Origin of the sequence: Klebsiella sp. K5-45 (assembly GCF_030128605.1) — a bacterium.
In the GTDB taxonomy this organism is placed as follows: Bacteria; Pseudomonadota; Gammaproteobacteria; order Enterobacterales; family Enterobacteriaceae; genus Klebsiella; species Klebsiella quasipneumoniae.
In genome coordinates this window covers 1-226,194 of record NZ_JAKUZW010000005.1, presented here as the reverse complement: position 1 = coordinate 226,194, position 226,194 = coordinate 1, and the positions used below count along the sequence as shown (strand labels likewise).

Sequence of the window (226,194 nt, the reverse complement as noted above, 5' to 3'; positions counted from 1 at the left end):
TGGCCGTATGCCGAGCAGCTTGCCCGCTCGCTGCTGGAGCATCATGGCGCGGATCTGCAGACTGTCGCCTGGTATACGCTGGCCCGCGCCCGGCTGGGCGGGCTGGCAGGGATCAACGAGGGGCTGACGCTGATGGAAACGCTGCTGGTTCATCAGGGGAAAAACTTGTGGCCGCAGGCGCTCCCGGTCCGCACAGAGATCTTCCGCACCCTGAGCAAGCGGCTGCGGCAGGTGATCCGTACCCTGAATCTCACCCCGGAGGATGTTGAGTCGCTTGAGCAGGCTGAACGTTCGCTGCAAAGCTTCGACGCGGTGCTCCAGCGCCTTGAGATCGCTCCTGAAAACCAGCTGAGCGACCTGCGGGCGCTGCTGCACAGCACGGCAACTCGCTTCGAGAGCCTCGACCCTGCGCCAGCGCTTCCCGCTGCGCCGCCGGTGGTGGTGTCTGCAGTACAACTTTCCGGCCCTCTGGTCAGCGAAGAGGATATGGCGAAGGTTGAACCAGTGCCAGAACTAAAACGTAGACCAAAGGCTGAGCCGCTGGCGCCGCCTTCGCCGGCAAATCGGCCCGTGCCGGTGAAGGCATCGACTCCGGTACCTGCGCCGCGCTGGAAGCCATTTATCGCCGGGATGGTCACCATGCTGGCGGTGTCGGGCATCGCCATCGGCGGATGGCTAGCGCTGCGTCAGACCGATTTGCCGTCGACTGCGATGACGCAACAGGCCGGGCCGCTAGCGGACCTCCCGGGGGCAACCCCCCTGGCGCCGGTCGATCTGCGCCAGGCGCAGCGCCAGCTTGACGTTCTCGCCCGCCTGGACCCGGACTGGGCGATAAGCTACGGCGACCGGCTGGTCCGGCTGGCACTGAACCGCTGGCCGGAACAGGCAAAACCGCTGGCGCAGCAGTGGCAACGGCAGCTAAGCGCTGCGGCACTGCCCGCGGAACACCTCACCGGCTGGGCGGAGGGCATGCGGCAGCTGCAACGGCTCGCCGGTCAGCTCAATGCCCTCGACGAGCAGAAGGGGAAGCACCTGACGGTGAGCGAACTGAAAACGGCGGTGTTTGCCATCATGCAGTCGCTTAACCGCGCCGTTCCGCTGGAAGAGCAATTGCGCGAGCTGACCGCGCTCCCCGTGGGTCAACCCTGGTCTGCCGCCCGCGGCAGCCTCGCCGAACTGCATCTGCAACAGCTGATCGTGGAGTATGCCCTGCTGAAGCGAAATCAGCCGGCCTCGCCGCCCGCTGCGCTCCCCGAAACCGGTGAGGCCTTGATGAGTGAGGCGGTAAAATAAAATGTGCGCATGGCAACATTTTCTTTACATCATGATTGCAAGAACCGAACGCCCTTCGTAGTCTGAAAATGATTTAAATATACCGTTTGTGTTTATATTGAAAATTTTATTTCAAACTCTGAGGGCATGCTATGAAGCACTGTAAAATCATCCTGTTAGTAGGCCTTCTGGCCAGTTCCGCTTCGGCATTAGCGGAGAAGATCGGCGTCTCGATGGCTTACTTCGATCAAAACTTTCTCACCATTATCCGTCAGTCCATTGAGAAAGAAGCTCAAGCCCGTCACGTCGATGTGCAGTTCGAAGACGCCCGCGGCGACACCGGACGCCAGGCCGATCAGGTGCAGAGCTTCATCGCCTCCGGCGTGGACGCCATCATCGTGGACCCCGTGGACTCCGCCAGCACCCCGCAGCTGACGAAGATGGCGCAGCAGGCCAGAATGCCGCTGGTGTATGTGAACCGGACGCCGGGGGATAAAACGTTACCGCCTGGCGTGGTGTTTGTCGGATCGGACGAGCGGGAGTCCGGTACATTACAGATGGAAGCGCTGGCGAAGCTGGCAAACTACAAAGGCAACGTCGCCATCATGATCGGCAATCTCACCGATGCCGGCGCGCTGCAGCGCACCAAAGACGTAGAGCAGGTGGTGGCCAAATACCCGGCGATGAAAGTGGTGCAGAAACAGCCGGCCAACTATTCCCGCAGCGAGGGAATGGATCTGATGCAGAACTGGGCAGGTAACGGGGAAGAGATTGATATTGTGGCGGCGAACAACGATGAGATGGCGATTGGCGCGGCGATGGCGCTGGAGAAGAGCCAGAAGAAGTTGCTGATCGGCGGGATCGACGCCACGCCGGATGGGCTAAAAGCGTTGGCCAGCGATAAGATCCAGGTAACAGTCTTCCAGGATGCCGTTGGTCAGGGCAAAACGGCCTTAGCGGTGGCGCTGAAGCTGATTAAAGGAGAAAAAGTCGAGTCCCATGTCTGGATCCCGTTTGAGTTAGTGACCAAAGAAAATATGCAGACCTATGTGGAAAAGAGTCATTAACGGCAAGGCGGAAGTGTTCGAACTTTGCTGATAAAACCGGGCTGAGAATGTGTCGCCCGGGCAATGAAACCGGAGGATAAGACATGGCAATGGCAAAAAGCGGTTATACGCTGCAGGTGATAAAGGCAGGGCAGCAGGGGCATGTTGAAATGAGGTGGGGGCATCTCGCGGAAGTCGATACGCGCGCGGCGGCGGCGACCATCGCGCAGCATATCGGGCGACCCTCGTCTGCGGCGGATCCGCAGGAGATTAGCCTGTCGCTGACCAATGCTGCCAGCGGCATCTCGGTGGAGCTTCATCACCCGGCCTCAGGGGAAAGCGCCACCCCGGCTTTTATTGAGGACGAGTTAAAAAAGATTGTGCAGATCGTTGATGGCTACGAAGCGGCAGAAGAGACCCATATCGTGGAGTAGCGCGCCGCCTGGCGCACGAAAAAAAATCCACGCCGGAGCGTGGATTTTTTATTACTCGATGGCGGCAGAAATGCCAGCCAGCGGGATCAGACGTTGAACAGGAAGTTCATCACATCGCCATCTTTGACGATGTAGTCTTTACCTTCAGCGCGCATTTTACCGGCTTCTTTCGCGCCCTGTTCGCCTTTGTAGGCGATAAAGTCTTCATAAGCGATGGTCTGCGCGCGGATAAAGCCTTTCTCGAAGTCGGTGTGGATCTTACCGGCTGCCTGCGGCGCAGTCGCCCCTACCGGGATGGTCCATGCGCGCACTTCTTTCACCCCAGCGGTGAAGTAGGTCTGCAGGTTCAGCAGGGCGTAACCAGCGCGGATCACGCGGTTCAGACCCGGCTCTTCGAGGCCCAGCTCAGCCATAAACTCGTCACGTTCTTCATCGTCCAGCTCGGCGATGTCCGCTTCAACCGCGGCGCACACCGGCACCACCACAGACCCTTCCTGCTCGGCGATGGCGCGAACCTGATCGAGGTACGGGTTGTTCTCGAAACCGTCTTCATTGACGTTCGCGATGTACATGGTCGGCTTCAGGGTCAGGAAGCTCAGATAGCGGATGGCGTCTTTCTCTTCTTTGGTCAGATCCAGCGCGCGCAGCATACCGGCGTTTTCCAGCTGCGGCAGGCATTTCTCCAGCGCGGCCAGCTCAACTTTCGCGTCTTTATCGCCGCCTTTGGCTTTTTTGGAGACGCGGTGAATCGCACGTTCGCAGGTATCAAGGTCAGACAGCGCCAGTTCGGTGTTGATAACGTCGATATCTTCCGCCGGGTTCACTTTCCCCGCGACGTGAATGATATTGTCGTTTTCGAAGCAGCGAACCACGTGACCAATAGCTTCGGTTTCGCGGATGTTGGTCAGAAACTGGTTGCCGAGACCTTCGCCTTTGGACGCGCCTTTAACCAGGCCCGCGATATCAACGAACTCCATGGTGGTCGGCAGGATACGCTGCGGTTTGACGATTTCAGCCAGCTTGTCCAGACGCGGATCGGGCATCGGTACGACACCGGTGTTCGGCTCAATGGTACAGAAGGGGAAGTTGGCCGCTTCAATACCCGCTTTGGTGAGCGCATTGAACAGGGTGGATTTGCCGACGTTGGGCAAACCGACGATACCGCATTTGAATCCCATGATTTAAATCACCTTAATCTTTGGATAATCAATCTGTTACAAGGAACAGATTGCAGAAAATTGAATAGCTTTGCCTATTATACACGGTGCGCGGCAAAAATGCCGCACGACAACGGCTTATTGCGCCTTAAAGGCGTGTAAACGGTTGGTCGCTTTGGTGAGACCATCCTTTAACCAGATTTCCGTACAGCGCGCCGCTTCGTCGACGGCATCATCAATCAGTTTCTGCTCGCTGGCCGGCGGTTTGCCGAGCACAAAGCCGACAACCTTGTTTTTATCGCCCGGATGGCCGATCCCGACGCGTAAGCGGTGAAAGTTCGGGTTATTGCCGAGCTTGCTGATGATGTCCTTCAGGCCGTTGTGGCCGCCATGGCCGCCGCCAAGCTTAAATTTCGCCACGCCCGGCGGCAAATCCAGCTCATCATGGGCAACCAGAATTTCGTCCGGGTTGATGCGATAAAAGGTTGCCATCGCGGCCACGGCTTTACCGCTAAGGTTCATAAAGGTGGTGGGCACCAGCAGGCGAACATCCTCGCCCGCCAGGTTGATGCGCGAGGTGTAGCCGAAGAATTTGCTCTCTTCGCGCAGCGGCGCGCGATGGCGATCCGCCAGTAAATCCACATACCAGGCGCCAGCGTTGTGCCGGGTGGCGGCATATTCCGCACCGGGGTTGGCCAGGCCGACAATCAGTTTAATGGTCACGTTTTCTATCCTGCATGGGGCATTCTCTGCCGCGTAGTGTACTGTCTGCGGGCGCGCTTGACAAAATTCTGGCTATAAGACAATACCGGCATTGATGATTTACTCACTAAATCATTAGAATTTGATATGGTTCATAGACTTATTTGTAAATTTTTGTCTATTCGCTGTTCACTAATGTGATCGTGGGCGCACTCCACAGAAGAGACCTTGTCTATACTACACCTATAAGATTTGGGGACATTCCCTGGCAACCCAAAGTCCGGAGGTGACACATGAAACGCAAAAACGCTTCGTTACTCGGTAACGTACTCATGGGGTTAGGGTTGGTGGTGATGGTTGTGGGGGTGGGTTACTCCATTCTGAACCAGCTTCCGCAGCTTAACCTGCCACAATTCTTTGCGCATGGCGCTATCTTAAGCATCTTCGTCGGTGCTGTGCTCTGGCTGGCCGGAGCCCGTATTGGCGGCCACGAGCAGGTCAGCGACCGCTACTGGTGGGTGCGCCACTACGATAAACGCTGCCGTCGTAACCAGCATCGTCACAGCTAACCGCAACCGCATTTTCCGCATCGGCCTTCCGCGGCCGATGCGTTTTTCTCTGACTCTCGTTATCGCTTCTTCTTTTTCCCGCCATATAACGACCCCCTGTTATGAAGGAAATCATTTGATATTACCGGGAAGAGAAGGAAATAAACGGGAATCCGCGGGATTACTGGCTTCGCCCTGTTTAGGCATTTGATACCAGTCAAAGAGAAAGTGAGCCGAACGGCAAAACTTTTGATACTTCTACAAACGCGCCTTTAAAAGGCAAAGCATTACGTTCAAAATCAATTCTAACATACTTCGAAAATCAAGGCCGGTAAACGTCGGTGTAGGTTTGGGAAACACCATTCATTGATTAACCGGCCTTCTTACCTGAGTTTGCAAGGCCTGTTTCTGCTACAACTTCACTAGCCTCAAATGCCTCTTTTTTCATACCACTATCAAGCCACACTAGAAGCCGCTTTTTCTCCACATCATTGCATTGCAGTAGCTTAATATTGCGATCATCACGCAGCCGTAACACCGTATCAACACCTTTTCGGACAACAATTTCAAACAGTGATTGTTTTTCCTCGTCTGACAAAATCGAGAACAGTGTCGCGAGTCTGGCGTCTGGATCACTTAGCCCTGAATGTGTGTGTTCTTTATCGTGTTCTTTCTTTGTGTTCACCGGTGGTTCCCCGATTCCCTTAACCAACCAATCAAGCGATACACCTTCATGATTTGCAATAACTTCCAGCAGTTGCTTCCTGGGGGTGGGAGCAATATCACGCCTCTTATAATAGTTCTGTAAGGTATTGATGTTTATACCCCAAGCCTTTGCGGCCTCGTTTCTAGATGGATAACGCTCTACCAGAGAAAAGATTCGCTCAATGATCGGTTCTTTTACATTATCGCCAAAAGAACATTTACGTTCTTTATCCATAGCAAGTTCCTTTGTGTGTAATTTACTGAAAAATAACAAAATATAAAGCAGTAAAAAGATAAACAAAAAGAACGTTGACTTGTGTTCATTGCGTTCTTATGATTTATCCATACGGATACCCGCGCAGTTATCCGCGCGGATAACTTTTTAGGATAGAGGAATCATGAGCCGAAATGAAGATCTGAATGCTGACTGGCATCCCGAGACCATAAAAGCCGAAATCCACAAACGTGGTTTGTCCCTCCGGACGCTCTCCCTTCAGGCTGGTTACAGCAAGGATTCCCTGAAGAGTGTGTTGCGTACTCCCTGTAAGCCTTATCAGCAGATCGTCGCTGATGCTCTGGGTGTTTCCCCCGAAATAATCTGGCCAAGTCGTTACAGAACCAGTAGCTACGTCAATAAGGCGGTCTGAGTATGTTCTATGTTGCTAAGGAATTAGTTGGCATACCAGGCCTGCCAAAAACAGCAAAAGGTATCAGAGAGGCGCTTTGCCGGTTCTCCGCTGGCTCAGAAGAGCTTGTTCGTAAACGCACTGGAAGCAAAGCCTTTGAATATCACATTGACTGCCTTCCCGAGGCAGCTCAGAAAGCGCTACGTGCTCGCCAGATCAAAGAACTGATGAACGGTTCACCTAAAGAACTGCCTGTCGCTCCTGATACCGCACCGGCTACACCACGTACCAAAGGTGCCGATGAAAGCAAAATAGCGGTGTACCGCAAGTGTCCGGCCCTGATGGAACAGAAGCTGAACGGTCTGACAGCGGCACAGCGCAAGACTGCCGATGCGCGTATGGCTCTGGTCGTTGAAGTGCTGCGCCTCGGAGAACTGCCGGGATACAGCCGGGCAAAAGCTATCCGCGAGATTGTGCGTCAGGCTCAGAGTGGCGAACTGCCTGAGCGACTGGCCGCTGCCGTCTCTCTGGCTAACGCCAAAAAAGGCGCGTCACGGTCGCTGAGTGAAATATCACTCAAGCGCTGGGTGGCTGATTTCAATAAAACCCGCTCTGCCGCTGAACGTCTTCTTTTGCTTGCTCCGGGTAAACGTCAGGTCGTTAAGCCTGAAGAAATCAGATGGTTGCCCGAGTTCCTGAGTTTTTATCGTCGCCCTGATGGTCGCGGTATTCAGGAAGCCTACGATGATTTTGCAGCTGAATGGGCTGAGCGTTACCAGGATGATTCGATGATGGCCGCAGCCATCCCTTCTTACGATCAGGTGTGCTATGCCATGAATAAATTACCCGTTGTTGTTAAGCAGAAAGGCCGCATCACTGGTAGCGAGTTCCGTCAGTATGAGGGCTTTGTCCGCCGTGACTGGGAGTCATTACCGGTTAATTACGTCTGGATTGGTGACGGCCACGGCATGAAGATGAAGGTCGCCCATCCTGACCACGGAAACCCTTTCTCCCCTGAGGTGACATTTATCCTGGATGGTAGCTGCCGCTATATTGTCGGCTGGAGTCTGGCGCTGTCTGAAAGTGTGATAGCTGTTGCCGACGCTCTGCGCCACGGCATTAAAAACCACGGAAAACCGTTCCTGTACTATTCCGATAACGGTGGCGGCGAGACCAATAATACCTTCGATGCTGAGCTGACAGGTATTCTTCCCCGCCTCGGTATTGATCACCGTCTGGGTATCCCGGAAAACCCGCAGGGTCGCGGTATCATCGAACGCCTTAACCGTTCGCTGGCCATGCGTATTTCACGCCAGTTCGCCACCTATTACGGCACCGGCGCAGACCGCAGCACCGTTCGTCGCATGACAAAAGCGCTGCAGTCCGCAACGAATGCAGCGAACAAAGGGAAAGAGCTGACTGCAAAACAACAGCAGACCCTGCGCGATCTGCCCTCATGGGAATCTCTCATTGAACACATCGAGGCCGGTGTCGAGTGGTACAACAACCGCCCGCACGAGTCTCTTCCACTTCGCGGTGATGGTGAGCACTTCACCCCGGCACAGTTCCGCCGCTACAAGCTGGAAAAAGAAGCGACAGAAATTGAGTGGCTGTCGGAGCTGGAACTGCGCGAAATGTTCATGCCGCAGATAGAGCGTACCGTCAACCGCTGTGAGGTCCGTTTATTCAATAACCTGTATTACTCCGCTGAGCTGAATAACGAGCACGGTAATAAAGTGCTGGTTAATTACGATATTCACGACGCAACAAAGGTCGTTATTCGGCGTCTGGATGGTTCCTTTATTTGTGAGGCTGTCTGGGATGGTAATAAACAGCAGGCATTCCCGGTCACTGCTGAATATCACCAACGTCAGCAACGCATCAAAGGGATGCGCCAGCGAGGCGAGGAGAAAGTCCGGCTGGCCGAGGCCGAGAACGTCCATACCCTGCCAGCTCCGGCAGAGCAGGAATGGCTGCACGGCAACGTCTATCGCCCCGTTCGTGGTGCTGCACCTGCAGCGCTGGCGGAAATGGAGGAAGAAGAATACAGCGAGGATGAGTATCTGAATAACTCGCTGGATATGCTGGAATCAAATAAGCGTAAAACCGCGATTTAAAACCATTTAAATACCCTTCAAATAATGGAGTGAATTATGTCTGAGGTGAATATTTCCGATATTCGCGAGGTTCTGCGCAACCTTGTCGATGGTACCCGTTTTACTTTTGCTCAGGTTGCCCGTGAAACCGGACTGTCTTCAAGTGTCGTCAGTGGCTTCATGAACAACAAATACGCCGGTGATAACGACCGCGTCGAGAAAGCCCTGCAGCGCTGGGTTGATAAACAGTATTCTGCCGCCGAACTGCCGGAGCCGCCGCGCTTTATTGAGACCCCAACCGTTAAACAAATCTGGACAGCCTTCCGCTATGCGCACCTGACGGAGTGCATCGGGGTGGTCTGCGGTAACCCCGGCGTCGGCAAGTCAGAAGCCGCCCGCGAATATCGTCGCAGTAACGACAACGTCTGGATGATAACGATCACCCCCTCATGTGCCAGCGTGCTGGAATGCCTGACCGAGCTGGCCTATGAGCTGGGGATGAATGATGCGCCGCGCCGCAAAGGTCCGCTGGCCCGCGCACTGCGTCGCCGTCTTGATGGCACTCAGGGCCTTGTCATCATTGACGAAGCAGACCATCTGGGCGCTGAAACGCTCGAAGAGCTGCGCCTACTGCAGGAAGCCACCCGCGTCGGGCTGGTGCTGATGGGGAACCACCGCGTTTACAGCAACATGACCGGCGGCAATCGTACCGTTGAGTTCGCCCGTCTGTTCTCCCGTATCGCCAAGCGTGTCGCTATTAACAAAACTAAAAAGGCCGATGTGGCCGCGATTGCCGACGCCTGGCATATCACCGGTGAAAAAGAGCGCGATTTGCTCCAGCAGATCGCACAGAAGCCCGGCGCACTGCGTATCCTCAGCCACTCCCTGCGGCTGGCGGCGATGACGGCTCACGGCGCGGGTGAAGCTGTCAGCGAAAGCTACATTCGCAAAGCACTGCGTGATCTGGATCTGGATGTTGATGTTTCAACGTTACTGAGGGGTTAACACCATGATTACTGAACGTATTGCTGAACATGTTGGTATGGCCACCGCTGCGCAGGCATGGCTGCAGGCGCGCGGTAGTCGTGTTACGGAGATGCGGGTGTGGATGCGCCGTCCGTGTCTGGAGATCACCTGTCCGCCGACTGAACTGGTGAACAGGGCTAATCATCTGATTGAACGCTGCCCCACCGGGACCCGTTCCGTGTGGATGGCCACCCTTGAAGGCTGTCATGTTATCTGGAGGTAAGTATGGAAAAGCGCCGTATGTGGACTAAGCAGGAAATTCAGTTCGTTCGTGAAAATGCTGGAAAGCTGACGTCACAGCAGATTGCCGACAGGCTTAACCGCACCCGTCAGGCTATCCAGTCTCAGGCTAACCGCTGGGGCCTGTCGGTTATTGTGCAACCAGCAGACGAGCATGATGCTTATCTTTGTCGCGAGCTTTATAAAGAGGGTCTGACCATTCCGGTTATTGCCGAAAAGATGGAATTAAGTCGTCGGGTTGTTTCGAATATTGTTTTTTCAGAATGCTATTAATTCAGTGAGGCTTTGATGAATAATTCAAATACCATCCCGGAAGGTTACCGGATTAACGCGCAGGGGCATTTAGTTCCTGAATCACAGATTAAACCACTGGATAAACTGCGTGATGAAATGGTGCTCGGCATCGTTGAAGCCGCTCGCCTGCAGCGTCAGTCGCTGGTCGAGTTCAAGCTCGGCTCTATGGCGAAAATCGGTGACTTTATCGACCTTTCAGCCGCGGAGTACGGTGTTGAATATGGCGGTGCTAAAGGTAACGTCACGCTGGTCAGCTTTGATGGCCGTTATAAGCTGGTTCGTGCCGTTGGCGAGCATCGCATCTTTGATGAGCGTATTCAGGCAGCAAAAAAACTGATTGACGACTGTATCCATGAATGGTCTGCCGGGGCTAACGAGAAGATTATGGCAATGGTCGATCATGCCTTCCGTGTCAACAAACAGGGACGGATTGATATCAATCAGGTTCTCGGGCTCCGCTCACTGAATATTGACGATGCCAAATGGAATGAAGCGATGGACGCTGTAGCCGATGCTATTCAGGTCACGGGAACCAGTCAGTATCTGCGTTTATATGAGCGTCAGGACGATGGCACTTATAAACAGATATCGCTGGATTTAGCCAAACTCTGAATATTCGTTAATTAACTTTGTTTAATTTCCGGCGTCAGCGCCGTGGGGTTGCTCACGCCGAAATCCAGTAAGGGCATATTATGAATCCGAAAACAAAAGGTATTTTTGAGGCTGCGTTTGCTAAGTGGGGCTTCGATTCTCAGGTGCTGGTACTGGCGGAGGAAGCCAGCGAATTATCCGCTTCCTGCGTCCGTTTTATTAATCACAAGACTGGCAGCGACAAAGTGGCAGAAGAAGCGGCGGACGTCGAGATCATGATTGAGCAACTGCGTCATAACGGGATGGGCCCCATGATAGACAATGAAAAAAATCGCAAAATGAACCGGCTGGCGCAGATTGTTGGCGGGGAATCTCAGCCAGTCAGCCCCTTTGGTCCCTCCGTTCTGGGTCTGCTGGAGGAGGCCAGCGAGCTGATGGGGCTGGCTGAGACCCTCTACCGCGACACCAAAACCAGTAACCGCTATGCCGCCGCCCGCGCCCGTATGGCCGTCAGTCTGCTGATGCAGGCGGCTCAGAAGATGATCCGCGAACAACAGTATGCCGAACGTATGCAGGCGGAGGTGAAAAATGTCTGAAGCAAATAAGTATCCAGTTATCTCTCTGGAAGATGCATATATTGATAACGGGCTCCTGGTCCGTATAAGAGAAATTGTCGAGATGGCGATAGAAAACAAAATCTCGGTAAAGGAAATGCTGAATATTATTCAGCGTGAAGTGGATTTAATTGACGACCAGGTATCACTACATAACAGAAAAGCCCGCGATAAGATCGTACGTCGCGAGCTTGGTCTTAATGACTCCGTCATCCTTACAGGCAGGGAGTATGCTGCTGTTTTCAGTTTATGGAAGAAAAGCCCGGAGGATTAGTCCTTCAGCGTGGCTTTAAGGTTATCCAGATGCCAGTCGATATCGATTGTGTGATGTTCGCGGATCTCGTCGGCTCTGGGTGCCTGGTTGCGGGCCAGTTGCAGGATATCGATGACTTCGTCCCGGCTGAGAATACCTTTTTTGTTCAGAGCAATAAGTATATTCCCCGCCATAGTGAAGGCTGCGATATCAAATGGAACTTCTTTGTTATTGGCTGGCATTTTCATTTCCTTACTAATTTAAACAACGGTGGCGGTGTTGCAGCACCGCCATTCTTCGGAGGTACGAGCATGAGCCGCACATCCATGATTAAGGTAATCCATATCGCGAGGCGTGATCTACACCTTGACGATGACACTTACCGCGCCCTGCTGGGGACGGCAGTTCCTGGCAAAACCAGTTGCAGCGATATGACGGTCAACGAGCTGCAGAATGTTATTCAGGCGCTGGAGGCTAAGGGGTTCAAAAGCAAACCTCAGCGCCGTTCTAAGCGCCGCATGTCTGCCCCGTCTGACGTGAGCCTGAAAATCCGCGCAATATGGAAAACGATGTTTAACGAGGGTTTTATCCGGGATGGTAGTGATATTGCGCTCGACCGTTTTGTCCAGCGCCAGACTCGCATCCGTAATGGCGGTGCTGGCGTATCCAGCCTTGAGTGGTTACGAGCCGACGCCGAGGACAACCTGCTAGAGAGCCTGAAGCAATGGCATATCCGGGGGATGAAAGAGGCTATGTTGGCGCACCGTGTCCGGCTCCCTGAAAACCCGGTCACCGGCGAAGAAAGCCGGGACTATGACACAATCTGCAGCGCTTATGCTGACGCAGCCAGAAGGTGGATAAAATGAGTGACGATCTCTTTGGTGATGTGCAGGACGACAGTATTCTGGACCATATCGATGATGAGATGGAGAGTTCCCGCTTTCCATCGTTGTTGGCTGAACTGAACGCGTTATTGCGTAAGGAGCTTGAGCGGTTTGGATATGATCCGCGTCATTCTATTGAGCTGGTCGCAGCCATCAGCAGTAAAATCGGCGGAATGCAGGTTTATTTCCCTCGCGGGCAGGTGCTGGAGCAACTTGTCCGGGATATGCGTATCTGGCGTGATTTTCAGGGTAATAATATCCCTGAACTGGTTGAGCGCTACCAGGTGACCTACAAAACGGTGTATAAAGCTATCAAGCGAATGCGACGGCTTGAGCAGCGAAAGTATCAACTGGACTTATTTGGCAAGGACTGACATATGAAATTCTCAAACATCTTAATTCTTGCAGTTATTTTGGGTGGTGGATACACATACTTTTTTTCGAAAGATAAAAACCCCACTGTAAATGAAAAACTCATTAGCCAATTTGATAAACATGATGTTATCAACAGTAGCGAGTGGGGGAAAGGCAACGTTATTGATGGAGTTCAGATCTATACTGTCCGCAAAGATTACGCAGTATTCCAGAGTATCTGGAGCTTAGGGAGGGGTGAGGCTGGCGTAATGGTTTTAACTGAAGGAAAGGAGCCAAAAATTGAGGCGGCCTTCGCTTTAAGTCAGTGCAATCAACTGGCCAGCGCGGTAATAGACACTAAAGCTGCAGCTACTTCTGATGCCGTATTTTCTGTTTTTCAAAAAGCGCTAAGCGCTGAAAAAGATGATAAAGGAGTATTACGTGCTACTGGCGAAGTTGGTGGGAAATCATATGATGTATCTGCTCGCGTTATCGACTCGGTGTTAACATTTAGCTGTGGAATAAAAACAACATAATTAAATTCATTAAATGAAGCCGGTAAATCCGGCTTTTTTTATGTCTGCAGCAAACTGGGATTTGTCAGATTGACTCAATCCCATAGGTGCAGGCATGACAACAACATTCTCCCCCGTGTTTTTACACGCACTCTCTTTCATTCGCGCCCGCGAAGGTGGTTATGTTAATGACCCCACCGACAAAGGCGGCGAAACCAAATACGGCATTTCTGATAAACGCGATGGTCTTGCTGATGGCAAAGCCGATGTAGATGGCGACGGCAAACCCGATACCCGAATTAAGGACCTGACCGAAGAACAGGCCGGGCAGATTTATTTCCGCGATTACTGGTATCCGGCTTATTGCTCTGACTGGCCGGACGGCATCTCGCTCTTTGTCTTTGATTCCTCCGTTCAGCATGGCGCTAAAAAAGCGATCCAGCTTCTGCAGGATGCGGTCGGCGTCACCGCTGATGGCATCGTCGGTCCAAAAACCCGCACCGCAGTAGCGTCTGCAGATGCCGAATGGCTCCTGACCCGCTGCTTCCTGCGTCGCTCCCGCTATTACGCCGACATCATCAAATCCAATGCCTCTCAGGGCAAGTACCTCAATGGCTGGTTTAACCGTCTGGATTTACTGGCGAATGTCTGTCAGGAGGTTATTGGCGGTCAGGTCTCGGTTCCCCGGAGCTGAGCATGGGTAAAGGCTGGGACTCATCGTTACTTGCGGGGCGGCGCGACCGCCTCCGTCAGGAGGTGCTTCACCGGGTTGCGGGCGGTCCTCCCCCCATACCTCAGGACTACACAGGCTGCGACGGGACTCATGCCAGTTATTACCGCAAAGGCTGGGACTCCGTCGATACAAGAGACATCGTCTGGCAGTGCCAGCGATATAAGGAAAAACATAATGTTTAAATCGTTGAATACCGACTGGCTGAAGCTGACATTGCTCCGTGTATTTCAGTCCGGCTGGACGGTGGTCGTTCTGGTGGGATTGTCTCTGCTGTTCTGCAGCTTCACTGGCCGTCAGGCGTTTATTGTGTGGAGGCTGACCTTCGCCGGTGTGCTGCTAATCGGTGCAAGCGTCTGGCTTGGTAATCTCCCGTATCGTCTGCTGCAGCCGGGTAATTCTGCCCGCCGGTGGTCAGGCGTACTGTCCTGGATCGTCTGGGGTGCAGGTTTCCTGTTACTGGCCGTAGCACCCGCGCATGCAAAAGACCCGTGGACCCTGCTGTTTAACCCGCTGGCGGGACTGACCGCTTTACTTCTCTGGTTGTGGGTTTCACATAAGGAGCCGCTCAAATGGACCCGATAACCCTTTCCACAGTGGCCTCCGTTCTGCTCAAGGCCGGGCCTTCTCTGGTTCGCACCGTAGGTGGCTGGTTCGGTAGCGATACCGCGAAAGCTGCCGACTCTGTGGCCAGCATTGTCGAGACCGTCAACGGTGCGATTAATCCCGCCGACCAGCAGCGTGTTCTGGAGCAGAAGCTGGCGCAGCTACCACCCGAGCAGCTTGTCCAGCTGGAGGGCCTCAAGGTACAGCTGCAGCAGTTCCAGCTGGAGCGGGACAAGGCGCAGATGGCCGATCAGCAGGCTGCGCACCACGAACAGCAGGAAACCATCCGTAACGGCGATAACGCCACGGATGAATATGTCCGCCAGACCCGCCCGATGATGGCCCGCTTATCCCTCTACAGCAGTATTGCTTACGTGATGATCATGTCGCTGGGCCAGCAGGCTGGCGCAGTAGCCGGTGCCTTTGGTCACGCGTTTTCCATGCCCGAACCGGACTGGGATATCGCGCTGATGCTGGCGACCCCGGCGCTGGGTTATCTGGGTTTCAGGACGCTGGACGGTTTCGCCCGCTACAGCAAATCCAGCAAACACAAGGTCATGGTGGGTAAATGACCAAAGCATTTGATCGCGCCAGCGACCTTGAAATGGAAGAACGGGAACGGCTCTTAAACCAGCATTTAAAGCGCGTTAAAGAGCTGCCGGATGAGTAGGGGTTCTGTAACGACTGCGGCGCAGCGATTCCGGCGAAGCGACTCCGGGCGCTGCCGTACGCAGTGACCTGCTTCACCTGTCAGACCATCAGAGAACATAAGGAGAAGCATGGGCTGGGAAATCATTAAGGGTAACTGGGCGATCATCTGGGCGCTGTTTATGTCCGCCGTGAACGTTATCCAGCTCCTGCTGGCCAAAACCTACGTCAAACGCGAGGAACTGGAGCTGATGCGTACCCGACTGCAGGGCATTGAAAACACTATCGCGGGGCTACCCAGCCAGAAAGACCTTCACCAGTTGCAGCTGGAAATGAGCAACCTGCGGGGCGATTTGCGCGAACTGGGCCCGGCGATTCGCCAGGTGAAACACGTCAGCGATCTGCTTCTGGAAAATGAGCTGAAGGAAAAATAAGAGGTGACTATGCGTGACATTCTCGACCAGGACCAGCGCCTGGTTATTCTGCGATCTCTTGTCGAATGCGGCGACAGTGCCAACGAGTCGATTCTGCAGACCTGCCTGCAGACTTATGGCCATCGCGTTTCCCGCGATACCGTGCGCACGCATCTGGCGTGGCTGCGTGAGCAGGGGCTGGTCAGCCTGACGGATGTTTCCGGCTGTTATGTGGCGGAAATCACCGGCCGGGGTGATGACGTCGCCAGCGGTCTGGCCACGGTTCCGGGGGTGAAAAAGCCCCGAGCAAGGGGATAAATGATGGCTAAAACTAAACCTTATACCGAAGCACAGCGGCGTATTTTTTATCAACTGGCCGCAGTGATGGTTTGCTCAGAGATTGAGTCTCAGGTTATCGCGCCGTGCAGCGAGAAAGAGACCGGAAAACCTTATGACCGCAGCTCCCCTGATAGCTTTACCAACACGTTTCTGAACAAGAATCCTGAGTTTAAACGGGCATTCGAAACGCTGGGCCGGGCCATTGCCAGAGAGCGGAAAAACCAGCTGCAGCTGGCAAAGGCATCAAGGAGCAAACATGGCAGTTGAAAAACCGACCCGTGGTCGCCCCTCTAAAATCGACCTGCTGCCGGATGGCGTTCGCGACCAGTTGCACCAGATGCTGCGCGAGAAACGGCACACCCAGGAAGAGATTCGCGAGGCCATCAACGAACTCATCGACGGCCACAACCTGCCGGAGGATATGAAGCTCAGCCGCACGGGCCTGAACCGCTACGCCAGCCGTATGGAAGAGTTCGGAGCCAAAATTCGCGCCTCCCGCGAAATGGCCGAAATCTGGGCCGCAAAGCTGGGTTCTGCGCCGACGTCTGACGTCGGCAAATTGTTGATGGAGTTTGTGAAAACGCTGGCGTTTGAAACGTCCATGACAATGGCCGAAAGCGGAGAAACAGTCGAGCCCAAGGCCCTCGGCCAGCTCGCGCTGGTTGCTCAGCGTCTGGAAGCCGCCGCGATGGCCAGCCACAAACGCGAGAAAGAGATCCGCCAGGCCTTCGCCGAAGAAGCCGCCGCGCAGGCGGAGACAATCACCAAAAGTGCCGGGCTGTCTGCGGAAACCGCCGCTGATATCCGTCGCCAGATTCTGGGGATCGTATGATGGCCGGACCATTGTCATCGCAGGAACAGTTACGCAATCAGTCCGCCAGCGCCATTCTGGCGGGCGAGTTCGACGCGGATCAGGTGCTGCTGCCGTATCAGCGCCGGTGGATTGCGGACACGTCCCAGCTCAAGATTGCCGAGAAATCCCGTCGTACCGGCCTGACGTGGGCGGAAGCCGCCGAGGCGGCTCTCAGCGGGTCAATGTCACCGGAAGCCGGGGGAACCGACACCTTCTATGTCGGCACCACCAAAGACATGGCGCGTGAGTTTATCGACGCCTGCGCCATGTGGGCGAAGGCGTACAATCTCGCGGCCTCAGCGATTGGCGAGGAAGCGCTGGAGGATGACGACAAGGACATACTGGTTTACGTCATCAACTTTGCCAGCGGCTTCAAAATCAAGGCGCTGTCGTCCAACCCCTCAAACCTGCGCGGTATGCAGGGTAACGTCATCATCGATGAAGCAGCATTCCAGAAAGACCTCGCTGCCGTACTGAAAGCGGCGCTGGCGCTGACCATGTGGGGCTCTAAGGTCCGCTTGATCTCCACCCATAACGGCATTGAAAACCTGTTCAATACCATCATCACCGACAGCCGTGCGGGCAAAAAACGGTACTCCGTTCACCGTATTGATATTGCGCTGGCCATCAGCGAGGGGTTGTATCGTCGTATCTGCCAGGTGACGAAAAAGCCGTGGTCACCCGATGCCGAAGCGGAGTGGCTGGCGAATCTGCTGAGCGATACCGCCACTGAAGAAGACGCCCGCGAGGAATACTACTGCGAGCCGAAGAACGGCGGCGGCACCTATCTGGCCCGCTCCATCCGCGAGCGTGCCGCGCGGGGCTCCGGTCCCGTTCTGCGTTTCACCGGCACGGCAGAATTCAATGCCATGCCGGAAATCATCCGCGCACTGGATATGCAGGAGTGGCTGGATAAGGTGGTGCTGCCTGTGCTGAACACGCTGCCGCAGAACCTCCGCCACTGTCTCGGCGAGGACTTCGCGCGGTCGGGTCACCTGACGGTCTTTGCGCCGATGACCGTCAACGACGACACCACGCGTACCGTACCGTTCCTTGTCGAGTTGGCCAACGTTCCCTACAAGCAGCAGGAGCAGGCGCTGTTCTTTATCTGCGACAGGCTACCGCGCCGCGACGGTATCAAACTCGATGGCCGTGGGAACGGTAACTACCTGGCCGAACAGGCGGCGGAGAAGTACGGCGCAGAGGTGGAGGTGGTCATGCCTTCCGTCGCCCACTACCGCGAGAACATGCCGCGCTTCAAGGCTGCGTTCGAAGACGATGAGCTGGTCCTGCCGAAGCATGAAGATGTCATCAGCGACCTCGGGCAGATTGTCGTTCAGCGCGGGGTGCCTGGAATTGATGACCGGGAGAATACCGGCAGCGATGGCCACAAGCGTCACGGCGACAGCGCGTATGCGATCTTCCTTGCCTTTCTCGCCAGCAAAGAAGACTGCCAGCGCTACGAACTGCACCGGCTTAACAAACCCCAACAGCAGCGCAACAGCGACAGTCGCCGCCAGTTGCGCATCACACGTGGCCTTAAAAATCAGCGAGGACTGCTTTGATGCTGAAGAAACTCTCCGGTGCGATCCGACGCCTGCTTAACCCGGCAACCGATGAAACCGTCTCCGTTAATGAAACCGATATGACCCAGCCCGAAGCGCGGGCCAGACGCGCCAGCGTCAGGTCGCCCTCTGCGGGCATCAGCGTGGCGAGCACCTTATCCCCGGCGAGATTAGCCGGGGTCCTGCGCAATGTGACCGAGGGAAACGCACGGGACTACTTCATCCTTGCGGAAGAGATGGAAGAGCGTGACCTACACTACGCAAGCGTACTGCGTACCCGCAAGCTGACCGTGGCCGGTATCCCTCCTGCAGTAGAGGCGGCCAGCGACGATGAGCATGACGTATTGCTGGCTGATGCTGTTCGCGATCTTGTTGAGCAGCCGCAAATCCCGGAGCTGTTATTTGATCTGCTCGATGGCCTCGGTAAAGGTGTTGGGGTCTGCGAAATTCTGTGGAGTACCCGTGATGGTTGGATGCCGCGTGATTATGAGTGGGTTGACCCGCGGTTCCTGAAACCCGACAGCGACACACTGCGCGAGTTCCGTTTGTTGACTGACGAACAGCCGGTGGACGGTATTCCCCTGACGCCGGGAAAATATGTGCTGCATTATCCCCGGCTGAAGTCTGGTTTGCCCCTGCGAAATGGTCTGGCCCGTCTGGTGGCGGTGATGTATATGCTCAAGTCCTTCACCGTGCGTGACTGGTGGGCGTTTGCCGAGAAGTTTGGTATTCCCATCGTCGTTGGTAAGTACGGTAATAATGCCTCCGATGAGCAGATTAGGACCCTCATCGATGCGATCGCCTCCATTGCATCTGATGCAGGCTGCGCCATCCCCCAAAGTATGCAACTGGAAATGCAGGAAACTGCCAGCCGTAACGGAGGCGGCGCACTCTTCAAAGAGATGGCCGAGTGGTGCGACGCCCAGACCAGCAAGGCGGTGCTTGGTCAGACTATGACTACCGATGACGGTAGCTCGCGGTCTCAGGCCGACGTGCATGACCGGGTGCGCATGGATATCGCCCGCTGGGATGCCCGCCAGTTGGAAAACACCCTCAATGAGTTTCTGGTACGCCCGTTTATCCAGTTCAACTATGGGCCGCAGGAAAAGTACCCGCGTGTGAAGCTGGCCATCAGCGAGCCGGAGGACCTCAAAGCCTTTGTCGATGCGCTTATCCCCCTGGTCGATCGTGGTCTGCGGGTGCAGGAATCGGAGGTGCGGGACAGGTTCGGTCTGGCCGAACCGGAGAACGGCGCGGCGGTGCTCTCACCCTCTAACAGCTTCTCTGCCTTCAGTGCCGCACCGGCGTTAAACCGTGAGCAACTGGCGCTTAACCGTTCGCAGGACGATGAGATTGACGTGATGGCCAGCGAGGCGCTGAAGGACTGGGAGCAGACCGGCGATGCGTTCACCAGTCCGGTGCTGCAGCTGGCGAAAGACGCAGGCAGTTTCGAAGAATTTCTGGCACGTCTGCCGGACCTACAGAAGACGCTGGAGCCAGCCGCGTTCGTCGAGCAACTGGCGATGCTGAGCTTTAAGGCGCGGACGCTGGGAGATGCGAACGATGGCTAAGGCCCCCGATATTATCCCCAAAGAGGCGCTGGCCTGGCTGAAGTCGAAAAAGCTGGCGCCGGGCTTCGATTACCGTGATGTGTGGCGGCAGGAGCACAGCATCGGTTTCACCGTGGCGAAGATGACGCAGCTCGACCTGCTCTCTGACGTCAAAGCATTGGTCGAAGACGCAATGGCCAGCGGCCAGTCGTTCTCCGAGTTCCGTGAGGTGCTGAAGCCCCTGCTGGTGAAGCGTGGATGGTGGGGTCAGCAGCTGATGGATGACCCGCTGACAGGTGAGACGAAGCCGGTACAGCTCGGCAGCGATCGTCGTCTGCGCACTATCTACGATACCAACATGCGCACTGCCCGCAGCGCCGGTCAGTGGGACCGCATCCAGCGCACTAAGCGCGCGATGCCCTATCTGCTCTATACGCTGGGCCCGTCACGCGAGCACCGCGCCGAGCACCTGAAATGGGCGAACCTTTGCCTGCCGGTGGATGACCCGTTCTGGCTGACCCATTTCTGCCCCAACGGCTGGGGCTGTAAATGCGGGGTTCGCCAGGTCAGCAAATACGAGTACGATCAGCTACAGAAAAATGGCGTCCCGCGCAACGTGCAGCAGCTCGACGACAGCGGCCAGCCTACCGGTCACGTTGTCCGACAGACTGTACCGGTCCGCACCGAAGCGCCGCCCGTCAAACGGGTGAAGTGGGTTAACAAGCGTACCGGTGAAGAAGATATGGTGCCGGAGGGGATTGATCCGGGCTGGGACTACAATCCGGGTACGCGCCGTCAGGCCGAACTGGAGCGCCAGTTGGCTGCTAAGCAAAGCGCCTTCGACAGTGATAACTAACCTAGGCAGTAATCCGCCTCAAACGCGCTCAGAGACTTTACCGGCATTTGTGGTACGATGATTCTCTGAAAAATACTTAAACGCGCCACGGCGTTTTTGAACGGGGTTTGAACGGAGGCTAATACGATGTCAGCACTGCAAGGATTAAAACTTGAGTCAACACTGGTATTTTCTGAATCTGGTGGCGAGGCATGCAGATATGAAATTCTCCAGGATCTTGATACCAATGGGCGCTTTGGCGCTCATATTTATCTTCTCAAATATGTTGAAGGTCATGAGAAAGAAATGCCGTTTAACACAAAGTTAGCGGGAGCGCCTACGACCAGGAAAGTACAGACTTGGGTATTTGCAAAAGGTATTAACTGCGAAAATTGCTCTCTTCTTTCTGAGGCTGAAACCTTCGTTCGTGAGTACCATAACCAAAACTGGCTCAGTATTAGAAGTTCATTACTCCCTCTTTAATATCTTCAAAATACATGGAAAGCGGTTAATCTACTTTCTTCTTTCCCATCATCGACACTGTCCGTCAGTTACCTTTAACGACGGACAGCACCATGCCAAAGCCTGCAACACAACTCGAATTTCTGGCCCTGTGCTTTGAGCTTCCAGACCTGTCGGATGCCAGCACGCCGCTGCCGGAATGGTTGCCGATGATCCCTGCGGGCACATTCACTGGCCGGGATGGCCGTACGTGGGTAAACGACAATCCGCAGGCCATCATTGCCACGTCCTTTCGTTACCCGACGCTGCCGTTTGATGCTGAACATTCCACCGAGCTGCTTGGCCCTAAAGGTGAAGAAGCTCCGGCTTATGCCTGGATTGATGCCATGCGCGTCAACGCCGACGGCAGCATTGACGGTCATATTGAGTGGACGCCTGACGGCGAAGCGCTCGTTCGCGGTAAGAAGTACCGCTATTACAGCCCGGCTTTCCGTCATTTCCCTACCGGTCAGGTCTCGCATCTGTCCAGCGTCGGCCTGACCAACAAACCCAACCTGTATTTACCCGCCCTTAACTCGGAGAACACCATGACTGTACCTGTGCAGATTGCCACGGCGCTGGGTCTGGCTGCTACTGCGTCGATTGACGATGCCGTGTCAGCTATCCAGACAATCAAAAACAGCGAGCAGACAGCGCTGAACCGTGCTCAAAACCCGGACCTGTCGAAGTTCATCCCGCAGGAGACCTACCAGCTGGCGCTGAACCGCGCTCAGACAGCGGAAGAACGCCTGAAGACGCTGGATGAGAAAACGGCTACCGCGCTGGTTGACGATGCCGTGACAGCCGGGAAAGTCGCGCCCGCTAACCGCGATATGTATCTGGCCCTTTGCCGCACTGAAGATGGTCGCCAGAAGTTTGAGGCGTTCGTGAAAACTGCGCAGCCACTGGTTAATCAGGACCCGTCAAAAGGTAAAGAGAACAAGGGGCAGCAGACCACGCTGACCGAAACCGAACTGGCGATGTGTCGCAGCATGGGTCTTACCCAGGAAGAGTTTCTCGCCGCTAAACCGAAACAGGAGCAATAAGAATGCCGCAACCGTCAGCAGAAATCCTGCACGCGCTCACCACCTCCCTGAGCGCAGCTTTTACACGAGGTCTCGCAGGTGTGAATCCGCAGTACCTGCGCATTGCTACCGAAGTGCCGAGCGGCTCCGCGTCAAATACGTATGGCTGGCTTTCGGACTTACCGACCATCAAAGAGTGGGTCAGTGAGCGCCAGTTCGCTCAGTTGTCTCAGTACGGCTACACCATCGCCAACAAGACCTGGGAAAACTCGATCCGCGTCAAGCGTGAAAATATCGAAGATGACCAGATTGGCCAGTACAGTGTCATTGCGCAGGCGTTCGGTCAGCAGGTCGCTGAATTCCCTGACACGCTGAGCTTCCCGCTGCTTGTCGCTGGTTTTTCCACCCTGTGTTTTGACGGCCAGAACTTCTTTGATACCGACCATCCAATGGCGGGCGGCACCTACAGCAACATTGTGGGTGATATCGCAACCGACAAAGGTGAGCCGTGGTTCCTGATTGATGAAAGTCAGGTGCTGAAACCCATCCTTTACCAGAAGCGCCGTGCCTTCAATTTCCAGGCACTGGATGACCTCAGCAGTGACCACACCTTCAAGAACAATGAGTTCCTGTATGGCGTGGATGGTCGCTGCAACGTCGGCTTTGGCTTCTGGCAGACCGCCTGCGGGTCCCGCGCACCGCTGACTGTCGCCAACTATGAAGCGGCGGTGAAGGTGCTGCAGGGCATGAAGCGTGATTCCGGTTCGCCACTGGGTATCCGTCCGACCACGCTGGTTGTGGGTCCGAACAACCGCGCAGCCGCGAAGAAGATCATCGACGCGATGCTGGTCGATGGCGGTAATTCCAACATCTATTACAAGGATGTGGAAATCGTCGACAGCCCGTTTATCACCACCCCGGCGTAATCGCCAGTCTGCGTTTTAAAACCGTTACAGCGGGCGTTAAACCCGCTGTAACCCACCTTTAAAGAGGATGGAACAGTGAGTGGAACGAAAGAAAAAGCAACGGGTAAGCAAAGCGCTAAAGGTCGCGCTGGCAAGGTTTCAGCGCCGGAAGTGGCACAGACTGATGCATCTGACCTGTCGGGAGCTGAACGGTCAGTCACACTGCCAGGGTATTACATTGCGGTGGGTGCGTCCCCCGTCAGCCTGAAGCCTGGCGATGCTGGTGCACCTCCGTCATCTGATGACGTCATTACCCTGACCGGGGACAACGTCAGCATTTCTGCGCCTGTGGTTCACATTTCAGCTGACCACCTTAATACCGTTCAGCGTGAATTAATGAACGTCGTTCTGGCGGCAGATGGTCAGGACAGTGCTGTCACGCCAACCGGACCTGCAACCGACGATGTTGTGGTGCTGGAGGTTCGCGCCAGACATGAGCGCGGGTTCTGGCGCTGTGGTCGTCTCTGGCCGCGCGAGCCGGTGCATGTGTTTGTCAGCGACGATCCCGATGGCGATAACGAGGCAAACGCGCTGGAGGGTGATGTGGTCGTGGAAAGCTTCATCAGCCACGAAACCGCAGAGCGTCTGAAAGCCGAGCCTCATCTGATGGTGACGGTCCTGCAGACGGCAGCGGGGAAAGGCTGATGGGTATTTACATTACCCGTGATGACCTGCTGGCTGCGGACGGGTCGCTGGTCTGGAATATGGCCATCGACAAAGCGACTGACCAGCTCGACGAGACGAAGATAGCCACGGCCATCGAGGATGCCGACGCGGAGATCAACTCGTTTCTGTCAAAGCGCTATCAGTTGCCGCTGAGCATCACCACCGTTCCGCGCCCGCTGCACCGGGTAGCTGTATCCATCGCCATTTACTGGCTGTCCGAGCGCGACAATCAGATCACCGACCTGATTCAGAAGCGCTACGACAGCGCCATCCAGACCCTCAAGGAGATGGCAAACGGCACGCGCGACCTCGGCCTGCCGACTGACACTCCGGCCCCTGAGACAGATAACGGCAGGATGATTGTTGTCTCTGATAACAAACGTCTCTTCACCCGTAACAACCTCAAAGGGGTGCTGTGATGGGGATATCGGTTGAGGTTATCGGTGCTGAGAAGCTGCAGCAGATGCGACTGGCCATCGAGAAACTCGCCGACAGTTCGCTGCAGCAGGAGCTGCTGGAGAGCATCGGGGCCGTCGTGGAATCGCAAACCCGCCGCCGCATCAGCGACGAGAAGACCTCACCGGCAGGCGAACGCTGGGAGGAATGGTCCGGGGGTTACCGTAAGACCCGTAGCGGAAATCAGAGTCTGCTGCAGGGCAACGGCGATCTGCTCGACAGCATCCAGTACATCGTCGAGCGTGGCCGCGTTCGTGTAGGTTCGCCACTCAGCTACAGTGGCGTTCACCAGGACGGTTTTGCTGGTAGCGTCCCGGTCAGCGCCCACAAGCGTCTCATTCATCAGGCGTTTGGCCGGGCGCTGAAGCATCCGGTCTGGCAGACCGTGGGCTCCCATACCCGCCAGATGAATATTCCGCAGCGCGAGTACCTCGGGCTGTCCACCGCAAACAGTGATGAGCTGATGCATGTCATCGGCGACTTCTGGAAAGAGGTATTACCGTGAGCAATGAACGTCCGTCCCTGCTGACCACCGGCTCCACGGTCTCCGCCGCTGAGAACATAGTGGCGTGGCTGAAGCCGGAGTTGCTGAACGAACCTCAGCAAAACAAGCCTGACCGCGTCAGCGTGATTGAACGCCATATCGGCCAGTTCAGCACCCCGGCTGAGGTCAAAACCTGGCTGTCAGATCGTGATGGCTGTATCCGTCTGGCCGCACTCCGGGTGCGCAACATCCGCGCTCAGGCTGGCGGCACTGTCGGCGATATCACCTGGGCGGCGTATGTCATGGCCACCGATGCATGGGGCTATACACGTGATACCCGCTGCGAGGTGCTGGTCGGTAAGCTGGTTCGCCGTATTGTCCAGCGCGGGGCCCCTGACGGCATGAAGGCCGAACGTCTGGCCACCTCCGTCAGCGCCGACAATATCTATTCCGGCGGGCTTAACGATCTGGGGCTGACCATGTGGGCCGTGACGTGGGAACAGGAGTTCCGCCTGGATGATGAGATCGACCTGGCTACCCTCCCTGACTTCCTGCGGCTGGGTGCAACACTGCAGGTCAGCGACGATACCGACCCCATTAAAGGCGTTATTAACGTAAGAGAGCCATAACGATGAAGAAACATATTAAGCCCGCCCGCGCGGGGTTGCAGGTGCGAAAAGCTGATGGACAGCGCCTCAGTCCCGAGGGGGAAACACTCCCCGTGAGCGCGTACTGGTACCGTCGCGAAGCCGAAGGTGATGTTGTTATCACCGGTATCCAGGCTGAATCCGTAACCGAACCGGCGGAAGTCCGCCAGACCCGAACCGCAAAGGAGAAGTGATATGTCGTCACTGGGTAATATTCCTGCTGATATCCGCGTCCCGCTGGTGTACATCGATATTGATAATTCTCAGGCGCTCGACAGCGCCCCGGCGCAGTCGCGCAAAATTATCGTCATTGGCCAGCAGAGTGCGACCGGCACTGCTGCCGTCCTGACGCAAAACCGCATCACCAGCGACGGCACCGCTGACCAGCTTTACGGCAAAGGCTCCATGCTGGCCGGGATGCTTAAAACCCTGCGTAAGGCCAATAGCTATACCGAAGTGTGGGCGATGGGCCTGGCTGATATCGCTGCCGGTGCTGCCGCAAAAGCAGAGCTGGCCATTACTGGCCCGGCCACCGCTGCCGGTACGCTGGCCCTGCTGGTTAACGGTAAATCGGTGCAGGTCGGCGTCAGTGCTGACGATACCGCCGACACTATCGCTCTGGCCGTTATCGCCGCCGTGAATAAACTCCCGGATACACAGGTCATCGCCGCGCTGAAAGCCGCATCAACAACGTCAGTCACCCTGACCACCAACTGGCAAGGCGCGACCGGCAATGCGATGGACGTCCGTCTCAACTACTACACCGGCGAGCAGACACCGGCAGGTGTTGCCGTGGCTGTGACCGCTTTCACCGGCGGCACCGGCACCCCGGATATTGCGGCAGTTGTCGCGGCGCTGGGTGATGACTGGTACACCGATATTGTGTTCCCGTTCAACGATACGCAGAGCCTGAACACCATCCGGGATGAACTGGTCGAACGCTGGGGGCCGCTCAAGATGATTGAGGCGCAGCTCTGGACGGCCTTCCGGGGCACCCATGCCGAAAGCGGCACCTTTGGTGAAACACGCAACGACTGGCTGATTTCCTGCATCGGGACCAACATCTCACCGCAACCGCACTGGCTGTGGGCGGCATCCTACGGCGGCATCGCGTCCTACTATCTGGCCAACGACCCGGCCCGTCCGCTGCAGACGCTGGTGCTGCCGGGCATCCTGCCGCCGGTCAAAACGGTGCGCTGGGATATGCCGGAACGCAACCTGCTGCTGCATGACGGTATCGCCACCCATTACGTGGATGCCAGCGACAACGTCTGCATCGAGCGTGAAATCACGATGTACCGCGTCAACCAGTACGGCGACGCCGATACGTCGTACCTCGACGTGCAGTCACCGGCGACGCTGGGGCGTATCCGCTACGTCATCAAAAACCGGTTCACTACCCGTTACCCGCGTCACAAGCTGGCCGGGGATGATGTGTTCGACCAGCTTGATCCGGGTCAGCCGGTGATGACGCCGAAGATTGCCCGCGCCGAGCTGCTGGATATCGCGCTGACCGAGCTGATCCCTGCGGGTCTGGTTGAGGACTTCGACGACTACAAAGACACGCTGGATGTGTACCTCGACGGCGACGATAAAAACCGCCTGAACTTCATCTGCCACCCGAACCTGGTCAACCAGCTGCGTGTGCTGGCCGGTCTTATCCAGTTCAAACTTTAAGGAGCCTTTATGAGCATTCTGGGTCAGGCGGCCATCCGTATTAATGGCCGCGAAATCAAAACCACAGGTAAGTCCACCCTCAATCCGGGCGGCAAAACACGTACCCAGCATATGGGCGGCGGCAAGGTCTGGGGGCTGGCAGGCAAGATGGCGGGTCCCTCGATCCAGATGACCATCGCTGCTGCAGAGGATGTCGATGTGGTTGAAATCAGTGGCTGGGAGGGGGTTACCGTCATGTTTGAAGGTGATAACGGTCTGACCTACATGATGACCGGCGCGGCGACCGCTGAACCGGCCACGCTGGATGAAGACGCGGGCACCATCAGCGCCAACTTCCTTGGCGAAAAACTGGTGAAGGTGTAAGTCATGGCTGAGATGAACATCACCTTAAAACACGGTTACGTCGCCGGTAAAGGCACTGACGATGAGATCCGCTACAAAGAAGTGACCTTTCGCGAGCTGACATCAAAAGACGTTATCGATGCTCAGCTGGAGGCTGAGCGCGTGGTCATCGGGGAGAACGGCAAGGGCGTGGCGTACTGCTCTGAGGTGCTGATGGGGCTGGCGCTGCTGCGTAAGCAAATCCTTTGGGTGGGTGAAATCCCCGGCCCGTTGTCGCTTAAGCAGCTTTACAACTTCCACCCTGAAGACCTTGAGCTGCTGTCCAGCACCGCGAGCAAAATGGATGACCTCGTGACGGAGACCGCTGGCCGGGGGCGAACTGATGCCGCTGGCGACGGCGCTCAGTAATCTCATCGTCAATTTGTCTCAACGTTTTGATGTGTCCTACCTGCAGCAGTTGCCGCTACGGCAGCTGCTGCGCATGACAGAACAGCTGAGGAAGCAACATGTCAAACCGCCTCACCACTGAAATACTCATTAATCTGTCAGGTAACCTGACCGCAAAAGCCCGCCAGTACGGTGCCAACATGTCCGAGTTCGCCCGCCGCAATGAACGGGCAATGAATGTGGTCAGGGCTACGACTGCAGCTGCTGGCCGTGGGCTGGATGCGCTGGGTAATCGCTACACGGGCATGATTGCGGGGTTTGCTGGCAGCGCCATGTTAAAAGACTTCGCTGCGACTGACCGCCGCATTACCCGTATGGGGCTGGCAGCGGAAAAGACCAAAAAAGAAATGTCCGACATGTTCAGTGGTATACAAGACGCAGCAATAAAATTTCGCGTAGATGATAGCGAGCTGACAGGAGCGATCGAAAAGGTTGGCACTGTGACTGGTGATATAGATTTTGGTAACAGGAATCGTGAAATCATTGCGCCATCACTTGCTGCATCAGGTTCCGACGGCGAAAGCATTGGCGCTCTCTTTGCTCAGTTTCAGAAGTTCAATGTCACTGATGAAAAAGACACCTTAAAGGCAATGGATACGCTGAATCAGCTTGGTAAAGAAGGTGCATTTGAGCTGAAAGATATTGCTGAACGTGGCGTTAAAGCCTTTTCGATGTATGCCGCTGCAGGTGCCACTGGTGTCAAAGCCATTAAAGATGTGGGGGTGGCGCTGGAGAGCGCGGTCGATGCTACCGGTGATACCACCACAGCCTCTACTGCAGTCGAGAACCTGATCCGCGATCTGCAGCTTCCAAAGGTCGTAAAGGAGTTGCGCCGGAACGGCATAAATGTTTTCGGTAAAGACGGAAAAATGCGAGCACTGCCAACACTGATGGAAGAGATTGCAAAAAAATCAGGGAATAAAGGTGCCGAGACCCAAAGTGCCCGCTTGCTGGGGGCCGGGTTTAACCAGGACAGCATCCTCTTGCTGAGCAGCGTGACGTCAGGCAAAGGTGCGGAGAATCTCAAGCGCTACATTGGCGTAGTAGCCGATGGTCAGGGCATTCTGAAAGATGCCGCTTACGCCGCGAAAGATTTCACCTCGGCCATGTCGGCACTTAACACGACCTTGCACAAGTTTGCGAACGGTAATCTAGCGGAGCCGGTGCAGGAGCTGGCGGACGCGATCAACTCGGTCGACCAGAAGACAGTCCAGAACTGGCTGGAAACCGGAAAAAATATCGCCATCGCTGGTGCTGGCATCATCGCCGCCCGCAAGGCATTTCAGATAGGGAAAGGTGCATGGGATCTCTTTGGTGTCGGCAAGGGTAAAGGCATCCCCAAAGGTGTTTCCGACGTCTTTGGCTCCGGTGTGATGCCGGTCTATGTGGTTAACATGGGCGCTGGTGGCATGGGTGGAGCCGGTAACCTGCCGGGCGGAACTGGCGGCGCAGGTGACGGAGCCGGTGCTGGCACAGGTCGTATGGGAAAAGTCTTACGCGGCGTGGGTAAAGTTGCCGCGCCGGTAGTCGGTGCGGCGGCGCTGTATGACGAGCTGGAGACCCAGTATAAACTTCCTGGCCGCATTGACGATCTGACCCGCCAGACCGCAGCAGACAATAACGCCTCACAGGAGGACCGTGATTTTGCTAGCCAGAGCCAGCGCAACCGTCAGTACATGGCCCGGAAGTGGGAGTCTCTGACGAACTGGTTTAATTCCATCGGCAATGATCCACAAATCTCTGACCCGCGGCCGTGGGCTTCAATGCAACCCCAGAATCAACCCGGCTATCCATTCCTGCAGCAGCCTGAGCTGAAAGGCAGTATAGAGGTCTCTGTTAAAGATGATCGGGTTCAGGTGACCAGCGTCAAGGTCAATGCCCCCGGCGTCACCATGAGTGCGTCCAGCGGTGTTCGTAATATGGAGCAGCAGTAATGGCCACTCAATGGGAAGACCTCCGCGATGCCTCATTCCGGGGCGTACCTTTCTTTTTCCGCGACGTCGAGGGGACTGGCGGTCGCCGCGCTATCCCTCACGCTTACCCTAAAAAAGAAGTGGGCTGGACGGAAGACCACGGCGCGGTGCTGACCCAGCAGCAGATTAACGCAATCCTGCTCGGCAGCGACTACACCGACCAGCTTAACCGCCTGCTGGCGGCGCTTAATACTGCCGGGCCCGGAGAACTCGTGCATCCGTGGTTCGGCGTGCAGAAGGTTCAGGTGGGCCGCGTCACGCATCGCCTTTCCACTGAGGAAGGCGGCATTGCCTACGTTTCCTTTGAGGTGTACGAGGCTGGCGAGCAGCTGTTCCCGTCCGGCACCGAAGACACCAGCGCCACCACGCTCAGTGCGGCGGACAAGGTCAAGGAAGCGCTGGCCAGCGGTGATTATTTCGCGGCGCTTGATGGCGTCGGCAGTATGGTTGACACCCTTCTGGAGGACATGGAGGGCTTTGTCACAAGCCTGCCGACCCTGCCGGATGCGCTCAGCGAGTGGATGGACCGCCTCAACCGGTTTAAGGACCTCGCCGGTATTGTGGCCGCCGCTCCGGGTGAAATGATCCGCGATATCACCGGCCTCATCAGCGATATGAAAGACCTCGTATCTGAGCCGCCGTTCGCCCTGCGGGTCTATGACCAGCTGCGTGATAAGTGGGAAGGCGACCGGGCAGCGCAGTCTGCAACCAAATCCCTTGTCGATAACATCAGCGTGAATACTGATACCGGCTTTGCCAGCAGCGTCACACCGGCATCGACACCGGAGACCACGGCAGCGATGGAGACCAACATCGTAGACTTCCGCCGTCTGGTCATTATCTCCACGCTGGTCGCTCAGGCTGAAGCGGTGGCCACCGCGACCTTCGAGACCGGTCAGGATGCGCAGAATACCGGCGACCAGCTGGCGGAGCGTCTCGGCGAGACCGCTGCGGAAGCCGTCGAAAGTGGCCTCCGTGAATTGTGGCGCTCCCTTCGCGAGCTGCGGTTCGCGGTGGTGAATGATGTGCGTATCCGCAGCATCCAGTTGCCGGAACTACGCCGCGTAACGCCTGCCCGGACAGTACCGGTGATGCTGCTGGCCTACCGCGAGACCGGCGACGCGGAGAACCGGGATGAACTGGTGACCCGCAACCGACTGCGTTATCCCTCTTTTATTACACCTTCACAGACGATTGAGATCATCAGCAATGACTGAAGAGTTAACCCTGAACGTTGACGGCAAGGTCTGGGGCGGCTGGACGGACATGACCATTAACCGCTCACTGGAGTCTGTGGCGGGCGAGTTCGACCTGACAGTTACTGCCCGATGGTCATCTGCCACGCCGCGCTCTATCAAGCCAGGTCAGTCCTGCACGGTCTCCATCGGCAGTGACCGCGTCATGACCGGCTACATTGACGGCTTCATTCCCAGCTATGACGCGGAGAACGTCTCCCTGCGCGTGATGGGCCGCGACAAAACCGGCGATCTGGTGGACAGCTCGGTGGTCGATAAGTCCGGCCAGTGGAAAGGTCAGAAACTGGAACAGCTGGCGGCCACCATCTGCAAGCCCTACGGCATTGAGGTGGTTAACGAGACCGACACCGGCGATGCCTTTGGCAGCATCACCCTCGAACAGGGTGAAACCGGCTTTGAACTGCTCGACCGTCTGGCCAAACAGCGCGGCGTTCTGGTGACTTCAGACGCTTACGGTCGGCTGGTTATCACCCGCGCATCCACGCTACGGGCCGGAGTGACACTCACTCTCGGCGACAATATTCTGGCTGCACGTGGACGCTTCAGCTGGCGCGAACGTGCCAGCCAGTACATCGTCAAGGGCTCCGCCAGCGCGGGCGGTTCAACATGGGACGACCAGCCGGTGAAGATGATCGGCGGCCGCCAGACGGTAGTCAGCGACCCGGAGATCACCCGCTATCGTCCGAAGATTCTGGTCAATGAAGACAGCCTGACGGTCGGCGGTGCCAGCGCCCGTGGTGAGTGGCATAAGGCGTATGTGCTGGGCGAATCCAACACTACTGAAATCACCGTGGCAGGCTGGCGGGAGAATGGCATCAGCGGGCCGCTGTGGCAGACCAACCGACTGGTGAAGGTAACCGACGCCATTCAGCAGCTCGATGTTACCTGGCTGATTAAAACTGTCTCCTTTATGGAAGGTGACGGCGGTCGTCTGACGGTACTGACCCTGGCCCCGCCTGAGTCGCTGGACATGCCGTCCCAGAAGGCTAAAGCGAAAGGGAAAAAAGCGAAGTCGAAAACGACCGTGGGGGCAACATGGGACTGAAAGACGCTAATATCGGGCGCTCATTTGCAGAGCTTGGCCGACGTCTGCGCCTGATGGTGGACCGGGCGCTGGTGCGCATTGTGACGGACAGCCTCGGTCGGCAGAACCTGCAGGTACAGTCGCTGGCCGATGAGACCAATGACGACGTCGAGCGCTTCCAGAACTATGGCTTTTCCAGCGTCCCGCCTGCAGGCTCCGAGGCGATTGTCGTTGCTGTCGGTGGCCGTCGCGGCGGTATGGTGGCCATCGCCGTCGAGGATAAAGGGAGTCGCCCTCGTGGTGGCGAAGTCGGCGACGTTATTCTTTATCATCAGGAAGGCCATATTATTCGCCTGAAAAAGAATGGCGTGATTGAAATAACAGGGAAGACGGTAAATGTGGTTGCCGAAGAGAGCTGTGACATTATCGGTAAACAGATAAATATCACCGGCCCCACTTCTTTCAGTGAAGATATTCAGGTTAAGGGAAAATCTTTCCTTGGCCATATTCATAAGGATGGCGACGGTGAAAACACGACTGAACCCTTATGACCATCAGAATAAACTGGCACCTGCCCGCTGGCGGCGACATCGAGATTGAACACAATGGCCTTTCGTTTGACGAGGGCCTTGTTTCTTTGGTGTATATCTGCCTGTTTACTGATGCGCGGGCAGATACCAGCGACGAGATACCCGACGGCACTGATGACCGTCGCGGCTGGTGCGGTAATTCCTTCAGTGATTTCGAATGGGGCTCAAAGCTTTGGCTGATTGACCGTGAAAAGCTGACGGAAGAGGTCAGGCTCCGCGCGGAGAATTATGCCCGTCTGGCCATGCAGCCATTATTACGTTACGGCTATGCGCGAAATGCGCAGGTGATTGCCACTATCCCCCGGATTAACTGGCTGGCATTAACCATTATTCTCACCCGCCCGGATAAAACCGAGTTAACCGTCGAAATAAAGAAACGCTGGGAGGCGGTAGAAAATGGCTACATTTAATGTCCCGACGCTCCGCCAGCTTATTCGTGCCGGTATTCAGGATTTAGAGATTGAACTCGACCAGGAATTACCGATTGTCGGCGTTGAACGCGCATTAAATACCGCTTTCAGCGGCGCTTTACGCGACGTCTACGATTATCAGACGTGGATTAAAAACCAGATTATCCCGTCAGAGCAGTCCGCCGACGAAACCATTATTGATACCGCCCGCTATGAGGGCGTGATACGTAAAGCCGCATCCTATGCCAGCGGCCCTGTCACCTTTACCGGCACAAAGCCGCTGCCGCTCGATACGGAGATGCAGACGCAGGACGGCGTACGCTACCACGTCACCGCCACCAGTGACCCGTCAGCGGGCAAAATCACCGTCACCGTGCAGGCTGACGAGACGGGCCTCAGCGGCAACCTGTCGGCGGGCGACGTCCTGACTCTGATTTCCCCAGTGGCCGGGGTTAACAGCGATGGCGTGGTGGCGGATGCCGGTATCTCCGGAGGCGCGGACGTCGAGTCTGTGGCCGAGCTGCTGACCCGTCTGCTGTACCGCAAGCGCAACCCGCCCACCGGCGGCGCACTGCATGATTACGTTATCTGGGCCACCGAACTGCCGGGCATCAGCCGGGCATGGGCCTTTGACTGCTGGCACGGGCTGGGTACGGTGGGCCTTGCGTGGGTCTACGACCAGCGCACTGACATTATCCCGACCGGTACCGACCGCGAGGCGATGCAGGCGTACCTTTTCCGTCATCAGGACCCGGCAACCGGAACTTATGTCGGCAAACCCGGCGGCATTGAGGTCTGGCCCATTCCCCTGACGCTCAAGCCGGTGCCGCTGACCATCCGCATCATTCCCGATACTGCGGCCATCCGTTCTGCAGTCACCCTGAGCCTGCAGGCGCTGTTCCGCTCGGTCTCGCCGGGCGACACGCTGCTGCTCTCCGCCATCCGAACGGCCATCGGCTCATCGACGGGGGTCACGGATTACGAGCTGGACCTCACCACCAATCAGGCCAGTGAGAACTACGAGCTGCTGACGCTGGGGGCTGTCACATGGCGCATCGTGTAGAGGACTGGCAGGACGTTCTGCAGCAGCTGATGCCGCGCGGTAAAGCGTGGCCACGCGACCAGACGGCGGCGCTGACGTCACTGCTCCGGGGCTTCAGTTCCCGCCTGCAGCTGGCGGAGGCGAACGCGGATTTGCTGGTCACCGAAATGCGCCCGGAGACCACTGAGCTGCTGCTGTCCGACTGGGAAGACTATCTCGGACTGCCGGACTGTAACGCTATCCCGGATGGCTTCGACCGCCGTCGTGACGCCGTGGTGGAGAAGTATCACCGCAAGGGCGGACTAGCCACCTGGCAGATTGAGCAGGCCGTAAAGGATGCGCTGGGCTTCACCATTCAGGTAACCGAAATCCTGCCGCATCACGTCATGCGCGACATCATGTATCCGATTTATTCCCACAAATACCGCTACCTGCTGCAGGTGACGGTCACGGATATGCCGATGATCCGCTTTCGCAGTATCAGCAACGTCCTGACGCCGTTAATCAGCCTGCAGGCGCAGATACTGGAATGTTTTTTACGTCGTTACCGGCTCGCTGGCCACGATTATGATTTTCTTTATGAGGTTTAATTATGTTTCACCTGGATAATGCCTCTTCCGTTCCTGATATGCCCGCCATTAAGCCGGTGTTATTTACCGAGCGCCGCTGGTTTACTGAAGGCGGTGACGGTATTCAGCCGAGTTATCCGGGCGCGGACTGGTTTAACGCCATTCAGGCGGAAATGCTGAATGTGCTGGCGCTGGCCAATATCACGCCGGATAAAAATAAGCTGGACCAGTTTGCGCAAGCCATCCGTATTTTCTCCTCGGACTATATGCTGCCGCCGGGAATTCCACTTCCGTGGCCGGGGGCAACAGCGCCGACCGGCTTTATGCTGATGCTGGGTCAGAGCTTCGATAAAACAACGTATCCGCGCCTCGCTGTCGCTTATCCCTCCGGCGTTCTGCCGGACATGCGTGGCCAGACTATTAAGTTTTTACCCACCTCCGGGCGGGCGCTGCTGTCTTATGAGGCTGACGGTGTGAAGGCTCACGCACACACCGGGAGCGTGGCCTCCGCCGATCTCGGAACTGTGGCGACCAGCAACTTTGATCACGGCACAAAGGCCACCAGTTCGGATAACGAGCATGACCATGATGGCGGCATGTTAGCGCCGGGGGAAGCCTGGGACCCGGACTACGTCGTCGGGTCGGATAACGACTCACACCGCACCCGTAACAAAACCAGCAAAGCACCAGCCCACGGACATACCGTTAATATCGGTATTCACGGCCACACCGTTTATATCGGCCCGCATGCTCATGCCGTGACTATCAACAGTACCGGCAATACGGAAAACACCGTCAAAAATATCGCCTTTAACGCCATCGTGAGGTTAGCGTAATGTCATTCGAATTTTCTCAAAGCCCGCAGGCCATCTGGCTTTATCAGTACGACGTCGATGGCGTTTATATCGGCTCTGTTTTTATGACTATTCCGGCGGGCACAGGCTTGCCTGCTAATACAACGCATATTCCCTGTAAGCCGGAAAAAGGTCAGACCGGTATATTTAAAAATGGTGACTGGGAATATGTGACCGATATTCGCGGGACACGTTTCTGGAATAATCACGGCACCGGTTTTGTTATTTCGTTCCTGAGTGAATCTCTGCCTGACTGGGCCATTACCATTGAGCCGCCGGTCGCTGATCTCGGTTATGTTCTGTTGTTCGCTGATGGCCAGTGGATGCAAATCGAAGACAGGACCGGCCAGATTTACTACGAGAGTGACGGCACGAAACATACCGTCTCTGACGCATGGTTCACGCTACCTGATGACTGCACGTTTGTGGCCCCACCAGAGGATAAAACGACGTTCGTCACCCGCTGGAACGGGGCTGAGTGGGTTTATCTCAAAGACCTGCGTGGTCAGGTTATCTGGAACACCGCGACCCGTGAGCCCCTGACCATTACCGATATTGGCCCCGTTCCCGAAGGCTACACCCTCAAAATGCCGGGGCAGTTCGATGAATGGGATGGGTCAGCCTGGGTGAAAAACGTAGAGGCCGAACGGGTTTATCTCATCGCTCAGGCTGACCGCCAGAAGGCGAAGCTGCTCTCTGAGGCTTCGGAGCAGATTTCGCTGCTGAGCTATGCCGTCAGCAGCGGTCAGGCCACTGATGATGAAACCGCGCAGCTGGCACGCTGGGAGGCTTATCGCCTCGCGGTGAGCCGCGTGGATACCACTGCCACTGATATTGTCTGGCCAGAGAAGCCGTAAGGAGTCGTTATGTACCATCTCGACAACACCAGCGGCGTCCCGGAGATGCCGGAACCGAAAGACCAGCAATCCGTTACTCCTCGCTGGTTTGGTGAAAGTCAGGAACAAGGCGGGATAAGCTGGCCTGGCGCAGACTGGTTTAACACTGTACAGGCTGAACTCCTGAACCTGCTGGCAGCAGCAGGCATAGAGCCGGATAAAAAGTCTTATGATCAGTTGAGTAAGGCTATTCCGGTACTTGGTGACGCCAAAATCAGACGCGATCTCGGCCTTGAAGACGGGTTTAAATACAACGGTAGTTGTCCGAGTATTGCTGCCCTCAGAGAAATTGAACCAACGCGACCGGGGCAGCCTATTCTGCTGGAAAAAGCGGGTGAAGGTTGTCCCGTCATTAACGAAATTTTGTATCACGACCCTTATGACACCACATCACCTGACGATGGCGTGTCAGTTTTCGTCACGCCGGGGGGCGCTCGATGGAAAGCGAATATTGGTTACGGTTATAACCTGTTTCTGGCCGGACTCAAAAAAGATGGTTCCAATTTTTCATCTGTGGCTAACGCGGTAGTCAGTGCCATTATTGACAAGATAATCGCTAACGGACGGGTTAATAACGTTATGCGCATGATAGTGATGCCAGCCGTTAACGGTATTAACGTTCTGAAAATCACTGAGGCAGTCAAATGGCCCAGCATTATTTCGTTTGTTTTTTTCGGTAGTGTCACCTTTGACGCATCCGATTTCACAACAGACGATCCCCTTTACTATCAAAACAGCGCCTTTATCGGGCGCCTTACGGCAGAGATGTTCCGGGAGGGGACTAACCCACCTGATGTACCGGGTGCCAAAAACCAGGCAACTGGTCGCGGTGGCATGACTTGTATTGGTGGTGAAATCAACCTAATCGGTCCTGGTGTCAGACTGGATGCCAACGGAAATCCGACGGTAAAAACCTACGGTATTGTGTTTGGCAATGATACCCCCTGCGATATGGACGTGCGTGATACGTGGATTGAGAAGGTCAATGTCATCGGTTTTTACTGTTCGCACCGATGGGGAACCTACTATACGTTCATGTGTCAGTTTCGTGACTGTAACTTCAGCCGGAATTATCACGGTATGTATGTGCCGAAGGATTTTTATAATTTCGGCGAAGATATGCGTTACCAGCACTGCACATTTGGTAACACAACCAAGCATGCCTTTCTAATTGAAGGCGGCGGTGAATTTAACCTGGAAGGAGGTACCCGAATAGATTTCGTCGGGGGCAATATGATTAATTTCGGCGCGTATTCCCCTGGGGAAGTAAAATTCCTTTCCGGTCACATTGAGGGTATTCAGGGCAGAATCGTGGCGAAAGAATCCCCTCAGAGCTACTCACAGTCGACCGTCTACATTGCAAAAGGTGTCCACAAGAATGTCCGCAGAACGCTGGCGGGTTTAGGTTACGAATATTACGGGATTTACCAGGAGTATGAGTGCCCGAGTTCCATGTATGGTCAGGCACTGAAGGTAACCGATGAATCTTATACTATGGGTCGCCACGGGAATAAGCCATGCACCCCATACCCGACTCTGGCAGGGCCGCCCAGTAATTCGGGCGTCGATTTAACAATCCCTGAAACTATTGATAAAAGAACCCCGTTTCCGAACAGTTATAGCCCTGCGTGTTCGAACCGAATCAACAACGTTCTCGGCTTTACTGAGTTAAGTACAGGTGAAGTTGCTGACAATCTTCTCTCGACCGACTATGCATGGGCTGCTCTGAAGACCGGCAATGCATCATGCAGGTACGGTACGATGTCAGATCCAATGCTGGACGGCTATATGTCGTTTGTTATTACTCTGACTGACCCCTCAGAGGTCGTGCAATTGTTCTGTACCAACGAAGGTAGAGCGGAGTCAGGACTGCAAAAAATGTGGGGAACAGCTTCTGTTCGTATTGCTGATGCCGTTGGCGACGTTATGGTTTCGGTCGTCATGGCCAGCTATCTTCGTAACAGTATCAACGCCGTGCAGGATCAAACCACTAAGCTTATTACAGCAACAAGCACGCCTATTCGGAGAACAATTACTGAAAGCGCTGCAATTAACATGACTTCTCAGAGGCAAGGGACAAACATCACGTCGGCTGATTTTCAGGCCATGCTGCCACAAAGTGCTACAAGCTATTGGCAGGGTAACGATTTTATTCATGCAGGTCTGAAGGTGACGGGTTATGTCGGGAAGATTTACCTTGCATTACCAATGTTCTACTTCGTTAAAAGGTGATAAATGCGCTACTACATCTACCCATCAACAGTGAAAATTGATGATCGTGTCGTCAGGCTGGAGATAACTACTGTACAGCGGGATGTTCGTCTCTTTGCTGAGTTTGAATGCGATGACATCCTTGAGGTTGCCCTTAAGGGGCAGGCTGCATTATTTAACGAGAAGTTCGATACTTCTGAGACCATTCTGACAATTGTCGATTAATCCTTTTAGCGCTAAAGCGTTTCGTACCTAACCAGCAAAGCGGTTTTCAGTATCAAAAGAATTTTTTATTCGATGCTTTGCTGGTATCAATTTTATCTCAAAACGGTATCAAAAAATTTCGCGCGCTATACCCCATTCCGACCTGAGCTTCGTGATGCTATGGTTGCCGCCAAAAGTGAATATTAAGCGCGTTTTATGCTTGACCCTGACGTTACGTCAGGCAGCAGAGTAGCGGACCTGGCCACAGAGAGGAGCAGTCATGTTAATTCAGGTGGGAGAGCTGGCGAAGCGCGCCGGACTGACGGTGCGTACGCTGCATCATTATGAACAGACGGGGCTGTTAACGCCTTCGGCCAGAAGCGAGGCGGGCTATCGGCTCTATAACCTGTCAGCGGTTCAGCGCCTGCATATGATAAAGGCGCTGGCGCAGACCGGGCTGACGCTCGCCACCATCAAGGACTATCTCGATCGGCAAACGCTGTCGCTGCCTGAGCTGCTGACGCAGCAGATAGAGACGCTGAATGACCAACTGCGTGATGTCGCCAGGCTGCGCGACCGGCTGTTGGCGCTGCGCGAGGCGCTGGCGAGCGGCAATGAACCCGATCTGGAGTCCTGGCTACAGACGCTGGAGTTAATGAAAATGTACGATCGTTGGTTTAGTCAACAGGAGTTAGCCGCGCTGCCGTTTGCGGCACAGGATGAACAGCGCGCCCAGGCGTGGCGCGAGCTAACGGAGGAGGTGCAGACGCTGATGGCGAGCGGCTGCCCGACGGACAGTCCGCAGGCGATGAGTCTGGCGACGCGCTGGATGGAGCGCCTGGAGCAGGATACGGCCGGGCGCCCGGAGTTTCTGACCCGCCTGAACGCGATGCATGCCGCCGAGCCGCAAATGGTTGAACAGACCGGCGTCACGCCGGCCATCATCGCCTTTATCACCGAAGCCTTTGCCGAAAGCAAACTGGCCATCTGGGCGCGGTATCTCGACGATGAAGAGATGGCGTTCACCCGCCAGCACTATTTCGACCGGCTACAGGAGTGGCCAGCGCTGGTGGCGAAGCTGCATCAGGCATGTCGGGAGGGTATAGCGCCGGATTCAGCGTCGGGTCAGGCGCTGGCCCGGGCGTGGCTTGAGCTGTTTCAGTCCTACGCCGGTACCCGGCCGCAGACGTTGCAGAAGTTTCGTCGGGCAATGGAGCAGGAGCCGCATTTGATGAAGGGCACCTGGATGACGCCGGCGGTGCTGAGCTGGCTACAACAGGCGACGGGGGCGTTGATGCGGCAGGCGCAGGGGCCTGCCGCCGGGTGATCACAGGTCAGCCAGCGCGGCCTGACGATCGGGGTAGAAGCTCAGGCGGCCTGGCAGCGGCTTGACGCCGGCGCGCGCTAACGTGCGTAGCGGCTGAAACTCGAGGTTAGATACGCGCAATTCACAGCCTTCCGGCAGCTTGTTCACAAAGCGCTGGAAGGCATCCAGACCGCCGGCGTCGAGAACCGGCACGGCGTCCCACTTCAGCACCACGATGCGCTTGCCGGCGATCCGGGTCTCCAGATCGTTGAATAAACCTTCGGCGGCGGCAAAGAATAGCGGACCGATCACCCTCAGCACCAGCACATCGTCTGGCACTTCGACGTTGACCGGCGCCAGATGCGTCATGCGCGCGATACGGCGCATAAACAACAGCGAAGCCAGCACGATCCCGACGCTGATGGCGATCACCATATCAAACAGCACCGTCAGCGACATGCACATCAGCATCACCACGATGTCGTCCTTCGGCGCGTGGCGCAGCAGATTGATGACTTTATGCGCCTCACTCATGTTCCATGCCACCATCAGCAGCAGGGCGGCCATCGCCGACAGCGGCAGCCAGGAGAGCAGCGGGGCGAGGATCAGCAGCGCCATGATCACCAGCAGGGCGTGGATCACGGCGGCAACCGGCGATGTGGCGCCGGCGCGCACGTTCGCCGCCGAGCGGGCAATCGCCGCGGTGGCGGTGATTCCGCCGAAGAACGGCGCAACGATGTTGCCTAGCCCCTGGCCAATCAGCTCGCTGTTGGCTTTATGCTTGGTACCGGTCATACCGTCGAGCACCACCGCGCACAGCAGAGATTCAATCGCGCCGAGCATCGCCATGGAGAAGGCGGCAGGCAGCAGCGCCTGCAGCGAAGCCCAGCTCAGGGTAAAGCTGGAGCCCGGCATATCCCAGGGCAGCACCAGCTGCGGCAGCAGCTGCGGAATGCCGTTGCCCTGAGTGCCGTCCGCCAGCTGATAGTGAAACTGCGAGCCGATCGTCGCCACATCGCCGCCGAGCAAGTTGACTACCAGCATCACCGCGCAGCCGGCCAGCAGCGCGGGGAGGTGGCCCGGCAGACGGATACCCAGCCGCGGCCAGAAGATCAGGGTGCCGAGGGTGACGACGCCGATGGCGGCGTCCCCGACGTTAATGGTCGGCAGGGCCATCGCCAGCGCGGCCACTTTCTGCAGATAATGCTCCGGCACATGGGGCATCTGCAGGCCGAGAAAATCCTTAATCTGCATGGTACCGATAGTGATACCGATCCCGGAGGTGAAGCCGAGGGTGACCGACAGCGGGATATATTCGATCAGGCGGCCAAAGCGCGCCAGGCCGAAAAGAATTAAAAAGATCCCCGACATCAGCGTCGCCACCAGCAGCCCCGCCAGGCCGAACTGCTGGGAAACCGGATAGAGGATCACCACAAAGGCGGCGGTCGGGCCGGAAACGCTAAAGCGCGACCCGCCGGTTAAGGCGATCACAATCCCTGCCACCGCTGAGGTATAGAGGCCGTACTGCGGCGGCACACCGCTGCCAATCGCCAGCGCCATCGCCAGCGGAATCGCAATGATCCCGACGGTGATCCCGGCGATCAGGTCACGCGTGAAGCGGGCCGTGGTGTACTGTTCTTTCCAACAAGCGTCGATGAGGGCGCGGAAAGGCATCACATGTGAGGAAAATAATCTGTTCACAATAATGTTTCATCCATGAGCGCATCATCTGTCAACTAAATGGCAGGTGAAGGAGGCATTGATCATTTCCACGTCATCTTTCGGGATGCCTCTGTGTTGGCTGCGTTCATTTACCCCAGTCACGTACTGCCTGTACGCTCCCGGGGATTCATTCACTTGCCGCCTTGACGCATGCCGAATGATGTTGTGGAAGAATTAAAAATGCAGAGACAAAAAAACCCGCCGCAGCGGGTTTTTGTGCTCGGCTCGATTAATGTTCGAACATAGCAGAGATTGATTCTTCATTGCTGATACGGCGAATAGCTTCAGCCAGCATACCGGAGAGCGTCAGAGTACGCACTTTATCCAGCGCTTTAATTTCTGGTGCCAGCGGAATGGTATCGCAGACGACAAATTCATCGATCACAGAGTTTTTGATGTTCTGGATTGCGTTGCCGGAGAAGATTGGGTGCGTCGCGTAAGCGAATACGCGTTTCGCGCCGCGCTCTTTCAGCGCTTCTGCCGCTTTACACAGGGTGCCGCCGGTGTCGATCATATCGTCGACCATCACGCAGTCACGACCAGCGACGTCGCCGATGATATGCATCACCTGGGAGACGTTGGCGCGCGGACGACGCTTGTCGATGATGGCCATATCGGTATCGTTCAGCAGTTTAGCGATAGCGCGAGCACGAACTACGCCGCCGATGTCTGGAGAAACCACGATCGGGTTGTCCAGGTTCAGCTGCAGCATATCTTCCAGCAGGATTGGGCTGCCGAACACGTTATCAACTGGCACATCGAAGAAGCCCTGGATCTGTTCTGCGTGCAGGTCAACGGTCAGCACGCGGTCAACGCCGACGCTGGACAGGAAATCCGCCACCACTTTCGCGGTGATTGGCACACGAGCAGAACGAACACGACGGTCCTGACGAGCATAACCGAAGTAAGGGATAACGGCGGTGATACGACCTGCCGAAGCACGACGCAGAGCATCAACCATAACAACCAGTTCCATCAGGTTGTCATTGGTGGGAGCACAAGTGGACTGGATGATGAAAATATCACCACCGCGTACGTTTTCATTGATTTGTACGCTGACTTCGCCGTCGCTAAAACGACCTACAGCGGCGTCGCCAAGAGAAGTGTACAGGCGGTTGGCAATACGTTGTGCTAGTTCCGGGGTGGCGTTACCAGCAAAAAGCTTCATATCAGGCACGAGAAGAACCTCAGGCATGCGTCCAGTGGTGGATGAATGGGCCAATAATGTGCGGGCTGGCGCCATTCGATCCAGTCGGTGTATTTAAAGAGCACGATGCAACGTCTGGAACAGGGTGACGTTGTCACCGTAACTCAATTTCCCCGGCTGACTCATGATCGTTGCGCCATCACAGCGCAGGAATCAGAGCAGGGCCTGCTTGAGCGGCGAAAGATTGACTCCGCGCGCCACAAAGCCATTTAGCCATGCCGGGGCAGTGTCCAGCACCTGACGGGCAGCGGATTCGGTGTTAAATTCAGCAAACACACAGGCCCCTGTGCCGGTCAGGCGTGACGGCGCATATTCTAACAGCCAGGAAAGCGCGGCATCAACCTCGCGAAAACGTTTTCTTGCGATAAGCTCGCAATCGTTGCTGAATTCACAATTTAATAACGTATTAATTGACCGGCGCGGGGTATTTCGTGGTAGCTCCGGGTCGCGAAAAATGATCGGCGTCGGAATACTGACGCCTGGATGAGCCACCAGGTACCATTTTTCCTCGGGCTCCACCGGCGTGAGAATTTCACCCACTCCCTCGGCAAAGGCGGCATGGCCGCGCACGAAGACCGGCACATCGGCCCCCAGCTGCAGACCAAGGGTCGCCAGCTCATCTTCCGAAAGCCCGCAGCCCCAGAGATGGTTAAGCGCCACCAGCACGGTGGCGGCATTGGACGAGCCGCCCCCCAGGCCGCCGCCCATCGGCAGGCGCTTATCGATACTGATATCGGCGCCGCTGCCCGCCGGCAGGCGGCCGCTTTCGCCGGCTGCGCGCATCAACAGACGCGCGGCGCGAATAATCAGATTTTCTTCATCCGGTACACCGGCCACCGGCGTCAGCAGACGCAGTTCGCCGTCAGCGCGCGGTTCGATGGTCAGCGTATCGCCATAGTCGAGGAACTGAAACAGCGTCTGCAGGGTGTGGTAACCATCGGCCCGCTGGCCGGTGATATATAAGAACAGATTCAATTTTGCAGGTGAGGGCCAGCGGCTCATCATTTCACGATCCAGTTATCCATCTTCAGCTTGATGCGCTGGGCGCCATTGTTTAGCTCGACATTAGACGGCAGGGCTGGCTGGGTATCGGTGGTGTAGCCGCCGTAGGTGACGTGCCAGGTTTTGCCGTTTTGCGTGTAGTTCAGTTCGCGCAGACGGTACCGATCGTCCAGCGAATAGTCGGTGGCGTCACCCGGCAGGCCGATGATCCACTGGCGCAGGCTGTTCAGCGGGATCGGCATCCCGGTCAGGCGGCCAATCATCTCTTCGGCATCGGTGGCGGTATAGGTCTGGCCTTTGTTGTCGATCAGCTGCACGCTGCCCGGCTGGGCGGTCAGCGACAGCTCGGTGCTGCCCAGCGGGTTAGTTAGCAGCAGGCGATAGCGGTCCTGACCGGTTTGCTGCCAGAAGAAGCGGGCATAGACTTTTTGCTCGTCGGAGAGATAGGCAAACGCCCCGCGGGTCTGGAACTGGTTGAGGCTGCGAACAGCCTGCTGGTGCTGGCGCCACTGCGGCGAATCTGGGCTTTTGCCAGGCCCCTGGGGGGTATGAACAGAACAAGCGGTCAGGACGAGGCTGGCCAGCGGCAGCAGGCGGAACAGTCGATTCATAATGATGACAAATCCTTGATGTCTACAGTGAAATCCGGCGGCAGGGGAACAGCGGGCCGATTTGTGTAGCAGGTTACATTTATAACCCTTAATGCTAGCGTCGCCGGGCGATAGCGTCTACGTTCAAGTTGTCTGAAATCAAAAAATTAACCTTAATGGCGGTCTTGCTTTGGCTATTACTCCAAAAGGGGAGCCTCTCTTTTATTGATTACGCGCATCCTGTATGATGCACTCAGACTAACCTTAGCAACGCTGGTACTACTCCCTCACAATGACCCTTTTAGCTCTTGGCATCAATCACAAAACAGCTCCGGTCGCCCTGCGAGAACGCGTCACGTTTTCGCCGGAAACGCTCGATAAGGCGCTGGAGAGCTTGCTGGCTCAGCCGATGGTGCAGGGTGGAGTGGTGCTGTCGACCTGCAACCGCACAGAACTCTATCTCAGCGTCGAAGAGCAGGATAACCTGCAGGAAGCGCTGATCCGCTGGCTGTGTAATTACCACGGCCTCAATGAAGAAGACCTGCGTAAAAGCCTCTACTGGCACCAGGATAACGACGCCGTCAGCCATCTGATGCGCGTCGCCAGCGGCCTTGATTCGCTGGTGCTGGGCGAACCGCAGATCCTCGGTCAGGTGAAAAAAGCCTTCGCCGATTCCAGCCGCGGCCACCTCAACGTGAGCGAACTGGAGCGGATGTTCCAGAAATCGTTCTCGGTGGCTAAGCGCGTGCGTACCGAAACCGATATCGGCGCCAGCGCCGTTTCCGTCGCCTTCGCCGCCTGTACCCTGGCGCGGCAAATCTTTGAATCCTTGTCGAGCGTGACGGTGCTGCTGGTCGGCGCCGGTGAAACCATCGAACTGGTGGCGCGTCATCTTCGCGAACATCACGTGCGCAAAATGGTGATCGCCAACCGCACTCGTGAACGCGCCCAGGCGCTAGCGGAAGAAGTGGGCGCCGAGGTGATTGCCCTTAGCGATATCGACGAACGGCTGAAAGAGGCCGACATCATTATCAGCTCCACCGCTAGTCCGCTGCCGATCATCGGCAAAGGCATGGTGGAGCGCGCGCTCAAGGCGCGGCGTAACCAGCCGATGCTGCTGGTGGATATCGCCGTCCCGCGCGACGTCGAACCGGAGGTCGGTAAACTGGCTAACGCCTACCTCTATAGCGTCGACGATCTGCAAAACATCATTCAGCATAACCTGGCGCAGCGTAAGGCCGCGGCGGTGCAGGCGGAATCGATCATCGAGCAGGAGACCAGCGAATTTATGGCCTGGCTGCGCGCGCAGAGCGCCAGCGAGACCATTCGTGAGTACCGTTCGCAGTCTGAGCAGGTCCGTGAGGAGCTGACGGCGAAGGCGCTGGCCGCGCTGGAGCAGGGCGGCGATGCCCAGGAAATTATGCAGGATCTGGCGCGTAAGCTCACCAACCGCCTGATCCACGCGCCAACCAAATCTCTTCAGCAGGCCGCCCGTGACGGGGACGACGAACGCCTGCATATTCTGCGCAACAGCCTCGGGCTGGAATAGCGCACCTTTCTCTTATTTTCAGGACAGGGTGAATTCACGCCTATGAAGTCTTCTATTGTTGCCAAACTGGAAGCGTTGTACGAGCGCCACGAAGAAGTGCAGGCGCTGCTCGGCGATGCCGCGACGATTGCCGATCAGGATAAATTCCGCGCGCTGTCGCGGGAGTATGCTCAACTGAGCGATGTGGCGCGCTGCTATACCGACTGGCGTCAGGTGCAGGAGGATATTGAAACCGCACAGATGATGCTCGACGATCCGGAAATGCGCGAAATGGCGCAGGAAGAGCTGCGGGACGCCAAAGATAAAGGCGAACAGCTGGAGCAACAGCTGCAGGTCCTGCTCCTGCCGAAAGATCCCGATGACGAGCGTAACGCCTTCGTGGAAGTACGCGCCGGGACCGGCGGCGACGAAGCGGCGCTGTTTGCCGGCGATCTGTTCCGCATGTACACCCGTTACGCGGAATCGCGCCGCTGGCAGGTGGAGATCCTCAGCGCCAACGAAGGTGAACACGGCGGCTTTAAAGAGGTGATCGCCAAGATCAGCGGCGACGGCGTCTACGGCCGGCTCAAATTTGAATCCGGCGGCCATCGCGTGCAGCGCGTGCCGGCCACCGAGTCGCAGGGGCGTATCCACACCTCCGCCTGTACGGTGGCGGTGATGCCGGAGCTGCCGGAGGCGGAAATGCCGGATATCAACCCGGCGGATCTGCGCATCGATACCTTCCGCTCCTCCGGCGCGGGCGGGCAGCACGTTAACACCACCGACTCGGCGATCCGTATTACCCACCTGCCCACCGGCATCGTGGTGGAGTGTCAGGACGAACGTTCTCAGCATAAAAACAAAGCCAAGGCGCTGTCGGTGCTGGGTGCGCGGATCCGCGCCGCCGAAGTGGCCAAGCGTCAGCAGGCGGAAGCCTCCACGCGCCGCAACCTGCTGGGCAGCGGCGACCGCAGCGATCGCAATCGTACCTACAACTTCCCGCAGGGCCGCGTGACCGACCACCGCATCAACCTGACCCTTTACCGTCTGGATGAGGCGATGGAGGGCAAACTCGACATGCTGATTGAGCCGATTGTCCAGGAACACCAGGCCGATCAGCTGGCGGCGCTGTCCGAGCAGGAATGATGACCTTTCAGGCCTGGCTGCAGCAGGCAATCGCCCGCCTGGCGGAGAGCGACAGTCCGCGACGCGACGCCGAGATCCTGCTGGGACACGTCACCGGCCGGGCGCGCACCTGGATCCTGGCCTTCGGCGAAACGACACTCTCCGCTGACGAGGCGACGACGCTGGAGGCGCTCCTGCAGCGACGCCAGCGCGGGGAGCCCATCGCCCATCTGGTCGGGCAGCGGGAGTTCTGGTCGCTGCCGCTGTTTGTCTCCCCGGCGACGCTGATCCCCCGCCCGGATACCGAATGTCTGGTAGAGCAGGCGCTGGCGCGTCTGCCCGTCGCGCCGTGCCGTATTCTCGACCTCGGCACCGGGACCGGCGCCATTGCCCTGGCGTTGGCCAGCGAGCGTCCGGACTGTGAGATCACCGCGGTGGACGTCATGCCGGACGCCGTGGCGCTGGCGTTGCGTAATGCCGCCCATCTGGGCATCGCTAACGTGACGATACGGCAAAGCGACTGGTTTGCCGCGCTGGCCGGGCAGCGTTTCGCCATGATCGTCAGCAATCCCCCCTATATCGACGCGGCAGACCCGCATCTCGCCGAGGGCGATGTGCGCTTTGAGCCGCTAACGGCGCTGGTGGCGGGCGATGAGGGGCTGGCCGATCTGGCGCAGATTATCCGCGAGGGGCGGCAGTATCTGCAGCCCGGCGGCTGGATGCTGCTGGAGCATGGCTGGACCCAGGGCGAAGCGGTGCGCGCGCTGTTCCGCGAAGCGGGCTATCTGGACGTCGCGACCTGTCGCGACTATGGCGACAATGAGCGTCTGACCCTCGGACGTTTACCCGACATGGAGAACGTTGGCTGATGAACTTATTCACGGCTGTCCTCTATCTGCACATCGCCAGCGTGGTGGTGTCGGTAGGATTGTTCGTTTTACGTTACTGGTGGATATATCACCAGATCCCGCTGCTGAACCAGCGGTGGGTGCGAATTGCGCCGCACTGCAGCGATACGCTGCTGTTTCTCAGCGGTGCGGGATTAATGGCGATAACGCACTACCTGCCGTTCACAGAAGACGGCGCATGGCTGACTGAAAAGCTGTTTGGCGTTATCATTTATATCGCATTAGGTTTTATCGCGCTGGGCCGTCGTCGTCCGCGCAGCCAGCAGAGCCGCTTTATCGCGTTCCTGCTGGCGCTGATGGTGTTGTTTATCATCATTCAACTCGCCATCACAAGAATACCGATACTGGGGTAGGTCATGGGGTCATTAGCGGATTTCGAATTTAACAAAGCGCCATTGTGTGATGGCATGGTCCTCATTTCTGAACAGGTTCGCGACGATTTTCCGACGCGTTTTGTCGAGGAAGAGCTGCAGCGGCTGCTGCGCCTCGCGCAGGAGGAGATTGCGCCTTCGTGGGACCAGGAACGCCAGATAGAACGCCTGCTGGCGCTGTTTTACGAGGAGTGGGGCTTTGGCGCCTCGCAGGGCGTTTATCGTCTTTCCGACGCGCTTTGGCTGGATAAAGTGCTGGTCAACCGTCAGGGGAGCGCGGTGTCGTTAGGCGCGATCCTGCTGTGGATCGCCCAGCGTCTGGGGCTGCCGGTGGTGCCGGTGATCTTCCCGACCCAGATGCTGCTGCGCGCGGACCCGGAAACCAGCGAAGAGATGTGGCTGATTAATCCGTTCAATGGCGAAACCCTCGACGAACATACTCTGGAGGTATGGCTGAAGGGCAACATCGGGCCGGTGGCGGAACTGTTTAATGAAGATCTCGACGAAGCGGATAACGCCGAGGTGATCCGCAAGCTGCTGGACACCCTGAAGTCGGCGCTGATGGAAGAGCGGCAGATGGAGCTGGCCCTGCGCGCCAGCGAAGCGCTGCTGCAGTTTAACCCGGAAGACCCGTATGAGATCCGCGACCGCGGGCTGATATATGCCCAGCTGGATTGCGATCACGTGGCGCTGCTGGACCTGAGCTATTTTGTCGAGCAATGTCCGGAGGATCCGATTAGCGAGATGATCCGCGCACAAATCAACACGATTTCGCACAAACAAATTACATTGCATTAGTCTGGAACCATTCCGGTTACACCCTGATAAGGCGAACTTATGAAACAAAAAGTGGTTAGCATTGGTGATATCAACGTAGCGAACGACCTGCCGTTCGTGCTGTTCGGCGGGATGAACGTGCTGGAGTCACGCGACCTGGCGATGCGTATCTGCGAACATTACGTCACCGTTACGCAGAAGCTCGGCATCCCCTACGTCTTCAAAGCCTCCTTTGATAAAGCCAACCGTTCCTCCATCCACTCCTATCGTGGGCCGGGTCTGGAAGAAGGGATGAAGATTTTCCAGGAGCTGAAGCAGACCTTTGGCGTGAAAATCATCACCGACGTTCATGAAGCCAGCCAGGCGCAGCCGGTGGCTGACGTCGTGGACGTGATCCAGCTTCCCGCCTTCCTCGCGCGCCAGACGGACCTGGTGGAAGCGATGGCCAAAACCGGGGCGGTGATCAACGTCAAGAAACCGCAGTTCGTCAGCCCGGGCCAGATGGGCAACATCGTCGATAAGTTCATCGAGGGTGGTAACGACAAAGTGATCCTCTGCGACCGCGGCGCTAACTTCGGTTACGACAACCTGGTCGTGGATATGCTTGGCTTCGGCGTGATGAAGAAAGCCTCCAACAATTCACCGGTTATCTTCGACGTCACCCACGCGCTGCAGTGCCGCGACCCGTTTGGCGCTGCCTCCGGCGGTCGCCGTGCGCAGGTGAGCGAGCTGGCCCGCGCCGGTATGGCGGTAGGTATCGCCGGTCTGTTTATCGAAGCGCATCCGGATCCGGACCACGCGAAATGCGACGGCCCGTCCGCGCTGCCGCTGGATAAACTGGAGCCGTTCCTCAAGCAGATGAAAGCGATTGACGATCTGGTGAAAAGCTTCGACGAGCTGGATACCAGCAAGTAAGCCTGACCTCATCAGTTAAAAAGCCTGCCGGCGTCAAAACCGGCAGGCTTTTTTTTCGCCCGGACTCCGCCGGGCGGGGAAGCGAGGTCAGGCGAAAATGGTCATCAGGTAGGCGGCGAAAAGCGCCAGATGGGCCGCGCCGTTCAGCACATTGGTGCGTCCGGTGGAGAAGGAGATATGGCACAGCACCAGCGAGGCGACCATCACCACCATTTCCGGCGCGCCAAGGCCAAAGCGCAGCTCATTGCCGGTCAGGAAGGCGATGAGGGTGACTACCGGGACCGTCAGTGAGATGGTGGCCAGCACGGAGCCGAAGAACAGGTTCATCGCCCGCTGTACCTGATTGTTGAGCACCGCTTTGAGCGCGCCAAGGCCTTCCGGCGACAGGATCAGCAGGGCTACCAGGAAGCCGGTAAAGGCCACCGGGGCGTTCATGCTGGTCAACAGCGTTTCCAGCGGGTTGGCGTTCATTTTCGTGACGGCGATAACCGCCACCAGGTGCACCAGCAGCCAGGCGGTATGCCACCCGCTGCTGTGGGCGGAGGGTTTACCGTGGTGCGGGTCGTCATCGTCGCCGTCGTCTTCATGCTCATAAACAAACAGACTCTGATGGGTTTTGGTCTGAATAAGCAGGAAAACACCGTACATGGCCGCCGAAATCACCGCCACCAGCAGCGATTGCCCGGTGCTAAAGTTCGCGCCCGGCAGCGCCATGGGAAACACCAGCACGATAATCGCCAGCGGAAACAGGGCGATAAGATACTGCTTAATGCCGAACAGATTCATATATTGGGTGGCGAATTTACGCCCGCCCAGCAGCAGGGAAAAACCGACCAGACCGCCGGTGACGATCATAATGATGGAGTAGAGCGTGTCACGCATCAGGGTCGGCGCGGCGTCGCCGGTGGCCATTAACGCCGAGATCAGACTGACCTCAAGGATAACCACCGACAGGCTGAGGATCAGGGAGCCATAGGGTTCGCCCAGGCGGTGGGCAAGAACGTCGGCGTGGCGGACCACGCTGAAGGCGCTGCTTAAAATACCGACCAGAGCGAGGATGTTAATCGCGATAACCACTGGCAGTGACTGGCTGCTGCCCCAGAAAAACAGCACCGCCAGCGCTAGCAACGGAAAGACGAGGGAGGACTCCTTATGGCGGGTTTTTACCGCCTCATGTGCATGGGTCATGAACCATCTCCATTTATGCAGGTGTTATAATTATAAAAACGCAGGGCGATAAAGTAACAGATTTTGCTAAATTGCCGCTGGATTTTTACTTAAATTTACGGGTGTCTAGAGATATCTTGATTAGTTTATTATAATTTGCGATTACTCTATTTTTATTATTATTATTCAGATAATTACTAAAATTCATTTTTAACTCATCATCGGCTTGATAGCCTGCCGCCTGCGTTCCAGACTTAAACTTTATGCTCAAACAGGAGGCCATAATGCCCTATCACAGTAAACAAGAGCTACCCGACAGCGTTAAGCATGTTCTGCCTGCCCATGCGCAGGAAATTTATAAAGAAGCGTTTAACAGCGCCTGGGATCAATATAAGGATAAAGACGACCGGCGCGATGACGCCAGCCGCGAAGAGACGGCACACAAAGTCGCCTGGGCGGCGGTGAAGAACAGCTACGAGAAAGGCGATGACGATAAGTGGCATAAGAAAAAATAATTGCTGACGCCGCTTTTACGCTTGCCAGCGCCCCGCTGATTGCTTATTGAAAGATAAAGCTGGATAATATTTCAGCAATATTGACGGATGCATGAGACGAACGCCGGGAAGCGGGCAGTGGCGGAGGTAGTAAACAGTGTTAACTCGTGATTTCTTGATGAATGCGGATTGTAAGACAGCGTTTGGCGCTATTGAGGAATCGCTACTCTGGTCGGCAGAACAACGCGCAGCCTCGCTGGCGGCGACGCTGGCCTGCCGCCCGGATGATGGCTCAGTATGGATCTTTGGCTACGGTTCGCTTATCTGGAACCCGGCGCTCAATTATCGCGAGTCCTGCACCGGCACGCTGCCGGGCTGGCACCGCGCGTTTTGCCTGCGGTTGACCGCCGGGCGCGGAAGCGCCTGCCAGCCGGGACGCATGCTGGCTCTGAAAGAGGGCGGCCGGACTACCGGCGTCGCTTATCGTCTGCCGGACGACACGCTGGAAGAAGAGCTGACTCTGCTGTGGAAACGAGAGATGATCACCGGCTGCTATCTGCCCACCTGGTGCAAGCTGGAGCTGGACGACGGGCGAACGGTAAATGCTTTGGTGTTTATTATGGATCCGCGTCATCCGCTGTTTGAGCCGGATACCAGCGCCCAGGTCATCGCTCCGCTGATCGCCCGGGCCAGCGGGCCGCTCGGGACCAACGCCCAGTACCTGTTTTCGCTGGAACAGGCGTTAAGTAAGCTCGGGATGCACGACGCCAGTCTTGATGATCTGGTGGCCAGCGTCCGCGCGCTGTTGGGCGAGAGCCCGACGCCAGGCCTGGCCTGAGCGCGCGGAAAAGAAAAACGCCCGGCATGGCCGGGCGGGTGTTCTGTCAGTGACGGTCAGGCTGGCACGTAGCTGATGGAGTGCTCCAGTGACTGGCTGTGACTGTCGATAAGCACGTTCCAGGTGCCGCTGTAGGGCACCGTCAGATAGGCGCTGTCCCGATCCTGCACGCTCAGGATATCCGCATGGCTGTCGCCAGGGACCTTCGCGCTCATCAGATGAATATGGCAGCGCTCTGAGCACCGCACCACCAGCGTGTCACCGCCAAACAACGTCAAACTTGCTTTTACCATCGCCATTTTTGTACCCCGTTTCTGTCCTGCTACAGCATCCTGCCCACCCAGTCCTCGCGTGATATTGTTCACACTTTGCTCTGTGCATCACACCAAACGGCGCGGGTCGGGATGCTGATTTTGATCAAAAAAAGGGATAAAGATTAAACAAAAATGACGTTGTTCCTGAAAGCATTCAGCTAACATTTTTTTCGCCTCTTCAGGTGGCGAAACCTGATATTTCCTGCCGTTCGGCACCCCAGATTCAGAAGGTCAGCACTTTATCTGCCGCCAGGGTCCACTGGGCCAGCTCAACGAGAGTGCCAACCTCCACCCCGTCAACTAACGGCAGTGCGCTGACCCCGCGGCCGTCCGCGCAGGTTTTGCACAGCTTCACGGGAACCTGCTGGGCGGTGAGGATCTCCAGCATCTGCTGCACATTATAGCCTTCCGCCGGCTTCTGCCCGCGCAGCCCGGCGGTGACCGCGTCGGACATCAGAAACAGCTTGAGATCGAGGTCGGACTGCTGTTCGCGCAGGGCAATGGCCAGGCGCAGGCTGTTGAACAGGGATTCACTGCCGTAGGCGGCGCCGTTGGCGATAATCACAATACGTTGCATACAAACTCCTTCTTAAAGGCACGGTTATTGCTTTACCGCAGTATAAAGCGTTAACCCGGAGGAGGGGTATGAATAATACGACTGGTCACGCGGACGAGGCGACGGCCTGGCTGCAGCTGGCGCGCCGCCTGCAAAAACAACAGCTTCAGCAACTAGCCCGGCTGGGCGAGCTGGCAAGTCAGCTCAGCGCGCTGGTGCATATGCTGCAGTGCGAGCGCGGGGCGTCGAATATTTTTCTTTGCTCGGGCGGCCAGCTGTACGCGGCGGAGTGTCGGGCGGGTGGGGCGCTGGTTGATGAGCGGCTGGCCTTGTTCTATGCCGCCCTCGAACGGGCGCGCGCGGTCACCGGCAGCGCGCTGTGCTGGCGCATCGCCCGGGCGGTAGGCGATCTGGCGCAGCTCCCGACGCTGCGTGAGCAGGTCAGCCGCCGGCAGGTAGCCGCTGAAGCCGCGACGGAGCAATTCAGCCGTATTATCCGCCATCTGCTGAATATCGTCCCGCAGCTCAATGACAGTATTGACGACCCGCCGGTAGCCGGGCGTATGGTCGCCCTGTACAGCTTTATGCAGGGAAAAGAGCTGGTGGGTCAGGAGCGCGCGCTGGGAGCGTTGGGCTTTACCCGCGGCGAGTTCAGCGACAGCCTGCGCCAGCAGCTGGTGGACCGTATTGACGGTCAGCAGCCCTGCTTCGACAGCTTCCTGGCGCTGGGCAGCCCGGCGACCGTCCAGCTGTTTACTACCCAGTGTCAGGCCGGTCTGGACATAGAGCAGCTGCGGCGGATCGCCTGCACCCGCCAGCCGGCGGCGGACGGTGGGGAAACGGCGCTGCGCTGGTTCGGCCTGCAGACCCAGCGGCTTGAGCAGCTGCGCGAAGTGGAAGAGCAACTGATCGACGATCTGCTGGACGCCACCGACGCGCTGTTAGAAGACGACGCGCCTGGCTGGCTGGCCGGGGAGGAGAGCGACAGCGTGACGCCGCGGCTGGATAAACAGCTGCTGCCGCTGGTGCGCCAGCAGGCCTATGAGCTGCAGCAGCTCTCCAGCCAGCTGGCTTCGCTGAAAGACGCACTCGAGGAACGCAAGCTGATCGAAAAAGCGAAAAGCCTGCTGATGACACACCAGGGGATGCCGGAGGAGCAGGCCTGGCAGACGCTGCGCAAGATGGCCATGGACAAGAATCAGCGGATGGTTGAGATAGCCCGCGCGCTGCTGATGGTGAAGGCGATCTGGCCAGTAACCCCAAAGGAGTAGATGCACAACCGATGGGCATTTGCTGCCTGTCGGCGGTGCACTTTTGCCTGACAAACCGACCCGGGCGAAAGGAAAAGCCCGCCCGTGCGCCATTGCTAAAGCTGGCATCCCCTTTGCATTAGTTATAGTGAGTGAATAAAAGTCCGGGCGACGAACCAATGGCGGTTCGGGTGTCCGTGGATAAAGGCGTCCTGCAGTGCATATGCACTGTCGGGCGCTTTTTTTTTGCGCGTGTGGAGCGGATATGAGCGATAAATTTTCAATTTCACGGCGGCGCTTGCTGCAGGCAGGGGCCGCGCTGGGCGGCGCGATGCTGCTGCCGGGCGTGATGCAGGCCGCGTGGGCCGGCGGCTCGGACAGACCGGAGCAGACCACCGTGCGGGTCGGGTTTATTCCGCTGACCGACTGCGCGCCGCTGGCCATCGCCGCGGCGAAGGGGTTTGACAAAAAATATGGTATTACCCTGGCGCCGAGTAAGGAGGCCAGCTGGGCGGCGGTGCGCGACAAGCTGGTGGCCGGTGAACTGGACGCGGCGCATATTCTCTATGGCCTGCTGTACGGACTTGAACTGGGGATCGCCAGCAAGCCGCAGGCGATGGCCAATCTGATGACCCTCAACCGCAATGGTCAGGCCATCACCCTCTCCAGCGAACTGCAGGAGAAAGGGGTGACCGACCTCGGCGGTCTGAAGCGGCTGATCGACCGCAGCGCGCCGGGCAGCTACACCTTCGCCCATACCTTTCCCACCGGCACGCATGCTATGTGGCTCTACTACTGGCTGGCGAGCGCCGGCATCGATCCCTTTAACGATGTGCGCACTGTCGTGGTGCCGCCGCCGCAGATGGTGATGAACATGCGCATCGGCAATATGAGCGGCTTTTGCGTCGGCGAGCCGTGGAACGCCCGCGCCATAAACGACCGTATCGGCTTCACCGCGGCCACTTCCCAGGATATCTGGCCCGAGCATCCGGAAAAGGTGCTGGGCGCCCGTCGCGACTGGGTGGAACGCCAGCCGAACACCGCCCGCGCGCTGGTGGCGGCCCTGATGGAGGCGCAGCGCTGGATCGCCGCCTCGCCGGAGAACACCCGGGAGACGGCCCGCCTGCTCGCCAGACGCGGCTGGCTCAATACCAAAGAGCAGTACCTCACCGGCCGGATGCTTGGGGAGTATGACAACGGCCTCGGCCGCCGCTGGCAGGATCCCCATCCGATGCGCTTTTACGCCGAGGGCGAGGTGAGCTTCCCCTGGCTGTCGGACGGGATGTGGTTCCTCACCCAGTTTCGTCGCTGGGGGCTGCTGAAACAGGCTCCGGATTATCTCGCGGTGGCGTCGCGCATTAATCGCATCGACGTCTGGCAGGCTGCCGCCCAGGCGGTAGGGGGGATCAGCGCGCCGGCAGCCACGATGCGCAGCAGCACACTGATGGACGGTACGGTCTGGAACGGGTCCGACCCGGAAGGCTACGCCCGCCATTTCGCTATTCAACGTAAGGGGGCATGAGATGAAGCAGGCACAACGTAAGCAACCGGTCGTCAGCGTGGAGAACGCGCCTGGCGAAGTGATTCTCCTGCCGCCGGTGCAGGTCCGGCGCACCACGCCAACCGTCACGCGCTGGCTGCGTGAGCTCATCCAGCGCCTGCTGCCCCCGCTGCTGGGGCTGGGGGTGCTACTGCTGGCCTGGCAGCTGGCGGCGATGCACAGCAAAGGCTTTCCCACGCCGCTGAGCACGCTGGACTCGGCGCTGACCCTGTTTGCCGATCCGTTCTATCAGGACGGGCCGAATGACATGGGCATCGGCTGGAACGTGCTGGCTTCTCTGCAGCGCGTGGCGGTGGGCTTCGGCCTGGCGGCGCTGGCGGGCATTCCGCTGGGTTTTTTGATCGGCCGTTCGCTGTTCTTCGCCCGCATGTTTAATCCGCTGATTGCTCTGCTGCGCCCGGTCAGCCCGCTGGCCTGGCTGCCGATTGGCCTGCTGCTGTTCCAGAAGGCGGAGCCGGCTTCCAGCTGGACCATTTTTATCTGCTCCATCTGGCCGATGGTGATCAACACCGCGGAAGGCGTGCGGCGGATCCCGCAGGACTATCTCAACGTCGCCCGCGTCCTCCAGCTCTCGGAGTGGACGGTGATGCGCAAAATTCTCTTTCCGGCGGTGCTGCCGGCGGTGCTCACCGGCGTGCGCCTCTCCATCGGCATCGCCTGGCTGGTGATCGTGGCGGCGGAAATGCTCACCGGCGGGCTGGGGATCGGCTTCTGGATCTGGAACGAGTGGAACAACCTCAATGTGGAAAACATCATCATCGCCATCGTCATTATCGGCGTCGTCGGCCTGCTGCTGGAGCAGGGTCTGATGCTGCTCGCCCGCCGCTTTAGCTGGCAGGAAAAATAAGGAGCCAACATGAAACCATTAATTCAGGTGCAGGCCGTCAGCCAACGCTTCAACACCGCCAGCGGCGAGTTCCTGGCGCTGCAGAATGTCTCCTTCGATATCGTCGAAGGGGAGACCATTAGCCTGATCGGCCACTCGGGTTGCGGAAAATCGACTCTGCTAAACCTGATCGCCGGGATCACCACCCCTACCGAGGGCGGACTACTGTGTGATAACCGGGAAATCGCCGGTCCCGGGCCGGAGCGGGCGGTGGTTTTCCAGAACCACTCGCTGCTGCCGTGGCTGAGCTGTTTCGACAATGTGGCGCTGGCGGTGGATCAGGTGTTCCGTCGCACCATGAGCAAGCATGAGCGTCGGGAGTGGATCGAACACAACCTCGCGCGCGTGCAGATGGGTCATGCGCTGCATAAACGGCCCGGGGAGATCTCCGGCGGCATGAAGCAGCGGGTGGGTATCGCCCGGGCGCTGGCGATGAAGCCGAAAGTGCTGCTGCTTGATGAGCCCTTCGGCGCTCTGGACGCGCTGACCCGCGCCCACCTCCAGGACACGGTGATGCAGATTCAGCAGGAGCTCAATACCACCATCGTCATGATCACCCACGACGTTGATGAAGCGGTACTGCTCTCCGACCGGGTGCTGATGATGACCAACGGCCCGGCAGCGACGGTCGGCGAGATCCTCGCGGTCGATCTGCCGCGTCCGCGCCACCGCGTTCAGCTGGCGGACGACAGCCGGTATCACCATCTGCGCCAGCAGATCCTCCATTTCCTGTATGAAAAACAGCCGAAAGCGGCGTAAGGAGGCGGTCATGACGCGGCGACTGGTGGTGATCGGTAACGGCATGGCGGCCACCCGTATGGTGCAGCGGCTGGTTGAGCGCGACCCTGCGCGGTTTGCCATTACCGTCGTCGGCGACGAGCCGCACCCGGCCTATAACCGCATCCAGCTCTCGCCGCTGCTGGCTGGCGAAAAAACAGCGGCGCAGCTCCCGTTGCTGCCGGCGGAGTGGTACACCCGGCACGGGGTGTGCCTGCGGTCTGGCGAAGCGGTGAATGAAGTCGATGTTGTGCAACGGCGGCTACGCATCGCGGAGACCTGGCTGCCGTGGGATGAGCTGGTGTTCGCCACCGGTTCGCGGCCCTTTTTCCCGCCGCTGCCGGGCATTGATCGTCCGCAGGTTATGCCCTTCCGCACCCTGGCGGACGTGGAACGTATTCTGGCGATACCCGGCCCGGCGGTGGTGATTGGCGGTGGGGTGCTGGGGGTGGAAGCGGCGGCGGCGCTGCGTCGCCACGGCGGGGAGGTCACTCTCCTGCATCGCGGCGGCGGATTAATGGCGCCGCTGACCGACGCTTTTGCCGCCGATGAGCTCAGGCAGCAGCTTGAAGCGCGCGGCATTCGCTGTGTGCTGGAGTGCCGGATCGCCGCCATCGACGCCGACGGCGTGCGGCTGGCGGATGGGCGGGTATTCCGCGCCAACAGAGTGGTGCTGGCGACCGGCGTGCAGCCCAACAGCCGTCTGGCGGCGCAGTCCGGTGTGCTGTGCCAGCGGGGGATCGTGGTTGACCGCCAGATGGCCGCCTCGCTGCCGGGGATCAGCGCCATTGGCGAATGTTGCGAAATTGACGGCCAGACCTGGGGGCTGGTGGCTCCCTGCCTGCGCCAGGCCGAAGTGCTGGCGGATCGCCTGTGCGGCGTCCCCGGCGCGGGCTTTGTCTGGCAGGACGCCGGCACCCGGCTGAAGGTCACCGGCATTGAACTCTTTAGCGCTGGCGAGCAGCAGGCCGGCGAACAGGATGACATTTTTACCAGCTGGGACCCCATCGACCGCCACTATCGTCGCCTGCTGCTGCGCGACGGCCGCCTGCGCGGCGTGCTGCTGATGGGCGATTGCACTGCCGCCGCCGCGCTCACCGCGCGCCTGGAAAGCGACGAGCCCGCCACCGCGGACTGGCTTTTTGATCCTTCTTCAACGCAGCCGCAGGCTGCAGGAATAATGACGATGACGAAACCTGTATTAGTGCTGGTGGGACATGGCATGGTCGGCCACCATTTTCTCGAACAATGCGTGAGCCGCAACCTGCATGAGCAATATCGTATCGTGGTGTTTGGCGAAGAGCGTTACGCCGCCTACGACCGGGTGCATCTCTCCGAATATTTCGCCGGACGCAGCGCCGAATCGCTGTCGCTGGTGGCCGATGATTTCTTTCACCGGCACGGCATCGAACTCCGCCTCGGCAAGGCGGTGGCGACGATCGACCGCGACGCGCGGCTGGTGCGGGACGCCGAGGGACATGAAACCCACTGGGATAAACTGGTGCTGGCGACCGGCTCCTATCCCTTTGTTCCGCCTGTCCCTGGCAACGATCTCGACGGGTGCTTTGTCTATCGCACCCTTGACGATCTGGACCGCATCGCCGCCCATGCCGCCGCGGCGAAGCGCGGGGTGGTGATCGGTGGCGGCCTGCTCGGGCTGGAGGCCGCCAACGCCCTGAAACAGCTGGGGCTGGAGACGCACGTGGTGGAGTTTGCCCCGAACCTGATGGCCGTCCAGCTGGATAACGGCGGGGCGGCGATGCTGCGGGAGAAGATCGTCGCCCTCGGCGTGGGGGTGCATACCAGCAAAGCCACCACCGCCATCGTGAGCGAGGCCGACGGCCTGCGGCTGAACTTTGCCGACGGTGGCACGCTGTTGACCGACATGGTGGTCTTCTCGGCGGGGATCCGCCCGCAGGACGCGCTGGCCCGCGGCTGCGCGCTGCAGGTCGGCGAGCGCGGGGGGATTGGCATTGATGGCCAGTGCCGCACCTCTGACCCGGACGTGCTGGCGATAGGCGAATGCGCCCTGTGGGATAATAAAATTTACGGCCTGGTGGCGCCGGGCTATCAGATGGCGCGGATCGCCGCAGCCACCCTCGCAGGAGAGGACGCCTGCTTTAGCGGTGCCGACATGAGCACCAAACTGAAGCTGCTGGGGGTTGACGTGGCCTCGTTTGGCGATGCGCAGGGGCGCACGCCGGGCTGCCAGAGCTATCAATGGACCGACGGTCCGCAGCAGGTTTACAAAAAAATCGTCGTCAGTCAGGACGGCAAAGCCCTGCTTGGCGGCGTGCTGGTGGGGGACGCCAGCGACTATGCCACGCTGCTGCAGATGATGCTGAACGGCATGGCGCTGCCGCCGCGTCCGGAGAGCCTGATCCTGCCGGCGCTGGAGGGGGCCGCGCCGAAGGCGCTGGGGGTGGCGGCGCTGCCCGACAGCGCGCCGATCTGCTCCTGCCATAGCGTCAGCAAAGGCGATATCTGCCAGGCGGTGAACAATGGCGCGGGGGATATGGCGGCGATAAAAAGCTGCACCAGAGCGGCCACCGGCTGCGGCGGCTGCAGCGCGCTGGTGAAACAGGTGATGGAGCACCAGCTGGCGGCGCAGGGCGTCGAAGTGAAAAAAGACGTCTGCGAGCATTTCCCGTGGTCGCGCCAGGAGATCTACCACCTGGTGCGGGTCAACCATATCCATACCTTCGAGCAGCTGATTAGCCGCTACGGCCAGGGGCACGGCTGCGAGGTTTGTAAACCGCTGGTGGCTTCGGTGCTGGCCTCCTGCTGGAACGAATACCTGCTGAAGCCGGCGCACCTGCCGCTGCAGGATACCAACGATCGCTATTTCGCCAACATTCAGAAGGACGGAACCTATTCGGTGGTGCCGCGGATGGCGGCGGGGGAAGTGACGCCGGACGGGCTGATCGCCATCGGGCAGATCGCCAAACGTTATCAGCTCTACAGCAAAGTGACCGGCGGCCAGCGCATCGACCTGTTTGGCGCGCGGCTGGAACAGCTGCCGGCTATCTGGCGCGAGCTGGCCGACGCCGGGTTTGAAACCGGCCACGCCTATGGCAAGTCGCTGCGCACGGTGAAGTCCTGCGTCGGCGCAACCTGGTGTCGCTACGGCGTGCAGGACTCCACCGGGCTCGCGGTGCGGCTTGAGCATCGCTATAAAGGGCTACGCGCCCCGCACAAGATCAAGATGGCGGTCTCTGGCTGCACCCGCGAGTGCGCCGAAGCCCAGGGCAAAGATATCGGAGTGATTGCCACCGACAAAGGCTGGAATCTGTACGTCTGCGGCAACGGCGGAATGAAACCGCGTCACGCCGACCTGTTTGCCAGCGATCTCGACGAAGCGACGCTGATCCGCAGCATCGATCGTCTGCTGATGTTCTATATCCGTACCGCCGACCGCCTGCAGCGCACCAGCACCTGGATGGACAACCTGGAGGGCGGCGTCGCCTACCTGCGGCAGGTGGTGCTGGAGGATAGCCTCGGCATTGGCGAGGAGCTGGAGCAGGAGATGGCCCGCATCGTCGACAGCTACCAGTGCGAGTGGCAGACCACCCTCAACGATCCTCAGCGTCTGGCGCTGTTCCGCTCCTTCGTTAACAGCGACCAGCCCGACGAGGCGGTGCAGCGCCACGATCTGCGCGGTCAGCCGCAGCCGTTGCCTGCTGAAGCGTTGCCCGAAGGCGAACTCCCATCCCGGCCGTGGCAGGCGATTTGCGACCTTGACGCCATTCCGGCGCAGGCGGGGATCGGCGCCCGGTTAGGCGAGCGGCAGATCGCCCTGTTCCGCTTCGGCGATCGGGTGTATGCCCTGGACAACCGCGAGCCGGGCAGCGCGGCCAACGTGCTGTCGCGGGGGCTGCTAGGGGACGTCGGCGGGGAACCGGTGGTGATCTCCCCGCTGTACAAACAGCGGATTCGCCTGCGCGACGGCTGGCCGTGCGACGGCGGTGAACAGGCGGTGCGCGCCTGGCCGGTGAAAGTGGAAAACGGCAAAGTGTGGGTGGGCAGCCAGCAGCTGCTGGCGCGAGCGGAGGCCTCCTGATGAAGACCATCCGAACGACCTGTCCCTACTGCGGCGTAGGCTGTGGGGTGCTGGCGAGCGTAGATGACGCGGGGCGGGTGAGCGTGCGCGGCGACGACCAGCACCCGGCCAACCTCGGCCGTCTGTGCGTCAAAGGGGCTGCCCTCGGGGAGACCACGGGCCTGGCGGGGCGGCTATTGGCGCCGGAGGTGGACGGCCAGAAGGTGACCTGGCCTCAGGCGCTGGCGGAGACCGCTTCTCGCCTGCAACAGGTTATCGACCAGCACGGCCCGCAGGCGGTGGCCTTCTACGCCTCCGGCCAGCTGTTAACCGAGGATTACTATGCCGCCAACAAGCTGATGAAGGGGTTTATCGGCGCGGCGAACATCGACACCAATTCGCGGCTATGCATGTCGTCGGCGGTGACCGGCTACAAGCGGGCCTTTGGCGCCGACGTGGTGCCCTGTAGCTATGAGGATGTGGAAAACAGCGATCTGGTGGTGCTGGTCGGCTCAAACGCTGCCTGGGCGCATCCGGTGCTGTACCAGCGTCTGGCGCAGGCGAAGCGGGACAATCCCCGGTTGCAGATCGTGGCGATCGATCCCCGACGCACCGCCACCTGCGAGATCGCCGATCGCCATCTGGCGCTGGCGCCGGGAAGCGACGGCGGGCTTTTCGTGGGGTTGCTTAACGCCCTGGTGCAGGCTGGAGCCTGCGTCGACGGTTTTCGCGATGGCGCGCAGGCGCTGGCCGAAGCGAGTGGCTGGGACGTGGCGAAAGTAGCTGATTTTTGCGGCCTGGCTGCCGATGAGGTGGCGGGTTTCTATCGCGATTTTATCGCCGCCCCGCGGGCCATCACCCTCTACACCATGGGAATTAACCAGTCAGCCAGCGGCAGCGACAAATGTAATGCCATCATCAACGTCCATCTGGCTAGCGGAAAGTATGGCCGCCGCGGCTGCGGCCCCTTTTCGCTGACCGGTCAACCCAACGCCATGGGTGGGCGCGAAGTCGGCGGGCTGGCGACGATGCTGGCGGCGCACATGGATTTTGTGCCGGCCGATCTGCAGCGGCTGGCCCGCTTTTGGGGAACCGAGCGGCTGGCGCAGACCCCGGGGTTGACCGCCGTGGAGCTGTTTGCCACCATCGGCCGCGGCGAGGTGAAAGCGGTCTGGATCATGGGCACCAATCCGGTGGTGTCCCTCCCCGACAGCCACGCGGTGAGCCAGGCGCTGGCCGGCTGTCCGCTGGTGATCGTCTCGGATGTCGCCGCTGAGACGGATACCGGACATTTCGCCCACATCCGTTTTCCGGCGCTGGCCTGGGGCGAGAAAAATGGCACGGTCACCAACTCGGAGCGGCGCATCTCCCGTCAGCGCAGCTTTCTGCCGCCGCCGGGGGAGGCGAAAGCGGACTGGTGGATCATCGCCCGAGTGGGGCAGGCGCTGGGATATCGCGAGGCGTTTGCCTGGCAGCATCCGCATGACGTTTTCCGCGAGCATGCGGCGCTGTCCGGTTTCGAAAACGACGGCCAGCGGGCGTTTGATATCGGCGCGCTGGCGGATCTCAGCCGCGAGGCGTGGGACGCCATGGCGCCGGTCCGCTGGCCAGTCAGCCGCCGCCGCGCCGACCTGGATGTCACGCGCGGCTGGCATCGCGATGGCCGGTTGCGAATGGTGCCGGTGACGCCTCAGCCGACCCGGGCGGCAACCGATGTCTTTTATCCGCTGATCCTCAACAGCGGGCGGATCCGCGATCAGTGGCACACCATGACCCGCACCGGTGCCGTGCCGCGGCTGATGCAGCATATCGCGGAGCCGGTGGTGGAGGTGGCGCCGCAGGACGCCGTTCGCTACCAGCTTGTCGCCGAGGGGCTGGCGCGTATCTGGTCGCGCCATGGGGTGATGGTGGCGAAAGTGGCGATCAGCGAAGGCCAGCGCCCCGGCTCGCTGTTTGTCCCCATGCACTGGAACAATCAGTTCGCCCGCCAGGGGCGGGTGAATAACCTGCTGGCCGCCGTCACGGACCCGCATTCCGCCCAGCCGGAGAGTAAACAGGCGGCGGTGGCCATCGCCGCCTGGCAGCCTGCCTGGCACAGCGAACTGTTTTGTCGCGAACCGCTGCCATTTCCTGCGGCCTGGCACTGGCGGCGGCGGGCGGCGACAGGAGTGCTGCACTACTCGCTGGCCGGGGAGGCGTCAGCCCGCCAGTGGCTCAGGGTCTGGTGCGAGCAGCGCGGCTGGCAGCTGCAGATAGCAGACGGCGGCGCAGTGTGGAACCTGCTGGCGTGGCATCAGGGGAGGCTGATGCTGGGCTGGTGGAGCGATGCGCGCGAGCCGGCGGTGGATAGCGCAGGAGTAAGCGCCGCCTTCGCCACGCCGCCGTCCGATGCCGCCCGGCGCCATGCGCTGCTCAGCGGCCGACCGGACGCCGCCGCCGCGCCGCCGGGGCGGATTGTCTGCAGCTGCTTTGGGGTCGGCGAGCGGGCGATCGGCGAGGCCATCGCCAGCGGCTGCGCCAGCGTCGGGGCTTTGGGCGCCAGGCTGAAGTGCGGGACCAACTGCGGCTCCTGCGTGCCGGAGCTCAACGCGCTGCTGGCGACGCAACCGGCCCGCGCCGGGGCCTAACGGCGCGGCGATATCTTCTGTGGTTGGGCGACAGATTGCCCAACCGGTTTCAGCATATTCCTGGAATTGTCCGCAAGGCTGCGGGAGAGGGGAAAAAACGATAAACTAAAACCATCTTCCAATTTTTTCTGCGAGCCCGCGCAAAACCAGTTGATGCCTGTGTCGTACCGTTTGCTGCCATCCCTGATCATTCTCCTGCTGCTGCCGGGCGTTCCCGTCTGGGCGCTGACCGCCAGCCACACCACTTTTACTCCCCAGGAAGAACCTTCCTTGCCCGATTTGGGGATCGCCCCGCAGGTCGATGACGACGCCAGACACTTTGCCGAAGTGGCTAAGAAGTTCGGCGAGGCCAGCATGAGCGATAACGGACTGACGGCGGGCGAACAGGCGCAGATGTTCGCCATCAACAAACTCGGCAATGAAGTGAGCCACCAGCTGGAGAGCTGGCTCTCGCCATGGGGCAACGCCAATGTCGACCTGCTGGTCGATAAAGAGGGGAAGTTCACCGGCAGTAAAGGGAGCTGGTTCGTGCCGTTGCAGGATAACGATCGCTACCTGACGTGGAACCAGTATTCGGTGACCCGGCGCGAGAACGATCTGGTGGGCAACATTGGGCTTGGCCAGCGCTGGCGGGTCGGCGGCTGGCTGCTGGGCTATAACTCGTTTTATGACAAGGTGCTGAGCGAAAGCCTGGCTCGCGGCAGCGTCGGCGCCGAGGCGTGGGGAGAATATCTCCGCCTGTCGGCGAACTACTACCATCCGCTGGGCGACTGGCAGCTGCGGGAGAATCAAACCCAGGAGCAGCGGATGGCCGCAGGGTATGACGTTACCGCCCAGGCGCGACTGCCGTTTTATGAGCACATCAACACCAGCGTCAGCGTCGAACAGTACTTCGGCGACAGCGTCGATCTGTTTCATACCGGCACTGGCTACCATAACCCGGTGGCCGTCTCCGTCGGGCTCAATTACACCCCGGTCCCGCTGGTCACCGTGACCGCCAAACATAAGCAAGGGGAAAATGGCGTCAGCCAGAATAACGTTGGCCTGAAGCTCAACTACCGCTTTGGTGTGCCGCTCAAGCAGCAGCTGGCGGCGGACGAGGTGGCGTTCAGCAACTCGCTGCGCGGCAGCCGCTTCGACAGCCCGGAGCGGGATAATCTGCCGGTAGTGGAGTATCGGCAGCGCAAAAATCTGACGGTCTATCTGGCCACGCCGCCCTGGGATCTACAGTCCGGGGAGACGGTGCAGCTGAAGCTGCAGATCCATAGTCTGCACGGTATCAAGTCGCTGCACTGGCAGGGCGACACCCAGGCGCTCAGCCTGACGCCGCCGGTGGATGCCCGCAGTCCCGATGGCTGGAGCGTGATTATGCCGGTGTGGAACAGTGAACCGGGCGCCGCGAACCGCTGGCGCCTGTCGGTGGTGGTAGAGGATAAACAGGGGCAGCGCGTCTCATCCAATGAGATCGCCCTGGCGCTGACCGAGCCGCTGGTCAAGTTCACCGCGCCAGGCGTCTCCTGGACGGACTCGCCTTAAAAAATTCGCTCCTGGTGGACCCATACCGCGGCTTCCACCCGGGATTTGAGCTTCATTTTCTTCAGCATGTGCTTGACGTGCACTTTGACGGTGCTTTCGGTGATATCCAGCCGACGGGCGATCATTTTGTTCGGCAGCCCCCGGGCGATCAGCTTGAGGATGTCGCGCTCGCGCGGGGTCAACTGGCTGATGTCGCGATCGGAGGTGGCGCGGTTGGCGCGCAGGCTGGCGGCCAGCACCGGGGTTAACGCTTCGCTTAATACCATTTCTCCGGCGGCCGCCTGCTGCAGCGCTTTCAGCAGATCTTCCGGCTCCATGTCTTTCAGCAGATAGCCATCGGCGCCGCGCTTGAGGGCGGTAACAACGTCCTCTTCATGGTTAGAGACGCTGAAGACCACCACCCGCCCAGACAGCGATTTCTCACGCAGTTTGTCCAGCGTTTCCAGGCCGTTCATGCCCGGCATATTGAGGTCCAGCAGGATCAGATCCGGATCCAGCGACTCCGCCAGCTCGATACCTTGCGCGCCATTGCTGGCTTCGCCAATCACCTGGATGTCCGGCGCCATGCTAATCAATTGTTTCACGCCGGTGCGCAGCATCGGATGGTCGTCAATGAGAAGGATGGTTGCCCGTTCCTGTTGACTCATGGGGGTCTCCTTATTGGATGGAAAACGTTTTTTCCGGGATAAACGTGACGATCACTTCGGTCCCGCCGGTTTCCCGGCGCCGAACCTGACAGTCGCCGCGCAGGCTTTGCGCGCGATCCCGCATAATAATTAAACCGTAATGGTTACTCCGCTCGGCGTGGTCCGGCACGCCGCGGCCGTTATCCGCCACCACCAGACGGACCTGGTTATCGCGTTGTGACACCGTCACGGTCACTTCCGTCGCGCTGGCATGCTTCAGGGCGTTGCTTAACGCTTCGCGGGCGATCTGCAGCAGGTGTATGGCCTGATGCGACGGCACAAAGCGCGGCGGAAGCTGATAATCAAGCTGCACCGTAAAGCCGAAGTGGGCGCTGTACTCCTGACAGCTGGCCTCCAGCGCCGGGCGCAGGCCCGGCTCGGTCAACTGCAGGCGGAAGGTGGTTAACAGCTCCCGCAGTTGGGCCCACGAGGTATTCAGCTCGTTACGAATTTGCCCCAGCAGCTGGCGGCTCTCCGCCGGCAACGCGTCGCCCTGCATCTGCAGGCAGCTGACCTGCATCTTCATACAGGATAGCGACTGGGCGATGGAGTCATGCAGCTCGCGAGCGATAGTGGCCCGCTCTTCCATGACGATCAGCTGCTGCTGTTTCTCCTGATGGCGGTCCAGCGCCAGGGTGCTGGTCAGTTGTTCAACCAACGTATCCACCAGTTGCTGCTGATCGTGGCTGAGATGACGGCCAACCGGCAGCGTCGCCAGCAGGATGCCGTACTGATTATGCGCATCCGACAGCCGCCACTTCAGCGTCGTGCCGCCATCCGGTAGCGGCGGCAGGTTGCGTGGGCAGAGGTAGCAGCCCATGTCATCACATTCATTATCCGAGTGGCAGGTAAACTCCTGATGGTTGTCTTCATCTTCCAGGTCGTAGACCCGCACCTCGATATCGCGCAGCAGCGTCAGACCCTGCAGACCGTTCAGCACCGGCGAAATGCGTTCGCAGAGCGGGGCGTTGGCGTGCAGCCGGCGGTTGGCCTGCCATAAGAAGGCGAGGATCTCGTTCTTCTGTTCCAGCCCGGCGGTCTTCTCCTGCACCCGGCGCTCCAGCACGGCGTAGCTTTCCGCCAGCTCTTCCGACATGTTATTTAGCGCCATGCCGAGAGTCGCCATTTCGTTGCGCCCGCTGATGTGCGCCCGCTGGGTGAAATCACGCTGGCTCACCGCTCGCGCCATGCTCAGCAGCTGTTTCCATGGCCGCAGCAGTCGGGCGCGTAGCCAGATGATGGTGAAGATCAGCAGTAGCGCCATGCCGATGGCGAGGAGGCGATGGATCCAGACCACCCGTTCGATACGCTGCTCGGTGGTATGGTCGAATGCGGTCACCAGCTGGTCGATACGATCGACAAAGTCGGCGACATCCTGGGCGACCTCCGCCTGGTTGACCGCGCGCTGCATGCCGGGAGCCAGCGCCAACTGCCAGTACTGCTGCAAGGCCTGCAGCTGGCGCTCCTGTCCGTCGCGGCGGGCGGAGTTTTGCAGCTCCGGACTAAAGACGGTGGCGGTCATATCATCGACCAGCTTTTGATCGTGTTCATTCAGCGGGATCGCCGCCAGCAGCCGGTAGCTCTGCATGCGTAATGACCCAGCTTTGTTAATGGCGTGCGCGCTGCCCTGCACGCCGTTGACCAGGCGCGCGGAGATCGCCATGCCGGCGACGCCTGTAAGGGTGGCAAGCAGGACGATCAACGCCAGTTGATTGACCAGCGTCAGCGGGGTAAAAAGACGTTTTAACATGGAATGCGTGGCTCCTGACCGGTCGTGTCTCCGGGAGTGGCGCTTATTCTCGGCTATCCCCTGGAGTATACCCATACCCCCAAAGAGTCACTCCTTAATTGTCGGTGGTAGGCACCGTTGGGAGAGGGGTTATACGCATCCCGGCAGCCGTGTGAAAAACCACACTTTTTTTCCCACCATTCTCTACTCACTTCGGAGCATGGTCTATTTTTGCACAAATTAGTCCGCGCTTTTCCTTTGATTTATATCAACTTACCGCCCCGGGCAACCCCTAAGGTAGCGGCAGGAAATATGAATAATCAGAGGTATCTATGAGTCAATCTTCCCTCCCGGAGAAGGCTAATCGCTCGGTCATTACCGACTGGCGGCCTGAAGATCCTGAATTCTGGCAACAGCGCGGCCACCATGTGGCGAGCCGCAATTTATGGATCTCCGTTCCCTGTCTGTTATTGGCGTTCTGCGTATGGATGTTGTTCAGCGCCGTTGCCGTTAACCTCAACAAAGTGGGCTTTCAGTTTACGACCGATCAGCTGTTTATGCTGACCGCGCTGCCGGCGCTCTCCGGCGCGTTGTTGCGCGTGCCGTACGCCTTTATGGTGCCGCTGTTCGGCGGCCGTCGCTGGACGGTGTTCAGCACCGGGATCATGATTGTGCCGTGCGTGTGGCTGGGCTTTGCGGTCCAGGATACTTCCACGCCGTTTAGCGTCTTCGTCATCATCTCTCTGCTGTGCGGCTTCGCCGGGGCCAACTTCGCCTCCAGTATGGCCAACATCAGTTTTTTCTTCCCGAAAGCGAAGCAGGGCGGGGCGCTGGGCGTCAACGGCGGCCTCGGCAATATGGGCGTCAGCGTGATGCAGCTGGTCGCACCGCTGGTGGTGTCGGTCTCGGTGTTTGCCATTTTTGGCGGGACCGGCAGCCAGCAGCCGGATGGCTCGATACTGTATCTGGAAAACGCCGCGTGGATCTGGGTACCTTTCCTGATTATCTTCACCCTGGCGGCGTGGTTCTTTATGAACGACCTGTCCGCTTCCAAAGCCTCGCTGAGCGAACAGCTGCCGGTGCTTAAACGCCTGCATCTGTGGATCATGGCGCTGCTCTATCTGGCGACCTTCGGCTCCTTTATCGGTTTCTCCGCCGGTTTTGCCATGCTGTCGAAAACCCAGTTCCCGGACGTGCAGATCCTGCACTACGCTTTCTTCGGTCCGTTTATTGGCGCGCTGGCGCGTTCGATGGGCGGGGCGATCTCCGACCGTCTCGGCGGTACCCGCGTGACGCTGGTGAACTTCGTGGTGATGGCTGTCTTCTGCGCGCTGCTGTTCCTGACGTTGCCGACCAATGGCCAGGGCGGCAACTTCATCGCCTTCTTTGCAGTGTTTATGGTGCTGTTCCTTACCGCCGGGCTGGGCAGCGCCTCCACCTTCCAGATGATCTCCGTGATCTTCCGTAAGCTGACCATGGACCGGGTGAAGGCCCAGGGCGGCAGCGAAGCCCAGGCGATGCGCGAGGCGGCGACCGATACCGCGGCGGCGCTGGGCTTTATTTCCGCCATTGGCGCCATCGGCGGCTTCTTTATTCCGAAGGCGTTTGGTATCTCGCTGGATCTGACCGGCTCGCCGGCCGGCGCGATGAAAGTCTTCCTGATCTTCTATATTGCCTGCGTAATCATCACCTGGGCGGTATACGGCCGTAAGCGTCAGTAATTCGCCATAGTCGATGTCGCTTCATAAAGGCGCACTCCTGAGGGAGGCGCCTTTTTTACTGGCTTAATTAGTTACAACATACTATTGAGCGTTTTTATTCATTTTGGCCACTGAGCCGGGGAGGGACGGCTTGCCAGCGTCACCGCTCTACCCCTTAATACCTCCCTGGTGAACCATCCCGCGTCTGGCGAGCTATTTTTCGCTAAAAAACCTTAAAAAACATCAAATTAAAAAGCTGAGTTTTGTACCACCTTGGTGGTAATTGCCAATTTGCGCCACGTTAACAAGCCAGTCCGTATTGATCGCTATCAATTCCCGCCCGCTTTCATGGCGTTACCTTCGCTGCAAATCCAGCAATGTCGATTTATCAGAGAGCCGTCAGGCTCCATATCAGGAGAAACCCGATGAGTAAATTCCTGGACCGGTTTCGCTACTTCAAACAGAAGGGTGAAACCTTTGCCGATGGGCACGGCCAGCTTCTAAACACCAACCGGGACTGGGAGGATGGATACCGTCAACGTTGGCAGCATGACAAAATTGTGCGTTCCACTCACGGTGTTAACTGCACCGGTTCATGCAGCTGGAAGATTTATGTCAAAAACGGGCTGGTGACCTGGGAAACCCAGCAAACGGACTATCCGCGCACCCGTCCGGACCTGCCAAACCACGAACCACGCGGCTGCCCGCGCGGCGCCAGCTACTCCTGGTATCTGTACAGCGCGAACCGCCTGAAATACCCGCTGATGCGCAAACGCCTGATGAAAATGTGGCGGGAGGCGAAGGTTCAGCATAGCGATCCGGTCGCGGCATGGGCCTCGATTATCGAAGACGCCGATAAAGCCAAAAGCTTCAAACAGGCTCGCGGTCGCGGCGGGTTTGTCCGCTCCTCATGGCAGGAAGTGAACGAGCTGATTGCCGCCTCCAACGTCTATACCGTGAAAACTTACGGTCCGGACCGCGTGGCCGGCTTCACGCCGATCCCGGCGATGTCGATGGTCTCCTACGCCTCCGGTGCCCGTTACCTGTCGCTGATCGGCGGCACTTGCCTGAGCTTCTACGACTGGTACTGTGACCTGCCGCCGGCCTCGCCGATGACCTGGGGCGAGCAGACCGATGTGCCGGAATCCGCCGACTGGTACAACTCCAGCTATATCATCGCCTGGGGCTCCAACGTGCCGCAGACCCGTACCCCGGATGCGCACTTCTTTACCGAAGTTCGCTATAAAGGGACCAAAACCGTGGCCATCACCCCGGACTACGCCGAAATCGCCAAGCTCTGCGATCTGTGGCTGGCGCCGAAGCAGGGTACCGATGCCGCGATGGCGCTGGCGATGGGCCACGTGATGCTGCGTGAGTTCCATCTTGATAAGCCGAGCCAGTATTTCACCGATTACGTGCGTCGCTACACCGACATGCCGATGCTGGTGATGCTTGAGGAGCGCGACGGCTATTACGCCGCCGGCCGCACGCTGCGCGCGTCCGACCTCGTGGATTCCCTTGGTCAGGAAAAGAATCCGGAATGGAAGACCGTCGCCTTTGACGAGAAAGGCGATCTCACCGTGCCGAACGGTTCCCTCGGATTCCGCTGGGGCGATAAAGGCAAATGGAACCTCGAACAGCGCGATGGCAAAACCGGCGAAGAGATTGAGCTGCGTCTGAGTCTGCTCGGCAGCCATGACGAGGTGGCGGACGTTGGCTTCCCGTACTTCGGCGGCGAAGGTTCTGAGCACTTCAACAAAGTCGCTCTTGAAAACATTCTACTGCACAAACTGCCGGTCAAACGCCTGCAGCTGGCCGACGGCTCCAGCGCGCTGGTGACCACCGTGTACGATCTGACCATGGCCAACTATGGCCTGGAGCGCGGTCTGAACGATGACAACTGCGCCGCCAGCTATGATGAAGTGAAAGCCTACACCCCGGCCTGGGCGGAGAAAATTACCGGTGTCTCCCGCGCGCATATCATCCGTACCGCCCGCGAGTTTGCCGATAACGCCGATAAAACCCATGGTCGCTCGATGATTATCGTCGGGGCGGGTCTCAACCACTGGTTCCACCTCGACATGAACTACCGCGGTCTGATCAACATGCTGATCTTCTGCGGCTGCGTCGGCCAGAGCGGTGGCGGTTGGGCGCACTATGTGGGCCAGGAAAAACTGCGTCCACAGACCGGCTGGCAGCCGCTGGCGTTCGCCCTTGACTGGCAGCGTCCGGCACGCCATATGAACAGCACCTCGTACTTCTACAACCACTCCAGCCAGTGGCGCTATGAAACCGTGACCGCGCAGGAGCTGCTGTCGCCGATGGCGGATAAATCCCGCTACAGCGGCCATCTGATCGACTTCAACGTCCGCGCCGAGCGGATGGGCTGGCTGCCGTCGGCGCCGCAGCTGGGCGTTAACCCGCTGCGCATCGCCGATGAGGCGAAAAAAGCCGGCATGACGCCGGTGGATTACACCGTCAAATCCCTGAAAGAGGGCTCGATTCGCTTTGCGGCGGAGCAGCCGGAAAACGGTAAAAACCATCCGCGTAACCTGTTTATCTGGCGTTCCAACCTGCTGGGCTCCTCCGGTAAAGGCCATGAGTACATGCTCAAATACCTGCTGGGTACGGAGAACGGTATTCAGGGCAAAGACCTTGGCAAGCAGGGTGGCGTGAAGCCGGAAGAAGTCGAATGGCGAGATAACGGCCTCGACGGCAAGCTGGACCTGGTGGTGACCCTCGACTTCCGTTTGTCGAGCACCTGTCTCTACTCCGACATCGTGCTGCCGACCGCCACCTGGTATGAAAAAGACGACATGAATACCTCGGATATGCATCCGTTTATTCATCCGCTGTCGGCGGCCGTTGACCCGGCCTGGGAATCGAAGAGCGACTGGGATATCTATAAAGGTATCGCGAAGAAATTCTCAGAACTGTGCGTGGGCCACCTCGGTAAAGAAACCGACGTCGTTACGCTGCCGATCCAGCATGATTCCGCCGCGGAAATGGCGCAGCCGCTGGACGTCAAAGACTGGAAGAAGGGCGAATGTGACCTGATTCCGGGGAAAACCGCGCCGCATATTATTCCGGTCGAGCGTGATTATCCGGCGACTTACGAGCGCTTCACCTCTATTGGTCCGCTGCTGGAAACCATCGGCAACGGCGGGAAAGGCATCGCCTGGAATACCCAGAGCGAAATGGACCTGCTGCGTAAGCTCAACTACACCAAGGCGGAAGGCCCGGCGAAAGGTCAGCCGAAGCTGGAGACGGCCATTGACGCCGCGGAGATGATCCTCACCCTGGCACCGGAAACGAACGGTCAGGTGGCGGTGAAGGCGTGGAAAGCGCTGAGCGAGATCACCGGCCGTGAGCACGCGCACCTGGCGCTGAACAAAGAAGACGAGAAGATCCGTTTCCGCGACATTCAGGCGCAGCCGCGGAAAATTATCTCCAGCCCGACCTGGTCAGGTCTGGAAGACGAACACGTCTCCTATAACGCCGGATACACCAACGTTCACGAGCTGATCCCATGGCGTACCCTGTCCGGTCGTCAGTCGCTGTATCAGGATCACCAGTGGATGCGCGACTTTGGCGAAAGCCTGCTGGTTTATCGTCCGCCGATTGACACCCGCTCGGTGAAAGCGGTGATGGGCGAGAAGTCCAACGGCAACCCGGAGAAGGCGCTGAACTTCCTGACCCCGCACCAGAAATGGGGTATCCACTCGACCTACAGCGATAACCTGCTGATGCTGACCCTGTCACGCGGCGGACCGATCGTCTGGATGAGCGAGGCGGATGCGAAAGATCTGGGGATCGAAGATAACGACTGGATCGAAGTGTTCAACGCCAACGGCGCCCTGACGGCGCGCGCGGTGGTGAGCCAGCGCGTGCCGGCCGGGATGACCATGATGTACCACGCGCAGGAACGCATCGTAAACCTGCCAGGCTCTGAAGTTACCGGCCAGCGCGGCGGGATCCACAACTCGGTTACCCGTATTACGCCGAAACCGACCCATATGATCGGCGGCTATGGCCATCTGGCCTATGGCTTTAACTACTACGGCACCGTCGGCTCCAACCGCGATGAGTTTGTGGTGGTACGTAAGATGAAGAACATTAACTGGTTAGACGGCGAAGGCAATGACCAGGTACAGGAGAGCGTAAAATGAAAATTCGTTCACAAGTCGGCATGGTGCTGAATCTCGATAAGTGCATCGGCTGCCACACCTGCTCGGTCACCTGTAAAAACGTCTGGACCAGCCGGGAAGGGATGGAGTACGCCTGGTTCAATAACGTGGAGAGTAAGCCTGGCGTCGGTTTTCCGAACGACTGGGAAAACCAGGAGAAATGGAAGGGCGGCTGGATCCGCAAAATCAACGGCAAGCTGCAGCCGCGCATGGGCAACCGCGCGATGCTGTTAGGTAAAATCTTCGCGAACCCGCATCTGCCGGGCATCGATGATTACTACGAGCCGTTCGATTACGACTACCAGAACCTGCATAACGCCCCGGAGAGTAAACACCAGCCGATCGCCCGTCCGCGCTCGCTGATCACCGGCCAACGGATGGACAAGATCACCAGCGGTCCGAACTGGGAAGAGATCCTCGGCGGCGAGTTTGAAAAGCGCGCCAAAGACCAGAACTTCGACAACATGCAGAAGGCGATGTACGGCCAGTTCGAGAACACCTTCATGATGTATCTGCCGCGCCTGTGCGAGCACTGCCTGAACCCGGCGTGCGTCGCGACCTGCCCGAGCGGCGCCATCTATAAGCGTGAAGAAGACGGCATCGTGCTCATCGACCAGGACAAGTGCCGCGGCTGGCGGATGTGCATCACCGGCTGCCCGTACAAGAAAATCTACTTCAACTGGAAGAGCGGAAAGTCCGAAAAGTGCATCTTCTGCTACCCGCGTATTGAATCCGGAATGCCGACGGTATGCTCCGAAACCTGCGTGGGCCGAATCCGCTATCTCGGCGTCCTGTTGTATGACGCGGATGCGATCGAAAATGCCGCCAGCACCGAGAACGAGAAAGATCTCTATCAGCGTCAACTGGACGTGTTCCTCGATCCGAACGACCCGAAAGTGATTGAGCAGGCGCTGAAAGATGGCGTACCGCAGGGGGTGATTGAAGCCGCGCAGCAGTCGCCTGTCTGGAAAATGGCGATGGACTGGAAGCTGGCCCTGCCGCTGCACCCGGAATATCGCACCCTGCCGATGGTCTGGTACGTGCCGCCGCTGTCGCCGATTCAGTCCGCCGCCGATGCCGGCGAACTCGGCAGCAATGGGATCCTGCCGGACGTGGAAAGCCTGCGTATTCCGGTGCAGTATCTGGCGAACCTGCTGACCGCCGGCGATACCCAACCGGTCCTGTTGGCCCTGAAGCGGATGCTGGCGATGCGTCACTATAAGCGGGCGGAAACCGTTGACGGCGTTGTCGATACCCGCGCGCTGGATGAGGTGGGCTTAAGCGAAGCGCAGGCTCAGGAGATGTACCGCTACCTGGCGATCGCTAACTACGAAGATCGTTTCGTGGTGCCAAGCAGCCATCGTGAACAGGCGCGGGAAGCGTTTCCGGAGAAAAACGGCTGCGGCTTTAGCTTTGGTGACGGCTGCCACGGCTCTGACAGCCAGTTCAACCTGTTCAACAGCCGTCGCATCGACGCCATCGACGTGACCAGCAAAACGGAGCCGCACGCATGATTGAACTTGTGATTGTGTCGCGCCTGCTCGAATACCCTGACGCTGCCTTATGGCAGCATCAGCAGGAGATGTTCGAGGCGCTTGCGTCATCAGAGAAACTCAGCAAAGAGGATGCTCACGCGCTGGGCGTTTTTCTGCGCGATCTGCTGACTCAGGATCCGCTGGATGCCCAGGCGGCCTATAGCGAACTGTTTGACCGCGGCCGGGCCACCTCGCTGCTGCTGTTTGAACACGTGCACGGCGAATCCCGCGATCGCGGGCAGGCGATGGTTGATCTGATGGCGCAGTATGAGCGCCACGGTCTGCTGCTCGATAGCCATGAGTTGCCGGATCATCTGCCGTTGTATCTGGAGTATCTGGCGCAGCTGCCGGAAGAGGAAGCGCTTGGCGGCCTGCGGGACGTTGCGCCGATCCTCGGCCTGCTCAGCGCGCGGCTGCAGCAGCGCGAGAGCCGCTATGCGGTGCTGTTCGAACTGCTGCTGAAGCTGGCAAACACTCAGGTCGACAGCCAGAAGGTGGCGGAGAAGATTGCCGACGAAGCCCGCGACGATACGCCGCAGGCGCTGGACGCGGTCTGGGAAGAAGAACAGGTGAAATTCTTTGCCGACCAGGGCTGCGGCGAGTCGGAGATTTCCGCTCACCAGCGTCGTTTTGCCGGAGCCGTGGCCCCGCAATATCTGAATATCTCTAACGGAGGACAGCAATAATGCACTTCCTGAATATGTTCTTCTTTGACATTTATCCGTACATTGCGGGTTCAGTGTTCCTGATCGGCAGTTGGCTGCGCTACGACTACGGTCAGTACACCTGGCGCGCCGCCTCCAGCCAGATGCTGGACCGTAAGGGAATGAACCTGGCGTCGAACCTGTTCCATATCGGCATCCTCGGCATTTTCGCCGGCCACTTCCTCGGCATGCTGACCCCGCACTGGATGTATGAATCCTTCCTGCCGATCGACGTCAAGCAGAAGATGGCGATGATCGCCGGCGGTGCCTGCGGCGTGATGACCCTGGTGGGCGGTTTACTGCTGCTTAAGCGTCGTCTGCTCAGCCCACGCGTGCGCGCCACCACCACCGGCGCGGATATTCTGATCCTCTCCCTGCTGATGGTGCAGTGTGCGCTGGGTCTACTGACGATCCCATTCTCTGCCCAGCATATGGACGGCAGCGAAATGATGAAGCTGGTCGGCTGGGCGCAGTCGGTGGTCACCTTCCACGGCGGTGCGTCGCAGCACCTGGATGGCGTGGCGTTTATCTTCCGCGTCCACCTGGTGCTGGGTATGACCCTGTTCCTGCTGTTCCCATTCTCTCGTCTGGTTCATATCTGGAGCGCGCCGGTAGAGTACCTGACGCGCAAATACCAGATTGTCCGCGCCCGTCGCTAACTGGCCCGCGACCGCTGACTGACCCCGCCCTGGCGGGGTTTTTTTTCGCCCCAGCCGAGGTTATTCCCGGCGGCGGCAAATAGAATAAGCATCCCGCCGAGCAACTGCATAGGGGTTAACGCATGATGGAAGACCAGATAGTCGACCCCCATCGCCATCAACGGATAAATAAAGGAGAGCGAACCGGTAATGGGCGTCGGCAGCTTCTGTATCGCGCTATATAAAAGCTGATACATGATCCCGGTATGGACGACACCGAGGATCAGCAGATAGCGCCAGGGGAAGCTGGCAGAAAAGTCGGGCATTTGCACCAGCGGCAGCAGCATCACGACGCCGACGAGCACCTGAATAAAGGCAATATGCTGAGCAGGGAGCGGATGCAGTTTGCGGGCGATGATGGCGGTCAGGGCATAGAAAAATGCCGCGCCTAATGCCAGCAAAACGCCGGCCGTGAGACTTTCGCCGTGCGTCGGGGCAAGCTCGCTTGACAGCAGGATCACCACGCCGCCGAAGGCCAACAGTAACCATCCCCATTTTACGGCGCTGACCCGTTCCCCCAACACCATGCCCATCAGCACCAGCATAAACGGCTGGGTGTTGTAGATCACCGTGGCCATGCCAATTGAAATACGCGAGTAGGCGGCAAACAGCAGCAGCCAGTTGATGACCAGCGCGATGCCGCCAAGTACCGCGAGGGCGAGGGTGAAGCGCGTGAGACGACTGAAGGGCTGGCGGCTGAGAACGATAAACAGCAGCAGGGTGAGCGCGCCAATCAGGCAGCGCCAGAACACCACATCAATTACCGGCAAACCAGTGAGCAGCACGAACGCGCCGATCGAGCCAGAAATTATCATCGCCAGGCTCATTTGCCAGACGCCGCGGGTAATTTGCATATTTCACCTCCAGAAGTTTTCCAGTATTGTGCGAAAAATCCTGACAGCCTGACATGGCTGAATTAAGGCAAACAGGGGGAAATCCCTTTCATAATTAGGTAAAAAACATGAATGACGTACTTGATGAAATTGACCGGGCGATCCTTACTTGCCTGACTCAGGATGCCAGAGTCTCGTTGAAGGTATTGAGCGCGCGGGTGGGGCTGACCTCGCCGAGCATCGCCGAGCGGGTGAAGCGCCTGGAGGAGCGGGGCGTGATTCAGGGCTATGGGGCGCGGGTGAATCTCGCCGCGCTGGGCTACAGCCTGCAGGCGCTGGTGCGGGTTCGGCCGCTGCCTGGTCTACTGCAGAAGGTGGATAAATATATCCAGGCGATGCCGGAGTGCATCGAAAGTGACAAAGTGACCGGAGAGGATTGTTTCGTGATGCGACTGGTGGTGCGTGATATTGCCCAGCTGGATACGCTACTGGACGGCCTGGCCGAATTTGCGCAGTGCAATACCTCGGTGGTGAAAAGTTCGCCGGTGAAGAGGCGACTGCCCCCGCTGTGAGTTTTCCCGGAGGCGGTGCGGCGCACCTGACCGGACTACCAGACGGCACACCTGTAGCCTCGCTAAGCGAAGCGCGAGCGAGGAGATAGCAGAACAGGTGGCTGACGAGAGTGCAACAGCGGTGGGGGAAGGATTACTCGGCGCTAAAGCGCCTCGCCCTTCGGGCCGTTGCCTGCGGCAACGTTCTCTCGCTACGCTCGAGTCGAACCTTAGTCGAAGCTTCTCATCCTTCCCCGTAGGGCAGAATATAAAGTATCGCAAGTGGAGTAAGCTGGGTAATACATGAAGGGATGGTGGTGGGGGAAGGATAACTCGGCGCTAAAGCGCCTCGCCCTTCGGGCCGTTGCCTTCGGCAACGTTCTCTCGCTACGCTCGAGTCGAACCTTAGTCAAAGCTTCTCATCCTTCCCCGTAGGGCAGAATATAGAGTATCGCAAGTGGAGTAAGCTGGGTAATACATGAAGGGATGGTGGTGGGGGAAGGATTCGAACCTTCGAAGTCGATGACGGCAGATTTACAGTCTGCTCCCTTTGGCCGCTCGGGAACCCCACCAGGGGTAAAATCACATTGTAGGCTATTCAGCACATTGAATGGTGGTGGGGGAAGGATTCGAACCTTCGAAGTCGATGACGGCAGATTTACAGTCTGCTCCCTTTGGCCGCTCGGGAACCCCACCACGGGGTAATGCTTAGTACTGGCCTGCTTCCTTCTCGGGAAGCGGGGCGCATCATACCAAATGATGCGCCCCTGTAAAGCATTCCTTTGACAAAAATAAACTGGTTGCCTGATTTTTACCCGTAACGCCGTAAAGCTAACCAATTCATTTCTCAGTCGATTAAAGAATAATCGTCCGGTTGCCGTAGACGAAGACGCGCTGCGCCAGTACCTGATACAGCGCCCGGCTCAATACGTTTTTTTCGACATCGCGCCCGGCACGCATCATATCTTCTGCGGTATAAGTATGATCGACGTGAATGACGTCCTGCATAATGATGGGGCCTTCGTCCAGATTATCATTCACGTAGTGGGCGGTGGCGCCGATGATCTTCACGCCACGCTCATAGGCCTGATGATACGGACGCGCGCCGATAAACGCCGGCAGGAACGAGTGGTGAATGTTAATGATCTTGTTCGGGAAACGGGCGACAAATTCCGGCGTAAGCACGCGCATATACTTGGCCAGCACCACGTAATCCGGCTCGTGGGCGGCAATCGCGTCGCCCATCTGTTTGTCGTGCTCTTCGCGGCTCAGCCCTTCATGGCTGACCAGTTCAAACGGGATGCCAAAACGTTCCACCAGCGGGCGCAGGGTGTCATGGTTACCAATAACCGCGGCAATATCGACATCCAGCCCGCCGTAATTGGCTTTCATCAGCAGATCGCCGAGGCAGTGGGCCTCTTTCGTCACCAGAATCACCACCCGGCGGCGGCCTGCCGGATTGAGTTCACGAATCGAGCCTTCCGGCAGGGCGCTGTCCAGATCGGCCAGCAGAATAGCGTCGTTGAAAATGCCTTCCAGTTCGGTGCGCATAAAGAAACGACCGGTACGGTGGTCAACAAATTCGTTGTTCTGCACAATGTTAAGTTCGTGCTTGTAGCAGATATTGGTGATACGCGCGATGAGGCCTTTCTGATCAGGGCAAATAGTGCGTAGTACTTTACGTTGTAATGAATGCATCGCGAGGAAAATCCTGTAGTGTTTGCAAGCGCTGCGGCAGCGTTACTGGCCGCAGCATTTTTTAAATTTTTTACCTGAACCGCAAGGGCAGGGGTCGTTACGGCCAATCAGCGGTCGTGTCCCGTCGATATAGTACCACTGTCCATTTTCTTTTAAGAATCTGGAACGTTCAATAATGGCGCCCGGGCGGTTATTGTCATTAAAGCGGGCGATAAAGCTGACAAAGCCTTCATTTGCGGCTCGTCCTTCATCGCTGGCGAACAGGGTTAAGCCCAGCCATTCTGTGTGGGCAAAGCCTTTCTCCAGTTCGGCGCGAAACTGCCGCGCCTGACAGGACGGATGCCAGGTTTTGATCAGATAGTCGGCATCTTTCATGACGAACGCGCTGTAACGGGAGCGCATAAGCTGTGACGGGCCTGGCGCAAGCTCAGCGCCGGACAGATATCGCTGGCAACATGAGCTATACTCCAGTGCGCTGCCACAGGGGCATAATTGCGACAAAACTGCCTCCATGGAAGAATGAGTAACGGCGGTTCTACGCCAAAGGGCTTTATGTTAACTGAGCCGTGACAATGTTGCCACGCTCAGAGTGGAAGGATAGTTATCAGTACTAATGAGAAAGCTTAAAATTGGTCTGGCGTTAGGAGCGGGTGCCGCCCGCGGATGGTCGCATATTGGCGTCATCAACGCCCTCCAGCAGGCCGGCATTGAGATTGATATCGTGGCCGGTTGCTCTATCGGTTCGCTGGTAGGGGCGGCGTATGCCTGTAACCGGCTCCCGGCCCTTGAGTCCTGGGTCTGCTCTTTCAGCAACTGGGACGTTCTGAAACTGATGGACCTCTCCTGGCGCCGCGGTGGACTGTTGCGGGGTGAAAAGGTATTCAATCATTATCGCCGCATCATGCCCGTGACCGATATCGAACACTGCGAACGGCGATTTGCCGCCGTCGCGACAAATTTAAGCACTGGCAGGGAGCTGTGGTTTACCGAAGGCGATCTGCATTTAGCGATTCGAGCCTCCTGCAGTATGCCGGGGTTAATGTCGCCGGTAAGGCATAATGGTTACTGGCTGGTCGATGGCGCGGTGGTCAATCCGGTTCCCGTGTCGCTTACGCGGGCAATGGGGGCCGATATCGTGATTGCCGTGGATCTGCAACATGATGCCCACCTTATGCAGCAGGATTTATTCTCCCTCGAAGCGCCGCGGCGGGAAGCCGAAGCGAAGGAGGGGCCATGGCATACTCGTCTGCGCGCACGCTTGACGCAAATGAGTTCCCGCCGGACGGCCGTGACGCCGACGGCGATGGAGATCATGACCACTTCTATCCAGGTCCTGGAGAATCGTCTTAAACGCAATCGTATGGCGGGTGACCCGCCGGATATCCTGTTGCAACCGTACTGTCCACAAGTCTCGACGCTTGATTTCCATCGCGCCGGCGAGGCGATTACCGCAGGGCAGCTGGCGGTAGAAAAGAAAATGGATGAATTATTACCCTTAGTGCGTACCGCGATTTGACGCACGAGTACCTGACTTAAGCAAATTCTGACAGGCGATAGTGAGAATAGCGTGCCACTATTGAATTATCGTCAGCCAGGGGAGATATCATGACGCAGCCATTGGCGGGAAAACAGATTCTGATAGTTGAAGACGAACCCGTTTTCCGCTCACTCTTGCATGGATGGCTGACCTCGCTGGGAGCAACGACCTTCCAGGCAGAAGATGGCAAGGATGCCCTGCATAAAATGACGGAGGTGCATCCGGACCTGATGATTTGCGACATTTCGATGCCGAGAATGAACGGTCTGGAGCTGGTGGAGACGTTGCGTAATCGCGGCGAACAGCTACCGATCCTGATGATTTCCGCTACCGAAAACATGGCCGATATAGCCAAAGCGTTGCGGCTTGGCGTTCAGGACGTGTTGTTAAAGCCAGTAAAAGATTTCAATCGCCTGCGTGAAACCGTTTATGCGTGCCTCTATCCTGCGATGTTCAGTTCACGTGTGGAAGAGGAAGAGCGTCTATTTGAGGACTGGGACGCGCTGGTCAGTAATCCTACCGCCGCCTCACGATTACTGCAGGAATTACAGCCGCCGGTGCAACAGGAAATGTCGCACTGCCGCATTCATTATCGCCAGCTGGTGTCGGCGGATAAACCCGGTCTGGTACTCGATATCGCGCCGCTCTCGGACAATGATTTGGCCTTCTATTGTCTGGATGTCACACGAGCAGGAGATAATGGCGTACTGGCAGCTTTATTATTGCGCGCGTTGTTCAATGGCTTGTTACAGGAGCAACTGGCGCCTCAGGGACAACGGCTTCCAGAAATGGGGAGTCTGCTAAAACAGGTGAATCAGCTGCTGCGTCAGGCAAACCTTCCCGGTCAGTTTCCTTTGTTAGTGGGGTATTACCACAGCGGACTGAAAAATTTAATTCTGGTGTCGGCGGGGCTCAATGGCACGCTGAATACCGGTGAGCATCAAATTCAGATTAGTAATGGCGTTCCTTTGGGAACGTTGGGTGATGCTTACCTTAACCAAATTAGCCAGCGTTGTACCTCATGGCAGTGCCAAATTTGGGGGGCTGGAGGGCGTTTACGCTTAATGTTGTCTGCGGAATGAGCAATTACGGTTATATCTAAGCAGACGGGATTACCCGTTGCCCTTTACCGGTGGTAACATCGAGCAGTTTTATGCGTAAAAGTCCTAATTCGAGGCTATCGGAAGCTTTTCAGACCAGTGAATACGCGGTTGACTGATATACTCGACACGTTATTTGTAACGAGAAGTTTAAAAAACAAACAGTCCAGGAGATTTCAATGGCTGCCCTTAATTCTAAAGTCAGAAAAGCGGTTATCCCGGTTGCGGGATTAGGCACCAGGATGCTGCCGGCCACCAAAGCGATTCCAAAAGAAATGCTGCCGCTGGTAGATAAGCCGTTAATTCAGTACGTTGTTAATGAATGTATCGCTGCAGGAATTACTGAAATTGTTCTGGTAACGCACTCGTCCAAAAACTCTATCGAAAACCATTTCGATACCAGTTTTGAGCTGGAAGCGATGCTGGAAAAACGCGTAAAACGCCAGCTGCTGGAAGAAGTGCAGTCTATTTGCCCGCCGCACGTAACCATTATGCAAGTTCGTCAGGGCCTGGCGAAAGGTCTGGGGCACGCGGTACTTTGCGCCCATCCGGTAGTGGGTGATGAGCCGGTCGCGGTTATTCTGCCAGACGTTATTCTGGATGAATATGAATCCGATCTGAGCCGCGATAACCTCGCGGAGATGATTTCTCGTTTCGATGAGACCGGCGCCAGCCAGATTATGGTTGAGCCTGTCGAGGACGTGACCGCCTATGGCGTGGTTGACTGCAAAGGTGAGTCTCTGCAGCCGGGCGAAAGCGTACCGATGGTGGGTGTGGTAGAGAAGCCGAAAGCTGACGTCGCGCCGTCCAACCTGGCGGTGGTGGGGCGCTATGTCCTCAGCGCCGATATCTGGCCGCTGCTGGCGAAGACACCTCCGGGTGCCGGTGATGAAATTCAGTTGACTGACGCGATTGATATGCTGATCGAAAAAGAGACGGTCGAAGCTTATCATATGAAAGGCAAGAGCCATGACTGCGGTAATAAGCTTGGCTACATGCAGGCGTTCGTCGAATATGGTATTCGCCACAAAACGCTGGGTGACGATTTTAAAGCCTGGCTGGAAACCGCGGTTGCGAAGTAATCCGCAGCGCTGCTGAAAGCACAAAACCGGGAGTCGCAATGCGCTCCCGGTTTTTTATATCGGCCCTGGAGCAAAAAAAATCCCGCCGCAGCGGGATTTTTTATATCAAAACAACGGAGATTAGATCAGGAAATCGTCCAGTGATTTACCTTGCTCATCCATTGCTTTTTTGATCACCGCCGGGGTACGGCCCTGGCCGGTCCAGGTTTTGGTTTCGCCGTTTTCGTCGACATAGCTGTATTTAGCCGGACGTGCAGCACGCTTGGTTTTGGTACCGGCTTTAACGGCTGCCATGGTGCTCAGCAGTTCATTCGGATCAATACCGTCAGCAATCAGCATTTCACGGTATTGCTGCAGCTTACGCGTACGTTCTTCAATTTCTGCTGCGGCGGCGTTTTCTTCTTCACGGCGCTCGTTAACAACGACTTCTAATTTTTCCAGCATTTCTTCGAGCGTTTCCAGGGTGCATTCTCTTGCCTGCGCACGAAGAGTACGGATGTTGTTCAAAATTTTAAGTGCTTCGCTCATTGTAGTAATCTCAAACTTATATTGTGGGGTGGTTTGTTGAACTAATAATAGAGCGATAAAATGCGTTGTGCAATAGGGGGGAATGTAAGGAATTCAAAATTACTGGTTATTTGTCGCGAGAATTAATTAATTTAAGTTAAAATTCCCGTGCCGCTTCACATCTTTCATCCTTATAGCGATGAGGAGAAGGTAAGCTAAAACCCTGAGACGGTATGCTTTTTCTGAGGTACGGTGAGAAAAATTATCCTTTACATGGGTAAATAACCCTCGTCAGTATTAGCGCATTTTTGGTTACGAGACTTAATATAAAACAACGTGCGGCCCAGCTTATAGCCCCATAGTTAACCGCCCTATAAGCACGAAAAGACAATGGTTACCCCGCCAGTAGCGTAACGGGGCGCACAAATAATGGCCCTGTAAATTCAATTCATCCTCTTAATCCTTTGGCTTTGCAGGCTCTTCGGCTGCGATACAATACCCCTGCTAAACGGGCGGCTGTACGCATAAAATATGGTATAATCGCCGCCGCGATAAAACACTTTGATTGGGGTCACGCAGCCGATGGCACAACTTTATTTCTACTACTCTGCAATGAATGCAGGTAAGTCGACCGCTCTGTTGCAATCTTCGTACAATTACCAGGAGCGGGGGATGCGTACCGTCGTTTATACCGCTGAGATTGATGACCGCTTTGGCGCCGGAAAAGTTAGCTCGCGTATCGGTCTCTCATCGCCGGCCCGTTTGTATAATCCACAGACGTCGCTATATAACGATATTGCCGCAGAGCACAAGTTAAAACCGATTCACTGCGTGCTGGTGGATGAAAGCCAGTTTCTGACGCGCGAGCAGGTTCATGAGCTGTCTGAAGTTGTCGATACGCTGGACATTCCGGTGCTTTGCTATGGCCTGCGGACAGACTTTCGCGGTGAGCTCTTCACCGGTAGCCAGTATTTGCTGGCCTGGTCAGATAAGCTGGTGGAGCTAAAAACCATCTGTTTCTGCGGACGAAAGGCTAGCATGGTGCTGCGCCTCGATCAGGAGGGGCGTCCTTATAATGAGGGCGAGCAGGTCGTCATCGGCGGTAATGAACGATACGTTTCAGTCTGTCGTAAGCATTATAAAGAAGCGCTGAGCGTCGGCTCGTTAACCCAGGTACAAAACCTGCACCGCCCCTGCTAATACGCGCAGAAGCTCGTCCAGGCGCCTGTAGGCGCCTTTTTTATTGCCTGCGCTCCGTTGGGTTAGCAGGGTTAAAGCATGGCTGACGGCAGGCAAAAAAAAGCCCCGTCAGATGACGGGGCTTGCAGAACGTTTATGCTTGTTGATTAAGCGGATTTTTTCGCTTTTTTCTCAGCTTTCACTGGTGCCGCTTCGGCTTTCGCGGCGGCTTCGCCTTCGACGAACTCGCGACCGTAGTAGGTATCCAGCAGGATCTGTTTCAGTTCGGAGATCAGCGGGTAGCGCGGGTTAGCGCCGGTGCACTGGTCATCGAATGCATCTTCAGACAGCTTATCAACGTGGGCCAGGAAGTCAGCTTCCTGAACGCCAGCTTCGCGGATAGATTTCGGAATACCCAGCTCAGCTTTCACGCTTTCCAGCCATGCCAGCAGTTTCTCGATTTTCGCTGCGGTGCGGTCGCCCGGTGCGGAGAGACCCAGGTGATCGGCGATTTCAGCGTAGCGACGACGAGCCTGCGGACGGTCGTACTGGCTGAACGCGGTCTGCTTGGTCGGGTTGTCATTCGCGTTGTAGCGGATAACGTTGCAGATCAGCAGGGCGTTGGCCAGACCGTGCGGGATATGGAACTGGGAACCCAGTTTGTGCGCCATGGAGTGGCACACGCCGAGGAAGGCGTTAGCAAACGCAATACCGGCGATGGTAGCGGCACTGTGTACGCGCTCGCGGGCAACCGGGTTCTTGGAACCTTCGTGGTAGGACGCCGGCAGGTACTCTTTCAGCAGCTTCAGCGCCTGCAGAGCCTGGCCGTCAGAGAACTCAGAAGCCAGAACGGAAACGTAAGCTTCCAGGGCGTGGGTTACTGCATCCAGACCACCGAACGCACACAGCGATTTCGGCATATCCATCACCAGGTTGGCATCGACGATGGCCATATCCGGGGTCAGCGCGTAGTCCGCCAGCGGATATTTCTGACCTGTCGCGTCGTCGGTCACAACGGCGAACGGCGTAACTTCAGAACCGGTACCGGAGGTGGTAGTGATCGCCACCATCTTGGCTTTAACTCCCATTTTCGGGAACTTGTAGATACGTTTACGGATATCCATAAAGCGCAGGGCCAGTTCTTCGAAGTGGGTTTCCGGATGTTCGTACATGACCCACATGATTTTCGCCGCATCCATCGGGGAACCGCCGCCCAGCGCGATGATCACGTCTGGTTTGAAGGAGTTCGCCAGTTCAGCACCTTTACGTACGATGGTCAGCGTCGGGTCAGCTTCAACTTCGAAGAAGACTTCAGTTTCCACACCCGCCGCTTTCAGTACGGAGGTGATCTGATCGGCATAACCGTTGTTGAACAGGAAGCGGTCAGTCACGATCAGCGCGCGTTTGTGACCATCAGTAATCACTTCATCCAGTGCGATAGGCAGGGAGCCACGACGGAAGTAGATAGATTTCGGAAGTTTGTGCCACAACATGTTTTCAGCTCGCTTAGCAACGGTTTTCTTGTTGATCAGGTGTTTCGGACCAACGTTTTCAGAGATGGAGTTACCACCCCAGGAACCACAACCCAGAGTCAGGGAAGGAGCGAGTTTGAAGTTGTACAGGTCACCGATACCACCCTGAGAAGCCGGGGTGTTGATCAGGATACGCGCCGTTTTCATCATCTGGCCGAAGTAAGCCACGCGAGCCGGCTGGTTATCCTGGTCGGTGTACAGGCAAGAGGTATGACCGATACCGCCCATGGCGACCAGTTTTTCTGCTTTGGTCACGGCGTCTTCGAAATCTTTCGCACGGTACATCGCCAGCGTCGGAGACAGTTTTTCGTGAGCAAACGGCTCGCTTTCGTCAACGTCGGTGACTTCGCCAATCAGGATTTTAGTCGTGGCCGGTACGGTGAAGCCTGCCAGTTCAGCGATTTTCGCTGCAGGCTGACCAACGATAGCGGCGTTCAGCGCGCCATTTTTCAGGATAATGTCCTGAACGGCTTTCAGCTCTTTACCCTGCAGCAGGTAGCCGCCGTGGCTGGCGAAACGTTCGCGAACCGCGTCATAAACGGAATCAACCACCACAACGGACTGCTCAGAAGCACAGATAACGCCGTTATCGAAGGTTTTAGACATCAGAACGGAAGCAACGGCGCGTTTGATGTCAGCCGTTTCATCAATGACCACCGGGGTGTTACCGGCACCTACGCCGATAGCAGGTTTACCGGAGCTGTATGCTGCTTTCACCATGCCTGGACCACCGGTTGCAAGGATCAGGTTGATATCCGGGTGGTGCATCAGGGCGTTAGACAGCTCAACAGACGGCTGATCGATCCAACCAATCAGGTCTTTCGGTGCGCCGGCAGCGATGGCAGCCTGCAGGACAATGTCAGCCGCTTTGTTAGTGGCTTCTTTAGCACGCGGGTGCGGAGAGAAAATGATGGCGTTACGCGTCTTCAGGCTGATGAGCGATTTGAAGATGGCTGTTGAAGTCGGGTTCGTGGTCGGAACGATACCGCAGATGATGCCGATAGGTTCAGCGATAGTGATGGTACCAAAAGTGTCGTCTTCTGACAGGACGCCACAGGTTTTTTCGTCTTTATAAGCGTTGTAGATGTATTCGGAAGCGAAGTGGTTTTTGATCACTTTGTCTTCAACGATGCCCATGCCGGATTCGGCAACGGCCATTTTGGCGAGAGGGATTCGAGCATCTGCAGCGGCCAGCGCGGCGGCGCGGAAGATTTTGTCGACTTGTTCTTGAGTGAAACTGGCATATTCACGCTGGGCTTTCTTGACACGCTCAACAAGCGCGTTCAGTTCAGCGATATTAGTAACAGCCATAATGCTCTCCTGATAATGTTAAACTTTTTTAGTAAATCAGTCGCTCGATTCGACATTATAGACAGGCTGTAAACAGCTTGCATGTAAATGTTTATGTAGGAAAATCAGGACGCTGTTTTACCGATTTACTAAAAAAGCTTTATCTTTTTAACTTTCAGGTACTGCTGCCTTCCACTCTGTTGGTGTCATCAAGATTACTCACTTCTGAGTACAAATTACGTGATTTAGATCAAGTATTGGCACTGCTGATACCTTTCAGCTGACTGCTTTTTGACCGGTTCGATCAAGTGTAATGGGAGGGTTTTGAAATTAAAAAAACGATTAGCATTAAAACTACAAATAGCTAACATTCGATACATATCACCGGGTTATGCATATTTATAATGAATATTGCATGCAAAAAGCGTATGTTTCGCGCAGTTATTTTATGCTGTTAACAGTCAACCGCCAATTTTGATGATGCTGCGGAGCCCATTGTGACTCAATCACTGTTCGATTTTTCTGCATATTTCAAGTTTTTCATCGGCTTATTTGCTCTGGTTAACCCGGTGGGCATTATTCCGGTGTTCATTAGTATGACCAGCTACCAACCGGCAGCAGTGCGCAATAAGACCAACCTGACCGCCAACCTGTCGGTGGCGATCATCCTCCTGACGTCATTGTTTCTCGGCGATGGCATTCTGCAGATTTTTGGTATCTCCATTGATTCGTTCCGTATCGCCGGCGGCATCCTAGTGGTGACCATCGCGATGTCGATGATCAGCGGTAAGCTCGGTGAAGATAAGCAGAACAAGCAGGAGAAGTCGGAGACGGCGGTGCGGGAGAGCATCGGCGTGGTTCCTCTCGCGCTACCGCTAATGGCCGGACCGGGGGCAATCAGTTCCACTATCGTGTGGGGTACGCGGTATCACTCCTGGGTGCACCTCGTCGGTTTTTCACTGGCGATTGCCGTCTTTGCCCTCTGCTGCTGGGGGATTTTCCGCATGGCGCCGTGGCTGGTGCGTCTGCTAGGGCAGACAGGGATCAACGTTATCACCCGTATTATGGGCCTGCTGCTGATGGCCCTTGGCATTGAGTTTATTGTGACGGGGATTAAAGCGCTCTTTCCGGGGCTGCTGAGTTAGCTGGTTGCCACGCAGGCGGGTAGGTTCCCTTCTCGCCTTCGCGATTATTAGCAAAACCTATTAGCCAGCGCGTAACCGGCGGTAAGAATAACATTTTGCGATATCGCTATTAATTCCATAATTTTCATTAATATATGAAATATTTCTCTTAACATTCCCCTCACGTCTCCCCATCCTGTGATGTTATTTTCTTCACATCATTCTCTGGTACTTGCTGTCGGATCATCGAAATGATATTAGTAATTTTAACAAGGCTGTAGATGAATGTGCTAAAAAGTAATCTATTGTTAAATTTTTGTACAAAAAATCATCTTGCGGTCGTTGATCAGTATGTTGGCTGGTGAAAGCATCATAACTAAATGATTAATAATGATATTTTTCTATCGGTGTTTTGTGGCAACCGCGAGTAACGCTGGCAAAGCCGGCAATAAAAGAGAATCCGGTAACATATTTGCAAATTGCATTGGCGGAGGTGTTTACCTTTTGGTACTTTCCGCCGTTATCGTCTGCTGAATTATGTGCGTAAATGAGAATCATTTTTAATGATCTCGCTATGCCGGAACTGCCCCCCAGCGAGGGGGAACGAATCGACGTTAAGACTGCCGTTCGAGCGGTCGTAATAAATAAGTCGGTGATAGCAATCTGCCAATCGCAAACACTCCTGCGCTGGACAGATCCCCTAAACGGGAAAAAAACAGGCTGGTTAAAAAACCAGTAATTATAATGACTGGAGTTACAACACAATGACCATCATCACTAAAAAACGTTTGATCGCCGCGGGAGTGCTATCCGCACTCATGGCCGGCAATATGGCTATGGCAGCGGATGTCCCGGCCGGTGTGCAGCTTTCGGATAAGCAAACGCTGGTGCGAAATAGCGGCGCCGAACCGCAATCGCTGGACCCGAATAAAATCGAAGGGGTGCCTGAGGCGAATATTAGCCGCGACCTGTTCGAAGGCTTGCTGAATACCTCGCCGAAAGATGGCCACCCGATCCCTGGCGTGGCAGAGAGCTGGGATAATAAAGATTTCAAAGTCTGGACTTTCCATCTGCGTAAAGATGCGAAATGGTCTAACGGCGAGCCGGTGACCGCCCAGGACTTCGTTTATAGCTGGCAGCGTCTGGTGGATCCGAAAACCGCGTCTCCTTATGCCAGCTATCCGCAGTATGGTCATATCGTGAACGTCGACGAAATCATTGACGGCAAGAAAGCTCCGAGCGAACTGGGCGTAAAAGCCATTGACGACCACACGCTGGAAGTCACCCTCAGCGAGCCAGTACCCTATTTTTATAAACTGCTGGTTAACCCGGCGATGTCTCCTGTCTACAAACCAGCGATTGAAAAATTTGGCGAGAAGTGGACGCAGCCTGGCAATATCGTCACCAACGGCGCGTACACCCTGAAAGACTGGGTGGTCAACGAACGTATCGTCATGGAGCGCAACCCACATTACTGGGATAATGCCAAAACCGTTATTAACACTGTCACCTGGCTGCCGACCTCTTCTGAAGTGACCTATGTTAACCGTTACCGCAGCGGTGAGCTGGATATGACCTATAACCAGCTGCCGATCGAGCTCTTCCAGAAACTGAAAAAAGAGATCCCGAACGAGCTGCACGTTGACCCGTATCTGTGTACTTATTACTACGAAATTAACAATCAGAAAGCACCGTTCACCGACGTGCGCGTACGTACCGCGCTGAAGCTGGGTCTGGACCGCGACATTATTGCCAATAAGGTAAAAGGACAGGGCGATCTGCCGGCCTACGGCTACACCCCGCCGTATACCGATGGCGCGAAACTGACCGAGCCGGAATGGTTTACCTGGTCGCAGGAAAAACGGAATGAAGAAGCGAAAAAACTGCTGGCCGAAGCCGGCTATAGCGCCGATAAACCGTTGACCTTCAACCTGCTCTATAACACCTCTGATTTGCACAAGAAGCTGGCGATTGCCGCCGCCTCGCTGTGGCGTAAAAACCTGGGCATTGACGTGAAGTTAGTCAACCAGGAGTGGAAAACGTTCCTCGATACCCGTCATCAGGGTACCTATGACGTGGCGCGTGCAGGCTGGTGCGCCGACTATAACGAGCCAACCTCATTCCTGAATACCATGCTTTCAGACAGCTCAATGAACACTGCGCACTATAAGAGCCCGGCGTTCGATAAGATTATGGCTGAATCCGTGAAAGCATCCGATGAAGCGCAGCGCACTGCAGCCTATGCGAAAGCAGAGCAGCAGCTGGACAAAGACAGCGCGATCGTACCGGTCTATTACTACGTTAACGCCCGCCTGGTGAAACCGTGGGTCGGTGGCTACACCGGTAAAGACCCGATGGATAACGTCTATACCAAAGACCTTTACGTTATCAAACATTAATGGCAATACGTGGAGCGGGCCTGTGCTCGCTCCATCGTGTCTTATTTGAGAGCAGTGCAAAGGCACACGCCAGAAGGTACGGGCAATGTTAAAATTTATCTTACGTCGCTGTCTGGAAGCGATTCCGACGCTATTCATTCTTATTACCATTTCATTCTTCATGATGCGTCTGGCTCCGGGAAGTCCTTTTACCGGGGAACGCACGCTACCGCCGGAAGTCATGGCGAATATTGAAGCAAAATACCATTTAAACGACCCCATCATGACGCAGTACTTCAATTACCTGAAGCAGCTGGCGCATGGCGATTTTGGTCCCTCCTTTAAATACAAAGATTATTCGGTCAACGATCTGGTGGCGGCCAGCTTCCCGGTTTCGGCGAAACTGGGCTTCGCTGCCTTTTTGCTGGCGGTAGTGATCGGCGTCGCTGCGGGCGTTATTGCCGCTTTGAAGCAGAATACCCGCTGGGACTATGCGGTGATGGGGGTAGCCATGACCGGCGTGGTTATTCCGAGCTTTGTGGTGGCGCCTCTGCTGGTGATGATCTTTGCTATTACCCTGCACTGGCTGCCGGGCGGCGGCTGGAACGGCGGGGCGTTGAAATTTATGATCCTGCCGATGGTGGCGCTTTCCCTGGCCTATATCGCCAGCATCGCGCGAATTACCCGCGGCTCAATGATTGAAGTGCTGCACTCTAACTTTATCCGCACCGCGCGGGCGAAGGGACTGCCGATGCGCCGCATTATTTTGCGCCATGCGCTGAAGCCGGCGCTGCTGCCGGTGCTCTCCTATATGGGGCCGGCTTTCGTGGGCATCATTACGGGCTCAATGGTCATTGAAACCATTTACGGCCTGCCGGGGATTGGCCAGCTGTTCGTTAACGGGGCGCTTAACCGCGACTACTCGCTGGTGCTCAGCCTGACGATCCTCGTGGGCGCCCTGACTATTCTGTTCAACGCCATCGTTGACGTGCTTTACGCCGTTATCGATCCGAAGATTCGCTACTGAAGCCGGAGTTCGCCATGATGTTAAGTAAGAAAAATAGCGAGGCGCTGGAAAACTTCAGTGAGAAGCTGGAAGTGGAGGGGCGTAGCCTCTGGCAGGATGCGCGTCGCCGTTTTATGCATAACCGCGCCGCGGTCACCAGCTTGATTATGCTGGTGCTCATTGCGCTGTTCGTGACCTTCGCGCCGATGGTGTCGTCATTCTCCTATTTCGATACCGACTGGGGCATGATGTCCAATGCCCCGGACATGGCCTCTGGCCACTACTTTGGGACCGACTCCTCCGGTCGCGATCTGCTGGTGCGCGTGGCGATCGGCGGGCGTATTTCGCTGATGGTTGGGGTGGCGGCGGCGCTGGTGGCGGTGATCCTCGGCACGCTGTACGGTTCGCTTTCCGGGTATCTCGGCGGCAAAGTGGATTCGGTGATGATGCGTCTGCTGGAGATCCTCAACTCCTTCCCGTTTATGTTCTTCGTTATCCTGCTGGTGACCTTTTTTGGTCAGAATATCCTGCTGATTTTTGTCGCTATCGGCATGGTCTCCTGGCTGGATATGGCCCGTATCGTACGCGGACAGACCTTGAGCCTGAAGCGCAAAGAGTTTATTGAGGCGGCGCAGGTCGGCGGTGTCTCCACAGCGAGCATCGTGCTGCGCCATATCGTTCCTAATGTGCTGGGCGTGGTGGTGGTGTACGCCTCGCTGCTGGTCCCCAGTATGATCCTCTTCGAATCTTTCCTCAGCTTCCTGGGGCTGGGGACGCAGGAGCCGCTCAGCAGCTGGGGGGCGTTGCTCAGCGATGGCGCCAACTCAATGGAGGTCTCGCCCTGGCTGTTGCTGTTCCCGGCGGGTTTCCTGGTGGTGACCCTGTTCTGTTTCAACTTTATCGGCGATGGTCTGCGTGATGCCCTCGACCCGAAAGACCGCTAAGGAGCGCTGCCATGACCATGATTGAAACGGCAAAAGCGCCGCAAGCGCAGAGTCACAGCGGCCTGCTGCTGGACGTGAAAGATCTTCGCGTCACCTTTAAAACGCCGGATGGCGATGTCACCGCCGTCAATGATCTGAACTTCACCCTCCAGGCGGGGGAGACGCTCGGTATTGTCGGGGAGTCCGGCTCCGGTAAATCGCAGACCGCCTTCGCCCTGATGGGGCTGCTGGCGGCCAACGGTCGCATCGGGGGTTCCGCCACCTTTAACGGTCGGCAAATCCTCAATTTGCCCGAGCGTGAGCTGAACAAACTGCGCGCCGAGCAAATCTCGATGATTTTCCAGGATCCGATGACCTCTCTGAACCCATATATGCGGGTGGGAGAGCAGTTAATGGAAGTCCTGATGCTGCATAAGGGGCTGAGCAAAGCCGAAGCATTTGAGGAGTCGGTCAAAATGCTCGACGCGGTGAAAATGCCGGAAGCGCGCAAGCGCATGAAGATGTTCCCGCACGAGTTCTCCGGCGGGATGCGCCAGCGCGTGATGATTGCCATGGCGCTACTGTGCCGGCCGCGGCTGCTGATTGCCGATGAGCCGACCACCGCCCTGGACGTCACTGTGCAGGCGCAGATCATGACGTTACTGAATGAGCTGAAACGCGAATTTAATACGGCCATCATTATGATCACCCATGACCTCGGAGTCGTGGCGGGGATCTGCGATAAAGTGCTGGTGATGTATGCGGGCCGCACCATGGAGTACGGTCAGGCGCGCGATGTCTTCTATCAGCCGTCGCACCCATACTCTATTGGGCTGTTGAATGCGGTTCCTCGTCTGGATGCCGAAGGCGATGCGTTGTTGACCATTCCGGGCAACCCGCCGAACCTGCTGCGTTTGCCGAAAGGCTGCCCATTCCAGCCGCGCTGTCCGCATGCAATGGAACAGTGCAGCAGCGCGCCGCCGCTGGAGTCTTTCGCGCCAGGCCGCCTGCGCGCCTGCTTTAAACCGGTGGGGGATCTGCTATGAACGCCGTAACTGAACAACGAAAAGTCCTGCTCGAAATTGCCGACCTGAAGGTGCATTTCGATATTAAAGATGGCAAACAGTGGTTCTGGCAGCCGTCGAAAACGCTGAAAGCCGTAGATGGCGTGACGCTGCGTCTCTATGAAGGCGAGACCCTCGGCGTGGTGGGGGAGTCAGGCTGCGGTAAATCGACTTTCGCCCGCGCCATCATTGGCCTGGTGAAGGCCACCGATGGCAAAGTGGCCTGGTTGGGTAAAGATCTGCTGGGCATGAAGCAGGAAGAGTGGCGCGACGTGCGCAGCGATATCCAGATGATCTTCCAGGATCCGCTGGCCTCGCTGAACCCGCGTATGACCATCGGAGAAATCATCGCTGAACCGCTGCGTACCTATCATCCGAAGATGCCGCGTCAGGAAGTGCGCGACCGCGTGAAGGCGATGATGATGAAGGTAGGATTGCTGCCGAACCTTATCAACCGCTATCCGCACGAGTTTTCCGGCGGCCAGTGCCAGCGTATCGGCATCGCCCGGGCGCTGATCCTCGAGCCGAAGCTGATTATCTGCGATGAGCCGGTGTCCGCACTTGACGTGTCCATCCAGGCCCAGGTGGTCAACCTGCTGCAGCAGCTGCAGCGTGAAATGGGACTGTCGCTGATATTTATCGCCCACGATCTGGCGGTAGTTAAGCACATCTCCGATCGCGTACTGGTGATGTATCTGGGCCATGCGGTGGAGCTGGGAACCTACGATGAGGTGTACCATAATCCGCTGCATCCCTATACCAAAGCGCTGATGTCGGCGGTGCCGATCCCCGATCCGGACCTCGAAAAAACGAAAACCATCCAACTGCTGGAGGGCGAATTACCCTCGCCGATTAATCCGCCTTCGGGCTGTGTCTTCCGCACCCGCTGTCCGCTCGCTGGACCGGAGTGCGCCAAAACCCGTCCGGTGCTGGAAGGCAGCTTCCGCCATGCGGTTTCCTGCCTTAAGGTAGACCCGTTATAATCTCAGGGGCTGACGCAGGTCAGCCCTTTTTTTTGCGAGGTTAACGAAGTGGGTATGCTTTCTGCCGCTCGCCTGCGGCTTTATCATTTGCTTTTCGATCAAAACCGACGTTCCGGCCGCCGCTTCGAAGGTCTGTGCGGACTTTTCGCATTGCTCAGCGTGGTGGTGATATTTGTCGAGTCGGGGCTGGGCACGCAATATCATCTGACATTAGATGAATGGCATATTTTCGTCTGGCTGGAGCTGCTGGTGACCGCGGTCTTTACCCTGGAGTATCTGCTGCGTATTGCGACATGGCCCAATCCGCTCCACTACATTTTCAGCTTCTGGGGGTTTATTGACTTAGCGACCATCCTGCCGCTGTACGTGATGTGGCTGTGGCCGGAAATTAGCCTCAATTATGTCTTTGCCTGGCGGGCAATGCGGGCGATCCGCGCGTTGCGTATTCTCAAACTGTTGCGCTTTATGCCTTCGCTCAATGTGTTCTGGCGGGCGATTGTCAGCGCGCGCCATCAGCTGATCCTGTTCTATTCGTTTATCGCCATTGTGATGGTGATTTTCGGCTCGTTAATGTACCTGATAGAAGGGCCAGAGTATGGTTTTACCACGCTCAACGCTTCGGTCTATTGGGCCATTGTAACCATCACTACCGTCGGCTACGGGGATATCACGCCGCATACACCGCTGGGCCGCATCCTGGCCTCCATTCTCATCCTGATCGGATACTCCATTATTGCCATTCCGACCGGGCTTATCACCACCCATATGACCAGCGCCCTGAACCGGCGGCGTCAGCAGCGGGTATGCCCGCAGTGCCAGCAGGGCCACCATGACGATAACGCCCGGTTTTGTCACGCCTGTGGCCATGCGTTACCGCAGTAAACCCTCGGCATAAAAAAAGCCTGCCGGGAGGAACGCGGCAGGCTTTTCACTGGCTGGTCAGCGTTATTCACGCCACAGAATATGACACAGCTTATGATCTTTCTCGCGGCACAGCAGTACGCGGGCGAAGATATCATTGATTTCCCCGCCGTCGGTATCCGCCAGGCCAATCACCACTTCGGCGAAGAAATCCGGGTTCAGATCGTAATCCACATGCTCTTCCCAGTCTGCAGACGGGTCGAACAGCTCGGCGCCGCCGCGCTCCTCAAACTGCAGGTTAAACAGAATGATGTCCGCCGGGTCGAGGTTATCGGCCGCCAGTTCGAGGAAGATGTCGTATGCCTGCTCAAGCGTTTCGTCTTCGGTCAGACGGTTGTTTAAATCCATATCCATGATTGCTACTCATTCGGTATCTGATGGGCACGTTTTACAGCAACGGGCTGAAGAAGTAAAACAGTCGCTCGGCGATCCGCTGCCACAGCGGACGTTTTAACCAGCGACGGGCGTCCAGCAGGCGCGAGCGCGAGATATAGTCATCCTGGACCGCCGCCAGATCGCTGCCGAAGCCGGCGTCATCGATGACCAGCGTGATTTCAAAATTGAGCCACAGGCTGCGCATATCCAGATTCACGGTACCCACCAGACTCAGTTCGCCATCGACCAGCACGCTCTTGGTATGCAACAGGCCGCCTTCGAACTGGTAAATCTTCACCCCTGCTGCCAGCAGCTCGGTGAAAAAGGCCCGGCTGGCCCAGCCCACCAGCAGCGAATCGTTCTTGCGCGGTAAAATAATACTCACGTCCACGCCGCGCTGGGCAGCGGTACAGATCGCGTGCAGCAGGTCGTCGCTGGGTACGAAGTAGGGTGTGGTCATGATCAAATGCTCTTTCGCCGCATAGGCGGCGGTGAGGAGAGCCTGATGAATCAGATCTTCCGGAAAGCCCGGTCCGGAGGCGATCGTGTGGATAGTATGTCCACTGGCCTCTTCAAACGGCATGATATTGACGTCCGGCGGCGGTGGCAGAATACGCTTTCCGGTCTCGATCTCCCAGTCACAGGAGTAGACGATGCCCATCGAGGTCGCCACCGGGCCTTCCATGCGCGCCATCAGGTCAATCCACTGTCCGACCCCTGAGTCCTGTTTAAAGTAGCGGGGATCAACCATATTCATGCTGCCGGTGTAGGCGATATAGTTATCGATCATCACCATTTTGCGATGCTGACGCAGGTCCATCCGGCGCAGAAACACACGCATCAGATTGACCTTGAGAGCCTCGACCACTTCAATGCCGGCGTTACGCATCATTGCCGCCCATGGGCTGCGGAAAAAAGCCACACTGCCCGCGGAGTCGAGCATCAACCGGCAGTGAACCCCGCGACGGGCGGCGGCCATCAGCGATTCGGCGACGCTGTCGGCCATGCCGCCTGGCTGCCAGATATAGAAGACCATCTCAATATTATGGCGAGCCAGTTGAATATCGCGGATCAGGGCCTGCATGACGTCGTCAGATTCCGTCAGCAGCTGCAGCTGGTTGCCTTTTACGCCGCCAATGCCCTGGCGCCGTTCGCACAGCTTGAACAGGGACTCGGCCACCGGGCTGTTATCTTCCGCGAAGATATGTTTGCAGGCTTTGAGGTCGTTTAACCATTTGGCCGTGGAAGGCCACATCGCCCTCGCGCGTTCTGCCCGCCGCTTGCCAAGATGCAGCTCGCCAAAGGAGAGATAGGCGATGATCCCCACCAGCGGCAGAATATAAATTATCAATAACCATGCCATCGCGGACGGCACAGCGCGGCGTTTCATTAGAATTCGTAATGTTACACCGGCGATCAACAGCCAGTACCCCAGAATGACCAGCCAGTTCACCACCGTGTAAAAGGTTGTCATAGATGTAAAATCCTTTTGAATGACGTTATGTGATGAGTTTACGCATCAGTATTTTTCTGGCAAATAAAAACGCAGCGAAAGCGGTGGTCAGCCGCAGGCAGAGGTTTATAATGGGGGCTGTTTTCACTCGTAGAGTCGTTGCAATGAAGCGTAGTAGAACGGAAGTAGGGCGCTGGCGCATGCTGAGACAGGTGAATCGCCGTAAAGCGCGCTGGCTGGAAGCCCAATCACGCCGCAATATGCGGATCCTCGCCATCAGGAAGGGGCTGGTGAAACGGCAGCGTCATGCACTGCTGTTTATTTTCCCCGACTGTTAAGCGAGCAGGCTAACGGCACCGTGCCCGGTGCCGTTGTCGTTTTCTCAGCTCTGCGCTGAACTCCCTTTTAACATCGCCAGATGGCCTATTGAAATATCTATGCGATGTCTGTCAGGGTATGACGGGGAATTACCGACAGAACTCCTTATTCTGCGACAGACATTAACCGCCCTGCAGAAGCCTGAACAGGGCGCGGGGTTGTCGATCGTTTTTCAATTTCATGCTAACTATCGGGGTGACCACTCTGATTAAAATGCACCGCTTTTGTGGCTGTAAATTTATTTGGCATAGGCTTCCGTAGATAACGTGATGGTTACGTTATCACTCACCGCCGGAACATATTTATCAAGCTTGAAGTCTGAACGTTTTATTACCCCAGTGGCATCAAAACCAATGGCCTCCTTTTTCACCATCGGATGCATGTCCTGCTTGTTCAGGGTGGCATGCAATACTACCGGTTTGGTGATGCCTTTAATGGTCAGGTTACCTTCAACATCATATTTATTGCCGCCTTTACTTTCCACCCGGGTGCTCTGAAAGGTTGCCTCAGGATACGTTTTGACATCGAAGTACTCTTTGCCTAAAAACTCATCCGTTAACGCTTTGACATGCGTATCAATGGTTTTGACTGGCAGCGTGACGTGCACAGAGGATTTCTCTGGGTTATCTTTGTCAAAAGAAAGTTTCCCTGAAACATCAGAGATATAGGCGGTAGGGTTAGAGAAACCAAAATGGTTCCAGGCAATAACAACCGAAGTATGCTGTGGATCCAGGCTATATTCTGTCGCAGCGGCCTGTGATACAGGAATATATAAGGCAAGCAGAGAAAATAATGCGGTTTTTTTCAGGGTGTTCATACAAAAATCCTCATAAGCGTCAGGTGCATAAATGGTAGCCCAAAAAAATGCAGGGCTTATTGAAAACATTTGTTATTCCCGTTCAAATATTTTAACCAACCAATAATAACCCTACAATCACTCCGCGTGAATTTTACCTAACGAAATTAATAGGCATTAAAAAAATCCTCTGTAACGTAAATCTGGTCACGTGATCTTTATACGTTCATCCCTATGGGATATGCCTGGATCAGCGCATTTTTTTATTTCCGGTTGCTTTCCAGACACCGCGATCCTGAATGCAGCAAGATAGGCGATATTTGGTCCTATGTCAGCTGAACCGGATATACATGCTTATTTACTCCAGGCGTTAATATCTGTTGCTGAGAATCCCTCTCTCTTTAACGATCTTCTTTCAACTGTGTTTAAGATTTACCGGACGATGTCGGGATGCGCTGGCATGCAAAGCAAGCGATAGATCCATGCAAGATCTCTGTCACAGACTTATTGAATATATTAGCCATTCAATATCATGCCGGGCGTCGACGTTTGGTCGGCATTTTCTGTTGCCGCAAAAGGCGAGGTGATGGTCGATGATGTCGTCGCTGGGGAAGAGATGTGCTCATCTTCCAGGCATCTCAGGCGGATAACAGCCAGCGCTTTCGTGCGGTTAAAAAGGGCGGCATTTTAATGTTGTGTAGAAAAATGCGCCCTTTCATCTGATGGCCTGGTGTGTTTTTGCGGTTAACCAGAAAAAGAAAAGGGTATTTTCAAAATACTTTCTTATATGGCTTAACAGAGACCTGGCGGTAGACGCCAGCTGCAATGTACGGATCGTCATTGGCCCAGGCCTGAGCCGCTTCCAGCGATTCAAACTCAGCGATTACCGTTGAGCCGCTGAATCCGGCTGCGCCCGGTTCGTTGCTGTCAACGGCCGGCATTGGTCCGGCGGTAAGCAACCGACCTTCATCATGTAAAAGTTGTAGACGCGCAAGATGCGCGGGGCGAACCGAGAGCCGCTTTTCCAGAGAATCGGCGATATCTTCAGCGTAGATAACGTAAAGCACGGCAAAGCTCCTTATCAATAAACAGGCGAATTACGTTAAGTTAAACGACGATGGACTGCAATGCAAAGATGCGCCCCGGCGCCGAATGCCCTGCCGACGCGGCTTTTTTCCGCAAATGGCGGCAAAAATTGACTCAGGTTAAGACGGCTTATTGAATATGATTGCTATTTGCATTTAAAATCGGAGCATCATTTTTCAACAGAAACGATTATGAGCGCAATGACCCTTGATTTACCTCGCCGCTTCCCGTGGCCAACGCTGCTGTCCGTGGCTATCCACGGTGCCGTTGTGGCGGGGTTGCTTTATACCTCGGTACATCAGGTTATTGAACAGCCTTCCCCGACGCAGCCGATAGAGATCACCATGGTGGCGCCGGCCGATCTTGAGCCGCCCCCGGCGGCGCAACCCGTCGTGCAGCCCGTTGTTGAACCCGAACCAGAGCCGGAACCTGAGGTGGTCCCTGAGCCGCCGAAAGAGGCGCCGGTGGTGATCCATAAACCAGAACCTAAGCCGAAGCCCAAACCTAAACCGAAGCCCAAGCCGGAGAAAAAGGTTGAGCAGCCTAAGCGGGACGTCAAGCCGGCAGCGGAGCCGCGTCCGGCTTCACCGTTTGAAAACAACAATACGACGCCAGCGCGCACCGCGCCGAGCACCTCCACCGCAGCGGCCAAACCCACCGTCACTGCCCCGAGTGGCCCGCGGGCCATCAGCCGTGTCCAGCCGACCTATCCGACGCGCGCTCAGGCGCTGCGCATTGAAGGGACGGTGCGGGTGAAGTTTGACGTCACGCCAGATGGCCGAATTGATAATTTGCAGATCCTCTCCGCCCAGCCGGCGAATATGTTCGAGCGCGAGGTGAAAAGCGCGATGCGCAGATGGCGTTACGAGCAGGCAAGACCGGGAACCGGCGTGACGATGACCATTAAATTCCGCCTCAACGGCGTCGAGATTAACTGATAATGCAGGGCGGCGGACCGGTGAGGTCCGCCGTAAACCTTGTCTAACGCGTTTTTTCCATCAGCACATCGTCCAGCGCCTGCTGGACTGTCACCAGGTGCTGGCCACCGAACAATATCGCCCGGTTCAGCAGGGTATAAAGCTGGTAAATCGGCTGACGCTCGAGAAAACCAGCCGGTAGCGGCGAGACGGACTGATAGCCGTCATAGATCTGCGGGGGTTGTTCCGGGTGCATCGGCAGCATTGCTAAATCACACTCGCGGTCGCCCCAGTAGCAGGCCGGGTCGAAGATGTAGGGGCCATCCGGCCCTAAGGCGCAGTTGCCGGACCACAGGTCCCCGTGCAGCAGCGAAGGTTGCGGCTGATGGTTGGCCAGCCGCTGCTGTACCACATCGACTAAGGTATCGATATCGCCAAAGTGCAACCCTTTCTCCGCCGCCAGCTCCAGCTGCCAGCCGATACGCTGCTCGGCAAAAAACACCGACCAGCGACGCTGCCAGGCGTTGGGCTGCGGCGTGGTGGAAAGATCGTTATCAAAATCCAGACCGAACTGCGGCTGATCGCTCCACCGATGCAGGTGGGCTAACTGCTGGCCAAGCAGGAAAGCGTTATGCGCATCCAGCGGACGGGGAGGGAGGTATTCCATGACCACGAAGCTGTAGTCGCGATCGCTGCCGACGGCAAAGACCTGCGGTACGCGAACGGTTTTGCTTCGCGACAGCAGCTCCAGCTGATCGGCCTCGGCGGTGAAGATAGGCAGGAGTTCCCGTTCGTCGCATTTCACGAAGTAATCTTTGCCGCCGAAGCGCAAATGCCAGGCGGAATGGATCTCTCCGCCGGGCAGCTCGGTTTTCAGTTCGATTTCAGCGTCTTCGGTATGCCAATCGCGTAAAAGAGTACTGATTGCTTGCCACATGCTGTCTCTCCCCATGTTTTCCACCATATCATAAGGTTAGCGCATTACTACCGGGTAAACCTGGAACTGACGCACAACTGACGCTTTCCGTTGCGCTAAACGCATTTATTGAGCTTTTAACCACTCGGCGAATGTGCTGACGGCGATTTCTGCCGGACGGCCAAGGGCCGATTCCGCCAGGCCGGCGCTGAGAGCTTTCACTTCCTCGGCTGTTTGGGCGCTCAGCAGGCCAAAGGTATTGGTGCCCAGCTCATGGGGCGTGCCCTCTTCATCATTGAGCGTTAGTACAAACCCGGCACGGGTAAAATGGTTGCTGACCTCATTGATCTCCGTCAGCACCTGCTCATGGAAGGTTACGCTGACGACCCAGGCGGTAATTTCATTGCTCATCTCGACACCCCGTTGTTATGTATGGCCTTTCCAGCATAGACCATCCTGCAAATCTCGCGGCTCCCCTCCGCCGGCGCGGAGGGGCAGGGGAAATCAACGTCCGCAGAGATAATCGTAGATTTTTTGCGTATTGGCCTGCGAACAGAGGCGGGTACCCTGGTTGATGGTCGCGGCACTACCGGCGGCGAAGCCAAAGCGTACCATGTCTTCGAGGCTGGCGTTTTCCGCCAGACGCAAGGTCATGGCGCCCACCATGCTGTCGCCGGCGCCGACGGTGCTCTGGCTTTTCATTGGCGGCGGCACCACCTGAACGCTGCCGCTGGCGTCAACCCCTAACGCCCCCTGCGGACCGAGGGAGACCACCACCCGGCGCACTTTACCGGACTGGATCAACGACTGAGCGGCAAGGCGGACGTCATCAGGCTGGCTCAGATCGCGCTGCACGAGGGCGCTGAGTTCTTTCTGGTTTGGCTTCACTAATTCAATATTGCCGACGTCCAGCGCGGCGGCCAGCGCATCGCCGGAGCTGTCGATAATGCAACGCAGGCCTTGCTGTTGCGCATTTTTAACCAGCTGCATCAGATTTTCGACGCTGATACCAGGCGGCAGGCTGCCGCTGATCACCAGCAGTGAGCCGGGGTCGATGGTCAGGACTTTTTCTTCCAGGCGGCGGAATTCATCGTCTGTCAGCGCGGCGCCGGGCATCACAAAGCGATACTGTTCGCCGCTGGCGGCCACGTGAACGTGCAGGTTCTGTCGCGTCCAGTCGCGGGTTTCGACGGTCTCGATCGGCACCTGCTCATCGGCCAGCAGGGCGGCAAGGTGCTCGCCGGTGGCGCCGCCAATCGGGAAAATGGCGGTGGCTTTGCCGCCGAGAAAGGTCACGGCGCGGGCGACGTTGATCCCGCCGCCGCCGGGTTCAAATACCGGCGCGCTGCAGCGGAGTTTCCCTTCCGGGTAGATCTGCGGGGTCTGGGTGGCGCTATCCAGCGAGGGGGCCAGCGTGAGCGTATAAATTTTGGTCATTCCTTCTCCTCCTTAATACGGCGACTGTGCTTTATTTAAGCATGGCACGATGATTCAGGGAGGGAAAGTGCTGTCCCTGAGAGATTTGCAAAGAAGCCTGTATTTTCATTATGAAATAAAGATTGTTTCCGGAGCTGTCTTATTCAAAAAACGAAAGAGTAAGTGATTGCTATGTTATTCGTGCTTTTTTATAATTTGCTACCTTTCTTAGGACCTGCACTCCGCGATCCTCGCGAAAGTTTCCGGGACCCACAGGTCTCTTTTATGTTGTACGGACGCTAAATTCAATGAGCCGGCATGGTTAGGCCTGTTCATCATTTGTACTGTCCTAAAAAAATGTATTTTAGAGAGTTATAATGAAGCTTTTAAAGACAGTACCCGCAGCGGTCATGCTGGCGGGGGGGCTTTTTGCGTCTGTTGGCGCAATGGCCGATGATTCTGTATTTACCGTCATGGATGACCCTTCCGCTGCCAAAAAACCGTTCGAAGGGGTGGTCAACGCAGGTTACCTGGCGCAGTCCGGCAACACCAAGAACTCCTCAATGACGGCTGATTCCACCCTGACCTGGTATGGCAACACCACCGCCTGGTCCCTGTGGGGCAACGCCAGCAACACCTCGTCCAACGATGAGCGCTCCTCAGAGAAATATGCAGTCGGTGGTCGTAGTCGCTATAACCTGACCGATATGAATTACGTCTTTGGGCAGGGCAGTTGGCTAACCGACCGTTATAACGGCTATCAGCAGCGCGATGTCCTGACGGCGGGCTATGGTCGTCAAATCCTCAACGGACCGGTGCACAGCCTGCGGTTTGAATTTGGTCCTGGCGTCCGCTATGACGAATACACCGACGGGGATACCGACACTCAACCGCTGGGCTACGCCTCCGGAACCTGGGCCTGGCAGATGACCGATAACGCCAAATTTACCCAAGGGGTATCGGTATTTGGCGCCGAGGACACCACGGTCAACTCAGAGAGTGCGTTAAACGTGGCGATTAACGCCCACTTTGCGTTGAAAGTGGCGTACAACGTCACCTGGAACTCGGAGCCGCCGGCGTCTGCGCCGGAGCATACCGATCGCCGGACCTCGCTCTCCCTCGGATATAAAATGTAATATTTTCAGGCCGGGTTCCCGGCCTGATCGTTTTAGATTTAGCAATAAGTGACATTATTTTTTCTGGCAATTCGTTTTAGTTTTTATAAAAAGAAACTGGCCTCCATTTTTTCTCCATTATTCTCCATTTGCTGACAAATATTCATTCTATTTGACACGAAAAGCTAAATATTCGACGGACAAATATGTGATCTGGATCTATACTAACAGCCACTGACCGAATGGAGACATTGTTCGGTCCGTCTTCCGTAATAAGAGAATAAACATCATGAAAAAAAGCCAATTTACCATCGCAGCCCTGGCGCTGTGCGTGCTTTCCTTTGGCGCATCGGCCGCCACGCCAGTTCCGCCGTCGGGTAACCAGGACCATACGCAGGTAGGTATCGCCAAAGCTACCGACGTTGAGGCCGGATCGAATATTGCCCCCGGTTCCCGTAGCACCGGACAATCCATGAGCGATGCCTTTAATGTGCATACGCTGGTGGCAGGCGAGTGGTCTTAATATCGCAGGCTACTGCTTCACGGGCAGTCTATTAAGCCGGGTAAAGTGGTACCGGTTTAACGACCCGCGCTAAACATCACGCAGGCAATATCAACGCGTCTCTTTTAGTTTGTCCGCATAATATCGTCCGGCTTCGCTGGTGATTATTATCGCCCCTTCCTGGCGGATATTCTGCTTTTATCCGCGCCGCTCTTGTTTTCTCCGCATTCCGCCATCATTTATGCTATTGCGGCTTTAATCACGTACCAATGATGTGTAAACTACTCCCCGGTGTTATCAGCAGGCGGCAGCAGGCGGGAACGATCGCTCCGGTCGTGCTCCTCTTTTCGCAGAGTGAAGCGGGAACTGCGCCTTAACCTGGTGATAATTATGATTATATTGTTTTGTATGTGCTCTTTCGTGTGGGGCACCACTGCAAATAAGGACATAAAATGCCTGTAATTACGCTTCCTGATGGCAGCCAACGCCATTTTGATCACGCCGTCAGCCCGATGGACGTCGCGCTGGATATCGGCCCAGGCCTGGCGAAAGCCACCATCGCCGGGCGGGTAAACGGTGAACTGGTAGACGCCTGCGACCCGATCGAAACCGATTCCACCCTCTCTATTATCACGGCTAAAGATGAAGAAGGGCTGGAGATCATTCGTCACTCCTGCGCGCACCTGTTAGGCCATGCCATCAAACAGCTGTGGCCCAACACCAAAATGGCTATCGGTCCGGTTGTTGATAATGGCTTCTACTATGACGTAGACCTCGACCACACCCTGACTCAGGAAGATATCGACGCGCTCGAAAAACGTATGCATGAGCTCGCCGAGAAAAACTACGATGTCATCAAGAAGAAAGTGAGCTGGCACGAAGCGCGTGAAACCTTCGTGAAGCGCGGCGAAAGCTATAAAGTTTCTATTCTTGACGAAAACATTGCTCATGATGACAAGCCTGGCCTGTATCATCATGAAGAATATATCGATATGTGCCGCGGTCCGCACGTGCCGAACATGCGTTTCTGCCATCACTTCAAGCTGATGAAAACCGCAGGCGCGTACTGGCGCGGCGACAGCAACAACAAGATGCTGCAGCGCATTTATGGTACCGCGTGGGCCGATAAGAAAGCCCTGAACGCCTACCTGCAGCGCCTGGAAGAGGCCGCGAAGCGCGACCACCGTAAAATCGGTAAGCAGCTCGACCTGTACCACATGCAGGAAGAAGCGCCGGGTATGGTCTTCTGGCATAACGACGGCTGGACTATCTTCCGTGAACTGGAAACCTTCGTGCGCTCCAAGCTCAAAGAGTACCAGTACCAGGAAGTGAAAGGTCCGTTCATGATGGACCGCGTGCTGTGGGAAAAAACCGGCCACTGGGACAACTACAAAGATGCGATGTTCACCACCTCTTCTGAGAACCGTGAATACTGCATTAAGCCGATGAACTGCCCGGGCCACGTGCAGATCTTCAACCAGGGGCTGAAATCCTACCGTGACCTGCCGCTGCGTATGGCGGAGTTCGGTAGCTGCCACCGCAACGAGCCGTCAGGTGCGCTGCACGGTCTGATGCGCGTTCGCGGCTTTACCCAGGATGATGCGCATATCTTCTGTACTGAAGATCAGGTTCGCGATGAAGTGAACGCCTGTATTCGTATGGTCTACGATATGTACAGCACCTTTGGCTTCGAGAAGATCGTTGTCAAACTGTCGACTCGCCCGGAAAAACGTATCGGCAGCGACGAGACCTGGGATCGCGCGGAAGCGGATCTGGCGGTGGCGCTGGAAGAAAATAATATCCCATTTGAATATCAACTGGGTGAAGGGGCGTTCTACGGCCCGAAAATTGAATTTACCCTGTATGACTGCCTCGATCGTGCATGGCAGTGCGGTACGGTACAGCTGGACTTCTCTCTGCCGCAGCGTTTAAGCGCCTCCTATGTGGGCGAAAACAACGAGCGTCAGGTGCCGGTCATGATCCACCGTGCGATTCTCGGTTCTCTGGAGCGCTTCATTGGCATCCTGACCGAAGAGTTCGCTGGCTTCTTCCCAACCTGGATTGCGCCAGTGCAGGTGGTGGTCATGAATATCACCGATTCTCAGGCTGAATACGTTAACGAATTGACGCGTAAACTACAAAATGCGGGCATTCGTGTAAAAGCAGACTTGAGAAATGAGAAGATTGGCTTTAAAATCCGCGAGCACACTTTACGTCGTGTCCCGTATATGTTGGTCTGTGGCGACAAAGAAGTCGAAGCCGGCAAAGTGGCCGTGCGCACCCGTCGCGGGAAAGACCTCGGCAGCATGGACGTAAATGAAGTGATCGAGAAGCTGCAACAAGAGATTCGCAGCCGCAGTCTTCAACAACTGGAGGAATAAGGTATTAAAGGCGGAAAACGAGTTCAAACGGCACGTCCGAATCGTATCAATGGCGAGATTCGCGCCCAGGAAGTTCGCTTAACAGGTCTGGAAGGTGAGCAGCTGGGTATTGTGAGTCTGAGAGAAGCTATCGAAAAGGCTGAAGAGGCTGGAGTAGATTTAGTTGAAATCAGCCCTAACGCCGAGCCGCCAGTTTGTCGTATCATGGACTACGGCAAGTTCCTTTATGAAAAGAGTAAGTCTTCTAAGGAACAGAAGAAGAAGCAGAAAGTTATCCAGGTTAAGGAAATTAAATTCCGCCCTGGTACTGATGAAGGTGACTATCAGGTAAAACTCCGCAGCCTGATTCGCTTTCTCGAAGATGGCGATAAGGCCAAGATCACGCTGCGTTTCCGCGGTCGTGAGATGGCCCACCAGCAGATCGGTATGGAAGTGCTTAACCGCGTGAAAGACGATCTGGTTGAACTGGCAGTAGTCGAATCCTTCCCAACGAAGATCGAAGGCCGCCAGATGATCATGGTGCTCGCTCCTAAGAAGAAACAGTAAGGCCATCAAGAAACATTTCCGGTGGGCTTCGGCTCACTGGTTTTGTTCGCCTTTGTTTCGTTTATTAACAATGCGAAGTGGAAGTTATTAAAATGCCAAAAATTAAGACCGTACGCGGTGCTGCTAAGCGCTTCAAAAAAACCGGTAAAGGTGGTTTTAAGCACAAGCACGCTAACCTGCGTCACATTCTGACTAAAAAAGCTACCAAGCGTAAACGTCACCTGCGTCCGAAAGCCATGGTTTCCAAAGGCGATCTGGGCCTGGTTATCGCGTGCCTGCCGTACGCATAAGTCGTTAACGTTTAACTTTTTTAACTTAGAATAGATACAGGAGAGCACACATGGCTCGCGTAAAACGTGGTGTAATTGCACGTGCACGTCACAAGAAAATTTTGAAACAAGCTAAAGGCTACTACGGTGCGCGTTCTCGCGTATACCGCGTTGCCTTCCAGGCTGTTATCAAAGCTGGTCAGTACGCTTACCGTGACCGTCGTCAACGTAAACGTCAGTTCCGTCAACTGTGGATTGCACGTATCAACGCAGCAGCACGTCAGAACGGTATTTCTTACAGCAAATTCATCAATGGCCTGAAAAAAGCCTCTGTTGAAATCGACCGTAAGATCCTGGCTGACATCGCCGTATTCGACAAAGTAGCGTTCACCGCTCTGGTCGAAAAAGCGAAAGCAGCTCTGGCATAAGCCAGTTGAAAGAGGGAGCTTGTCTCCCTCTTTTCGTTTCAACACCATCAATACATTGACTTTTATCGGCGCAGGCTTTTCAATACAGGTCTGACGTTTCTTACCAGACAAGGTAATGCAAGCATGAATGCTGCTATTTTCCGCTTCTTTTTTTACTTTAGCACCTGAACTCAGGAGGCTAGCGCGTGAAAGAAGAAACGGAAAACAGCGCCAGAAAGCCTCCCCTGTGGAGGCTTTTTTCGTATATGGATTCGGAATATTAATTTCACTATAACCGGTGTCTGCACCGACATAATGAGGAAAACCATGTCACATCTCGCAGAGCTGGTTGCCAGTGCCAAGGCAGCCATTAACGAGGCATCAGATGTTGCTGCGCTGGACAACGTCCGCGTGGAATACCTGGGTAAGAAAGGGCATCTGACCCTGCAAATGACCACCCTGCGTGAGTTGCCGCCGGAAGAGCGTCCGGCAGCCGGTGCGGTCATCAACGAAGCGAAAGAGCAGGTACAGCAGGCGCTGAATGCGCGCAAAGCCGAACTGGAAGGGGCGGCGCTGAATGCTCGTCTGGCTGCAGAGACCATCGACGTCTCGCTGCCGGGTCGCCGCATTGAAAATGGCGGCCTGCATCCGGTCACCCGCACCATCGACCGTATTGAAAGTTTCTTCGGTGAGCTCGGCTTTACCGTGGCGACGGGCCCGGAAATCGAAGACGATTACCACAACTTCGATGCGCTGAATATCCCGGGTCACCATCCGGCGCGCGCTGACCACGACACTTTCTGGTTCGATGCCACTCGCCTGCTGCGCACCCAGACTTCCGGCGTGCAGATCCGCACCATGGAAAACCAGCAGCCGCCGATCCGTATTATCGCGCCGGGACGCGTCTATCGTAACGACTACGATCAGACCCACACCCCGATGTTCCACCAGATGGAAGGTCTGATCGTTGATAAAAACATCAGCTTCACCAACCTGAAAGGAACCCTGCACGATTTCCTGAACAACTTCTTTGAAGAAGATCTGCAGGTACGCTTCCGTCCGTCTTACTTCCCCTTCACCGAACCGTCCGCGGAAGTCGACGTGATGGGTAAGAACGGCAAATGGCTGGAAGTGCTGGGCTGCGGGATGGTGCACCCGAACGTGCTGCGCAACGTGGGTATCGATCCGGAAGTGTACTCCGGCTTCGCCTTTGGCATGGGCATGGAGCGTCTGACCATGCTGCGCTATGGCGTCACCGATCTGCGCGCGTTCTTCGAAAACGATCTGCGTTTCCTCAAACAGTTTAAATAAGGGCAGGACAGAACAATGAAATTCAGTGAACTGTGGTTACGCGAGTGGGTTAACCCGGCGATCGACAGCGAAGCGCTTTCCGATCAGATCACCATGGCGGGCCTCGAAGTGGACGGCGTTGAGCCGGTTGCCGGCAGCTTCAACGGCGTCGTTGTTGGTGAAGTCGTGGAGTGCGGTCAGCACCCGAACGCCGACAAACTGCGCGTCACTAAAGTCAACGTCGGCGGCGAACGCCTACTGGACATCGTCTGCGGCGCGCCAAACTGCCGTCAGGGGCTGAAAGTCGCCGTGGCGACCATCGGCGCCGTGCTGCCGGGCGATTTTAAAATCAAGGCTGCGAAGCTGCGCGGCGAACCGTCAGAAGGGATGCTGTGCTCCTTCTCCGAGCTGGGCATTTCCGACGATCATAGCGGAATTATCGAGCTGCCGGCGGATGCGCCGATCGGTACCGATATTCGCGAATACCTTAAGCTAGACGATAACACCATCGAGATCAGCGTCACCCCGAACCGCGCCGACTGCCTGGGCATCATCGGCGTCGCGCGCGACGTGGCCGTGCTGAACAAGGCGCCGCTGAACGCGCCGGAAATCACCCCGGTTGCCGCCACCATTGACGATGTGCTGCCGATTCAGGTTGACGCCCCGCAGGCGTGCCCGCGCTATCTGGGCCGCGTGGTGAAAGGCATCAACGTCAAAGCGCCGACGCCGCTGTGGATGAAAGAGAAACTGCGCCGCTGCGGGATCCGCTCCATCGACGCGGTGGTTGACGTGACCAACTATGTGCTGCTTGAGCTGGGCCAGCCGATGCACGCCTTTGACCGCGACCGTATCGAAGGCGGGATCGTGGTGCGCATGGCGAAAGAGGGCGAAACCCTGGTCCTGCTTGATGGCTCCGAAGCGAAGCTCGACAGCGATACCCTGGTCATTGCTGACCACAACAAAGCGCTGGCAATGGGCGGGATCTTCGGCGGGGAGCACTCCGGCGTTAACGACGAAACCCAGAACGTGCTGCTGGAGTGTGCCTTCTTCAGCCCGCTGTCTATCACCGGCCGCGCGCGCCGTCACGGCCTGCACACCGATGCCTCTCATCGCTATGAGCGCGGCGTCGATCCGGCCCTGCAGTATAAAGCGCTGGAGCGCGCCACGCGTCTGCTGATCGACCTCTGCGGCGGCGAAGCCGGCCCGGTGATCGACGTGACCAACGAAGAGACTCTGCCAAAACGCGCCACCATCACTCTGCGTCGTAGCAAACTGGATCGCCTGATTGGCCACCATATCGACGACGCGCAGGTCACCGACATTCTGCAGCGCCTCGGCTGCGAAGTGACGGTGGGCGAAGGCGAATGGCAGGCGGTGGCCCCGAGCTGGCGTTTCGACATGGAGATCGAAGAGGATCTGGTCGAGGAAGTGGCTCGCGTTTATGGCTACAACAACATTCCTGATGAGCCGGTGCAGGCGGGTCTGATCATGGGTACCCACCGTGAAGCCGATCTGTCGCTGAAGCGCGTGAAAACGCTGCTGAATGACAAAGGCTATCAGGAAGTGATCACCTACAGCTTCGTCGACCCGAAAGTCCAGCAGCTGATCCACGCCGGTGAAGAGGCGCTGATCCTGCCAAGCCCGATCTCCAGCGAAATGTCGGCGATGCGCCTGTCGCTGTGGACTGGCCTGCTGGGGACCGTGGTCTACAACCAGAACCGTCAGCAGAGCCGGGTACGCATCTTTGAGAGTGGTCTGCGCTTTGTGCCGGACACCAATGCGCCGCTGGGCATTCGTCAGGATGTGATGCTGGCCGGGGCCATCTGCGGCAACCGCTACGAAGAGCACTGGACACTGGCGAAAGAGACGGTCGATTTCTATGATCTGAAAGGCGATCTGGAAGCCGTTCTGGATTTAACCGGAAAATTAGCGGATATCGAATTCCGTGCTGAAGCGACCACCGCGCTGCATCCGGGGCAATCCGCAGCGATTTATCTTAAAGGTGAACGCATTGGTTTCATTGGGGTTGTTCATCCTGAGCTGGAACGTAAACTGGATCTGAACGGTCGCACTCTGGTGTTTGAACTGGAGTGGAACAAGCTCGCAGACCGCGTGGTGCCTCAGGCGCGCGATATTTCCCGCTTCCCGGCGAACCGTCGCGACATCGCGGTGCTGGTCGCGGAAAACGTGGCTGCCGCCGATGTTTTAGCCGAATGTAAGAAAGTTGGCGTAAATCAGGTAGTTGGCGTAAACTTATTTGACGTGTACCGTGGTAAAGGTGTGGCGGAAGGGTATAAGAGCCTTGCGATTAGCCTGATCCTGCAGGATACCAGCCGTACACTCGAAGAAGAGGAGATTGCCGCTACCGTTGCCAGATGTGTAGAGGCATTAAAAGAGCGATTCCAGGCATCATTGAGGGATTGAACCTATGGCGCTTACAAAAGCTGAAATGTCAGAATATCTGTTTGATAAGCTTGGGCTTAGCAAGCGGGATGCCAAAGAACTGGTCGAGTTGTTTTTCGAAGAGATCCGTCGTGCTCTGGAAAACGGAGAACAGGTCAAACTCTCCGGGTTCGGCAACTTCGATTTGCGGGATAAAAACCAACGCCCGGGACGTAACCCGAAGACGGGGGAGGATATTCCCATTACAGCCCGGCGCGTGGTGACCTTCAGACCCGGTCAGAAGCTGAAAAGCCGTGTCGAAAACGCGTCGCCTAAAGACAAATAATCTGAACTAATTAAAAAGGCCGCATCGCGGCCTTTTTCTTTTCTGTCGAAACTTACGCTTTAACGGCAGTGAGCATGATCTCCACCAGGATTTCTGGTCGCGCCATCTCCGCCTGCACGGCCGCTCGCGCCGGGCTATGGCCGTCCGGCATCCACTCCACCCACGCCTCATTGAACGCAGCAAAGTCACGTTCGATATTTTTCAGCCAGATCTGCGCGGAGAGAATGTGCCGCTTATCGCTCCCGGACTCTGCCAGCAGGGCGTCGATCTTCTCCAGCACTTCGCGGGTCTGCAAGGTGATCTCCTCCTCGTTGCTTTTCGGCGTCTGTCCGGAGAGGAACAGCAGATTGCCATACTCAACGCTGGCGGAAAGACGAGGTTGTGGATGATTGCGAATAATTGTCATGCGGTTTGTTTCCATGTGAGACCTTCTAAAGAAATGTCTGGCATCTGATTGTCGATTAACGCGCCCAGCACCACCGCGCTGCCGGCGGCGAGGGTAAAGCCGAGGCTTCCCTGGCCGAGGTTCATCCACAGGTTGGGGTAGCCGGCGCGTCCCAGCAGCGGTGGGCCGGCTGGCGTTGAGGGGCGCATGCCGGTCCAGGCTTCGGCCTTGTCCAACCCCTCGAGTTCGGGAAAGCTACGGGCGACGATGCTCTTCAGCGCCTGAATGCGGCTTTCGCGCAGTTCGTCGCCGTCGTAGCCGATGTCCACCATCGCTGCGATGCGCAACTGCTGGCCAAGGCGGGCATAGACAATTTTGTGCCCATAGTCGGTAACGCTGATGTCCGGCGCAATGCCCGTCTGTTGGGGATAGGGAAGGGTCAGGCTATACCCCTTCAGGGCGCAGAGCGGCACGCGAACGCCCAGATGTCCCAGCAGCGGGCCGCTGCCGTTTCCGGCGGCGACGACATACTCATCGCCGGTGATGCTCCCGCGGCTGGTCTCCAGGGCGCTGACGCGTCCGCCGCGCTTAGTGAGCTGCAGCACCTCACAGTGGGTCAGCAGGCTGAAGCGGCTGCTGGCGGTGAGCTTGTCGAGCAGCGCAAGGCAAAACTGATGGCAATCCGCCGTTTCATCCCCCGGCGAATAAATGCCGCCCTGTAGCGAAGGGCTGATATGTTTTAGCGCCGGCTCCAGCCGCAGGCAGGCTTCAGCATTCAGCACCTGCTGATATTGAGGATCTATCCCTTTTGCCGCTTTAGTAAAATCGTATTCCCGGCGATGGATAATTAATTTTCCGCTGCGTCGCCAGTGAAAATCGGCAAGCCTATCCTCTTCCCGCCACGACTGCATAACCTGCCGGCTGAGCAGCGACAGACGCAATATATGGTCGCCGTTTATTTTATTGGTCTGGCTATTACAGGCGCGCAGGAACTGCAGCAGCCAGCGCCACTGCTGAAAAGAGATATTGAGACGCATATTGAGCGGCGAATCGGCTTTACCCATCCATTTCATCCCCTGCAGGGGAACGCCGCTGTCGGCAAGGGGAGCGACGTAGCGGTAACTTAATTGTCCGCCGTTGGCAAAACTGGTGGCGCTGGCCGGTTCGCCATTGCGCTCCAGTAATTGCACCTGATGGCCGCGCTTAATCAGTTCCCAGGCCGTGGCCAGACCGACCACGCCGCCGCCGATAATGACAATGCGTTTGTTCATAACCCGATATATCCACCGCTGATCAATTTATCGGGTTATGTCAAAGCATTTACCCCAGCGGCGCAATTGACTTTTTATGGTCAGGGTATAACCGCAGGTTAATCTCCTTGAGCTGCTGGCGCAGGCGCTGGCAGAGAAAATCGACGAACTTTTGCGCCATCGGGCTCAGGGAAACGTCGGCCCGCCGTAACAGGCAGAGGTTAATCGCGATCGGCGGCGTAATGGGATGGATCATCTCGGGAGAAAGGTTGTGCTGGGCGGAAAAGATATCGGTAATGCTGCAGCCCATGCCGCGCTTCACGAACTCGGTGGCCATATAGTAGGTCTGGACGTTTAGCCGGGTAGTGGAAAAGTCGCGACGGGTGGCGATGGCGGCGGAGAGCGAGTGCGGCCCCGGCGAGATCCACCGCTGCTGGTCGATCTCGCTGATGTCCACCGCACCCTGACGATAATGACGGTCGATATATACCAGCGGCACTTCGGCAATCAGGGTGGTAAGGATCTCTCCCTGCTGCACCGGCTGCAGCGTCAGCGCTAAATCTATCTCGCGTAAATCCAGTTTTCTAACCAGCGTCTCGGTGTGTTCTGTGGTGAGCGTCATTACCAGGTTGCTGTTTTGTTGATAAAAATCGGTCACCAGCTCCGGTACCAGGCTTAACCCCAGGCTTGGCAGGCAGCCTAAGGTGATTTTGGCACGCGGATCGCGGGCCAGGTTATCGGCCAGCAGGCGCAGGTTATCGAGGTCCTGATAAATAGTCTGCGCTTTTTCGAAAAGTGTGATCGCCTCGCTGGTCGGCAGCAGCTTGCCGCGCACCCGCTGAAAGAGGGTAAAGCCCAGCTTCAGCTCGGCGCTTTTTAACGCTTTGCTGGCCGCTGGCTGGGAGATATTGAGCGATTCCGCTGCCCGCGACAGAGAGCCGCAGGTCATGACGGCATAGAAGATTTCCAGATGATGCAGTTTCATGAACAGTTAACTCAGGGTTATAGCCTACCGATAAAAAGTCATTTTCTACTAACACTAAGTTAACATAAATTTAATCACCAATCAGCGCATTGGTTACATATTGTGCTGCTGGCCCCGCCTGATGGCGGAATAAAACGCTCTCAGAATCGTTTCCTTTGTACCCCACCAGACCCTCAGGCCGCGGCCAATAATGAAAAAGAGGGAGGATATTTTCTGAGCAGGCCCCAATACACCACCTGACCTTTACGGTCGGATTGATTGGCATTAAGGAGTGTTATGAGTGACTCAACGCTCGCAGGCAATACGCCTGTCAGACGAAATATCACGCGAAAAAACGTTATTACCGGTCTGTTATTGCTGCTGTTCGTGTTGATTGCGCTGTGGTGCCACGGTCGACCGGGCAGCGAGCTTGGCCTGCTGGGATTTACGCCGCTGGTGGCGTTAGCGATATTATCGCTGATCGGCGTCGATATTGTGCTGGCGGTCATCTCCTCGATTATTATCGCCATGATCATGACCTCGACCGGTCTGCAGGAAATGGGCGTGATGTTGGCGAAATCCACCGGGTCATTTATTGCCACCGTCGGGCTTATCATTATGCTCGGCGCCGGCGTGGGGGAGGTAGCCACCCGCACCGGTGCGGCGGTTGAGCTGGTGAAATTCGTGGTCCACCGTATTGGGCTGTCGAGCCAGACGCGGGTCAAGTTCGGCATTGTGGTGTCATCGATTTTAATTTGCGGTTCGCTGGGCACCATGGCCGGCGGCAACGCGATTATTGTCGCAGTGATTATCCCCGTAGCGGCGGCGGTACGCTTAACGCCGCCGACGGTGGCCGCGCTGATGATGACCGCCGGTTCCGTTGGACTCTTTACCGGGCCCTTCACTCCCAGTACCGTGACGATCCTCAGCCTTGGCGGACTGAGCTATCCGGATTATCTGCTGTATGTCGGCCTGCCGATGAGCGCCGTCACCCTGTTAGCCGGCTGGATCATGGCGGGACGGATCCAGAAGATGACCGAAGGCAAACTGCGCTATGAGGTCGATCTCTCGGAAAAGCCGCAAGAGGAACTTAACGCCGCGCAGCAGCGCCGGCGTAAATTAAGCGCGCTGGCTTTCGCCGCGACCATCATCGTGATGGCGGTAGTTGGAGTGGTGATTAAAGCCGGCTTTAGCTTTGCAATTATCGTCATGCTGCTGGTGGCGCTGATGACCGGGCTGGTGGGCGGCCTGCGGCCGACGCAGATCCTGCAGGCGCTCTATCACGGCTGCGGTCGTCTGGTGTGGATGTTTATTCTCTACTGGCTGTACAACCCGATCCTTGAGCTGATGGATGGCCTGCACGCCTATCAGGGGCTGCTGGAGTATACCCAGCCGTTGCTGGAGGGGATCTCCCCGGCCTGGCTGTGCTTTAGCATCTTCGCGTTCAATATTATCGGCCATGTGCCTGGCGCGGCGGTGGCCCAGATGACCTTTACTCATAAAATCTTTGGCCCAATGCTGATGGCCGCCGGCGTGCCGCCGCAGGGGACCACCGCGGTGCTGCTGGCCTCGTCTCAGGTGGACTGGTTCGGGCCGTTCCCCTCATCGGACATGTTCGGCCAGATGGGGCTGGCACAGTCTACACATCTGAAATACATGCTCTATAACGGCTGGGCAATCGTGGTGGCGAACATCATTCTCTTCGCGCTGCTGTTTCAGATCCTGGTGTAAAGCGGGATGGTCGACGCGGGGGAGCCTCCTCCGCGTCGACGTTTGGCCGTGAGGTTTTCCTTTTCTCACCGCGACAGCCACCGTAAAATCAGCCTCTTGTTCCCAGTGCGTAATGGAATCTATGCTGACTCTCGCCCATCTCCAACAGCGCCGCAGCCGGCGTTGGCTCTTTGGTTTAACGCTGTTGCTGCTGGTCACCCTGCTGATCAGTCTGTGCGCGGGGGATCAATGGATCCCGCCCGGCGAGTGGTTCAGCGCCAAGGGGCAGCTGTTTATCTGGCAGATCCGCCTGCCGCGGACCCTGGCGGTGCTGCTGGTGGGGGCGGCGCTGGCGCTCTCCGGGGCGATAATGCAGGCGCTGTTTGAAAATCCGCTGGCGGAACCGGGTCTGCTGGGCGTCTCCAACGGCGCGGGCGTCGGGCTGATTGCCGCCGTCCTGTTGGGCAAAGGCCTGTTACCAGGCTGGGCGCTTGGGCTGTGCGCGATCCTTGGCGCGCTGCTGATCACCTTTATTCTGCTGCGTTTCGCCCGCCGCCATCTTTCCACCAGCCGTCTGCTGCTGGCGGGGGTGGCGCTGGGCATCATCTGCAGCGCCCTGATGACCTGGGCGGTGTACTTCTCCACCTCTTTTGACCTGCGGCAGCTGATGTACTGGATGATGGGCGGGTTTGGCGGCGTCGACTGGCAGCAGCTGTGGCTGATGATAGCCCTCCTGCCGGTGCTCTGCTGGGTCTGTCTGCAGTCACAACCCCTGAATTTACTGGCGCTGGGCGAAGTCTCCGCCCGTCAGCTCGGGCTGCCGCTGTGGCTGTGGCGCAAGCTGCTGGTGGTGGCGACCGGCTGGATGGTCGGCGTGAGTGTGGCGCTGGCGGGGGCGATTGGCTTTATCGGCCTGGTGATCCCGCACATTCTGCGGCTATGCGGCTTGAGCGATCACCGGGTGTTGCTCCCGGCCTGCATGCTGGCGGGGGCAAGCGCTTTGCTGGGGGCGGATATTATCGCCCGGCTGGCGCTTTCCGCCGCTGAGCTGCCGATTGGCGTGGTGACGGCGACGCTGGGCGCGCCGGTCTTTATCTGGTTGCTGCTGCGCTCGCGGTGACGGGGATAGCGCGACGCCGTCTGCAGGGACGGCGCCGGCTCGGGCTTACCAGCCTTTGATCGCGTCGCCTTTGTAGACTTCCTTCGCTTTTTCCGCGACTTCACTGGTCTGGAAGGCGGCTTTCAGTTCCTGAATTTTCTTGCTGTCCTTGTTATCCTCGCGGGCGACGATCGCATTCACGTAAGGGGAATCCGGTCCCTCCATGAACAGGCCGTCGCGGGCGGCCGACAGGCCGGCCTGGGCGGAGAAGTTGGTGTTAATGATTGACAGGCTGACGTTCGGGTCATCCAGAGTACGAGTCAGCTGCGGGGTATCCACCTCCACAATTTTCAGCTGTTTTGGGTTGTCGATGATATCCAGCGTGGTGGGTAAATAGCCGACGCCCGGTTTCAGCTTGAGCAGTCCCTGCGCCTGAAGCAGCAGCAGGCTGCGGCCCAGGGTGGTGGTTTCATTAGAGATGGTCACTGTCGCCCCCTCAGGGAGCTCGCTGATATTTTTGATACGATGTGAATAGGCGGCGATAGGGAAGACAAAGGTTTTACCCACCACCGCGAATTTATAGCCGCGCTCCTTCGACTGCGCCTCAAGGTAAGGCAGGGTCTGGAAGGCGTTGGCATCCACATCTTTGTTGTTCAGCGCTTCGTTAGGCAGCACGTAATCATTGAAGGAGACCACTTCGACGTCGAGGTGATATTTATCCTTCGCTACCTGCTCCACTACTTTCCAGATGGCTTCGTCCGGCCCGGTATTGATAGCGACTTTCACTTTATTATCTTCATCCGGAGAGCAGGCGCTCAGCAGGGCGACAGAGGCGGCGATTAACGCCAGGCTAAACAACTTCTTCATCAATAAAACTCTCTTAAATTAACAAGTAACAAAACCATATTACATTCATGGAACACTGTACACGGAAATGGTTGCCTGCCCAATTGAGAGGATTTCATGTTGTCGACGGGCAGCGAAGCGCTGTTACATCATGCGACAACTCGCGGGGATTGGCAGTAGAATGGCGGGCGCTGAATCCGCTACAGTAGATAGGGATCACCTTCACCGGAAACCGGTTTATCCATTGAGGACAGGCTATGCAACATGACATTCTGAATACCGAAGTGACGACCATTGATGGCGAGAAAACCACCCTGGCATCCTTTGCCGGCAAGGTACTGCTGATCGTCAATGTGGCCTCCAAATGCGGCCTGACGCCGCAGTACGAGCAACTGGAGGACCTGCAAAAGCAGTTTGCCGGCGAGGGCTTCAGCGTCCTGGGCTTCCCCTGCAACCAGTTCCTCGGCCAGGAGCCGGGCAGTGAAGAAGAGATTAAGACCTTCTGCAGCACCACCTACGGCGTCACCTTCCCGCTGTTCAGCAAGATTGACGTCAACGGCGAACATCGCGCGCCGCTCTATCAAAAGCTGGTTGCCGCCGCGCCGAAGGCGGTGGCCCCGGAAGGCAGCGGTTTTTATGAGCGGATGGCCAGCAAGGGCCGGGCGCCGCTGTACGTGGACGACATTCTGTGGAATTTCGAAAAATTCCTCGTCGATCGCCAGGGCAACGTCATTCAGCGCTTCTCTCCGGACATGACGCCGGACGATCCGCAGCTGGTGGCGGCGATTAAAGGAGCGCTGGCGAAATAATGTCGTTTCTGATGCAGCTACAGGATGTAGAAGCGGCGGGGCGTTTGGCCCCGTTTTCTGCGGCCTTTCGCGCCGGGGAGATCGTCCACCTGGTGGGGCCTAACGGCGCAGGGAAGAGCACGCTGCTGGCCCGCATGGCGGGACTGTCCGACGGCCCCGGTACGATTCATTTTAACGGACGACGGCTTGACGAGTGGCCGGCGACGGAGCTGGCGCGCCGTCGCGGATATCTGTGTCAACACCAGACCCCGCCGTTCGCCATGCCGGTGTGGCACTACCTGGCGCTGCATATGCAGCAGCAGGGTGATAGCGCCCGTCTGAGCGATATCGCGGCCCGGCTTGGTCTGGACAATAAGCTGGGCCGTCCGGTCAATCAGCTGTCGGGCGGCGAGTGGCAGCGCGTGCGGCTGGCGGCAGTGATCCTGCAGATCGATCCCTTAAGCAATCCCATGGGTCAACTGCTGCTGCTGGATGAGCCGATGAACAGTCTGGATGTGGCCCAGCAGGCGGCGCTGGATCGGCTGTTACGCGAGCTAAGCGCGGCGGGAATTGCGGTGGTGATGAGCAGTCACGATCTCAACCACACTTTGCGCCATGCCGGACAGAGCTGGCTGCTCTGCCAGGGGGAAGCCATCGCCTGCGGGGAGACCGCCGAGGTGCTGAATGAGGAAAATTTAACCGCCGCCTATGCGATCCCGTTCCAGCGCGTGGAGGTGGCCGGTCATATTATGCTCATCGCGTCACAGTAGCACGCAGTTATCTTGTCACTATATTGATAAACAAGCTAAATTATTGCGATAAAGAGACTAGGGACAGAGGGATCATCTGAAATGCGCTTCTGGTTCATGTTGGCGGCGGCGTTAATTTTAGCCGGCTGCAGCAGCCATCGGGCACCGCCGCCGAATCCTCGGCTGGCTGATTCCATTACGGTGGTGGCGAATCTGAACGAGCAGCTGCGCAGCTGGCGCGGCGCACCGTATCGCTACGGCGGCATGACGCCGCGCGGCGTCGACTGCTCCGGCTTTGTGGTGCGCACGTTTCGCGATAAATTTGCCCTCCAGCTGCCGCGCGAAACCCGCGAGCAGGCGGAAATCGGTACCCGGATTGATAAGCGCGATCTGCTGCCTGGCGATCTGGTGTTCTTCAAAACCGGCTCAGGCGAAAGCGGCCTGCACGTCGGCATCTACGATACCGATAACCAGTTTATACATGCCTCCACCAGTCAGGGCGTCACCCGTTCCTCGCTGGATAACGTCTACTGGAACAAAAAGTTCTGGCAGGCGCGGCGTATCTGACGTCATTCAGCGGCCTGAGGGAAGCGAGCGCTTCCCTTTTTTATGCCGATAACCCTGCACTCCGCCCGTGTTAATCCGCTGTTCCAGGCACTACACTGGAGAGAGGAGGAACCATGACCCTTTCTTTTACCACCCACTGGCGGGATGAACTGCCGGACTTTTACACTTCCCTGTCACCAACGCCGCTGGATAACGCCCGACTTATCTGGCGCAACGCCCCGCTGGCGCAACAGCTGGGCGTCCCTGACGCGCTGTTTGCGCCTGAAAGCGGGGCCGGCGTCTGGGGCGGGGAAGCGCTGCTCCCGGGCATGTCCCCGCTGGCGCAGGTATACAGCGGCCATCAGTTTGGCGCCTGGGCCGGCCAGCTGGGCGACGGCCGTGGGATCCTGCTCGGCGAGCAGCAGCTGGCGGATGGCCGTCGTTACGACTGGCATCTGAAAGGCGCCGGCCTGACCCCCTATTCGCGGATGGGAGACGGCCGCGCCGTGCTGCGCTCGACGATCCGGGAAAGTCTGGCGTCAGAGGCGATGCACGCCCTGGGGATCCCGACGACGCGCGCCCTGGCGATGGTGACCAGCGATACGCCGGTCTACCGCGAGCGCGTGGAGCCTGGCGCGATGCTGATGCGCGTGGCCGAGAGCCATGTCCGCTTTGGCCATTTCGAACATTTTTACTATCGTCGCGAGCCGCAGAAGGTCCAGCAGCTGGCCGACTATGTCATTCGCCACCACTGGCCGCAACTGCAGGATGAGGCGGACAAGTACCTGTTATGGTTCCGTGACGTTGTCACGCGTACCGCGCAGACCATCGCCAGCTGGCAAACCGTGGGCTTTGCCCATGGGGTGATGAATACCGACAACATGTCGATTCTCGGTTTGACCATCGACTACGGCCCGTATGGCTTCCTTGACGATTTTCAGCCGGACTTCATCTGCAACCACTCCGACTATCAGGGGCGCTACAGTTTTGAAAACCAGCCGGCGGTGGGGCTGTGGAATCTGCAGCGTCTGGCCCAGTCGCTGTCGCCGTTTATCAGCGCCGAAGCGCTGAATGCGACGCTGGATGAGTATCAGCACGCCTTGCTGACCGCCTATGGCCAGCGGATGCGCGACAAGCTTGGCCTGTTCAGCCAGCAGAAAGGGGATAACGACCTGCTCGACGGTCTGTTTGCCCTGATGATCCGCGAAAGAAGCGACTATACCCGAACGTTCCGCCTGCTGAGCCACAGCGAACAGCTCAGCGCCGCCTCGCCGCTGCGCGACGAGTTTATCGACCGTGCAGCTTTCGACAGCTGGTTCGCCGGATATCGCGCGCGGCTGCGTGATGAACAGGTGGGGGATGCCCAGCGCCAGCAGCGGATGCAGGGCGTCAACCCGGCGCTGGTATTACGTAACTGGCTGGCGCAGCGGGCGATCGAGCAGGCTGAGGCTGGCGATATGGGGGAGCTGGAGCGTCTGCATGCCGCGCTGGCCGATCCCTTCACCGATCGCGAGGACGACTACGTCCGCCGGCCGCCGGACTGGGGGAAACGTCTGGAAGTCAGCTGCTCGAGCTAACTCGCCTCGCCCCGCGCACCGCGGGGCGACTATTTGGTCAGGATCAACTTCCCGGCGTGGGTCTGGCGCAGCAGATAGCGCTGGCCGCCATGCTCAATGACTACCCGTCCTTCGCTGCCTAACAGAACCCGACTGCTGATCTGTCTGTCCGTCGCCACGGGATAGGGGGCATTGTCTTTTGGTTTTTCAGCTGTGGCAGTGTTATCCATACGCGTCATAGCTCTCAAAATAAAAATCAAAGCAACAATGATAATCATTATCAATAATGTTGTTTTTGACGGCAAGCGTTATTTATCGTGTTACCGAATTTGGTAGGGAATGTCAGAAGGGGTTCGCCCACCGCATGCGCGGCGGGCGGAGCGGTCACAGACGGGTGGCCGTGGCGGCCGCCAGCTCACTCAATAAACGTTCGCTGTCTTCCCAGCTCAGGCAGGGATCGGTGATCGACTGGCCCCAGGCCAGCGGCTGGCCGGGAACCACTTTCTGGGTCCCTTCCTGCAGGAAGCTCTCCGCCATAATGCCGGCGATGGCGGTAGAGCCCGCGCGAATTTGCTGACAGATATCGGCGCACACCTCCAGCTGACGGCGATGCTGCTTCTGGCAGTTGCCATGGCTGAAGTCGACCACCAGCTGCTCCGGCAGATCGAATTCCCGCAGCGCCTCGCCGGCGGCGGCGATGTCCTCGGCGTGATAGTTCGGCCGTTTGCCGCCGCGCATAATGATATGCCCGAACGGGTTGCCGCTGGTCTGGTAAATCGTCATCTGCCCCTGCTTGTCCGGGGAGAGGAACATATGGCTGGCGCGGGAGGCGCGGATGGCGTCCACGGCGATGCGCGTATTGCCGTCGGTGCCGTTTTTAAACCCGACTGGGCAGGAGAGCGCCGAAGCCATTTCACGGTGGATCTGACTTTCAGTGGTGCGCGCCCCGATGGCTCCCCAGCTGATGAGATCGGCGATAAACTGACCGGTCACCATATCGAGAAACTCGGTGGCCGTCGGCACCCCCAGCTCATTGACCTGCAGCAGCAGGCGCCGTGCCAGCTCAATCCCGTGGTTGACCCGGTAGCTGCCGTTGAGATCCGGATCGGAGATTAAGCCTTTCCAGCCCACCACAGTACGGGGTTTTTCAAAGTAGGTGCGCATCACGATCTCCAGCTGCGGCTGGTAGCGCTCGCGCATGGTCTGCAGGCGGCGGGCATACTCCATCGCCGCGTCGGTGTCGTGAATGGAGCAGGGGCCGATAATCACCAGCAGGCGGCGGTCTTCGCCGTTGAGGATTTTTTCAATTCGGCGACGGGAGGCCGAGACGTGGGCGGCCACGTCGGCCGTAACGGGATGGCGCTGGGCCAGCTCCGCGGGCGTTACCAGGCTTTCAATGCGCGCGGTACGCAATTCGTCTGTTTTATTCATTGGGGTCTCAAAAATCTGTTTCTTCGCCAGCGAAAATGCCGGGAAGTGATGCGCATCACGATAAACCAATCCCTGCTTATTGCAAGAGCAGGGCATGATCCTGTATAGGCCACGGGTGATAGCATAAACAAATTTTTAATAATGTACTAGTGTATTAGTACATCCTGCGATTCAGCCCCATGATGTCCATGATTTTTGTCGCTATTTCCTCAACGGAATAGTTGGTGCTGTTCAGGCAGGGGATTTTATTCTTGCGATACAGCGCCTCCACTTCGGTCACTTCCATCCGACACTGGCGCAGCGAGGCGTAGCGGCTGTTCTCCCGGCGCTCCTCGCGGATCGCCGCCAGACGTTCCGGATTGATGGTCAGGCCGAACATCTTATGCTGCAGGGGTTTCAGCGAGGCCGGCAGAACCAGATTGTCCATATCGTCGGCGATAAACGGATAGTTGGCGGCGCGAATGCCGTACTGCATGGCGAGGTACAGACTGGTGGGCGTCTTGCCGCAGCGCGACACGCCGAGGAGGATCACCTGCGCCTGGTCAAGGTTGCGCAGCGAGATGCCATCGTCATGGGCGAGGGTGTAATCGATGGCGGCGATACGCGCATCGTATTTGATCAGGTTCCCGGGGTTCAGGCCGTGGGTGCGGTGCGCCACCGGGGTCGGGTCGAGGTTGAGCTCCTGCTGCAGCGGGGCCACCAGCGCCTGAACGATATCCTGACAAAAGCCCTCGCTTTGCAGAATGATATCGCGGATCTCCGGAATGACGATGGAATAGAACACCAGCGGGCGGATGCCCGTTTGCTGATAAATCGCGTCAATCTGCTCTTTCACCGCCCGCGCACGGCTGATATTTTCCACAAACGGCAGGGTCACGCTGCTGATGGCGACCGGGAATTGCGACATGACGGCATGTCCCAGCACCTCCGCCGTAATGGCGGTACCGTCAGAAATATAAAATACGTGGCGATCTACAGCACTTTCCATTTTGACCATCCGGTATAATGAGTTTAATTGCCTGAAAGCGGATATTAAATTTAAGCATATCCCTGTTTGATTTGTCTCTTGTTAAAATTGAAACACTATTTTTGTTTTTTATGAAAAGGGTGGTTCATTTTCTTTTTTTTGCCGTTATTTCCAGCGTTTCTCGTCATAATTCCTAAAAATCATCAAGTTATCTATATCAGAGGAACAGTCCGAAAAAAGAAAAAATAATTTGCTTGAACGATTCACCGTTTTTTTCAGCACCATAAATATGTCAGGATAATCTTGCAGTCGATCGTGAAATTTTTTTCACTGGTATTAAATCACAAAAGGATTGTCTCGATGTCCAACAATGGCTCGTCACCGCTGGTGCTTTGGTATAACCAACTCGGCATGAATGATGTAGACAGAGTTGGGGGCAAAAATGCCTCCCTTGGTGAAATGATTACGAATCTGTCCGGTATGGGTGTTTCCGTACCTAACGGGTTTGCCACCACCGCTGATGCTTTCAACCAGTTCCTGGACCAAAGCGGTGTTAACCAGCGCATCTATGCGCTGCTGGATGAAACCGACATTGACGACGTTTCCGCATTAGCGAAAGCGGGCGCGCAGATCCGACAGTGGATCATCGATACCCCCTTCCAGAGCGAACTGGAAAACGCGATTCGCGATGCTTATGACCTGCTGTCCGCCGATGACGCCGAGGCCTCATTCGCCGTGCGCTCTTCCGCCACCGCGGAAGATATGCCGGACGCCTCCTTCGCCGGGCAGCAAGAGACATTCCTCAACGTGCAGGGCTTTGACGCCGTGCTCGTTGCCGTGAAGCACGTATTTGCTTCACTGTTTAACGATCGCGCGATCTCCTATCGCGTGCATCAGGGTTACGATCATCGCGGCGTGGCGCTCTCCGCCGGGGTGCAGAGGATGGTCCGCTCCGATCTGGCCTCCTCCGGCGTCATGTTCTCCATCGATACCGAATCCGGCTTTGACCAGGTGGTGTTTATCACCTCGGCGTGGGGTCTGGGCGAGATGGTGGTGCAGGGCGCGGTGAACCCGGACGAATTCTACGTCCACAAACCGACGCTGGCCGCTGGCCGCCCGGCGATCGTGCGCCGCACCATGGGCTCGAAAAAGATCCGCATGGTTTACGCGCCGACCCAGGAGCACGGCAAGCAGGTGCGTATCGAAGATGTGCCGCAGGCGCAGCGCGATATCTTCTCGTTAACCAACGAGGAGGTGCAGGAGCTGGCGAAGCAGGCGGTGCAGATCGAGAAGCACTACGGCCGTCCGATGGATATCGAGTGGGCGAAAGATGGCCACACCGGTAAGCTGTTTATCGTCCAGGCGCGTCCGGAAACCGTGCGTTCCCGCGGCCAGGTGATGGAGCGTTATACCCTCCACGCTCAGGGGCAGATCATCGCCGAAGGGCGCGCCATCGGCCATCGCATTGGCGCCGGTCCGGTGAAGGTGATCCACGATATCAGCGAGATGAACCGCATTGAGCCGGGCGACGTGCTGGTTACCGATATGACCGACCCGGACTGGGAACCGATCATGAAGAAAGCCTCGGCGATCGTCACCAACCGCGGCGGCCGTACCTGCCACGCGGCTATCATCGCCCGTGAGCTGGGTATTCCGGCGGTGGTCGGCTGCGGCGATGCCACCGATCGCATTCAGGAAAACCAGAACGTGACCGTCTCCTGCGCCGAAGGCGATACCGGCTATGTCTACGCCGAGCTGCTCGACTTCAGCGTCAAGAGCTCCAGCGTCGGCGACATGCCGGATCTGCCGCTGAAGGTGATGATGAACGTTGGCAACCCGGATCGCGCCTTCGACTTCGCCTGCCTGCCGAACGAAGGCGTGGGTCTGGCGCGACTGGAGTTTATCATCAACCGCATGATTGGCGTGCACCCGCGCGCGCTGCTGGAGTTTGACGACCAGGAGCCGGGCCTGCAGAACGAAATCCGCGAGCTGATGAAAGGCTACGATTCGCCGAGAGAGTTCTACGTTGGCCGCCTGACCGAAGGGATCGCCACCCTCGGTGCCGCTTTCTATCCGAAACGGGTGATCGTGCGTCTGTCGGACTTCAAGTCGAACGAATACGCCAACCTGGTAGGCGGCGAGCGCTATGAGCCGGAAGAAGAGAACCCGATGCTCGGCTTCCGCGGTGCCGGACGCTACGTTTCCGAAAGCTTCCGCGACTGCTTCGCGCTGGAATGTGAAGCCATGAAGCGCGTGCGTAACGACATGGGGCTGACCAACGTTGAAGTGATGGTGCCGTTCGTCCGTACCGTTGCCCAGGCGAAAGCGGTGGTCGAAGAGCTGGAGCGTCAGGGGCTGAAGCGCGGCGAGAACGGGCTGAAGATCATCATGATGTGCGAGATCCCGTCGAACGCATTGCTGGCGGAGCAGTTCCTCGAATACTTCGACGGCTTCTCCATCGGTTCGAACGACATGACCCAGCTGGCGCTCGGTCTGGACCGCGACTCCGGCGTGGTCTCTGAGCTGTTTGATGAACGCAACGACGCGGTGAAAGCCCTGCTGTCGATGGCGATCCGCGCCGCGAAGCAGCAGGGTAAATACGTCGGCATCTGCGGCCAGGGGCCGTCTGACCATGAAGATTTTGCCGCCTGGCTGATGGAGGAGGGGATCGATAGCCTGTCCCTCAACCCGGACACCGTGGTGCAAACCTGGTTAGGTCTGGCGGAACTGAATAAATAAGTTCGCCCTGACAACACCGATCCCCGGCAGCGATGCCGGGGATTTTTTTTGCCTGTGTCAGAGCGCCAGGTGTCGTGAGCGCAGGACAAAAAAAAGCCCATCGTGGGAGATGGGCAAAGACTACACACAGCAATTCGTTGTTTCACTCAGGGGATTTCCATGCTTATAAATCAAGGTGTTGATTTATAACCGTGAGCTAATAGTAGGCAGCGGGGCCTTTGCCGTCGATCAGATTCCTCTCAATAGTTAAATTGTTGTGAAGGTCCGGGAGGTGAAACGCGGGTGAGGGGCCTACAAGTCTGGCGTTGAGCCGGCGATCAATAAATTTTGCTTAACAATTGTGCTGGCGGGGAAACAGGCGGGTCTCCCCGCCTGACAATGCATTACTTGCGCCCGGCCTCCAGCTCGCTGAGCTCTTCGAGCACGACGTCGGGGTCTTTCGGCGGCGGCGGCACTTCGTGCACCCAGGCGTCATACAGGCGCCAGGAGACGGCCAGCAGCACCGGACCGATAAACAGACCGATCATGCCGAAGGCGATCAGGCCGCCAATGACGCCGGTAAGAATGAGGATCATCGGCAGGTCGGCGCCCATGCGGATAAGCACCGGGCGGATAACGTTGTCCATGGTGCCGACCACGCAGCTCCACACCAGCAGCACGGTGCCCCAGGTGGTGTCCCCGCTCCAGTAAAGCCAGATAATCGACGGCACCAGAACCAGCAAAGGCCCGAGCTGGACCAGACAGGTAAAGATCATCACCACGGTCAGCAGAGCGGCGTAGGGCACGCCGGAGATGGCAAGGCCGATACCGCCCAGCACCGCCTGGGTGAGGGCTGTCACCACCACGCCCAGCGCCACGGCGCGCACGGCCTGGCCGGCCAGCAGCACGGCGGCGTCACCGCGTTTAGCCGCCAGGCGCGTGGCGAAATAGCGGAAACCGTAGGCCACCTGCTCACCGCGCCAGTAGAGCAACGCGCTGAACAGCAGCATCAAACCGCAGTAGACCAGAAGCTTGCCGATGTGCGCCGCCTGACCGACAAACCAGCTGGTAGTGGTGCCAATATAGGGGCGAACCTTGGCCATAATCGCCGAGCCGCCCATATCCAGCAGGCCATGCCAGGCGGAGTAGAGCTTATCGCCCACCAGCGGCACGCTGTTGAGCCAGGCGAAATCCGGCAGCGTCACATTTCCGCTGCTGATGAGTTTGATCAGCGGAACGCTGTTATCCACCAGGCTGTTGACCAGCAGAGCGATAGGAATAACGAATAGCAAAAACAGCAGCAGGGTCATCGCCAGCACCGCCAGCATCCGTTTGCCGAACAGCACACGCTGCAGACGCAGCAGCACCGGCCAGGTGGCGATCACCACGGTGCCGGCCCAGGCGAAGGACAGAATAAACGGCTGCACAACCCACAGGCAGGATATGATAATCAGGGCCAGGAACAGCACCGACAGCAGTATTTGCGGTATGTCCCGAGGCTGATGGGGGTTAATCATAGATAAATTTTACCTTTCCAGTCGCGCCAAAAAGCTGGCGCCGCGTAAATCCATGTACTGATAATAATATCAATAATTTTGCCGGGCTGATTTTGCACAGAAAACACGTGGGCGCATATGAAAAAAATGTGATAAAAAGTTGAATGCGCTACGCAAACGTTTAGTTAGCACCAACACAATATTTTCAAACACAACATAGTCAGGCAGGGTCAAGTGTGATGATCCCACAAATTTCTCAGGCGCCAGGGGTAGTTCAGCTGGTGCTGAATTTTTTGCAGGTACTGGAGCAACAGGGTTTTACCGGCGATACCGCCACCAGCTATGCCGACAGGCTGACGATGGCCACCGACAACAGCGTCTATCAGCTGCTGCCGGATGCGGTCCTTTTTCCACGTTCCACGGCAGACGTCGCGCTACTGGCGCGCGTCGCCGCCGAACCACGCTTTAAATCGCTGATCTTCACCCCGCGCGGCGGCGGCACCGGCACTAACGGCCAGGCGCTGAACGGCGGAATTATCGTCGATATGTCCCGCTATATGAACCGCATTATCGAAATCAACCCCGAAGAGGGTTGGGTGCGCGTTGAAGCCGGAGTCATCAAAGATCAGCTGAATCAGTTTCTCAAGCCCTATGGCTATTTCTTTTCCCCGGAGCTCTCCACCAGCAACCGCGCTACCCTGGGCGGGATGATTAACACCGACGCGTCCGGACAGGGATCGCTGGTGTACGGTAAGACGTCGGATCACGTGCTTGGCCTGCGGGCGGTGCTGATGGGCGGTGATATCCTCGATACCCAGGCGGTGCCGGTGGCGCTGGCGGAGACGCTGGGCAATACGCCCTCGACGATCGGCCGGATCTACAACACGGTCTACCAGCGCTGCAAGGCGCAGCGCGAGCTGATCATGGATAAGTTTCCCAAACTCAACCGCTTCCTCACCGGATACGATCTGCGCCACGTCTTTAACGATGAGATGAGCGAGTTCGACCTGACCCGGATTTTAACCGGTTCGGAAGGGACGCTTGCGTTTATCACCGAAGCGCGGCTGGATATTACCCGCCTGCCGAAGGTGCGCCGGCTGGTCAACGTCAAATATGACTCCTTTGACTCTGCGCTGCGTAATGCACCCTTTATGGTGGAAGCCAAGGCCCTGTCGGTGGAGACCGTCGACTCTAAAGTCCTCAATCTGGCGCGCGAGGATATCGTCTGGCACTCGGTGAACGAACTGATCACCGACGTACCTGATAAAGAGATGCTCGGGCTGAATATCGTCGAATTCGCCGGGGATGACGCGGCGCTGATTGACCAGCAGGTCACCACCCTGTGCCAGCGGCTGGACGAGCTGATGGCCCGCAGCGAGGCGGGAGTCATCGGCTGGCAGGTTTGTCACGATCTTGATGGCGTGGAGCGCATCTATGCCATGCGCAAGAAGGCGGTAGGCCTGTTGGGTAATGCCAAAGGTGCCGCCAAGCCGATCCCCTTTGCCGAGGATACCTGCGTCCCGCCCGAACACCTGGCGGATTATATCGTCGAGTTCCGCGCGCTGCTCGACAGCCACGGCCTGAGCTACGGCATGTTTGGCCACGTCGACGCCGGGGTGCTGCATGTGCGCCCGGCGCTGGACATGTGCGATCCGCAGCAGGAGGTGCTGATGAAGCAGATCTCCGACGATGTGGTGGCGCTGACGGCGAAGTATGGCGGCCTGCTGTGGGGGGAACATGGCAAAGGCTTTCGCGCGGAGTACAGCCCGGCCTTCTTTGGCGAGGCGCTGTACGGCGAACTTAGGAAGATCAAAGCGGTCTTCGATCCCGATAACCGCCTGAACCCAGGGAAAATCTGCCCTCCGGAAGGGGTCGACGCGCCGATGATGAAAGTCGACGCGGTGAAGCGTGGCACCTGGGATCGGCAGATCCCCATCGCGGTGCGCAGCAGCTGGCGCGGGGCGATGGAGTGTAATGGCAACGGGTTGTGCTTCAACTTTGACGTAAAAAGTCCGATGTGTCCGTCGATGAAAGTCAGCAACCAGCGCATCCACTCGCCGAAAGGGCGGGCGACGCTGGTCCGCGAATGGCTGCGTCTGCTGGCGGATCGCGGCGTCGATCCCAATCAGCTGGAGAAGGCGCTGCCGGAGCAGGGCGTTAGCCTGCGCTCGCTGGTGGCGCGCACCCGTAACAGCTGGCATGCGCGCAAAGGGGAATATGACTTCTCGCACGAGGTCAAAGAGGCGATGTCCGGCTGTCTGGCCTGCAAAGCCTGTTCGACCCAGTGCCCGATCAAAATCGATGTCCCGGAGTTCCGCTCGCGCTTCCTGCAGCTGTATCACAGCCGCTATCTGCGTCCGGTGCGGGATCATCTGGTGGCGTCGGTGGAGTCCTATGCGCCGCTGATGGCCCAGGCGCCGAAGACCTTTAACTTCTTCATTAACCAGCCGTGGCTGAAAAAGCTGTCGGAGAAGCATATCGGGATGGTCGATCTGCCGCTGCTCTCGGCGCCGTCGCTGAAGCAGCAGATGGCCGGCCACCGCTCCGCCAATATGACCCTTGAGCAGCTCGAAGCGCTGAGCGACGAGCAGAAGGCGAAGATGGTGCTGGTGGTGCAGGATCCCTTCACCAGCTATTACGACGCTCAGGTGGTGGCTGACTTTATCCGTCTGGTCGAGGCCTTAGGCTATCAGCCGGTGCTCCTGCCGTTCTCGCCGAACGGCAAGGCGCAGCATATTAAAGGATTCCTGACCCGCTTCGCGCGCACCGCGCAGAAAACGGCAGACTTCCTTAACCGCGTGGCGCAGCTGGGTATGCCGCTGGTCGGCGTCGATCCGGCGCTGGTGCTTTGCTACCGCGATGAATATAAGCAAACGCTCGGCGACAAGCGCGGCGATTTCCAGGTCATGCTGGTGCATGAGTGGTTGCCGAAGGCCCTGCCGACCGACGCCCGTCCCGATCTCGGCGGCGAGCCCTGGTACCTGTTCGGTCATTGTACGGAAGTGACCGCGCTGCCGGCGGCGACAAAGCAGTGGGCAGAGATTTTTGCCCACTTCGGCGCGAAGCTGGAAAACGTCAGCGTTGGGTGCTGCGGGATGGCAGGCACCTATGGTCATGAAGTGAAAAACCATGCCAACTCGCTGGCCATTTACGCGCTCTCCTGGCAGCAGGCGATGCAGCGGCTGCCGCGTAACCGCTGTCTGGTGACGGGCTACTCCTGCCGCAGCCAGGTGAAGCGCATTGAAGGCAGCGGCGTTCGCCATCCGCTGCAGGCGTTACTGGAGATAATCGGATGATTTGGAAACGTCAGACCACGCTGGAGCAGCTCAACCGGCTCGGTGAGGGAAACATGGTAGGGCTGTTGGATATTCGCTTTGAGACGTTTACCGACGATACGCTGGAGGCCACCATGCCGGTGGATGGCCGCACCCAGCAGCCGTTTGGTCTGCTGCACGGCGGGGCGTCGGTGGTGCTGGCGGAGACGCTGGGGTCGGTGGCGGGTTATCTGTGCAGCGAAGGCGAACAGAAGGTGGTGGGGCTGGAGGTTAACGCCAACCACATCCGTTCAGCGCGTGGGGGCCGGGTGCGGGGCGTGTGCAAAGCGCTGCACGTCGGGACTCGCCATCAGGTCTGGCAAATTGAAATCTTCGACGAACAGTCGCGATTGTGCTGTTCATCGCGGCTAACCACCGCGGTAATATAAACCGTAAGGGGGAGGCGAATAGCCTCCCTTTTTTCAAGGTAATAAGCGGCAAAGGGCCTGGCAGCGCGAGAGATGGGGTGAGAACACTACCGCGCAGCGGCAAGAAATTATCTAATAAATAGATTATTACCGATCCAATCTCGTTATATATGCTACTCTTTTCAATACGAAATGCATAAAGGTAACAAGAGGACGGTTAACCATGGGTATTCTTTCCTGGATCATTTTTGGACTTATTGCCGGTATTTTAGCCAAGTGGATTATGCCGGGGAAAGACGGCGGCGGGTTTATTGTAACCATTATTCTGGGGATCATCGGCGCCGTGGTCGGCGGCTGGATCAGTACCTTCTTTGGTTTTGGCAAAGTCGACGGGTTTAATTTCGGCAGCTTCGTGGTGGCGGTAATCGGTGCGCTGGTTGTGCTGTTTATCTACCGTAAAGTGCGCAGCTAATTCTCTGCATTCTGTTTTATTCAAGTTAACAAAAGCTGCCGCTTATCGCGGCAGCTTTTTTATTATCGCAGGACTCAGGCAGCGTACCCACGCCAGGGCTACTGCCCGTCGGCATCCTCCGCAACCGGCACCACCTCCACGTGAACTTCGTAGTGCTTCGCCTGACCGGTCGGGATCAGGGCGGTTAGTTTGTTAATGGTTTCCGCCGGCGTATCGGTCGCGACCGTTGCTGAAAACAGCACCGGCTTGCGCGGCGGAAACGGTGGCGGGAACGGCGGCAGGGGACCATGACCCATCTCCAGCGGAGGACGGCCGCCGTTGTCGACAGCGGGCGTCGGAGCGTCGGTTTTATCAGCCGCAAAAGCGCTGGCGGCGGCCACGGCAGCAATAGAGAACAGCGCAAAGAGAGCTTTTTTCATCTGGTTTTCCTCGATAAGCAAGTGCATAAAGAGTAGAGGGCGGCGGCAGGCGGGACAATGCCGTGCGGCGCGAATCCTCTGAATCTCCTTTATTCCTCGCGAATGTGAAGGTCAGATGAGAGCGGGTGTCATTGTGTTCGGGAGCCTCTTAATTCAGCAGCACGCTCATAATCAGCAGCACGGCCATGCACATCGACATAATACTGATATCAACAATCATTCTTTACGACAAAAGCTCCAGCAAACGGGTACGGCGGCCAGGTCACAGCACGTATTATAGTGGTTAAAGATTGTACCCTGCATGCATTCCCTGGACAAACGATTATTAGCCTGGCGTTGCCTGAACTGCCGCGCCTGACCATGGCGTGATGATGATACCCCGAACCGCACCTTGCGCTTAGCGGAGCAACATGAGGATAGCTCATGTTGCAATGAATTTAAGTCGCTTTCCCTCCATCACCGACTCTGGCAAAAATAGACCCATTAACGAATCAACAACATTTACCGGTTGAAGCGCGCCAGGTCTGACTCTGCGTCGCCAGTGGAGAGTACTCCGCTTATTCCGCTTTATGCCCGACACCAGGATGGACAATCGCCATGAATAACGAATTTACCTATACGATTAAGCGCAGCCGGTTTGATGAAAATTATAACCCTGCGGAAAATACGCGTATTACCACCAATTTTGCCAATTTGGCGAGAGGGGAGAGCCGTCAGGACAATCTGCGCAATACGTTAATCATGATGAATAACCGGTTTAATACCCTGGCGCACTGGGATAATCCCTACAACGATCGCTATGCGGTGGAACTGGATATTATTTCTGTCGAGATGAATATTGCTGATGCCGCCAGTTTTCCGGTGATAGAGATCCTGCAAACGCATATTGTCGATAAAAAAACCGGTGAGCGCCATGCCGGTATCGTCGGCAATAACTTCTCTTCCTGGGTACGGGATTATGATTTTAGCGTGCTGCTGCTGGAGCATAATAAAGACCAGAGCCGCTTCAGCGTGCCCGAAAACTTTGGCGAGCTGCACGGCAATATCTTTAAGGATTTCGTGCAATCCAGCGCCTATAAGACCAGTTTCAGCAAGGCGCCGGTGATTTGTCTGAGCGTATCCAGCAAAGATGTTTATCGTCGCACCGGTAACGAACATCCGGTTCTCGGCATTGAATATGCCCAGGAAGGCGTCTCGCTGACCGAGCGCTATTTCAGCAAAATGGGGCTGCAGGTGCGCTATTTTATGCCGAAACACAGCGTCGCGCCGTTGGCCTTCTATTTTTCCGGCGATCTGCTCAGCGATTACACCAGCCTGGAGCTGATCGCGACCATCAGCACGATGGAGACGTTTCAAAAAATATATCGTCCGGAGATTTACAACGCGAATTCCGCGGCGGGGCAATACTATCAGCCCAATCTCAATCACCAGGATCATTCCGTCACCAAAATTGTGTATGACCGGGAAGAGCGCAGCCTGTTGGCGATAGAGCAGGGTAAATTTACACAACAACATTTTATCGACCCGCACAAGACGTTGCTTGAGCAATGGTCTGCTAACTTCGCGCGTTGCTAAACCAATATAAAAGGTTCCTTATTATGAAAACATGGCTTCCGACCTCCACCGCTGGCAGTTTACCGAAACCTTCCTGGCTGGCGCAGCCAGAGACCCTGTGGTCGCCCTGGAAACTGTCCAGCGAAGAATTACTGGCCGGCAAGCGCGACGCCCTGCGTTTGTCCCTCGACGACCAGCTGCGGGCCGGGATCGATATTGTCAGCGACGGCGAGCAAACGCGGCAGCACTTTGTCACCACCTTTATTGAACACCTCAGCGGCGTTGATTTTGCCAAACGCGAGATCGTGAAAATTCGTAACCGCTATGAGGCCAGTGTTCCAACCGTGGTGGGCGCCGTAGAGCGCCAGAAACCGGTCTTCGTTGAGGACGCGCGCTATCTGCGTCAGCTCACCAGTCAGCCGATAAAATGGGCGCTGCCGGGCCCCATGACCATGATCGATACGCTGTATGACAATCACTATAAAAGTCGGGAAAAGCTGGCCTGGGAGTTCGCCAAAATCCTCAATCAGGAAGCGAAAGAGTTAGAGGCCGCCGGGGTCGATATTATTCAGTTCGATGAGCCGGCCTTCAACGTCTTCTTCGATGAGGTGAACGACTGGGGGATCGCCGCGCTGGAACGAGCCACTGAAGGGCTGAAGTGCGAGACGGCAGTGCATATCTGCTACGGCTACGGCATCAAGGCCAATACCGACTGGAAAAAAACGCTGGGCTCAGAGTGGCGTCAGTATGAGGAGGCCTTCCCGCAGCTGCAGAAATCGTCCCTCGATATTATCTCTCTCGAGTGCCACAACTCGCGGGTGCCGATGGATCTGCTGGAGTTGATCCGCGGTAAAAAGGTGATGGTCGGGGCGATCGATGTCGCCAGCCATGCGATTGAAACTCCGGAAGAGGTGGCTGCTACCCTGCGCAAGGCGCTGGCGTTCGTCGATGCCGACAAGCTCTACCCCTCCACCAACTGCGGTATGGCGCCGCTGCCGCGCCAGGTCGCGACCGGCAAACTGCATGCCTTAAGCGCCGGTGCCGAGATCGTTCGCCGCGAGCTGGCGGTAAAATAAGGCGGACTGGCTTTCGTGCGCTTCTCCCGGTTAACCTCCTGAGCGGGCCGTTACCCGCTCAGCGTCAGGTTGCCGCCAGCGGGCGGCAGATCGCCCGCAGGGCGACGGCACTGCACAACGGAAACAGCGCCAGCAGAAGCCAGGGATAGACCGCCTGCGGCGAGGGGGTGAGCGCCTGGTCAAGCAAATGGCCGAGCAGCAAATTCCCGGCTAACACCGCGCACCCACCCGCAGTGGCGAGCGCCCCGTAGTGGGCGCCCAGCGTCGACTCCTCGGCAAACAGCGGGATCAGATCCTTGGCTGAGGGCACCAGCAGCATCTGGCCGAGGGTGAGCAGTGTGACAAAGCAGGCCGACGGCAATAATCGCAGCCAGCCGGCGGCGGGCGGCGAGGCGGCGAATAACGCCACGCTGACGAAGGAAGCCGACAGCAGCAGAAAGCCCACCGGCAGAATGCGCACGGCGCCAATACGACGGGCGAAGCGGGCGAGAGGAAGCTGCAGGGTGATAATCAACAGCGAGGCCAGCATAAAAAGCGGCGCCAGATCCTGCTCACGGCCGCCTGCGCGTTGGATCTCCACCGGCAGGGCGAGATACAGCTGGTTGTAGCTCAACAGCCATGAACTGTAAGCAATAATAAACGCGACAAAGCGCGGCTGGCGCAAAGGGGTCCACCACGGAACCCGGCTGCGCGTTTGGGGCCTCTGCCCGTCGGCGGGCAGACAGAAAAAGAGCACCAGCAGCGCCAGAAGAAATAGCCCCGCACCGGCGAGGGCGATATGCCGAAAGCCGATCCCGCTCAGCAGCCCCCCGGCCACCGGGCCGATAACCGCTCCCAGCTCACCGCACACCGCAAACAGCGCAAACCACTCGGCGCGGCTGCGTTTTCCGTTGGCCTGGCTGTGGGTACCGGTCCGCGCCAGCAGGGCCTCGATCGACGGGGAGAACAGCGCCCCGCCGACGCCCGTCAGGCAGGCGCCGAGGATAATCGGCTCCAGCGTTGTGCCGCACGCCAGCAGCAGATAGCCGGCGACGCGAACCACGCAGCCGGCGAGGATGATCGCCTTAGCACCATATCGGTCGGCCAGCGTCCCGCCGATGATAAACATGCCCTGCTGAGAGAAGGTGCGCAGCCCGAGGATCAGGCCGATAAGCCCGCCGGAAAGCAGCATCTCGTCGCGCAGGAAGAGGGCAAGGAAAGGGACGACCGCATAAAAGCCAATATTAAAAACGAACTGGCTTCCCAGTAAAACGGGAGGCCAGAGGGTCGCGGCAGGGCGCAGGGGGAAGAGAGGCATACTCGCCCAACCTAAACGATGAAATGAATGTGCTTTTTACCGTGGTACGGGGAGATCTCGATTTTGGTTTTCACCCGGAAAACGTCCCACAGCAGCGCTTCGGACAAAATCTCCTCCGGCGTCCCGTTGGCGAGGATCTGCCCCTGCTGCATCACGATCAGCGAATCGCAGAACATCGCGGCATGGTTAAGATCGTGAATGGCCACAATGCTGGTCACCGGCAGCTCGCTGATCAACTGCATCAGCTGCATCTGATGGTGAATATCCAGATGGTTGGTAGGTTCATCCAGCAGGATCTCACTCGGGTTCTGCGCCAGCGCGCGGGCGATATGCACCCGCTGCCGCTCGCCGCCGGAGAGGCTCAGCCACCCCTGGTCGCTTTTCTCCAGCATCGCCACCCGCTGCAGCGCGGCGGTGACCGCCTCGTCATCCTGAACGCTCCAGTTGGAGAACGGCGAGTGGTGCGGAATACGTCCCAGCCGCACGACGTCGCGCACCCGCATATTGGCCTCGGTCATGCCGTGTTGCTCGACGAACGCCACCCGGCGGGCGAGCTGCTTTTTCGCCATCCGGGCGATGTCGTGGCCGTCGAGGGTGACGCGACCCGCATCCGGGCGGCGCAGGCCCGCCAGAACCCGCAGCAGCGAGGATTTGCCGCAGCCGTTGGGGCCCAGCAGACCCACCGTTTCGCCGCGCGAGACCCGCAGCGAGACATTATTGACGATGACCTTTTTGCCTGCCTTCCAGGTGATATTTTCAGCGCAAATACTCATCACTTATTCCTTGAGCGGTAGATAATCACGGCAAAGAAAGGCACCCCAACCAGGGCGGTCACCACTCCGACCGGCAGACTCTGCGGGGCAATCAGCAGGCGCGAGGCAATCTCCGCCAGCACCATCAGAATCGCCCCCGCCAGCGCACTGGCGATCAGCAACGTCCGGTGCAGCGGGCCAAAGAAGAAGCGCATCACGTGCGGCACCACCAGGCCGACAAAGCCGATCGAGCCGGCCATGCTGACGATGGTGGCAGTAATCACCGCCGCGGTGGTGAAGAGGATCAGGCGCACGCGCGGCACGGCAATGCCCAGCGAAGCGGCGGCATCGTCGCCGAAGGTGAACGCGTCCAGCGCCCGGGCATACCACAGGCAGACCGCCAGGCCCGCGAGGACCACCACCAGAACCAGCTGGAATTCGGGCCAGCGGACGCCGCTGAAGCTGCCCAGCAGCCAGAACATCACATCGCGCGCCTGCTGCGCGCTGGCGGAGGTGCTGATGGTGTAGGCCGTGAGGGCGTTAAATAACTGCGAGGCGGCGACGCCCGCCAGAATGGTGCGCTCATTGCCGCCGCGCGCGCCGTTGGTCAGAAAGGCAACAAAGGCGAAGGCGGCGAAGGCTCCGGCAAACGCCCCGACGGAGAGGGAGATCGCCCCGGCGCCAAGGCCCAGCACCACAATCGATACCGCGCCGGTGGAGGCCCCGGCGGAGACGCCGAGGACGTAAGGTTCCGCGAGGGCGTTCTTGAGCAGGCTTTGCAGCACGGCGCCGCAGATAGCGAGGCCGGCGCCGCAGCAGGCGGCGACCAGCGCGCGGCTGAGGCGGAAATCCCAGATAACGCTCTCGGAGATACGATTGAGAGGCACCGCGGTTAAGCCGGTTTTATTGCTGATAGCGTAAAAGACGTTCTGCAGCGGGATGGGCAGTTCGCCGACGCTGACGCCCACCGCAATCACCAGCGCCAGCACGCACACGGCGACGACACACCAGCCGGTGAGCAGCATGCTGCGGCGCGTCTGCAGTACGGCGGCGCTCATCAGTTAAGCCCCATTTTTCTCAGCTGTTCGCCCACCTGCTCCGCGCCGTAAAGGGTGCGGATGGTCGGATTCATCGCCTGGCCGTCCATCACCACGATATGGCCTTTTTTCACCGCCTCCAGTTGGCTGACGGCGGGATCGCTTTTGAGGAATTTAATCTTCTCCTCGGCCTTATCCAGCGCCCAGCGGTTACGATCCAGGCTCGAGACCACGATCACATCCGGGTTGGCGGCAATGATGCTCTCCCAGCTCACCGTGGGCCACTCGGTCTCGGAGGTTATCGCATTATGACCGCCCAGCACGTTGGCGATAAAGCCGGAGGCGCTGTTTTTACCGCCGACATAGGCATCGGCCGATGGCGAGGCGCTGGAGAACCAGAAGACGAAGGAGAGATCTTTTTTGCTTTTACCGAACTCCTGACGCAGGTCGGCTTCACGTTTTTTGAAATCGGCGATCAGCGCCTGGCCACGATCTTCGACGTTGAAAATGCGGGCGAAATCGCTAATTTCCTGATACAGCCAGGTCATGTCCCACAGCTTCTGCCGGCTGCCGTACATATCGCCGGTAGCCTTTTTGGTGGCGCACATCCCCGGCGACACGTAGCTGTTCACGCCAACGGTGGCAAGATCTTCACGCCTGGCGACTTTGCTTTCCGGCCCCAGCAGCAGCGGCAACTGGGCGGGAACGAAATCGGGATTTTGCGCCAGCACGGATTCCAGACTCGGGATTTCCACCGTCAGGGTTTTAATCTTCGCGTTTTGCTCAGCCAGCTGCGGTAATACCGTAGTCGGCCAGAAGGCGCTGGCCACCACCTGCTTTTGCAGCCCAAGCAGCAGCAGGATTTCGACCGTATTTTGCCCCAGCGCGACCACGCGCTCCGGCGGCCGGGTAAAGGTCTCCTGATAGCCACAGTTTTCAATCGTCAGGGGGTAGGTTGTTGCCAGCCCGGAACTGACGGCGGTGAACATCAAGCCTAACGCGCAGAGGACCTTCTTCATTAAACGCTATCCTTGTAAACAGGCGAGTAAATGACCAGTAAATGGGAGTAATGCAAATGAAACTCATTATTGGGGCGGGGTTTTATACAATGCCGTATTTACAGTGTCAATGAGTGACTATTTCAGCAGGGAAGGGATTACCCGCGAGGCGGGTGGGTCAGCGCGCCAGAGGGCCGCGAATATACGTCTGCAACCCCTCGGCGAGGAAATTAAATACCCGCTTACAGGCGGGGCTATGGCGCAGGTCCTCATGCATCACCAGCCAGGTATCGAGATACAGAGAAAAGTCGGCCGCCAGCACTCGCTGCAGGGGAATAATGCCGTCGGCGAGGGGCACCTGGCAGATGCCGATCCCTGCCCCGGCGCGGATCAGGTTCAGCTGGGCGAGGTCGCTATCGGTGCGCATCGCGAAGGCCTCGCGCTGAAAACGGGGATAGCGCTCAAGAGCCCGGCGAACGAGGGGCGTGGCGCTGTCGAAACCAATCAGCGCGTGGCCGTCAAGCTCCTCAGGCGTAGCGGGCCGACCCTGGCGGGTCAGATAGGCATCGGTAGCATGCAGCCCAAGCTCGATCCTGCCGAGACGCCGCGCGATAAGCTGCTCCTGCTGCGGAGCGACCATCCGCACTGCGATGTCCGCCTCCCGGTGAAGCAGATCCTGAAACCGATTGGAGAGCATTAATTCGATGACGATACTCGGGCACGCTTGCCTGAGCCGGGCAATCAGCGGCGGCAGCACCTCAGCGCCGACCACCTCGCTGGCGGCCACCCGCACCACGCCACGCAGATCGGTGCTGTCGCGACTAAAGTTAGCCGCCGTGCGTTCCAGCGCCCGGGCGGTGTTGGCCATTGTCTCAGCGTGCGCCTGCAGCGCCAGCGCCGCGTCGGTCGCCAGCAGGCCGGTTTGCGAGCGGGTAAATAAGGCCTGGCCGAGGGCGGCCTCCAGGCCGGCGATATGGCGACCCGCCGTCGGCTGAGTGATGTTCAGGGGGCGCGATGCGCCCGATAAAGAGCCTTCCTGCAGGACGGCGAGAAAGGTTCGGTACCACTCCCAGGGAATAGAGGTATTCATACAAAAATGTATAGCCGCTCGATGATGGTATGCAATTTCATTTGATATGAGCCGCAGGTAGGCTGTCAAGCATCCATTAGCGAACGGGGAAAGACGATGAACAGCAGCGGCAAAGTCCTGATTTTGGGAGCAAGCGGGGGCATAGGCGGGGAAGTGGCGCGTCGGCTGGCGGCGGACAACTGGCAGGTTCGGGCGCTGAAGCGCGGCGCCCAGCTTCATGGGCCCGAAGAGGGCATGCAGTGGATTGCCGGCGACGCGCTGGATGCCGGGCAGGTGGCGGCGGCGGCTGCCGGTTGCGACGTGATCGTCCATGCGGTCAATCCGCCGGGCTACCGGCACTGGCGGCAGCAGGTACTGCCTATGCTGCGCAACACCCTGCAGGCCGCCGAACAGCAGCGGGCGTTAGTTGTCCTGCCCGGCACGGTCTATAACTATGGACCGGATGCCTTTCCGCTGATTGCTGAAGCGGCCGCGCAACGGCCGGTGACCCGCAAAGGCGCCATCCGGGTGGAGATGGAGCAGGCGCTGGAGGATTATGTGCAGCGCGGCGGCCGGGCGTTGATTGTCCGGGGGGGGGATTTTTTTGGTCCGCGCGCCGGGAATAGCTGGTTTTCCCAGGGGCTGATCAGGCCCGGTCAGCTTCCCGGCGTCATTCGCCGCCCGGGGGCGATCGGCGTGGGGCATCAGTGGGCCTGGCTGCCCGACGTCGCCGCCACCATCGCCGCGCTGCTGGCCCGCAGGCATGAGCTTGAGCCGTTTGCCCGCTTTCATATGCAGGGCCACTGGGACCCGGACGGCAGCGAAATGAGCCAGGCGATCCAGCGGGTGGTCGCCCGCTATGGCGGCAGGGCGGTAGTGAAGTCCTTTCCCTGGTGGCTGGTGAAGCTGGCGGCACCCTTCAACGCCACCCTGCGCGAAATGGTCGAGATGCACTATCTCTGGCGTCTACCGGTACGCCTGCGCAACGATAAGCTGGTGGCTTTTTTAGGCGCGGAGCCGCATACCCCGCTCGATCGTGCCGTATTTTTGACGCTGCAAGGCCTGGGCTGTCTGCCCGCCGGCGCGATTAACCATGAGGCGCGTGAGGCATAACGCGGCGAGAGAGGTGAGCAGGGCGGAGTGTTAATGTGACCAAATCATGATAACGTCACTCGTTGTCAAACGATAGCGATCGCATTAAGCTAAACGGATGACGAAAATTACCCCCACCCCAGCAAGCCGTGGCCCCGTTGACCACAGCGTTCGGGACCAGATTCTTGACGCGGCCATGGCGCACTTCAGTCGCTATGGCTATGAAAAGACTACGGTCACCGATCTCGCCAAAGCAATAGGCTTTTCCAAAGCCTATATCTACAAGTTTTTTGACTCCAAGCAGGCGATTGGCGAGGCAATCTGCGCCAGCCGGCTGGAGAAGATCATGGTGGCCGTCAGCGAGGCCATCGCCGATGCACCCTCCGCCAGCGAGAAGCTGCGCCGCCTGTTCCGGGCGCTGACCGAGGCCGGCAGTGAACTGTTTTTCGAGGATCGCAAACTGTACGATATCGCCGCCGTCGCGGCGCGCGATAAATGGCCCTCAACGGAGCAGTATGCCGGTCATCTGCAGCAGCTGATTGGTCAAATCCTGGTCGAAGGCCGCCAGGCGGGTGAGTTCGAGCGCAAAACCCCGCTGGATGAGGCGACCCTGGCGGTCTATATGGTGATGTGTCCTTTCATCAACCCGGTGCAGCTGCAATACAATCTCGACACCGCGCCCACCGCGGCGGTGCTGCTTGCCTCCCTGATCCTGAGAAGTCTCTCCCCCTGATTTGTGACCATTGACTTTATTGGTCACTCGTCTGAGAATGCAGTCACCAACCGGTCTTTTCATTAAGGTGACCCATGCTCAGGCCCAACGCCGTCCATCTTGCCGTCTGCCTCCTGCCGCTGGCCCTCGCGGGCTGCGGCGAACCTGCCGATCATGACGATCCCCGCACCCGACCGCCGCTGGTGCGGGTGGCGACCGTCGAGCGCGCGGAGGCCAGCTCGCGGGCCTTTACCGGCGTGGTGGTCGCTCGTACCCAAAGCGATCTCGGCTTCCGGGTATCGGGAAAAATCCTTGCCCGGCTGGTGGAGACCGGGCAGAGCGTCCGGCGCGGTCAACTGCTGCTGCGCCTGGATCCGGCTGATCTAACCTTGCAGGCGCAGTCCCAACAGCGGGCGGTCGACGCCGCGCGGGCGCGAGCCAAAAAGGCGGCCAACGATCTGGCCCGCTATCGCGGCCTGGTGGCCAGCGGCGCCGTCTCGGCGGCGGAGTTCGACCAGATCAACGCGACGGCAGAGGCGGCGAGAGCCGACCTCAGCGCGGCCCAGGCGCAGGCAAACGTGGCGCAAAACGCCACCGACTATGCCGGACTGCTGGCGGATGCCGACGGCGTGGTGGTGGAAACGCTCGCCGAGCCGGGACAGGTGGTCAGCGCCGGGCAGGTGGTGATCCGCCTGGCGCGGGCAGGGCAGCGCGAAGCGCGGGTGCAGCTTCCGGAGACGCTGCGCCCAGCGGTCGGCAGCGAGGCGCTGGCGACACGCTATGGCAGCGAATCTCAGCCGGTCACCGCGACCCTGCGGCTGCTTTCGGACGCGGCTGACGCCGCCACCCGCACCTTTGAAGCGCGCTATGTGCTGAACGGCGCGCTGGCGAATGCGCCGCTGGGGTCAACCGTGACCCTGCGTATCAGCAGCGACCAGGGGCCAGGCGAGGTGCTGGAGGTGCCCCTGGCGTCGGTCTACGATCCGGGCAACGGCCCTGGCGTCTGGCGCATTGCATCGCGCCCGGCCACCGTCTCCTGGCAACCGGTGACGGTGATCGGCCTGAATGATGAAACGGCGCGGGTGACCGGCCCGCTGAAGCCCGGGGAGCCCATCGTCGCCCTGGGCGCCCATCTTCTGCACCAGGGCGAGACGGTGCGGCTGGCGGAACGACGCGAGCATGATGCCGACGGGAGTCAGCCATGAGCGGCGGGCGTTTTAATCTCTCCGCGCTGGCCGTCCGCGAGAGGTCGGTAACCCTGTTTTTAATTATCCTTATCTCGGTCGCCGGTCTGGTGGCCTTCTTCGGGCTCGGGCGGGCGGAAGATCCGCCCTTCACGGTCAAGCAAATGACGGTCATCACCGTCTGGCCGGGTGCCACCGCGCAGGAGATGCAGGATCAGGTCGCCGAGCCGCTGGAAAAACGGCTCCAGGAGCTGAAGTGGTACGATCGCACCGAGACCTATACCCGTCCCGGGATGGCGTTAATCACCTTATCGCTGCAGGATCAGACGCCGCCTTCCGAGGTGCCGGAGCAGTTTTATCAGGCGCGCAAAAAGCTCGGGGATGAGGCGAATAACCTGCCTGCCGGCGTCTCCGGCCCGATGATGAATGACGAATTCGCCGATGTCACCTTTGCCCTCTTTGCCCTGAAAGCGCGGGGAGAGCCGCCGCGGCAGCTGGTGCGTGACGCTGAAGCCCTGCGCCAGCAGCTGCTGCATGTACCTGGGGTGAAAAAAGTGAATATTCTCGGCGAACAGGCGGAGCGCATTTATCTCTCCTTTTCTCATGACCGTCTCGCTACCCTGGGGCTCTCGCCGGAGGCGATTTTTGCCGCGCTGAACAATCAGAATGTGCTGACCGCCGCCGGGGCCATTGAGACCCGTGGCGGGCAGATCTTTATCCGCCTCGACGGGGCGTTCGACCGCCTGCAGCAGATCCGCGACACGCCGATTATTGCCGGGGGCAGAACGCTGAAACTCGCCGATGTCGCCACGGTTGAGCGGGGGTATGAAGATCCTGCTACCTTCCTGATCCGCAATCAGGGCGAACCGGCGCTGCTGCTGGGGGTGGTGATGCGCGAGGGCTGGAATGGTCTGGCGCTGGGGAAAGCGCTGGACGCCGAAACGGACAGCATCAATCAGAGCCTGCCGCTCGGCATGTCGTTGGCCAAAGTGACCGATCAGTCGGTGAATATCAGCGCGGCGGTCGATGAGTTCATGATCAAATTTTTTGTCGCTCTGTTGGTGGTGATGGCGGTGTGCTTTGTCAGCATGGGCTGGCGCGTGGGGGTGGTGGTCGCGGCGGCGGTGCCGCTCACCCTGGCCGTGGTGTTTGTGGTGATGGCCGCCACCGGCAAAAACTTCGACCGCATCACCCTCGGCTCGCTGATCCTCGCCCTGGGGCTGCTGGTGGATGATGCCATTATCGCCATCGAAATGATGGTGGTCAAAATGGAGGAGGGGTATGACCGCCTCAAAGCCTCCGCCTATGCCTGGAGCCACACCGCGGCGCCCATGCTGGCCGGTACCCTGGTGACGGCCGTGGGCTTTATGCCTAACGGGTTTGCGCAATCCACCGCCGGGGAGTATGCCAGCAACGTGTTCTGGATCGTCGGTATCGCGCTGACTGCCTCCTGGATCGTGGCGGTGATTTTTACCCCCTGGCTGGGCGTACACCTGTTACCGGAGAGGAAGTCCGCGGCGGCAGGCCACGCCGCGCTGTATGACACCCCGCGCTATCAGCGCTTCCGCCGGCTGCTGACCCGGGTTATCGCCGGCAAATGGCGCGTGACCGCCGGGGTGGTGGTGCTGTTTATGGTGGCGTTACTGGGAATGAGCGTGGTGAAAAAGCAGTTTTTCCCCACCTCCGATCGCCCGGAAGTGCTGGTTGAGGTGCAGATGCCTTACGGGTCGTCGATTATTCAGACCAGCGCCGCGACGGCGAATATTGAGCGCTGGCTGCAGCAGCAGCCGGAGGCGAAGATTGTCACCAGCTATATCGGCCAGGGCGCGCCGCGCTTTTACCTGGCGATGGCTCCGGAATTGCCCGATCCCTCATTTGCCAAGCTGGTGGTATTGACCGACGGTCCGGCCTCGCGCGAGGCGCTTAAGCTGCGGCTGCGGGAGGCGGTGGCCAATGGCCTTGCGCCGCAGGCGCGGGTGCGCGTCACGCAGTTGGTCTTTGGCCCTTATTCGCCTTATCCAGTCGCCTGGCGGGTGATGGGGCCCGATCCGCACACCCTGCGCGACATCGCCGATCGGGTGAAAGCGGTGCTGCAGGCCAGTCCGCTGATGCGCACCGTCAATAGCGACTGGGGGTCGCGGGTACCGGTGATGCATTTCAGCCTCAATCAGGACCGGCTGCAGGCGAGTGGGCTCAGCTCCCAGGCCGTCGCCCAGCAGCTGCAGTTCCTGCTGTCAGGGATCCCCATCACCACCGTCCGGGAGGATATTCGCGCGGTGCAGGTCATCGGCCGCGCGGCGGGCGATATCCGTCTGGACCCGGCGAAAATCGCCGACTTCACTCTCGTAGGCAGCGGCGGGCAGCGGGTTCCTTTGTCGCAGATCGGTGAAGTCGACGTCAGGATGGAAGAACCCCTGCTCCGTCGTCGCGACCGCACGCCGACCATTACCGTCCGGGGAGATGTCGCAGATAACCTGCAGCCGCCGGATGTCTCCAGCGCGCTGATGAAGCCGCTGCAGCCCATTATCGACTCCCTGCCGCCTGGGTATCGCATCGAGACGGCGGGGTCGATCGAGGAGTCAGGCAAAGCCACCCGGGCAATGGTGCCGTTATTTCCGATCATGATCGCCCTCACGCTGCTGATCATTATCCTGCAGGTACGTTCCCTGTCGGCGATGGTCATGGTTTTCCTGACCGCGCCGCTGGGGCTGATTGGCGTGGTGCCGACGCTGCTGCTGTTCAATCAGCCGTTTGGCATCAATGCCCTTGTGGGCCTGATCGCCCTGTCAGGGATCCTGATGCGAAATACGCTGATCCTGATTGGTCAAATCCACCATAACCAGCAGGCGGGGCTCGATCCGTTCCACGCGGTGGTGGAGGCGACGGTGCAGCGAGCCCGTCCGGTTCTGCTGACCACGCTGGCGGCGATCCTGGCGTTCATTCCGCTGACGCATTCGGTTTTCTGGGGGACGCTCGCCTATACGCTGATTGGCGGGACGCTGGGGGGAACCATCATGACCCTTATCTTCCTGCCGGCCATGTATGCGATCTGGTTCCGCATCCGCTCCGAGCGACCGGCTGACGCAGCGCAACGTCCGGCGCTGGACCCTCAGGGGTAATTCCCCCTTGCCGGACCGGGCCAGGGCACGCGGTCAGGCCCGGCCCCGGGCTGCGTCAGGCAGATAAGGATACCGGGACCGCACGGCTGCGCTGTTGCTCTTTTTCCAGCCGGTCGAGGCAATCGAGGCTGATGGCGGAGGGCGAGGTGGCGCCGGTGAGGGTCATGGTGACCTTCATATCCTCGGCAAATAAGCGCAGCAGGTGTGCCACCCCCGCTTCGCCTGCGGCGGCGAGGGCATAAATATAGGCCCGACCAAGCAGGACTCCCTTCGCGCCGAGGGCGAGCAGGCGAATAACGTCCACGCCGGAGCGCACTCCGGAGTCGGCAAGGACCGTCAGATCGTCGCCGACCGCATCCGCCACCCGCGGCAGCGCCCGGGCGGTGGGGATGGCGCCATCGAGCTGTCTGCCGCCGTGATTGGAGACCACAATGCCATCGGCGCCCAGCCGCACGGCATTGCGCGCATCGTCGGCATCAAGGATCCCTTTAATGATCAGCTTTCCTGGCCAGCTGTCGCGGATCCACTCCAGATCGTGCCAGGCGATGGACGGGTCGAAGTTGTTGCTGATGAACCCCATATAGTCATCCATGGTCATTTTGTGGCCGGTATAGGCTTCGATGTTACCGAACGACAGGGGTCTGCCCGCCAGGCCGACGTTCATTGCCCAGCGCGGGTGGGTGCAGGCCTGAAGATACTGTCGCAAGGTGGCGTGCGGCCCGGACATCCCTGAACGGTTATCGCGATACCGTGAGCCGGGGATCGGCATATCGACAGTGAATACCAGGGTTTTCATGCCGGCAGCCCAGGCGCGTTCCAGGGCATTACGCATATAGCCGCGATCTTTCAGTACGTACAGCTGGGACCAGAGCGCGCCGCTGGCGTGGCTCGCCACCTCCTCAATGGAGCAGACCGACACGGTGGACAGAGTGTAAGGGATCCCGGCGCGGGAGGCGGCGCGGGCCGCCTGGACTTCGCCGCGGCGGGCGTACATTCCGGTGGCCCCGACCGGCCCCAGCGCCACGGGCATCGCCCATGGGGCATCAAGGATGGTGGTGGCCAGCGTCGGCTCACCCGCTCCGCACAGCACGCGCTGGCGAAGGGCTACCGAGGCGAGCTCGGCGGCATTAGCGTTCATGGTATTTTCCGCCACCGCGCCACCGTCAATATAGTCAAAAAGGAAACGTGGCAGACGGCGACGAGCGGCTTCGCGATAATCGCTGGGGGCTGAAACAATCATGATTATATCCTTATGTCTTTTAACCTAAGTGGATGTTCTGCAGGCAAAAAAACTATAGGCTTCTAAAAGGCGGTGGGGAAATGAAATATTAGCATCCAAGCCATTCCCTAACGGAATAAACTGGATTTGTCGCTTAAATTGTTATTTCTTTTTTTTGCCTTGGGCACGCGCGTTATTTTTATTTATTTCCGCGAAGCGTGAATTCGGGCCAAATAAAAGACCCGATGTGGTGCGACAGCGTTTTGCGCTATCGCCATAGCAAGGAAGCGTGGTCAGCTCGGCGCCTGCGTTTTCCGGGAGGTGTAAAGAAGGTGATTTTGAAATTGAGCAGATGCTATCTTTTGCTAGCCTTTCTGAGGAGGACAGACGGAGCGACACCATGAAAGATAAAGATGAACAAACGGCATTGATTGGCATGGCTATCGGCGCGGCGGTCATTAGCTTAGTGGCGACCCAAAAGCAGATTAATCAGGGGAGTATCGTGGATGAGCTGGTGCGGCTGGGCAGACAGAAGGGGGATGGGGTGGAGGATGAAGTTTTTGTCCAGGCCGCCCGCCTGGTGAGAAAAGGAACTTAGCCAACCGTTAGCCTTCCTGGCTACCCGCTTTATCGCGGTTTATCTCCCCCCGATCGCGGCCACGTCCCCCGCCAGGCCGCGACCGCCCCTGCCGAAAGCGTTGCGCCTTGACGCTTTCTGCTTACGCTTTCTCATTCCGCAGGCCAGCGCCTGTTCAGCGCGCATGGCTGCTTAGTGACGCCGTCACTTTTTTGGTTTCTACGACAAGGTTAATCAGGAAGGTGGTCTGCTGCTATCGCATAAATCGGTATTTTCGATACATCTTTGCCATTGCGTGCGGTGATAGAACGATATCAGAATTAAATATTATAAATCATATGATTAGGTTCAACTTGCGCACCCTGATAATCCCCGGTCAAGGGTCTATGCTTATAAAAAGCGCTAATTGGGGCAATACCCCTGCTGGAGAAGGGTTGAAGTGATAATCATTATCACTAACATGGCGGTATGCCTTGATGGCGCCAACCTGGAGGTCTATCGATGGAAGTACAAGCAGGAACCTTTAATCCCGCCGATTTCAGCTGGCAGGGACTGACCATGACGCCGGCCGCTGCCGCGCATATTCGCGATCTGATGCGCAAGCAACCGGATAAAAAGGGGCTACGGCTGGGTATTAAAACCAGCGGCTGCGCCGGTTTTGGCTATGTGCTCGAAATGATTGCCGAGCCGGCGCCCGACGATCTGCTCTTTGAATCTGAAGGGGCGAAGCTGTACGCGCCGCTGCAGGCGATGCCGTTCATTGACGGTACGGAGCTGGATTACGTCCGGGAAGGATTAAATGAAATCTTTAAATTTCATAACCCGAAAGCGCAGCACGAATGCGGCTGCGGCGAAAGTTTTGGGGTGCAGGCGGAGTAACTATGTCGCGTAATACTGAAGCAACAGACGATGTCAAAACCTGGACCGGCGGCCCGCTCAATTATAAAGAGGGCTTTTTCACTCGCCTGCAGACCGATGAGCTGGCCAAAGGCATTAATGAAGAAGTGGTTCGCGCCATCTCCGCCCGTCGCAATGAGCCGCAGTGGATGCTGGAGTTCCGGCTCAATGCCTACCGGGCGTGGCTGGAGATGGAAGAGCCGCACTGGCTGAAGGCGCATTACGATAAGCTGAATTATCAGGATTACAGCTACTATTCCGCCCCCTCCTGCGGCAACTGCGATGAGACCTGCGCCTCCGGGCCCGGCGCGGTGCAGCAGACCGGGGCCAACACCTTTCTGACCAGCGAGGTGGAAGAAGCCTTTAACCAGCTGGGCGTACCGGTGCGCGAAGGGCGCGAGGTGGCGGTGGACGCGATATTCGACTCGGTGTCGGTGGCGACCACCTACCGTGAAAAGCTGGCGGAGCAGGGGATCATCTTCTGCTCTTTCGGCGAGGCGATCCACGACCATCCGGAACTGGTGAAAAAGTATCTGGGGACCGTGGTGCCGGGCAATGACAACTTCTTTGCCGCGCTGAACGCCGCGGTGGCTTCGGATGGCACCTTTATCTATGTGCCGAAGGGCGTCCGCTGTCCGATGGAGCTATCGACCTATTTCCGCATCAACGCCGAAAAGACCGGCCAGTTTGAACGCACCATTCTGGTGGCCGATGAAGGCAGCTACGTCAGCTACATCGAGGGCTGCTCGGCGCCAGTGCGCGACAGCTATCAACTGCACGCCGCGGTGGTGGAGGTCATCATCCATAAAGACGCGGAAGTGAAATACTCCACGGTGCAGAACTGGTTCCCGGGGGACAACAACACCGGAGGGATCCTCAACTTTGTCACCAAGCGCGCCCTGTGCGAAGGGGAGAACAGCAAAATGTCATGGACCCAGTCGGAAACCGGCTCGGCCATCACCTGGAAATACCCCAGCTGCATCCTGCGCGGCGATAACTCGATCGGCGAATTCTTTTCGGTGGCGCTGACCAGCGGCCATCAGCAGGCCGACACCGGCACGAAAATGATCCATATCGGCAAGAACACCCGCTCGACCATCATCTCGAAAGGGATCTCCGCCGGACACAGCCAGAATAGCTATCGCGGGCTGGTCAAAATCATGCCGACCGCCACCAATGCCCGCAACTATACCCAGTGCGATTCAATGCTGATCGGCCCGGACTGTGGGGCGCATACCTTCCCCTATGTCGAATGCCGCAACAACAGCGCTCAGCTGGAACACGAAGCGACCACCTCGCGGATCGGTGAGGACCAGCTGTTCTACTGCCTGCAGCGCGGGATCAGCGAAGACGATGCCATCTCGATGATCGTCAACGGCTTCTGTAAAGACGTCTTCTCCGAACTGCCGCTGGAGTTCGCCGTAGAGGCGCAAAAATTGCTGGCCATTAGCCTTGAGCATAGCGTCGGCTGATAATTAAGGAAAAAAGATGTTAAGTATTCAAGATTTACATGTCGCCGTCGAAGATAAAGCGATCCTGCGCGGGTTGAACCTTGAGGTGCGTCCGGGGGAGGTCCACGCCATAATGGGGCCAAACGGCTCGGGGAAAAGTACGCTTTCGGCCACCCTGGCCGGGCGCGAAGATTACGAGGTCACCGGCGGCAGCGTCGAATTTAAGGGCAAAAACCTGCTGGAGCTCGCCCCGGAAGATCGCGCTGGGGAAGGCATCTTTATGGCCTTCCAGTATCCGGTGGAGATCCCCGGCGTCAGCAACCAGTTCTTCCTGCAGACTGCGCTAAATGCCGTACGCAGCTATCGCGGCCAGGAGCCGCTGGATCGCTTCGATTTCCAGGACCTGATGGAAGAGAAAATTAAGCTGCTGCAGATGCCGGAAGATCTGCTGACCCGTTCGGTGAACGTGGGTTTCTCCGGTGGCGAGAAAAAGCGCAACGACATTCTGCAGATGGCGGTGCTTGAGCCGGAGCTGTGCATTCTCGATGAATCGGATTCCGGGCTGGACATTGATGCTCTGAAAATCGTCTCCCAGGGCGTGAACGCGCTGCGCGACGGCAAACGCGCCTTCATCATCGTCACCCACTATCAGCGCATCCTTGACTATATCAAGCCGGACTATGTCCATGTGCTCTATCAGGGGCGGATTGTGAAGTCGGGGGATTTCACCCTCGTCAAACAGCTGGAGGAGCAGGGCTATGGCTGGCTTACCGAACAGCAGTAACGCGCTGCAGCAGTGGCACCATCTGTTTGAAGCGCAGGGCGACCAGCGTACGCCGGAGGCTAGCCAGCATCTGCAGCAGCTGTTGCGCCTGGGGCTGCCGACGCGCAAGCAGGAGGACTGGAAATACACCCCGCTGGACGCGCTACTTAACGGCCGCTTCGTCGCCGATGAGGGGGCGTCGCTCAGCGCCGAACAGCGTGACGCGCTGGCGCTGCCGCTGGACGCCTGGCGTCTGGTGTTTATCGACGGCCGCTATCATCCTGAGCTGAGCGACGATCTCGCCGCCAGCGGCGTGGAGGTTAGCGTTGATAACCAGCGCCAGCATCTGCCGGATGCCCTGCAGCCGGAAGTGTTTCTCCATCTGACCGAAAGCCTGGCGCAGTCGGTGACCCGCCTTCGCGTGCCGCGCAACCGTCGCCTGGATAAGCCGCTGCTGCTGATGCATATCACCCGCGGCCTGGCCGGCGATGCGCTGAATACCGCCCACTATCGTCACCATCTGACGCTGGAGAGCGGGGCGGAGGCGACGATTGTCGAGCATTACCTCAGTTTCGATGAGCAACCGCACTTCACCGGCGGGCGGCTGACCATGACGGTGGCGGACAACGCACGCCTGCAGCACATCAAGCTGGCGTTCGAGAACGCGCATAGCTACCACTTCGCCCATAACGACCTGCAGCTGGGCCGCGACGCCTCGGCCTTCAGCAGCAGTTTCCTGCTCGGCGGCCAGGTGCTGCGTCACCACACCAGCACGCGTCTGGGCGGCGAAAATAGCGACCTGCGTCTTAATTCGCTGGCGATGCCGGTAAAAAATGAGGTCTGCGACAGCCGCACCTGGCTGGATCACCAGGTGGGGTACTGCACCAGCCGCCAGCTGCACAAAACCATCGTCAGCGATAAGGGCCGGGCGGTGTTTAACGGGCTGATCAACGTCGCGCCGCACGCGCTGAAAACCGACGGGCAGATGACCAACAACAATCTGCTGCTCGGGCGGCTGGCGGAAGTCGACACCAAACCGCAGCTGGAGATTTACGCCGATGACGTGAAATGCAGCCACGGGGCGACGGTCGGGCGCATAGACGAAGAACAGCTGTTCTATCTGCGCTCGCGCGGGATTGAACAGCAGGCGGCGCAGCAGATGATCCTCTACGCCTTCGCCGCCGAGCTTACCGAAGCTATCCGCAGCGACGCGCTCAGAGAGCAGGTGCTGGCGCGAATTGGAGAGCGTTTGCCGGGAGGCACAGCATGACATTTTCAGTAGAACGGGTTCGCGCCGATTTTCCGGTACTGAGCCGGGAGGTCAACGGCCAGCCGCTGGTCTATCTTGACAGCGCCGCCAGCGCCCAAAAACCGGAGGCGGTGATCGGCGCCGAAGCGGAATTCTATCGTCACGGCTACGCGGCGGTGCATCGTGGGATCCATACCCTCAGCGCGGAAGCCACCGCGCGGATGGAAGCGGTGCGCCAGCAGGCGGCCACTTTCCTTAACGCCGGATCGGCGGAGGAGCTGGTATTCGTGCGCGGCACCACCGAGGGCATCAACCTGGTGGCCAACAGCTGGGGAAATGCCAACGTCGGCGCTGGGGATAACATCATCATCAGCGAGATGGAGCACCACGCCAACATCGTACCGTGGCAGATGCTCTGCGCCAGGGTGGGGGCTGAGCTGCGGGTGATTCCCCTCAACCCGGACGGCACCCTGCAGCTGGACGTGGTTCCCGGGCTGTTTGACCAGCGTACCCGCTTGCTGGCGATCACCGAAGTCTCCAACGTGCTGGGCACCGAAAACCCGCTGTCGGCGCTGATTGCCCTTGCGCATCAGCATGGCGCGAAAGTACTGGTGGACGGTGCTCAGGCGGTGATGCACCACCCGGTGGACGTTCAGGCGCTGGGTTGTGATTTTTATGTCTTCTCCGCCCACAAATTGTATGGTCCGACCGGGATCGGCGTGCTCTACGCCCGGGCCGAGCTGCTGCAGACCATGGCGCCTTGGGAAGGGGGCGGGTCGATGATCGCCACCGTCAGCCTGACGGAGGGCACCACCTGGAACCAGGCGCCGTGGCGCTTTGAGGCCGGCACGCCGAATACCGGCGGGATCATTGGCCTCGGCGCGGCGCTGAGCTACGTCAGCCAACTGGGACTGACGCAGATCGCCGAATACGAACAGACGCTGATGCGCTACGCGCTGGAGGCCCTGCGCGCGGTGCCGGACCTGATCCTCTACGGTCCGGCGCAGCGCAAAGGGGTGATTGCCTTTAACCTCGGCCAGCATCACGCCTATGACGTCGGCAGCTTCCTCGATAACTACGGGATCGCCGTGCGGACCGGGCACCACTGCGCCATGCCGTTGATGGCCCGCTATCAGGTACCGGCCATGTGTCGGGCGTCGCTGGCCATGTACAATACCACGGAAGAGGTGGACCGCCTGGTGGCCGGCCTCCAGCGGATCCACAAACTATTAGGGTAAAGGACGTGACGATGACGGCATTACCGGACAAAGATAAACTGTTGCGCAATTTTAGCCGTTGCGCCAACTGGGAAGAGAAGTATCTCTATATCATTGAGCTGGGCCAGCGGCTGGCGCCGCTGAGCGACGCGGAGCACAGCCCGCAGAATATTATTCAGGGCTGTCAAAGCCAGGTATGGATCGTGATGGCGCAGGATCCTTCCGGCGTTGTCACCCTGCGCGGCGACAGCGATGCGGCGATTGTCAAAGGGCTGATTGCGGTGGTGTTTATCCTTTATGACCGGATGACCGCCCAGGACATCGTCGAGTTCGACGTCCGCCCGTGGTTTGAAAAAATGGCTCTCACCCAGCATCTTACCCCCTCCCGCTCGCAGGGCCTCGAAGCCATGATCCGCGCGATACGCGCGAAAGCCGCAAATATTAGCTAGAATAAACAGGTAGATTTCATTCTGTTACGTCCGGCAGGGCGCTGACCCTGCCGCCGTTCAGTCTCCTGGCGTTTTATCAGCGAAAGAAGGAATCTCAGTATGAAACGCAAAACGATGATCACCTTAGCCCTTCTCAGCGCCCTTGGCGCCTCCCCGGCCGCCTGGGCCGTCGACTACCCGCTGCCTCCGGCTAACAGCCGGCTGATTGGCCAGAACCAGTACTGGACGGTTCAGGAGAGCGATCGCAACCTGCAGGCGATTGCCCGCCATTTCGATACCGCGGCGATGCTGATCCTCGAAGCCAACGATACCATTGCGCCGGTGCAGCCGAAGCCCGGGACCCAGGTGCTGATCCCTTCACAGATGCTGCTGCCTGACGCGCCGCGGGAGGGGATTGTCGTCAACCTCGCGGAGCTGCGGCTGTACTACTTCCCGCCGGGAGAGAATCAGGTCCAGGTTTATCCCCTGGGCATCGGCCAGTTAGGACTGGAAACCCCGGAGATGACCACCCGCGTCGGGCAGAAGATCCCTAACCCGACCTGGACACCCACCGCCGGCATCCGTGCGCGCTCGCTGGAGAAAGGGGTGACGCTGCCGGCGGTGGTGCCGGCCGGGCCGAATAACCCGCTGGGTCGCTATGCGCTGCGTCTGGCCTACGGTAACGGCGAATATCTCATCCACGGGACTAACGCCCCGGACAGCGTTGGGCTGCGCGTCAGCTCGGGCTGTATGCGGATGAACGCTGATGACATCAAGGCGCTGTTCAGTCAGGTGAAAACCGGGACGCCGGTGCGGATCATCAATCAGCCGGTGAAGTTTGCCGTCGAACCGGATGGTAAACGCTACGTAGAGGTCCACAGGCCGCTGTCGCAGACGGAAGGGGAAAACACCCGGACCATCGCTTACACGCTGCCAGCGGCGTTTCACGCCTTCGCAGAGGATAAAGCGGTGGATGACCAGCAGTTGAAAAAAGCGATGTCGAGAAGGGCGGGCTATCCGGTGGTGGTATCGACGGGGGCGGGGAGCGCGGCGACGTCGCTGTCGGCGCAGAACAGTTCGTCTGATAACGGCCTGCTCACCCAGTAGCCCTCAGCGCGAGGGCAAAAAAAATGGCGCACTGAGTGCGCCATTTTTATTACCAGAACTCTTACTTACGGTAAGAGTGAGCCTGGTTGTCCAGACGCTGGTTAGCGCGAGCTGCGTCGTCTTTAGCAGCCTGAACGTCGGAACGCATTGCGTTCACGTCGTTGCTCAGCTGGTCAACTTTAGCGTTCAGAGTCTGAACGTCAGAAGACAGCTGATCGATTTTAGCATTGCTGGAGCAACCAGCCAGCAGAGTAGAACCCAGGATTACCGCGCCCAGTACCAGTTTAGTACGATTCATTATTAATACCCTCTAGATTGAGTTAATCTCCATGTAGCGTTACAAGTATTACACAAACTTTTTTGGGATGAGAATATTTTTTTTACCTGAACGCACTTATTTTTGATCGTTCGCTCAAAGAAGCATCGAATTGGTCAAAATCGCTGAAAAAGGCGAGTGAAAACAGCGCGCTTCCATCGGATTCATCTTAGATAATCTCTTATTAAATAGTAAATTCCGATTTGCATTTTTAATAGGAAGAGCTAGCCGATGAATAAAAAAAAAGCGCCCCGAGAGGCGCTTTATTAAAAAAAACCAATTAACCTGTAAATTATTACAGCACGTGCACGGAAGCGGTATTAGTGGTGCCGCTCGGGACTAATGCGCCAGAGACCATCACTACCACGTCGCCTTTGCGCGCGAGGCCGCTCTTCAGCGCCAGATCTTTGCCCAGGTGATAGAAGTCATCAGTAGAGGCAATCTCTGTCACCAGCTGCGGCACAACGCCTTTGCTCAGCACCAGCTGGCGAGCGGTGGTTTCGTTGGTGGTCAGCGCCAGGATGGTGGCATCCGGGAAGTATTTGCGCACAGCGCGTGCGGATTTACCGCCCTGGGTGGCGACGACGATCAGAGGTGCTTCCAGTTTCTCAGCGGTTTCTACCGCGCCGCGGCACACCGCTTCGGTGATGCGCAGTTTACGGTTGTCGTTGTTGAAATCCAGACGGCTGGTCATGACGCGGTCGGTACGTTCGCAGATAGTCGCCATGATGGTGACCGCTTCCAGCGGGTATTTACCTTTCGCGGATTCGCCGGACAGCATCACCGCATCGGTGCCGTCGAGGATGGCGTTGGCCACATCGCCGGCTTCAGCACGGGTCGGACGCGGGTTCTTGATCATGGAGTCCAGCATCTGGGTGGCGGTGATAACCACTTTGCGCGCGCGGATACATTTTTCGATGATCATTTTCTGCGCGAAGATAACTTCTTCAACCGGGATCTCAACGCCCATGTCGCCACGAGCAACCATGATGCCGTCAGAGGCTTCGAGGATTTCGTCGAAGTTGTTCAGGCCTTCCTGGTTTTCGATTTTGGAGATGATCTGGATGTTTTCGCCGCCGTGGGCTTTCAGGTGCTCACGGATCTCGACGACGTCGGAACGCTTACGGATGAAGGAGGCCGCGACGAAGTCCACGCCCTGTTCGCAACCGAAGATCAGATCCTGTTTGTCTTTTTCCGCCAGCGCCGGCAGGGCGATGGAGACGCCCGGCAGGTTCACGCCTTTGTTCTCGCCAAGGTCGCCGTTGTTCAGCACTTTACAGATAACTTTGTTGCCTTCGATCGCGGTCACTTCCATGCCGATCAGGCCATCGTCCACCAGAACGGTGTTGCCGACGCTCAGGTCAGAGGTGAAGCCTTCATAGGTTACCGCTACGATTTCGCTGTTGCCGATAACGGATTTATCGGTGGTGAAGGTGAAAGTCTGGCCCGCTTTCAGGGAGACGTCGTTGCCGCCTTCCAGCTTGATGGTACGAATTTCCGGTCCTTTGGTGTCCAGCAGAATAGCGGCTTTCTTACCGGTTTTGCTCATCACATTGCGCAGGTTCTGGATGCGCTGACCGTGTTCCGCATAGTCACCGTGAGAGAAGTTCAGACGCATCACGTTCATGCCGGCTTCCAGCATTTTGGTCAGCATCTCTTCAGATTCGGTTTTCGGACCGATGGTGCAAACAATTTTGGTCTTTTTCATGACAGTTTTAGTCTTTAAGTTGTGAAGGATATGGAATTCTCGCTCCGCGGGCGCACTGCCGGGGAGCCAAACCTGTATTACGAAAGTTGCTAAGCCACGCCCTAAGGATAGGTGACAACCCTGAAGCGTGCAGAAGAATGTGTGCTGGCGGTTCAGCCCATGAAATGTGGCAAGGTGTTATGCGTTTTATCATGCAGTCCAATGCGCTGAAACCATTCAAGAAAGAATCGAAGTGCATTATACGCTGCCGAAATCAAAAAGGAAAATAAAAACCTCGTTTCAAATTATGGACAAAACGCGTAACAAAACCGGCACGTTATGCATAAAACTACGCAACACAATATTTCATCAGGCGGCATGAAAAGGGGCGTAAGAAAGGGATTTTACTGACATCATGAGGCGCTAAAATACCCCATTGAGCCGTTAACGGTGGGATGATTTGCGTTGCCGGAAAAATCTATCAATAATGATTTGATTGATAATGAGAAAATGCGAGCCAGACTCAATGGGAAATAAAGCGAAAGACGACGAGCTGTACCAGGAAATGTGCCGCGTGGTGGGCAAAGTGGTGCTGGAGATGCGTGACCTTGGTCAGGAGCCGAAACACATTGTCATCGCCGGCGTGTTGCGCACCTCGCTGGCGAACAGCAAAATCCAGCGTTCACCGCTCACCGAGGAGGCGATGGCGAAGGTCATTCATGCTCTCTCCGGACACTGACGCCTTTCGCCGGCGGGTCAGGAAATCACAAAGCGGACCACCGCCCGGACGGCAATGTCGCAGTGGTGGGCCACCATCGCTTCATCGTCAATGGCGGGCAGCGGAACGTCAAGGTACAGACTGCTGAAGGTGTAGAAATTCGACACCTGATAAAAGCTGAAGCTGCTGATCAACCGGTGAACATCGCGCGCTTCCAGCCCCGCCTGAAAGACGCCCTGCTGTTGGCCGCGTTGCAAAATGTCTTCCAGAATCGACAGGGCGGTTCGATTCAGCGGCTTCAGATCCCCTGAGGTCTTCAGCCACTTGCCGCGCTGCATGTTCTCCATGCAAATCACCCGCATATAGTCCGCATGGGTGGCGTGATAGCGCACGCTCCAGCGCACCAGCCGCACCAGCGCCTCTACCGGCGGCACATTCTCCAGCCCCAACTGCTGCTCGGTTTCGCGGATCCGCGCATACACATGCTGCAGCACCTCCTGATAGAGCTGCTCTTTGCTTTTGAAGTAGTAGACCACCATGCGCTTGGTGGTCTGCGCCTCGGTGGCGATCTGCTCCATGCGGGCGCCTGACAGCCCGTGTTCGGCAAAGACGGCGATAGCGGCGCTGAAGATCCGCTCCTTCAGAGATTGTGCTTCATCATGAGCAACGACGGTCATGGCAACTCCTTTTTCTTGGGTGACAAAAAATACACATAATGATCACAATTTAGCAACCTGGTATGGCGCAAATGAACCAAATGATACATATTCAAGACTCACGTCAGCTATTGACCCGAGGACCTTATGCTGCGCTCTATCGCCACCGTTTCGATTTCCGGCACCCTGCCAGAGAAGCTGCACGCTATTGCGGCGGCGGGCTATCAGGGTGTGGAAATTTTCGAGAACGATCTGCTCTATTATACGGGGACGCCGGCGGAAATCCGCCAGCTGGCCGCCGATTTAGGGTTAAAAATCACGCTTTTTCAACCCTTTCGCGATTTTGAAGGCGCCAGCCGGGCGCAGTTTGCGGCCAATATGACCCGCGCCAGACGCAAATTTGCGCTGATGCGCGAGCTGGGCTGCGACACGCTGCTGCTGTGCAGCAATGTGCAGCCGGACTGCTCGGCGGATAGCGAACTGCAGGTGGCGGACCTGCGGGCGCTGGCCACGCTGGCGGAAGAGGAGGGGATCGTAATCGGCTATGAGGCGCTGGCCTGGGGAACCCATGTGAACCGCTGGCATCAGGCCTGGGAGCGGGTGCAGCAGGTGGACAGCCCGGCGCTGGGCCTGGTGCTCGACAGCTTCCATATCCTGGCCCGGGGCGACACCCTCGACGCGCTGCCATCGGTGCCGGTGGAGAAAATCACCTTCGTTCAGCTCGCCGATGCGCCGTATATGAAAATGGATCTCCTGGAGTGGAGTCGCCATTTCCGCTGCTTCCCCGGGCAGGGGGAGCTGCCGCTGGAGGCGTTTGCCGAGCAGATCACCCGCTGCGGCTATCGCGGTCCCTGGTCGCTGGAGATTTTTAATGACGGTTTTCGCGCCTCGCCAAACGGCGCGACGGCCAAAGATGGTTATCGTTCGCTGCTGTGGCTGGAGGAGCAGACTCGACGCCGGCTCCCGGCGTGCGATGCCGATCTGTTTTCACCGCCGCCGTTGCCGAACTATCACGGGCTGGAGTTTATTGAATTCGCCGCCAGCGTCGCCGAGGCGCAGCGCCTGGGGCAGCATCTGCAGGCTTTGGGTTTTCAGCACGAGGGAAGCCACCGCTCCAAACAGGTCACGCTGTGGCGCAACGGCGGGGCGCGGATCGTGATTAACCATCAGCCCCACAGCTGGGCCGATCACTTTTATCAACGCCATGGGGTATCGCTCTGTGCGATGGCGCTGCGGGTCGACAGCAGTGCGCCGATTGTCGCTCGCGCCCGCGCGCTGGGGTATGCCACCTGGCAGGGCGACGCCGGGCCGAACGAGACGCCGATCCCGGCGATCTGCGCCCCTGACGGCAGCCTGGTCTATCTGATCGACGCCGGAGAGGCGATCTACGAGCGCGATTTTCTCCTGCGCGACGGTTTGACGGTGCGCGAAGATTACCTCGGTATCGACCATCTGGCGCTGGGGATGGAGGCAGACAGCCGCGACAACTGGGTGATGTTCTTCCGCACGGTGTTTGGCTTTACCCTTGAACATGAGCAGACGCTGCCGGACCCCTATGGACTGGTGCGCAGTCTGGCAGTGCGCAGCCCGCAGGGCGATATCCGCCTGGCGCTGAATATCTCCCAGAGCCGGGCGACGCAGATCGCCCGATCGGTCGCCTGCTACCAGGGGGCAGGGCTGCAGCATGCCGCCTTTGCCTGCCGCGATCTGCCGGCCACCTGCGACCAGCTCGCCGCGGTTGCCGGCCATGCGCTGCCGATCCCGGCCAATTACTATGACGATCTGCTGGCGCGTTTTGGCGGCGAGTTGGACGTCGGGCAGCTCCAGCGGCGGCAGCTTCTCTACGACCGCGATCCGCAGGGCGGGGCGTTCCTGCACCTGTATACCCGGCCCTTCACCGCCGGGCGCTTCTTCTTTGAATTAACCGAACGACGGGCAGGCTACGCGCTCTATGGCGCGGCGAATGCGGCCGTCCGCCTGGCAGCGATGCAGTATTGTTAGCCTGAATCAAATGGTTCATTATGCCTGAAACACAATAACAACACCCTCTGTACCCGAGACAGGAACTGACTATGAGCTCATATAGCCCTAACCCGACGGCTGCCGCCCAGCCGGCCGTCACCGCGCGCCGCTCCCGGCGGCGCATCGGCATTCTTGCGCTGCTGGCCATCGGCACCATGATCAACTACCTCGACCGCACCGTGCTGGGGATCGCCGCCCCAAAGCTCACCGCTGAGCTGGGGATCGATCCAGCGATCATGGGGATACTTTTCTCCGCTTTCGCCTGGACCTACGCCCTGGCGCAAATCCCCGGCGGGCTGTTTCTTGACCGCTTTGGCAACAAAGTCACCTATTTTCTGTCGCTGACCCTGTGGTCGCTGTTTACCCTGTTCCACGGCATGGCGGTGGGGCTGAAAACGCTGCTGCTGTGCCGTTTCGGGCTTGGCGTCAGCGAAGCGCCGTGCTTTCCGGTCAATAGCCGGGTGGTCAGCGCCTGGTTCCCGCAGCAGGAGCGCGCGAAGGCCACGGCGGTGTACACCGTGGGGGAGTATCTTGGGCTGGCCTGCTTTGCCCCGCTGCTGTTCTGGATCATGGATGGCTTCGGCTGGCGGGTGCTGTTCGTCAGCGTCGGCGCGGTTGGCATTCTGTTTGCCCTGGTGTGGTGGCGCTGCTACCGCGAACCGCATGAAGATCCTCGTCTCAGCCAGCAGGAGCGTGAGCATATCGAAAACGGCGGCGGCCTGAGCGCCCCGACGGACCAGCAGGTGGCGTTCAGCTGGCCGCTGGTCCGCCAGCTGCTGAGCAAACGCCAGATCATCGGCGCCAGCATCGGTCAGTTTGCCGGCAATACCGTGCTGGTGTTCTTTCTCACCTGGTTCCCGACCTGGCTGGCCACCGAACGCCATATGCCGTGGCTGAAGGTCGGTTTCTTTTCCATCCTGCCGTTTGTCGCCGCCGCCGGTGGGGTGATGTTTGGCGGCTGGAGCTCCGACAAGCTGCTCAAAGCCACCGGGTCGGCCAACCTGGGGCGTAAGCTGCCGATCGTCGCTGGCCTGCTGATGGCCAGCTGTATCATCTCCGCCAACTGGCTGCAGAGTGACCTGGCGGTGATCCTGGTGATGTCGTTTGCCTTTTTTGGCCAGGGGATGGTGGGCCTCGGCTGGACGCTGATCTCCGACATCGCCCCGAAGGGGCTGGGCGGACTTACCGGTGGCCTGTTCAACTTTTGCGCCAACCTCGCGGGGATCCTCACCCCGCTGGTGATCGGCTTTATCGTCGCCGGGTTCGGCAATTTCTTCTACGCGTTGATCTACATCGGCGGCGCCGCGCTGCTGGGTGTGGTGGCCTATCTGTTTATCCTCGGCGACGTCAAACGTATCGAGTTATCGCAGTAAACAAAGGAGCAAGGCATGGTGATTAGTGGGAATACGCGGCTGATAGCGCATCTTGGCTATCCGACCGCCAGTTTTAAGGCGCCGATGATCTACAACCCGTGGTTTGTCGACCAGCAGGTGGACGTGAAGGTGGTGCCGATGGGGGTCAAACCGGAGGACTATGCCGCGTTTATTCCGCCGCTGTTTACGATGACCAATATCATCGGCGCGCTGGTGACGATGCCGCATAAAATCGCCACCTGCGAGCTGGTGCAGCGCCTGAGCCCGACGGCGGCTATCGCCGGCGCCTGTAACGCCATCCGTCGCGAGGCGGACGGCAGCCTCTCCGGGGACATGTTCGATGGTGACGGCTTTGTGCTGGGCCTGCGCCGCAAAGGATTTCATCCTGAGGGGACGCGGGCGCTGGTGGTCGGCAACGGCGGAGTGGGGTCGGCTATCGCCGCCTCTCTCGCGGCGGCAGAGGTTAGCGCTCTGACCCTGTACGATACCCGACCGGAGGTGGCGCACGCTCTCGCCGGACGGCTGCATCAGCACTATCCGCAGCTCGATATCACCCTGATGCAGCGCGATCCGGCCGGACACGAGCTGGTGGTTAACGCCACGCCGCTGGGGATGAAGGTCAGCGATCCGCTGCCGCTGGACGTGGACCGTCTGGCGCCTGGCACCTGGGTGGGGGAGGTGGTGATGACCCAGGAGTATACCCCGCTGCTGAGGGCCGCCCAGGCGCGACAGTGCCCCATTCAGCGCGGGACCGACATGCTGTTTGAAATGATCCCCGCCTATCTGCGCTTTTTCGACCTGCCGGTAGCCACCCCTGAACAGCTCCGGGCGCTGGCGGAAATTCGCTACTGACGTGGCGGCAAACCGGGTAATATAGCGCTATATTATCCGGTTTATAGCGACGATCTAAAATGTCCACTCCTCTCACGCTGCTGGCGGCGGGAAGCCTGAAAAGCGCTTTTCTGCCGCTGGTGGCGTACTTTCAGCAGCAGACTGGCCTGGCGGTCGATGCGCAGTTTGGCCCTGCCGGCCTGCTGCGCGAGCGGATCGAGGCCGGGACCCCGTGCGCGGTTTTTGCTTCCGCCAACGCGGCGCACCCGCAGGCGCTGCTCCAGACGGGTCTGGCGCAGGAATGCCAGGGATTTGCCGGCAACCAGCTGATGCTGACCGCCAGGCGGTCGCCGGACAACGATGGCCTGGACTGGCTGGCGCTGCTCAGCACGCCCCGCCTGCGGCTGGCAACCTCCACGCCGGGCTGCGATCCGTCAGGAGATTATACCTGGCAGCTGTTCGCCCGAATTGAGGCGCGCTATCCAGGGTTGGGCAACGCGATGGCCGGGCGGGCGCAGCCGCTGGTCGGCGGCAGAGACTCACTGAGCGTGCCGCCGGGAGAGATAGCCGGCGCGTGGCTCATTCGCCAGAATCTGGCGGATCTGTTTATCGGCTACGCGCACTATGCCCCCGCGCTGGCCGCCTGCGACGATCTGCGTACCCTGACCATCCCGGCAGCGTGGAATATTCGCTGCGATTACCAGTTGGCGCGCCTCAGTGCCGATCCCGCCGCGCTGGCCCTGTATCGCTTTATCCTCGGCGACGTTGGCCAGGGGTATCTCCGGCAGGCGGGTTTTATGCCGTTCAGCGACGCAGAGTAAACCCCGGCGCCAGCAGAGGGGACGCGGACGCGGGATGGTAGATCAGACGTACTGGCAGGCCGTATGCTTGCCGGAGGTGCGTTTCGCTCAGCACTTCGGCAGTCTCGCCCGCCAGCCACTGGCCCTCCGGCAGAAGCAGCAGCGTATGGCTGGCCACCTGTAGCGCATGATTCGGATCATGGGTGGTGAACAGGACGGTGCGCGCCTGGCGGTGAGCGAGGTCGTCGATCAGCTGGAGCACCACCTGCTGGTTACCGAGATCCAACGCCGAGCAGGGCTCATCCAGCAGGATATTCTGACTGGCGCTGACCAGCGCGCGGGCAATCAGCACCAGCTGCTGCTGGCCGCCGGAGAGCGCGTCGAAGTCATCCCCGGCCAGGGCGGCAATCCCCAGCTGCGCCAGCGCCTGCTCAACCCGCCGGGCATCCTCCTCGTCCGGCTGGGCAAAGAGATCCACGTGCCGGGCGCGGCCCATCAGCACCACATCGCTCACTCGCCAGCGGAAAGCGGGACGAAACGACTGCGGAACCAGGGCGACGCCGCCCTCGCACTGCGCCCGGCCGCTCAGCGGCGGCAGCACGCCGGTCAGGGTATCCAGCAGAGTACTTTTTCCCCGGCCATTGGCGCCCAGCACCGCCCAGATCTCGCCGGGACGGCAGGCCAGCGTGAGCGGGGCGAAGAGCGGCTGACGGTGGCCGTAACGTAGCGCTTCCAGCGACAATGAGCGGTTCATTGGAGCGTATTCCGGCGTCGGGATTGCACCAGCAACAAGGTAAACAGCGGCGCGCCGAGCAGGGCTGTGATGATCCCGATCGGGATCTCCGCCTGCGTCAGCGTGCGCGCCATATCGTCCACCACCAGCATCAGGGCGGCGCCGAGCCAGAAGGCGGCGGGCAGCAGGCGACGATGGTCGGCGCCCACCAGCAGACGGGCGAGGTGCGGGACCACCAGTCCCATCCAGGCGATGCTGCCGCTGACCGCCACTTGCGCTGCCACCAGCACCGCGCAGCAGACCAGCACGGCGCGACGCAGCGCGGCCACCGGAACGCCAAGACTGCGGGCATCGCGCTCCTCCAGCGCCAACAGATTGATTCGCCAGCGCAGCTTCCACAACACCCCGGCGGCCACCGCCATGGGCAGGATCATGAGCAGTACCTTATGCCAGCTGGCGGTTGCGAAGCTGCCGAGCAGCCAGAAGACAATGTTCGGTAACGTCTCTTCGCTGTCGGCGAGGTACTGCATCAGGCTGACCAGCGCGGCGAAGAAGCCGCTGAGGATGATCCCGGACAGAATCAGCCCCAGCGTGCTGTCCCGCCCCTGCAGGGCGGCGAGGGCGTAAATCAGCCCCAGCGCGACGAGGCCAAAGAAAAAGGTCGAGGCCATCATCAGCAGGCCGCCGACGCCCAACAGGATCGCCAGCGTGCCGCCGAAGGCGGAGCCAGAGGTCACTCCGATGATGTGCGGGTCGACCAGCGGGTTCTGGAACACGCCCTGTAAGGTAGCGCCGCACAGCCCCAGCGCGCCCCCGGCCAGCAAAGCTATGACCACGCGCGGCAGGCGAACCGACCAGACGATCTGTCCGATCACCCCTTCGCCTGGTGGGAGATGGATCAGGGTGTGGCCAACGGCGCTCAGGCTTAACGGGAACTGGCCGAAACAGAGAGAGGCGACTGCGATCGCCAGCGTCGCCAGCGCCAGGCTGCCCTGCAACAGCCAGGGACGGTGGTTAGCGGGCATCTGGCGTCCACGCTACGCGGTAAAAGCGTTGATAGTAATCCCTGGCTTTACTGTCCACATCGATGTTCTGGTAACGCGAAGGGTAGAGTTTTTTCGCCATCCACAGCTCGCCCAGCGCCAGGGCCTCCGGCATCGGGTAACCCCAGGCTTTGGCGTACTCCGGCATCAGCCACACGCGGTGATGTTTCACCGCATCGATCGCCTGCCACTGCGGGTCGTTCTCTATCTGTTTGACCACCTGCGGATAACGGTCCTGGACGAAGATCACCTGCGGGTTCCACGCCAGCACCTGCTCCAGCGACACCTGACGGGCGCCTGTTACGCTGGCGGCCGCCACGTTCAGCGCCCCGGCGTGCGCCATCATCAGACCGGTGTATTTGCCGGCGCCGTAGGTATTCAGATCGGGGTTGGCCATATACACCCGCACCCGCTGGTTCTGGGGAATATCGGCCACCGGCGCATTGGCTTGCTTACGCGCCTCAAAGGTGTAGTGAATCAGCGCCTCGGCCTCGGGCTGGCGTTCGACGACCTCGCCGATAAGGCGGATCCCCTCTACCAGTCCGGCGTTATAGGCCTGCTCCTCGTCAGCCATGGTGGGGTTCATTTTACTTTTTTCCCCAGCGGCATCCTGGCGCAGCGAAATGGCCACCACCGGGATCCCGGCCTGTTGGATCTGCGCGATCATCGCCGGCGGCGCATAGTTGGCGACGAAAACCACCTGCGGACGCAGCGCCAGCAGGCTTTCAATATTGACCTGAGTGAGATCGCCCGGGGTCGCCAGTTGCCCGATCTCGGGCATAAAGCGGGCGAACTGCGGCCCGAGCTGTTTCTTCCAGCTGCTTAAGACGCCGACGATATCCTCAGCGGCATGCAGTTGCACCAGCAGGTTGAGCGTCTGATGCTGCAGAACCACGACGCGGGTGACGTGGTTGGGGAGGGTGACCTGGCGACCCAGCTGGTCGGTGACAGTGCGGTCGGCGAAGGCCTGACCGGTGAACAGGCTGGCGCTGAGCAGCGTCAGGCCCAGCAGTAAGGGGTGTTTTGGCATGATCTGGCCCGAATGGCGTGAAAAATTCGTTGTGTATTAAATTATATAACGACGCCGGGCGCAATGGTTGATCGCGTTTACCCTCACTACGATCAAGGCATTTCGTACCACACTTCTTGATCCTCCATGCGCGCCTCTATCTGGCCCGCCACCCTCTGCAGCGTAGAGAGATGCTTTTGCGCCGCCTGCTCAATGGTCATGGCGCTGGCGATATAGACCAGGTTGAGGCAGCCGATGACCCGCTGCTGGCTGCAGACCGGCACGGCGATAGAGGCGATTTTCTCCTCCTGCCGCCAGCCGCGGAAGTTTTCTCCATAGCCGTTCTGGCGGGTGCGGGCGAGGATCGCCGCCAACCGCTCCGGCTCACGGGCCAGCTGATACTCCGCTTCCGGACGGGCTGCCAGCATGCTGAGAATGGCGTCGCGCTCCGCGTCGGGAGCAAAGGCCAGCCACGTCAGACCGGAGGCGGTGAGCAGCAGCGGCAGTCGCCGTCCGACCATCGCCCGGTGAAACGACAGCCGACTGAAACGGTGGGTGGTTTCGCGCACCACCATGGCGTCGACGTCGAGGGTGGTGATGTCCGTCGGCCACTGTACTTCGCGCAGCAGCTCGCCGAGCAGCGGCGTGGCGAGGGCAGAAATCCAATGTTCGTCACGAAATCCGTCGCTCAGCTGGCGGACGTTAATGGTCAGACGAAAGCTGTCATCGGAGCGGCTGCGGCGGACAAAACCCTCCTCCTGCAGCGTCTCCAGCAGCCGGCGCACGGTGGTGCGATGCAGGCCGCTAAACTCCGCCAGCAGGCCCGGCGTCGCGCCGCCGTCGAATTTATTTAACAATTTTAATAACAATAAACCCCGGCTTAATCCGCGCACCGTTTTGTACGCTGTGGACCCATCGTCATGCATCAAACCCTCCTGAAAACGCTTTATAAACAGAGCTGTGCACCTGGTGCACAGTCGATGATGTTTTGATTGTAGCCGAAAACCCCCGCCCTATACTCAGCCCATTATAAAAATACGTTTACACATGATTAACAAATGGCCTACCGGTCTGGCCGTTTCCGAGTCGTGAGGTCGCTGAGAATGACAACATCTACACCCGATATTCAACCCGCCGTGCAGCATACCGCCCAGGTCGCCATCGCCGGCGCCGGTCCGGTAGGCCTGATGATGGCCAACTACCTTGGCCAGATGGGCATCAGCGTGCTGCTGGTGGAAAAGCTCGACAAACTGATCGATTACCCGCGGGCCATCGGTATTGACGATGAATCGCTGCGGGCGATGCAGGCGGTGGGGCTGGTGGATGACGTGCTGCCGCACACCACGCCGTGGCACGCCATGCGCTTTCTGACCCCGAAGGGCCGCTGCTTTGCCGACATCCAGCCGATGACCGATGAGTTTGGCTGGTCGCGGCGCAACGCCTTTATCCAGCCGCAGGTGGATGCGGTGATGTATCACGGCCTGCAGCGTTTCCCACAGGTCCGTTGCCTCTTCTCCCGCGAGGTGGAAGCCTTTAGTCAGAACAGTGACAGTGTCACGTTAAATATCAAAGGGCCGGACGGCGAGCGGGAGACGGTGCGCGCGGACTGGCTGGTGGCCTGCGACGGCGGCGCCAGCTTTATTCGCCGTACGCTGAACGTCCCCTTTGAAGGCAAGACCGCGCCGAATCAGTGGATCGTCATCGATATCGCTAACGACCCGCTGGCCACCCCGCACGTCTATCTGTGCTGCGACCCGGTGCGGCCCTATGTTTCCGCTGCGCTGCCACACGGCGTGCGCCGCTTTGAATTTATGGTGATGCCCGGGGAAACCGAAGCCCAGCTCAGCGAGCCGCACAATATGCGCCGCCTGCTGAGCAAAGTGCTACCGGACCCGGATCGCGTCGAACTGATCCGCCAGCGGGTCTACACCCATAACGCGCGCCTTGCCGAGCGCTTTCGCATTGACCGGGTGCTGCTGGCCGGCGACGCCGCGCACATCATGCCGGTCTGGCAGGGCCAGGGATACAACAGCGGCATGCGCGACGCCTTCAACCTGGCGTGGAAGCTGGCGCTGGTGGTCAACGGCAAAGCGGGAGAGGCGTTGCTTGACAGCTACCAGCAGGAGCGTCGCGACCACGCGAAGGCGATGATTGACCTGTCGGTGACCGCCGGCCACGTGCTGGCGCCGCCGAAGCGCTGGCAGGGGGCCGTGCGCGATGGCCTCTCGTGGCTGCTGAACTACCTGCCGCCGGTGAAACGTTACTTCCTCGAAATGCGCTTTAAGCCGATGCCGCAGTATCGCGAGGGGGCGCTGCTGACCGATGGCGCAGATAAATCCTCGCCGGTGGGCAAAATGTTTATTCAACCGCAGGTGACGCTGGAGAATGGCGAGAGCCTCCTGCTCGACGAGGTTATCGGGGCGAATTTCGCCATTATCGGCTGGGGCTGCAACCCGCAGTGGGGGCTCGACGCCGGGCAGATCGCTCGCTGGCGCGCGATAGGGGTGCGCTTTATTCAGGTGGTGCCGGAGGTGCAGATCCACCGCGAGCAGGATAACGCTCCGGGCACGCTGCGGGTGGGGGATAAGCAAAACCGACTGAAGAGCTGGTTTGCGCAACATCACACCGCCATCGCTGTGGTCAGGCCGGACCGCTTTGTCGCCGCCCTCGCTATCCCGCAAACCCTCGGCGCGCAGTTGACCGCCCTGGCGGAAAAAATAGCCCTCGCAGCCGGGGATACCGCCCACGCTGAAGAGAAGGTGGCCTGATATGCATGCCTATCTGCACTGTCTGTCGCACACCCCGCTGGTGGGATTCGTTGACCCGGAGCAGGCGGTCCTTGATGAGGTCAACGGGGTGATTGCCGACGCCCGGCGGCGGATCGCTGAATTCGATCCCGAACTGGTGGTGCTTTTCGCCCCCGATCACTACAACGGTTTTTTCTATGACGTGATGCCGCCGTTCTGCCTCGGCATCGGCGCCACCGCCATCGGCGACTTCGCCAGCGCCGCCGGCGACCTGCCGGTGCCCACCGAGCTGGCAGAAGCCTGCGCTCACGCCGTGCTCAACAGCGGTATCGACCTGGCGGTGTCGTACAATATGCAGGTGGACCATGGCTTCGCCCAGCCGCTGGAGTTTTTGCTGGGTGGGCTGGATCGCCTGCCGGTGCTGCCGGTGTTTATTAACGGCGTCGCCGCGCCGCTACCGGGTTTTCAACGCACCCGGCAGCTGGGCGAGGCGATGGGCCGCTTCCTCAACACCCTCAATAAGCGGGTGCTGATCCTCGGATCTGGCGGGCTGTCGCACCAGCCGCCGGTGCCGGAGCTGGCGAAGGCCGACGCCCATCTGCGCGACCGCCTGCTCGGCAGCGGCAAACAGCTACCGCCGGACGAACGCGAGCTGCGCCAGCAGCGGGTGATCAGCGCCGCCCGCCGGTTTACCGAGGACCCGCGCTCGCTCCATCCCCTTAATCCGGTGTGGGACAACCGCTTTATGAGCCTGCTGGAGCAGGGACGGCTGAGCGAACTGGACGCGATCGGCAACGACGAGCTGTCGGCGATGGCCGGCAAATCGACGCACGAAATTAAGACCTGGGTGGCCGCCTTTGCCGCGCTATCCGCTTTTGGCCGCTGGCGTAGCGAAGGCCGCTATTACCGGCCGATCCCCGAGTGGATCGCCGGGTTCGGCTCGCTGAGCGCCACCACCGAGATTTGATTAACCGGGAGACTAACATGAGCTATCAACCGCAAACCGAAGCCGCCACCAGCCGATTCCTCAATGTCGACGAGGGGGGCCGCACGCTGCGCATCCATATCAATGACTGCGGCGACGGGAAAGAGACTGTGGTCATGCTGCACGGCTCCGGGCCGGGGGCCACCGGCTGGGCCAACTTCAGCCGCAATATTGACCCGCTGGTCGAGGCGGGCTATCGCGTGCTGCTCCTCGACTGTCCGGGGTGGGGCAAAAGCGATGCTATCGTCAACAGCGGCTCACGTTCGGACCTCAACGCCCGCATTCTGAAAAGCGTGGTCGATCAGCTGGGGATCGATAAAGTCCATCTGCTGGGCAACTCGATGGGCGGCCACAGCGCGGTGGCCTTCACCCTGAGCTGGCCGGAGCGGGTGGCGAAGCTGGTGCTGATGGGCGGGGGGACCGGCGGCATGAGCCTGTTCACGCCGATGCCGACGGAGGGCATCAAGCTGCTGAACGCCCTGTACCGCGAGCCGACCATAGAAAACCTGAAGAAGATGATGAGCATCTTCGTCTTCGACACCCGCGACCTCACCGAGGCGCTGTTCGAGGCGCGTCTCAACAATATGCTGTCGCGTCGCGATCATCTGGACAACTTCGTCAAAAGCCTCGAAGCCAACCCGAAGCAGTTTCCTGACTTTGGCCCGCGGCTGGGCGAAATCACCGCGCCAACCCTGATCGTCTGGGGACGCAATGACCGCTTCGTGCCGATGGACGCCGGGCTGCGCCTGCTCGCCGGGATCGCCGGTTCGGAACTGCATATTTACCGCGACTGCGGCCACTGGGCGCAGTGGGAACATGCCGACAGTTTTAATCAGCTGGTGCTCCATTTCCTCGCACGGGCTTAAGGAGTAAATGATGACTTTTTCTCTTGACGCGCTGGCCCGGCAGCTGCGCGACGCCGAACGGACCGGCCAGGCGATCGCCCCGCTGCGCGATATCCTCGGCGTCGACAATGCCGACGCCGCCTACGCCATCCAGCGCCTGAACGTTCAGCACCACGTGGCCCATGGCCGGCGGGTGGTGGGCCGCAAGGTGGGCCTGACCCATCCCAAAGTGCAGCAGCAGCTGGGGGTCAACCAGCCGGATTTCGGCACCCTGTTTGCCGACATGTGCTACGGCGACAACGCCGACGTGCCGTTTGGCCGCGTGCTGCAGCCGAAGGTGGAGGCCGAGATCGCCCTGGTGCTGAAACATGATTTGCCCCATGCCGATACCACTTTTGATGAACTGTATCACGCCATCGAATGGGTGCTGCCGGCGCTGGAGGTGGTGGGCAGCCGCATTCGCGACTGGTCAATCGGCTTTGTCGACACTGTCGCCGATAACGCCTCCTGCGGCCTGTACGTCATCGGCGGCCCGGCGCAGCGCCCGGCGGGGCTGGATCTGAAGCAGTGCGCCATGCACATGACCCGCAACCAGGAGCTGGTCTCCAGCGGCCGCGGCAGCGAGTGCCTGGGGCATCCGCTGAACGCCGCAGTCTGGCTGGCGCGCAAGCTGGCGAGTCTCGGCGAACCGCTGCGGGCGGGGGATATTGTGCTCACCGGGGCGTTAGGCCCGATGGTGGCGATTAACGAGGGGGACAGCTTTGTCGCCCATATCGAAGGTATTGGCTCAGTTGCGGCACGCTTCGTCGCCGCCGGAGAAGGACATCGTGATGCGTAAACGTAAAGTCGCCATTATCGGCTCCGGGAATATCGGCACCGATTTAATGATTAAAATCCTGCGCCACGGCCAGCATCTGGAGATGGCGGTGATGGTCGGCATCGACCCGCAGTCGGATGGCCTGGCCCGCGCCCGGCGCATGGGCGTCGCGACCACCCACGAAGGGGTGGGCGGCCTGATGCAGATGGCGGAATTTGCCGATATCGACTTCGTCTTCGACGCCACCAGCGCCGGGGCGCACGTCAAAAACGATGCCGCGCTGCGCGAAGCGAAGCCGGGGATCCGCGTCATCGACCTGACGCCGGCGGCGATTGGCCCATACTGCGTGCCGGTGGTCAACCTCGCGGCCAACCTCCACCAGGGCAACGTCAATATGGTGACCTGCGGCGGCCAGGCGACCATCCCGATGGTCGCCGCGGTCTCGCGGGTGGCGAAAGTACATTACGCGGAGATCGTGGCCTCCATCGCCAGTCAATCCGCCGGGCCGGGCACGCGGGCGAATATCGACGAATTCACCGAAACCACCTCGCAGGCGATTGAAAAAGTGGGCGGCGCGGGCAAGGGCAAGGCGATTATCGTGCTCAACCCGGCGGAGCCGCCGCTGATGATGCGCGATACCGTCTACGTCCTGAGCGAGCTAGCGTCGCAGGAGGCGATTGCCGCTTCGATCGCCGAGATGGCGGCGGCGGTGCAGGCTTACGTACCTGGCTACCGGCTGAAGCAGCAGGTGCAGTTTGAGGTTATCCCCGAGGATAAGCCGGTCAACCTCCCCGGCGTGGGCCGTTTTTCCGGCCTGAAAACCGCGGTTTACCTCGAAGTGGAAGGGGCGGCGCACTATCTGCCGGCGTACGCCGGCAACCTCGATATTATGACCTCAGCGGCGCTGGCGACGGCGGAGCAAATGGCCGGGGCAATGAACAGCGCGGCGGGAGCGACAGCATGAACGGTAAAAAACTCTACATTTCGGATGTGACGCTGCGCGATGGTATGCACGCTATTCGTCACCAGTATTCCCTGGCGCAGGTGCAGCAGATTGCCGGCGCGCTGGATAAGGCGGGGGTGGACTCCATCGAAGTGGCCCACGGCGATGGGCTGCAGGGATCCAGCTTCAACTACGGCTTTGGCGCCCACAGTGATATCGCCTGGATTGAAGCGGCGGCGGCGGTGGTCAGCCAGGCGAAAATCGCCACCTTGCTGCTGCCGGGCATCGGCACGCTGCACGACCTGAAAGCCGCGTATCAGGCCGGGGCGCGGGTGGTGCGGGTCGCCACCCACTGCAGCGAAGCGGACGTCGCGGCGCAGCATATTGCCTTTGCCCGCGAGCTGGGGATGGACACCGTCGGTTTTCTGATGATGAGCCATATGATCTCCCCGCAGGCGCTGGCGCAGCAGGCGCTGAAGATGGAATCCTATGGGGCGACCTGCATCTACGTGGTGGATTCCGGCGGGGCGATGAACATGAACGACATTCGCGACCGCTTCCGCGCGCTGAAGGCGGTGCTGAAGCCGGAGACCGCCACCGGGATGCATGCCCACCATAACCTGAGCCTCGGGGTGGCCAACTCTATCGCCGCGGTGGAAGAGGGCTGCGATCGCATAGACGCCAGCCTGGCCGGGATGGGGGCGGGGGCGGGCAATGCGCCGCTGGAGGTGTTTATTGCCGCCGCCGACAAGCTCGGCTGGCAACATGGCACCGATCTCTATGCGCTGATGAACGCCGCCGACGAGCTGGTGCGGCCGCTGCAGGACCGCCCGGTGCGCGTCGACCGCGAAACGCTGGCGCTGGGCTACGCCGGGGTCTACTCCAGCTTCCTGCGCCACAGCGAAGCGGCGGCGGCGCGCTATGGCCTCAGCGCGGTGGATATTCTCGTCGAGCTGGGCAAACGGCGGATGGTCGGCGGCCAGGAGGATATGATCGTCGACGTCGCGCTGGATCTGCTTAACCGCCAAAAATAACAACGCGCGGCTGACCACGCATCAGCCGCCCATCACCTGATCCGCTTGTCCGGCTATCGCCAAGGTACCCTATGACCAAGATAACGACCACAAACTCCTCGCGCCTGATGGTCACCATCGGGCTCTGTTTTATGGTGGCCCTGATGGAGGGGCTGGATCTGCAGGCGGCGGGGATCGCCGCCGTCGGCATGGCGCAGGCCTTTGCGCTGGATAAAATGCAGATGGGCTGGATCTTCAGCGCCGGGATCCTCGGCTTGCTGCCCGGCGCGCTGGTGGGCGGCATGCTGGCGGACCGCCACGGGCGCAAACGCATCCTGCTGAGCTCGGTGCTGTTGTTTGGCCTGTTCTCGCTGGCCACCGCGGTGGCCTGGAGCTTCCCGACGCTGCTGCTGGCGCGCCTGCTCACCGGCGTCGGGCTGGGGGCGGCATTGCCGAACCTGATTGCCTTAACCTCGGAAGCCGCTGGCCCACGCTTTCGCGGCCGGGCGGTGAGCCTGATGTACTGCGGCGTGCCCATTGGCGCCGCGCTGGCGGCGGCGCTGGGGTTCTCTGGCCTCGCCGCGGCCTGGCAGACCATCTTCTGGATTGGCGGCGTGGTCCCGCTGCTGCTGATCCCGCTGTTGATGCGCTGGCTGCCGGAGTCGCAGGCGTTTCAGCGCGTGGAGACCAGCGTGCCGCTGCGCACCCTGTTTGCCCCGGGACATGCTGCCGCCACGCTGCTGCTGTGGCTGGGCTATTTCTTCACCCTGCTGGTGGTCTATATGCTCATCAACTGGCTGCCGATGCTGCTGGTGGGCCAGGGGTTCAGCGCCAGCCAGGCGGCGGGGGTGATGTTCTCTCTGCAGATCGGCGCCGCCTGCGGTACTTTGCTGCTGGGCGCGCTGATGGATAAGCTTACTCCGCTGCGCATGTCGCTTCTGATATACAGCGGCATTCTGGCATCGCTGCTGGCGCTGGGCAGTGCGTCGACGCTGAGCGGGATGCTGCTGGCGGGGTTTGTGGCCGGGCTGTTCGCCACCGGCGGCCAGAGCGTGCTCTACGCGCTGGCGCCGCTCTTCTATCCCGCGGCGATCCGCGCTACCGGGGTCGGCACCGCCGTGGCGGTGGGCCGCCTCGGGGCGATGAGCGGCCCTTTGCTGGCCGGCAAGATGCTGGCCCTCGGCACCGGCACCGTCGGGGTGATGGCAGCCTTAGCGCCGGGCATCGTGCTGGCCGGCGTGGCGGTGTTCTGGCTGATGCATCGCCAGCAGCGCGCGGCCATGGTCTGATGCTGTCCGGCGGTCTGGCGGAAAAATGCCGGGCCGCCGCCTTGCCTCTCCGCGTGTCCTGGCCTAAGGTAAGACATCATTCCCTGTCGTTTATCGTCTCTATGGCTTACCGCTCCCGCTTGCTCGACGCTATCCCTGGCATCCGCCACGCGTTTCTCGATGTCCACGAAACCGCCGCTTTTCCCTATGCCGAATTGGCCCCGGTGAAGCTGGTCCATGGCAATGAGGTGCATCACTATCAGCAGCCGCTGCCGACGCGGCCGCACGCCGACGCGGTGTTTACCGCCGTGGCCGGGCAAAAGGTGGGGGTGGTGACCGCCGACTGCCTGCCGATACTGATCGCCTCGCGCGACGGTCGCTTCGTCTGCAGCGTCCATGCCGGCTGGCAGGGGCTGGCCAGCGGCATTGTCGACAACAGTCTGGCGACTTTTCGCCAACAGGGGGTGGCGCTGACCGATCTGGTCATCGCCGTGGGGCCGCATATTCACCCTTGCTGTTACGAAGTCTCCGCCGGATTTTATCAGCAACTGCTGGACCAGCCCGGCGGTGACCGGGTGGCCCGGCACCGCCAGCGGCTGTTCCATTCCCGTTCGGCCCCGGTCAGCGATCCGCTTAAAGCCGCAGCGCGCGGCAGCGATAATCTGTGGTTTGATCTGCGCGCTTTCGCTGAAGCGATCTTCACAGAGGCGGGGGTGGCGCCGGCGAGCGTTGAATGGCTGGGGAGCTGCACCTATTGCACGCCGCAATCGCTGGGCTCCTACCGGCGCCGGACCCATTTTCCGGCGCCGAAGAGCTTTCAGTACTCGTGGATCATGCGTCAGGCCTGAGGCGCGCTGGCGTTAGATCACCCGAAAACCGTGGGTGCCGTCGCGGGCCAGCTGATCCACCAGGCCGTACTCCCACTCCAGATAGGCCTGCATGGCCTCTGCGGAATTATCGGTCCCTTCATAGGGACGGCGATAGCGGTCCCGGCGCTCGACGGCGAGGCCGTCGTCGCCATGGGCCAGCGGCAGACCGGCGGCGATCCACGCCAGCGTCCCGCCGCGCAATACCTGTACCGGCTTACCGGTTAAGGCTGCCACCTCGGACACCGCGTAGCGGGCCAGCAGGCTGCTGCCGCAGGTCACCACGTAACGTTGCGCGGGAGGGATCGCTTCCAGGGCCTGGCGCAGCTGCGAGCGCGTCAGCCACCACGCGCCGGGGATATGGCGGGCGACAAAGTTGGCGCTGGTAGTGAAATCGAGCACCACCGTCCCGGGCTCCTCCAGCTGTTGCGCCAGCTGCGCCGGGCTTATCTCCTCCGCCGGCGGGGCGGGGGGCACTTCGGCGGCCGGCACCCCGCGCTCGCTCAGCTGGCTGGGAGACAGCGCGCTCAGCCGCGCCGTCTCCCAGCCCATCTGCGCCAGCCACGAGCCGGTCATCGCCGCCCGGACGCCATCGTCATCCAGTAACACTATCCGCGCTCCCCGCACGCTGGCGAAGTGATCGGTCTCCTGCACCAGCTGGCCGCCTGGCGCGCTCAGGCTGCCAGGATAGTGGCCCGCCGCGTACTCCTCGGGGCTGCGGACATCAAACAGGAAGGTGGTGCGGTCGCTCTGCTGCCGCCAGCGTTGTAGCGTCGCTTCATCGATGACTGCCACCCCGGCCCGTTCGGCGAGATGCGCCGCCTCGGCGGCCCGGACGCCGGAGGCGCGGGCGGAGGGGTCGTATTGCCGCTGCTGCTGGTGCGCCAGCGTCTGACCGGCCAGCGTCCAGCCGATAGTGCCATTGCGCAGGGCATGGACCGGGTTCGGCACCCCGGCGTTGATCAGCGACTGGGTGCCGATGATGCTGCGGGTGCGTCCGGCGCAGTTGACGATGATCGGCGTCTGCGGGGAGGGCGTCAGGCTCTCCACCCGCAGGACCAGCTCGCCGCCGGGCACGCTGATGCTGCCGGGGATGCTCATGGTCTGGTACTCATCGAAGCGCCGGGCGTCGACGATCACCACCTCCTGCCGGTTGTCGATGAGCGCCTGAACCTCCTGGGCGCTGAGCGACGGCGTGTGACGCACGCTTTCCACCAGCTCGCCAAAAGCTTTACTGGCAGAGTTGACGTCCTGAAACAGCTCGCCGCCGCTGCGGCGCCAGCCGGCGAGACCCTCGGCCAGCAGGGCCACATCCTGATAGCCCCAGGTCCGCAGCCGTTCGACGGCGATCTCCGCCAGCCCTTCGCCGTTGTCGTAGACGGTGATCGGGGTGGTGAAGCGCGGTATCCGCCGGCGGACCTCCAGCTCCAGTTTGCTGAGCGGCAGATTGACGGCAAACAGTGGATGAGCGGTGGCGAAATCGGCCTCTTCACGGACGTCGATCAGCGCCAGTTCACGACGGTCGAGCAGCGCCTGACGGATCCCGGCGGCCTGGCGATAAGCGTAAGTGGACATAATGGTTATCCTTGGTGTTCGCGGGAGGAATCCCAGATATTGGGTAAATGGCGGTTGGAGTAGCCGGATATAAACGGTTTTTGCTGGCCTTCCGGGGTATACACTGCGCGCTTCACCGCGCCGATGTTGCCGCCGTAAACATGTATGCTGATGGAGACGCGATCCGCCAGCGCATTGCTGACGCGATGAATGTCGCCATCGTCAGCGGAGACTTTCTCCACCTGACCTGCCTGCAGAAGCGTGGCGGCGCCCAGCGCGCGCGGTATGCCATCGGCATCCAGCTGGTAGCGTTGATTTTCCTCCGCGCCGCGCAACATCCCAATGGCCCCCCACACCCGGTGGTCATGGATCGGCGTCGCCTGCCCCGGCCCCCAGACGAAGCTGACGATCGAGAAGCGCTCCCCGGAGTCGGCATGCAGCAGATACTGCTGGTAATGGTGTGGGTGCGGCAGGGTGTACTCTTCCGGCAGCCAGTCGTCGTGACGCACCAGCGCCGCCAGCCGCTGCGCCACGGCGTCAAGCAGCGGCGCGGTCGAGTGGTGTTCCCGGTGCAGACGGTCAACCTCATGAATAAAATGGCGTAATTTTTCCAGTCGTGGTGCAGTCATGTGCGCTTCCTGTCAGAGGGACTGGTCAAAACGCTAACAGAGGCATTAATATTATTTAAATGCAATTTACGCATATATTAATATGCAAATTTAACATAAGGATCCTATGCGCATCGACGATATTGACGCTCTGCTGGCCACAGTGCAGTTTTCTTCCCTCAATCAGGCGGCGGACTATCTGGGGATCACCCAGTCGGCGATAACCCGGCGCCTGCAGCGTCTGGAGCAGGAGCTGAACGTCACGCTGTTAGCGCGTCAGACCCGCCCGCTGACCCTGACCGCCGCCGGTCAGCGGGTGTACGAGCAGTGCCTGAGCATTAAGCGCGAGACGAAAAAGCTCTACAGCCTGTTGGATCCGCAAGGCGAGCCGCGCGGCGCGCTGCGTCTCGGCGTACCGCAGAGTATCAGCGAGATCGCGCTGCCGGCGGCGCTGGCGGCGCTGAGCCAGCAGTTTTCCGCACTGTCCCCGCAGGTCACCTGCGGCTGGAGCGGAGAGCTGCAGCGCCGGCTGGAAAACGGCGAACTGGACGGGATGCTGGCGATGGGCCCCGCCCAGCAGACCCTCGCCGAGGGCTACAGCGGGCGTCTCCTGTGCCCCCTGGAGGTGGTGCCGATTGCCGCCCGGCGGCTGAATCTGCGGGCGTCGTCGCTGCGGGAGTGCGTCGAACAGGGCTGGATCCTTAACCCCGATGGCTGTGGCCTGCGCGCCGGGCTCATCCGCGAGCTGCAAAGCCAGGGCCTGCGCCTGAAGCTTAACGTCGAGAGCGCGGGCGCCCAGCTGCAGATGGCGCTGGTGGCGCAGGGACTGGGGCTGGGTCTGGTGCCGCGGGCGGCGCTGGCGGCCAGCCCGTGGCGGGACGAGATCGAGGTCGTCAACCTCAGCGATTTTCAGCCTGCGGTGTCGCTGTGGCTGATCCACGCTCAGTATCTGGCCAACCTGCAGTCGCCGCTGATCTTTTTCGCCAGCAAAGTGGTGCAGCAGCTGATAGTATCCGACTGAAAACACTACTCATTTTCTATTAATGCAAGCCTTGCATATTAAGATATGATAAAAATGCATTTTGTTCATTAACACACTCTGTATAGGGTAATGACCAGCGCCGCCGTCGCGGCCACTCCATTACCCTGACGCAAGGAGTTGTTCATGAGCATTCAGTTTCTTGGCATGATTGGCCACCGCCTCTCTTCCGAAACGATTGCCCCGGTGGGGCCGATCTTTGACCGCGACTATATCGTTCGCTTCGCGCAAACCCATGAAGCCGCCGGGTTCGATCGCCTGCTGGTGGGTCACTGGGCCGATCAACCCGACGGCTTTCTGGTAACCGCCCTGGCCGGACTGTCGACGCAGAAAATTCAGTACCTGCTGGCCCATCGCCCCGGTTTTGTATCGCCGACCCTCGCCGCGCGCAAATTCGCCACCCTTGAGCATCTGCTGGGGGGCCGGCTGGCGGTGCATATCATCAGCGGCGGCAATGACGCCGAGCAGCGCCGGGACGGCGATTACCTCGACCACGACCAGCGCTATGCCCGCACCGACGCCTTCCTCGACGTGGTGCGCCAGGTGTGGACCAGCGAGCAGCCTGTCGATATTCACAACGAGTTTTATCAGGCCGAACAGGCCTGGTCAGCTATTCGTCCGCTGCAAAAGCCGCATCTTCCCATCTACTTCGGCGGTTCGTCGGCAGCGGCCATCGCCGTCGCCGGCAAACACGCCGACGTCTTCGCCCTGTGGGGCGAGTCGCTGGCGCAAACCGGCGAGACCATCCAGCGCGTGCGCGCCGAAGCGGCGAAACACCAGCGTGACATCGGTTTCAGCGTCTCGTTCCGGCCGATTATCGCCGACAGCGAAGCCGAGGCCTGGGAGAAAGCCGAGCATATCCTGCATGTCGCCACCGAGCAGGCGGCGCAGCGCGGGGGCGGTTTCAAGGCCAAACCGGACAGCATCGGCGCCCAGCGGCTGCGGGCCACCGCCGCGCAGGGCAGAGTGGTGGACAAACGCCTGTGGACCGGCATCGCCCAGCTGGTGGGCGGCGGGCATAACTCTACCGCCCTGGTGGGCACCCCGGAGCAGGTGGCCGATGCGCTGCTCGATTACTACGACCTCGGGGTGCGCAACTTCCTGATCCGCGGATTCGACCCGCTGAACGATGCGGCAGACTACGGCCGGGCGCTGTTGCCGATCGCTCGTGAAAAAGCCGCGCGGCGTGCGGCGGCGGAGCGCGCATCGTGATCCATCCTGAGCGCGACGACTGGGCGCAGCAGCTGACGGCGGTACGCCAACAGATGGCGGAGCAGGCGGCCAGCCTCGACGCCAGCGGCGACTTTCCCTGGCGCAATATCGACCACCTGCGCGCGGGGGGCTGGTTAAGCCTCGCCGTGCCGCGTGCTTACGGCGGCGCGGGCGCCAGCCTGGCCCAGCTGCAGCAGGCCATCGCCGCCATCGCCTGGGGTGAGCCGGCGACGGCGCTGATCGTCTGCATGCAGTATCTGCACCATTTGCGGCTGGCGGAAAACGACGCCTGGCACGCGCCGCTGCGCCAGCAGGTTTTTCACGACGCCGTCGAACGCGGTGGCCTGATCAACAGCCTGCGCGTTGAGCCGGAGCTGGGTTCCCCGGCGCGCGGCGGCCTGCCGGACACCGTGGCGAGCCGCTGCGCGGACGGCTGGGACATCAACGGTCATAAAATCTATACCACCGGCATTGAAGGGCTACGCTGGCTGGCGGTATGGGCGAGAAGCGATGATAACCCGCCGCGGGTGGGCACCTGGCTGGTGCCTGGCGACAGCGCCGGGATTCGCGTGGTGAAAAGCTGGGATCACGCCGGGATGCGGGCCACCGGCAGCCATGAGGTGATTTTTCGCCACGTGCGTGTGGCGGCAGAGCACGCGGTGGATGTCTGGCCGGTCGATGCGCCACCCGCTGCCCAGGCGGAACCGTTGCGCCTGTTCGCCAACCGGCAGACGGCGCTGCTGGCGGCGATCTATGACAGCATCGCCCGCGCCGCTCACGACTGGCTGGTGAGGTGGCTGACGGGGCGGGTGCCTGCGGGCCTCGGCCATCCGCTTTCCCGCCTGCCGCGGGTGCAGGAGAAGGTCGGGCAGATCGCCGGGCTGCTGCTGGTGAACCGCAGCCTGCTGGAGCAGGCCGCCGCGCTGCGCTTTTCCGCCATCGAGGCGAATCTGGCGAAAGTCACTATTACCGACAACGCCATTCAGGCGGTGAATATCGCGCTCGAGCTGACCGGCAATCATGGCCTCAGCCGACAGAACCCGCTGGAACGCCACTACCGTAATGTGCTCTGCGGCCGGGTGCATACCCCGCAGAGCGACGGCGCCTGGCTGGCAGCCGGCCACTTCGTCTTTCAATCACAAGGATAATCACGATGCGTCTATCATTCTCAGGCCGGGTGGCGGCAGCGCTGATGCTGCTGGCGCTGGGCGGTTACGCGACGGCGCAGGAGCGGCTTACCCTGCGCATCGCCGATCAAAAAGGCGGCATGCGTTCGCAGCTGGAGGCGGCCAACGCCCTGCAAAACCTCCCCTATGACATTAAGTGGGCTGAATTCCCGGCCGCCGCGCCGCTGGCGGAAGCCCTTAACGCGGGCGCAGTGGACGCGGGGATCATCGGCGATGCGCCGCTGCTCTTCGCCCTGGCTAACGGCGCGCCGGTGAAAGCGATTGCCGTGGACAAAAGCAATCCGGCGGGGACCGCGGTGCTGGTTTCCCCCGGCAGCGCGATAAAAACCGCCGCCGGGTTAAAAGGCAAGCGCATTGCCACCGGCAAAGGGTCGATTGGTCATTTCGTGGCGCTGAAAGCGCTCGAGCAGGCGGGCATCTCGCCGAAGGAGGTGCAGTGGGTGTTCCTCGGCCCGGTGGACGCCAAAGTGGCGCTGCTTAACGGTTCGGTGGACGCCTGGGCGACCTGGGAGCCCTACACCACCCAAATGGTGAAGACCAACGAGGGGCAGATCCTGGTGAGCGGCAAAGGGCTGCTGCCGGGGAATACCTTCCTTGCGGCAACGGATTCCGCGCTTAACGATCCGCAAAAGCGCGCCGCGCTGCAGGATTATCTCCAGCGCCTGGCCGGCGCCGAGCGCTGGGCCTACGCCAATCTCGACAGCTACGGCAAAACGCTGGGGGAGATCATCCGATTCCCGGCGGAGATCGCCCGCGCACAGTTTGCCAACCGCCAGTCGCAGTGGCAGCCGCTGGCAGAGGAAACCGTGACCCAGCAGCAGGCGACGGCGGACTTTTATCTCGCCAACGGCCTGATCCGCACCCGGCTGGACGTGAAGCCGACCTTTGACCCCAGCTTTAGCGTGCCCGCCGCGGCGGTCCACGCGGAGGTGACGCCATGAGCCGATCCGCTTTTTCCCGCCGCCGTTTTTTACAGCTTAGCGGCGGCCTGGCGCTGGCCGGGGTTTCTCTGCCGCTGTGGGCTCACGATATGGCGGAGATGGCCAGCGGCGATGCCCATCCGGCGCTGCGCCTGCCTCAGCCCTACAAGATCAAGCTGGCGATCAACAAAAGTGCGGTATGCCTCGCGCCGGTCGCCGTCGCCGAGCAGCAGAAGATTTTCAGTAAATATAACCTCGACGTTGAGTTTGTTAACTTCGGTAACTCCACCGATGTGCTGCTGGAGGCGATCGCCACCGGCAAGGCCGACGCCGGGGTGGGGATGGCGCTTCGCTGGCTGAAGGCGCTGGAGCAGGGTTTTGACGTCAAGCTCACCGCCGGTACCCACGGCGGCTGTCTGAACCTGCTGACGGCCAAAGACTCGCCGTTCGGCGGCCTCGAGAGCCTGAAGGGACAAACCATTGGCGTCACCGACATGGCCGGGCCGGATAAAAACTTCTTCGCCATTCTGCTTAAGCGCCACGGTATCGACCCGATCAGCGACGTGCAGTGGAAAGTCTACCCGGCGGATCTGCTCAGCGTGGCGCTGGACAAGCGCGAAATCGCCGCCATCAGCGGCAGCGAGCCGTTCAGCTATCGGCTGCTGAAGACCGGCAAGTATCAGCTTGTCGCCAGCAATATGACCGGAGATTATGCCAACCTCAGCTGCTGCGTGCTGGGGGTGAGCGGGAGCCTGGCGCGGGACCATAAACCGGCCGCCGCGGCGCTCACTCAGGCGATCCTTGAAGCGCACAGCTATGCCGCAGAACACCCGGAAAGCGTGGCGCAATCCTTCCTTGCCCATGCGCTCAATACCAATGAAGCGGAGGTGAGCGGTATTCTGCACGGGCAGGGGCACGGCCACCACGCGGTGGGTGAGGCGTTCGTGAAAGAGCTGACGCAGTACGCGGTCGACCTGCAGCGGGTGCAGGTGATCAAACCGGGCACCGATCCCCATCAGTTTGCGGAGAGTATCTATGCCAACGTCTTCGCTTGAGCAGGCTCTGGCGCGCCCCACCGGCCGCGCGCCGCTGTGGGGAGAAGGGCTGCTGGCCGCCGCGCTGTGGCTGCTGGGCGGTCTGTTTACTCTGACCTGGCCCGATGCCGGGCGGCGCTGGCCGTTTAGCGAGGGCTGGGCGCTGGCGCAGTTCACCTTCGGCGGCGGCTTGCTGCTGCTGGCGCTGAGCTATCGCTACTGGCGAGCGCGCGGCGCGCGCGTGCGGCATGCCGGCAAGTGGCTGGCGCTGCTGCCGGTGCTGTTCGCTGCCTGGGAAGGGCTGACCGCCAAGAGCGGCGTGCTGCCGGTGCCGTTTTTCGCGCCGCCGCAGGCGCTGATCGAGGTGCTGCATGATGACTGGCCGCGCCTGCTCGACAGCCTGTTGCACTCCCTGGGGCTGCTGGGGCTCGGCGTGCTGCTCGGCACCAGCAGCGGGTTCATCACCGGTCTGGCCATTGGCTGGTCGCAACGGATTGGCTACTGGGTCCATCCGGTGTTACGCCTGCTGGGGCCGGTGCCGTCTACCGCGCTGCTGCCGCTGTGCCTGTTTATTTTTCCGTCAAGCTTCGGCGCCAGTGTGTTTTTGATTGCGCTGAGCACCTGGTTCCCGGTCACGGTGCTGACCTGGTCCGGGGTCATTGGCATTGACAAGGCATGGTACGACGTGGCGCGGACCCTCGGCGCCAGCCAGCGTTTCCTGATCCTGCGGGTGGCGATCCCCGCCGCGCTGCCGAACGTCTTTGTCGGCCTGTTTATGGGGCTTGGCGCGTCGTTTTCGGTGCTGATTGTGGCTGAAATGGTCGGGGTGAAGTCGGGGATCGGCTTTTACCTCCAGTGGGCCCAGGGCTGGGCGGCCTATCCCAATATGTACGCCGCGCTGCTGGTGATGGCCTTGCTGTGCTCCGGCCTGATTAGCGGATTATTTATGCTGCGCGATAAGCTGCTGAGCTGGCAGCGGGGAGGGATGCAATGGTAACCGCGACATCAGGTTCGCAGACGATAGCGCGCGGCGCGGCGGTATCGATAAGCCATCTTCATCACGCGTTTACGCTCGGCAAACAGGCGGTGCCGGTGCTGGAGAATATCAGCCTGCAGCTGCGGCCGGGGGAAAGCGTGGCGCTGCTGGGTCCTTCCGGCTGCGGTAAATCCACCCTGCTGCGGCTGCTGGCCGGGCTGGAAGCGCCGCAGAGCGGACAGATGCAGTTCGACGGCGCGCCGCTCGGCGCTCCCGGGCCGGAGCGCATACTGGTGTTTCAGGATCCGACGCTCTATCCGTGGCTGACGGTGCGGCAGAACGTACTGCTGGGCCCGCAGGCGCAGGGCAAAAGGGGGCTGGAAGCCAAGGCCGACGCGCTGATTGACCGCATCGGGCTGCAGGCCTTCAGCGAGGCGTGGCCGCGGCAGCTGTCAGGGGGGATGGCGCAGCGCGCCGCGCTGGCGCGCGCGTTGTTGAACGAGCCGCGCCTGCTGCTGCTCGACGAACCGCTGGGCAAGCTGGACTCGCTGACCCGCATCAGTATGCAGCGGGAGCTGATCGCCCTCTGGCAGCAGCAGGGTTATACCAGCCTGCTGGTGACCCACGATATCGAAGAGGCGCTGCTGCTGTGCGAGCGGGTGCTGGTGATGTCGCCGCGTCCGGGGCGGATTATCGCCGAGTTCGCCTTGCCGCTGGCCTTTCCCCGCCATCGCGATAACCCGCAGCTGCTGCAGCATCGTCAGGATATATTGCGCATCCTCGGCCAGGAGGAGGACTGGTAAGGTGAACGCAATGCCCGGTGGCGGCTGCGCCTTACCGGGCCTACGAACTCCACAGTAAGGGGAAGGACCGTAGGCCATGCTGTTGTAGGCCGGTGCAAGCGCAGCGCCGCCCGGCAATGGGCATCCGGCGCCATGCGCCACGTTTTGCCCGGTTGCGGCTGCGCCTTACCGGGCCTACGAACTCCACAGGAAGGTGAAGGACCGCAGGCCGGTGCAAGCGCAGCGCCGCCCGGCAATCGACATCCGTTGCCAGGGTAAGGGTTAAAAATCCATCTTCACCGTGAACTGCACCTCGCGCGGATCGCCAATCTGGTTACCGAGGTTATTGGTGCCGATGGAAGAGGTGTAATAGGTCTTATCAAACAGGTTCTTCACGTTCACCTGCAGCGTCACCGGATACTGCAGCTTCATCTTATAGGCGGCGAACACGTCTGCCACCGCATAGCCCGGCAGATAATAATCCGCGCCGTTGGTGCCGGAGCGCTTGCTGACCGCATGGCCGCCGCCGCCGATCGTCAGGGTGTTGCTGTTGTAGACGTTATGAATGTCATAGGTCAGGAACAGCGAACCGGTGTGCTTCGGTACGTTCGGCAGCGGTTTCCCCGCGTAATCCGGATCTTCCAGCACTTTGGCGTCGGTATAGCCGTAGCTGGCAATCATGCTGAGGTTATCGGTAATTGACCCGGCCAGATCCACCTCCACCCCTTGGGAACGCACCTTGCCCGCGGTTTTCGCCACCGTCTCATCACCAATACTCTCGGTGTACAGCACGTTGCGCTTATGGATATCAAACAGCGCGATATTGGCGGTAATGCCCTCCAGCAGGTCGAATTTGGCGCCCACTTCGTAGGCGGTGGACTCTTCCGGCGGCAGCTCGCCGATATAGCTGGCGATCGACGACTGCGGCATAAACGACTGGGCGACGTTGGCGAACAGCGACACGTTCGGCGTCACTTTGTAGACCAGGCCGGCTTTCGGCGTCCATTTCTCATCGCGGCTGTCGGTATTGACGTTAAACGGTCGGCCTTTACCGGCGTACTGGGTGTAATACTGGTAGCGCACGCCGGCGACGGCGATCCAGTTGTCGGTGAGGTACAGCGCGTCCTGCACGTAAGCGGCATAGCTCTCCTGCTGGATCCGCTGATCGCTATCGGACGCGGAGACGGTATTGCAGGTGTCGAGGGTGCCGTAGACCGGATGATAGATGTTAAAGCCTTTCACGTTCTTGCAGCGCAGCATATCGGTGCGCAGCAGATCGTAATTCTCATAGGCGACGCCGGTCAGCAGTTCGTTATAAAAACCGCCTACCACCACGTTGCCCTGCAGGTCAGCGCGGGTGGAGTGCATCTTCTGCGTTGAACCGTGGGTACCGTCGACCCGGCGGGTGAGGTTGCCGGTCGCCGAATCATAGGCCACCACCCGCGCCTGGTTATCGTTGTAATTATCCTGGCTGTAGCTGTAGTCGAAGCGCGCGGTCCAGGCGTCGTTAAGGCGATACTCGGCGTTCAGCTGGGCGAGGTCGGAATAGCCATCGGTAATATTAAAGGCTTCATCGAAGCGGGTTTTGCGATCGACGTTCACCGCATGCCCGGTATTGAGATCGAAGATAGTGCCGCGGTCGAAGGGGGCGCTGTAGTCGCGGTGCGAATAGGACGCGGTCACCGTCGCCCGGTCGCCAAACCAGGTCAGGGAAGGGGCGATAAAGCGGCTTTTGTTTTTACCAAAGTTGCGCCAGTAATCCTCATTCTGATATTCGCCGATCAGCCGGTACGCCAGATTCGTGCCTTCGATGGGGCCGGTGACGTCGACGCTGCCGGTGCCGCCGCCAAAGCTGGTGGACGTCCCGGAAACCGAACCGGAGAACTGCCGCTCCGGACGTTTGGTGATGACGTTGATCAGCCCGCCGGGATCGAGAATACCGTACAGCGTCGAGGCGGGTCCCTTCAGGACTTCCACCCGTTCGGTGGCGGCGTTAAAGCTGCGCGGCAGCACGGTGCGCAGGCCGTTGGTCATGATCGAGCCGTCGCGGTTAGCGCCGAAGCCGCGGCGGGTAAAAGCGTCCTGGGTGCCGCCAAGGGTGTTGGTTTGCACCACGTTGGCTACGTTATACAGCGCCTCATCGAGCGAGGTGGCGTGCTGATCTTCGAGAACCCGATCGCTGACGGTATTCACCACCTGCGGAATATCCAGCAGCGGCATTGAGGTCAACGTCGCGGTAGAGGAGCTGAGCGGTTGATAGCCGCTGGTGGCGCTCTGCCGGGCGTCGTTGGCCACCACGATGATGGTCTCTTCCGCATCGTTGTTATCTTTCGCCGCGTGATTTTCCGCGGCCATTAATCCCGGTGAGGCTAAAAAAAGAAGCGAAAAAAGCGCCCGCCCTTGCAACGAGGTGAAGGCGACATGGGGTTGAGTCATTATCTTTTTCTCGTGAACGAATCTGCCTTTGCGGTCAGATAAAGCCAATAAAATCATTGCCCTGAATAATAAAAACACGTGGTTTAGCGTCTGAACGCGCCTTTATATGTGTAATTGAGAATCATTCAACCATGAAGGAATGTAGTAGTAAACGTTAGGCAAGATAAAATTTCAGCGGCGAGGAACAGGACGTTTTAAACGCCTCCAGTAGGGAGCATTATGTAGTTATCGCTTTGATATTGTTTTATTTTAATTCTATTGCGTTGGCGCAGCCTCGCTGTAGTCAGCGTCCCCGCAGGAAGACGATGGCGACTATTGACTACTACATTCATCCCCGTCATGATCAAAAGAGAATGAGATTTATTTTGATTTGACTGCAGAATGTCCAGCCATCGCCTGGAACGCTGCGGCGCAGGAGCGAGTTATGCCACAGCGGGTGACACCTGCAGTGCAGGGGATCGTACTGGATGCCCTGTCAGCCGGCTACGGCCAGACCCTGATCGTTGACGACATCAACCTGACCATCCCCAGCGGCAAAATGACGGTGCTGGCAGGGGCGAACGGCTCCGGCAAATCAACGCTGTTGTCGACTATCGCCAGGATGCTGAAGCCGCTCGGCGGCTGCGTGCGTCTGGACGGGCAAGCCATTCATCAGATGCCGACGAAGGCCGTCTCGCGCCAGCTCGGCATCCTGCCGCAATCGCCGCTGACCCCGGAAGGGTTAACGGTTTTCGAGCTGGTCTCGCGTGGGCGCTATCCGTGGCAGGGTCTGATGCGCCAGTGGTCAGACGCCGATGAGCTGGCGGTGGAGGAGGCGCTGCGCTTAACGGGCACCCGCGAGTTCGCTCATCTGCCGGTGGACAGCCTCTCCGGCGGCCAGCGTCAGCGCTGCTGGATCGCCATGGCGCTGGCCCAGCAAACGGCCACCATTCTGCTCGATGAGCCGACCACCTGGCTCGATCTGCGCTATCAGGTCGATATCCTCGAGCTGCTCCAGACCCTGACCCGCGAACATGGCCGCACGGTGGTGACGGTGCTCCATGACCTCAACTTTGCCGTGAACTACGCCGATCTGCTGGTGTTTCTCAAACAGGGGCGCATCGCCGGTACGATTAGCGACAACGAAGTCTGTAGCCCTGAGCTGATTAAACGCGTGTTTGACGTTGACGTGCAGATGTCGATTAACCCGCAAACCGGCAAACCCTTCTTTATGCCGTTTCGCGCCCGCCAGGCGGCGGCGCAATGAGCGTGACTATCCTGCTTTCCGCGCGGCGGCGCGCCCGTCCCCGACTGGCGCTGCTCCTGCTTACGCTGCTGCTTATCGCCGGTTCGCTGGTGCATCTTGGCCTGGGCGCCCGCTGGATCGCCCCGCAGACGGTGCTGCAGGCGCTGCTGGAGTACAATCCGCGCAATTTCGAGCAGCGGATTATCGTCGAACTGCGCCTGGTGCGGCTGGCGGCGGCGCTGCTGACCGGCGCGGCGCTCGGCGTCGCCGGGCTGCTGCTACAGACGGTGATCCGCAACCCGCTGGGCGAGCCGCATATCCTCGGCCTTAACGCCGGCGCGTCGCTGGCAGTGGTGGCGACCTCCGCGCTGGGGCTCTCTCTCGGCGCTTTCCCCGCCGCGCGGCCGCTGACCGCCGCCTGCGGCGCGGCACTGCTGTTCGGCGGGGTGATGGTGCTGGCCTCTGCCGGTCGCGGCGGAGCGACGCCGCTGCGCATCACGCTGTGCGGGGTAGCGCTGTCGGCGTTTGCGTCGGCGGTGACGGCGGCGATATTAATTCTCGATGAACAGACGCTGCTGGCGATGCGCACCTGGCTGGCGGGCGATCTGGCCGGGCTGAACTGGAGCACGCTGCGGACGGCGCTGGTCCCGGCGCTGATCGGCCTTGGCGTCGCGCTGTTCCTTGCCCCGCGCCTCAACGTGCTGGCGCTGGGGGATAAGGTGGCGCTGGGCCTCGGCGTGAACCTCGTCCAGACGCGGCTGCTGGGCCTGCTGGCGATTGCGCTGCTCTGCGGCGCGGCGGTGGCGGTGGCCGGACCGATCGGCTTCGTCGGGCTGGTGGTGCCGCACGTGGTGCGCCGTCTGGTGACGGAAGATATCCGCCTGGCGCTGCCCCTGGCGGCGCCGGTGGGGGCGCTGGTGCTTCTCCTGGCGGATATCGCCGCCCGGACGCTGGTCGCGCCGCAGGAGCTGGCCACCGGGGCGATGACCGCCCTGGTGGGCGCACCGCTGTTTATCTTTATCGCCGCGAGGTTTTTTAAATGACGCGCGCCGTTCACCGGGCCGGTTTTCGGCCGCTGCTTTTCGCTTCCCGCCAGCTGCTGCTGCGCCCGGCGGCGCTGAAAATTGCCGCCTTTATGCTGCTGATGCTGCTGGCGCTCGGGCTGTACAGCCTCAGCCGCGGCAGCTATCCGCTGCCCGCGTCGACGCTGGCGCAGGCCCTGCTGGCGCCACAGGAGATGGGCGAGCAGCCGCGCTTTATTCTGTTTGATATTCGCCTGCCGCGGATCCTGATGGCGCTGCTGTGCGGGGCCATGCTGGGGCTGGCCGGCGCGGCGATGCAGAGTATCACCCGCAACGGGCTGGCCGATCCGGGGCTGATCGGCGTTAAAGAGGGGGCCAGCATCGTGGTCCTGGCGCTGGTGCTGTTTTTCCCGGCGGTAGGCCTGGTCTGGCGGCCGCTGGCGGGGATGGTCGGCGGCGTGGCGGTGGCCCTGCTGGTCCTGACGCTGGCCCGCGACTGCTCGCGGCCGCGCTTTATTTTAATTGGCATCGGCGTCTCCTGGACCCTGGCGGCGGCGGTCGGCATCTTTATGACCACCGCCGACGTACGCGACGTGCAGACGGCGATGATCTGGCTGGCGGGCAGCCTGCAGGCCGCCACCTGGCCGCTGCTGGCGGTGGCCTTTTGCTGGGCGCTGCCCGGGGCCATCATCCTGTTCTGTACCGCCCGGGCGGCGGACGCGGCGCTGCTGGGCGACCGAACCGCCATCGGCCTCGGGGTGCGTCTGCAGCAGTTGACTCTGCTGCGCTTTTTCGCCCCGGTGCTGCTGACCTCGGCCAGCGTCTCCTGCGTCGGCAGCCTGGGCTTTGTGGGCCTGATGGCGCCGCATATGGCGCGTTTCGTGCTGCGCGGCGGCCAGGTCTCGCTGCTGAGCGGCAGCGCCCTGATTGGCGCCTTGCTGGTGCTGGCGACCGATACCCTTGGCCGGTTGGCGTTTGCGCCGCTGCAGATCCCGGCGGGGATTGTGATTGCCCTGGTGGGCTGCCCGTTCTTTGTTGTCTTGCTCTGGCGTCGCCGTGATGCCCTTTAATCAGGAAGGTATTATGCGTTGGTTCGTCTCATTGCTGCTGTTGCTGACGGGGGCCGTCAGCGCCGCCGACCCACATACTCAAACTTTTACCGATGATTTAGGCCGCAAGGTCACCGTCCCGCTGCATCCGCAGCGCATTGTTTCGATGCACGATCTCGATATTACTATTCCGCTGATTGAGCTCGGGGTACCACCGATCGCCAGCCACGGCCGCACGCGCCCGGACGGCAGCCACTATCTGCGCTCCAGCGCCCAGCTCACCGGTGTCGATTTCGATAACAGCGATATCCGCTTTATTGGCACCGCCGATATCGATCTGGAAGCGGTGGCTGCCGTCAGGCCGGATCTGATCATCACCGAGCCCAGTCGCCACGTGTCGGTGGAGCAGCTGGAGAAGATTGCCCCGACGGTGAGTATCGACCATCTGCAGGGCAGCGCCCCGGATATTTACCGCAAGCTGGCCCAGCTGACCAGCACCCAGCCGCGGCTGGCGATCCTTGAGCGCCGTTATCAGGAACAAATCAAGCAGCTGAAAGCGATGGTCAACCCTTCTCAGTACACTGTCTCGGTGATCCAGGCGAACAATGGCAAGGTCACGGTGCATCATTCGTATCATGCCCTGGGCCGGGTGCTGCGCGACGCCGGGTTCCGCTTTCCGCCGCTGATTGAGCGGATCCCCGATGGCCAGCGTATTGACGTCAGCGCGGAACAGCTGCCGGAGCTGGACGCCGATTTTGTCTTCGCCACCTGGCGGTCGGATACCGGCGGCAAGCCACAGGATGAGCTGCAGGCGATGGAAGCGGTGATGCCCGGCTGGTGCGACTTTATGCGCGCCTGCCGCACCGGGCACTATATTTTACTGCCGCGGGAGGAGGTGATCTCCAACTCCTACGCCGCGCTCTCCCTGATGGTGGCCCAGGTGCAGTCGCATATTGCCGGCAGGCCGCTCCCGGCGGAGGCCAAATGAAAAGCGCGATAAAAAAAGAGAAGGGCAAAGTCGACCTGTTCGGCGAACGCTATCGCGCCCGGGCGCACCAGCTTTCCCCCCGGCTACGGGCCGTGGTCAGCTATATCAACGACAACCGCGAGGTGGTGCTGGAGCAGACGGCGATGGAGATCGCCGCTGCGACCCAGACCTCCGACGCCACGGTGGTCCGCGCCATCCAGGCGCTGGGCTTCGCCGGGCTGCGCGAGCTTAAGCAGACCATGGAGCGCTGGTTCGGCACCTCGGTCACCTCGGCGGAAAAGATGCGCTCCACGGTCACCGCGCTCTCCAGCGACGTCAATTCCAGTATTGATTTTGTGCTGGAAGGCCATCAACGGGTTTGCGAGGTCCTGTCGCGGGCCGACAACCGCGCGGCGGTGGCTCAGGCGGTGGCATTGCTCAGCGACGCACGCCAGGTGGGGATCTTCGGTATCGGCGCCTCGGGGATCCTCGCCGAGTACACCGCCCGGCTGTTCAGCCGCATTGGCCTGCCGGCGTATGTGATGAACCGCACGGGTTTCAGCCTCGCCGAGCAGCTCATCGGCCTGCAGCGCGGCGATGTGCTGATCATGATGGGGCAAAAATCGCCCCATCGCGAAGGGATGACCACCCTGCGCGAAGCGAAGCGCTTGGGTATTCCGACCATCCTGCTGACCCAGGCGGTGGACTCGCGCTTCAGCCAGGAGGCGCAGGTAGTGATTGACGTTCCGCGCGGCGGGGACAGTAGCCGGATGCCGCTGCACGGCACGGTGCTGGTCTGTCTGGAGATGATTGTTCTGTCGGTGGCCTCCACCACGCCACAAAAAACGGTGAAATCCCTGAAGCGAATCAACGACCTGCACCGGACCATTGGTAAATCCGGCGGTAAACGCGGCAGTTGATAAGATAATTCACCAGCAGGAAGGTTTCCGGTTGCATATAAAAGTCAGTGTGTGTATTTTTATGCAAAATAAATGCATAAAAAGGAAATCTCATGGTCAAGAATTTGCTCAAAGCGTGTTTCATGATGGCCGCGCTGACGGCAGCCGGACAGGCGGCTGCGGAAACCTATACCGTCGGCTCCGGCGGCACCTACAGGCCGTTTGAATTTGAAAACAGCCAGAAACAGCTGGAAGGTTTCGACATCGACATCATTAAAGCCATCGCCAAAGCCGAAGGCTTTGACGTCAAGCTGGTCAATACCCCATGGGAAGGCATCTTCGCCACGCTGAACACCGGCGACCGCGACATCATCATCTCCGGGATCACCATCACCGATAAACGCAAACAGATGGTCGATTTCTCCGCGCCATACTTCCCGGCCGAGCAGTCGATCGTCGTCGCCCAGGACTCGAAGGTGGATTCGCTGGCGGCCCTGAAAAACGAGAAGGTCGGGGTGGTGAACTCCAGCACCGGCGATATCGTGGTTTCTGAGGTGCTGGGCAAGAACAGCACGGCGATCAAGCGCTTCGACAATACCCCGCTGATGCTCCAGGAACTGTTCGAGGACGGCGTCAGCGCCGCGGTGGGTGACGTCGGGGTAGTGAAGTACTACATCAAACAGCACCCGGAGAAGCAGTTCAAGCTGGTGCCGGATGCCAAATTCGAACGTCAATATTTCGGTATCGCGGTGGCGAAAGGCAACAGCGAACTGCTGGGCAAAATCAACGCCGGTCTGCAGAAGATCGTTGCCGACGGGACTTACGCCAAAATCTATAAAACCTGGTTCGACGACAACGTGCCGACGCTGCCAGCGCAATAAGCCACCTTTTTCAGTGACCACGGCTATCGCCCAGGCGATAGCCGTATTTTTTAGGGAAGGACTATGACGGGATTCCGTTGGGAGATCATCGAGGAGTACGGCCCGCTGTTTGTGGACGGCGCCCTGATGACGATTAAATGTACCATTATCTGCGTGATCCTCGGGACGCTGTGGGGGTTAACCCTCGGTCTCGGACGGATGGCGAAGGCCGAGCACGGGCCGTGGAAATATATTCTCCGCTACCTGGTGCAGTTTCCGGTGCGCTTTTACGTTAGCGCCTTCCGCGGTACGCCGCTGTTCGTGCAGATCATGGTGGTGCACTTTGCGCTGGTGCCGCTATTTATCAACCCGCGCGACGGCCTGCTGGTGACCAGCGGCCTGATGAGCGCCGACTTTGCCCGCGAGCTGCGTGCCAGCTACGGGGCGTTCCTCTCCTGCATCGTGGCGATCACCCTTAACGCCGGGGCCTATGTGTCGGAGATTTTCCGCGCCGGCATCCAGTCGATCGACAAAGGGCAGATGGAGGCCTCCCGCGCGCTGGGCATGCCGTGGTGGAAAACCATGCGCAAGGTTATCCTGCCGCAGGCGTTTCGCCGCATTCTGCCACCGTTGGGCAACAACGCCATCGCCATTGTTAAGGACTCTTCGCTGGCCTCGGCGATTGGCCTGGCCGATCTGGCCTACGCCGCGCGCACCGTCTCCGGCGCCTACGCCACCTACTGGGAACCCTACCTGACCATCTCCCTGGTCTACTGGGTGATCACCTTCCTGCTGGCGCAGCTGGTTAACCGTCTGGAAAAGAGGTTTGGCAAAAGTGATTCACATTAATAACTTACATAAGCGCTTCGGCGACAGCCACGTGCTGCGCGGCATCAGCTGCGATATTAAACCGCAGGAAGTGGTGTGCATCATCGGCCCGTCCGGCTCGGGGAAAAGTACCTTCCTGCGCTGTATGAACGCCCTTGAGACGGTCAGCGAAGGCGAGGTGGTGGTCAACGGCTTTGCCGCTCACGACCGCACTACCGACCTCAACAAGATGCGCGAAAGCGTTGGCATGGTGTTCCAGCGCTTTAACCTGTTCCCGCATATGACGGTGCTGGAAAACCTGATTATGGCGCCGATGAATCTGCGCAATATGCCGCGCCAGCAGGCGGTCGACCTGGCGGAAGCCTTGCTGGCGAAGGTGGGCTTAAGCGATAAGCGCGACGCCTGGCCCTCGAGCCTGTCCGGCGGCCAGCAGCAGCGGGTAGCCATCGCCCGCGCGCTGGCGATGAAGCCGTCGATTATGCTGTTTGATGAGCCCACTTCGGCGCTGGATCCGGAGCTGGTGGGCGACGTGCTGGAGGTAATGAAAAACCTCGCCAGCGAGGGGATGACCATGGTGATCGTGACACACGAAATGGGCTTTGCCCGCGAAGTGGCCGACCGGGTGATCTTCATCGACCAGGGCGTGATCCAGGAAGAGGGCAAGCCGGGGCAGATCTTTAGCGCGCCGAGCAACCCACGCACCGCCGCGTTCCTCAGCAAGGTGCTGTAAACCGAGCGGGCTGGCGCCAGGCCAGCCCGCTGAGTGTTGTCAAATATATTGATGATGTTTTTCATCATCAGTATAAACATTGACTGAACTCATATATCCCGCGATAACCCCTTTGTTAATCTCCGGGTATCGCTTTGGGCTTCTTCAGGAATATAACGTTGGAAATCTTTTTTTAACCCACTGAAAAATAGAGACTAACTATTTTTCATACGCCAAAAATCATGGTCCGTTAATGACGGACTCGGTTTCGTATGGGTTAAAAAAGGTACGTTATGACAGTTACATGGACGGTCACGCCCGTGGGGTATCAGCACATTGCCAAACGCTGCCCCGCCTGCAATGTAAAACGCGACTTCGCACCTTCCGGCGCCATCCGGGTGAATTCGCAAAAGAAGCTGCTGGATATCTGGAGCATCTATAAATGCACGCACTGCGATTACACGTGGAATATCGCCCTGTTTTCCAGGCTGCACGTCAGCAAGATAAACCGTAAACTGCTTCAGCGCTTGATGCAGAACGATGCAGCTATGGTCCACTATTACGCCGCTGACCTCGCGACCCTGAAGCGCAACGGCGCCGAGCCGTCGGGGCAACCTGATTTTCGTATTCATGAGCAATGGTCGGTGACGCTGATGGCGTGCCCGCGGATAACGGTGCGCGTCAGAGTCAGTCGGCCATTTCGCATCAGCCTGCTATCAATACTGAAAAAGCAGCTCAAGCTGAGTACGGCTGAAATCCGGTGGTTGGTCGCGACAGGGCATATCGAGGGTATTCCACTAAAACAGCTCAAGACGAAAAAGCTGAAGGCGATGGAATATCATTTTCAGCTGGCGGCGGAAACGCTGTATGCGCGACGCCGGATTACGTTATCACTTCGCGGTAGATAACTCGTCGGGGAGAGAAGTCGTAGCGCTTTAACCGCGGTTTTTCGTGATTCTCAATGAAATCAGGACGGCGAAGTCGGCCGTCCTGAATGACGCATTACTGCCTGAAAAAGGCACTTCCGCAGCAGCCATTCAAGCTGCCGACGCATAATAAACAAACGCCAGCTTATTGCCGTCGGGATCGCGGACGTAGGCGCTGTGAAAGCCGTTGCCATATTGTGGGCGGTGACCGGGAGCGCCTTCGTCACGTCCGCCGAGTTGCAGGGCGAGGGCATGCAGTTCCGCAATATGTTCGACGGAGCGGGCGTTAAGCGCCACCATCGTTCCATTACCCACCCCGGCAGGCTGCAGGTCAAAAGGAACGCCCACGCACAGCCCACAGGTGTGGTTGCCGTTGAAGGTGCCCCAGGACGCCCCCTGTTCGTTACGGCCGGCTTTGGGGTGCCCCAGCAATGCCATTAACGGGTCATAGAATTCGATGGCGCGTGGTAGATCGTTCGTTCCCAGCATAATGTATGAAAACATAGTGTCCTCCTGTTGCGGGCAAAAAGGTGTCTTTCGCCCGCTTACTGCGTGAAGCTGATCGCAACAGACCCGGCGCTGCGCTCAGCCTCGCCATGGTAGACCGCCTCAATATTATTCCCCTGCGGATCCAGCACAAAAGCGGCATAGTAACCAGGATGATAATGTCGTTCGCCAGGCGCGCCGTTATCGCGGCCGCCATGGGTCAGCGCCGCATGGTAAAAAGCGTCCACCCTGTCACGATCTCTGGCCTGGAACGCCAGGTGGTGGCGTCCTGTCAGTTTCCCGGCAGCCTCCGGGCTGTGGCGTGAGGCCACCACCAGTTCGTCGGCCAGCAAGTAGTCATTAGCGGTGGTAATAACCGGGATCTCCAGCGCCGACAGTACGGCGGTATAGAAGTCTTTGCTTGCCTCAAAGTCTTCGACAACCAGCAGGATATGATCGATCAATCTGCCACGATGTAACGTCATGCTTTCCATGGAATTTCCTCTCGGCAGGGGGCCGGCAATGGTTACAGCAGTGAGCCAGCAAGAACAGGATACCCTCAGGTAAGGGCCATAAAAAAGGGCTGGCGCCAGGCCAGCCCGTCAGGACTACTGCGCGGACTCCGTCGCTTCGTCCATGTCGTCTTCCTGCTCGCTGGCGAGCAGGGTTTTCTCGTTTTTGCACAGACACTGGATCAGCAGGAACAGCACGCCGCTGGCCACCAGGGTGGCGATCAGGCCGTCGTAGCCGGTGATGCCGATCAGCATGCCGCTGACTACCGGCCCGGCGACGCTTCCGGCGGACCAGAAAAAGCCGAACAGGGCGTTAATCATAATCAGCTTCTGTCCGCTGAAGGTTTTCCCCGCTCGCACCAGCGACAGGGTATAAAGCGCCCCCGCCGCGGCGCCCAGCAGCAGGCAAATGGCCATCAGCTGAATGCGCGAACCGAGCATCAGCGGCAGGGCCAGCAGCGACAGGCTGAAGACCACCGCGCAGGCCAGATGCACGCGGCGAATGCCGACCCGGTCGGCCAGCCAGCCGAGCGGGGTCTGGAACATCGCATCCCCGGTAAGTACCACGGTCACCAGCAGCACCGCCATTCCTTCATTAAGCCCTTTATCCATACCGTACAGTGGCAGCAGGGCGAGGATGCTGGCGTCGAAGAAGGCGAAGCAGAAGACCCCGGAGGCCAGTACCGGCAGGAAGGCGCCGAGGCTGCGCCAGCTGGCGCGCTCCCCAAGGCTTTCGCGGGTGCCGGTGGGCAGATGGCGCAGCATCAGCAGGCAGACGGCGGTGACCGCGACGATCGCCATCAGCGCCGAAGCCTGCCAGGCGGGGCCGACGGAGATCAGCAGCGGCCCGGCCAGCTGGCAGCCGGTAAAGGCCGAGGCGTAGATACCGGTGAGGGTGGCGCGCTGGTTGCCTGCCGCGCCGCCGGTGATCCAGCTTTCACCGAGGACGATAATGACCCCGGAGGCCAGGCCGGTCAGCAGGCGCGGCAGCAGAAGCAGCGTCATATCGGTGGTCATGCATGAGGCGATGGTCGCCAGCGCCAGCAGGATCAAACTGCCGCTCAGCAGCACGCCCATCTCAACGCGCCGGCACAGCGCAGGAGAGAGGAAAGAGGAGATCATCATGCCGGCGGGCGGCAGGGCGGCCAGCAGGCCGACATACAGCGGCGCGATCTGCTGCTGCGCCAGCTCAAGACTGATTAACGGCACCGTATAGCCGGTGATAAATCCCACGAGCGACGCGGCCATGATCATCGCCAGCGTGGGAGCAAGACGATTCTGGTCTGGGTTAAACATTTTATTTCCGATGACGGAGAGGTCAGTAGTGGATCCTTCGGCAAATTGCCGTCCTGAGCTGCATAATAATTAATCGCCTGGCCGTTGTCACCGTTGAAATCACTACCAAAAAAGGACCGCCGGGCGACGGCAGGCCTGTACGCCGCGCCGCCGCCGCATTTCGTGACGTTGTCAGCGTGTTAACGACAGGATATAACGGAGGGAGCGGCAGCGAACCGACGCCGGTGAGCGACGGGTAAAAACGCAACGCATGACCAAATTATTCAGCATTACGCTATGCAGGAAAGGAGTAATACATGGCCGTATCGCCGTCACTGATCGCCGAAGCCACAGGCTGGCGACGTGAGTTTCACGCCGCGCCTGAGCTCGGATATCAGGAGCAGGAGACCTCGCGCCGCGTCGCCGAGCTGCTGGCCTCGTTTGGCCTGCAGGTTCATCGCGGGCTGGCCGGCACCGGCGTCGTGGCGACGCTGGAAAACGGCCCCGGGCCGGTCATCGGCCTGCGCGCCGATATGGACGCCCTGCCGATCACCGAGCTGGGGAGCGTCAGCTACCGTTCGCGCCGCGCCGGGGTCATGCACGCCTGCGGCCACGATGGCCACACCGCGATGCTGCTGGCGGCCGCCGCCCATCTGGCGCAGACCCGTCAGTTCAGCGGCACCGTCCACTTTGTTTTTCAGCCAGCGGAAGAGAACCTCGGCGGCGCGCGCAAAATGGTGGAGGAGGGATTATTCGAACGCTTCCCGATGGATGCGATTTACGCGCTGCATAACTGGCCGGGGATCCCGCTTGGCGAAGTGGCGCTTAGCGATGGCGCGATGATGGCCTCCCTCGACGCCTTCGAGATCACCCTGCGCGGCAAAAGCTGCCATGCGGCGATGCCGGAGAGCGGGGCCGATCCGATCGTCGCTGCGGCGCAGCTGATTATGGCGCTGCAGACCATTCCTTCCCGCCGCCTGTCGCCACAGGATTCGGCGGTGGTCAGCATCACCCAGATAAACGGCGGCGAGGCGATCAACGTCCTGCCGGACACCGTGGTGCTGCGCGGCACCTTCCGCTGCCTGAGCAATCGCGTTCGCGCCCGCGTGCGGGAGCTTATCGAAAGCTATGTGGCGACCCAGCCGCAGGTGTCCGATGTGCAGGGCGAGATTAGCTGGTTTCCGGGGTATCCGGTGACCAAAAACCATGCGCCGCAGGCGCAGCTGCTGCGCGAGGTGGCGGTCGCCACCCTCGGCGCGGAGGCGGTGCGCTGGAACCAGGCGCCGTCGATGGCCTCTGAGGATTTCGCCTGCATGCTGGAGGCCTGTCCGGGGGCCTATTTCTGGATCGGCACCGATGGCGAAACGCCGTCGAAGCCGCTGCATAACGCCAGCTATGACTTTAACGATGCGCTGATTAGCCACGGGGTGGCGATGTGGGTGGCGCTGGTGGAGAAACAGCTGCCGGCGGCGTAACCCACCGGCAGCGGCAGCAGGGAGCGCGCGCGCTCCCTGAGGTCACACGTCGGCGGCGGCTTTCAGTCGCGCCTTCATGTCGCTGTAGGCCGTCCAGGCATAGCGCTCCGCCCACTGCTGGTCGGCTATCGCTTCCACTTTCACCGCACAGTATTTGGTTTCCGGCGTTTTGGAGATCGGATCGAGGTTATCCTGGGTCAGCTCATTGCAGGCGCCCACCCACCACTGATAGGTCATATAGACCGCGCCCGGGTTGATGCGATCGCTGAGGTCGGCGCGGGTGATGACTTTCCCGCGTCGGGAGCTAACCCACACCAGCTGTTTGTCAGCGATCCGCAGCCGTTGCGCATCCACCGGATTCATCTGCACCCGTCCCGGCTCGTCGGCCAGCGACTGCAGCGCGGCGCAGTTGCCGGTCATCGAGCGGCAGGAGTAGTGCCCCACCTCCCGCACCGTGCAGAGCACCAGCGGCCATTCATCATCCGGACGCTCCGCCGGCGCGCGCCAGGCGGTGGCGAACAGCTGCCCTTTACCCGATGGGGTGTCGAAGCGGTTGTCTTTATACAGCCACGGCGTGCCGGGGTGGTCGAGGGTCGGGCACGGCCACTGAACATGGCCCATATCGCCCATTTTCTCCCAGGTCACGCCGTAGAAAAGCGGGCAGAGCTCGCGCATCTCGTCCCAGATCTGCTGGTTGTTCTCATAGTGCATCGGATAGCCCATTTCGCTGGCCAGCAGACTGATGATCTCCCAGTCGCGCTTCACATTCCCCGCCGGAGGGATTGCCTGTTCAAACCGCTGAAACCCGCGGTCGGCGCAGGTGAAGACGCCACCGTGCTCGCCCCAGGAGGTGGCCGGCAGCAGGACATCGGCAATCTCCGCCGTTTTGGTCATGAAGATATCCTGCACCACCACGAAGTCCAGCGCCTCGATGCCTTTGCGCACCAGGCCGAGGTCGGCTTCGGTCTGCAGCGGATCTTCGCCCATGATGTAGTAGGCTTTGATCTCGCCGGTCAGCGCTTTATGCGGCACTTCGGTGATGCGGGTGCCGACCTGGTCATCCATTTGCGCCGGGTCGATCCCCCAGGCGGCGGCGAATTTGGCCCGCACGGCGGGGTCGGTGACCTCCTGATAGCCGGGGAACAGGTTCGGCAGCACGCCCATATCGCAGGCGCCCTGCACATTGTTTTGCCCACGAACCGGGCCCACACCGACGTTCGCCCGCCCCAGGTTGCCGGTGAGCAGCGCCAGGCTTGCCAGGCCGCGCACCACGTCCACCGCCTGGCCAAACTGGGTGACCCCCATGCCCCACATAATGGTGGCGGAAGGGGCGGCGGCAAACATGCGCATCGCCTCGCGAATAGCCTGCGCGCTGACCCCGACAATCTCTTCCACTGCTTCCGGGGCGTAATCCTTCACCGCCTCGCGGTAGGCGTCCAGCCCTTCGGTGTAGCGTTCGACATAGGCTTTGTTGTACAGCTCCTCCTCCAGCAGGACATAGCCGAAGGCGTTCACCAGCGCCATATTGCTGCCGTTGTTGAGCTGCAGATGACGGTCGGCTATGCGTGCGGTTTCAATGCGTCGCGGATCGCAGACGATGATCTTGGCACCGTTTTCCCGGGCTTTGATCACCCGGCGGGCGACGATGGGATGGGAGTCGGCGCAGTTGTAGCCAAAGACCAGCAGGCACTTCGAGTTTTCGATGTCGCTTATCGAGTTGCTCATCGCCCCGTTGCCCAGCGCCTGCTGTAGCCCGGCGACAGAGGGGCCGTGGCAGACGCGGGCGCAGCAGTCGACGTTATTGGTGTTCAGCACCGCGCGGGCGAACTTTTGCATCACATAGTTGGTTTCGTTGCCGGTGCCGCGCGAGGAGCCGGTGGTCATGATGGCGCGCGGGCCATGCTTCTCTTTGATCTCCCTGAGCTTGCTGGCGGTATAGCGAATCGCCTCCTGCCAGCTGACCGGCGTAAAGGCGCCGCCTTTCTGGTAGCGGATCATCGGTTGTTTAAGACGGGGCGTCAGGAGCTGCGTGTCGTTCAGAAAATCCCAGCCGTAATAGCCTTTCAGGCACAGCTGGTTCTGGTTGGTGACGCCGTCGGCGGCTTCCGCGCGAATGATTTTATTGTTGTCGACAACCAGTTTAAGTTTGCAACCCGCCCCGCAGTAGGGGCACACGCTCGTGATTTTTTTCATCAGTAACAGACCTGTTAACAGTGAACAGAGGATCGCTGTCGCGCCGGGCCCGACGGGCAACGATCGCGGTATCGCCTGGTGGTGATGCGGACGCAGGCCCGCTGCGCTATGCAGGTCTCGTGCCAGATTTTAATGTGTTGATTTATAATGAAAAACTTCAGATGGATGATGACGGGAGCGTGACCTCGTCACTAATGACGATGACGCAGAGCGCCGACGTCAGACGCTCTGCGGGGGAAAACGCCGCTACGCGAGAGGGCGGCAGCGGGTGATATGCGACTCGCTCAGGCCGACGTCGCGTGCGGCGGCGCAGATTGCCTGCCAGCTGCCCGCATCCAGCGGGATCCCCTCGGCCAGGCGCGCTTCGCGGTTGGCGGCTTCCCATTCGCCGGGGGCCAGCACCGGGGCATCGGGATCGTGCGGCGACTGTTTACACCATGCGATAAAGGCCTCCGTCTGCGCCTGGCTGTCCGGGGCATCGAACGCGTCCGGGCGCAGGATCACGGTGGTCATGCAGTTAAAGATGGCGTCGACGCTGGTCTGCAGGCTTTCCTGATGGGTGGTTTGCCCCCCGGAGAGCGCGCCGCCGAGCACTTCACACAGCGTCGCCAGGGCATAGCCTTTGTGCTGGGCGAAGGTGAGCAGGGCGCCCAGCGGCGAGGTTTGCATCACCGCCGGGTCGGTGGTGGGCAACCCCTCTGCGTCGATCAGGCAGCCGGGGGCCACGGCTTCCCCTTTGTGCCAGGCGACGCGGGTTTTACCAAAGGCGATGGCGCTGGTGGCGTAGTCCAGCAGCAGCGGCGGATGGCCCTCTCGCGGAAACACCACGCACAGGGGGTTGGTGCCGAAGCGACTGTCTTTTCCGCGGAACGGAGCGACCATCGGGTCGCCGATCACGCTGACGAAGTGAATAGAGATCAGCCCGGCGGCGGCGCACTGCTCGGCCCAGTAGCCGATGCGCCCGACGTGATGCGCATTGCGCAGGGCGATAGCCGCCATGCCGTGCTGCTTCGCCTTTTCGATACCTAACTGCATCGCTTCGTGGGCGACCACCTGGCCGAAGCCGGCGTTGCCGTCGAGGGTGACCACGGCGCCGGCGTCTTTGGTGACCGTGGCGTGGCGGTTGAGCTGCAGAAAACCGCCGGCATGGGATTTCACATAGCTTGGGATCATCCCGACGCCATGGGAGTCATGCCCGGCCAGGTTGGCGGCGATCAGGTGGTCGGCGACCAGCGTCGCTTCTTCTGAGCGGCTGCCGAGATGGGTAAACAGTGAGACGACAAACTGATGCAGATCCGTCGCCAGAAAGCGGTGTCCTGTTGGCACTGATTCTCTCCTGTAGTCTGTTGTTATTTTGTTATGTTTGCCGTTTTATGCTGCGCCGCCCGGCGCAGAAGGTCAAGGGCGGGGGCTCCGGGCGTCACGCCACTGCGCCAGCGTCTGCGTTATACGCCAGACGATAAAAAACCGGTCCGCGATCGCGTTTTAATTAACGTCATAAACACCACATTTTTAAATTCTGCCACTGTCACAAAAGCCAGAAAAAAGCCAGCCCCGGCGTTGCAAGGGCAGCTGATACCACTATATGTTAAATTTGTGTTTATTAATTGATGATTAAAGGTTGGTATCATGTATAATAAAATAAGTGGTTTAGTGGTTTCACTGACGGCCGTTTTCGCCTGTGCCGCCTGGGCGGAGGTGCCTGCGGGCTATCCGGCGGATTATCAAAAAACGGTTGATGCCGCCGTCAAAGAGGGCAAGGTGGTGATCTATTCCACAACCGATACCAAAGCCGCCGGGCCGTTAATTAAAGGATTCGAAGCGCAATATCCGGGCGTCAAAGTCGAATATAACGACATGAACAGCACCGAGCTGTATAACCGCTATATCAGCGAGCAGGCCGCCGGGGGCGGCAGCGGGGACGTGGTGTGGAGCTCATCGATGGATACGGCGCTGAAATTAGCCACCGAATACGCGGAACAATATGCCTCGCCGGAGGTGAAGCAATTGCCCGACTGGGCGGTGTGGCAGCAGAAAGCCTATGGCACCACCTACGAGCCGGTGGTATTTATCTATAACAAACGGCTGATCCCGCAGAATGAAGTTCCGGATTCGCATACCGCGCTGGCAAAATTGATCGCCAGCCAGGCCGATAAATTTAAAGGCAAAGTCACCACCTACGATATCGAAAAATCGGGCCTCGGCTTTATGCTGGCGGTGCAGGACAGCCAGGCCGACGCGAACTATTTTACCGACCTGGCGAATATCGCCAAAGGCGGCCTGACGGTGCAGTCTTCCACCGGAACGATGATGGAGCGCGTCTCCTCTGGCGAAAACCTGATCGGCTATAACATCCTTGGCTCCTATGCCGAAGCGCGGGCGAAAAACGATCCCTCTTTAGGCATTGCCTATCCGAAAGATTACGTGCTGGTGCTCTCCCGCGTCTCGTTTATTAGCCAGGAGAGCGAACATCCCAATGCGGCAAAATTGTGGCTGGACTATGTCCTGTCGGAAAAAGGCCAGCAGATCCTCGCCAGTCAGGCGGATATTCCCTCTATTCGTCGCGATATTGAAGGCAAAAATGATATCGACGGCATGACCGCGCTGCTGGGCAAAGCGTTAAAACCGATCCCGGTCAACGAAACGCTGCTGGATTATTTACAGCCGCAAAAACGTCTGCAGTTTATTAAACAATGGCGCAGCGCCGCCGCGAAATAATCCTCCCCCGGGGCATCGCCGATGCCCCTTATTCACACCCGGCGGGTTTATTCACCTGACCAAAGGGATGAACCATGAATGTATTACGCAGAAAGTGGCAGGGGCTGCCGCGCGGCGTGGTGGTGTGCATCACGGCGCTGGTGATTTATGTCCCGCTGTTATTTATTGTGGTGCAGAGTTTTCTCTCCGCGCCGTTCTTTTCCCGCTCCAAATCCTGGAGCCTGGAAGCCTTCGCCTTTATTTTTACCGACCCGGATTTTTATCTGGCGTTAAGGTCAGGCTTTATTCTGGCCTTTGGCCTGGTGATTATCGCCATTCCACTGGGCGGTATTTTGGCCTTTCTGATGGTACGCACCGATTTACCCGGCCGGCGTTTCATTGAGCCGCTGATCCTGGTGCCGATCTTCGTCTCGCCGATGGTGCTGGGCTTTGGCTACGTGGTGGCCGCCGGGCCGGTAGGCTTCTTTTCCCAGTGGGCGCAGCAGCTGATCGGCTTTGTGCCGTGGAATATCTACTCGATGTTCAGCATTGTGGTCATCGCCGGCTTAACCCACGTGCCGCACGCCTATCTTTATATCTCTTCGGCGCTGCGCAGCGTCGGTTCCGACGTGGAAGAGGCGGCGCGCACCGTCGGCGCCACGCCGCTGCAGGTGATGACCTCGGTGAGTCTGCCGATGGTGCGGCCGTCCATTCTTTACGCCTGCGTGCTGCTCTTTTTCCTCGGTCTGGAAGTCTTCGGTCTGATGCTGGTGCTGGGCGACCCCGAGGGCAACATGGTGCTGGCGACCTATCTCTACAAGCTGACCAACAAGCTCGGCACCCCCTCCTACCATCTGATGGCGGCGGTGGCGGTGGTGCTGATCTGCATCACCATCCCGCTGGTGATGCTCCAGCGGCGGCTGATGCGCACCGCCAACCGCTTTGTCACCATGAAGGGCAAGGCGTCGCAGGCGCGGGCGCTGCCGCTGGGCAAATGGCGCTGGGTGGCCGGGGCGGTGGTAGTGGCCTGGCTGACGGTGACCATCGGCGTGCCGCTGCTCGGCGTGGCGCTGCGCGCTTTTATCTCCAACTGGGGCGTCGGCGTGTCGCTGTGGGATGAGCTGTCGCTGACGACGTTCCACAATATCTGGCAGCAGCCCAACCTGCTGAGGGCGATCGTCAACTCGATGGCTATCGGCATCGTCGGCGGCGCGCTGGCGGTGATCTGCTATCTGTTTGTCGGTATCGCCATGCACCGCAAAGCGGACAACGTCACCCGCTTTCTTGATTACAGCGTACTGGTCCCGCGCGCGGTGCCGGGGCTGCTGGCCGGTCTGGCCTTCCTGTGGGTGTTCCTGTTTGTGCCGATGTGGCTCGATCAGTCGCTGAAGCACGGCTGGCTCTCGGCGCTGCCGGTGGCCGACTGGCTGCGGGAGCACCTTATCGTGCAGCTGCGCGCGCTGCGCAACACCATCTTCAGCGTCTGGCTGGCCTACACCGTGGTATGGATGGCTTATGGCCTGCGGCTCATCTCTTCGACGCTGCTGCAGGTGGGCCCGGAGCTGGAGGAGGCGGCGCGCAGCACCGGCGCCTCGCGGGGGCAGATCACCCGCCACGTCACCGTCCCGCTGTCGCGCTATGGGCTGATTGGCTCCTGGCTGCTGATGTTCCTTATCTTTGAGCGCGAATATTCCACCGGCGTCTATCTGCTGTCGCCGGGTACCGAAACCATCGGCTCGATGCTGGTGTCGCTGTGGGCGGCGGGGGCCATCGATATCGTCGCGGCGCTCTCCTTTATCAATATTCTGCTGGTGGTGATTGGCCTTGGCATCGCCCTGCGCTTTGGAGTGAAATTACATGATTGAGTTATCGGTAGAAAACCTGCATCTCACCTATGGCGACAACCCGGTGCTGAAAGGGGTGTCGATGACGCTCGGCCGGGGAGAGGTGGTGTCGTTGCTGGGGCCGTCGGGAAGCGGCAAAACCACGCTGCTGCGGGCGGTGGCCGGGCTGGAGAAGCCGACGAGCGGACGGATCGCCATCGGCAACCGCACGGTGTACGACGGCACGCCGCGCAGCGAAATCCCGGCCGAAGAGCGTAACCTCGGGCTGGTGTTCCAGTCCTATGCCCTGTGGCCGCACAAAACGGTGTTCGACAACGTGGCCTATCCGCTGAAGCTGCGTAAAGTCGCCGCCGGGGAGATAAAAGAGCGGGTGCAGCGCGTGCTGGATCAGCTGGGGCTGGGGCACCTTGGCAACCGCCATCCGCACCAGCTCTCCGGCGGCCAGCAGCAGCGGGTGGCTATCGGCCGGGCGCTGGTCTACAACCCGCCGGTGATCCTGCTGGATGAGCCGCTCTCCAACCTTGACGCCAAGCTGCGCGAAGAGGCGCGGGTGTTTCTGCGCGAGCTGATCGTCAAGCTGGGCCTGTCGGCGCTGATGGTCACCCACGATCAGAATGAGGCGATGGCCATCTCGGATCGTATTCTGCTGCTGAACAATGGCGTCATCGAGCAGCAGGGGACGCCGCAGGAGATGTATGGCAGCCCGGCGACGCTGTTCGCCGCCGAGTTTATGGGCAGCAATAACCGCCTGCACGGCAAGGTAATGGCGCTGGAGAACGGCAGGGCGCGGATCGAAGGCGCCAGCTGGAGCCTGTGGGGGCGAGCGGGCGAGGGGGTTAGCGTCGGCGAGCCGGCGACGGCGGTGATCCGCGTCGAGCGCCTGCGTCTGGACGGCGCGGCGCAGGATAACAGTCTCCAGCTACCGCTGCTGACCAGCATGTACCTCGGCGACCGCTGGGAGTACCTGTTCCGCACCGAGGGCGACGATTTCCCGCTGCGCGCCTACGGAACGGCGCTGCGCGATGCCGAACACTGTCATCTGACGCTCCCGGCGGAGGATGTGTGGATTTTTCCGCAGCGGTAACCGCTGGTTAAGACGCCAGATGGCACACGGCTTCAATATTGTGCCCGTCTGGCGCAATCACAAAGGCGGCGTAATAACTGGCGTGGTAGTTTGGTCGTAACCCCGGCGCGCCGTTGTCCTTTCCTCCGGCGGCCAGCGCCGCCTGCCAGAAGGCATCGACCTGCTCGCGGCTGTCGGCGCGAAAGGCGATATGCAGCGGCGCCGGTTTTTCCGTACTTTGATAGAGGCATAGAGAGACATCGCCGCTGCCGGCCAGCTCTGCGCCGTAGGTCGGCTCGCCTTCGCCGACCAGCGTTACGCCAAGCGGGGCAAGGGCTTGTAAAAAGAACGCTTTGCTCGCGGCATAATCACTGACGCCGAATTTCACATGATCGAACATATCTTCTCTTCTCCTGCGGATGGGATATCGCCAGCCGAACGCGTTAGCCGGGAAATAGATGCAAAATAGTTAACAACGGTTATTAACTTTTTTAACAGCTCAAAATGTTTAATTATTCCTAATACGAGTATTTACAGACGTTTAATCTGCCATGTACCATAAACAAAAAATAACATTTGTGATACAAGTCACTCTTTTTTGGCGCATGGGTAAGCTCAGCGCGGTGTGAACGCCGCCGGTTTACCGCCTCAAGGTTATGGCAGCACCCTTCTCACGATGACATTCCGGTGAATTTCTCTCCGATTTCCCGCGTTTCGTTGAGAATCGTCTACTATCCAAACGATAACCCTATAAATGATATCGCCTCTGGCGATGTTTTATCCGACTTGCCGGGCCGGGCCAGACGCTAAGCGGTTTAAAAGCGCAATGGTATCGGTTCCAGCACGACATTCACTGGTTTTGTCTGCGACAAAAACAGTAATTTTCAATGACAGGAATGTGATGATGTCGAGCGAGAAAACTAACAATTCCAGGCGTGATTTCCTGGTGAAGTCGATGGCGCTGATCCCGACGGTGGTGATCGGCGGCGCGGGAGCAGGGGCCATTGGCGTGGCCACCAGCGCGACCGCGCAGGCGGCCCCCGCTTCAGAGCCAGCCTCCGGAAACACGGCGGCGGCCAGCGACTGGAAGCCGCAGTTCTTCAACGACCGTGAGTGGGCGTTTATCAACGCCGCCGTCGCGCGCCTGATCCCAGCGGATGAACTTGGCCCCGGCGCCAAAGAGGCCGGCGTGCCGGAGTTTATCGACCGCCAGCTCAATACCCCTTACGCCACCGGCTCCATCTGGTATATGCAGGGGCCCTTCAACCCCGACGTGCCGAAAGAGATGGGCTATCAGCTGCCGCTGGTGCCCAAACAGATCTATAACCTCGGGATCGCCGACGCCGAGGCGTGGTGTCAGGACAAGTATCACAAGACCTTCGCTGAACTGAGCAACGAGCAACAGGACGAGGCCCTCGGCCTGTGGGAATCCGGCAAAGCCGAGTTCAAACAGCTACCGGCCTCGCTGTTCTTCACCTATCTGCTACAGAACACCCGAGAAGGCTTCTTCAGCGACCCGATCCATGGCGGTAATAAAGGCATGGTCGGCTGGACGCTGATTAATTTTCCCGGCGCGCGCGCCGACTTTATGGACTGGGTTGAACGGGGCGAACGCTACCCCTTCCCGCCGGTATCAATTAATGGGGAGAGGGCGTAATCATGGCCACCGTATTGAAAAAAACCGATGTCGCGATCGTCGGCTTCGGCTGGGTTGGGGCGATCATGGCCAAAGAGCTGACCGAAGCCGGGCTCAACGTCGTGGCGCTGGAGCGCGGTCCGATGCGCGACACCTGGCCGGACGGCGCCTATCCGCAGGTGATTGATGAGCTGACCTACAACATCCGCCGCAAGCTGTTCCAGGATCTGTCGAAAAGCACCGTCACCATCCGCCATAACACCAGCCAGCAGGCGGTGCCGTATCGCCAGCTGGCGGCTTTCCTGCCGGGTACCGGCGTGGGTGGGGCCGGGCTGCACTGGTCCGGCGTCCATTTCCGCGTCGATCCCATCGAACTGCGGATGCGCAGCCACTATGAAGAGCGCTACGGCAAAAACTTCATTCCCCAGGATATGATCATCCAGGATTTCGGCGTCACCTACGACGAGCTGGAACCGTTCTTCGATAAAGCGGAGAAAGTGTTCGGCACCTCCGGGACTGCCTGGTCGATCAAGGGCAAGGTCGTCGGTAAAGGCCGCGGCGGCAACGCTTTCGCCCCGGACCGCTCAGACGACTTCCCGCTGCCGGCGCAGAAAAACACCTGGTCAGCGCAGCTGTTTGAAAAAGCGGCGCTCGAGGTGGGTTACCATCCCTACAACCTGCCGTCGGCCAACACCTCCGACTCCTATACCAACCCCTATGGCGCGCAGATGGGTCCGTGCAACTTCTGCGGTTTCTGCAGCGGCTACGCCTGCTACATGTACTCTAAAGCCTCGCCGAACGTGAACATCCTGCCGGCGCTGCGCCAGGAAAAACGCTTTGAGCTGCGGACCAACGCCAACGTGCTGAAGGTCAACCTGACCGACGACAAATCCCGCGCCACCGGCGTGACCTACGTCGACGGCCAGGGGCGCGAAATGGAGCAGCCGGCGGACCTGGTGATCATCGGCGCCTTCCAGTTCCATAACGTGCACCTGATGCTGCTCTCCGGGATCGGTAAACCGTACAATCCGGAGACCGGCGAAGGGGTGGTGGGGCGTAACTTCGCCTACCAGAACATGACCACCATCAAGGCCATTTTCGACAAAGACACCTATACCAACCCGTTTATCGGCGCGGGCGGCAACGGCGTCGGCGTCGACGACTTCAACGCCGACAACTTCGACCACGGCGCGGCCGGCTTTGTCGGCGGTTCGCCGTTCTGGGTCAACCAGGCCGGGACCAAGCCCATCTCCGGTTTCCCGGTACCGCCGGGCACCCCGGCGTGGGGCAGCAAGTGGAAAGCGGCGGTGGCCGATACCTACACCCATCACCTGTCGATGGATGCCCACGGCGCGCACCAGTCCTATCGGCAGAACTACCTCGATCTTGATCCGAACTACAAAAACGTCTTTGGCCAGCCGCTGCTGCGCATGACCTTCGACTGGCAGGAAAACGACATCAAGATGGCGCAGTTTATGTTCGATAAGATGGCGCCGATCGCCAAAGCGATGAAGCCGAAATATATCCTCGGCAGCCCGAAAAACGCCAACAGCCACTTTGATACCACCACCTACCAGACCACCCATATGAACGGCGGGGCGGTGATGGGGGAGGATCCGAAAACCAGCGCCGTTAACCGTTATCTGCAAAGCTGGGACGTGCATAACGTCTTCGTCATCGGCGCCTCCGCTTTCCCGCAGGGGCTGGGCTATAACCCAACCGGCACGGTGGCCGCGCTGGCCTACTGGTCAGCGAAGGCGATCCGCGAGCAGTATCTGAAAAATCCGGGTCCCCTGGTGCAGGCATAAAGGAAGGCAGATGATGAAAATGCAATGGTTATCGGCCCTGGTGCTTGGGGCATTGAGCTGCGCGGCCTTCGCCGAAGAGGCGCCTGTGGACAGCAATCTGATTAAGCAAGGGGAGTATCTGGCGCGGGCGGGGGACTGTGTCGCCTGCCACACCAACGGCAAAGCGGGCAAACCTTTCGCCGGCGGTCTGCCGATGGAGACGCCGATCGGCACCATCTACTCCACCAATATCACGCCGGATAAAGAACACGGCATTGGCGGGTACACCTTCGAAGAGTTCGACGACGCGGTGCGCAAGGGCGTGCGGAAAGATGGTTCCACGCTCTATCCGGCGATGCCGTATCCCTCGTTCGCACGGATCAGCGAAGCGGACATGCGCGCCATGTACGCCTACTTTATGCACGGCGTGGAGCCGGTGAATGTCGCCAACAAGGACACCGACATCCCGTGGCCGCTGTCGATGCGCTGGCCGCTGGCGTTCTGGCGCGGCATCTTCGCGCCGACGCCGAGCGACTTTGTCGCCAACCCGCAGGTTGACCCGGTGCTGGAGCGCGGCCGCTATCTGGTGGAAGGCCTGGGCCACTGCGGCGCCTGTCATACCCCGCGTAGCCTGACGATGCAGGAAAAAGCGCTCAGCGAAAGCGAAGGCGATGATTACCTGGCGGGCAGCAATGCGCCGATTGACGGCTGGGTTGCCTCCAGCCTGCGCGGCGAAAACCGCGACGGTCTGGGGACCTGGAGCGAAGCCGAGCTGGCCGAGTTCCTGAAAACCGGACGTAACGATAAATCGGTGGTCTTCGGCGGCATGAGCGATGTGGTGGAGCACAGTCTGCAGTATCTCTCTGATGACGACATCACCGCCATCGCCCGCTATCTGAAGTCGCTCCCGCCGCGCGGCGGCAAACAGACCCCAGCCCCGGTGGAAGACAGCGTGGCGAAAGATCTGTGGAAGGGTAACGACAGCAAAACCGGCGCCGCGCTGTACGTCGATAACTGCGCCGCCTGCCACCGCACCGACGGCGCAGGCTATAAACGCGCCTTCCCGTCGCTGAAGGGCAATCCGGTGGTGCAGACCGAAGATGCCACTTCGCTTATCCATATCGTTCTGACCGGGAGCACCACGCCGGCGGTGAAAGACGCGGTCTCCAACCTGACCATGCCGTCGTTCGGCTGGCGTCTGGACGACCAGCAGGTGGCGGATGTGGTCAACTTCATCCGCACCAGCTGGGGCAACAACGCGCCGGCGGTCAGCGCCAGCGATGTGGCGAAGGTGCGTAAGGAGACCGCGGCGCACGATGAGAAGGCGTTAGGCAACGCTGATATCTCGAAGCTGCCGGGGGCCGGACAGTAACCGTCAGGGTTGCGTCGCCCGCGCGGCGCAACCCATACTTAGCCAGGACGTAAAATACTGTCTGAATCAAGGAGTTTGCCTTCATGCTGCATGCAGAGCGACTGACCTGCATCGTTGACGATCGACCGCTGTTTGCGGAGCTGACGCTGTCCCTTGCTGCCGGTGAGCTGCTGCAGGTCGCCGGTGATAACGGCGCGGGGAAAACCTCGCTGCTGCGGATCCTCTGCGGCCTGGCGCGCCCGGAAAGCGGCGGGGTGAGCTGGCAGGGCCAGCCGCTGGCGAAGGTCCGGGAGTCATTTCATCGTCAGCTGCTGTGGCTGGGCCATAAGCCCGGCGTCAACGCGGCGCTGACCGCCGATGAAAACCTGCGTTTCTTCTTTCCGGCCAGCCGCCTTCAGCAGCGGGAACGCGCCCTCGCCGCCGTCGGCCTCGCGGGCTATGAAGATCTCCCCTTGAGCCAGCTCTCCGCCGGGCAGCAGCGCCGGGTGGCGCTGACCCGCCTGTGGTTAACCGACGCGCCGCTGTGGATCCTCGATGAGCCGTTCACCGCCCTCGACGCCACGGCGATGGAAACCCTGACCCGACGCCTGGAGCAGCACGCCCGGCAGGGGGGAAGCGCGATCCTCACTACCCACCAGCCGCTGCGGCCGCTGCGCTGCCCGTTGCGCACCCTGCGCCTCGGCGGCGACGCTGGAGGCGGGCAATGATGCGAGCGCTGTTGGCCCGGGAACTGCGCCTGGCATGGCGCAGCGGGGCGGAGATCCTCAATCCGCTCTGGTTCTTTCTGATCGTCATCACCCTGTTTCCGTTCGGCGTCGGCGCCGCGCCGCAGCTGCTGGCGCAAATTGCGCCGGGCGTGGTGTGGGTCGCCGCACTGCTGGCGGCGCTGCTGGTGATGGATCGGTTGTTTCGTGACGACTGGCAGGACGGCTCCCTGGAGCAGCTGTTGCTTCTGCCGACGCCGCTGGTGGCGGTGGTGCTGGTGAAGGTGGTCGCCCACTGGATGATGAGCGGCCTGCCGCTGCTGATCGTCTCTCCGCTGGCGGCGCTGCTGCTGGGGATGAGCGTGCATGACGCCGGCGTGCTGGCGCTGACCTTGCTGCTCGGCACCCCGACGCTCAGTTTTCTTGGCGCGGTGGGGGTTGGCCTGACCGTCGGCCTGAAGCGCGGCGGCGTCCTGCTGAGCCTGCTGGTGCTGCCGCTGGCGGTGCCGCTGCTGATTTTCGCCACCGCGGCCTGCCAGGCCGCCGCCGCCGGGCTCCCGGTCGGCGGCTATCTGGCGATGCTGGCGGCGTTCTTAACCGCCAGCGCCACCCTGTGTCCGTTCGCCACCGCCGCCGCTCTGCGGCTAACCGTGCAATAATTCGCTGCGCCTGTGGGCGCGGCCATCAAAACCGTGTGAGTAAGCGTCTATGTGGAAAGCGTTACATCAACTGGCGATCCCCGAGCGGCTGTACCGCCTGTGCGGATGCTGGATCCCCTGGCTGGCGGCGTTGAGCGCGCTGTTGCTGGTCATCGGCTTGGGATGGGGCTTTGGCTTCGCCCCGGCGGACTATCAGCAGGGGGAAAGCTACCGGATCATGTATCTTCACGTCCCGGCGGCGATGTGGTCGATGGGGCTGTACCTGGCGATGGCCGTCGCGGCCTTCATCGGGGTGGTCTGGCAGATCAAAATGGCCGATCTGGCGATTGCCGCCCTGGCACCGGTGGGGGCGGTCTGCACCCTGGTGGCGCTGGTCAGCGGCGCGGCGTGGGGCAAGCCAATGTGGGGGACCTGGTGGATCTGGGACGCCCGCCTGACCTCGGAGCTGGTGCTGCTGTTTCTGTATGCCGGGGTCATCGCCCTGTGGCACGCCTTTGACGACCGGCGGCTTGCCGGGCGCGCGGCGGGGATCCTCGTGCTGGTCGGGGTGGTCAATCTGCCCATCATTCATTACTCGGTCTACTGGTGGAATACCCTGCACCAGGGTTCGACCAACCTGCAGCAAACCATCGACCCGAGCATGCGTCTGCCGCTGCGGATCTGTATCTTTGCTTTCCTCGCGCTGTCGGTCACCCTGACCCTGATGCGCCTGCGTAACCTGATACTCCAGCTGGAGCGCCGTCGACCGTGGGTGGTGGCGCTGGCTAACAAAGGAGCCGTCCGATGAGTCCCGCCTTTTCGTCTTTCGCCGCCTTCCTGAATATGGGCGGCTATGCCCTGTACGTCTGGCTGGCGGTGGCGGTGGCCGTCGCCGCCTTTGGCCTGCTGACGGTGCACACCCTGTGGGCGCGGCGGGCGCTATTCCATGAAGTGCGACGCCAGCAGGCGCGCGAGCGGCGGATCGCGGCTGCCCGCGAACATGACAAGGAGGCCGCGGATGCAAGCGCGTCGTAAAACCCGGCTGTATATCGTGCTGGCGGTGCTCGCCGGACTTGGGCTCACCGTCAGCCTGACGCTGTACGCCCTGAGCAGCAATATCGATCTGTTCTACACCCCGGGGGAAATTATCTACGGCAAAACGGAAACCCTGGCGCTACCCCATACCGGGCAGCGCCTTCGGGTAGGAGGCTACGTTCAGCCGGGCTCCCTGCAGCGCGACCCGCAAACTCTCGACGTGCGCTTTAAGCTGTATGACGCCCGCGGGGTGGTGGACGTTAGCTATAAGGGCATTCTGCCGGACCTGTTCCGTGAGGGGCAGGGCGTGGTGGCCCAGGGCGTGCTGGACGGCGAGCGGCATATTACCGCCCAGCAGGTGCTGGCCAAACATGATGAAAATTACACCCCGCCGGAGGTGAAAAACGCCATGATGCCGGAGAAAACGGGGGCGCAGCCATGATGCCGGAGCTGGGCAACTTTTTACTGTGTCTGGCGGCGGGGCTGGCGCTGCTCCTGAGCGTCTATCCCCTGTGGGGCGCGGCGCGGCAGGACCGCCGGCTGATGGCCCTGGCCCGGCCGCTGGCCTGCGGGCTGTTCGCCTGTATCGGCGGCGCCTTCCTGCTGCTGGTGCACGCCTTCGTGGTCAACGACTTTACCGTCCGCTACGTGGCGGAAAACTCCAACAGCGCGCTGCCGGTGTGGTATCGGGTGGCGGCGACCTGGGGGGCGCATGAGGGCTCGCTGCTGCTGTGGGTTCTGCTGCTCAGCGTCTGGACCTTCGCCGTCGCCCTCTTCAGCCGCCGGATGCCGCTCGACGCCGTCGCCCGGGTGCTGGCGGTGATGGGGATGATCGCCTTGGGGTTCCTGCTGTTTATCCTCTTTACCTCCAACCCGTTCAGCCGCGGCCTGCCGCAGTACCCCATTGACGGCCGCGACCTCAATCCGCTGCTGCAGGATATCGGCATGATTTTCCATCCGCCGATCCTCTATATGGGGTACGTCGGCTTCTCGGTGGCTTTCGCCTTCGCCATCGCCTCGCTGCTGGCGGGCCGGCTGGATACTGCCTGGGCGCGCTGGTCGCGTCCCTGGACCCAGGCGGCATGGATGTTCCTCACCCTCGGCATCGTGCTGGGCTCGGCGTGGGCCTATTACGAACTGGGCTGGGGCGGCTGGTGGTTCTGGGACCCGGTGGAAAACGCCTCGTTTATGCCGTGGCTGGTTGGAACCGCGCTGCTGCACTCCCTGGCGGTGACCGAGAAGCGGGGCAGCTTCCGCGCCTGGACGGTGCTGCTGGCCATCGCCGCCTTCTCCCTGTGCCTGCTGGGCACCTTCCTGGTGCGCTCCGGGGTGCTGGTCTCGGTGCATGCCTTCGCCTCGGATCCATCGCGCGGGCTGTTTATCCTGGCGTTGCTGATTGTCGCTATCGGCGGGTCGCTGCTGCTGTACGCCCTGAAGGGCGGCCGGGTGCGGGCGCGGGTGGAACATACCCTGTGGTCGCGCGAGTCGTTCCTGCTTGGCAACAATATTTTGCTGATGGCCGCGATGCTGGTGGTGCTCCTCGGGACGCTGTTGCCGCTGGTGCATAAGGAGCTGGGCCTCGGCAGCATCTCCATCGGCGAGCCGTTCTTCAATACCATGTTCACCGCCCTGATGGCGCCGTTTGCGCTGCTGCTGGGGCTGGGACCGCTGATCCGCTGGCGGCGCGATGACATCGCCAGGCAGATTAAGCGCCTGATTATCGCCCTGGTTGTGACGTTGTCACTTTCTCTGGCGCTGCCGTGGCTGCTACAGGACCGTATCACCGCCATGGCGGTCATTGGCCTGATGATGGCCCTGTGGGTGCTGATCTTCGCCCTGCTGGAGGTTCACGAACGGGCCACTCATCGCCACGGCTTCTGGCGCGGCCTGCGGACGCTGACCCGCAGCCAGTGGGGGATGGTGCTCGGTCACGTCGGCGTGGCGGTGACCGTTATCGGCATCACTTTTAGCCAGAACTACAGCGTGGAGCGCGATGTACGGATGCGCCCCGGCGACAGTATCGATATCCATCGCTATCACTTTGTGTTTAACGGCGTGCGCAATATCGTCGGCCCCAACTGGACCGGCGGCGAAGGCATTATCGCCGTGACCCATAGCGGACGCCCTGAAGCGACGCTGTATGCCGAGAAACGCTTTTACACCGCCAGCCGGATGATGATGACCGAGGCGGCGATCAGCGGCGGGCTGACCCGCGATCTGTACGCCGCGCTGGGGGAAGAGCTGAGCGACGGCAGCTGGGCGGTACGTCTGTACTACAAACCGTTCGTTCGCTGGATCTGGTACGGCGGGGTGCTGATGGCCCTCGGCGGTCTGTGCTGCATGCTCGACCCGCGCTATCGGATGCGTAAGAAACTGCAGGAGGCCTCATGAACCGGAAGCTGCTGTTTATCCCGCTGGCGCTGTTTCTGGCGCTGGCCGCCGCGCTGTTCTGGCAGCTGATGCGCAATGCCGATGGCGACGACCCGACGACCCTTGAGTCGGCGCTGATTGGCAAACCGCTGCCGGAGTTTCGCCTTGAAGCGCTGAATACCCCCGGTCAGACGCTGGACCGGCGGACGCTGATTGACGGCAAGCCGCTGCTGCTCAACGTCTGGGCCACCTGGTGCCCAACCTGTCGCGCCGAGCATCAGTTTCTCAACGGCCTGGCGCAGCAGGGCGTGCGGGTGGTGGGGATGAACTACAAAGACGATCGGCAGAAGGCGATGAGCTGGCTGCAGCGCCTGGGTAATCCGTACAGGCTGAGCCTGTACGACGGCAACGGCATGCTCGGCCTGGATCTGGGGGTTTATGGCGCGCCGGAAACGTTTCTTATCGACGGTCAGGGCATCATCCGCTGGCGGCACGCCGGCGACCTGAACGAACGGGTGTGGCGCGAGGAGCTCCAGCCGCTGTGGAATCAATACAACCGGGGGGCGGGCTGATGAGAGGGGTAATGGGCATCCTGCTGGCGCTGATGCTGACCGGCCAGGCGTGGGCCGCCATCGATACCTGGCAGTTTAAGGATGAGGCCCAGGAGCAGGCTTTTCGCGAGATCACCTCCCAGCTGCGCTGCCCGAAATGCCAGAACAACAGCATCGCCGACTCGAACGCGATGATTGCCGCCGATATGCGGCAGAAGGTGTACGAACTGATGCAGCAGGGGAAAACGAAAGGGCAGATCGTTGACTATATGGTGGCCCGCTACGGCAATTTTGTCAGCTACGAGCCGCCGCTGACCGCGGGCACGGTGCTGCTGTGGCTGGGGCCGGGGCTGTTCGTGCTGGCGGGCGCCGGGATGATTGTCGCCCGCGCGCGTCGTCGCGACATCCCTGACGCGGCGCTCAGCGCTGAAGAGCGCCAGCGGCTGGCGGAATTATTGAAAGAAGGAAAAGAACGATGAGCCTGTTGGTGGTTATCGCCGGGCTGTTGCTGGCTGGCGCGCTGGGACTGCTTTATTACCCATGGACGGGCAACGGGGCGGTGGACCGCGATACCCTCAACCGCGCCCTGTATCAGTCGCGCCTGCAGGAGCTGACGCAGGAGCGCGGCGAGGACAACCCGGCGCTGGTCGTCGAGCTGCAGCGCACGCTGCTGACCGATATCCCGCCCCAGGCACAGCCTGGCGAACGGCCGCTAAGCCGCTGGGCGCTGCTTCCGGGGGCGCTGCTGCTGGTAGTCCTGAGTCTGGGCCTGTATCTGAAAACCAGCGATATCGGCCAGGTGCTGCTCTGGCAGCAGGCTGAACGGCATTATCCTGCGCTGTTGCAGCAGGTTAAGGACCCGACGGCGGCGCCGCTGCGAATGGATGAGCTGGCGGAGCTGCGGCTTGGCCTGCGCAGCCACCTGCAGGATACCCCGAATGACCTCCCCGGCTGGCAGCTGCTTGGACGGCTGGGCCTGTTGTTAAACGATGGCGAGACGGCGATCGGCGCCTTTGGCCGGGCGCATGCTCTGGCGGCGGATGACCCGGCGGCGGCTTTCGATTACGCCAGCGCGCTGGTGCGGGCGGGAGATAGCGGTCAGGTTCGGATGGGCGAGCTGCTGCTGCGTGACCTGCATCAGCGGCAGCCGAACAGCCTGCCGGTGCTGGAGATGCTGGCCCTGAGCGCGGTGCGTAATGAAGATTACCCCGAAGCCGTGGCCGCCCTGCAGGCGCTGCTGGCCCGGCTGCCGGAAGGGGATGCGCGGCGCGAGGCGATCGTCCGCCAGCTGGCGCAGGCGCAGCAGCTGGCGCAGTAACTGCCCGGCGGCGCTGCGCAGGCGCGGGTCTGGGGCATGCCACCAGAAGAGTACGGGCAGCCCTGTTTTCGTAGGCCGGGTCAGGCGCAGCCGCCACCCGGCACAAAATCGGCTCCGTGCCCGCTGTCCTTGCCCGGCGGCGCTACGCTTGCGCGGGCCTACGAAGGGCGCGAATAGAGCGCCAAATCGCGGGTAGCCTTTGTAGGCCGGGTAAGCGAAGCGCCACCCGGCAACATGTTGAGCTCGGAGCCTGATATCTTCCCGGCGGCGCTGCGTTAGCGTGGGCCCGGGGATATGAGCTGACGGGAGGTCTTTGTAGGCCGGGTAAGGCGCAGCCGCCACCCGGCAACATGGCGGCCACGGTGCGATATCTTGCCCGGCGGCGGGGGAGACTGTTATCGGTTTTACAGGTTCTCAGCCCGGGCAAAGCGTTTATCACGCGTGACTTCAGCGTAGTTTGCGCTCCAGGTTAATCGTCTGCGTTATGCCTGGCATGGCGCAGGGAGCGCACAGGGGGCGGCCAGTCGCCGCCGCTCCCTGTACCCCCGGGCTCCGGCCAGCAAAATCGCCACTGCGTGGTCCCTTCGACTTATCCCTGCAGGCTTCGGGTCGGGCCGAGGCAGCGTCCGTGCAAAACACGGCCCTCAGCCCGCATCCATGCGGGCTGCCCCGGCCTTCCGGGAACGTCTCAGCGATTTTGAGGCCGCCAGCACCGGCAGTTTCAGCAAGGCTGGTGAATAAATTAACGACAGGTCGCACGAACTGTAGGCCGGGTAAGGCGTAGCCGCCACCCGGCACAAAATCGGCTCCGTGCCCGCTGTCCTTGTCCGGCGGCGCTACGCTTGCGCGGGCCTACGAAGGGCGCGAATAGAGCGCCAAATCGTGGGCAGGGTAAGGTGTAGCTGTCACCCGGCAAAAATACGGCACAAGAGCGGCCCAACAGCGTAGCCGGGATAAGGTGCCATACGCCGCCATCCGGGATTTTCTCTGCTGTCGCTATGCTCAGCCGCTTCCGTGTTGCTATTGCAGAACTTCATGTTTGCTGGTGACCAGGAACAGACCATACCCTGATGAAGTCAGTCAGGATATTTGCCGGATAAACGCCCAATAATTTACGTAGCCGGGAGCCATTCAACAATAGTTCTTGCCAACTCCCTGGGCTGTTCGAGCGGAATCATATGGCCGCAATCCCGAATAATTCTTAACGACGCAGAAGGTATGGCTTCGACCAACTCTTTTGCCTCCTTCATCGAACGGATGGCATCATCTTCACTGGCTATAACCAATGTTGGACAGCATATTGTTGCAGAAGGTATACCTTGTCTGGATAAGGATGATTGCGTGATGAAGGCTTCAAATCCCAGAGAGTATCCCATTTTCTGGATAGCTGAAATCATATCCTGATTTGATGTGTTGAGAGGGTGGAGTGACCGGGCAATAGCATAGCTGCTCAGCCCCTTAAACGTTGTGGGGGACAATGACTGCACATTTTTCCGCTTTGCTTCAGCCTCTAACGGCGTATCTTCCCGTAAGGAACTGGCAATAAGCACTAAGGACTCTACACGTTCAGGGAATTCTGCTGCCAGTTGTCGGGCAATATACCCTCCCATCGAAAAACCTATCAAAGAAAACTTCTCAGGCAGAAAAGTAATCAGATGCTGCACTACATCATGAATGGTTCGTCCTTCAGTTACAGATGCATGATGAACAATACAGTTTGACGGCAGGTATCTTTCAAATTCATGCCACAGCATTTCATTCAGCATAAACCCGGGAATTAAAACGATTTTACGCGGCTTTAAACTCATATGTCTCGCTTAAATGTATCAGTGTATTTATTGGGTTTGACAGGTCAAAAATATCTTATTAACTGCGACAATATCAAATCCCAGCCCTGGATAGGCGCTGTCTATTTCCACAGAGTCCCTTAACGTTTCTAACGTCCTCCCAGGCTTCCTCCACCATCAACAGGCAGTACTACGCCAGTAATAAAACTCGCGTCTGATGATAAAAGAAAGGCTATTGCTGAAGCCACTTCAGCAGGAGAACCAAGTCTGCCCATAGGTATTGTCGATAAAATGCGTTGTTCTGCTTCACTTCCAACAGGTCGTGTTCTATGAAAAAGCTCTGTCTCTATTGGCCCGGGAGCAATCGCGTTTGCGGTGATCCCGAATTGAGCAAGCTCTAAGGCCCAGGTTCGTGTACAACCTACCAGAGCACTTTTGGCCGCTGCGTAAGCTGTTCTGTCAGTCGCACCGAAAATAGCACGGCTACATACATTCACAATTCTTCCCCAGCCTCTGCTCTTCATGTTGCTAACCAGCGCTTGTGTTATCTGAACTGCCACCCGTACATTGATATCCATAACATTCAGGAACGTTTGAATATCAATGTTTCCCAATTGTTGAGGTAAGGCCACACCTACATTATTTACGATGCCGTGAATTTCATGATTTTCGGTAATTTTTAATAAAACTACGCGAGTTTCATCAGCACTACTCAGGTCGGCCGTATATAAAACCCCCGGAAAGCCGGCATCAACATGACGGGCAATACCCACAACAAGGTGACCCTGTCCTGATAATTTGTCACTGAGCGCTCTTCCTATCCCTCTGGTTGCGCCAGTAATAAGAAAAGTACGATAAGGTTCCATAGTAGAATCCTCTGTCTCATTAGGAGGGATGCGAATCAGATGATTACTGAAATCCCATTTTTGTGTTCACCGTCTATCAGACTAGCAGAATAATGACCAACTTCCGCTCCTCGCTGATGGCGGACCTTTGGCTCAGCTGGTTTGTCCGCTCTATGCCAGGAGCGGAAAGCGCTGACATGCCCAGGTACCACTCAACGCGGCGTAAGCCAGTCAGTTAGCGAGTTTTTGTAGGCCGGGTAAGGCGCAGCCGCCAACCGGCAAAAATACGGCACAAGAGCGGCCCAACAGCGTAGCCGGGATAAGGCGTCACGCATCGCTATCCGGGATTCTCCCTTCTGGCGCTATGCTCAGCCGCTTCCGTGTTAAGCTCCCAGGTGTCGCAGCAATGACTGAAGAATCTCCCCCTTAGCATCAGCAGCAAGCCCGCGGAGAACACCCTCATAACGTTGCAAGCGCTGGAGATCCCGAGCACCGAAGTTAAAAAGGATTAGCTAATGGTCTTCAGCGCGGGACGCGAATAAATGCTAATCACTTGGGGGTGTTAGCTCGGCCATGTTCCCTGGCGAACCGGATAGTGCTGCTGACAGCTGGCATAAGAATCGTTGATTTAGTCGCTCAGCGCCCACTAGTCCTGATAGCGAAACGTCATCGGGAATGGATGTAGTACGAAACGCCTGGTCAGGAGGTCAACGTGATTGCTACTGAAGACGCGGTATTCAGTGATCATCTCAGCTGGTAACCTGTCACTCGCGCCATTGGTAACGTGAAGATTCATGATTAATTTTGGAGTTCGGACGATTTATGAAAGCTATCAGACTATTCACTCTGATTCTGCCATTGTTCCTGGCACTCTGCGCCGGCACACAGGTCAGCGCCAGCACACCTTCAGGCAGCATTTCCTCTGCAAACACAGCAATTACCACTCGTGATAAGAACGGAAACCTCCTGCCGAGTTTCCTGCGGCTTCAGTACGATGTGTGGACTGACCCCGCCCCGGTAGACGATCCTGCCCTATAGTTGGACTGACCCCGCCCCGGTAGACGATCCTGCCCTATAGTTTGAGCATAGGAGGAGCGTATGGGCACACCACGATTTACACCTGAATTTAAGGAAGAAGCCGTCCGCCAGATAACGGAACGCGGTTATTCCGTCGCCGAAGTTTCTGACCGGCTGGGCGTTTCAGCACACAGTCTCTATAAGTGGTTACGGGCTATTAAACCCGATAACAGCGAGCAGCATGCCCGTGATTTACTGGAAGCGAAAAGCGAGATCCTGAAGCTCAGGGCCCAACTGAAGCGCACTGAGGAAGAACGGGACATACTGAAAAAGGCCGCGCGGTACTTTGCAAGGGAGCCCGACTGAAGTACCGCTTTATCAATGAGCACCGCTCTGTATGGGGTGTCATGACGATGTGTCGGGTGTTGTGCGTTGCCCGGGCCGGGTTTTATGCGTGGCTGCATAACCCGGTCTCCGCGCGGGATAAAGATAACCAGCGCCTGCTGACGCTTATCCGTGACTCCTATTCACTGAGCGGAGGCGTATACGGTTACCGCCGGGTTCATGGCGACCTGAACGAAATCGGGGAAATCTGCGGTAAAAACCGGGTGGGCCGCATTATGCAACTGAACCGGATTAAAGCCGTGCGCGGCTA

The 226,194-nt window shown here is 59.0% G+C and carries 220 protein-coding genes, 2 tRNA genes, 3 other RNA genes, 6 pseudogenes and 1 other annotated feature (1 of these 232 only partly in view); of the genes and pseudogenes, 167 read left to right on the top strand and 64 right to left on the bottom strand.

Annotated elements, in window-relative coordinates; translation table 11 throughout:
• The 3 genes from MKS11_RS12610 to MKS11_RS12600 form a co-directional block, all read left to right on the top strand.
• On the top strand, positions 1-1,293 hold the 3' portion of the coding sequence (locus MKS11_RS12610) for a VasL domain-containing protein (RefSeq protein WP_087771268.1). Its footprint begins 123 nt before the window's first position; 1,293 of the gene's 1,416 nt are visible here — the last part of the coding sequence; its start codon lies beyond the left edge, outside the window; it ends in the stop codon at positions 1,291-1,293.
• A gap of 131 nt (positions 1,294-1,424) precedes the next feature.
• A complete protein-coding gene (locus MKS11_RS12605; protein WP_017899852.1) occupies positions 1,425-2,339 on the top strand; it encodes a sugar ABC transporter substrate-binding protein in 915 nt (304 codons plus the stop codon).
• An 83-nt stretch (positions 2,340-2,422) separates the two neighbouring features.
• Positions 2,423-2,752 carry a DUF1869 domain-containing protein gene (locus MKS11_RS12600; protein ID WP_004203225.1) on the top strand — a complete coding sequence of 110 codons (330 nt, stop codon included), beginning with the start codon at positions 2,423-2,425 and terminating at the stop codon, positions 2,750-2,752.
• A gap of 86 nt (positions 2,753-2,838) precedes the next feature.
• On the opposite strand, the gene ychF is transcribed toward MKS11_RS12600, so the two are convergent.
• Complete coding sequence (ychF, locus tag MKS11_RS12595; protein WP_004203224.1) at positions 2,839-3,930, bottom strand: redox-regulated ATPase YchF; 1,092 nt, start codon at positions 3,928-3,930, stop codon at positions 2,839-2,841.
• 117 nt (positions 3,931-4,047) lie between these two features.
• Positions 4,048-4,632 (bottom strand): aminoacyl-tRNA hydrolase, encoded by a 585-nt coding sequence (gene pth / locus MKS11_RS12590; protein WP_004180389.1) that lies wholly within the window; start codon positions 4,630-4,632, stop codon positions 4,048-4,050.
• A 272-nt stretch (positions 4,633-4,904) separates the two neighbouring features.
• Here pth and ychH point away from each other — a divergent pair, with 272 nt between their 5' ends.
• Complete coding sequence (ychH, locus tag MKS11_RS12585; protein WP_002910437.1) at positions 4,905-5,180, top strand: stress-induced protein YchH; 276 nt, start codon at positions 4,905-4,907, stop codon at positions 5,178-5,180.
• A 349-nt stretch (positions 5,181-5,529) separates the two neighbouring features.
• Here the strand turns inward: ychH and MKS11_RS12580 are convergent, their stop codons facing one another.
• Complete coding sequence (locus MKS11_RS12580) at positions 5,530-6,099, bottom strand: hypothetical protein (RefSeq protein ID WP_284109559.1); 570 nt, start codon at positions 6,097-6,099, stop codon at positions 5,530-5,532.
• 163 nt (positions 6,100-6,262) lie between these two features.
• On the opposite strand from MKS11_RS12580, the gene MKS11_RS12575 reads away from it, so the two are divergent.
• The 46 genes and pseudogenes from MKS11_RS12575 (at position 6,263) to MKS11_RS12350 (ending at position 40,462) form a co-directional block, all read left to right on the top strand.
• Positions 6,263-6,511 (top strand): helix-turn-helix domain-containing protein, encoded by a 249-nt coding sequence (locus MKS11_RS12575; RefSeq protein WP_016807483.1) that lies wholly within the window; start codon positions 6,263-6,265, stop codon positions 6,509-6,511.
• A 2-nt stretch (positions 6,512-6,513) separates the two neighbouring features.
• Complete coding sequence (locus tag MKS11_RS12570; RefSeq protein ID WP_284109558.1) at positions 6,514-8,607, top strand: Mu transposase C-terminal domain-containing protein; 2,094 nt, start codon at positions 6,514-6,516, stop codon at positions 8,605-8,607.
• A gap of 36 nt (positions 8,608-8,643) precedes the next feature.
• A complete protein-coding gene (locus MKS11_RS12565; RefSeq protein WP_101977216.1) occupies positions 8,644-9,591 on the top strand; it encodes an AAA family ATPase in 948 nt (315 codons plus the stop codon).
• Positions 9,592-9,595: 4 nt separating this feature from the next.
• Positions 9,596-9,835 (top strand): hypothetical protein, encoded by a 240-nt coding sequence (locus MKS11_RS12560; protein WP_004114539.1) that lies wholly within the window; start codon positions 9,596-9,598, stop codon positions 9,833-9,835.
• Between the two features lie 2 nt (positions 9,836-9,837).
• Positions 9,838-10,125 (top strand): HTH domain-containing protein, encoded by a 288-nt coding sequence (locus tag MKS11_RS12555; protein ID WP_064169524.1) that lies wholly within the window; start codon positions 9,838-9,840, stop codon positions 10,123-10,125.
• A gap of 15 nt (positions 10,126-10,140) precedes the next feature.
• Entirely contained in the window at positions 10,141-10,758 is a 618-nt protein-coding gene (locus tag MKS11_RS12550; protein WP_087848278.1) for a DUF3164 family protein, read from the top strand.
• An 80-nt stretch (positions 10,759-10,838) separates the two neighbouring features.
• Complete coding sequence (locus MKS11_RS12545) at positions 10,839-11,333, top strand: hypothetical protein (protein ID WP_196942190.1); 495 nt, start codon at positions 10,839-10,841, stop codon at positions 11,331-11,333.
• Positions 11,326-11,625 carry a hypothetical protein gene (locus tag MKS11_RS12540; protein ID WP_049083279.1) on the top strand — a complete coding sequence of 100 codons (300 nt, stop codon included), beginning with the start codon at positions 11,326-11,328 and terminating at the stop codon, positions 11,623-11,625. Before MKS11_RS12545 ends, MKS11_RS12540 begins: the two co-directional genes overlap by 8 nt.
• A gap of 29 nt (positions 11,626-11,654) precedes the next feature.
• Positions 11,655-12,470 (top strand): gp16 family protein, encoded by an 816-nt coding sequence (locus MKS11_RS12535; RefSeq protein WP_227633959.1) that lies wholly within the window; start codon positions 11,655-11,657, stop codon positions 12,468-12,470.
• Positions 12,467-12,862 carry a Mor transcription activator family protein gene (locus MKS11_RS12530; protein WP_196942189.1) on the top strand — a complete coding sequence of 132 codons (396 nt, stop codon included), beginning with the start codon at positions 12,467-12,469 and terminating at the stop codon, positions 12,860-12,862. The genes MKS11_RS12535 and MKS11_RS12530 overlap by 4 nt, the downstream gene beginning before the upstream one ends.
• Positions 12,863-12,865: 3 nt before the next feature.
• On the top strand, positions 12,866-13,378 hold the full coding sequence (locus MKS11_RS12525; protein WP_284109557.1) for a hypothetical protein: 513 nt from the start codon (positions 12,866-12,868) through the stop codon (positions 13,376-13,378).
• A 94-nt stretch (positions 13,379-13,472) separates the two neighbouring features.
• Positions 13,473-14,051, top strand: coding sequence for a glycoside hydrolase family 108 protein (locus MKS11_RS12520; RefSeq protein WP_196942187.1), 579 nt, complete (start codon positions 13,473-13,475; stop codon positions 14,049-14,051).
• Between the two features lie 2 nt (positions 14,052-14,053).
• Positions 14,054-14,272, top strand: a complete 219-nt coding sequence (locus tag MKS11_RS12515; RefSeq protein ID WP_227633958.1) for a hypothetical protein — start codon at positions 14,054-14,056, stop codon at positions 14,270-14,272.
• Positions 14,265-14,672 (top strand): hypothetical protein, encoded by a 408-nt coding sequence (locus MKS11_RS12510; protein WP_284109556.1) that lies wholly within the window; start codon positions 14,265-14,267, stop codon positions 14,670-14,672. Before MKS11_RS12515 ends, MKS11_RS12510 begins: the two co-directional genes overlap by 8 nt.
• Entirely contained in the window at positions 14,660-15,265 is a 606-nt protein-coding gene (locus tag MKS11_RS12505; RefSeq protein ID WP_196942185.1) for a hypothetical protein, read from the top strand. The genes MKS11_RS12510 and MKS11_RS12505 overlap by 13 nt, the downstream gene beginning before the upstream one ends.
• 110 nt (positions 15,266-15,375) lie before the next feature.
• A pseudogene (locus MKS11_RS12500) lies at positions 15,376-15,492 on the top strand (TraR/DksA family transcriptional regulator); the annotation flags it as partial.
• Positions 15,473-15,775, top strand: coding sequence for a DUF2730 domain-containing protein (locus MKS11_RS12495; protein ID WP_019704469.1), 303 nt, complete (start codon positions 15,473-15,475; stop codon positions 15,773-15,775). The pseudogene MKS11_RS12500 and the gene MKS11_RS12495, both read left to right, overlap by 20 nt.
• Before the next feature lie 9 nt (positions 15,776-15,784).
• Positions 15,785-16,072, top strand: a complete 288-nt coding sequence (locus MKS11_RS12490; RefSeq protein WP_016807465.1) for a hypothetical protein — start codon at positions 15,785-15,787, stop codon at positions 16,070-16,072.
• On the top strand, positions 16,073-16,360 hold the full coding sequence (locus MKS11_RS12485; RefSeq protein WP_196942184.1) for a hypothetical protein: 288 nt from the start codon (positions 16,073-16,075) through the stop codon (positions 16,358-16,360). It abuts the gene before it with no gap.
• Positions 16,350-16,925 (top strand): DUF3486 family protein, encoded by a 576-nt coding sequence (locus MKS11_RS12480; protein WP_196942183.1) that lies wholly within the window; start codon positions 16,350-16,352, stop codon positions 16,923-16,925. Before MKS11_RS12485 ends, MKS11_RS12480 begins: the two co-directional genes overlap by 11 nt.
• A complete protein-coding gene (locus tag MKS11_RS12475; protein WP_196942182.1) occupies positions 16,922-18,511 on the top strand; it encodes a terminase large subunit domain-containing protein in 1,590 nt (529 codons plus the stop codon). Before MKS11_RS12480 ends, MKS11_RS12475 begins: the two co-directional genes overlap by 4 nt.
• Positions 18,511-20,082, top strand: coding sequence for a DUF935 domain-containing protein (locus tag MKS11_RS12470; protein WP_064360373.1), 1,572 nt, complete (start codon positions 18,511-18,513; stop codon positions 20,080-20,082). Before MKS11_RS12475 ends, MKS11_RS12470 begins: the two co-directional genes overlap by 1 nt.
• Positions 20,075-20,917 (top strand): phage minor head protein, encoded by an 843-nt coding sequence (locus MKS11_RS12465; protein ID WP_284109555.1) that lies wholly within the window; start codon positions 20,075-20,077, stop codon positions 20,915-20,917. Before MKS11_RS12470 ends, MKS11_RS12465 begins: the two co-directional genes overlap by 8 nt.
• A 126-nt stretch (positions 20,918-21,043) precedes the next feature.
• Entirely contained in the window at positions 21,044-21,379 is a 336-nt protein-coding gene (locus tag MKS11_RS12460; protein ID WP_142490217.1) for a hypothetical protein, read from the top strand.
• Between the two features lie 92 nt (positions 21,380-21,471).
• The gene (locus MKS11_RS12455; protein WP_064182413.1) at positions 21,472-22,443 is read left to right on the top strand and encodes a phage protease; all 972 of its coding nucleotides are present in this window, start codon (positions 21,472-21,474) and stop codon (positions 22,441-22,443) included.
• Between the two features lie 2 nt (positions 22,444-22,445).
• A complete protein-coding gene (locus MKS11_RS12450; protein WP_064182414.1) occupies positions 22,446-23,348 on the top strand; it encodes a Mu-like prophage major head subunit gpT family protein in 903 nt (300 codons plus the stop codon).
• Positions 23,349-23,423: 75 nt separating this feature from the next.
• Positions 23,424-24,032 (top strand): hypothetical protein, encoded by a 609-nt coding sequence (locus tag MKS11_RS12445; RefSeq protein ID WP_227633957.1) that lies wholly within the window; start codon positions 23,424-23,426, stop codon positions 24,030-24,032.
• Complete coding sequence (locus MKS11_RS12440; protein WP_196942180.1) at positions 24,032-24,472, top strand: gp436 family protein; 441 nt, start codon at positions 24,032-24,034, stop codon at positions 24,470-24,472. Before MKS11_RS12445 ends, MKS11_RS12440 begins: the two co-directional genes overlap by 1 nt.
• Complete coding sequence (locus tag MKS11_RS12435; protein WP_196942193.1) at positions 24,472-25,014, top strand: phage virion morphogenesis protein; 543 nt, start codon at positions 24,472-24,474, stop codon at positions 25,012-25,014. Before MKS11_RS12440 ends, MKS11_RS12435 begins: the two co-directional genes overlap by 1 nt.
• The gene (locus MKS11_RS12430) at positions 25,011-25,622 is read left to right on the top strand and encodes a hypothetical protein (protein WP_196942179.1); all 612 of its coding nucleotides are present in this window, start codon (positions 25,011-25,013) and stop codon (positions 25,620-25,622) included. Before MKS11_RS12435 ends, MKS11_RS12430 begins: the two co-directional genes overlap by 4 nt.
• A gap of 2 nt (positions 25,623-25,624) precedes the next feature.
• Positions 25,625-25,834 (top strand): DUF2635 domain-containing protein, encoded by a 210-nt coding sequence (locus tag MKS11_RS12425; RefSeq protein WP_085838927.1) that lies wholly within the window; start codon positions 25,625-25,627, stop codon positions 25,832-25,834.
• A gap of 1 nt (position 25,835) precedes the next feature.
• A complete protein-coding gene (locus MKS11_RS12420) occupies positions 25,836-27,317 on the top strand; it encodes a phage tail sheath subtilisin-like domain-containing protein (RefSeq protein ID WP_284109554.1) in 1,482 nt (493 codons plus the stop codon).
• A 9-nt stretch (positions 27,318-27,326) separates the two neighbouring features.
• Complete coding sequence (locus tag MKS11_RS12415; protein ID WP_049138388.1) at positions 27,327-27,680, top strand: phage tail tube protein; 354 nt, start codon at positions 27,327-27,329, stop codon at positions 27,678-27,680.
• Between the two features lie 3 nt (positions 27,681-27,683).
• The gene (locus MKS11_RS12410; protein ID WP_196942177.1) at positions 27,684-28,067 is read left to right on the top strand and encodes a phage tail assembly protein; all 384 of its coding nucleotides are present in this window, start codon (positions 27,684-27,686) and stop codon (positions 28,065-28,067) included.
• 98 nt (positions 28,068-28,165) lie between these two features.
• The gene (locus MKS11_RS12405; protein ID WP_196942176.1) at positions 28,166-30,040 is read left to right on the top strand and encodes a phage tail tape measure protein; all 1,875 of its coding nucleotides are present in this window, start codon (positions 28,166-28,168) and stop codon (positions 30,038-30,040) included.
• A complete protein-coding gene (locus MKS11_RS12400; RefSeq protein ID WP_196942175.1) occupies positions 30,040-31,296 on the top strand; it encodes a DNA circularization protein in 1,257 nt (418 codons plus the stop codon). Before MKS11_RS12405 ends, MKS11_RS12400 begins: the two co-directional genes overlap by 1 nt.
• A complete protein-coding gene (locus MKS11_RS12395; RefSeq protein WP_284109553.1) occupies positions 31,289-32,380 on the top strand; it encodes a phage baseplate assembly protein in 1,092 nt (363 codons plus the stop codon). The genes MKS11_RS12400 and MKS11_RS12395 overlap by 8 nt, the downstream gene beginning before the upstream one ends.
• Entirely contained in the window at positions 32,371-32,910 is a 540-nt protein-coding gene (locus tag MKS11_RS12390) for a phage baseplate assembly protein V (protein WP_196942174.1), read from the top strand. Before MKS11_RS12395 ends, MKS11_RS12390 begins: the two co-directional genes overlap by 10 nt.
• The gene (locus MKS11_RS12385) at positions 32,907-33,359 is read left to right on the top strand and encodes a phage GP46 family protein (protein ID WP_019704449.1); all 453 of its coding nucleotides are present in this window, start codon (positions 32,907-32,909) and stop codon (positions 33,357-33,359) included. The genes MKS11_RS12390 and MKS11_RS12385 overlap by 4 nt, the downstream gene beginning before the upstream one ends.
• Positions 33,346-34,422: a baseplate J/gp47 family protein gene (locus MKS11_RS12380; RefSeq protein WP_284109552.1), complete on the top strand. Its 1,077-nt coding sequence runs from the start codon at positions 33,346-33,348 to the stop codon at positions 34,420-34,422. The genes MKS11_RS12385 and MKS11_RS12380 overlap by 14 nt, the downstream gene beginning before the upstream one ends.
• Positions 34,407-34,991 (top strand): YmfQ family protein, encoded by a 585-nt coding sequence (locus MKS11_RS12375; protein ID WP_070544457.1) that lies wholly within the window; start codon positions 34,407-34,409, stop codon positions 34,989-34,991. Before MKS11_RS12380 ends, MKS11_RS12375 begins: the two co-directional genes overlap by 16 nt.
• A gap of 2 nt (positions 34,992-34,993) precedes the next feature.
• A complete protein-coding gene (locus MKS11_RS12370; protein WP_230798405.1) occupies positions 34,994-35,806 on the top strand; it encodes a phage tail protein in 813 nt (270 codons plus the stop codon).
• Complete coding sequence (locus MKS11_RS12365; RefSeq protein WP_284109551.1) at positions 35,806-36,681, top strand: tail fiber assembly protein; 876 nt, start codon at positions 35,806-35,808, stop codon at positions 36,679-36,681. Before MKS11_RS12370 ends, MKS11_RS12365 begins: the two co-directional genes overlap by 1 nt.
• 9 nt (positions 36,682-36,690) lie before the next feature.
• The gene (locus MKS11_RS12360; protein WP_284109550.1) at positions 36,691-38,952 is read left to right on the top strand and encodes a hypothetical protein; all 2,262 of its coding nucleotides are present in this window, start codon (positions 36,691-36,693) and stop codon (positions 38,950-38,952) included.
• Between the two features lie 3 nt (positions 38,953-38,955).
• Entirely contained in the window at positions 38,956-39,156 is a 201-nt protein-coding gene (locus MKS11_RS12355; protein WP_284109549.1) for a hypothetical protein, read from the top strand.
• A gap of 259 nt (positions 39,157-39,415) precedes the next feature.
• On the top strand, positions 39,416-40,462 hold the full coding sequence (locus MKS11_RS12350; RefSeq protein ID WP_023318571.1) for a MerR family transcriptional regulator: 1,047 nt from the start codon (positions 39,416-39,418) through the stop codon (positions 40,460-40,462).
• Here MKS11_RS12350 and dauA read toward each other — a convergent pair whose 3' ends face one another.
• The 4 genes from dauA to lolB all read right to left on the bottom strand — a co-directional run bounded on the left by dauA (position 40,463) and on the right by lolB (position 44,983).
• The gene (gene dauA / locus MKS11_RS12345) at positions 40,463-42,142 is read right to left on the bottom strand and encodes a C4-dicarboxylic acid transporter DauA (RefSeq protein ID WP_004203219.1); all 1,680 of its coding nucleotides are present in this window, start codon (positions 42,140-42,142) and stop codon (positions 40,463-40,465) included.
• Positions 42,143-42,392: 250 nt separating this feature from the next.
• Positions 42,393-43,340: a ribose-phosphate diphosphokinase gene (gene prs / locus MKS11_RS12340; protein WP_002910407.1), complete on the bottom strand. Its 948-nt coding sequence runs from the start codon at positions 43,338-43,340 to the stop codon at positions 42,393-42,395.
• 183 nt (positions 43,341-43,523) lie between these two features.
• Positions 43,524-44,372 carry a 4-(cytidine 5'-diphospho)-2-C-methyl-D-erythritol kinase gene (ispE, locus tag MKS11_RS12335; protein WP_072140567.1) on the bottom strand — a complete coding sequence of 283 codons (849 nt, stop codon included), beginning with the start codon at positions 44,370-44,372 and terminating at the stop codon, positions 43,524-43,526.
• Complete coding sequence (lolB, locus tag MKS11_RS12330) at positions 44,372-44,983, bottom strand: lipoprotein insertase outer membrane protein LolB (protein ID WP_004203216.1); 612 nt, start codon at positions 44,981-44,983, stop codon at positions 44,372-44,374. Before lolB ends, ispE begins: the two co-directional genes overlap by 1 nt.
• A 271-nt stretch (positions 44,984-45,254) precedes the next feature.
• Here lolB and hemA point away from each other — a divergent pair, with 271 nt between their 5' ends.
• The 6 genes from hemA to kdsA are packed head-to-tail and all read left to right on the top strand — an operon-like array spanning position 45,255 to position 50,586.
• The gene (gene hemA, locus MKS11_RS12325; RefSeq protein WP_284109548.1) at positions 45,255-46,511 is read left to right on the top strand and encodes a glutamyl-tRNA reductase; all 1,257 of its coding nucleotides are present in this window, start codon (positions 45,255-45,257) and stop codon (positions 46,509-46,511) included.
• Positions 46,512-46,553: 42 nt separating this feature from the next.
• On the top strand, positions 46,554-47,636 hold the full coding sequence (gene prfA, locus MKS11_RS12320) for a peptide chain release factor 1 (RefSeq protein WP_004203214.1): 1,083 nt from the start codon (positions 46,554-46,556) through the stop codon (positions 47,634-47,636).
• On the top strand, positions 47,636-48,484 hold the full coding sequence (gene prmC, locus MKS11_RS12315) for a peptide chain release factor N(5)-glutamine methyltransferase (RefSeq protein WP_017899848.1): 849 nt from the start codon (positions 47,636-47,638) through the stop codon (positions 48,482-48,484). Before prfA ends, prmC begins: the two co-directional genes overlap by 1 nt.
• On the top strand, positions 48,484-48,876 hold the full coding sequence (gene sirB2 / locus MKS11_RS12310) for an invasion regulator SirB2 (RefSeq protein WP_087771269.1): 393 nt from the start codon (positions 48,484-48,486) through the stop codon (positions 48,874-48,876). Before prmC ends, sirB2 begins: the two co-directional genes overlap by 1 nt.
• Before the next feature lie 3 nt (positions 48,877-48,879).
• Positions 48,880-49,692, top strand: coding sequence for an invasion regulator SirB1 (sirB1, locus tag MKS11_RS12305; protein WP_017899847.1), 813 nt, complete (start codon positions 48,880-48,882; stop codon positions 49,690-49,692).
• A gap of 39 nt (positions 49,693-49,731) precedes the next feature.
• The gene (gene kdsA / locus MKS11_RS12300; RefSeq protein ID WP_002910393.1) at positions 49,732-50,586 is read left to right on the top strand and encodes a 3-deoxy-8-phosphooctulonate synthase; all 855 of its coding nucleotides are present in this window, start codon (positions 49,732-49,734) and stop codon (positions 50,584-50,586) included.
• An 87-nt stretch (positions 50,587-50,673) separates the two neighbouring features.
• On the opposite strand, the gene chaA is transcribed toward kdsA, so the two are convergent.
• Positions 50,674-51,774: a sodium-potassium/proton antiporter ChaA gene (gene chaA / locus MKS11_RS12295; RefSeq protein WP_259595553.1), complete on the bottom strand. Its 1,101-nt coding sequence runs from the start codon at positions 51,772-51,774 to the stop codon at positions 50,674-50,676.
• A gap of 263 nt (positions 51,775-52,037) precedes the next feature.
• Between chaA and chaB the strand changes: the two genes are divergently transcribed.
• A complete protein-coding gene (gene chaB / locus MKS11_RS12290; protein WP_004203206.1) occupies positions 52,038-52,268 on the top strand; it encodes a putative cation transport regulator ChaB in 231 nt (76 codons plus the stop codon).
• A 136-nt stretch (positions 52,269-52,404) separates the two neighbouring features.
• Complete coding sequence (locus MKS11_RS12285) at positions 52,405-53,085, top strand: gamma-glutamylcyclotransferase (RefSeq protein ID WP_004203203.1); 681 nt, start codon at positions 52,405-52,407, stop codon at positions 53,083-53,085.
• A gap of 56 nt (positions 53,086-53,141) precedes the next feature.
• Here the strand turns inward: MKS11_RS12285 and MKS11_RS12280 are convergent, their stop codons facing one another.
• Entirely contained in the window at positions 53,142-53,384 is a 243-nt protein-coding gene (locus MKS11_RS12280) for a DUF1883 domain-containing protein (RefSeq protein ID WP_002910387.1), read from the bottom strand.
• 238 nt (positions 53,385-53,622) lie between these two features.
• Complete coding sequence (locus MKS11_RS12275; RefSeq protein ID WP_002910380.1) at positions 53,623-53,976, bottom strand: DsrE/DsrF/TusD sulfur relay family protein; 354 nt, start codon at positions 53,974-53,976, stop codon at positions 53,623-53,625.
• 68 nt (positions 53,977-54,044) lie between these two features.
• On the opposite strand from MKS11_RS12275, the gene nasR reads away from it, so the two are divergent.
• The 7 genes from nasR to MKS11_RS12240 all read left to right on the top strand — a co-directional run bounded on the left by nasR (position 54,045) and on the right by MKS11_RS12240 (position 66,631).
• Positions 54,045-55,226 carry a nitrate regulatory protein NasR gene (nasR, locus tag MKS11_RS12270; RefSeq protein WP_087771270.1) on the top strand — a complete coding sequence of 394 codons (1,182 nt, stop codon included), beginning with the start codon at positions 54,045-54,047 and terminating at the stop codon, positions 55,224-55,226.
• Positions 55,227-55,470: 244 nt separating this feature from the next.
• Entirely contained in the window at positions 55,471-56,727 is a 1,257-nt protein-coding gene (locus MKS11_RS12265; RefSeq protein ID WP_069602885.1) for a CmpA/NrtA family ABC transporter substrate-binding protein, read from the top strand.
• Position 56,728: 1 nt separating this feature from the next.
• Positions 56,729-57,613: a nitrate ABC transporter permease gene (gene ntrB, locus MKS11_RS12260; RefSeq protein ID WP_004203197.1), complete on the top strand. Its 885-nt coding sequence runs from the start codon at positions 56,729-56,731 to the stop codon at positions 57,611-57,613.
• A 9-nt stretch (positions 57,614-57,622) separates the two neighbouring features.
• Positions 57,623-58,411, top strand: a complete 789-nt coding sequence (locus MKS11_RS12255; protein WP_004203195.1) for an ABC transporter ATP-binding protein — start codon at positions 57,623-57,625, stop codon at positions 58,409-58,411.
• Between the two features lie 10 nt (positions 58,412-58,421).
• Positions 58,422-62,489 carry a nitrite reductase large subunit NirB gene (gene nirB / locus MKS11_RS12250; protein ID WP_101865502.1) on the top strand — a complete coding sequence of 1,356 codons (4,068 nt, stop codon included), beginning with the start codon at positions 58,422-58,424 and terminating at the stop codon, positions 62,487-62,489.
• Entirely contained in the window at positions 62,489-65,095 is a 2,607-nt protein-coding gene (locus MKS11_RS12245) for a nitrate reductase (protein WP_284109547.1), read from the top strand. Before nirB ends, MKS11_RS12245 begins: the two co-directional genes overlap by 1 nt.
• A 153-nt stretch (positions 65,096-65,248) precedes the next feature.
• The gene (locus MKS11_RS12240) at positions 65,249-66,631 is read left to right on the top strand and encodes a YchO/YchP family invasin (protein WP_049092153.1); all 1,383 of its coding nucleotides are present in this window, start codon (positions 65,249-65,251) and stop codon (positions 66,629-66,631) included.
• On the opposite strand, the gene narL is transcribed toward MKS11_RS12240, so the two are convergent.
• Together narL and narX are read right to left on the bottom strand one after the other, a co-directional pair.
• On the bottom strand, positions 66,628-67,278 hold the full coding sequence (narL, locus tag MKS11_RS12235) for a two-component system response regulator NarL (RefSeq protein WP_284109546.1): 651 nt from the start codon (positions 67,276-67,278) through the stop codon (positions 66,628-66,630). The two genes, MKS11_RS12240 and narL, sit on opposite strands and share 4 nt — an antisense overlap.
• Positions 67,279-67,288: 10 nt before the next feature.
• On the bottom strand, positions 67,289-69,067 hold the full coding sequence (narX, locus tag MKS11_RS12230; protein ID WP_017900764.1) for a nitrate/nitrite two-component system sensor histidine kinase NarX: 1,779 nt from the start codon (positions 69,065-69,067) through the stop codon (positions 67,289-67,291).
• Between the two features lie 311 nt (positions 69,068-69,378).
• Here narX and MKS11_RS12225 point away from each other — a divergent pair, with 311 nt between their 5' ends.
• The 5 genes from MKS11_RS12225 to narI all read left to right on the top strand — a co-directional run bounded on the left by MKS11_RS12225 (position 69,379) and on the right by narI (position 77,831).
• Positions 69,379-70,767, top strand: coding sequence for a NarK family nitrate/nitrite MFS transporter (locus MKS11_RS12225; RefSeq protein WP_049092152.1), 1,389 nt, complete (start codon positions 69,379-69,381; stop codon positions 70,765-70,767).
• A 404-nt stretch (positions 70,768-71,171) separates the two neighbouring features.
• The gene (locus MKS11_RS12220) at positions 71,172-74,915 is read left to right on the top strand and encodes a nitrate reductase subunit alpha (protein WP_284109545.1); all 3,744 of its coding nucleotides are present in this window, start codon (positions 71,172-71,174) and stop codon (positions 74,913-74,915) included.
• Positions 74,912-76,447 (top strand): nitrate reductase subunit beta, encoded by a 1,536-nt coding sequence (gene narH / locus MKS11_RS12215; RefSeq protein ID WP_004203183.1) that lies wholly within the window; start codon positions 74,912-74,914, stop codon positions 76,445-76,447. Before MKS11_RS12220 ends, narH begins: the two co-directional genes overlap by 4 nt.
• Positions 76,444-77,154 (top strand): nitrate reductase molybdenum cofactor assembly chaperone, encoded by a 711-nt coding sequence (gene narJ, locus MKS11_RS12210; RefSeq protein WP_004203182.1) that lies wholly within the window; start codon positions 76,444-76,446, stop codon positions 77,152-77,154. Before narH ends, narJ begins: the two co-directional genes overlap by 4 nt.
• Complete coding sequence (gene narI / locus MKS11_RS12205) at positions 77,154-77,831, top strand: respiratory nitrate reductase subunit gamma (RefSeq protein ID WP_002910189.1); 678 nt, start codon at positions 77,154-77,156, stop codon at positions 77,829-77,831. The genes narJ and narI overlap by 1 nt, the downstream gene beginning before the upstream one ends.
• On the opposite strand, the gene MKS11_RS12200 is transcribed toward narI, so the two are convergent.
• Positions 77,828-78,724, bottom strand: coding sequence for a DMT family transporter (locus MKS11_RS12200; protein ID WP_032456272.1), 897 nt, complete (start codon positions 78,722-78,724; stop codon positions 77,828-77,830). The genes narI and MKS11_RS12200 overlap by 4 nt on opposite strands.
• Positions 78,725-78,831: 107 nt before the next feature.
• Between MKS11_RS12200 and MKS11_RS12195 the strand changes: the two genes are divergently transcribed.
• On the top strand, positions 78,832-79,275 hold the full coding sequence (locus MKS11_RS12195; protein WP_004203179.1) for an Lrp/AsnC family transcriptional regulator: 444 nt from the start codon (positions 78,832-78,834) through the stop codon (positions 79,273-79,275).
• A gap of 116 nt (positions 79,276-79,391) precedes the next feature.
• Here the strand turns inward: MKS11_RS12195 and MKS11_RS12190 are convergent.
• The 6 genes from MKS11_RS12190 to MKS11_RS12165 form a co-directional block, all read right to left on the bottom strand.
• Positions 79,392-79,523: non-coding RNA, RtT sRNA (locus MKS11_RS12190), on the bottom strand.
• A 43-nt stretch (positions 79,524-79,566) separates the two neighbouring features.
• Positions 79,567-79,698, bottom strand: a non-coding RNA gene (locus MKS11_RS12185) — RtT sRNA.
• A 43-nt stretch (positions 79,699-79,741) separates the two neighbouring features.
• Positions 79,742-79,826: transfer RNA gene (locus MKS11_RS12180), tRNA-Tyr, on the bottom strand.
• Positions 79,827-79,865: 39 nt separating this feature from the next.
• Positions 79,866-79,950 (bottom strand) — tRNA-Tyr (locus tag MKS11_RS12175).
• A 159-nt stretch (positions 79,951-80,109) separates the two neighbouring features.
• Positions 80,110-80,952: a formyltetrahydrofolate deformylase gene (gene purU / locus MKS11_RS12170; protein ID WP_004203178.1), complete on the bottom strand. Its 843-nt coding sequence runs from the start codon at positions 80,950-80,952 to the stop codon at positions 80,110-80,112.
• Positions 80,953-80,994: 42 nt separating this feature from the next.
• Positions 80,995-81,453: a YchJ family protein gene (locus MKS11_RS12165; protein WP_017900770.1), complete on the bottom strand. Its 459-nt coding sequence runs from the start codon at positions 81,451-81,453 to the stop codon at positions 80,995-80,997.
• 112 nt (positions 81,454-81,565) lie between these two features.
• Here MKS11_RS12165 and rssA point away from each other — a divergent pair, with 112 nt between their 5' ends.
• The 3 genes from rssA to galU all read left to right on the top strand — a co-directional run bounded on the left by rssA (position 81,566) and on the right by galU (position 84,671).
• Positions 81,566-82,468 carry a patatin-like phospholipase RssA gene (rssA, locus tag MKS11_RS12160; protein ID WP_053810222.1) on the top strand — a complete coding sequence of 301 codons (903 nt, stop codon included), beginning with the start codon at positions 81,566-81,568 and terminating at the stop codon, positions 82,466-82,468.
• 89 nt (positions 82,469-82,557) lie between these two features.
• Positions 82,558-83,571: a two-component system response regulator RssB gene (gene rssB / locus MKS11_RS12155; protein WP_087771276.1), complete on the top strand. Its 1,014-nt coding sequence runs from the start codon at positions 82,558-82,560 to the stop codon at positions 83,569-83,571.
• 197 nt (positions 83,572-83,768) lie between these two features.
• Positions 83,769-84,671, top strand: a complete 903-nt coding sequence (gene galU, locus MKS11_RS12150) for a UTP--glucose-1-phosphate uridylyltransferase GalU (protein WP_048324758.1) — start codon at positions 83,769-83,771, stop codon at positions 84,669-84,671.
• Between the two features lie 120 nt (positions 84,672-84,791).
• Here galU and hns read toward each other — a convergent pair whose 3' ends face one another.
• Positions 84,792-85,199 (bottom strand): histone-like nucleoid-structuring protein H-NS, encoded by a 408-nt coding sequence (gene hns / locus MKS11_RS12145; protein WP_002910103.1) that lies wholly within the window; start codon positions 85,197-85,199, stop codon positions 84,792-84,794.
• A 561-nt stretch (positions 85,200-85,760) separates the two neighbouring features.
• Here hns and tdk point away from each other — a divergent pair.
• Complete coding sequence (gene tdk / locus MKS11_RS12140; protein ID WP_025999297.1) at positions 85,761-86,378, top strand: thymidine kinase; 618 nt, start codon at positions 85,761-85,763, stop codon at positions 86,376-86,378.
• A 146-nt stretch (positions 86,379-86,524) separates the two neighbouring features.
• Here the strand turns inward: tdk and adhE are convergent, their stop codons facing one another.
• Positions 86,525-89,200, bottom strand: a complete 2,676-nt coding sequence (gene adhE, locus MKS11_RS12135; protein WP_004203165.1) for a bifunctional acetaldehyde-CoA/alcohol dehydrogenase — start codon at positions 89,198-89,200, stop codon at positions 86,525-86,527.
• A gap of 77 nt (positions 89,201-89,277) precedes the next feature.
• Between adhE and MKS11_RS12130 the strand changes: the two genes are divergently transcribed.
• The 8 genes from MKS11_RS12130 to MKS11_RS12095 all read left to right on the top strand — a co-directional run bounded on the left by MKS11_RS12130 (position 89,278) and on the right by MKS11_RS12095 (position 97,539).
• Complete coding sequence (locus MKS11_RS12130; protein WP_032425908.1) at positions 89,278-89,463, top strand: hypothetical protein; 186 nt, start codon at positions 89,278-89,280, stop codon at positions 89,461-89,463.
• Positions 89,464-89,676: 213 nt separating this feature from the next.
• Positions 89,677-90,324: a YchE family NAAT transporter gene (locus tag MKS11_RS12125; protein ID WP_002910095.1), complete on the top strand. Its 648-nt coding sequence runs from the start codon at positions 89,677-89,679 to the stop codon at positions 90,322-90,324.
• A gap of 743 nt (positions 90,325-91,067) precedes the next feature.
• On the top strand, positions 91,068-92,702 hold the full coding sequence (oppA, locus tag MKS11_RS12120; RefSeq protein ID WP_004203164.1) for an oligopeptide ABC transporter substrate-binding protein OppA: 1,635 nt from the start codon (positions 91,068-91,070) through the stop codon (positions 92,700-92,702).
• A gap of 85 nt (positions 92,703-92,787) precedes the next feature.
• A complete protein-coding gene (gene oppB, locus MKS11_RS12115; RefSeq protein ID WP_002910089.1) occupies positions 92,788-93,708 on the top strand; it encodes an oligopeptide ABC transporter permease OppB in 921 nt (306 codons plus the stop codon).
• Between the two features lie 14 nt (positions 93,709-93,722).
• The gene (gene oppC, locus MKS11_RS12110; RefSeq protein WP_004145396.1) at positions 93,723-94,631 is read left to right on the top strand and encodes an oligopeptide ABC transporter permease OppC; all 909 of its coding nucleotides are present in this window, start codon (positions 93,723-93,725) and stop codon (positions 94,629-94,631) included.
• Positions 94,632-94,642: 11 nt separating this feature from the next.
• The gene (locus MKS11_RS12105; protein ID WP_004151853.1) at positions 94,643-95,656 is read left to right on the top strand and encodes an ABC transporter ATP-binding protein; all 1,014 of its coding nucleotides are present in this window, start codon (positions 94,643-94,645) and stop codon (positions 95,654-95,656) included.
• Positions 95,653-96,657, top strand: a complete 1,005-nt coding sequence (gene oppF / locus MKS11_RS12100) for a murein tripeptide/oligopeptide ABC transporter ATP-binding protein OppF (protein ID WP_002910083.1) — start codon at positions 95,653-95,655, stop codon at positions 96,655-96,657. The genes MKS11_RS12105 and oppF overlap by 4 nt, the downstream gene beginning before the upstream one ends.
• Positions 96,658-96,711: 54 nt before the next feature.
• Complete coding sequence (locus MKS11_RS12095) at positions 96,712-97,539, top strand: ion transporter (protein WP_004203160.1); 828 nt, start codon at positions 96,712-96,714, stop codon at positions 97,537-97,539.
• A gap of 63 nt (positions 97,540-97,602) precedes the next feature.
• On the opposite strand, the gene MKS11_RS12090 is transcribed toward MKS11_RS12095, so the two are convergent.
• Positions 97,603-97,932: an HI1450 family dsDNA-mimic protein gene (locus tag MKS11_RS12090; RefSeq protein ID WP_002910079.1), complete on the bottom strand. Its 330-nt coding sequence runs from the start codon at positions 97,930-97,932 to the stop codon at positions 97,603-97,605.
• Between the two features lie 34 nt (positions 97,933-97,966).
• The gene (cls, locus tag MKS11_RS12085) at positions 97,967-99,427 is read right to left on the bottom strand and encodes a cardiolipin synthase (protein ID WP_004203158.1); all 1,461 of its coding nucleotides are present in this window, start codon (positions 99,425-99,427) and stop codon (positions 97,967-97,969) included.
• A 143-nt stretch (positions 99,428-99,570) separates the two neighbouring features.
• Here cls and MKS11_RS12080 point away from each other — a divergent pair, with 143 nt between their 5' ends.
• The gene (locus MKS11_RS12080) at positions 99,571-99,744 is read left to right on the top strand and encodes a YciY family protein (RefSeq protein ID WP_023290120.1); all 174 of its coding nucleotides are present in this window, start codon (positions 99,571-99,573) and stop codon (positions 99,742-99,744) included.
• Positions 99,745-100,022: 278 nt separating this feature from the next.
• Here MKS11_RS12080 and MKS11_RS12075 read toward each other — a convergent pair whose 3' ends face one another.
• Both MKS11_RS12075 and MKS11_RS12070 read right to left on the bottom strand, forming a co-directional pair.
• Positions 100,023-100,670, bottom strand: coding sequence for a YceI family protein (locus MKS11_RS12075; RefSeq protein ID WP_072206868.1), 648 nt, complete (start codon positions 100,668-100,670; stop codon positions 100,023-100,025).
• A 680-nt stretch (positions 100,671-101,350) separates the two neighbouring features.
• Positions 101,351-101,647, bottom strand: coding sequence for a YciI family protein (locus tag MKS11_RS12070; RefSeq protein WP_002910042.1), 297 nt, complete (start codon positions 101,645-101,647; stop codon positions 101,351-101,353).
• A 210-nt stretch (positions 101,648-101,857) separates the two neighbouring features.
• Between MKS11_RS12070 and tonB the strand changes: the two genes are divergently transcribed.
• Positions 101,858-102,604, top strand: a complete 747-nt coding sequence (gene tonB, locus MKS11_RS12065) for a TonB system transport protein TonB (RefSeq protein ID WP_032431075.1) — start codon at positions 101,858-101,860, stop codon at positions 102,602-102,604.
• Between the two features lie 43 nt (positions 102,605-102,647).
• Here tonB and MKS11_RS12060 read toward each other — a convergent pair whose 3' ends face one another.
• The 3 genes from MKS11_RS12060 to pfkB form a co-directional block, all read right to left on the bottom strand.
• Positions 102,648-103,520 carry a fructosamine kinase family protein gene (locus MKS11_RS12060; protein WP_004203150.1) on the bottom strand — a complete coding sequence of 291 codons (873 nt, stop codon included), beginning with the start codon at positions 103,518-103,520 and terminating at the stop codon, positions 102,648-102,650.
• A gap of 105 nt (positions 103,521-103,625) precedes the next feature.
• Complete coding sequence (gene ghoS / locus MKS11_RS12055; RefSeq protein WP_004203147.1) at positions 103,626-103,910, bottom strand: type V toxin-antitoxin system endoribonuclease antitoxin GhoS; 285 nt, start codon at positions 103,908-103,910, stop codon at positions 103,626-103,628.
• A gap of 93 nt (positions 103,911-104,003) precedes the next feature.
• Positions 104,004-104,936 carry a 6-phosphofructokinase II gene (gene pfkB / locus MKS11_RS12050; protein ID WP_284109544.1) on the bottom strand — a complete coding sequence of 311 codons (933 nt, stop codon included), beginning with the start codon at positions 104,934-104,936 and terminating at the stop codon, positions 104,004-104,006.
• A 356-nt stretch (positions 104,937-105,292) separates the two neighbouring features.
• Between pfkB and MKS11_RS12045 the strand changes: the two genes are divergently transcribed.
• The 10 genes from MKS11_RS12045 to ihfA all read left to right on the top strand — a co-directional run bounded on the left by MKS11_RS12045 (position 105,293) and on the right by ihfA (position 114,153).
• On the top strand, positions 105,293-106,051 hold the full coding sequence (locus tag MKS11_RS12045) for a YdiY family protein (RefSeq protein WP_004203142.1): 759 nt from the start codon (positions 105,293-105,295) through the stop codon (positions 106,049-106,051).
• A gap of 268 nt (positions 106,052-106,319) precedes the next feature.
• Entirely contained in the window at positions 106,320-106,553 is a 234-nt protein-coding gene (locus MKS11_RS12040) for a hypothetical protein (protein ID WP_004203141.1), read from the top strand.
• Between the two features lie 431 nt (positions 106,554-106,984).
• Positions 106,985-108,913 (top strand): threonine--tRNA ligase, encoded by a 1,929-nt coding sequence (gene thrS, locus MKS11_RS12035; RefSeq protein WP_017900777.1) that lies wholly within the window; start codon positions 106,985-106,987, stop codon positions 108,911-108,913.
• A 3-nt stretch (positions 108,914-108,916) separates the two neighbouring features.
• Positions 108,917-109,459, top strand: a complete 543-nt coding sequence (gene infC, locus MKS11_RS12030; RefSeq protein WP_004189469.1) for a translation initiation factor IF-3 — start codon at positions 108,917-108,919, stop codon at positions 109,457-109,459.
• Positions 109,460-109,551: 92 nt separating this feature from the next.
• Entirely contained in the window at positions 109,552-109,749 is a 198-nt protein-coding gene (gene rpmI / locus MKS11_RS12025) for a 50S ribosomal protein L35 (protein WP_001124225.1), read from the top strand.
• A 50-nt stretch (positions 109,750-109,799) separates the two neighbouring features.
• Positions 109,800-110,156 carry a 50S ribosomal protein L20 gene (gene rplT, locus MKS11_RS12020; protein ID WP_000124850.1) on the top strand — a complete coding sequence of 119 codons (357 nt, stop codon included), beginning with the start codon at positions 109,800-109,802 and terminating at the stop codon, positions 110,154-110,156.
• Between the two features lie 118 nt (positions 110,157-110,274).
• Positions 110,275-110,399: a sequence feature (Phe leader region), on the top strand.
• The gene (gene pheM, locus MKS11_RS12015) at positions 110,280-110,324 is read left to right on the top strand and encodes a pheST operon leader peptide PheM (RefSeq protein ID WP_001386830.1); all 45 of its coding nucleotides are present in this window, start codon (positions 110,280-110,282) and stop codon (positions 110,322-110,324) included. (Overlaps the previous feature by 45 nt.)
• 63 nt (positions 110,400-110,462) lie before the next feature.
• Complete coding sequence (gene pheS / locus MKS11_RS12010) at positions 110,463-111,446, top strand: phenylalanine--tRNA ligase subunit alpha (RefSeq protein ID WP_002909105.1); 984 nt, start codon at positions 110,463-110,465, stop codon at positions 111,444-111,446.
• A gap of 15 nt (positions 111,447-111,461) precedes the next feature.
• Complete coding sequence (pheT, locus tag MKS11_RS12005) at positions 111,462-113,849, top strand: phenylalanine--tRNA ligase subunit beta (protein WP_017900778.1); 2,388 nt, start codon at positions 111,462-111,464, stop codon at positions 113,847-113,849.
• Positions 113,850-113,853: 4 nt separating this feature from the next.
• Positions 113,854-114,153: an integration host factor subunit alpha gene (ihfA, locus tag MKS11_RS12000; protein ID WP_002909098.1), complete on the top strand. Its 300-nt coding sequence runs from the start codon at positions 113,854-113,856 to the stop codon at positions 114,151-114,153.
• Between the two features lie 52 nt (positions 114,154-114,205).
• Here ihfA and MKS11_RS11995 read toward each other — a convergent pair whose 3' ends face one another.
• From MKS11_RS11995 to MKS11_RS11985, 3 genes are read right to left on the bottom strand one after another with little or no spacing between them, the layout of a single operon-like run.
• Positions 114,206-114,559 carry a RidA family protein gene (locus MKS11_RS11995; RefSeq protein ID WP_004203134.1) on the bottom strand — a complete coding sequence of 118 codons (354 nt, stop codon included), beginning with the start codon at positions 114,557-114,559 and terminating at the stop codon, positions 114,206-114,208.
• Complete coding sequence (locus tag MKS11_RS11990; RefSeq protein WP_322966467.1) at positions 114,556-115,821, bottom strand: D-amino acid dehydrogenase; 1,266 nt, start codon at positions 115,819-115,821, stop codon at positions 114,556-114,558. The genes MKS11_RS11995 and MKS11_RS11990 overlap by 4 nt, the downstream gene beginning before the upstream one ends.
• A gap of 37 nt (positions 115,822-115,858) precedes the next feature.
• On the bottom strand, positions 115,859-116,773 hold the full coding sequence (locus MKS11_RS11985) for a LysR family transcriptional regulator (protein ID WP_284109543.1): 915 nt from the start codon (positions 116,771-116,773) through the stop codon (positions 115,859-115,861).
• A gap of 276 nt (positions 116,774-117,049) precedes the next feature.
• Here MKS11_RS11985 and MKS11_RS11980 point away from each other — a divergent pair, with 276 nt between their 5' ends.
• Both MKS11_RS11980 and btuC read left to right on the top strand, forming a co-directional pair.
• Positions 117,050-118,483, top strand: coding sequence for a gluconate:proton symporter (locus MKS11_RS11980; protein WP_043519797.1), 1,434 nt, complete (start codon positions 117,050-117,052; stop codon positions 118,481-118,483).
• Positions 118,484-118,604: 121 nt separating this feature from the next.
• Positions 118,605-119,582: a vitamin B12 ABC transporter permease BtuC gene (btuC, locus tag MKS11_RS11975; protein ID WP_004203127.1), complete on the top strand. Its 978-nt coding sequence runs from the start codon at positions 118,605-118,607 to the stop codon at positions 119,580-119,582.
• Positions 119,583-119,627: 45 nt separating this feature from the next.
• Here btuC and MKS11_RS11970 read toward each other — a convergent pair whose 3' ends face one another.
• On the bottom strand, positions 119,628-120,428 hold the full coding sequence (locus MKS11_RS11970; protein ID WP_004203125.1) for a MetQ/NlpA family ABC transporter substrate-binding protein: 801 nt from the start codon (positions 120,426-120,428) through the stop codon (positions 119,628-119,630).
• Between the two features lie 236 nt (positions 120,429-120,664).
• On the opposite strand from MKS11_RS11970, the gene MKS11_RS11965 reads away from it, so the two are divergent.
• The 4 genes from MKS11_RS11965 to selO all read left to right on the top strand — a co-directional run bounded on the left by MKS11_RS11965 (position 120,665) and on the right by selO (position 124,067).
• On the top strand, positions 120,665-121,216 hold the full coding sequence (locus tag MKS11_RS11965) for a glutathione peroxidase (protein ID WP_004203124.1): 552 nt from the start codon (positions 120,665-120,667) through the stop codon (positions 121,214-121,216).
• Complete coding sequence (btuD, locus tag MKS11_RS11960; RefSeq protein ID WP_043519798.1) at positions 121,216-121,965, top strand: vitamin B12 ABC transporter ATP-binding protein BtuD; 750 nt, start codon at positions 121,216-121,218, stop codon at positions 121,963-121,965. Before MKS11_RS11965 ends, btuD begins: the two co-directional genes overlap by 1 nt.
• 81 nt (positions 121,966-122,046) lie before the next feature.
• Positions 122,047-122,511 carry an NlpC/P60 family protein gene (locus tag MKS11_RS11955; RefSeq protein WP_002909082.1) on the top strand — a complete coding sequence of 155 codons (465 nt, stop codon included), beginning with the start codon at positions 122,047-122,049 and terminating at the stop codon, positions 122,509-122,511.
• A gap of 113 nt (positions 122,512-122,624) precedes the next feature.
• Positions 122,625-124,067: a protein adenylyltransferase SelO gene (gene selO / locus MKS11_RS11950; RefSeq protein WP_043519800.1), complete on the top strand. Its 1,443-nt coding sequence runs from the start codon at positions 122,625-122,627 to the stop codon at positions 124,065-124,067.
• Positions 124,068-124,096: 29 nt separating this feature from the next.
• Here the strand turns inward: selO and hemP are convergent, their stop codons facing one another.
• The 4 genes from hemP to MKS11_RS11930 all read right to left on the bottom strand — a co-directional run bounded on the left by hemP (position 124,097) and on the right by MKS11_RS11930 (position 126,729).
• The gene (gene hemP / locus MKS11_RS11945; protein WP_023290103.1) at positions 124,097-124,276 is read right to left on the bottom strand and encodes a hemin uptake protein HemP; all 180 of its coding nucleotides are present in this window, start codon (positions 124,274-124,276) and stop codon (positions 124,097-124,099) included.
• A gap of 154 nt (positions 124,277-124,430) precedes the next feature.
• Positions 124,431-125,477 carry a 3-deoxy-7-phosphoheptulonate synthase AroH gene (gene aroH, locus MKS11_RS11940; RefSeq protein ID WP_004203118.1) on the bottom strand — a complete coding sequence of 349 codons (1,047 nt, stop codon included), beginning with the start codon at positions 125,475-125,477 and terminating at the stop codon, positions 124,431-124,433.
• 154 nt (positions 125,478-125,631) lie between these two features.
• Positions 125,632-126,465, bottom strand: coding sequence for a pyruvate, water dikinase regulatory protein (locus MKS11_RS11935; RefSeq protein ID WP_002909061.1), 834 nt, complete (start codon positions 126,463-126,465; stop codon positions 125,632-125,634).
• Positions 126,466-126,609: 144 nt separating this feature from the next.
• Positions 126,610-126,729 carry a hypothetical protein gene (locus MKS11_RS11930; RefSeq protein ID WP_004203117.1) on the bottom strand — a complete coding sequence of 40 codons (120 nt, stop codon included), beginning with the start codon at positions 126,727-126,729 and terminating at the stop codon, positions 126,610-126,612.
• A 75-nt stretch (positions 126,730-126,804) separates the two neighbouring features.
• On the opposite strand from MKS11_RS11930, the gene ppsA reads away from it, so the two are divergent.
• Entirely contained in the window at positions 126,805-129,183 is a 2,379-nt protein-coding gene (gene ppsA / locus MKS11_RS11925; RefSeq protein WP_004203115.1) for a phosphoenolpyruvate synthase, read from the top strand.
• 85 nt (positions 129,184-129,268) lie between these two features.
• Here ppsA and rprA read toward each other — a convergent pair.
• Positions 129,269-129,376: antisense sRNA RprA (gene rprA / locus MKS11_RS11920), an RNA gene on the bottom strand.
• A gap of 190 nt (positions 129,377-129,566) precedes the next feature.
• Positions 129,567-130,679, bottom strand: coding sequence for an AI-2E family transporter YdiK (gene ydiK / locus MKS11_RS11915; RefSeq protein ID WP_004203114.1), 1,113 nt, complete (start codon positions 130,677-130,679; stop codon positions 129,567-129,569).
• A 218-nt stretch (positions 130,680-130,897) separates the two neighbouring features.
• Here ydiK and MKS11_RS11910 point away from each other — a divergent pair, with 218 nt between their 5' ends.
• The 3 genes from MKS11_RS11910 (at position 130,898) to MKS11_RS11900 (ending at position 134,812) form a co-directional block, all read left to right on the top strand.
• Complete coding sequence (locus MKS11_RS11910; protein ID WP_032456259.1) at positions 130,898-133,954, top strand: FAD-binding and (Fe-S)-binding domain-containing protein; 3,057 nt, start codon at positions 130,898-130,900, stop codon at positions 133,952-133,954.
• Complete coding sequence (menI, locus tag MKS11_RS11905; RefSeq protein ID WP_004203111.1) at positions 133,951-134,361, top strand: 1,4-dihydroxy-2-naphthoyl-CoA hydrolase; 411 nt, start codon at positions 133,951-133,953, stop codon at positions 134,359-134,361. The genes MKS11_RS11910 and menI overlap by 4 nt, the downstream gene beginning before the upstream one ends.
• Positions 134,362-134,563: 202 nt before the next feature.
• Complete coding sequence (locus MKS11_RS11900) at positions 134,564-134,812, top strand: GlsB/YeaQ/YmgE family stress response membrane protein (protein WP_004203110.1); 249 nt, start codon at positions 134,564-134,566, stop codon at positions 134,810-134,812.
• A gap of 98 nt (positions 134,813-134,910) precedes the next feature.
• On the opposite strand, the gene MKS11_RS11895 is transcribed toward MKS11_RS11900, so the two are convergent.
• A complete protein-coding gene (locus tag MKS11_RS11895; protein WP_049092302.1) occupies positions 134,911-135,231 on the bottom strand; it encodes a hypothetical protein in 321 nt (106 codons plus the stop codon).
• A 597-nt stretch (positions 135,232-135,828) separates the two neighbouring features.
• On the opposite strand from MKS11_RS11895, the gene MKS11_RS11890 reads away from it, so the two are divergent.
• Both MKS11_RS11890 and MKS11_RS11885 read left to right on the top strand, forming a co-directional pair.
• Complete coding sequence (locus MKS11_RS11890; protein WP_048295045.1) at positions 135,829-136,806, top strand: DUF1852 domain-containing protein; 978 nt, start codon at positions 135,829-135,831, stop codon at positions 136,804-136,806.
• A gap of 23 nt (positions 136,807-136,829) precedes the next feature.
• On the top strand, positions 136,830-137,861 hold the full coding sequence (locus tag MKS11_RS11885) for a methionine synthase (RefSeq protein ID WP_004203106.1): 1,032 nt from the start codon (positions 136,830-136,832) through the stop codon (positions 137,859-137,861).
• A 64-nt stretch (positions 137,862-137,925) separates the two neighbouring features.
• Here MKS11_RS11885 and MKS11_RS11880 read toward each other — a convergent pair whose 3' ends face one another.
• From MKS11_RS11880 to MKS11_RS11860, 5 genes are all read right to left on the bottom strand, one after another.
• A complete protein-coding gene (locus MKS11_RS11880) occupies positions 137,926-139,158 on the bottom strand; it encodes an MFS transporter (RefSeq protein WP_087771280.1) in 1,233 nt (410 codons plus the stop codon).
• 11 nt (positions 139,159-139,169) lie between these two features.
• Positions 139,170-139,931, bottom strand: coding sequence for an ABC transporter ATP-binding protein (locus MKS11_RS11875; protein WP_062914328.1), 762 nt, complete (start codon positions 139,929-139,931; stop codon positions 139,170-139,172).
• Entirely contained in the window at positions 139,931-140,968 is a 1,038-nt protein-coding gene (locus MKS11_RS11870) for an iron ABC transporter permease (RefSeq protein ID WP_284109542.1), read from the bottom strand. The genes MKS11_RS11875 and MKS11_RS11870 overlap by 1 nt, the downstream gene beginning before the upstream one ends.
• Positions 140,968-141,966, bottom strand: a complete 999-nt coding sequence (locus MKS11_RS11865) for an ABC transporter substrate-binding protein (protein ID WP_004203100.1) — start codon at positions 141,964-141,966, stop codon at positions 140,968-140,970. Before MKS11_RS11865 ends, MKS11_RS11870 begins: the two co-directional genes overlap by 1 nt.
• A 157-nt stretch (positions 141,967-142,123) precedes the next feature.
• Positions 142,124-143,035, bottom strand: a complete 912-nt coding sequence (locus MKS11_RS11860; RefSeq protein WP_087771281.1) for a LysR family transcriptional regulator — start codon at positions 143,033-143,035, stop codon at positions 142,124-142,126.
• Positions 143,036-143,131: 96 nt separating this feature from the next.
• Here MKS11_RS11860 and MKS11_RS11855 point away from each other — a divergent pair, with 96 nt between their 5' ends.
• The 4 genes from MKS11_RS11855 to MKS11_RS11840 all read left to right on the top strand — a co-directional run bounded on the left by MKS11_RS11855 (position 143,132) and on the right by MKS11_RS11840 (position 149,121).
• Positions 143,132-144,127: an NAD-dependent epimerase/dehydratase family protein gene (locus MKS11_RS11855; protein ID WP_087771282.1), complete on the top strand. Its 996-nt coding sequence runs from the start codon at positions 143,132-143,134 to the stop codon at positions 144,125-144,127.
• A 97-nt stretch (positions 144,128-144,224) separates the two neighbouring features.
• On the top strand, positions 144,225-144,839 hold the full coding sequence (locus MKS11_RS11850; RefSeq protein ID WP_017900853.1) for a TetR/AcrR family transcriptional regulator: 615 nt from the start codon (positions 144,225-144,227) through the stop codon (positions 144,837-144,839).
• Positions 144,840-144,913: 74 nt separating this feature from the next.
• Positions 144,914-146,023, top strand: a complete 1,110-nt coding sequence (locus tag MKS11_RS11845; protein WP_004203094.1) for an efflux RND transporter periplasmic adaptor subunit — start codon at positions 144,914-144,916, stop codon at positions 146,021-146,023.
• The gene (locus tag MKS11_RS11840) at positions 146,020-149,121 is read left to right on the top strand and encodes an efflux RND transporter permease subunit (protein ID WP_284109541.1); all 3,102 of its coding nucleotides are present in this window, start codon (positions 146,020-146,022) and stop codon (positions 149,119-149,121) included. Before MKS11_RS11845 ends, MKS11_RS11840 begins: the two co-directional genes overlap by 4 nt.
• Positions 149,122-149,176: 55 nt before the next feature.
• Here the strand turns inward: MKS11_RS11840 and lldD are convergent, their stop codons facing one another.
• Positions 149,177-150,361, bottom strand: a complete 1,185-nt coding sequence (gene lldD / locus MKS11_RS11835; RefSeq protein WP_087771284.1) for an FMN-dependent L-lactate dehydrogenase LldD — start codon at positions 150,359-150,361, stop codon at positions 149,177-149,179.
• Between the two features lie 288 nt (positions 150,362-150,649).
• Positions 150,650-150,742, bottom strand: a pseudogene (locus MKS11_RS11830) (hypothetical protein); the annotation flags it as partial.
• Here MKS11_RS11830 and MKS11_RS11825 point away from each other — a divergent pair.
• From MKS11_RS11825 to MKS11_RS11790, 8 genes are all read left to right on the top strand, one after another.
• Positions 150,741-150,938, top strand: coding sequence for a hypothetical protein (locus MKS11_RS11825; protein ID WP_004203090.1), 198 nt, complete (start codon positions 150,741-150,743; stop codon positions 150,936-150,938). The pseudogene MKS11_RS11830 and the gene MKS11_RS11825 overlap by 2 nt on opposite strands.
• 480 nt (positions 150,939-151,418) lie before the next feature.
• Positions 151,419-151,796, top strand: a complete 378-nt coding sequence (sufA, locus tag MKS11_RS11820) for a Fe-S cluster assembly scaffold SufA (RefSeq protein WP_004203089.1) — start codon at positions 151,419-151,421, stop codon at positions 151,794-151,796.
• A 2-nt stretch (positions 151,797-151,798) separates the two neighbouring features.
• Positions 151,799-153,286, top strand: a complete 1,488-nt coding sequence (sufB, locus tag MKS11_RS11815; RefSeq protein ID WP_284109540.1) for a Fe-S cluster assembly protein SufB — start codon at positions 151,799-151,801, stop codon at positions 153,284-153,286.
• Positions 153,287-153,302: 16 nt separating this feature from the next.
• On the top strand, positions 153,303-154,049 hold the full coding sequence (gene sufC / locus MKS11_RS11810; protein WP_004203085.1) for a Fe-S cluster assembly ATPase SufC: 747 nt from the start codon (positions 153,303-153,305) through the stop codon (positions 154,047-154,049).
• Positions 154,024-155,298 (top strand): Fe-S cluster assembly protein SufD, encoded by a 1,275-nt coding sequence (gene sufD / locus MKS11_RS11805; protein ID WP_057215866.1) that lies wholly within the window; start codon positions 154,024-154,026, stop codon positions 155,296-155,298. The genes sufC and sufD overlap by 26 nt, the downstream gene beginning before the upstream one ends.
• Positions 155,295-156,515: a cysteine desulfurase SufS gene (gene sufS / locus MKS11_RS11800; RefSeq protein WP_032456245.1), complete on the top strand. Its 1,221-nt coding sequence runs from the start codon at positions 155,295-155,297 to the stop codon at positions 156,513-156,515. Before sufD ends, sufS begins: the two co-directional genes overlap by 4 nt.
• Positions 156,516-156,526: 11 nt before the next feature.
• Positions 156,527-156,943 carry a cysteine desulfuration protein SufE gene (gene sufE, locus MKS11_RS11795; protein WP_004203081.1) on the top strand — a complete coding sequence of 139 codons (417 nt, stop codon included), beginning with the start codon at positions 156,527-156,529 and terminating at the stop codon, positions 156,941-156,943.
• 99 nt (positions 156,944-157,042) lie between these two features.
• Positions 157,043-158,029, top strand: coding sequence for a L,D-transpeptidase family protein (locus MKS11_RS11790; RefSeq protein WP_004203079.1), 987 nt, complete (start codon positions 157,043-157,045; stop codon positions 158,027-158,029).
• A gap of 61 nt (positions 158,030-158,090) precedes the next feature.
• Here MKS11_RS11790 and MKS11_RS11785 read toward each other — a convergent pair whose 3' ends face one another.
• Positions 158,091-158,327, bottom strand: coding sequence for a major outer membrane lipoprotein (locus MKS11_RS11785; RefSeq protein WP_002908860.1), 237 nt, complete (start codon positions 158,325-158,327; stop codon positions 158,091-158,093).
• Between the two features lie 313 nt (positions 158,328-158,640).
• Positions 158,641-160,053 carry a pyruvate kinase PykF gene (gene pykF / locus MKS11_RS11780; protein WP_004203076.1) on the bottom strand — a complete coding sequence of 471 codons (1,413 nt, stop codon included), beginning with the start codon at positions 160,051-160,053 and terminating at the stop codon, positions 158,641-158,643.
• 137 nt (positions 160,054-160,190) lie between these two features.
• Here pykF and MKS11_RS11775 point away from each other — a divergent pair, with 137 nt between their 5' ends.
• Complete coding sequence (locus tag MKS11_RS11775; RefSeq protein WP_165474127.1) at positions 160,191-160,322, top strand: hypothetical protein; 132 nt, start codon at positions 160,191-160,193, stop codon at positions 160,320-160,322.
• Between the two features lie 236 nt (positions 160,323-160,558).
• A complete protein-coding gene (fumD, locus tag MKS11_RS11770; RefSeq protein ID WP_004203074.1) occupies positions 160,559-160,771 on the top strand; it encodes a fumarate hydratase FumD in 213 nt (70 codons plus the stop codon).
• A gap of 17 nt (positions 160,772-160,788) precedes the next feature.
• Here the strand turns inward: fumD and MKS11_RS11765 are convergent, their stop codons facing one another.
• Entirely contained in the window at positions 160,789-161,427 is a 639-nt protein-coding gene (locus MKS11_RS11765) for a TetR/AcrR family transcriptional regulator (RefSeq protein ID WP_087771287.1), read from the bottom strand.
• A gap of 126 nt (positions 161,428-161,553) precedes the next feature.
• On the opposite strand from MKS11_RS11765, the gene MKS11_RS11760 reads away from it, so the two are divergent.
• The 4 genes from MKS11_RS11760 (at position 161,554) to MKS11_RS11745 (ending at position 166,453) form a co-directional block, all read left to right on the top strand.
• Positions 161,554-163,407 (top strand): bifunctional sugar phosphate isomerase/epimerase/4-hydroxyphenylpyruvate dioxygenase family protein, encoded by a 1,854-nt coding sequence (locus tag MKS11_RS11760; protein ID WP_017900844.1) that lies wholly within the window; start codon positions 161,554-161,556, stop codon positions 163,405-163,407.
• 71 nt (positions 163,408-163,478) lie between these two features.
• Entirely contained in the window at positions 163,479-164,801 is a 1,323-nt protein-coding gene (locus MKS11_RS11755; protein WP_087771288.1) for an MFS transporter, read from the top strand.
• 15 nt (positions 164,802-164,816) lie between these two features.
• A complete protein-coding gene (locus MKS11_RS11750) occupies positions 164,817-165,653 on the top strand; it encodes a shikimate dehydrogenase (RefSeq protein ID WP_259595559.1) in 837 nt (278 codons plus the stop codon).
• Between the two features lie 59 nt (positions 165,654-165,712).
• On the top strand, positions 165,713-166,453 hold the full coding sequence (locus MKS11_RS11745; protein ID WP_087771289.1) for a substrate-binding domain-containing protein: 741 nt from the start codon (positions 165,713-165,715) through the stop codon (positions 166,451-166,453).
• Here the strand turns inward: MKS11_RS11745 and MKS11_RS11740 are convergent.
• From MKS11_RS11740 to MKS11_RS11725, 4 genes are all read right to left on the bottom strand, one after another.
• On the bottom strand, positions 166,437-167,186 hold the full coding sequence (locus MKS11_RS11740; protein WP_004203063.1) for an ABC transporter ATP-binding protein: 750 nt from the start codon (positions 167,184-167,186) through the stop codon (positions 166,437-166,439). The two genes, MKS11_RS11745 and MKS11_RS11740, sit on opposite strands and share 17 nt — an antisense overlap.
• A complete protein-coding gene (locus MKS11_RS11735) occupies positions 167,183-168,190 on the bottom strand; it encodes an iron ABC transporter permease (RefSeq protein ID WP_004203061.1) in 1,008 nt (335 codons plus the stop codon). The genes MKS11_RS11740 and MKS11_RS11735 overlap by 4 nt, the downstream gene beginning before the upstream one ends.
• The gene (locus tag MKS11_RS11730) at positions 168,180-169,238 is read right to left on the bottom strand and encodes an ABC transporter substrate-binding protein (protein ID WP_049003488.1); all 1,059 of its coding nucleotides are present in this window, start codon (positions 169,236-169,238) and stop codon (positions 168,180-168,182) included. Before MKS11_RS11730 ends, MKS11_RS11735 begins: the two co-directional genes overlap by 11 nt.
• Before the next feature lie 92 nt (positions 169,239-169,330).
• Complete coding sequence (locus tag MKS11_RS11725; protein WP_023318526.1) at positions 169,331-170,143, bottom strand: DNA-binding transcriptional regulator; 813 nt, start codon at positions 170,141-170,143, stop codon at positions 169,331-169,333.
• A 177-nt stretch (positions 170,144-170,320) separates the two neighbouring features.
• Here MKS11_RS11725 and MKS11_RS11720 point away from each other — a divergent pair, with 177 nt between their 5' ends.
• The 8 genes from MKS11_RS11720 (at position 170,321) to MKS11_RS11685 (ending at position 178,683) form a co-directional block, all read left to right on the top strand.
• Positions 170,321-171,985, top strand: coding sequence for a bifunctional 3-(3-hydroxy-phenyl)propionate/3-hydroxycinnamic acid hydroxylase (locus MKS11_RS11720; protein ID WP_087771290.1), 1,665 nt, complete (start codon positions 170,321-170,323; stop codon positions 171,983-171,985).
• A gap of 1 nt (position 171,986) precedes the next feature.
• Positions 171,987-172,931 carry a 2,3-dihydroxyphenylpropionate/2,3-dihydroxicinnamic acid 1,2-dioxygenase gene (gene mhpB, locus MKS11_RS11715; RefSeq protein WP_064183277.1) on the top strand — a complete coding sequence of 315 codons (945 nt, stop codon included), beginning with the start codon at positions 171,987-171,989 and terminating at the stop codon, positions 172,929-172,931.
• A gap of 17 nt (positions 172,932-172,948) precedes the next feature.
• Complete coding sequence (gene mhpC / locus MKS11_RS11710) at positions 172,949-173,815, top strand: 2-hydroxy-6-oxonona-2,4-dienedioate hydrolase (protein WP_087771291.1); 867 nt, start codon at positions 172,949-172,951, stop codon at positions 173,813-173,815.
• Between the two features lie 10 nt (positions 173,816-173,825).
• Complete coding sequence (gene mhpD, locus MKS11_RS11705) at positions 173,826-174,632, top strand: 2-keto-4-pentenoate hydratase (RefSeq protein WP_087771292.1); 807 nt, start codon at positions 173,826-173,828, stop codon at positions 174,630-174,632.
• Positions 174,625-175,575: an acetaldehyde dehydrogenase gene (gene mhpF / locus MKS11_RS11700; RefSeq protein ID WP_087771293.1), complete on the top strand. Its 951-nt coding sequence runs from the start codon at positions 174,625-174,627 to the stop codon at positions 175,573-175,575. Before mhpD ends, mhpF begins: the two co-directional genes overlap by 8 nt.
• The gene (mhpE, locus tag MKS11_RS11695; protein ID WP_023318522.1) at positions 175,572-176,588 is read left to right on the top strand and encodes a 4-hydroxy-2-oxovalerate aldolase; all 1,017 of its coding nucleotides are present in this window, start codon (positions 175,572-175,574) and stop codon (positions 176,586-176,588) included. The genes mhpF and mhpE overlap by 4 nt, the downstream gene beginning before the upstream one ends.
• A 71-nt stretch (positions 176,589-176,659) precedes the next feature.
• Positions 176,660-177,856 carry a 3-(3-hydroxy-phenyl)propionate transporter MhpT gene (gene mhpT, locus MKS11_RS11690; protein ID WP_259595560.1) on the top strand — a complete coding sequence of 399 codons (1,197 nt, stop codon included), beginning with the start codon at positions 176,660-176,662 and terminating at the stop codon, positions 177,854-177,856.
• Between the two features lie 101 nt (positions 177,857-177,957).
• Positions 177,958-178,683, top strand: a complete 726-nt coding sequence (locus tag MKS11_RS11685) for a polyphenol oxidase family protein (RefSeq protein ID WP_048326368.1) — start codon at positions 177,958-177,960, stop codon at positions 178,681-178,683.
• A gap of 12 nt (positions 178,684-178,695) precedes the next feature.
• Here MKS11_RS11685 and MKS11_RS11680 read toward each other — a convergent pair whose 3' ends face one another.
• Together MKS11_RS11680 and MKS11_RS11675 are read right to left on the bottom strand one after the other, a co-directional pair.
• On the bottom strand, positions 178,696-180,276 hold the full coding sequence (locus MKS11_RS11680) for a rhodanese homology domain-containing protein (protein ID WP_087771294.1): 1,581 nt from the start codon (positions 180,274-180,276) through the stop codon (positions 178,696-178,698).
• Positions 180,277-180,281: 5 nt separating this feature from the next.
• Positions 180,282-180,884, bottom strand: a complete 603-nt coding sequence (locus MKS11_RS11675; RefSeq protein ID WP_004203047.1) for a cysteine dioxygenase — start codon at positions 180,882-180,884, stop codon at positions 180,282-180,284.
• Between the two features lie 106 nt (positions 180,885-180,990).
• On the opposite strand from MKS11_RS11675, the gene MKS11_RS11670 reads away from it, so the two are divergent.
• The 7 genes and pseudogenes from MKS11_RS11670 to MKS11_RS11640 all read left to right on the top strand — a co-directional run bounded on the left by MKS11_RS11670 (position 180,991) and on the right by MKS11_RS11640 (position 188,034).
• Positions 180,991-181,884, top strand: coding sequence for a LysR family transcriptional regulator (locus MKS11_RS11670; protein ID WP_087771295.1), 894 nt, complete (start codon positions 180,991-180,993; stop codon positions 181,882-181,884).
• Between the two features lie 144 nt (positions 181,885-182,028).
• A pseudogene (locus MKS11_RS11665) lies at positions 182,029-183,124 on the top strand (LLM class flavin-dependent oxidoreductase).
• Positions 183,111-184,262: an acyl-CoA dehydrogenase family protein gene (locus MKS11_RS11660; protein WP_165474128.1), complete on the top strand. Its 1,152-nt coding sequence runs from the start codon at positions 183,111-183,113 to the stop codon at positions 184,260-184,262. The pseudogene MKS11_RS11665 and the gene MKS11_RS11660 overlap by 14 nt, the downstream one beginning before the upstream one ends.
• A 5-nt stretch (positions 184,263-184,267) precedes the next feature.
• Positions 184,268-185,242, top strand: a complete 975-nt coding sequence (locus MKS11_RS11655; protein ID WP_080841556.1) for an ABC transporter substrate-binding protein — start codon at positions 184,268-184,270, stop codon at positions 185,240-185,242.
• Complete coding sequence (locus MKS11_RS11650; RefSeq protein ID WP_017901273.1) at positions 185,239-186,276, top strand: ABC transporter substrate-binding protein; 1,038 nt, start codon at positions 185,239-185,241, stop codon at positions 186,274-186,276. Before MKS11_RS11655 ends, MKS11_RS11650 begins: the two co-directional genes overlap by 4 nt.
• Entirely contained in the window at positions 186,257-187,252 is a 996-nt protein-coding gene (locus tag MKS11_RS11645; protein WP_017901272.1) for an ABC transporter permease, read from the top strand. The genes MKS11_RS11650 and MKS11_RS11645 overlap by 20 nt, the downstream gene beginning before the upstream one ends.
• Entirely contained in the window at positions 187,246-188,034 is a 789-nt protein-coding gene (locus MKS11_RS11640) for an ABC transporter ATP-binding protein (protein WP_017901271.1), read from the top strand. The genes MKS11_RS11645 and MKS11_RS11640 overlap by 7 nt, the downstream gene beginning before the upstream one ends.
• Positions 188,035-188,295: 261 nt before the next feature.
• Here the strand turns inward: MKS11_RS11640 and MKS11_RS11635 are convergent, their stop codons facing one another.
• A complete protein-coding gene (locus MKS11_RS11635; protein ID WP_074440888.1) occupies positions 188,296-190,368 on the bottom strand; it encodes a TonB-dependent siderophore receptor in 2,073 nt (690 codons plus the stop codon).
• 505 nt (positions 190,369-190,873) lie between these two features.
• Here MKS11_RS11635 and MKS11_RS11630 point away from each other — a divergent pair.
• The 9 genes and pseudogenes from MKS11_RS11630 (at position 190,874) to MKS11_RS11590 (ending at position 198,916) form a co-directional block, all read left to right on the top strand.
• Entirely contained in the window at positions 190,874-191,695 is an 822-nt protein-coding gene (locus MKS11_RS11630) for an ABC transporter ATP-binding protein (protein ID WP_087771296.1), read from the top strand.
• Positions 191,692-192,717, top strand: coding sequence for an iron ABC transporter permease (locus MKS11_RS11625; protein WP_049092161.1), 1,026 nt, complete (start codon positions 191,692-191,694; stop codon positions 192,715-192,717). The genes MKS11_RS11630 and MKS11_RS11625 overlap by 4 nt, the downstream gene beginning before the upstream one ends.
• Positions 192,714-193,766 (top strand): iron ABC transporter permease, encoded by a 1,053-nt coding sequence (locus MKS11_RS11620; RefSeq protein WP_060655985.1) that lies wholly within the window; start codon positions 192,714-192,716, stop codon positions 193,764-193,766. Before MKS11_RS11625 ends, MKS11_RS11620 begins: the two co-directional genes overlap by 4 nt.
• On the top strand, positions 193,756-194,733 hold the full coding sequence (locus MKS11_RS11615) for an ABC transporter substrate-binding protein (RefSeq protein WP_165474130.1): 978 nt from the start codon (positions 193,756-193,758) through the stop codon (positions 194,731-194,733). The genes MKS11_RS11620 and MKS11_RS11615 overlap by 11 nt, the downstream gene beginning before the upstream one ends.
• Positions 194,699-195,632 (top strand): annotated as a pseudogene (locus tag MKS11_RS11610) (MurR/RpiR family transcriptional regulator). Before MKS11_RS11615 ends, MKS11_RS11610 begins: the two are co-directional and overlap by 35 nt.
• 92 nt (positions 195,633-195,724) lie before the next feature.
• Positions 195,725-196,492: a basic amino acid ABC transporter substrate-binding protein gene (locus MKS11_RS11605; protein WP_004203029.1), complete on the top strand. Its 768-nt coding sequence runs from the start codon at positions 195,725-195,727 to the stop codon at positions 196,490-196,492.
• A 63-nt stretch (positions 196,493-196,555) separates the two neighbouring features.
• Positions 196,556-197,320 (top strand): amino acid ABC transporter permease, encoded by a 765-nt coding sequence (locus MKS11_RS11600; RefSeq protein ID WP_004151161.1) that lies wholly within the window; start codon positions 196,556-196,558, stop codon positions 197,318-197,320.
• Complete coding sequence (locus MKS11_RS11595) at positions 197,307-198,029, top strand: amino acid ABC transporter ATP-binding protein (RefSeq protein ID WP_002908374.1); 723 nt, start codon at positions 197,307-197,309, stop codon at positions 198,027-198,029. Before MKS11_RS11600 ends, MKS11_RS11595 begins: the two co-directional genes overlap by 14 nt.
• Before the next feature lie 299 nt (positions 198,030-198,328).
• Positions 198,329-198,916: a DUF1062 domain-containing protein gene (locus MKS11_RS11590; RefSeq protein ID WP_165474131.1), complete on the top strand. Its 588-nt coding sequence runs from the start codon at positions 198,329-198,331 to the stop codon at positions 198,914-198,916.
• Between the two features lie 129 nt (positions 198,917-199,045).
• On the opposite strand, the gene MKS11_RS11585 is transcribed toward MKS11_RS11590, so the two are convergent.
• From MKS11_RS11585 to MKS11_RS11575, 3 genes are all read right to left on the bottom strand, one after another.
• A complete protein-coding gene (locus tag MKS11_RS11585) occupies positions 199,046-199,438 on the bottom strand; it encodes a VOC family protein (RefSeq protein ID WP_060655981.1) in 393 nt (130 codons plus the stop codon).
• Between the two features lie 41 nt (positions 199,439-199,479).
• Complete coding sequence (locus MKS11_RS11580) at positions 199,480-199,914, bottom strand: VOC family protein (protein WP_017899595.1); 435 nt, start codon at positions 199,912-199,914, stop codon at positions 199,480-199,482.
• Positions 199,915-200,028: 114 nt separating this feature from the next.
• Complete coding sequence (locus tag MKS11_RS11575) at positions 200,029-201,228, bottom strand: MFS transporter (protein WP_004203023.1); 1,200 nt, start codon at positions 201,226-201,228, stop codon at positions 200,029-200,031.
• Positions 201,229-201,524: 296 nt separating this feature from the next.
• Between MKS11_RS11575 and MKS11_RS11570 the strand changes: the two genes are divergently transcribed.
• Complete coding sequence (locus tag MKS11_RS11570) at positions 201,525-202,682, top strand: M20 aminoacylase family protein (protein ID WP_004203021.1); 1,158 nt, start codon at positions 201,525-201,527, stop codon at positions 202,680-202,682.
• A 42-nt stretch (positions 202,683-202,724) separates the two neighbouring features.
• Here MKS11_RS11570 and fdhF read toward each other — a convergent pair whose 3' ends face one another.
• Positions 202,725-204,875 carry a formate dehydrogenase subunit alpha gene (fdhF, locus tag MKS11_RS11565; protein WP_087771300.1) on the bottom strand — a complete coding sequence of 717 codons (2,151 nt, stop codon included), beginning with the start codon at positions 204,873-204,875 and terminating at the stop codon, positions 202,725-202,727.
• Positions 204,876-205,121: 246 nt separating this feature from the next.
• Positions 205,122-206,201, bottom strand: coding sequence for a malate/lactate/ureidoglycolate dehydrogenase (locus tag MKS11_RS11560; protein WP_004203019.1), 1,080 nt, complete (start codon positions 206,199-206,201; stop codon positions 205,122-205,124).
• Positions 206,202-206,504: 303 nt separating this feature from the next.
• On the opposite strand from MKS11_RS11560, the gene MKS11_RS11555 reads away from it, so the two are divergent.
• From MKS11_RS11555 to MKS11_RS11545, 3 genes are all read left to right on the top strand, one after another.
• Positions 206,505-207,593 carry an ABC transporter substrate-binding protein gene (locus tag MKS11_RS11555; RefSeq protein WP_126065636.1) on the top strand — a complete coding sequence of 363 codons (1,089 nt, stop codon included), beginning with the start codon at positions 206,505-206,507 and terminating at the stop codon, positions 207,591-207,593.
• A gap of 74 nt (positions 207,594-207,667) precedes the next feature.
• The gene (locus MKS11_RS11550) at positions 207,668-209,437 is read left to right on the top strand and encodes an iron ABC transporter permease (protein ID WP_004189548.1); all 1,770 of its coding nucleotides are present in this window, start codon (positions 207,668-207,670) and stop codon (positions 209,435-209,437) included.
• Positions 209,430-210,500, top strand: coding sequence for an ABC transporter ATP-binding protein (locus MKS11_RS11545; RefSeq protein WP_043519856.1), 1,071 nt, complete (start codon positions 209,430-209,432; stop codon positions 210,498-210,500). The genes MKS11_RS11550 and MKS11_RS11545 overlap by 8 nt, the downstream gene beginning before the upstream one ends.
• Positions 210,501-210,507: 7 nt before the next feature.
• Here the strand turns inward: MKS11_RS11545 and MKS11_RS11540 are convergent, their stop codons facing one another.
• The gene (locus tag MKS11_RS11540) at positions 210,508-210,879 is read right to left on the bottom strand and encodes a VOC family protein (protein ID WP_017899590.1); all 372 of its coding nucleotides are present in this window, start codon (positions 210,877-210,879) and stop codon (positions 210,508-210,510) included.
• 501 nt (positions 210,880-211,380) lie between these two features.
• Here MKS11_RS11540 and MKS11_RS11535 point away from each other — a divergent pair.
• The 12 genes from MKS11_RS11535 to ccmI all read left to right on the top strand — a co-directional run bounded on the left by MKS11_RS11535 (position 211,381) and on the right by ccmI (position 221,890).
• A complete protein-coding gene (locus MKS11_RS11535; RefSeq protein ID WP_017899589.1) occupies positions 211,381-212,136 on the top strand; it encodes a gluconate 2-dehydrogenase subunit 3 family protein in 756 nt (251 codons plus the stop codon).
• A 2-nt stretch (positions 212,137-212,138) separates the two neighbouring features.
• Positions 212,139-213,923, top strand: coding sequence for a GMC family oxidoreductase (locus MKS11_RS11530; protein ID WP_002908285.1), 1,785 nt, complete (start codon positions 212,139-212,141; stop codon positions 213,921-213,923).
• A 10-nt stretch (positions 213,924-213,933) separates the two neighbouring features.
• A complete protein-coding gene (locus MKS11_RS11525) occupies positions 213,934-215,274 on the top strand; it encodes a cytochrome c (protein WP_074194066.1) in 1,341 nt (446 codons plus the stop codon).
• Positions 215,275-215,357: 83 nt separating this feature from the next.
• Positions 215,358-215,981, top strand: coding sequence for a cytochrome c biogenesis heme-transporting ATPase CcmA (gene ccmA / locus MKS11_RS11520; protein ID WP_087771301.1), 624 nt, complete (start codon positions 215,358-215,360; stop codon positions 215,979-215,981).
• On the top strand, positions 215,978-216,637 hold the full coding sequence (ccmB, locus tag MKS11_RS11515) for a heme exporter protein CcmB (protein ID WP_017899585.1): 660 nt from the start codon (positions 215,978-215,980) through the stop codon (positions 216,635-216,637). The genes ccmA and ccmB overlap by 4 nt, the downstream gene beginning before the upstream one ends.
• Positions 216,638-216,686: 49 nt before the next feature.
• Positions 216,687-217,424, top strand: a complete 738-nt coding sequence (locus MKS11_RS11510) for a heme ABC transporter permease (protein WP_017899584.1) — start codon at positions 216,687-216,689, stop codon at positions 217,422-217,424.
• Complete coding sequence (gene ccmD / locus MKS11_RS11505) at positions 217,421-217,651, top strand: heme exporter protein CcmD (protein ID WP_004203001.1); 231 nt, start codon at positions 217,421-217,423, stop codon at positions 217,649-217,651. Before MKS11_RS11510 ends, ccmD begins: the two co-directional genes overlap by 4 nt.
• Positions 217,635-218,093 carry a cytochrome c maturation protein CcmE gene (gene ccmE / locus MKS11_RS11500; RefSeq protein ID WP_087771302.1) on the top strand — a complete coding sequence of 153 codons (459 nt, stop codon included), beginning with the start codon at positions 217,635-217,637 and terminating at the stop codon, positions 218,091-218,093. The genes ccmD and ccmE overlap by 17 nt, the downstream gene beginning before the upstream one ends.
• The gene (locus tag MKS11_RS11495; protein WP_080935626.1) at positions 218,090-220,042 is read left to right on the top strand and encodes a heme lyase CcmF/NrfE family subunit; all 1,953 of its coding nucleotides are present in this window, start codon (positions 218,090-218,092) and stop codon (positions 220,040-220,042) included. Before ccmE ends, MKS11_RS11495 begins: the two co-directional genes overlap by 4 nt.
• Positions 220,039-220,593 carry a DsbE family thiol:disulfide interchange protein gene (locus MKS11_RS11490; RefSeq protein ID WP_004202997.1) on the top strand — a complete coding sequence of 185 codons (555 nt, stop codon included), beginning with the start codon at positions 220,039-220,041 and terminating at the stop codon, positions 220,591-220,593. Before MKS11_RS11495 ends, MKS11_RS11490 begins: the two co-directional genes overlap by 4 nt.
• 11 nt (positions 220,594-220,604) lie before the next feature.
• Complete coding sequence (locus tag MKS11_RS11485) at positions 220,605-221,051, top strand: cytochrome c-type biogenesis protein (protein ID WP_163619619.1); 447 nt, start codon at positions 220,605-220,607, stop codon at positions 221,049-221,051.
• Entirely contained in the window at positions 221,048-221,890 is an 843-nt protein-coding gene (ccmI, locus tag MKS11_RS11480) for a c-type cytochrome biogenesis protein CcmI (RefSeq protein ID WP_060655968.1), read from the top strand. Before MKS11_RS11485 ends, ccmI begins: the two co-directional genes overlap by 4 nt.
• A gap of 1,112 nt (positions 221,891-223,002) precedes the next feature.
• On the opposite strand, the gene MKS11_RS11475 is transcribed toward ccmI, so the two are convergent.
• Positions 223,003-223,698, bottom strand: a complete 696-nt coding sequence (locus tag MKS11_RS11475) for an alpha/beta fold hydrolase (protein WP_017899579.1) — start codon at positions 223,696-223,698, stop codon at positions 223,003-223,005.
• Between the two features lie 128 nt (positions 223,699-223,826).
• Positions 223,827-224,543 (bottom strand): SDR family oxidoreductase, encoded by a 717-nt coding sequence (locus MKS11_RS11470; RefSeq protein WP_017899578.1) that lies wholly within the window; start codon positions 224,541-224,543, stop codon positions 223,827-223,829.
• Between the two features lie 801 nt (positions 224,544-225,344).
• Between MKS11_RS11470 and MKS11_RS11465 the strand changes: the two are divergent.
• Together MKS11_RS11465 and MKS11_RS11460 are read left to right on the top strand one after the other, a co-directional pair.
• Positions 225,345-225,530, top strand: a pseudogene (locus MKS11_RS11465) (energy transducer TonB); the annotation flags it as partial.
• Positions 225,531-225,620: 90 nt separating this feature from the next.
• A pseudogene (locus tag MKS11_RS11460) lies at positions 225,621-226,194 on the top strand (transposase); the annotation flags it as partial.

Bases quoted from the DNA above. Each gene is read 5' to 3' on its own strand.
- MKS11_RS12605 (WP_017899852.1), top strand. From the start codon at position 1,425: ATGAAGCACTGTAAAATCATCCTGTTAGTAGGCCTTCTGGCCAGTTCC.
- MKS11_RS12600 (WP_004203225.1), top strand. From the start codon at position 2,423: ATGGCAATGGCAAAAAGCGGTTATACGCTGCAGGTGATAAAGGCAGGG.
- ychF (WP_004203224.1), bottom strand. From the start codon at position 3,930: ATGGGATTCAAATGCGGTATCGTCGGTTTGCCCAACGTCGGCAAATCC.
- ychH (WP_002910437.1), top strand. From the start codon at position 4,905: ATGAAACGCAAAAACGCTTCGTTACTCGGTAACGTACTCATGGGGTTA.
- MKS11_RS12580 (WP_284109559.1), bottom strand. From the start codon at position 6,099: ATGGATAAAGAACGTAAATGTTCTTTTGGCGATAATGTAAAAGAACCG.
- MKS11_RS12575 (WP_016807483.1), top strand. From the start codon at position 6,263: ATGAGCCGAAATGAAGATCTGAATGCTGACTGGCATCCCGAGACCATA.
- MKS11_RS12570 (WP_284109558.1), top strand. From the start codon at position 6,514: ATGTTCTATGTTGCTAAGGAATTAGTTGGCATACCAGGCCTGCCAAAA.
- MKS11_RS12565 (WP_101977216.1), top strand. From the start codon at position 8,644: ATGTCTGAGGTGAATATTTCCGATATTCGCGAGGTTCTGCGCAACCTT.
- MKS11_RS12560 (WP_004114539.1), top strand. From the start codon at position 9,596: ATGATTACTGAACGTATTGCTGAACATGTTGGTATGGCCACCGCTGCG.
- MKS11_RS12555 (WP_064169524.1), top strand. From the start codon at position 9,838: ATGGAAAAGCGCCGTATGTGGACTAAGCAGGAAATTCAGTTCGTTCGT.
- MKS11_RS12550 (WP_087848278.1), top strand. From the start codon at position 10,141: ATGAATAATTCAAATACCATCCCGGAAGGTTACCGGATTAACGCGCAG.
- MKS11_RS12545 (WP_196942190.1), top strand. From the start codon at position 10,839: ATGAATCCGAAAACAAAAGGTATTTTTGAGGCTGCGTTTGCTAAGTGG.
- MKS11_RS12540 (WP_049083279.1), top strand. From the start codon at position 11,326: ATGTCTGAAGCAAATAAGTATCCAGTTATCTCTCTGGAAGATGCATAT.
- MKS11_RS12535 (WP_227633959.1), top strand. From the start codon at position 11,655: ATGCCAGTCGATATCGATTGTGTGATGTTCGCGGATCTCGTCGGCTCT.
- MKS11_RS12530 (WP_196942189.1), top strand. From the start codon at position 12,467: ATGAGTGACGATCTCTTTGGTGATGTGCAGGACGACAGTATTCTGGAC.
- MKS11_RS12525 (WP_284109557.1), top strand. From the start codon at position 12,866: ATGAAATTCTCAAACATCTTAATTCTTGCAGTTATTTTGGGTGGTGGA.
- MKS11_RS12520 (WP_196942187.1), top strand. From the start codon at position 13,473: ATGACAACAACATTCTCCCCCGTGTTTTTACACGCACTCTCTTTCATT.
- MKS11_RS12515 (WP_227633958.1), top strand. From the start codon at position 14,054: ATGGGTAAAGGCTGGGACTCATCGTTACTTGCGGGGCGGCGCGACCGC.
- MKS11_RS12510 (WP_284109556.1), top strand. From the start codon at position 14,265: ATGTTTAAATCGTTGAATACCGACTGGCTGAAGCTGACATTGCTCCGT.
- MKS11_RS12505 (WP_196942185.1), top strand. From the start codon at position 14,660: ATGGACCCGATAACCCTTTCCACAGTGGCCTCCGTTCTGCTCAAGGCC.
- MKS11_RS12495 (WP_019704469.1), top strand. From the start codon at position 15,473: ATGGGCTGGGAAATCATTAAGGGTAACTGGGCGATCATCTGGGCGCTG.
- MKS11_RS12490 (WP_016807465.1), top strand. From the start codon at position 15,785: ATGCGTGACATTCTCGACCAGGACCAGCGCCTGGTTATTCTGCGATCT.
- MKS11_RS12485 (WP_196942184.1), top strand. From the start codon at position 16,073: ATGATGGCTAAAACTAAACCTTATACCGAAGCACAGCGGCGTATTTTT.
- MKS11_RS12480 (WP_196942183.1), top strand. From the start codon at position 16,350: ATGGCAGTTGAAAAACCGACCCGTGGTCGCCCCTCTAAAATCGACCTG.
- MKS11_RS12475 (WP_196942182.1), top strand. From the start codon at position 16,922: ATGATGGCCGGACCATTGTCATCGCAGGAACAGTTACGCAATCAGTCC.
- MKS11_RS12470 (WP_064360373.1), top strand. From the start codon at position 18,511: ATGCTGAAGAAACTCTCCGGTGCGATCCGACGCCTGCTTAACCCGGCA.
- MKS11_RS12465 (WP_284109555.1), top strand. From the start codon at position 20,075: ATGGCTAAGGCCCCCGATATTATCCCCAAAGAGGCGCTGGCCTGGCTG.
- MKS11_RS12460 (WP_142490217.1), top strand. From the start codon at position 21,044: ATGTCAGCACTGCAAGGATTAAAACTTGAGTCAACACTGGTATTTTCT.
- MKS11_RS12455 (WP_064182413.1), top strand. From the start codon at position 21,472: ATGCCAAAGCCTGCAACACAACTCGAATTTCTGGCCCTGTGCTTTGAG.
- MKS11_RS12450 (WP_064182414.1), top strand. From the start codon at position 22,446: ATGCCGCAACCGTCAGCAGAAATCCTGCACGCGCTCACCACCTCCCTG.
- MKS11_RS12440 (WP_196942180.1), top strand. From the start codon at position 24,032: ATGGGTATTTACATTACCCGTGATGACCTGCTGGCTGCGGACGGGTCG.
- MKS11_RS12435 (WP_196942193.1), top strand. From the start codon at position 24,472: ATGGGGATATCGGTTGAGGTTATCGGTGCTGAGAAGCTGCAGCAGATG.
- MKS11_RS12425 (WP_085838927.1), top strand. From the start codon at position 25,625: ATGAAGAAACATATTAAGCCCGCCCGCGCGGGGTTGCAGGTGCGAAAA.
- MKS11_RS12420 (WP_284109554.1), top strand. From the start codon at position 25,836: ATGTCGTCACTGGGTAATATTCCTGCTGATATCCGCGTCCCGCTGGTG.
- MKS11_RS12415 (WP_049138388.1), top strand. From the start codon at position 27,327: ATGAGCATTCTGGGTCAGGCGGCCATCCGTATTAATGGCCGCGAAATC.
- MKS11_RS12410 (WP_196942177.1), top strand. From the start codon at position 27,684: ATGGCTGAGATGAACATCACCTTAAAACACGGTTACGTCGCCGGTAAA.
- MKS11_RS12405 (WP_196942176.1), top strand. From the start codon at position 28,166: ATGTCAAACCGCCTCACCACTGAAATACTCATTAATCTGTCAGGTAAC.
- MKS11_RS12400 (WP_196942175.1), top strand. From the start codon at position 30,040: ATGGCCACTCAATGGGAAGACCTCCGCGATGCCTCATTCCGGGGCGTA.
- MKS11_RS12395 (WP_284109553.1), top strand. From the start codon at position 31,289: ATGACTGAAGAGTTAACCCTGAACGTTGACGGCAAGGTCTGGGGCGGC.
- MKS11_RS12390 (WP_196942174.1), top strand. From the start codon at position 32,371: ATGGGACTGAAAGACGCTAATATCGGGCGCTCATTTGCAGAGCTTGGC.
- MKS11_RS12385 (WP_019704449.1), top strand. From the start codon at position 32,907: ATGACCATCAGAATAAACTGGCACCTGCCCGCTGGCGGCGACATCGAG.
- MKS11_RS12380 (WP_284109552.1), top strand. From the start codon at position 33,346: ATGGCTACATTTAATGTCCCGACGCTCCGCCAGCTTATTCGTGCCGGT.
- MKS11_RS12375 (WP_070544457.1), top strand. From the start codon at position 34,407: ATGGCGCATCGTGTAGAGGACTGGCAGGACGTTCTGCAGCAGCTGATG.
- MKS11_RS12370 (WP_230798405.1), top strand. From the start codon at position 34,994: ATGTTTCACCTGGATAATGCCTCTTCCGTTCCTGATATGCCCGCCATT.
- MKS11_RS12365 (WP_284109551.1), top strand. From the start codon at position 35,806: ATGTCATTCGAATTTTCTCAAAGCCCGCAGGCCATCTGGCTTTATCAG.
- MKS11_RS12360 (WP_284109550.1), top strand. From the start codon at position 36,691: ATGTACCATCTCGACAACACCAGCGGCGTCCCGGAGATGCCGGAACCG.
- MKS11_RS12355 (WP_284109549.1), top strand. From the start codon at position 38,956: ATGCGCTACTACATCTACCCATCAACAGTGAAAATTGATGATCGTGTC.
- MKS11_RS12350 (WP_023318571.1), top strand. From the start codon at position 39,416: ATGTTAATTCAGGTGGGAGAGCTGGCGAAGCGCGCCGGACTGACGGTG.
- ispE (WP_072140567.1), bottom strand. From the start codon at position 44,372: ATGAGCCGCTGGCCCTCACCTGCAAAATTGAATCTGTTCTTATATATC.
- lolB (WP_004203216.1), bottom strand. From the start codon at position 44,983: ATGAATCGACTGTTCCGCCTGCTGCCGCTGGCCAGCCTCGTCCTGACC.
- hemA (WP_284109548.1), top strand. From the start codon at position 45,255: ATGACCCTTTTAGCTCTTGGCATCAATCACAAAACAGCTCCGGTCGCC.
- prfA (WP_004203214.1), top strand. From the start codon at position 46,554: ATGAAGTCTTCTATTGTTGCCAAACTGGAAGCGTTGTACGAGCGCCAC.
- prmC (WP_017899848.1), top strand. From the start codon at position 47,636: ATGACCTTTCAGGCCTGGCTGCAGCAGGCAATCGCCCGCCTGGCGGAG.
- sirB2 (WP_087771269.1), top strand. From the start codon at position 48,484: ATGAACTTATTCACGGCTGTCCTCTATCTGCACATCGCCAGCGTGGTG.
- sirB1 (WP_017899847.1), top strand. From the start codon at position 48,880: ATGGGGTCATTAGCGGATTTCGAATTTAACAAAGCGCCATTGTGTGAT.
- kdsA (WP_002910393.1), top strand. From the start codon at position 49,732: ATGAAACAAAAAGTGGTTAGCATTGGTGATATCAACGTAGCGAACGAC.
- chaA (WP_259595553.1), bottom strand. From the start codon at position 51,774: ATGACCCATGCACATGAGGCGGTAAAAACCCGCCATAAGGAGTCCTCC.
- chaB (WP_004203206.1), top strand. From the start codon at position 52,038: ATGCCCTATCACAGTAAACAAGAGCTACCCGACAGCGTTAAGCATGTT.
- MKS11_RS12280 (WP_002910387.1), bottom strand. From the start codon at position 53,384: ATGGCGATGGTAAAAGCAAGTTTGACGTTGTTTGGCGGTGACACGCTG.
- MKS11_RS12275 (WP_002910380.1), bottom strand. From the start codon at position 53,976: ATGCAACGTATTGTGATTATCGCCAACGGCGCCGCCTACGGCAGTGAA.
- nasR (WP_087771270.1), top strand. From the start codon at position 54,045: ATGAATAATACGACTGGTCACGCGGACGAGGCGACGGCCTGGCTGCAG.
- MKS11_RS12265 (WP_069602885.1), top strand. From the start codon at position 55,471: ATGAGCGATAAATTTTCAATTTCACGGCGGCGCTTGCTGCAGGCAGGG.
- ntrB (WP_004203197.1), top strand. From the start codon at position 56,729: ATGAAGCAGGCACAACGTAAGCAACCGGTCGTCAGCGTGGAGAACGCG.
- MKS11_RS12255 (WP_004203195.1), top strand. From the start codon at position 57,623: ATGAAACCATTAATTCAGGTGCAGGCCGTCAGCCAACGCTTCAACACC.
- nirB (WP_101865502.1), top strand. From the start codon at position 58,422: ATGACGCGGCGACTGGTGGTGATCGGTAACGGCATGGCGGCCACCCGT.
- MKS11_RS12245 (WP_284109547.1), top strand. From the start codon at position 62,489: ATGAAGACCATCCGAACGACCTGTCCCTACTGCGGCGTAGGCTGTGGG.
- MKS11_RS12240 (WP_049092153.1), top strand. From the start codon at position 65,249: ATGCCTGTGTCGTACCGTTTGCTGCCATCCCTGATCATTCTCCTGCTG.
- narL (WP_284109546.1), bottom strand. From the start codon at position 67,278: ATGAGTCAACAGGAACGGGCAACCATCCTTCTCATTGACGACCATCCG.
- narX (WP_017900764.1), bottom strand. From the start codon at position 69,067: ATGTTAAAACGTCTTTTTACCCCGCTGACGCTGGTCAATCAACTGGCG.
- MKS11_RS12225 (WP_049092152.1), top strand. From the start codon at position 69,379: ATGAGTCAATCTTCCCTCCCGGAGAAGGCTAATCGCTCGGTCATTACC.
- MKS11_RS12220 (WP_284109545.1), top strand. From the start codon at position 71,172: ATGAGTAAATTCCTGGACCGGTTTCGCTACTTCAAACAGAAGGGTGAA.
- narH (WP_004203183.1), top strand. From the start codon at position 74,912: ATGAAAATTCGTTCACAAGTCGGCATGGTGCTGAATCTCGATAAGTGC.
- narJ (WP_004203182.1), top strand. From the start codon at position 76,444: ATGATTGAACTTGTGATTGTGTCGCGCCTGCTCGAATACCCTGACGCT.
- narI (WP_002910189.1), top strand. From the start codon at position 77,154: ATGCACTTCCTGAATATGTTCTTCTTTGACATTTATCCGTACATTGCG.
- MKS11_RS12200 (WP_032456272.1), bottom strand. From the start codon at position 78,724: ATGCAAATTACCCGCGGCGTCTGGCAAATGAGCCTGGCGATGATAATT.
- MKS11_RS12195 (WP_004203179.1), top strand. From the start codon at position 78,832: ATGAATGACGTACTTGATGAAATTGACCGGGCGATCCTTACTTGCCTG.
- purU (WP_004203178.1), bottom strand. From the start codon at position 80,952: ATGCATTCATTACAACGTAAAGTACTACGCACTATTTGCCCTGATCAG.
- rssA (WP_053810222.1), top strand. From the start codon at position 81,566: ATGAGAAAGCTTAAAATTGGTCTGGCGTTAGGAGCGGGTGCCGCCCGC.
- rssB (WP_087771276.1), top strand. From the start codon at position 82,558: ATGACGCAGCCATTGGCGGGAAAACAGATTCTGATAGTTGAAGACGAA.
- galU (WP_048324758.1), top strand. From the start codon at position 83,769: ATGGCTGCCCTTAATTCTAAAGTCAGAAAAGCGGTTATCCCGGTTGCG.
- hns (WP_002910103.1), bottom strand. From the start codon at position 85,199: ATGAGCGAAGCACTTAAAATTTTGAACAACATCCGTACTCTTCGTGCG.
- tdk (WP_025999297.1), top strand. From the start codon at position 85,761: ATGGCACAACTTTATTTCTACTACTCTGCAATGAATGCAGGTAAGTCG.
- adhE (WP_004203165.1), bottom strand. From the start codon at position 89,200: ATGGCTGTTACTAATATCGCTGAACTGAACGCGCTTGTTGAGCGTGTC.
- oppA (WP_004203164.1), top strand. From the start codon at position 91,068: ATGACCATCATCACTAAAAAACGTTTGATCGCCGCGGGAGTGCTATCC.
- oppB (WP_002910089.1), top strand. From the start codon at position 92,788: ATGTTAAAATTTATCTTACGTCGCTGTCTGGAAGCGATTCCGACGCTA.
- oppC (WP_004145396.1), top strand. From the start codon at position 93,723: ATGATGTTAAGTAAGAAAAATAGCGAGGCGCTGGAAAACTTCAGTGAG.
- MKS11_RS12105 (WP_004151853.1), top strand. From the start codon at position 94,643: ATGACCATGATTGAAACGGCAAAAGCGCCGCAAGCGCAGAGTCACAGC.
- oppF (WP_002910083.1), top strand. From the start codon at position 95,653: ATGAACGCCGTAACTGAACAACGAAAAGTCCTGCTCGAAATTGCCGAC.
- MKS11_RS12095 (WP_004203160.1), top strand. From the start codon at position 96,712: ATGCTTTCTGCCGCTCGCCTGCGGCTTTATCATTTGCTTTTCGATCAA.
- MKS11_RS12090 (WP_002910079.1), bottom strand. From the start codon at position 97,932: ATGGATATGGATTTAAACAACCGTCTGACCGAAGACGAAACGCTTGAG.
- cls (WP_004203158.1), bottom strand. From the start codon at position 99,427: ATGACAACCTTTTACACGGTGGTGAACTGGCTGGTCATTCTGGGGTAC.
- MKS11_RS12080 (WP_023290120.1), top strand. From the start codon at position 99,571: ATGAAGCGTAGTAGAACGGAAGTAGGGCGCTGGCGCATGCTGAGACAG.
- MKS11_RS12075 (WP_072206868.1), bottom strand. From the start codon at position 100,670: ATGTTTTCAATAAGCCCTGCATTTTTTTGGGCTACCATTTATGCACCT.
- tonB (WP_032431075.1), top strand. From the start codon at position 101,858: ATGAGCGCAATGACCCTTGATTTACCTCGCCGCTTCCCGTGGCCAACG.
- MKS11_RS12060 (WP_004203150.1), bottom strand. From the start codon at position 103,520: ATGTGGCAAGCAATCAGTACTCTTTTACGCGATTGGCATACCGAAGAC.
- ghoS (WP_004203147.1), bottom strand. From the start codon at position 103,910: ATGAGCAATGAAATTACCGCCTGGGTCGTCAGCGTAACCTTCCATGAG.
- pfkB (WP_284109544.1), bottom strand. From the start codon at position 104,936: ATGACCAAAATTTATACGCTCACGCTGGCCCCCTCGCTGGATAGCGCC.
- MKS11_RS12045 (WP_004203142.1), top strand. From the start codon at position 105,293: ATGAAGCTTTTAAAGACAGTACCCGCAGCGGTCATGCTGGCGGGGGGG.
- MKS11_RS12040 (WP_004203141.1), top strand. From the start codon at position 106,320: ATGAAAAAAAGCCAATTTACCATCGCAGCCCTGGCGCTGTGCGTGCTT.
- thrS (WP_017900777.1), top strand. From the start codon at position 106,985: ATGCCTGTAATTACGCTTCCTGATGGCAGCCAACGCCATTTTGATCAC.
- rpmI (WP_001124225.1), top strand. From the start codon at position 109,552: ATGCCAAAAATTAAGACCGTACGCGGTGCTGCTAAGCGCTTCAAAAAA.
- rplT (WP_000124850.1), top strand. From the start codon at position 109,800: ATGGCTCGCGTAAAACGTGGTGTAATTGCACGTGCACGTCACAAGAAA.
- pheS (WP_002909105.1), top strand. From the start codon at position 110,463: ATGTCACATCTCGCAGAGCTGGTTGCCAGTGCCAAGGCAGCCATTAAC.
- pheT (WP_017900778.1), top strand. From the start codon at position 111,462: ATGAAATTCAGTGAACTGTGGTTACGCGAGTGGGTTAACCCGGCGATC.
- ihfA (WP_002909098.1), top strand. From the start codon at position 113,854: ATGGCGCTTACAAAAGCTGAAATGTCAGAATATCTGTTTGATAAGCTT.
- MKS11_RS11995 (WP_004203134.1), bottom strand. From the start codon at position 114,559: ATGACAATTATTCGCAATCATCCACAACCTCGTCTTTCCGCCAGCGTT.
- MKS11_RS11985 (WP_284109543.1), bottom strand. From the start codon at position 116,773: ATGAAACTGCATCATCTGGAAATCTTCTATGCCGTCATGACCTGCGGC.
- MKS11_RS11980 (WP_043519797.1), top strand. From the start codon at position 117,050: ATGAGTGACTCAACGCTCGCAGGCAATACGCCTGTCAGACGAAATATC.
- btuC (WP_004203127.1), top strand. From the start codon at position 118,605: ATGCTGACTCTCGCCCATCTCCAACAGCGCCGCAGCCGGCGTTGGCTC.
- MKS11_RS11970 (WP_004203125.1), bottom strand. From the start codon at position 120,428: ATGAAGAAGTTGTTTAGCCTGGCGTTAATCGCCGCCTCTGTCGCCCTG.
- MKS11_RS11965 (WP_004203124.1), top strand. From the start codon at position 120,665: ATGCAACATGACATTCTGAATACCGAAGTGACGACCATTGATGGCGAG.
- btuD (WP_043519798.1), top strand. From the start codon at position 121,216: ATGTCGTTTCTGATGCAGCTACAGGATGTAGAAGCGGCGGGGCGTTTG.
- MKS11_RS11955 (WP_002909082.1), top strand. From the start codon at position 122,047: ATGCGCTTCTGGTTCATGTTGGCGGCGGCGTTAATTTTAGCCGGCTGC.
- selO (WP_043519800.1), top strand. From the start codon at position 122,625: ATGACCCTTTCTTTTACCACCCACTGGCGGGATGAACTGCCGGACTTT.
- hemP (WP_023290103.1), bottom strand. From the start codon at position 124,276: ATGGATAACACTGCCACAGCTGAAAAACCAAAAGACAATGCCCCCTAT.
- aroH (WP_004203118.1), bottom strand. From the start codon at position 125,477: ATGAATAAAACAGACGAATTGCGTACCGCGCGCATTGAAAGCCTGGTA.
- MKS11_RS11935 (WP_002909061.1), bottom strand. From the start codon at position 126,465: ATGGAAAGTGCTGTAGATCGCCACGTATTTTATATTTCTGACGGTACC.
- MKS11_RS11930 (WP_004203117.1), bottom strand. From the start codon at position 126,729: ATGGTGCTGAAAAAAACGGTGAATCGTTCAAGCAAATTATTTTTTCTT.
- ppsA (WP_004203115.1), top strand. From the start codon at position 126,805: ATGTCCAACAATGGCTCGTCACCGCTGGTGCTTTGGTATAACCAACTC.
- ydiK (WP_004203114.1), bottom strand. From the start codon at position 130,679: ATGATTAACCCCCATCAGCCTCGGGACATACCGCAAATACTGCTGTCG.
- MKS11_RS11910 (WP_032456259.1), top strand. From the start codon at position 130,898: ATGATCCCACAAATTTCTCAGGCGCCAGGGGTAGTTCAGCTGGTGCTG.
- menI (WP_004203111.1), top strand. From the start codon at position 133,951: ATGATTTGGAAACGTCAGACCACGCTGGAGCAGCTCAACCGGCTCGGT.
- MKS11_RS11900 (WP_004203110.1), top strand. From the start codon at position 134,564: ATGGGTATTCTTTCCTGGATCATTTTTGGACTTATTGCCGGTATTTTA.
- MKS11_RS11895 (WP_049092302.1), bottom strand. From the start codon at position 135,231: ATGAAAAAAGCTCTCTTTGCGCTGTTCTCTATTGCTGCCGTGGCCGCC.
- MKS11_RS11890 (WP_048295045.1), top strand. From the start codon at position 135,829: ATGAATAACGAATTTACCTATACGATTAAGCGCAGCCGGTTTGATGAA.
- MKS11_RS11885 (WP_004203106.1), top strand. From the start codon at position 136,830: ATGAAAACATGGCTTCCGACCTCCACCGCTGGCAGTTTACCGAAACCT.
- MKS11_RS11880 (WP_087771280.1), bottom strand. From the start codon at position 139,158: ATGCCTCTCTTCCCCCTGCGCCCTGCCGCGACCCTCTGGCCTCCCGTT.
- MKS11_RS11875 (WP_062914328.1), bottom strand. From the start codon at position 139,931: ATGAGTATTTGCGCTGAAAATATCACCTGGAAGGCAGGCAAAAAGGTC.
- MKS11_RS11870 (WP_284109542.1), bottom strand. From the start codon at position 140,968: ATGAGCGCCGCCGTACTGCAGACGCGCCGCAGCATGCTGCTCACCGGC.
- MKS11_RS11865 (WP_004203100.1), bottom strand. From the start codon at position 141,966: ATGAAGAAGGTCCTCTGCGCGTTAGGCTTGATGTTCACCGCCGTCAGT.
- MKS11_RS11860 (WP_087771281.1), bottom strand. From the start codon at position 143,035: ATGAATACCTCTATTCCCTGGGAGTGGTACCGAACCTTTCTCGCCGTC.
- MKS11_RS11855 (WP_087771282.1), top strand. From the start codon at position 143,132: ATGAACAGCAGCGGCAAAGTCCTGATTTTGGGAGCAAGCGGGGGCATA.
- MKS11_RS11850 (WP_017900853.1), top strand. From the start codon at position 144,225: ATGACGAAAATTACCCCCACCCCAGCAAGCCGTGGCCCCGTTGACCAC.
- MKS11_RS11845 (WP_004203094.1), top strand. From the start codon at position 144,914: ATGCTCAGGCCCAACGCCGTCCATCTTGCCGTCTGCCTCCTGCCGCTG.
- MKS11_RS11840 (WP_284109541.1), top strand. From the start codon at position 146,020: ATGAGCGGCGGGCGTTTTAATCTCTCCGCGCTGGCCGTCCGCGAGAGG.
- lldD (WP_087771284.1), bottom strand. From the start codon at position 150,361: ATGATTGTTTCAGCCCCCAGCGATTATCGCGAAGCCGCTCGTCGCCGT.
- MKS11_RS11825 (WP_004203090.1), top strand. From the start codon at position 150,741: ATGAAAGATAAAGATGAACAAACGGCATTGATTGGCATGGCTATCGGC.
- sufA (WP_004203089.1), top strand. From the start codon at position 151,419: ATGGAAGTACAAGCAGGAACCTTTAATCCCGCCGATTTCAGCTGGCAG.
- sufB (WP_284109540.1), top strand. From the start codon at position 151,799: ATGTCGCGTAATACTGAAGCAACAGACGATGTCAAAACCTGGACCGGC.
- sufC (WP_004203085.1), top strand. From the start codon at position 153,303: ATGTTAAGTATTCAAGATTTACATGTCGCCGTCGAAGATAAAGCGATC.
- sufD (WP_057215866.1), top strand. From the start codon at position 154,024: ATGGCTGGCTTACCGAACAGCAGTAACGCGCTGCAGCAGTGGCACCAT.
- sufS (WP_032456245.1), top strand. From the start codon at position 155,295: ATGACATTTTCAGTAGAACGGGTTCGCGCCGATTTTCCGGTACTGAGC.
- sufE (WP_004203081.1), top strand. From the start codon at position 156,527: ATGACGGCATTACCGGACAAAGATAAACTGTTGCGCAATTTTAGCCGT.
- MKS11_RS11790 (WP_004203079.1), top strand. From the start codon at position 157,043: ATGAAACGCAAAACGATGATCACCTTAGCCCTTCTCAGCGCCCTTGGC.
- MKS11_RS11785 (WP_002908860.1), bottom strand. From the start codon at position 158,327: ATGAATCGTACTAAACTGGTACTGGGCGCGGTAATCCTGGGTTCTACT.
- pykF (WP_004203076.1), bottom strand. From the start codon at position 160,053: ATGAAAAAGACCAAAATTGTTTGCACCATCGGTCCGAAAACCGAATCT.
- MKS11_RS11775 (WP_165474127.1), top strand. From the start codon at position 160,191: ATGTGTGCTGGCGGTTCAGCCCATGAAATGTGGCAAGGTGTTATGCGT.
- fumD (WP_004203074.1), top strand. From the start codon at position 160,559: ATGGGAAATAAAGCGAAAGACGACGAGCTGTACCAGGAAATGTGCCGC.
- MKS11_RS11765 (WP_087771287.1), bottom strand. From the start codon at position 161,427: ATGACCGTCGTTGCTCATGATGAAGCACAATCTCTGAAGGAGCGGATC.
- MKS11_RS11760 (WP_017900844.1), top strand. From the start codon at position 161,554: ATGCTGCGCTCTATCGCCACCGTTTCGATTTCCGGCACCCTGCCAGAG.
- MKS11_RS11755 (WP_087771288.1), top strand. From the start codon at position 163,479: ATGAGCTCATATAGCCCTAACCCGACGGCTGCCGCCCAGCCGGCCGTC.
- MKS11_RS11750 (WP_259595559.1), top strand. From the start codon at position 164,817: ATGGTGATTAGTGGGAATACGCGGCTGATAGCGCATCTTGGCTATCCG.
- MKS11_RS11745 (WP_087771289.1), top strand. From the start codon at position 165,713: ATGTCCACTCCTCTCACGCTGCTGGCGGCGGGAAGCCTGAAAAGCGCT.
- MKS11_RS11740 (WP_004203063.1), bottom strand. From the start codon at position 167,186: ATGAACCGCTCATTGTCGCTGGAAGCGCTACGTTACGGCCACCGTCAG.
- MKS11_RS11735 (WP_004203061.1), bottom strand. From the start codon at position 168,190: ATGCCCGCTAACCACCGTCCCTGGCTGTTGCAGGGCAGCCTGGCGCTG.
- MKS11_RS11730 (WP_049003488.1), bottom strand. From the start codon at position 169,238: ATGCCAAAACACCCCTTACTGCTGGGCCTGACGCTGCTCAGCGCCAGC.
- MKS11_RS11725 (WP_023318526.1), bottom strand. From the start codon at position 170,143: ATGCATGACGATGGGTCCACAGCGTACAAAACGGTGCGCGGATTAAGC.
- MKS11_RS11720 (WP_087771290.1), top strand. From the start codon at position 170,321: ATGACAACATCTACACCCGATATTCAACCCGCCGTGCAGCATACCGCC.
- mhpB (WP_064183277.1), top strand. From the start codon at position 171,987: ATGCATGCCTATCTGCACTGTCTGTCGCACACCCCGCTGGTGGGATTC.
- mhpC (WP_087771291.1), top strand. From the start codon at position 172,949: ATGAGCTATCAACCGCAAACCGAAGCCGCCACCAGCCGATTCCTCAAT.
- mhpD (WP_087771292.1), top strand. From the start codon at position 173,826: ATGACTTTTTCTCTTGACGCGCTGGCCCGGCAGCTGCGCGACGCCGAA.
- mhpF (WP_087771293.1), top strand. From the start codon at position 174,625: ATGCGTAAACGTAAAGTCGCCATTATCGGCTCCGGGAATATCGGCACC.
- mhpE (WP_023318522.1), top strand. From the start codon at position 175,572: ATGAACGGTAAAAAACTCTACATTTCGGATGTGACGCTGCGCGATGGT.
- mhpT (WP_259595560.1), top strand. From the start codon at position 176,660: ATGACCAAGATAACGACCACAAACTCCTCGCGCCTGATGGTCACCATC.
- MKS11_RS11685 (WP_048326368.1), top strand. From the start codon at position 177,958: ATGGCTTACCGCTCCCGCTTGCTCGACGCTATCCCTGGCATCCGCCAC.
- MKS11_RS11680 (WP_087771294.1), bottom strand. From the start codon at position 180,276: ATGTCCACTTACGCTTATCGCCAGGCCGCCGGGATCCGTCAGGCGCTG.
- MKS11_RS11675 (WP_004203047.1), bottom strand. From the start codon at position 180,884: ATGACTGCACCACGACTGGAAAAATTACGCCATTTTATTCATGAGGTT.
- MKS11_RS11670 (WP_087771295.1), top strand. From the start codon at position 180,991: ATGCGCATCGACGATATTGACGCTCTGCTGGCCACAGTGCAGTTTTCT.
- MKS11_RS11655 (WP_080841556.1), top strand. From the start codon at position 184,268: ATGCGTCTATCATTCTCAGGCCGGGTGGCGGCAGCGCTGATGCTGCTG.
- MKS11_RS11650 (WP_017901273.1), top strand. From the start codon at position 185,239: ATGAGCCGATCCGCTTTTTCCCGCCGCCGTTTTTTACAGCTTAGCGGC.
- MKS11_RS11645 (WP_017901272.1), top strand. From the start codon at position 186,257: ATGCCAACGTCTTCGCTTGAGCAGGCTCTGGCGCGCCCCACCGGCCGC.
- MKS11_RS11640 (WP_017901271.1), top strand. From the start codon at position 187,246: ATGGTAACCGCGACATCAGGTTCGCAGACGATAGCGCGCGGCGCGGCG.
- MKS11_RS11635 (WP_074440888.1), bottom strand. From the start codon at position 190,368: ATGGCCGCGGAAAATCACGCGGCGAAAGATAACAACGATGCGGAAGAG.
- MKS11_RS11630 (WP_087771296.1), top strand. From the start codon at position 190,874: ATGCCACAGCGGGTGACACCTGCAGTGCAGGGGATCGTACTGGATGCC.
- MKS11_RS11625 (WP_049092161.1), top strand. From the start codon at position 191,692: ATGAGCGTGACTATCCTGCTTTCCGCGCGGCGGCGCGCCCGTCCCCGA.
- MKS11_RS11620 (WP_060655985.1), top strand. From the start codon at position 192,714: ATGACGCGCGCCGTTCACCGGGCCGGTTTTCGGCCGCTGCTTTTCGCT.
- MKS11_RS11615 (WP_165474130.1), top strand. From the start codon at position 193,756: ATGCCCTTTAATCAGGAAGGTATTATGCGTTGGTTCGTCTCATTGCTG.
- MKS11_RS11605 (WP_004203029.1), top strand. From the start codon at position 195,725: ATGGTCAAGAATTTGCTCAAAGCGTGTTTCATGATGGCCGCGCTGACG.
- MKS11_RS11600 (WP_004151161.1), top strand. From the start codon at position 196,556: ATGACGGGATTCCGTTGGGAGATCATCGAGGAGTACGGCCCGCTGTTT.
- MKS11_RS11585 (WP_060655981.1), bottom strand. From the start codon at position 199,438: ATGTTTTCATACATTATGCTGGGAACGAACGATCTACCACGCGCCATC.
- MKS11_RS11580 (WP_017899595.1), bottom strand. From the start codon at position 199,914: ATGGAAAGCATGACGTTACATCGTGGCAGATTGATCGATCATATCCTG.
- MKS11_RS11575 (WP_004203023.1), bottom strand. From the start codon at position 201,228: ATGTTTAACCCAGACCAGAATCGTCTTGCTCCCACGCTGGCGATGATC.
- MKS11_RS11570 (WP_004203021.1), top strand. From the start codon at position 201,525: ATGGCCGTATCGCCGTCACTGATCGCCGAAGCCACAGGCTGGCGACGT.
- fdhF (WP_087771300.1), bottom strand. From the start codon at position 204,875: ATGAAAAAAATCACGAGCGTGTGCCCCTACTGCGGGGCGGGTTGCAAA.
- MKS11_RS11555 (WP_126065636.1), top strand. From the start codon at position 206,505: ATGTATAATAAAATAAGTGGTTTAGTGGTTTCACTGACGGCCGTTTTC.
- MKS11_RS11550 (WP_004189548.1), top strand. From the start codon at position 207,668: ATGAATGTATTACGCAGAAAGTGGCAGGGGCTGCCGCGCGGCGTGGTG.
- MKS11_RS11545 (WP_043519856.1), top strand. From the start codon at position 209,430: ATGATTGAGTTATCGGTAGAAAACCTGCATCTCACCTATGGCGACAAC.
- MKS11_RS11540 (WP_017899590.1), bottom strand. From the start codon at position 210,879: ATGTTCGATCATGTGAAATTCGGCGTCAGTGATTATGCCGCGAGCAAA.
- MKS11_RS11535 (WP_017899589.1), top strand. From the start codon at position 211,381: ATGATGTCGAGCGAGAAAACTAACAATTCCAGGCGTGATTTCCTGGTG.
- MKS11_RS11530 (WP_002908285.1), top strand. From the start codon at position 212,139: ATGGCCACCGTATTGAAAAAAACCGATGTCGCGATCGTCGGCTTCGGC.
- MKS11_RS11525 (WP_074194066.1), top strand. From the start codon at position 213,934: ATGATGAAAATGCAATGGTTATCGGCCCTGGTGCTTGGGGCATTGAGC.
- ccmA (WP_087771301.1), top strand. From the start codon at position 215,358: ATGCTGCATGCAGAGCGACTGACCTGCATCGTTGACGATCGACCGCTG.
- ccmB (WP_017899585.1), top strand. From the start codon at position 215,978: ATGATGCGAGCGCTGTTGGCCCGGGAACTGCGCCTGGCATGGCGCAGC.
- MKS11_RS11510 (WP_017899584.1), top strand. From the start codon at position 216,687: ATGTGGAAAGCGTTACATCAACTGGCGATCCCCGAGCGGCTGTACCGC.
- ccmD (WP_004203001.1), top strand. From the start codon at position 217,421: ATGAGTCCCGCCTTTTCGTCTTTCGCCGCCTTCCTGAATATGGGCGGC.
- ccmE (WP_087771302.1), top strand. From the start codon at position 217,635: ATGCAAGCGCGTCGTAAAACCCGGCTGTATATCGTGCTGGCGGTGCTC.
- MKS11_RS11495 (WP_080935626.1), top strand. From the start codon at position 218,090: ATGATGCCGGAGCTGGGCAACTTTTTACTGTGTCTGGCGGCGGGGCTG.
- MKS11_RS11490 (WP_004202997.1), top strand. From the start codon at position 220,039: ATGAACCGGAAGCTGCTGTTTATCCCGCTGGCGCTGTTTCTGGCGCTG.
- MKS11_RS11485 (WP_163619619.1), top strand. From the start codon at position 220,605: ATGGGCATCCTGCTGGCGCTGATGCTGACCGGCCAGGCGTGGGCCGCC.
- ccmI (WP_060655968.1), top strand. From the start codon at position 221,048: ATGAGCCTGTTGGTGGTTATCGCCGGGCTGTTGCTGGCTGGCGCGCTG.
- MKS11_RS11475 (WP_017899579.1), bottom strand. From the start codon at position 223,698: ATGAGTTTAAAGCCGCGTAAAATCGTTTTAATTCCCGGGTTTATGCTG.
- MKS11_RS11470 (WP_017899578.1), bottom strand. From the start codon at position 224,543: ATGGAACCTTATCGTACTTTTCTTATTACTGGCGCAACCAGAGGGATA.